Genomic DNA, 230,686 nt, shown 5'->3' on the forward strand with positions numbered 1-230,686 from the left:
CTCGCGCTTCTCCTTGATCTTCGCGGCCTTGCCGCGCAGGTCACGGAGGTAGTACAGCTTGGCGCGGCGCACGTCACCACGGGTGACCAGCTCGATCTTCTCGACGATCGGGGTGTGCACCGGGAAGGTGCGCTCGACGCCGACGGAGAACGAGACCTTGCGGACCGTGAAGGTCTCGCGGACACCGGAGCCCTGGCGACGGATCACAACGCCCTTGAACTGCTGCACACGGGAGCGGTTGCCCTCGATGACGCGGACGTGGACGTTGACGGTGTCACCCGGACGGAAGGCCGGGATGTCGCTGCGCAGCGACGCGGCGTCGACGGAGTCGAGCAGGTGAGACATTTCGTCTGCTTTCTTCGCTGATGCCACAGGTCATCAACGGAAACTAGGTGTTTGCACGAAGCTGTGTGCGGGTCGGGGCGGGCGTCGTGTCCCCCTGTGGCAGGGGCGCACGCCGGACGGGCGCACAACAGCGGTCTATTGTTCCACGCCCTCGGCCCGCCGCCAAAATCGGCCGTACGGGTGGCCTTCCGGGTCCGGTTCCCAGCCCAGGATGGAGAGCATCTCGCGGTCCTTCTTGTCGAAGGCCTTGGGGTCGCAGCGCTCGATCAGGTCGGGCCGGTGGGCGGTCGTACGCCTGAGGGCCTCGTCGCGGCGCCAGCGGGCGATCCTGCCGTGGTGGCCGCTGAGCAGCACGTCCGGGATGTCCCGGCCGCGCCAGACGGGCGGCTTGGTGTAGACGGGGCCTTCCAGGAGGCTCGCCATCGCACCGGGCGCGAAGGAGTCGTCACGGTGGGACTCGGCGTTGCCGAGGACGCCGGGCAGCAGCCGGGCGACGGCCTCCGTGATGACCAGTACGGCCGCCTCGCCGCCGGCCAGGACGTAGTCGCCGATGGAGACCTCGTACACCGGTATGCGCGTGGCGTACTCGTCCATGACGCGCCGGTCGATGCCCTCGTAGCGGGCCGGTGTGAAGATCAGCCACGGGCGCTCGGAGAGCTCCACGGCCAGTTCCTGGGTGAAGGGGCGGCCGCTGGGTGTGGGCACGATCAGCGCGGGGGCCGTGGCGCCGGTCTCGTAGCCGTCGGCGAGGACCGTGTCCAGGGCGTCGCCCCAGGGTTCGGTCTTCATGACCATGCCGGGACCGCCGCCGTACGGGGTGTCGTCGACGGTGTTGTGGCGGTCGTACGTCCACGAGCGCAGATCGTGCACATGGACATCGAGCTGTCCACGCGCGCGTGCCTTGCCGACGAGGGAGACGTTCAGGGGCTCCAGGTACTCGGGGAAGATCGTGACGACGTCGAGGCGCATTACGACTCGTCTCCGGTCTCGTCCCCCGTCTCGCGGGAGGACGCGATCTCGGCCCGGTCGTCGATCAGGCCCGGCGGCGGGGCGATGACCGCCTTCTGCTCCTCCAGGTCGATCTCGGTGACGATCTCCTCCACGAACGGGATCATCACCTCGCTGCCGTCGGAGCGTTCGACGATGAACAGGTCCTGGGAGGGCAGGTGCGAGATCTCGGTGATCCGTCCGACCTCCACGCCGTCCTCGGTGACCACGTCGAGGTCGATGAGCTGGTGGTCGTAGTACTCGTCCTCGCCCTCGGGCAGTTCCTCCGGATCGACCTCGGCGATCAGGAGGGTGTTGCGCAGGGCCTCGGCCGCGTTGCGGTCGCCGACGCCCTCGAAGCGCAGGAGGAGACGGCCGCTGTGGACCCGGCCGGTGGCGATGGTGAGCGGTCCGGCGGAGGCCGGGTCGGTGGCCAGGACGGCGCCGGGGGCGAGCCGCAGCTCCGGCTCGTCGGTACGTACCTCCACGGTGACCTCGCCCTTGATGCCATGGGCGCGGCCGATCCGTGCGACTACCAGCTGCACTGTGCGTGATCTCCTGTCATACGACTGCGGGCCGGGGACGGCCCAGTGGCCCTCCCCGGCCCGAGCCGGTTGCGATGAAGCGTCAGCGGACGTGGTCCACGTCGACGAGGTCGACGCGGACACCGCGACCGCCGATGGCGCCCACGACGGTGCGCAGAGCGCGCGCGGTGCGGCCGTTGCGGCCGATCACCTTGCCGAGGTCGTCCGGGTGGACCCGGACCTCGAGCACACGCCCGCGGCGCAGGTTGCGCGAGGCGACCTGCACATCGTCAGGGTTGTCGACGATGCCCTTCACGAGGTGCTCAAGCGCCTCTTCGAGCATGCTGCTCAGGCCTCGGTCGACTCGGACTCGGCGGCCGCCTCGTCCTTCTTCTCAGCCTTCTTCTTCTGGGTGATCGCCTCACCCTTGCCCTCGTCCTCACCGGCGAGCGCCTCGAACGACGGACGGGCCGGCTTGGGCTCGGCGGTGAGCAGCGGCGCGGGAGCCGGCTCGCCCTTGAACTTCTGCCAGTCGCCGGTCTTCTTGAGGATGGCGAGAACGGGCTCGGTCGGCTGCGCGCCGACACCCAGCCAGTACGCCACGCGCTCGGCGTCCACCTCGATGACCGACGGGTTGTAGGTCGGGTGGTACTTGCCGATCTCCTCGATGGCCCGGCCGTCACGGCGGGTACGGGAGTCGGCGACGACGATGCGGTAGTGAGGCGAACGGATCTTGCCCAGACGCTTCAGCTTGATCTTGACTGCCACGGGAGTGGGTTCTCCTGGATTTGACGTGGTTGGGCACGGCGAGCTGCCGCGTGGGGTTGCGGTACCCGAGTGCCCGATGGACGCGTCAGCCGGAGGAGAGAGGGGTCCTGTGCGGCTGTCGAGTACAGCTAGCCATTGTGCCATACCCTGCGGGTCGCTTTTGGCCGAGGGTGGGTGAGCTGCGGCTGGGCATGCCTGCGAGGCACCCGGCGTGGAGGTGACCGTACGTCGGGTGCGCTCCTCGGCGTGACGAGGTGCCGCTACGGGGGTTCAGCGGCACCCCACATCGCTCGGCCCGCAACCGGCACCCACGAGATGCCGGTACTCCGTGGCCTGGCGCATCACGCCGCTCCCGCGACCTCCGGGATCCGAAACGGCTTGCCGCAGCCGCCGCAGACGATGGGGGCCTGGGCGAGGACCGAGGGGACCACGCGGACGTTGCGGCCGCAGTCGCAGACCGCCTTGACCCGCACCCCGCCCCCGGAGGAGCCGTGCCGGGCGGCCGGGCCGCGGAAGCTGCGGGTGGTGTCCGAGGAGGTCGCCGCCGTGTGCGCCTTCAGGGCGCGCTGCAGCCGCTCGATCGTCGGGCGGTAGCGCCGCTTGGCCTCGGGGTTGAGCGTGACCAGTGAGAAACCGCTGCTCGGGTGCGGCTCCTCCGGGTGGTCGAGGCCCAGCTCCTCGGCGATCGCGAGGAAGCGGCGGTTGTGGTAGCGGCCGGCGCGGGAGGTGTCGCGGATCCCGCGGGCGGCGGCGATGCCGTGGACTGCCTCATGGAGCAGCCGCTCGAAGGAGAGCTCGTGTCCGCAGGCGGACGACGACTCTCCGATCAGGGACTCTGGCGCGGCAAGGTCCGGCAGCTCGGGGTGGTACCGCTGAATGTCGGCCCACGCCTGCGCCAGCTCTGCGGCGAGTACAGGTGGTGTCTGTGTCGTGCTCACGTAATGACAACGAGCGGGAGCTCGAATGTGTTCCTATTCCGGGGCATCTCAAATAATTTGCACGTACCCGTCAGTTGCCGCTGATGCGTCCGGACGAGGGCGGGTGCGCTGATCTGCGGAGAAGCCGCACAGCTCATACCAAGCTGGTGCGTAGTCCGCCGTACGACCCAGGGGGTAGACCCCGCTACGGGCGTGGCCGTCGGTTGCGCAAGAGACGTTTCGGTCGCTCTCGCCGTGAAGCCTCACTCCGGTCAGCGTCCGTGACCCGCGTGGCGTTACTGCGCGCCATCCGGGCCCCCGCGCTGGCGGTTTCCCCGGAGCGGACACCGTACGGCCATCCAGATTGCCGGGATGTGAAATCTCGCCACACCCGCTCCCGGGCCCCAAGCGGGGCTCCACGACCCCTGGACGGGGCAGCGAGCCGGGAGTTACCTGGCATACGTGGGAAGTGCGCGCGCACGGCACGGGGGCCACGCAACCGGGCACAGCGGTGAACTGTCGGCGGATTGGGGCGCTTACCTATGACACCTACGCTCGTGCGGCAGCACGTGCCTCACGCGGGTTCCGCACCCGGCGTGGACCTGTGCGCACGCGCGCGTGACTGGTCCGAGATCCAGGAGCGGATGCTGGTGCCGCTCTACGAAGCCGTCTACGAACGACTGGAAGTGGGCCCTGCCACCCGGCTGCTGGGCCTGCGCTGCGGCGCCGGGCTCGCGCTGCTGCTGGCGGCCGGCAGAGGTGCCACCGTCACCGGTGTCGACGCCGCCTCGCCCGAACGGCTCACCCTGGCCCGCGAACGCCTGCTGCCGGACGCCTCACGCCGCCCCGACGGGAGCGTCCTCGGCCGGGCCGGAACGCAGGACCCGGGCGGCGGCCCGCGAGGCCTCCCCGGCGGCCCCCGTGGCGGCGAACCCGTCGAGTCCGGCGCCCCCGGTGCCCACCCCGGCGGAAAGCCCGCCCAGCCCGGTGTCCGCGGCGCCACCGGGCGTGCTGCGTACGACGCCGGCGGGGAGCGTGGCGCGAGCGGCCGTCCACGCGCGCGTGCCGTGCGGCTCGTCGCGGGCTCGCCCCATGACGCGGCCGGGGCGGAGACCGCCGCCTACACCCTGGTGACCGTCTTCGAGCCGATCGGGTGCCTCGCGGGCGACTTCGAGGGGCTCGGTGAGCTGCTGGCGGACGCGCTGCCGCTGGCCGCGCGCGGGGCCGCCGTGGTGCTGGCCGGGTGGGGCCCGCCGGAGCGCTGCGCCACCTCCGCGGTGCTGCGGGTGGCGACGAAACTGGCCGATCCCCTGCGCAGCGCGCGCAGCTGGCGGCCCGCCCGGCGGGACGACCTGGAGGAGGTCGCCCAGCGGGCGGGGCTGAAGCCCGACGGCTCGGGGCGGGTGGCCTGCCCGTTCGGGTACGCCGACATGGACAGCGCCGTACGGGGGCTGCTGTCGACCGGCCTGTTCGACGCGGCGATCGCGGCGACGGACGCCAAGCAGGTCGACAAGGAGCTCACGGAGGCCCTGCACCCCCACCGGCGCCCGGACGGCACCGTGTGGATGCCGAACGTCTTCCGTTACCTGGTCGCCCGCGTGCCCTAAGGTCCTGTCGTCAAACTCCCGTCGTCGCCCGGAGGGCGGCCCTGCGGCGTCAGGTGCGTGCTCTGGGGGCCCCCGGCCGAAGGCTGGGGGAGGGAGTTTGACGACAGGGCCTAGGACTCGCCCTCCTTGGTCAGGCGCGGGATCCCGGCGATCCGGTACGCGTCCGCCTCCTCCAGCGTCTCCTGCTCCAGCAGGGCGAGGGCGAGGGCGTCCAACTGGTCGCGGTGGTCGCGGAGTTTGGCGCAGGCCTCCTCGTAGCACGCGTCGACGATCCGCCGCATCTCGGTGTCGATCACGTCGAGGGTCTGCGGGGCGGCGGAGAGCCCGTAGGCCTGCTGGGCGTCGCTCGGGAGGGCGGACAGGCGGCCGACGCGCTCGCTCATGCCCCAGCGGGCCACCATCCCGCGCGCGATGTTGGTGACCTGTTCGAGGTCGTTCTCCGCGCCCGTGGTGACGACTCCGTAGACGACGTCCTCCGCGGCCATACCGCCCAGGGCGCCGATGATGCGGCCGCGCAGGTATTCCTCCGAGTGGGCGTACCGCTCCACCTCGGGCGTGGACATGGTCACCCCGAGCGCCCGGCCGCGCGGCACGATGGTGATCTTGCGGACGGGGTCGGCGCCGGGCTGCAGCATGCCGAGGAGGGCGTGGCCGCTCTCGTGGTAGGCGGTGCGCCGGCGGTCCTCCTCGGGCATCACGAGGGTGCGCTCGGCCCCCAGCTGGACCTTCTCCAGCGCCTCGGACATGTCCGCGGCGGTCACCTGTTCCTGCTTGCGCTTGACCGCGAGCAGAGCGGCCTCGTTGGCGAGATTGGCCAGATCCGCGCCCGTCATACCGGGGGTGACACGCGCCATCTGGGCCAGGTCCACGTCACCGGAGAGCGGGATGTCCCGGGTGTGGATGCGCAGGATCGACTCCCGCCCGGCGCGGTCCGGCGGGGCCACGTTGACCACCCGGTCGAAGCGGCCGGGGCGGGTCAGGGCCGGGTCCAGGATGTCCGCGCGGTTGGTCGCGGCGATGACGATGACGCCCTCCGAGCCCGAGAAGCCGTCCATCTCCGTCAGGATCTGGTTCAGCGTCTGCTCGCGCTCGTCGTGCCCGCTCATGGAGGCACCGCCGGCGCGGGCCCGGCCGATGGTGTCGATCTCGTCGATGAAGATGATCGACGGCGCCACCTTCCGGGCCTCGGCGAACAGTTCGCGCACCCGGGACGCGCCGACGCCGACGATCATCTCGATGAACTCGGACGCCGAGGCGGAGAAGAACGGCACGCCGGCCTCGCCCGCGACGGCGCGCGCGAGCAGGGTCTTGCCGGTGCCGGGCGGGCCGGCGAGCAGCACGCCACGGGGCAGCTTCGCGCCCATCCGGCGGTAGACGTCGGGGTGCTCCAGGAAGTCGACGACGTCGTCCAGTTCGCCCTTGACCTCGTCGATGCCGGCCACGTCCAGGAAGGTCGTGCGCTCGTGGCCGGGCCGCAGCCCGACGGGCTTGGGCGGCGCCCGTCGGCCGAACAGACCGCCCGCGCCGGGCAGAGACCCGCCGAGCCGCCGCGCGACGAGGATCCACACGACGACCAGCACCGCGATCGGGATCAGGGACATCAGCACGTTGGACCACAGGCTGCGCTCCTGCACGACCGGCCGTGCCGTCACGGTGACGCCGTGGGCGGTCAGGTTGTGCCAGAGCCTGTCGTCGGCGAACGCGGGGCGCTGTGTCTTGAACCGGGTGTACTTCCCGCCGCCCTCGGGATTGGCCCGCGCGCTCCTGAGCTGGCCCTGGATCGCGTCACCCTTGGAGTAGATCTTGGTGACGTTGCCGGCGGCGACCTGTCTGCTGAACTCCGTGTACGAGATCGTCGGCTGGTTGCCCTGGCCGAGATAGTTCAGTCCGACATAGGCCAGCAGGAAGACGATCACCGCGGTGACGAGCAGCCCCCACCACTTTCCGCCGCGGATCCTTCCGCCGCCGGATCGCCGCGGCGGTTCGTCGGGGGTGCCCTCGGTGCGCCACGGCTGGTCTGGGGCTTTGCGTGGTGGCGCCGCATCGCTCATATCTGGACGTTACGGCATATGGCGGACGTCGGCATGCGCTGAGGGCGCCCCCCTTGGCCGGGGGGCGCCCTCAGGGGCTGTGCGAGCGGGGCTCAGCCCATGAACTTCTTGAACTCGTCCGGCAGCTCGAAGTCCTGACCGCCCTGCTGCGGCAGCCCGAAGGCGCCTCCGCCCTGTGCGGCGGCCTCGCGGCGCTGGGCCTCCTCCAGCTCCTGCTGCCGGCGCTTCATCGGGTTGCCGGAGCGCTGCTTGCCCTTGGCCTTCTTCTGCTGCTTCTTCTGCCGGCCGGGGCCGCCGCCCATGCCCGGGATCCCCGGCATGCCCGGCATGCCGCCGCCCTGCGCCATGCGGGACATCATCTTGCGGGCGTCGAAGAACCGCTCGACCAGGTTCTTCACCGCGCTGACCTCGACGCCTGAACCCTTGGCGATACGGGCGCGGCGGGAGCCGTTGATGATGGTCGGGTCCTGGCGCTCGGCCGGGGTCATCGACTTGATGATCGCGGCGGTGCGGTCGACGTCCCGCTCGTCGATGTTCTGGATCTGGTCCTTGATCTGCCCCATGCCGGGCAGCATGCCGAGGAGCTTCGAGATGGAGCCCATCTTCCGGACCTGCTCCATCTGGGCCAGGAAGTCGTCGAGGGTGAAGTCCTGGCCCTTCTTGGACGCCAGCTTGGAGGCCATCTTGGCGGCCTCTTCCTGGCTGAAGGTCTTCTCCGCCTGCTCGATCAGGGTGAGCAGGTCACCCATGTCGAGGATGCGGGAGGCCATCCGGTCCGGGTGGAAGGCGTCGAAGTCGTCCAGCTTCTCGCCGTTCGACGCGAACATGATCGGCTTGCCGGTGATCTGCCGGATCGACAGGGCGGCACCACCGCGGGCGTCACCGTCGAGCTTGGAGAGCACCACGCCGTCGAAGCCGACGCCGTCGCGGAAGGCCTCGGCGGTGTTGACGGCGTCCTGACCGATCATCGCGTCGACGACGAACAGGATCTCGTCGGGGCTGATCGCGTCCCGGATGTCCGCGGCCTGCTGCATCATCTCGGCGTCGATGCCGAGGCGGCCGGCGGTGTCCACGATGACGATGTCGTGGACCTTGGACCTGGCGTGGTCGATCGAGTCCTTGGCGACCTTGACCGGGTCGCCGACGCCGTTGCCCGGCTCGGGCGCGTAGACGGCGATGCCGGCGCGCTCGGCGACGACGCTCAGCTGGTTGACGGCGTTCGGGCGCTGGAGGTCGGCGGCGACCAGCAGCGGGGAGTGGCCCTGCTCCTTGAGCCACCGGCCGAGCTTGCCCGCGAGGGTGGTCTTACCGGCACCCTGCAGACCGGCCAGCATGATCACGGTGGGCGGCTGCTTGGCGAAGCGCAGGCGCCGGGTCTCGCCGCCGAGGATGGTGACGAGCTCGTCGTTGACGATCTTCAGCACCTGCTGGGCGGGGTTCAGCGCGCGCGAGACCTCGGCGCCGAGTGCCCGTTCCTTGACGTTCTTGATGAAGGTGCGGACGACAGGGAGAGCGACGTCCGCTTCGAGGAGCGCGATACGGATCTCGCGTGACGTGGCGTCGATGTCCGCCTCGCTGAGGCGCCCCTTGCCGCGGAGATTTTTGAAAGTCGCGCTGAGGCGGTCGGAGAGGGTATCGAACACGGTGGCGTCGGTCCTCGAGGTCGGGGGCAGTGGTGAGCGTCTTCCAGGGTATCCGGCCCCGCAAGCGAATCGTCCCCGCCCGCTTCCTTCGGCGGACGGGAACGCGCTGCGCGGCCGTCGGTGTCACCCCCGCAGCGTCTCCTCCAGCGCCCGGGCCATCGACGCCGCGTCCTCCCCCGGCAGTGGCGACCCCGCCCCGGTCGTCACGTAGAAAGCGTCCACGGCATTCGACCCCAAGGTCGACACGTGCATGCTCCGCACCCGCACCCCCGCCTTCTCCAGGGCCATGCCGATCCGGTGCAGCAGGCCCGGGGCGTCCTGGGCGCGGACCTCGATCACCGTGGCGTGGTGGGAGGCCGCCGGAGCGACGGTCACCCTCGGCGGCGGGGCGATCCAGCCGCGGCGCCTCGGATAGGCCGCGTCCCGTTCGGCGAGGCGGCCGGCGATGTCCAGGCTGCCGTCCAGGGCACGGACGAGGTCGGCGCGCAGCCGGGTGGCCTGTGGCAGGGAGCCGTACTCGGCGGCCACCCGCCAGTTGAGCAGCAGCACCGAGCCGTCGTCGACGTCGTCGGGCAGGCGCAGGGCGCGGAGTTCCGCCGTACGGACGGTGAGGCGGTGCACGGCGAGGACACCGGCGACGGCGGGGAGCACGGCGGGCTGGTCGGGTACGGCGATGACCAGCTCCACGCCGAGGGGTTCGCCGGACGGCTCCTCGCCGGTGGCCGCTTCCGTCTGGGCACGCAGCGCGAGGACCGGGCCGCCGGTGCGGTACGCCTCGATCGCCAGCCGCTCCTGCTCGGCCGTGGGCGCGGCGGGCTCCGGCTCCTCGGAGGCGTCTCCGGCGAGCACGGCGGAGACCCGCCGGACCAGGTCGGCGACGAGATGGCCGCGCCAGGAGGACCAGGCGGCCGGTCCGGTGGCGAGGGCGTCGGCCTCGGTGAGGGCGTGCAGCAGCTCCAGGGTGCTCTGGGTGCCGACGGCCTCGGCGACCGAGCGGACGGTGGCCGGGTCGTCGAGGTCACGGCGGGTGGCCGTCTCGATCAGCAGCAGGTGGTGGCGGACGAGGGCGGACAGCACGTCCACATCCGCGCGGTCGAAGCCGATGCGCGCCGCCACGTCCTTGGCGATGATCTCGCCGGCCACCGAGTGGTCGCCGGGCCAGCCCTTGCCGATGTCGTGCAGCAGGGCCGCGACCAGGAGCAGGTCCGGGCGGCCGACGCGGCGGGTCAGTTCGGAGGCGCGGACGGCCGTCTCGATCAGGTGCCGGTCGACCGTCCACACATGGACGGCGTTGCGCTGCGGGCGGCAGCGGACCCGTTCCCAGTCCGGCAGGAGGCGGCTGATCAGCCCCTCCGCCTCCAGCGCCTCCCAGACGTCCACGGTCGGCCGGCCCGAACCCAGCAGGGTGACCAGTTGCTCACGGGCCTCGGCGGGCCAGGGAGTGGGCAGCGGGCGCGCGGTGGCGGCCATGCGCCGTACGGCGTGCAGGGAGAGCGGAAGACCGGCCTGTGCGGCGGCGGCCGCCGCACGCAAGGGCAGCACGGGGTCGCGCTCGGGGCGCGCGGCGCGGGCGAGCACCACCTCGCCGTCCTGCTCCACCACCCCTTCCGCCAGCGGCGACCGCTCCGGGACGGGCTTGCCCCCGCCCAGCATGGCGCGCAGTCGCGGACGGACGGCGCGCGACCGCAGCACGCGCCCCACTTCACGCCAGGTGACGTCACTGGCGTACGAGATGACCCGCGCCGCCTCGTACACCTGCCGCAGCAGGGTGTCCGCGTCCAGCAGCCCCAGCTCGGCCGCCACCTGGTCCTGCTCCTGGAGGGCGAGCCGGTCGGTGGCGCGGCCCGTGGCCAGATGCAGTGCGTCCCGTACGTCGAGCAGGCGCCTGCGCGCGTCCGCGAGGCCCTCGCGCGGGGCGTCGGCGAGCCAGGAGGCGGCGACGGCGCGCAGGGCGGTGGCGTCCCGCAGGCCGCCCCTGGCCTCCTTGAGGTCGGGTTCCAGCAGGTACTGCAGTTCGCCCTGGCGCTCTGCGCGCTCGGCGCAGAGTTCCTGCAGTTCGGGGAGGCGTTTGGGGGCCTGGTTGCGCCAGTCGGCGAGGACGGCCGTCCGCAGGCCGGCGGTGAGGCCGAGGTCGCCGGCGAGGTGTCGGGCGTCCAGAAGGCCGAGTTGGACTTTCAAATCCTCCCCGGCGGTCCTGCGGGCCTCGGCCGGGGTGCGCACGGAGTGGTCGAGGGCGAGGCCCAGGTCCCAGATGGGATACCAGAGGCGGTCGGCGAGGGCGGCGACCGCTTTCGCGTCGGAGCCGTCGTGCAGCAGCAGGAGGTCGAGGTCGCTGCGCGGGGACAGCTCGCCGCGGCCGTAGCCGCCGACGGCGACCAGGGAGGCTCCCGGGAGGCCTTCGGCCGCGGCCGTGAACAGTCCGGCGAGCCAGTCGTCGGTCAGTTCGGCGAGGGCGGCACGGCGCGGCGGCCCGGACCGCGCCCCCTCGGTGAGGAGGCGCAGCCGGGCCGCCGCGTAGCCGCTGGGTCCCGAGTCCTCTGCCATCCGCTCGTCCGTTCCCGTCACCCGGCGACTCCCGTTCTGCGAAGTTGTGGTCAGAGCGCGTCCGGGCCGCGCTCGCCGGTACGGACCCGTACGGCCGTCTCGACCGGCAGGGACCAGACCTTGCCGTCACCGATCTTGCCGGTGCGGGCGGCCTTCACGATGACCTCGATCAGCTGCTCGGCGTCGTCGTCCTCGGCCAGGACCTCTATGCGGATCTTCGGGACCAGGTCGACGGTGTACTCGGCACCGCGGTAGACCTCGGTGTGACCCCGCTGACGACCGTAACCGCTGGCCTCGGTGACCGTCAGGCCGTGGACGCCGAACGCCTGGAGCGCTTCCTTGATCTCGTCCAGCCGGTGGGGCTTGACGACGGCGGTGATGAGCTTCATGCGTCCACCTTCTTGGTCTGCGTGGCGGCCAGGGCCGGGGCGTGGGCGGCGGAGCCGATGACACCACCGCCGGTGCCGCTGAAGTCGTAGGCGCTCTCGGCGTGCTCGGCCTGGTCGATGCCCGAGATCTCCTCGTCCTCGGTGACCCGCATGCCGATCGTCTTGTCCAGCAGGAAGGCGAGGACCGCGGAGACGATCAGGGAGTAGGCGAGGACCGCGCCGACACCGGCGCACTGCTTCCACAGCTGGGTGAAGGAGTGGTCGCCGTAGAAGACGCCGGTCGCGGTGGACTGGCCCTTGCCGGTGGCGAAGAAGCCGATCAGCAGGGAACCGATGATGCCGCCGACCATGTGGACACCGACGACGTCCAGGGAGTCGTCGTAGCCGAACTTGAACTTCAGGCCCACGGCCGCGGCGCAGGCGACACCGGCGATGGCGCCGACGGCGATCGCGCCGAGCGGGGAGACCGCGCCGCCGGACGGGGTGATCGCGACCAGACCGGCGACCGCGCCGGAGGCGGCGCCCAGCGTGGTGAACGCGCCGTGCCGGATCTTCTCGTAGGCGAGCCAGGCCAGCATGGCGGCGGCCGTCGCGACCTGGGTGTTGACGAACATCAGCGCGCCGACGCCGTCGTCGTTGCCGAGCCAGGAGCCCGCGTTGAAGCCGAACCAGCCGAACCACAGGAGCCCTGCGCCGAGCATGACCAGCGGGAGGCTGTGCGGGCGCATCGGGTCCTTCTTGAAGCCGACGCGCTTGCCGATGACGAGGATGACACCGAGCGCCGCCGCGCCCGCGTTGATGTGGACCGCCGTACCACCCGCGAAGTCGATCACACCGAGCTTGTAGGCCCAGCCGTCCGCGCCCCAGACCCAGTGTGCGACCGGAACGTAGACGAGCGTGAGCCACAGGGCGATGAACAGCGACCAGGCCGAGAACTTGACGCGGTCCGCGAGGGCGCCGCTTATCAGGGCCGGCGTGATGATCGCGAACATCATCTGGAAGACCATGAACACGAAGATCGGGATGGTGTATCCGGGCCAGAGCTCGGTCAGACCGATCTTGCGGAGGCCGAACCAGTCGGAGTCCCAGCCGATGAGGCCGTTGTTCGTGCCGAAGGCGAGGGAGAAGCCGTAGAGCACCCACAGAATGGTGACGATGCCCATGCTGATGAAGCTCATCATCAGCATGTTCAGGGTGCTCTTGACGCGGACCATGCCCCCGTAGAAGAAGGCGAGACCCGGCGTCATGATCAGCACCAGGGCGGAAGCAATGAGCATGAAGCCTGTGTTCGCGGACGACAGCTTGGGTGCCTCCGCGGCAAGCGTGATGGCTGGTGCCATCGGCGTCTCCTCGTCGGTTGGTACGGCCCCGTGCGGGCGGTGCCTGAGCGGTCCGGCGGGTAGTGGGGTGGGCCGGTTATGCGCCACGAGACTGACGCAGCGCGGTTTCGGTGGAAGCCCCTCGTTGTTTCGCCGGGGTGACAAGGGCACCCTGCTTGTTACGCCTGGATGAACCGCCGGATTCGCGGCTCACCGATCGTTATCGTGGCGCAACCATCGCCGGGCGATCCCCGCGGTGACGCAGGCCGGCCGCGGGCGGGCCTCCGATGACCTGGCGTGGGGGAGCCGAGTCGGGCAGTTCGGGAGGACCGGCCGCGGCCGGGGCACGGGGAGCCGGGTGTGTCAGACCGCCTCGGCGGTCTCCGGCAGGTCGACGGCGAGCTGATCGGTGAGGTCGACCACGGCGGCGAGGTCGCCGTAGTCCCGTACGGCCGTGTCGACCGTCTTTCGAATACGCGTGTTCACACGCTCGGAGCGGACCTTCCTGGCGATTTCCATGGCCTGGGAGGCGTAGTTGGTGCTCTGCTCGGGCTCGCGCTGGAGCAGGTACACGGTGGCCATGCCGATCAGGTTCAGCGCGTACGACCGCTGGTGCTCGCTGTCCTCGGAGAACTTCTCCACCGCCTTGCGCATCAGCGGCTCCGCGAGGGAGGCGTAGGTGGGGCTGCGGCCGGCGACATAGGCGAGGTCGCGGAAGGAGTGGGAGTTCTCGCCGTACAGCTCGGCCTCGGAGAAGAAGCGGATCCAGTCGGGGTCCGGCTCGTCCCACTCGTCGGCCTCGGCGAAGGTGTCCTCGGCCATGCGGACCGCGCGCTTGGTCTTGCCGGGCTGGCCCATGTTGGCGTATGCGCGGGCCTCCATCGCATACAGCATGGACTGGGTGCGCGGGCTCGCGCAGTCACGGCTGCCGTACTGGGCGAGGTGGATCAGCTCCAGGGCGTCGTCGGGCCGGCCGAGGTGGATCATCTGGCGGCTCATGCTGGAGAGGATGTAGGAGCCGAGCGGCTTGTCGCCAGCCTCCTTGGCCGCGTGCAGGGCGAGGACGAAGTACTTCTGCGCGGTGGGCTGCAGGCCCACGTCGTACGACATCCAGCCCGCCAGCTCCGCCAGTTCCGCGGCGACCTTGAAGAGCCTGCGGGTGGTGGCCTCGGGCTGGGGTTCCTGGAGCAGGTCGGTGACCTCGTGCAGCTGGCCGACGACCGCCTTGCGGCGCAGGCCGCCGCCGCACTGGGCGTCCCACTGGCGGAACATGCGCGTGGTGGACTCCAGCAGGTCCAGCTCCGGCTTGGACAGCCGGCCGGGCCTGCGGAGGTCGAGGACGGGCTCGGGCGCGGCGGGGACCGGCGAGGCGGGGCTCGGGACCAGCCAGCGCTGCATGGGCTCGATGAGGGAGGGGCCGGCGGACAGCGCGAGGGAGGTGCCGAGGAAGCCGCGCCGGGCGAGCATCAGGTCGCTGCGCGAGAACTCGCTGAGCAGGGCGACCGTCTGCGGGGCCGTCCACGGCAGGTCGACACCGGACGCGGAGGGTGACTGGCGGGCGGCGCGCAGGCCCAGGTCCTCGATGGAGACCACGCAGCCGAAGCGCTCGGAGAACAGCTCCGAGAGGATGCGCGGGATCGGCTCGCGCGGGTTCTCCCCGTCCAGCCACCGGCGCACGCGCGAGGTGTCGGTGGAGATGTGGTTGGCGCCCAGCTGGCGGGCCCGGCGGTTCACCTGGCGGGCCAGCTCGCCCTTGGACCAGCCGCTGCGCACGAACCACGAGCCGAGCAGCTCATTGGGGCGCTTGTCAGCGTTCGCCCCGCTACCGCCGTTGCCGCTCACTGGAACGCCCCCATCCCTGAGACCACGTGTCGCCCTTGCGACCCCCGGTCGCCCCGGAGGGAGACCGCCACGCGCCAAGCCTTATCAGAATGCCGGTAAATACGGCCTCTTGTCCGCCGGTTCTCACCCTTCGAACGAGCTGACGACTCGCCTCCGGCATACCCAACCGTGCATATGCCGTTCTGACTCGCACACTCACAGTAATCCTACGATCACCCGCTCAGCCACGGGGATCCCGGAAACGCCACCATTCGCCACCCCTTCGAATGAACTCACGGTGGGTCGTACGCGATTCACTTGACATAGGACAGCCGGAAGTGGGCGGAGTGATGCACCTGGGGGCGTGAATACCCCGATGCGCCACCCGCTGCACCTCAACGCGCCACCTTGGCCTCGGGTCGAGCAGGGAAGGCGGAGCCGTAGCGTTACGTTCCGCTTCCGTCTCGTTCCGTGTCGTAACCACCGGCGCGCAGGACCCGTTGGAGGGGGCATGGGCTTCACGATCGGCGGCATTCGCGAGATCCGCTCCGGCACGCGCCGGCGCGGCCGTTCGTCGGAGTGCACCGCCGTCGCCGAGTTCACCGGGCTGTGGGGCTGGGACGTGGTGCCGGGAGCGCGGGCCGCGGCGGGCGTCTGCAGCTGCGGACACGCCGACTGCCCGGCGCCGGGCGCGCATCCGCTGGACTTCGCGCCCGTGGTGCCGGCCGGGGCCACCCTGGACGAGGCGAGCAAGGCCTGGTCGGAGTTCCCGGGCGCCGCGGTGCTGCTGCCGGTGGGCCAGGCGTTCGACGTGGTCGAGGTGTCGGAGGCCGCCGGCCGCCGCGCCCTGGTCCGCCTGGAGCGGATGGGACTCCCCCTCGGCCCGGTGACCGCGACCCCCGACGGCCGCGCCCACTTCTTCGTCGCGCCCGGCGCCGCCGCCGAGCTGCCCCGGCTGCTCTACCGCATGGGCTGGGACGACCCCTCGGCCCTGGACCTGCGCGGCCTCGGCCCCGGTACGCACATCACCGCGCCGCCCTCCGACCGCGGCGGCCTGGGCCCGGTGCGCTGGCTGCGCCCACCCGCGCTGGACGCGGCGACCCGGCCCCCGGCGGCACGTCTGCTGCTGGGGACGCTGGCGTACGTCGCGCATCGATCGCGGGCGCGGGCGTGATCAGTCGCACGCGCGCCGAGTAGGACGAAGCGCCCGTCCCCAACTGCACCTTGGGAGCGGGCGCTTCTCGCAGACCCGGTGAGTACTGCCCTCAGTCACCGATCAAGGCATCCACGAACGCCTCCGGCTCGAACGGCGCCAGATCATCCGCACCCTCGCCCAGTCCGACCAGCTTCACCGGCACGCCCAGCTCGCGCTGGACCGCGACGACGATGCCGCCCTTGGCCGTGCCGTCCAGCTTGGTCAGCACGATGCCGGTGATGTCCACGACCTCCGCGAAGACGCGGGCCTGCACCAGGCCGTTCTGGCCGGTGGTGGCGTCCAGGACCAGCAGCACCTCGTCGAGCGGCGCGTGCTTCTCCACGACCCGCTTGACCTTGCCGAGCTCGTCCATGAGCCCGGTCTTGGTGTGCAGGCGGCCGGCGGTGTCGATGAGGACGACGTCGACCCCCATCTCCTTGCCTTCCTTGACCGCGTCGAAGGCGACGGAAGCGGGGTCGCCGGCCTCCGGGCCGCGCACGGTGTAGGCGCCGACCCGCTCGCCCCAGGTCTGCAGCTGGTCGGCGGCGGCGGCGCGGAAGGTGTCGGCGGCGCCCAGGACGACGGTGCGGCCGTCGGCCACGAGCACGCGCGCGAGCTTGCCGGTGGTGGTGGTCTTGCCGGTGCCGTTGACGCCGACGACCATCACGATGCCGGGCTTGCGGTCCTCCGGCTCGGTCTTGACCGTGCGGTCGAAGTCCGTACCGACGACCTTGAGCAGTTCCTCGCGCAGCAGGCCGCGCAGCTCCTGCGGGGTGCGGGTGCCGAGCACCTTCACGCGCTCGCGCAGGCTCTCGACCAGCTCCTGGGTGGGCTGTACGCCGACGTCGGCGGTGAGCAGCGTGTCCTCGATCTCCTCCCAGGTCTCGTCGTCCAGGTGCTCGCGCGAGAGCAGCGTGAGCAGGCCCTTGCCGAGGGCGTTCTGGGAGCGGGACAGGCGGGCGCGCAGGCGGACCAGCCGGCCTGCGGTGGGCTCCGGGATCTCGAGCTCGGGCGCCTTTTCAAGGGTGGGGACGGCAGGGGGCTCCTCCACCGCGACCGGTGCGGGGCCGCCGGGGAGGTCCACCTCCTCGATGGTCCGGCGCGGTTCTTCGCGCGGTGTCTCGGCCTCTTCGCCGATGTGCGGCTCGGCCGGGGGCGCGGTGATGTCGGGCGCCTTCGGGGGCGGCGGAGGCAGCGGCTTCTTGCGCCGGGTGCCCACCACCAGCCCGCCGAGCGCCGCGAGCACGACGACGGCGATGACTACAGCAAGGATGACGGTTTCCATAACGGGTCCAGTATCAGCCATGGGGTACAGCGGGAGCCTGTTTGTGGCTTCCTCCGAGAGACAAACGCCACTTATTACTAGGACTCGGAGCAAAGTACGATGGTGGCGGCCCTGTCGACGCGCGTAGAGTCCGACAGTCCCCGTCCCCCCACGTCTGGTGCCCTTTTTCATGAGCAAAACCGTCGAGACCGAAGGCGCTCTCGAGACCCGAGGTATCGAGCAGGTCCCGGATCACGAACGCACCGCGAAGACCCGTGAGCTGTTCCCCACCTGGGTCGGCGCCAACATCAGCGTGCTGCTGCTGACCATGGGCGCGAGCCTCGTCGTGGCGTACCACCTGGACATCTGGCAGGCCCTCGTCGTCGCGGTGGCGGCGCCGGTCGTGTCGTACGGCCTGGTCGGTCTGATCGGCATCGCGGGCAAGCGCGGTGGCGCGCCGGGCATGGCGCTCTCTCGCGCGGTCTTCGGCCAGCGCGGCAACCTGCTGCCCGGCTCGCTGATCTGGGTCGCCCGCTGGGGCTGGGAGACGATCAACGCGGTCACCGGCGCCTACGCGATGCTCACCATCCTGGACATCCTGTTCGGCATCAGGGCGAACAGCGTGCTGGACATGGTGACGCTGCTGGTGTTCGTCGTGGCGACCTTCGCGATCTCCGGGCTCGGGATCAACGCCGTGCAGAAGTGCAACAAGTACGCGACCTATTTCTTCGGCGTCTTCTCGGTGCTGGTCCTGGTCTACCTGGTCGCGAACACGAACTGGTCGAAGGTGCTGCACCACGGCGGCGGCTCCACGGCCGCGGTGATCACCGGTGTCGGCATGATCGCGGCGGGCGGTGTCAGCTGGATCCCGACGGCACCGGACTTCACCCGCTACCTGCCGCGCACGGCGTCCTCGAAGGCGATCGTGGGGACGGCGGTGGGCGGCGCCGGCATCGTCGTGCTGCCCATGGTCCTCATGGGCGCGGTGATGGCGGTCTCCACGCCGGACCTGGCCTCGGCGACCGACCCGGTGTCCTTCCTCGGCGAGATCCTGCCGACGTGGATCGCGGTGCCGTACCTGTTCATCGCGCTGATCGGCATGCTGCTGATCAACTCGATGTCGATGTACTCGGCGGGCTTCACCGCGCAGACCCTCGGCTTCAAGGTGCCGCGGCACTGGGCGGTCTCGGTGAACGCCGTGATCTCGCTGGTCTTCGGCGGTGTGCTGATGCTGGTGGCGACGAGCTTCATGGGCTCCTTCATCGCCTTCCTGTCGCTGCTGGCGGTCGCCTTCTCCGCCTGGGTCGGCGTCTTCGGCGCGGACATGCTGCGCCGCACCGAGTACGACGGCCGCGCCATGACGGACACGACCCGCACCAGCGCCTACTGGTACAAGGGCGGCTTCTCCCCCGCGGCCGTGGCCGCCTGGGCGATCGGCCTGGGGTCGGGCCTGATGTTCACGACCTCGGACTGGTTCACCGGCCCGCTCGCGAAGAACAACGTCATCGGCGAGTACGGCCTCGGCTGGGTCGCCACGATCGTGATCTCGGGCCTGCTGTACCTGGCGCTGCCGAAGCCGGCGGTGACCGGGCCGGCGGAGGCCACCGAGGCGGCGCAGGTCACCGAGCCGGCCGAGGAGCGCGCGACCGCCGACGCCTGACGCGCGTCAGCCCGAGCGACCGCTCTTGTGCAGGGCGGCGCTCGCCCGGAAACGGAGGCGGGAGCAGCGGTCCCGGGTCTCCCGGTCGGCGTCGTCGGGGCAGCAGCAGTGGCCGGCCAGCCACCGCAGGTCGTCCGGGTCGAGCCACAGCGCGACCCGGCCGCGCTCCGCCTCGGCCCCCGGATCCGTGGGTACGGCTTCGCTCATCCCGCGACCCTACCCTCCTCCTCACCATGGCCATCTGACGCTGCGTCAGCTACCGTCCCCCTCCACCGCATCGCACCGGAGGGGGACTTCCCATGCCCGTCACGGTCGTCCGTTTCAACCTCGTCGCGCCCGGCGCCGCCCCCGCCGCCCTCGCCGCCCGTTACCGGGCCGCCCTGGAGATGGCCGCGTACGCGGACGAGCACGGGATCAGCACCGTGCAGACCGAGGAGCACCACGGCGCCGACAACAACTGGCTGCCGTCGCCGTTCGCCTTCGCGGGCGCGGTGTTCGGGGCGACCCGCCGGATCGCGGTGACCGTCTCGGCGGTGATCGGCCCGCTGCACGACCCGCTGCGGCTGGCCGAGGAGATCGCCGTACTGGACCTGCTGAGCGGCGGACGGCTGGTGACGGTGGCCGGGATCGGCTACCGGCCCGAGGAGTACGCCCTGTTCGGCGTCGACTACACACGCCGGGGCCGGCTCCAGGACGAGGTGCTGGAGACGCTCCTGAAGGCGTGGTCCGGCGAGGCGTTCGCGTACCGGGGCCGGACGGTACGGCTCACCCCGCGCCCGTACACCGACCCGCATCCCCTCCTGCTGGTCGGGGGCTCCTCCAGGGCCGCCGCCCGCCGGGCCGCCCGCCTCGGCCTGCCGTTCTTCCCGAGCGCGCACCTGCCGGAGCTGGAGTCCTACTACAAGGAGAAGCTCACCGAGTACGGCACCGAGGGCTGGGTCATGATGCCCGCGGCCGAGACGCCCCTGCTGCACCTCGCCGAGGACCCGGACCGGGCTTGGGCCCGGTACGGCGAGCACTTCCTGCACGAGGCGCGGACCTACGCCTCCTGGCAGTCGGGCGAGATCAGCTCGGCGGTGAAGTCGGCGGCCACGACGGTGGAGCAGCTGCGCGCGGAGGGCGTGTACCGCGTCCTCACGCCGGAGGAGTGCGTGGCACTGGGTGCCGACAGTCTCGTACTGCACCCGCTGGTGGGAGGTATGCCGCTGGAGGAGGGGTGGCGGAGCCTGCGGCTGTTCGCGGAGCGGGTGATTCCGGCACTGGGCGACTGAGTTGCGGCGCCTGTCCGGTGGCCCGGGCGGGTCCGGCGGTGCTGCACTGGGACCGTGAGTCTGAGTGTGGATGTGGTCGTCCGCGGGCCGAACGGCGAGTTCGATGTGCTCGACGTGCCCGAGGGGTGCAATGACTCGGCAGGGTTCGAGTCCTGGCGGTGGAAGGTGTGGGGATCGGAGGTGGTGCGCTCGCTGGGCGCCCGCTACCTTCCCCTGCTCGACGGCGACTGGATGGAGGTCCCGACCGAGGAGCTCCCCCGGTTCCTGGAGGAGATCGCCCTGTTGCGCACCCACCTGGACATGATCTGCGCGGCGCTCGGGGAGCATCCGTACGGGATCGAGAGCCGCCTGGACAACATCGAGGCGGCGACGCTACGGGCCCAGCGGCTCGGAGCCCGCGTTCTCGTCTGGTGACCGTCGCGTACGACACCGCCGCCCCCGCACCGGGCAGTGGCCGGTGCGGGGGCGGCGGAAGGTACGAGGAGAGGGGCAGCGGGGACTTGGCCCTTCTCCCCGAGTTCACGGGGCTGGTCAGCCCATTTCCTCCAGCGTCTTGCCCTTCGTCTCCTTGACGAACTTCAGGACGAACGGGATGGAGAGCGCGGCGAAGACCGTGTAGATCACGTAGGTGCCGGACAGGTTCCAGTCGGCCAGCGACGGGAAGCTCGCGGTGATGGCCCAGTTGGCGATCCACTGCGCGGAGGCGGCCACGCCCAGCGCGGCGGCGCGGATCTTGTTCGGGAACATCTCGCCGAGGAAGACCCAGACCACCACGCCCCAGGACAGGGCGAAGAAGAGGACGAAGATGTGCGCGGCGATCAGGGCGGTCCAGCCCTGGGTGCTCGGGAGCTTGCCGTCGACGAGGTGGTACGAGAACGCCCAGGCCTCCAGCGCCAGGCCGACGGCCATGCCGACCGAGCCGATGAGCGCGAGCGGCTTGCGGCCGACGCGGTCCACGAAGATCATCGCGATCACGGTGCCGATGATGTTGATGATCGACGTCGTGAAGGAGTAGAAGAACGAGTCCGTCGGGTCGACACCGACCGACTGCCACAGCGTCGAGGAGTAGTAGAACGCGACGTTGATGCCGACGAACTGCTGGAAGACCGACAGGCCGATACCGATCCAGACGATCGGCTTGAAGAAGAAGCCGCCGCCGAGCAGGTCCTTGAAGGTGGACTTGTGCTCGCTCTTCATCGCGTGCTCGATCTCGGCGACGCGGGCGTCCATGTCGACGTCCTTGCCCTCGACCTCAGCGAGGATCTCCTTGGCACGCTCGCGCTTGCCGACGGAGAGCAGGAAGCGCGGGGACTCCGGGATCGCGAAGGACAGCATGCCGTAGAGGACGGCCGGGACGACCATGACGCCGAGCATGACCTGCCAGGCCTCCAGGCCCATCAGGTGACCGCGCTGGTTGCCGCCGGCGGCGTTGAGCAGGCCCCAGTTGACCAGCTGGGAGACGGCGATACCGACGACGATCGCGGCCTGCTGGAAGGAGCCGAGCCGGCCGCGGTAGGCGGGCGGGGCGACCTCGGCGATGTAGGCGGGGCCGATGACGGAGGCCATGCCGATGGCGAAGCCGCCGACGATGCGCCAGAAGGCGAGGTCCCACAGGGCGAACGGGAGCGCGGAGCCGACGGCGCTGATCGTGAAGAGGACCGCGGCGATCTGCATGCAGCGGATACGGCCGATGCGGTCGGCTATGCGGCCGGCCGTCGCGGCGCCGACGGCGCAGCCGATCAGGGCGACGGCGATGACCTGGGCGAGGGCCGCGGAGCCGATGTCGTACTTGGTACGGATGGCCTCGACCGCGCCGTTGATCACGGAGCTGTCGTAACCGAAGAGGAAACCGCCCATGGCGGCAGCCGCCGCGATGAAGATGACGTGCCCGAGGTGCTCGGGTTGAGCCGTCCTGGCTCCTGACTGAGGTGCCTGCGTTGTGCTGGTCACGTAAATCTCCTCGGGCCACGGCAACGCTGCCGGTGGGGGTGAGCCCTTACAGGTGAGACCTGAAGGTAAATGCAACGTTGCAGAGACTATGCCTTCAAGTTTCGAAGTCAATACTTCAAGGGCTGTGAGTTTTTCGATATGCCCGAGTGCTCTGTGTTCAGTTCTTGAACGCAGAGTCAGTTGATCTTGAACGGTTCGCTAACGAAGGCGCTGGGAGATGACCTTGGAGACGCCGTCTCCCTGCATCGACACGCCGTAGAGCGCGTCGGCGACCTCCATCGTGCGCTTCTGGTGCGTGATCACGATCAGCTGCGAGGCCTCCTGCAGCTCCTGCATGATCCGGATCAGCCGCTGGAGGTTGGTGTCGTCCAGGGCCGCCTCGACCTCGTCCATGACGTAGAAGGGGCTGGGGCGCGCCTTGAAGATCGACACCAGCAGAGCCACGGCCGTCAGCGAGCGCTCGCCGCCCGACAGCAGGGAGAGCCGCTTGACCTTCTTGCCCGGCGGGCGCGCCTCGACGTCCACACCGGTGGTGAGCATGTTGTCAGGGTCGGTGAGGACGAGCCGCCCCTCGCCGCCCGGGAAGAGCCGGCTGAAGACGCCCTCGAACTCGCGGGCGGTGTCCCGGTAGGCCTCGGTGAAGACCTGCTCGACGCGCTCGTCGACCTCCTTCACCACCTGCAGCAGGTCGGCGCGGGTCTTCTTCAGGTCCTCCAGCTGCTCGCTGAGGAACTTGTGCCGCTCCTCCAGCGCCGCGAACTCCTCCAGAGCCAGCGGGTTGACCTTGCCGAGCTGCTGGTACGCCCGCTCGGCGGCCTTGAGCCGCCGCTCCTGTTCCGCCCGGTGGAAGGGCCTGGGCTGGTTGCGCGGGTGCTCGGGGTCGTCCGGCAGCACCTCGCCCTCGGCGGGGGGCGAGGGCGGCACGAGCTGGTGCGGGCCGTACTCGGCCACCAGTCCCTCCGGCTCGACCCCCAGCTCCTCCAGCGCCTTGGTCTCCAGCTGCTCTATGCGCAGCCGCTTCTCGGCGCCGAGTACCTCGCCACGGTGAACGGAGTCGGTGAGCTTGTCGAGTTCGGCCTTGAGGTCGCGTCCGGCGGTGCGCGCCGCGGTCAGCTCCTGCTCGCGCCGCGCCTTGGCCGCCTCGGCGGCGGCGCGTTCCTGCTCGGCGCGGGCGAGGGACACCTCGATGTGCGCGAGCAGCTGCCGGGCGCCGGAGGCGACGGCCTGAGCCACGGCCGCCTCGTGCCGCAGCCGGGCACGGCGCTGCTCGGCACGCGCGCGTGCCTCGCGTTCCGCGCGGGCGGCCCGGTCGAGCGAGTCGGCGCGCCCGGCGAGCCCCTTCACCCGCTCCTCGTGGGTACGGACCTGGAGCCGGGCCTCCATCTCTGTCTGCCGGGCGTTGGCGCCGTCGGCGGCGAGCCGGTCCCGCACGGAGGTGTCCGGCTCGTCCTCGGCCGGCATCTCCTCGGCGACCGCCAGGCGCTCGGCCAGCTCCTCGGCCTCCTGTACGGCCTTCTCCAGCGCCTCCTGCGCGCGTGCGGCGGCCGCGGCCGACCGCTCGGCCTCGCCCGCGGCGCCCCGCGCCTGTCCGGCGAGCCGGCCGAGCTGCTGGGCGACGGCCGACTTCTCCCGGTCAGCCGCCCGGCGGCGCTCTCCGATCTCCTCCACGACGGCGGCCGCCTCGGTACGCCGCTGCGCCGCCGCCCGCTGTGCCTCGGCCAGCTCCTCGCAGCGCACCGCCAGCTCGGCCAGTTCGGCCGCGGCCTCGTCGACGGAGGCCTGCACCTCCAGCAGGCTCGGCGCGCCGGCGGAGCCGCCCTGTGCGAAGTGGGCGCCCAGGAGGTCGCCTTCGGCGGTGGCGGCGGTGAGTTCCGGATGCGCGCGGACGAGGTCCTCGGCCTCCTCCAAGGTGCCTACGACGACGATTCCTTGCAGGAGGCGGCGGACGGCGGGCATCAGTTCGGCGGGGCCGCGGACCAGATCTGCGGCGAAGAGGTGGGTGCCGGGCCGCCGGTCGGCCGCGGGTTCGCCCTGGCCGGTGGCGCCGTCCCCCGCCAGCAGCAGTGCCGCCCGGCCGCCGTCCTGCTTGCGCAGCAGGCGGATCGCCTCCACCGCCGAGGACGGGGTCGACACGGCGATCGCGTCCGCCGCAGCGCCGAAGGCCGCGGCCAGGGGGATCTCGTAGCCCGGGGTGACCGTCAGGAGTTCCGCCGCCGGGCCGAGGACGCCGGTGAGGCGGTCGCGGGCGCCGAGGAGTATGCCGGTGCCGTCCTTGCGGCGCAGGCCCAGCGCCAGCGCCTCGCGGCGGGCCCGGGTCGCGGCGCGGTCCCGCTCGGCGGCGGTGAGGGCGTCGCGGGCCGCGGTCAGGGCGGCTTCGGCCTCGGTGAGCCGGCGCTTGGCGGCCTCGTGCCGTTCGGCCAGGTCCGCGTCGTCGGCGTCGAGCCCGTCGACCTCGGCCTTCAGGGCCTCGTACTCCTCCTGGGCGCGCACCGCGCGTTCCTGTGCCTCGTCACGCGCCGTGGCCAGGCGGTCGATCTCGGCCTGCGCCGAGGCCGCACGGGAGCGGGCCGCGTTGACCTGGCCGGACAGGCGGGCCAGACCCTCGCGGCGGTCGGCGATGGCGCGGGCGACGTCCTTCAGCCGGCGTTCCTCGGCGGCCAGCTCCCGCTCCAGCTCGGCGCGGTGGGCGACCGTGTCGTCGAGGGCGCGCTGGGCCGCCTCCAGGGCCGCCTCCAGCTCGGCCTCCTGCTCACGGATCCGGGCCGCCTCCCGCTCCATGTCCTCGGGGTCGCGGCCGCGCCGCTCCTCGGGGGGCGCCGACGTCGCGCTCTTCACTCGTGCGTCGGCCAGCGAGATCGTGCCGCGGACCCGCTCGGCCAGCTGGGAGAGCTCGTACCAGGTCTGCTGGGCGCGCTGCAGGCGCGGGGTGAGCTGCCGTACCTCGTCCTCCAGGAGGGCCTCGCGGTGCAGGGCCTTCTTCAGCTCCTGCTCGGCAGCCTCCTTGCGCTCCTTCAGGGCCGCCTCGTCCGCGATCTCTGCCTTGAGCCCCTCGCGCAGGCGCACCAGGTCGTCGGCGAGCAGGCGCAGGCGGGCGTCGCGGAGGTCGGCCTGGATGACGGCGGCCCGGCGGGCGACGGCGGCCTGGCGGCCCAGCGGCTTGAGCTGGCGGCGCAGTTCGTCGGTCAGGTCCTGCACGCGCGCGAGGTTGGCCTGCATCGCGTCCAGCTTGCGCAGCGCCTTCTCCTTGCGCTTGCGGTGCTTGAGGACGCCGGCCGCCTCCTCGATGAAGGCGCGGCGGCCCATGGGGTCGGCGTGCAGGACGGAGTCGAGCTGGCCCTGGCCGACGATGACGTGCATCTCGCGGCCGATGCCGGAGTCGGAGAGGAGTTCCTGGATGTCGAGGAGGCGGCAGGTGTCGCCGTTGATCTGGTACTCGCTGCCGCCGTTGCGGAACATGATCCGCGTGATGGTGACCTCGGCGTACTCGATGGGCAGGGCGCCGTCGGAGTTGTCGATGGTCAGGGACACCTCGGCCCGGCCCAGCGGCGGGCGGCCGGTGGTGCCGGCGAAGATGACGTCCTCCATCTTGCCGCCGCGCAGCGACTTGGCGCCCTGTTCGCCCATGACCCAGCTGAGCGCGTCCACGACATTGGACTTGCCCGAGCCGTTCGGGCCGACGACACACGTGATACCGGGCTCGAACCGGAGCGTGGTCGCGGAGGCGAACGACTTGAACCCGCGCAGGGTCAGGGCCTTGAGGTGCACGCCGCTGGACTCTACCGGGCGCCGCTATCTCACTCCATGAACCCTCGCAACCCCGCGGTTTCGCCCATGAACAGGCAGGGCACACCGTACGTTAAAGAACGTGAAAGGATGCGGGGCAAGAAAGAAGGGACGCCGAAGCGTCCCTTGCAACTCTGACGGCCGGGTTGCGGTCGTCCGATCAACTGAGCGGTTGATTACGGGCAGCCCAACCACTGCGACTGCTGTCGTGGAGCTGATGCAGTGATCAGGTGAGCGCAGGCTCCGCCTGGTGTGCGTCGATGCTCTCCATGATCCTGTCCTGAGAGGCGGCAGCCGACAGTGCTTCGTTCTCCGCCTGGATCCGTACGAGCTCGGACTCCAGGTCCTGAACGCGCTGCTGCAGCCGTCGCATCTCGGCGAGGAGTCGAGGGTCGGAGCCGCCGACGTAACCGAGAAGCGCCTTTGCCATGATGGATGGTCCTCCACAATGAGTGACCGACCGATGCGGTGTGGGTCGTGAGGGATTCGCACCCGCGGTGCTTGGCACATCCGGGTCTTGCTTTGCTGTTGCTCCATGCCAAACAGCTAAGGTGCGCGGGGCTTTCAGCGTCTCACCAAAAAGTTTGACGGTCAACACGATCACGCCCTGTATTGGCGGGCAAACCGGGGCGCGCGGCCGAAAAAGTGGCGGCGCTGCAAGTCGTCCGGGGCCCTCGGGGCGTGGCGATCAGCTGTTCCTGCGGAGCCTGCCATGCCGGGCCGTTCTTGGCAACCACCAGGTCGTTTCTGCTGAGCGCATGTGCCCCCGGCAGCTCCCCGTGCGCCGGCCTGTGCGCCTTTACAGAAACGACTCAGCGGATGGCGAAGCCGTCGTAGCCGCCGCGGGGTGTGTCCCAGATCTCGGTGACTCCGTCCACGTGTCCGGGCGTGTCGTCGCCCTGGAGCCAGTCCAGCAGCCCCTCGCAGCCCTCGCGCGACCCCTCCGCGACGACCTGGACGCGGCCGTCGGCCAAATTGAGAGCAAAACCACTCAGGCCGCCGATCTCCAGCGCCTTGGCCCGGGTGAACCAGCGGAAACCCACACCTTGGACGTGTCCACGCACCCAGGCGACCAGCCGTACATCCTCGCTCATGGGTGCAACCTAACCGGCCGATGTCGCTCGGTTCACATCGCCCGCCGACGGCATGCGGTAGCGTCCCGACCCCATGCATCTCATATGAAACTCACTCGATCGGGTGAGTTTGGTGGGCCATGGGGAGTCACCGGCCGCGCAGGCACCGGCCGACCGCGAGGACGAGGAAGAGGGCAAGGACATGGGACGCCACCGACGCTCCGCCGCCGGCCGCGCCGCCCCGGGCCGCGCCACGGGGGTCACCCACACGCAGCGCTCCCGCACCGAGAGCGGCCCCCCGCAGGACTCGTACGCGGCCGAGGCCTGGCAGGACTCGTACCAGGGTGGCGCCCGGCAGGACTCGTACCAGGGTGGCGCCCGGCAGGACTCGTACCAGGGTGGCGCCCGCCAGGACTCGTACGCCACCGAGGCTCGGCGGGAGCCGTACCCGGGTGAGGTCGTCCGGCGCGGGCGGACGGAGATCGTCCGGCGCGCACAGGCGCCGCGGGGCATCGCGCCCTATCTGAACCCGGAGTTCTACACCCCGGCGACCGGTCTGCAGCCGATGGCCTATGCCGAGGCGACCGCCAAGGCGCACGCCTATCTGTTCGCGGCGGAGCACGACGGCCCCGGCGGCTCCGGGGGCGGTGGCTTCACCCCGGCCGACGGCCCCTCCCCCGGCCACCGGCGCCGCAGGAAGGGCGCGCGGCCGGTGCGCACGGGCCTGCTCGGGGTGTCCGCGGCCGTGGCCCTCGGTACGGCCGCGGTGGCCACCGGCGTGGTGCCGGGTCTGCAGAACTACCGGCTCGGCGGTGACACGCACACCACCGGCGGTGCGCGGGTGCAGGCGGTGCCCGCGCCGAGCAACACGGCCGCCGAGCAGGGTGGCACCTCGGGCAGCGCCGACGACCCCAAGGGCGGCGCCGGTCAGGCTTCCGGATCCTCCCAGTCCCCGGACCCGTCCGCGCCGAGCGCATCCGCCCCCGGCACATCCGCCTCGAGCCCGTCCGCCTCCGCATCCCAGCCGGCGTCCCCGTCGGCCTCCCCCACGCCCACCCCGTCGAAGACGGCGACCGGGACGCCGACGCCGCGGGCGACCGCGTCCGCCCCGTCGAAGGCGGCCCCGTCGGATACGGCGTCCAAGGCCGCGCAGGCGGGTTCCGCCCCGGCGGCGGTGGCGGGGGCGGACACGGCGGCGGCGGAGGCAGAGGTGCTCAGGCTCGTCAACGAGGAGCGGGCGAAGGTCGGGTGCAGCCCGCTGGCCGCGAACTCCGCGCTGACCGACCTGGCCGAGTCGTTCAGCAACGACATGGCGGCGCGGGACTTCTTCGACCACACCGACCCGGACGGCAAGTCGCCGTGGGACCGGGCCGCGGCGGCCGGGATCACCGACCTCGGCGGCGAGAACATCGCCCGCGGCCAGGCCGACGCGGCGGCCGTGATGCAGGCCTGGATGGACAGCCCCGGCCACCGCGCCAACATCCTCAACTGCGACTTCAAGACCCTGGGCGTCGGCGTCCACTTCGGCCCGGGCGGGCCTTGGTGGACGCAGGACTTCGGTTATTGAGATAACCGCAGGTCAGACGGCTAAGCACCCTCCTGGGCCGTATCCGGGCCGTCAACCGTGGGTTCGTCGTCGGCGAAGACGCGATCCACGGCGGCCCGGGTCCGGGACCCACTCGACGGCATCAGGTGCGTGTACGTCCGCAGCGTGAAGCCGGGGTCGTGGTGACCCAGGTACTCACTGAGAGCCTTGATGCTCTCCCCCGCGTCCAGCAGCACCGAGGCGTAGAAGTGCCGCAGCGCGTGCATACCGTTGTCTCGCCCGGTCTCGACGCCCGCCGCCCGGAGTGCCGGCCGCCATACCCGATCGTTGAAGCGGTTCCGGTCCAGCGGCAACCCCATTGGGCCGGTGAAAATCAGCGATGCCGTGACGGGCGGCCCGTCGAGGGTCTTCCACGGCAGCGTGATCCTCGCGGCCGGGTGCCGCTTGAGGTGACCAGCCAGCGCGAAGGCGACCGACTCAGGCAGAGGAACCTCACGCTCCTTGCCGCCCTTCGGCGGGGCGAACACCGGCCGGGACAGCCGCAGCAGCTTGACCTGCCGTACGACGTGCACCACTCCCCCGAGGAAGTCCACGTCTTCCACGGCCAGGCCGAAGGCCTCCCCCTGACGCAGACCGAACCCGGCCGCGACATTGACGAGGGCCTGATAGCGGTTCGGCAGTGCCAAGCGCACGGCCATGATTCGTTCGACAGGCCACGGCTTGACCTTGCGAGGCTCCATTTTAGGCAGCCACTTTGGCGCGAGCCTCGAAGATCATGGCCCCAACGTCGTGCTTTACCGGGCAGGTCCACAGACTGCCCGACGCGCCGGAAGCTTACGGGGCCATGATCGCTCGCGCCAAAAGCAGCTCCAGCCCAAAATCGCTCCGCCGACCTGGAGGGGTCCATGGGCATTGACCGCCGCGGCACCGCCCTCACCTAGCGCCGAGAACCACAGCGATCCTGAGCTTGATCGGGTGATTTCGGGCCTGCCGCCCTTTGAGGCCGGCTATCCGCCGTGTCGAAGGTTCATGCAGTGGACGCCCATCCACTTTCGATGCAGAGTGCCACAAGCGCACAAACCGTTGATTGGACCATCAAAGTCACGGATGAGACCCAGGGTCGATGGAAATTCGTTGAGGAATCTTGGCTACCGGCCAGTGCACTGTCACTTGGTAAGCCAGCCTACGCACAGATCCCCCGTTGACCGCAAGTGCGGCATCGAGAACCAGGACTGACTGACTGCCTCCCAGCCCCGGAAACTGGAATTGCTTTACGTGGACAGCGGCTCTGTCCACTGCCGCAGTGTCCGGGTCATCCAAGAAGCTCGTCAATGAGGCAGTGACGATTGCGTCAGTCATGTCCTCAGGAAGTATGTCGAGGGTTCCATCCTGGTTCGGAACGAACGAAGCCACGTCGTTGGTACCGAAGCTGCTCGATTGATGGTTGAAGGGCAGCCACCCTGTGTAGAAGATCAGGTGATTAACCTGGGGTTGGCCACTTGCAGAAGGGGCGACGTAGGGTAGGTGAAGGTCCTGTGCATTCACCACGTCCTTCAATGCCACGAACAGTCCCATTGCACTTCCTCTTTCTTTCTTCGATGAGTAGAAATGTGCCGGCCCTGCTCCCTGTTCAGCAAGGCTCGCACCACCAGTACGCCCCAACCCCCATCCCGCTGTCAGCGCACGGAAAATCGTGACTTGACAAAGCATGGAAAAACGACTAATGGAAGTTCCTTTACGCTTCGGCCGCCGTCGAGCCTCACAGGAGATCATTTTCTTCACATACGCGCCTGTACTGGCTGAAGAACACAGACTTAGTGAGGTGATGCGACCAGACTTGGATTAGGCGTGAGCGGGCCTCCGGATCCTGAAGTTGGGCACTACCGAGGACCGAACCCGGTTCCGTGTTGCGGTACAGCAGGGAAGTACAGCAACCCCAACAATCGACAGCGCCCAACACCGCCCCCCACAGGCCTCCCGGCAGCCTCTATGACCTCCAATGACCCATCTCTGTAGAGCTACGGATCAGAAGGTTGCAGCAGGTGAAGGCGGTCTGGCCCTGTGCCAGGCCGTCTCAGTCTCCGTCTCATTTTTAGCGAGGTTCACCGCCGTTCAGGCAGGACCATCCGCAGGGGTCGTCCAAGCACTCACCCGCCCATGAACGCAGGTGAACGGCCCAGTACTCCGCCCAGCAAGGCACCAACAGACTTGGAAAGCGTGTGGGTCGACGGCGGACAGGATGGGAGCTGGGGGGTGGGGTTGAGGTGAGTGGGTGAGTGAAGCCAGGAGCGGGGGTCAGCGCCCTCGGCTCAAGTCGGAGATCCCTTGGATGAACGCGCCGACGGCGATGAACGTGCCTAGGACCAGGAACCCCCAACCCACGATCTTCTGAATGACCCGGTTGACGCGGTCGTTGAACTCGCGTCGCTGTCCCTTGCGCCCCTCGGACAGGCGCCGCAGCCACAACGGCACACTCGCGTCAGCTCGTCGGCGGTGCCAAGTCGCGAAGCCCCGATAGTCGCGAACGATGACCAGTCCCACAGCCGCGAAGAGCACGCCCATGAAGAACGGCCCAAGTAGGCCCCACCCGGTGACCGGTGTACCACGGCCGACAAACACTGCGGCCTTGACCACAAGGCCACCATGAGGCGTCATCACCTGGTGATCGTATGTACCCCAGGCGGGAGAGGGCAGGCCCCTGTCAAGACCGCGTGCGGCGCCTGACACCAGTAGCTGACACCAACAAGCACGGACAGCGGCGGCCGACGCTGAACCTCGGTGGACGATCGACCGAGGCGCAAGGGCGGTTGGTCGACGTGGGCAGTCCCCGTGATCGACCTGATAAGGATGAGGCCAGACCTCAAAGCCTTGGCCGGCCACACCATCGGTCGGCGCCCGTCGCCTTGGCTCGACTCGGCCGTTGAGAGCCTGCCGACCTCAGGTTCGCCGAACACGCACGCACAGCCCCAACAGTCAGGCAAGATCGGACACCGACGCCTCGATCACAAGGCCGCTACGCGTCATCACCTGGTGATCATATGAATGCAAGGCCACGGCGGGCACAAGCCCCCGACCAGTTGTTTCCCGTTGGTCGGGGGCTGCTGCCTGCCGCGATTACGAGGAAGGCGCCGTCGGAGCAGTCGGCGACGGCAACAGAGTCTTCGTCACACTCGGCGACGGCGACAGAGTCTTCGTCACACTCGGCGACGGCGACAGAGTCTTCGTCACACTCGGCGACGGCGACGGAGTCTTCGTCACACTCGGCGACGGCTTGTTCGGCTTGGTCACCGAAACGGTCGGCGAGGGCTCCTTTGTCGGCTTGGTCGTTCCTGTCGAGGTGCAGACCTTGTGGCCTTGAACCCAGACGTGCTTTTTGTGCTGGCCCTTCCCCTTGTCTTCCCAGTGCCCCTTCACCCAGCGGCACTTAGGTTTGGCTGGAGTGGCGTGCGTGCTCACACCAGCGGAGTGTTGCGCGGTAGCGATTCCAGCTGCTCCGCTGAGCGCCAGAACGGGCACTGCTACCGCCGCGACTACAGCCCCTCTCGCATGAGTTCGCATGGCGCCTCCTTCGCGCTATCGGACTTTCCAGTCCATGCCCCACCCCTCGTTTCAAGGCTGACATGGCGCTACATGACTCGCAAATTCGCACAAAAGCAACCGAGTTCCAAAGTGTCAACGAGTTGAGTCCTCCCCGCGTGAGCCGGGACAGCGTCACGCCCCTGGGCCGACGCTCCGTGTGAGCCCCGAACGCCTGCCCAACCCGTGCAGACGCCCCGCCAACCAGCGCCAACCGCCTTCGGCTCCAGTCAGGTGCCCTGCCAGCCCAAGAAACCTCAGCGACCACCACGCCCATAGTTCCCATCGCGGTACCCACTGGTCCGGATGAAGACTGACTCGGCGTCGATCACGTGGGCCAGCTCGGGCCGTCTGTGGGCCGTAGAAGGGTGCTCAACGACGACCAACCCTGACAGCCACCGACGGCTAAGTCACAGGTCGCAGCGTTGATCGATTAAACGGCCGCAGGTCAGAGATGCGGCCCTTCACTTCTTCGGTTACTGAGCGGGGCGGACCTCAGGTCCGCCCCGGATCAGCCGACGCAGCCGGGGACGGGGGTAGGGCTGGTGGCGCAGTTGTTCGGGGTGTTGGCGGCGACCCGGGTGCCGATCAGGGTCACGGTGCCCATGTTGTTGTAGATGCCGCCGGGCTGGTTGTCACCCGCGTGATTGTTGCTGACGTTGCTGCCGGTCAGCGTGGAGGTTCCACCGGGCGCGGCGGGTACGCCGTTGGCGAGGCCGCCGCCGCCGCCGTTCGTGCCGGTGTTGTTGAGCACGTTGGTGAAATTGACGGTCAGTTTGCCGATGCTGGCGATGCCGCCACCGACGTTGTCGGCCGTGTTCCCGCTGATCTGTGAGAAGCCCACGGTCACCGTGCCGTCGTTGACGATGGCTCCGCCGTTCACGGCCGCGGTGTTGCCCGTGAAGGTGGACACGCTCACGGTCGTCGTGGAGCCGCTGAAGTTGCTGATACCACCGCCGAAGTTGGCGTGGTTGTTCCGGAGCACGGAGGCGCTGAGGTTCAGGGTGGCACTCGGGCCGGTGACGACGATGGCGCCGCCGGCGCCGGTCTGGACGTTGCCGCCGGTGGCGTCGCCGTTCGTGAGCTGCACCGCTCGCAGGGTCAGCTGGCCGCCGTCGACAGTGAGGATACGGAACGGCCCTGAGCCCAGGTCGCGGGTGATGGTGGCGCCGTTGCCGTTGATGGTGACCTGTGAGCTGATGGACGGCAGCTGGGCGTGCAGCGTGTAGACACAGCCGGGCGCGAGGTTGAGCGTGTCGGGCCCGGGGTTGCTGTTGGCGGCGTTGATGGCACTGACCAGCGCGCCCTCGTCGCACGCCACGGCATACGTGGCGGCCGAGGCGCCGGGAGCGAGCGCGACGGCGGCGAGCGTGGCGGCAGTGCCCATCGAGAGCACCTGGGCGATCCGGACAAGGGGCTTACGCGTGAGCATGTCACTCCTTTGAGGTCGCGACCGCCGCGAACGTCGGGCCGGGGAAGGAGTCGTGCGGCGTCGCAGGCAGATGTGTCGAGCGAGGTGTGCCCCAGCACGCCGTCCGATGCCACCGATCAATCGGATATACGCCTTATAGCCCTCTACGGCTCGTCCAATGGTCCAAACGGCCCCGCAGAATGACGACGGCCGACGCCTTCCACCACCGACAGCCGAGTCGGAGGTGGCGGCGTCGGCCGGTCCGGGGCCCGGCTACGCGGCGATCCGCCCGCGGGTGAACGCCTTCGCCGTCTCCGTCACCCGGCGGCCCAGGTGCTCGGCCGTGGCGATGTCGGCCTTGTGGACGCCCTCGGGACCCTGGTCGTTGTTGCTCTGGGCGGCGGCGCCGGTGAAGAAGCCGAGGCGGTTGAGGTCGTTCTCGGAGGCAGTGCTGGCGTTCCAGCCGGGGAGCAGGCCGAGGTTGACCCAGTGCATGCCGTGCTGGGCGGCGAGCGTCTGGAAGAACTGCAGGGTGTGCAGCTTGTCGCCGCTCTTGGAGGCCGAGTTGGTGAAGCCGGCGGCCAGCTTGTCCTTCCAGTCCTGGCCGAACCAGCGCCTGGAGGTGGCCTCGGCGAAGACGTGGAAGGCGCCGGAGGCCGTGCCCATGTAGGTGGGCGAGCCGAAGACGATCGCGTCGGAGCGGTCGAGCGTCTCCCACTGCTCGTCGGTGATCTCGTCGACCTTGATCAGGTGCACCTCGGCACCCGCGTCGGCGGCACCGGCGCGGACGGCCTCGGCGAGGACGGCGGTGTGGCCGAAGCCGGAGTGGTAGGCGATGGAAACGACAGGGGTGGTCACAGAGACTCCTCGAAGAGGCGACTGGGCTGCTGGGCAGCTCGGGAGCGGTAACCCCAGGAAAGCACTAACCTATAGTTAGTGCAAGCTGGTGGTTAGCGCTGCGTGGAAGTACCCTTGTGACATGACCGCCGGTATGAGTGCCACCGCCCAGGGCCACGACGACCTCGCCTACGACGTCTTCGCCAAGGCCTGCCCGTCCCGCGGCACGCTGGAGCACGTCACCGGCCGCTGGGGCGGTCTCACGCTCGGCGCGCTGTACGAGGGCTCGCTGCGCTTCAACGAGCTGCGCCGCCGCGTGGACGGGGTGAGCGAGAAGATGCTGTCCCAGACGCTGCACGCGCTGGAGCGCGACGGCCTGGTGCACCGCGAGGCCCAGCCGACCAACCCGCCACGCGTGGACTACGAACTGACGCCCCTGGGCCGTCAGGTCGCCGAGCGCCTGCTGGCGCTCATCCACTGCGTGGAGGGCGCCATGGACGAGGTACTGGCGGCACGCGAGGCGTACGACGGCCGGGGGCCGGCGTAGCGGAACGGCGGGCGGGCCGGCCTGGGCGGAGCGGCCGGCCCCGGCAGGGCGGCGATCAGCCGTCGCCGCAGCCCCGGTAGGTCCCCGAGCCGTCGACACAGTCCGCGAACTCGGCGAAGTCCATGTTCGCGATCCCCAGGTTGACGGAGATGTCGGAGAACCACGCGGGCGGCACCCGGAGGGTGCGGCCGGGTTCGTCGGCGAGGTCGACGGCCAGCAGGCGGTGCTCCGCGTCCGCCATGGTGAACGCGTCCGCGAGGAACACGTGGAAGACCTTCTCGTCGTCGCCGGCGGCGGCCTCCTCCTCGACCAGCGCCTGCACGCCCACCCCGGCGAACCGGGGGTCGCCGACGAAGACGGCCGTCGAGAACTCCTCCGCCGCGTCGATCTCCGCGCACACCGCCTCCCAGGCCGCGTCGTCGGAGAAGTCGGTGCGCAGGACGAGCGAGAACTCGTCGTGCCCGGGCAGAGCCATACGGCTGTTCCCCCTCAGCTCCGTCCGGCCGGCACCGCCGCCCGGATCCTCGGCGGACGCTGGCACTTCGGGCAGAAGTAGCTGGAGCGGTTCATCCAGGGGCGGCGGCGGATCGGGGTGCCGCACCGGCCGCAGGGCTCGCCCTCGCGGCCGTACGCGTCCAGGGACCGGTCGAAGTAGCCCGACTCGCCGTTGACGTTGACGTACAGGCTGTCGAAGCTGGTGCCGCCGACGGCGAGGGCGGCGTTCATCACGTCCCGGACGTGGCCGAGGAGCTCGGTCGTGACCGGGCGGGTGAAGTTCGCCGTCGGGCGCTCGTAGTGGATGCGGGCGCGCCACAGCGCCTCGTCGGCGTAGATGTTGCCGACGCCGCTGATCAGCGACTGGTCCAGCAGGGCCCGCTTGACGGTGGTCCGCTTGCGGCGCAGCGCCAGGTGGAAGGCCTCGTCGTCGAACAGCGGATCGAGGGGGTCGCGGGCGATGTGCGCGATGACGTCGGGCAGGCCGTCGGGGGTGTTGTCGTGCAACGACAGCCCGCCGAAAGTGCGTTGGTCCACGAAACGGAGCTCGGTGCCGAGGGAGTCGGCGAACCGTATCCGGATGCGCAGATGCTTCTCGTCCGGCGCCTCGTACGGCTGCACCAGCAGCTGGCCGCTCATGCCGAGGTGGGCGAGGACGGACTGGTTGGTCTCCTCCAGCGGCAGCCACAGGTACTTGCCGCGGCGGCTCGGGGTGCCGATGTGGTGGCCCTTCAGCCGGTGTGCGAAGTCGTCGGCGCCCGCGATGTGCCGACGCACGGCGCGCGGGTGCAGCACCTCGACCTCGGCGACGGTGCGGTGGGCGACCCAGCGCGCGAGACCGCGCCGGACGACCTCGACCTCGGGCAACTCGGGCATCGGGACCCCCGTAGGAAGCGGTGGATGAGCGCAGCCCGCCCCGTCGGCAACGGCGGGGCGGGCGCTCGGTACTGCTGTGGGTCAGGCGGGAGCGGAGGACGGGTCGCCGCCCTGGACGGCTTCCGTGGTCTCCTCGGCGGCCTCCTTGGCCGCCCTGACCGCCTCCGCGTCCGCGGCGGCCGCCTCCCTGGCCGCCTTGGCGCGCTCGTCCGCGGCGGCCTTGATGGCCCGCCAGGCGGACTCGGCGGCCTGCTGCTCCGCCTCCTTCTTGCTGCGGCCGGTGCCGGTGCCGTACGAGACGCCTCCGACGCGGGCGGCAGCAGTGAAGGTCTTCTCGTGGTCGGGGCCGGTCTCCGTGACCAGGTACTCGGGCACGCCGAGTCCTTCGGTCGCGGTCAGCTCCTGGAGACTGGTCTTCCAGTCCAGGCCGGCACCGAGGTTCGAGGACTTCTCGATCAGGGGGTCGAAGAGCCGGTGCACCAGCTCGGACGCCGAGTCGAGGCCCTGGTCGAGATAGACCGCGCCGATCACCGCTTCCAGGGTGTCGGCGAGGATGGACGCCTTGTCCCGGCCGCCCGTGCCCTCTTCACCGCGGCCCAGCCGGATGAAGGAGCCCAGGTCGAGGCCACGCCCGACCTCCGCCAGCGCACGCGAGTTGACCACCGCGGCCCGCAGCTTGGCCAGCTGGCCCTCGGGCAGGTCGGGGTGGGTGCGGTACAGCGTGTCCGTGACGACGAGGCCGAGGACGGAGTCCCCGAGGAACTCCAGCCGCTCGTTCGTCGGCAGACCGCCGTTCTCGTACGCGTAGGAACGGTGGGTCAGCGCGCGCACCAGAAGGGCGGACTCGACCTTGTAGCCGAGCCGCCCTTCCAGAAGCGTGTGGGACGAGGCCTGGTTGTCCGCCTTCTTCTTGGCGGGTGCGTCCGCCTTGGCGTCTTCCGCCTTCTTGGGACTGGACACAGTGCCTCTCACCAGCCCGCTCAGACTTCGAGGACCTGGCGCTTGTTGTAGGTGCCGCAAGACGGGCACGCGATGTGCTGCTGCTTGGGCTCGTGGCAGCGCTCGCACGCAACCAGGGTGGGGACCGCAGCCTTCCACTGCGACCGGCGGTGGCGCGTGTTGCTGCGCGACATCTTCCGCTTCGGAACAGCCACGGCTACTTCTCCTGCTTCTCGTCGACGCCCGCTTCGGCGCCGCTCATCTCGTCCTTCTCGCCGTCTTCGAGTGAACCGGCGAGTCCCTGCAATGCCGCCCAACGGATGTCGACGGCGTCGTGGTGGTGGTCCGGGTCGTCCGCGAGCCGCGCTCCGCACTCGGAGCACAGGCCCGGGCAGTCTTCCTGGCACACCGGCTGCATCGGCAGTGCGAGCACCACCGCATCGCGCAGCAGAGGTTCGAGGTCGAACAGTCCGTCCTCGAGGAAGTACCTGTCCTCGTCGTCCTCGGCGTCGTCGCCCGGTTCCGCGATCACGCGGCCCCGGTCGTCGGCGTCAGGGTACGAGAACAGTTCCTGGAAGTCCGCTTCGAGCTCCAGCCCGACCGGCTCCAGACACCTTACGCACTCCCCCTCGGCCCGTGCACGGGCGGTGCCTGTGACGAGCACCCCTTCCATGACCGACTCGAGCCGGAGTTCGAGCTCCACCGGGGTGCCTTCCGGCACTCCGATGACCCCCTGGATGCCGAGATCGGCGGGAGCGTCGATCGTGCGGGTCAGGCGCTGGAGCGCGCCAGGCCGCCGGCCCAGCTCGTGCGTGTCGAACACGAGGGGGTTGCGGTGGTCGAGGCGGGCGTTGGAGGCCATTCCTGCTTTCGATCTTCGAGCTCGGAGGGCCGCCGCCCGTCGGTGTCTTCGGGCAGCGGTGATCGCGGACGTACGCGCGACCGAAGAGCCAGGATACTGGACCTTTCGCTCAGGGCCCAATCCGGCCCGTGGCTACAGGCCCCGGCCCTGTTCGTACGCGCGCAGCTGCTCCGCGCTGATCATGCTCGTGTCGAAGAGGCTGGTCTCGTCGAGAGCGTAGCCCTGCTGCGGCTGCTGCTGGGGCTGCTGTTGCTGGTGGGCCTGCTGGGGGTCGTAGGCGGCCTGCTGCGGGTCGTAGCCCTGGTAGGCGTAGGGGTCGGCCTGCTGGTAGCCGTACGGGTCCTGCTGGCCGTAGGCGGGCTGCTGCGGGAAGCCTCCGTAGGGGTCCTGCTGGTCGTACGACGCGTACGCCGGCTGCGGCTCGTACGACGGCTGCTGCTGCGGCTGCGGCTGTTGCTGCGCGGACCGGTCCGGGCGCTCGGCGGCGGTGTCCTGCTCGGCCAGGGCGGCGAGGTCGGCGAGGTAGTCGGCGTCGCTGGAGTGCTGGAAGGTCGTGGTGTCGTCGGCGAGGGCGCCGAGGTCGTCCGTGGCGATCCGGCCGTGCAGCTTCTGCCGGCCGCGGCCGACGGCCTCCAGGGTCTTGGCGAGGACCGCCTCGAAGGCGCCCAGCTTGGCGTCGACGTACTGGTCGGCGTTGTGGCGCAGGGTCTCCGGGTCGTGGCTGCGCTCGGGGGCGTCCTCGTCCTCGTAGCCGTTCTCGTCCAGGCCGGGGCCGGTGCCGAGCAGCTTCTCCCGGCCGCGGCCGACCGAGCCGAGGGTCTTGGTGAGGACGACCTCGAAGTTGGCGAGCTTGGAGTCGACGTAGTCGTCGGCCTCGGCGCGGATCTCCTCGGCCTCCTTGCGGGCCTCGGCGAGGATCCGGTCGGCCTCGGCCTGGGCGCGGCGGGCGATCTCGGTGTCGGAGATCAGCGAGCCGCGCTCGGCGTGCGCGTGCGAGATGATCCGCTCGGCTTCCTGACGGGCCTGCTCGACCATCTGCTCACGGTCGCCGATCAGCTCCTGCGCCTGCGCGAGGGAACCGGGCAGGGCCTGGCGCACCTCTTCGAGCATCGCGAGCAGCTCGGCGCGGTTGACCACGCACGACGCCGACATGGGCATGGACCGGGCGCCGGAGACCGTGGAGACGATCTCGTCGAGCTTCTTCTGCACGTCCACCTGTGCTCGCCACTCTCTACAGCCGGGTTGGAGACGGACGGGACGACTGTAGTCCCCCCGGCCTCATCAGACCTTGCGCAGGCGCTTGTTCAGAGCCTCGAGGACCGGGGCGGGCACCAGGTGGGAGACGTCGCCGCCCCAGGCCGCGACCTCCTTGACCAGGGAGGAGGAGAGGAAGCTGTAGGTGGGGTTGGTGGGCACGAAGAGGGTTTCGACGCCGGTGAGGCCGATGTTCATCTGCGCCATCTGCAGCTCGTAGTCGAAGTCGCTGACGGCGCGCAGGCCCTTGACGATGGCGGGGATGTCACGCTGCTTGCAGAAGTCGACGAGGAGGCCGTGGAAGGCCTCGACCCGGACGTTGGCGTAGTCGGCGGTGACCTCGCGGATCAGCTCGATCCGCTCCTCGATCTCGAACAGGCCCTTCTTGGACTTGTTGATCATCACCGCGACATAGACCTCGTCGTACAGACGGGAGGCTCGGGCAATGATGTCGAGGTGTCCGTTGGTGATCGGGTCGAACGACCCGGGACAGACGGCGCGGCGCACTTGTGATCCCTCGCTCTCCGGTCCGGTCATCGTGCGTCTTCGCACGTAGAGGCGGCGCGACCGTACCAAAACGTTCCCTCGCCGTAGCGACGGGACCGGATCGCCTCGAAGCCGTCCGGCCACCGGAATTCGCCGCCTCTGGTGCTGCGCTCCACGGTGACGAGCGCTTGCTCAGCGAGCCAGCCTTCCGAGTGGAGTGTGAGCAGAATCTCGCGAAGATCGTGATCTGTGACGGCGTACGGGGGGTCGAGGAAGACGAGGTCGTACGGCTCTTCCGGTGCCGGTTGCCTGATGATCTGTTCTGCTTTGCCCGCTCGCACTTCGGCGCCGGGCAGGCCCAGGTTCTTCACGTTCTCGCGCACGATCCTCGCCGCGCGGGCGTCGGCTTCGACGAGGAGGGCGTGACCGGCGCCTCGGGAGAGGGCTTCCAGGCCCACGGCACCCGAGCCTGCGTAGAGGTCGAGGACCCGTTCGCCGTCCAGGGGGCCGCCCAACAGGGACTGCCAGGTGGAGAAGAGACCTTCGCGTGCGCGGTCGGAGGTGGGGCGGGTTCCGGTGCCAGGGGGTACTGAGAGGCGCCGTCCGCCGGCCCGGCCGGCGATCACGCGGGTCATGTGGGGTCCTTCTTCGTGGCTGGCTTTACGTTCATTGTGGCTCACCCCTTTTCCAGGTACTGCTCCCTTTCCTCGTCCACAAGAGCGTCCAGGGCTGTGCGCAGGCCGGGAAGCCGCCGTAGCTCCGGATCCGCCGCCACCACCGCCGTCGCCTCCTCTCTCGCCTCGGCGATGACCTCCTCGTCCTCGATGACCGCCAGGACGCGCAAGGAGGAACGGGCACCGGACTGGGCCTGGCCGAGGACATCGCCCTCGCGGCGCTGTTCGAGGTCGATGCGGGAGAGTTCGAAGCCGTCGAGGGTGGAGGCGACCGCGTTCAGGCGCTGGCGGGCCGCACTCGCCTCGGGCATCTCGGTGACCAGGAGGCACAGACCGGGGGCCGAGCCCCGGCCGACGCGGCCGCGGAGCTGGTGGAGCTGGGAGACACCGAAGCGGTCGGCGTCCATGATGACCATCACCGTGGCATTGGGGACGTTCACGCCGACCTCGATGACCGTGGTGGCGACCAGGACGTCGGTCTCGCCCGCGGCGAAGCGGCGCATCACCGCGTCCTTGTCGTCGGGGTGCATTCGGCCGTGCAGGACCTCCACCCTCAGGCCCTGCAGGGGGCCGCGGCCCAGCTGGTCGGCGACGTCCAGGACCGCGAGCGGCGGGCGCTTCTCCGCCTCGTCCTCGGGCGACTTCTGCCTGGCCTTCCCGGGATCGTCCTCCTCGTCCCCGATCCGGGGGCAGACGACGTACGCCTGGTGGCCGCCTCCCACCTCCTCGCGGACCCGCTCCCAGGCCCGAGCGAGGAAGTGCGGCTTGTCGGCGGCGGGGACGACGTGGCTGGCGATCGGGGAGCGGCCGGCCGGGAGCTGGTCGAGGACGGAGGTCTCCAGGTCGCCGAAGACGGTCATGGCGACCGTGCGCGGGATCGGGGTGGCCGTCATGACCAGCAGGTGAGGAGGCTGCTTGCCCTTGCCGCGCAGGGCGTCGCGCTGCTCCACGCCGAAGCGGTGCTGCTCGTCGACCACGACCAGGCCGAGGTCGTGGAACTGGACCTTGTCCTCGATCAGCGCGTGGGTGCCGATGACGATGCCGGCCTCGCCGGTGACCAGGTCCAGCAGCGCCTGGCGGCGGGCGGCGGCGCCCATGGAGCCGGTGAGCAGGACGACCTTGGTGGCGTGCTCGGCGCCGCCCAGCATGCCGCCCTCGGCCAGTTCGCCCATCATCTCGGTCACCGAGCGGTGGTGCTGCTGGGCGAGCACCTCGGTGGGCGCGAGCATGGCGGCCTGCCCGCCCGCGTCGACCACGGCGAGCATGGCGCGCAGGGCCACCATGGTCTTGCCCGAACCCACCTCGCCCTGCAGCAGGCGGTGCATCGGGTGCTCGGTCGCGAGGTCGTCGAAGATCTCCTTGGAGACCTTCTGCTGGCCCTCGGTGAGGGTGAAGGGCAGGCGGTCGTCGAAGGCGGCGAGGAGGCCGTCGGGTTTCGGGGTGCGGGGGACGGCCGGCAGCTGGGTGTCCGCGTAGCGGCGGCGGGCCAGGGCGACCTGGAGGACGAAGGCCTCGTCCCACTTCAGCCGGGCGCGGGCGTCGGCGATGTCGGCCTTGGTGTGCGGGCGGTGGATCTTGAGGAGGGCCTCGGGGAGCGGGATCAGGCCGCGGCCCTCGCGCAGGGAGGGCGGCAGGGGGTCCAGGGCCTCCTGGGCGGTGGGCAGCACCGTCTGGACCGCCTTGCCGATCTTCCAGGACTCCAGCTTCGCGGTGGCCGGATAGATGGGGATCAGGGCGCCGGCCCAGCTCTCCACCGTTTCGTCACTGTCGCCGCGCAGCAACTCGTAGGCGGGGTGGGCGAGTTGGAGGCGGCGGTTGAAGACCGAGACCTTTCCGGCGAACATCGCGCGTGTGCCGGGCAGCAGCTCCTTGTGCGGCTTGTGGACGCCGTTGCCGAAGAAGACCAGCTGGAGCCGGCCGCTGCCGTCGGTGATCGTGACCTCCAGGCGCTGGCCCTTGCCGCGCGGGGCCTTGGCGGAGGCGAAGGTGTGCAGGCGGGCGTCGGCCACCTGGGCGACCACCGTGACGTGTTCGTCCATGGGCAGCTCGGCGAGCTGGGTGAGCTGGCCGCGCTCCTCGTATCTGCGCGGGTAGTGGTGGAGGAGGTCGCCGACGGTGTGCAGGCCGAGGTGCTCGGCCATCACCTTCGCGGTGGCGGGGCCGAGCACCGACTTCAGTGGCTGCTTCAGTGGTTCGTCCAGTCCGTGCACGAGATCCATTGCACACCACGGCACCGACAATGCCGTATACGTCGTGGGAAAGTCCTGGTCGGGCGGGCTGTCCGGGCTCTAGGATGGCGCGCTCCGGCCATCCTTCGCGGTCACCGCCCCACCTGGGACCGCCCGACCCCGCGCCGATGCTCCTCCCCCCTCCGGCGCTGCGACGATGGACTACCAGAGCTCACAGACATCCCAGAGTCCCCACTCACCTCATACGTTCCAGGTCGACCTGCGCGGCCTGGTGGATCTGCTCTCCCATCACCTCTACTCCAGCCCCAAGGTCTATCTGCGCGAGCTGCTGCAGAACGCCGTCGACGCCATCACGGCACGGCGGGGCGAGGAGCCCGGCGCCCCGGCCCGGGTGCGGCTGTACGCCGACGGCGGCGGTCTGCGCGTGGAGGACAGCGGGATCGGGCTCACCGAGGCGGACGTGCACGAACTGCTGGCCACCATCGGGCGCAGCTCCAAGCGGGCCGAGGGCGTGCAGGAGGCCCGTTCGGGCTTCCTCGGCCAGTTCGGCATCGGCCTGCTGGCCTGCTTCCTCGTCGCCGAGCGGATCCGGGTGGTCAGCCGCAGCGCCCGTACGCCCGGCGCACCACCGGTGGAGTGGACGGCCCGCGACGACGGCTCGTACACCGTGCGGACCCTGCCCGGCTCCGCGCGGCCCGAGCCCGGTACGACCGTGCACCTGACCGCGCGGCCCGGGGCGGCCGAGTGGCTGGCACCGGAGCGGGTCCTGAGCCTGGCCCGCGACTTCGGCGCGCTGCTGCCGTACGACGTCCGGGTGGGCGAGGAGCCGGTCACCGATCTGCCCGCGCCCTGGGACCGGCCGTATCCGAGCCCTTCGAGCAGAAGGGTGGCGCTGGCCCGGCACTGTCACGAGCTGTTCGGGTTCACGCCGCTGGACTCGATCGACCTGGCCGTGCCGCTGGCCGGGATCCGCGGGGTGGCGTACGTGCTGCCGGCGGCCGTGAGTCCGGCCCAGCGGGCGACCCACCGGGTGCATCTGAAGGGCATGCTGCTGACCGAGCGGGCCGAACAGCTGCTGCCCGACTGGGCGTTCTTCGTGCGCTGCGTCCTGGACACCGACAGTCTGCGGCCGACCGCCTCGCGCGAGTCGCTGTACGAGGACGAGACGCTGGCCGCGGTGCGGGAGGCGCTCGGCGAAAGGATCCGCTCGTGGCTCACGGGGCTCGCCGCCGGTGATCCGGAGCGGCTGACGGCGTTCCTCGCCGTGCACCACCTGGGCGTGAAGTCCCTCGCCCGGCACGACCGCGACATGCTGCGCACGATGCTGCCCTGGCTGCCGTTCGAGACGACCGACGGGCAGCTGTCCCTGGAGGAGTTCGCGCAGCGGCACCCGGTGGTGCACTTCACCCGGACCGTCGAGGAGTACCGGCAGGTGGCGCCGATCGCCGCCGCTCAGGGCGTCGGCGTGGTCAACGGCGGCTACACGTACGACGGCGACCTGGTCGAGGCGCTGCCGTCGGTGCGGCCGGGGACGGTGGTCGCCGAGCTGGACGCGGACACCGTGACCGCGCACCTGGACGCGGTCGACCCGGGCGAGGAACTGGCCCTGTCCGGCTTCCTGGCGGCGGCGCGGGCGAGACTCGACCCGCTGGGCTGTGACGTCGTACTCCGGGCCTTCCATCCGCTGTCCGTGCCCGCGCTGCACCTGGACGACCGGGCCGCGCGGCACGAGCAGGCCCGCGCGGCGGCCGAGGAGCAGGCCGACGACCTGTGGGCGGGCATCCTCGGCTCGCTGCGCGGCAGCGCCCCACGCGCGCGTCTGGTGCTCAACCACCTCAACCCGCTGGTGCGCAGGATCAGTTCGCTCAAGGACACGGAGCTGATCGGCACGGCCACCGAGTCGCTGTACGGGCAGGCCCTGCTGATGGCGCAGCGCCCGCTCAGGCCGGCGGACTCGGCGCTGCTGAACCGGGCGTTCATCGGCCTGCTGGAGTGGGCGACCCATGGGGAGACGACGGGCGATGAGTGAGATCACGGACTTCGACGCGCTGCGCCGGGCGATGGCGGAGAACTCCGAGCAGCCCGAGGGCCCGGCCCGCAACGCGCGCGCGGAGCAGCTGCTGGCCGCGGCCGAGGGCCTCGGCATCCCGCCGGCCGTCATCGAGGCGCTCGGGCACCAGCTGAAGGTCTACAACTACAGCTCCGAGAAGGACAAGATGTTCGTCCCCTTCGCGCGGCTGCTGCGCATGTGGGACGAACGGCCCGAGGACTTCGACGCGTACGAGGCGCACTCGCTGCACTGGGTCTTCAAGTGGATGTCGGCGGGCATGCTGGACCAGCCGCACGTCCCGCTCGCCTCGATCGAGAAGTGGCTCGGCGAGATGGCGCACCGCTACCGGCTCGCCGGGTACTCCGAACGCGCCGTGCGCGGCGCCGAGTTCAGCGTGGCCGCGCACGTGGGGGACCTGGCGCGCGCGCAGCGGGCCTACGCGGCGTGGCTCGCCGCGGACCGTGACGAGATGGCCGACTGTCACGCCTGCGAGCTGCACGGGCAGGGCTTCTGGCAGGCCGAGCTCGGGCGGGACGAGGAAGCGCTGGAGTTGTGGCGGCCGGTGCTGGAGGGCGAGTTCGCCTGCGCGCACGAACCGCACACCGTGCTGGCCTCCTCGCTCGCCCCGCTGCTGCGCCTGGGCCGCTTGGACGAGGCCCGCGCGCACCACCTGCGGGGCTTCCGCCTCGTCCGCCCGATGGAGTCGATGCGCAGCGCGTACGCGGACCATGTGGAGTTCTGCGCGCTGACCGGGAACGAGGCACGCGCTCTGGAACTGCTCGCCGAACGGCCCGCGTACTTCACGGACACCGGGCACCCGCGCAGCCGGCTGGAGTTCATGGCCGTGGTGACGCTGCTGATGGACCGGCTGAACGGGCTGGGCCTCGGCGGGCAGCGGGTGCCGGGGCCGGCCGGGCGGACCTGGACGGCGGGCGAACTCGCCGCCCACGCGCGCGAGGAGACGCTGGAACTGGCCGAGCGGTTCGACCGGCGCAACGGCACGTCGCACGTCGGCGACCGGGCACGCGCGCGTATGGACCAGCGGCCGCTGGTGGAGCGCCTGCCGCTGGGCGTGCGGACGGTGCGCCCGGCGCCCGTCCCGGTCGCCGCGCCCCCGCCGCCCCAGGCGCACGGCGAGCCCGGCCTGGCGGCCCTGCTCGCCGAGGCCCGGCGGTTGTCGGAGACCCTGCAGCCGCACGCCTTGGAGGCGTGGGCCGCCGTCGCGCGGGCCGCGCGCGGTGCGGAGCTGGGGCCGCGTGACCGCGCGGAGCTCGCCGACCACGAGGCGATGAGCCGCGGCCCCGCGGGCATCGAGCTGTTCGAGCAGGCGGCGGCCCTGTACGCGGAGGCGGGCGACCCCGGCGAGGCCCTGGCGGCACGCGCGCGTGGAGCGTACGTCCGCGCGCTGACGGGCGAGGTGGACCCGGCGCTGGCGACGGTCACCGGCCTGTACGACGAGGCGCTCGCCCTGTACGCCGAGGAGGCCACCGGCGTACGCCAGACGGCGTCGGTGCTGATCAGCCGGGCCCGGATCCTGATGCGGTGCGTGCACGCGGGGGCGCCCGTCCTGCGGGACCCGGCACCGGGCACACCGGACCCGGGCTTTCCCGCGCCCCCGGCACCGGCCGTGCCGGACGCGGGTGATTCCGCTGCCGAAGCCCTGGTGACGGACACAACGGCCACGGACGGTCGCGCACCCTCGGGCCGCGTGCCGGACGCCCCGGTCACCGACGCGACGGCCTCGGACGGACCGGGGTGCGAGGGCCTGTTGCCAGGCGGTGCGGTCTCCGGCGAGGCAGCCGCCCCGAGGCCGGGGGTCGAGGACGGCGTGCCAGGCGGGGAGGTGCCGGAGCCGGCTGCGGATGTGCTCGCGCGGGCCGAGCAGGCCGTGCGGGAGGTGCTGGCGCTGGTCGACGGGCGGGCCGGGGACGATGTGCGGCTGGCCGCCCGGGCCGCGGAGGCGCGGGCGATGCTCGCCGAGCTGGCGGAGCTGCGCGGGGACGCCGGACGGGCCGCGGAGCTGTTCCGGCGGGCGGCCGACGCTTATGTGAGCGCCGGGCTGCCCTGGTTCGCCGTGGAGTACGAGGTGCGGGTCGCCGCGCTGGCCCATCAGGCGGGCGACGCGGCCGGGGCCGAGCGGGCGCTGCGGGCCGCGCTGGAGCACGGCGGGCCGTACGTGGAGCCGGTCGGGCGGGCCCAGCTGCATCTGCAGCTCGCCGAGGTCCTCGGCGCCCGGGGTGAGGTGGCCGAGGCCGCCGAGCACGCGCTGGAGGCCGCGCACTGGGCCGACGAGGCGGGCGAGAGCGGCACGCTGGGCGCCTGGGCGCGGCAGCAGCTGGGCGGGTGCCTGCTGCGGCAGGGCCGGTACGCCGAGGCCGCCGAGGTGCTGGAGTCGGCGCTGGCCGACCTGTCCGACGAGACGCACGGGGACGGGGCCGTCGTACAGGCGCGGTGGTGGCTCGGCGACTGCCTGAGCGAGCTGGGCGACCACCGCGCGGCCGCCGAGCACAGGCTGCGGGCGGCCGAGACCGCCCGGCACTGGCCCGAGCAGCAGGACCACGCCACGCTCGCCCACCTCGCCGCCGAGTCACTGAGCAAGGCCGGTCTGCTGCAGGAGGCGGACCGGGCTTACGTCCGGGCCGGTGAGCTCTGGCGCGGACTGGGCAACCACGCCTTCCTCGTGCGCTCGCTGCGCGCCCGCGGCTGGCTGGCGCTGCGCGGGGACGGCGGGGCGCAGGGCGCACGGGAGCTGATGACGGAGGCGGTGCGCGCGTGCGAGCGGGCGCGGGGGGACGCGGCCGACCCGGTGTCCCGGGAACAGCTCACGGAGGAACTCGCCCACACCCACCGCCAGTTCGGCGATCTGCTGGCCCGCGCGGCGATCGAGCAGGACGGGGATGACGAGGAGGACGAGGAGCGGGCGCAGGGCGAAGACGGCGTGATCCAGGACCTGTTCGAGGCGGCGCTGGTCCAGATGGACCGGGCGGCCGCGCTGTTCGGCGCGCTGGGCGCGGACGGGCTGCACGACCGTACCGGTGCCGAACTGGCCGCCGGGCGGCTGGAGGCCGGCCTCGGCCGGCCCGCCGAGGCGGCGGCACGTGCGCGTGCCGTGCTCACGGCCTACGAAGGTGCCGGCGACGAGGACGAGACCGTGCGGGCGCGGCGGGCGGAGGCCAACGGGATGCTCGGGCCCGGACAGTGAGGCGCGGGGTCACTCCACGCCGATGAGCAGCAGGGTCCCCTGCCGGCCGCCCCGGTACACGACCGTGTCCACGGCGAGGTAGGACTCCCGTACGCGGCCCTGAAGGTGCTCGGCGACGGCCTCGGGGGCCTCGTCGCCGACGACGAGGGTGACCAGCTCGCCGCCGGCCTGGAGCATGCGGTCCAGGACGGTCGCGGCGGTGGCGGTCACCTCCTCGCCGATCACCGCCACGTCGCCGTCGATCAGCCCGAGGACGTCACCGGCCTGGCAGATGCCGGCCGTCGTCCACGACTGGCGTTCGGCGACGACGACCTCGGCGTACCGGGTGGCGCCTGCCGCCGCCGTCATCTGGACGACGTCCTCGTCGAACCGGCGCCCCGGCTCGTGCACGGCGAGCGCGGCGATGCCCTGGACCGCCGACCGGGTCGGGATCAGGGCCACCCGGATGCCCTCGGTGCGGGCCTGCTCGGCGGCCGCAGCGGCCGTGTGGCGCAGCTCGGCGTCGTTGGGCAGCAGGACCACCTCGCGCGCGTGGGCCCGCCGTACGGCCTGCACCAGTTCCCCGCTGGCGGGCGGCTCCCCCGGGCGCGCGAGGACGGTCGTGGCGCCCGCTTCGGTGTACAGCCCGGCCAGGCCCTCGCCCGGTACGACGGCGACGACGGCCCGCTGGGCGCGCTCGCGCGGGGGCCGCTCGCCGCCGGTGTGCACGTCCCCGAGCCCGAAGTGGGTGATCCGGATCCGGTACGGCCGCCCGGCCTCCACGCCCGCCTCCACGGCGGCGCCCGCGTCGTCGACGTGCACATGGACGTTCCACAGCCCGTCGCCGCCGACCACGACCAGGGACTCGCCGAGCGCGTCGAGGCGCTCCCGCAGCCGGGCCACGGCCGCGTCGCCGGCCTCCAGGAGATAGATCACCTCGTAGGCGGGCCCACCGTCCTCGGCGCCCCCGGCGCACAGTCCGGCGTCCGTGGCGGCCACGCACGCGTGCCCCCCGGAAACCGCCTCGGGGCCCTGCTCGCCCTCCCCCGCCGCCGCACGGCTCTCCCGTGCTCCCGGAGCCTCCCGCACCGCCTCACCCGTGAACGCCTCCACCAGCGCCCCCAGCACCGCCACGAGCCCGCGGCCGCCCGCGTCGACCACCCCGGCCCGGCCGAGTACGGGCAGCTGTCCCGGAGTGGCCGCCAGGGCCGTCCGGGCGCCCTCGTAGGCGGCGCGCGCGACCGTGCCGCAGTCGCCCTCGGCCGCCTCGGCGGCCTCGGCGGCGGCCGAGGCGACGGTCAGCACGGTGCCCTCGACGGGGTGGGCCACGGCCTGCCGGGCGGAGTCGGCGGCCCGCCGCAGCGCCAGCCGCAGCGCCGCGCCGTCGCCGTGGGACGCCGCGCCGCCCTCCGCGAGCACCTGCGCCATGCCGCGCAGCAGCTGCGCCAGGATCGTCCCGGAGTTGCCGCGGGCCCCGATGAGCGCCCCGTGGGCCATCGCGTGCACGGTGTCCGCCAGGGAGGGCTCCCCGGCACCCGTCTCGTACCCGGCGAACACCGCCTCCACGGCCGTGGCCGCCGATTCCAGGGTGAGGTAGAGGTTCGTCCCGGTGTCGCCGTCGGCCACCGGATAGACGTTGATCGCGTCGATCTCCTCGCGCGCGCGTCCGAGCGCTCCGAGCGCCAGACCGCACCAGGTGCGCACCGCGAGAGCATCGAGCAACGTCTGCGGCACCTGCGCCACCTGCGCCTCCCTGACCTGCTGGCTGGACGTGGACGCAGCGTAGACCCCGAAGTGGTGTCCACCGGAAGAGGGCCGGGAGCGGTGCCCTGAGCTGCCATGGTAGTTTCGTTCTACGGGCGCAGCCGTTGTATGCTGCTCCGGTTGCCCGATCCGATCGGGCCGTTCCCCTGGCAACGCCACTCAAGATCTCAGGTCTTAGGATCTCGATCCCGGCATGCCGGGATTAACCGTAAGTGCATCTGAAGTCTTTGGAGTGACCCGTGGCTGCCAACTGCGACGTCTGCGGCAAGGGGCCGGGCTTCGGCAACAACATCTCGTTTTCGCACCGCCGTACGTCCCGCCGCTGGAACCCGAACATCCAGCGTGTGCGTACCGTGGTCGGCGGGACGCCGAAGCGCGTGAACGCTTGCACCTCGTGCATCAAGGCCGGCAAGGTCTCGCGCTGACGCTACAGCTGAGCGCGCGGCCACTGCCTGGTTCGCTGCACTGAGCCGGTCCACCGAAGGGTGGGCCGGCTTTTTGCCGTACCCGTGCGCGTGCGCCCGCACCCTCGCGCCGGGTCAGCCCCGGAACCGCCACCCGTGATCCACCGGCCCGATCCCCGCCCCCAGCGCGAATCCTCCGGCGATCGCGCCCGTGACGTACTCCTTGGCCTGCGTGACCGCCTCCGGCACGCTCAGGCCCTTCGCCAGCCCCGCGGCGATCGCGGAGGCCAGTGTGCAGCCCGTGCCGTGCGTGTGCCGGTTGTCGTGGCGCGGCGCCCGCAGCCAGTGTTCCGCCGAACCGTCGGTCAGCAGATCGAGCGCGTCCCCGGCAAGGTGCCCGCCCTTGATCAGCACCCACCGCGGCCCGTACGCCAGCACGGCCGCGGCCGCCCGCCGCAGATCGTCCTCCGACTCGACCCGCACCCCGGTGAGTTGCGCCACCTCGTCGAGGTTCGGGGTCGCCACGGTGGCCGCCGGGAGCAGCTTGGTCCGTACGGAGTCCAGCGCGGAGGCGGCCAGCAGCGGATCACCGTGCTTGGAGACGCCCACCGGGTCCACCACGGCCGGTGCGTCCGTGCCGGAGATCAACTCGGCGACCGCCTCGACCAGTTCCGCCGAGGCCAGCATGCCGGTCTTCACGGCCTGGACGCCGATGTCGTCCACGACGCTGCGGTACTGGGCCCGCACAGCCTGAACGGGCAGCTCCCAGGCGCCCTGGACGCCCAGCGAGTTCTGCGCGGTCACCGCCGTGATCACGCTCATCCCGTGCACGCCGAGCGCCAGCATCGTCTTCAGGTCGGCCTGGATGCCGGCGCCGCCCCCGGAGTCGGAGCCGGCCACCGTCAGTACGCGCGGGATCACGACTCGATGTCCCCGAAGTGGTCCCAGCCGCCCTTGCTGGTCCAGGGCGCCCCGTCGACGGTCACCTGGGGCAGCGCGGAGGGGTTGAGGACCTCGCCGATGACCTTCCAGCGGGCCGGCAGCTTGGTGTCCGGCGGGAAGGTCGCGACGATCGCGTGGTCCTCTCCCCCGGTCAGCACCCACTGCAGCGGGTCGACGCCGACGGCCTGCCCGATGTCGTTCATCTGGGTCGGGATGTCGATCGCGCCGGAGCGGATGTCGATGCGGACCTTGCTGGCCTCGGCGATGTGCCCGAGGTCGGCGATCAGCCCGTCGCTCACGTCGCACATTGCGGTCGCGCCGAGCGCGGCGGCGGCCGGGCCCGCGTGGTACGGCGGCTCCGGGCGGCGGTGGGCCTCCACGAAGGCGCGCGGGGAGCGGAAACCGCGGGAGAGGACGGCGTAACCGGCCGCGGACCAGCCCAGCCAGCCCGTGACGGCCACCAGGTCGCCGGGCTGGGCGCCGGCGCGCGTGACGGGCTCCTGGTTGCGCAGATCGCCGAGCGCGGTGATCGACACCATGATCGTGTCGCCGCGTACGACGTCACCGCCGACCACGGAGGCGCCCGCGACCTGGCACTCGTCGCGCAGGCCGTCCATCAGCTCGCTGGGCCAGGTCACCGGGAGTTCGGCCGGGACGACCAGGCCGAGCAGCAGGGCGGTCGGTACGGCGCCCATCGCGGCGATGTCGGCGAGGTTCTGCGCCGCCGCCTTGCGGCCGACGTCGTAGGCCGTGGACCAGTCGCGGCGGAAGTGCCGCCCCTCCAGCAGGATGTCGGTGCTCGCCACCACCCGCCGGTCGGGCGCGGCGACCACCGCGGCGTCGTCGCCGGGGCCGATCCGGACCGCCGGGGTGGTGGTGAGACGGGAGGTGAGCTCCCTGATGAGCCCGAACTCCCCGAGCTCACCAACAGTGCCCTTCATTGCCCTTGCTCCCCTTCTCTGCCATGCCGTGCCCAGTCGCGCGTCATCAGTGTCCCCGATACGGTCGAGGTGACTGTCGATACGGTCCGGATGACCGTCGCAGCGGTCTTGCGACCGTCAACTTCCGTCGTGCCTGCACCCTGGCGCGCAAGCCCGGTTCCCGCAGGTCTCCCCGCGGGGAGCGGCGACGCGATACCGTGGCGTTCCTTTTCCCCACATGATCCTCGTGGCCGCCCTGGAGGTTCCGTGGTACAGGCGTACATCCTGATCCAGACGGAGGTCGGCAAGGCGTCGACCGTCGCCGAGACGATCAGCAAGATCCCTGGAGTGATCCAGGCCGAGGACGTGACGGGACCGTACGACGTCATCGTGCGCGCTCAGGCCGACACGGTCGACGACCTCGGTCGCATGGTGGTCGCCAAGGTCCAGCAAGTGGACGGCATCACCCGCACCCTGACCTGTCCGGTCGTGCATCTGTAGCCCCCGTCTACCCTTGGCCGGTGAACATCTTCCGTCACCGGCCCCTCGGCCTGCTCGCGCCCGCGCTGCTGATGGCGGTCGCGGGCTGCTCCTCGGCAGACGACAGCGCCACCGTGGCGGTTCCCAGCCCCGACGCGAAGACGGCGCCGGTGTGCCGGGAACTGCACCGGGCGCTGCCGCGCAAGCTCGACGGACGAAGCCGCAACGACCCCGAGCCCCGGTCCGCCTACACGGCGGGCTGGGGAAACCCGGCGATCATACTGCGCTGCGGTGTCGTACGGCCGCCGAAGATGATCGACCCGAAGGTGGCCGAGGGCGGTGACCCCGACGCCATCGCGGGCGGGGTGAACGGCGTCGACTGGCTGATGGAGAAGCAGGGCGATGGCACCTGGCGCTTCACCACCGCGGGTCGCGTGGCCTATGTGCAGATCGGCCTGCCCAAGGGGATGTCCGCGCAGGAGGAGGGCACGGCGGTCCTCACGGACCTCGCCCCGGCCGTGAAGAAGGCGATCCCCAAGGGGATCGCCTCCATGCGCGGGTGACCGGCCGGCCGCTCAGCGAAGCCCGGTCGAGCGGCGCAGCGCCGCCTGCACCAGGCGGTCGATCAGCTCCGGGTAGCTGACGCCGCTGGCCTGCCACATCTGCGGGTACATCGAGATCGGGGTGAAGCCGGGCAGGGTGTTGATCTCGTTGATCACGAACTCGCCGTCCTCGGTGAGGAAGAAGTCCGCGCGGACCAGGCCCTCGCAGGAGACCGCCTCGAACGCCTCGACCGCGAGCCGCCGCACCTCGGCGGTCTGCTCCTCGGTGAGCGGCGCCGGGACGATGCCGGGCGTGGAGTCGATGTACTTGGCCTCGAAGTCGTAGTACGCGTGCGCGTCCGGCGGCGGGATCTCGGCCGGCACGGAGGCGCGCGGGCCGTCCTCGAACTCCAGGACGCCGCACTCGATCTCACGGCCGCGTACGGCGGCCTCGATCAGGATCTTCGGGTCGTGGGCCTGCGCGGTGGCGATCGCCTCGTCCAGGCCGGAGAGGTCGTCGACCTTGGTGATGCCGATGGAGGAACCCGCGCGCGCGGGCTTCACGAACAGCGGCCAGCCGTGCTCGCCGGCGAAGTCGACGATCTTCTTGCGGGCGGCGGACTCGTCCTGCTCCCACTCGCGGGGCCGGATCACCACGTACGGGCCGACCTTGAGCCCGTAGGAGGTGAAGATCCGCTTCATGTACTCCTTGTCCTGGCCGACGGCCGAGGCGAGCACGCCGGCGCCCACGTACGGCACCCCGGACAGCTCCAGGAGGCCCTGCAGGGTGCCGTCCTCGCCGTACGGGCCGTGCAGCACGGGGAAGACCACGTCGACCTCGCCGAGCGCCTTGGGCACCGAGCCGGGCTCGCTGTAGACGACCTCGCGGCTCGCGGGGTCGACGGGGAGCACCACGCCGCCCTCGTGCGACTCCGCCAGCTCCTCGACGGCGGGCAGACGGCGGTCGGCGATGGCCATCCGCTCCGGCTCGTCGGCCGTCAGCGCCCAGCGGCCGTCCCGGGTGATGCCGATCGGCAGGACGTCGTACTTGGTCCGGTCGATGGCCTTGAGGACGGCGCCCGCGGTGACCACGGAGATCCCGTGTTCGGAGCTGCGCCCGCCGAACACGACGGCCACGCGCGGCTTGCGGGGCGGCTGCTCAGGGCTCTGGGGGAGGTTCTCGGTGCTCATATCGCGTTGAGAGTACCCGTTGGTAGAGCCCGGATACAGCGTCGACTCAGGGGGTTCGCTCAGCGTCGTTCCGGCTTCGCGCTGCGCGACATCAGCTCCTTGACGGCGACCACCGGGGACTTGCCCTCGTGGACGATGGCGACGACCGTCTCGGTGATGGGCATGTCGACTCCGTGCCGGCGGGCCAGATCCAGCACGGACTCACAGGACTTGACGCCCTCGGCGGTCTGTTTGGTGACCGCGATGGTCTCCTGCAGGGTCATGCCCTTGCCGAGGTTGGTGCCGAAGGTGTGGTTGCGGGACAGCGGCGAGGAGCAGGTCGCCACCAGGTCGCCGAGCCCGGCGAGTCCGGAGAAGGTCAGCGGGTCGGCGCCGAGCACCACACCCAGCCGCGCGGTCTCGGCCAGACCCCGGGTGATGAGGGAGCCCTTGGCGTTGTCGCCGAGCCCCATGCCGTCCGCGATGCCGACGGCGAGCCCGATGACGTTCTTCACGGCGCCGCCCAGCTCGCAGCCCACCACGTCGGTTTCCGTGTACGGCCGGAAGTACGGCGTGTGGCAGGCGGCCTGGAGGCGCTGGGCGACGGTCGCGTCGGCGCAGGCGACGACGGCGGCGGCCGGCATGCGGGCGGCGATCTCACGGGCCAGGTTGGGCCCGGTGACCACGGCGATGCGGTCGGCGCCGACCTTGGCGACGTCGTCGATGACCTCGCTCATCCGCATGGCCGAGCCGAGTTCGACGCCCTTCATCAGGGAGACGAGCACGGTGTGCGGGGCGAGCAGCGGGGTCCACTCGGCGAGGTTGGCGCGCAGGGTCTGGGAGGGGACGGCGAGGACGGTGAAGTCCGCGTCGCGCAGCGCCTGGGCCGGGTCCGAGGTCGCTCTCAGGTTCTCCGGCAGCTCGACACCGGGCAGGTAGTCGGGGTTGGTCCGGGTGGAGTTGACCGCCTCGGCCAGCTCGGGACGGCGCGCCCACAGGGTCACTTCGCAGCCCGCGTCGGCGAGGACCATACCGAAGGCGGTGCCCCACGAGCCGGTGCCCATGACCGCCGCCTTGACCGCCTTGCTCACTTGCCCTGCCCCTCCGGTTCCTTGCTGTGCGTCTGGGCGCTCTGCGTCTGGGCCTGGGTGCGGCGCCGCTGTTCGATCCGCTCGCGGCGCGGGTCGTAGGGCGTCTCGGGCGCCTTCTCGCCGCGGATCTCCTCCAGCCCGCGGGTGATGGCCGCCATGATGACCTCGGTGGCCTCCTTGAGCAGGTCCGGGGTCATCTCCTTGTCGTAGAAGCGCGAGAGGTCCACCGGCGGGCCCGCGAGCACGTGATGCGTCTTGCGCGGGAAGAGGTTCGGCTTCTTGGCGTACGGCGGCAGCAGTTCGTTGGCGCCCCACTGGGCGATCGGGATGACCGGGCACTTGGTCTGCAGGGCGACGCGGGCGGCACCGGTCTTGCCGGTCATGGGCCAGCCGTTCGGGTCGCGGGTGAGGGTGCCCTCGGGGTAGAAGGCGACGCACTCGCCGCGCTCCACGGCGTCGATCGCGGCCCGGAAGGCGCTGAGCGCGTCCGTGGACTCGCGGTAGACGGGGATCTGCCCGGTGCCGCGCATGGCGGCGCCGACGAATCCCTTCTTGAAAAGCCCGCTCTTCGCCAGGAATCGCGGAACCCGTCCGGTGTTGTACTGATAGTGCGCGTACGCGAAGGGGTCCACGTGGGAATTGTGGTTCACCACGGTGATAAATCCGCCCTCGGCCGGAATGTGCTCCATTCCACGCCAGTCCCGCTTGATCAGAACCACCAGCGGCGGTTTGCAGATCACCGCGGCGAAGCGGTACCAGAAGCCGATTCTGCGGCGGGGCACAAGGACACCTTCCTCTAGGGGCTGCCACCCCGGCGGGGGCCGCACGATTGTCGCCCCGTGCCGCCGGTCTGTCGAGAACACCGTACGCCCCGCCACCGACGGCGCCAGATGGCGCGGGGACAATGATCGTGACAAGAGAGGGACGGTACGCCGGTGCAGTGGACCTTGGTCATCCCCCTGAAGCCCCTGTCGCGGGCCAAGAGCAGGCTCTCGGACACTGCCGGCGACGGGGTGCGCCCGGGGCTGGCGCTCGCGTTCGCGCAGGACACGGTGGCCGCGGCGCTGTCCTGTACGGCCGTGGCGGATGTGGCGGTCGTCACGGACGACGAGCGGGCGGCGCGCGAGCTGGCCGCACTGGGCGCGCGGATCGTCCCGGACACGCCGGCGGGCGGCCTGAACGCCGCTGTGGCGCACGGGGCGGCCGTCGTAAGGGAAATGCGCCCGCGTACCCCGCTCGCGGCCCTGAACGCCGATCTCCCGGCGCTGCGTCCCGCGGAACTCGCCATGGTCCTGGGCGCGGCCGCGGAGTTCTCCCGGGCCTTTCTGCCGGATGCGGCACAGCTCGGCACGACTTTGCTGGCCGCGGGGCCGGACGGGGAATTGCAGCCGGAGTTCGGTGTGCATTCCCGTTGCCGTCATCGGGCGTCCGGGGCCGAAGAACTCCAGCTTGCGGGCGTGGATTCGGTACGGCAGGACGTGGACACCGGCGACGATCTGCGCGCGGCGCTGGCCCTGGGGGTCGGACCGTACACGGCGGCCGTTTCGGCGGGTTTGCTGATTCCGGGGTCCTGAAGGGGCGCGGGCCGCGTCTCCGGAGCGACCACTACGCTGATGCCATGCAAGCCACCGCGTACACCTACGACCCCGACACCCGAAGTGGGCAGGTACTGCTCGACGACGGCACCCCCGTGCCCTTCGACGCGTCGGCGTTCGACAGGGGCGGCCTGCGACTGCTCCGCCCCGGGCAGCGGGTGCGGATCGAGACCGAGGGGACCGGCGACGCCCTGCGGATCACGCTCGTAACCCTTCAGACCCTGTAACCGCCCTTACACACGCCGCGGGCCGGGCTCCCGAGGGGAGTCCGGCCCGGCGCGTGAGTGCCCCGGCAGCGCCCTGGCGTCCTTACGACGTCGCCTTGCGGGCGGTGGCCTTCTTGGCGGTGGTCTTGCGGGCCGTCGACTTCTTGGCCGGGGCCTTCTTCGCGGTGACCTTCTTCGCCGGGGCCTTCTTGGCCGTCGCCTTCTTGGCGGTGGTCTTCTTCGCCGCGGTGGTCTTGGCGGTCGCCGTGGTCTTCTTGGCGGGCGCCTTCTTCGCCGTGGTCTTCTTCGCGGCGGCCGCCTTCTTCGTCGGCGCCGCCTTCTTGGCCGTGGTCTTCTTCGCGGCCGCCTTGGTGGTCTTCTTCGCGGCGGCCTTCTTGACCGTCGCCGCGGCGCCGCCGGTCAGGCTGCCCTTCGGCGCCTTCTTGACCGAGACCTCGCCGCCGCGCGGCAGCTTCTTCGAGCCGCTCACCAGGTCCTTGAAGCCCTGACCGGCACGGAAGCGCGGCACGGAGGTCTTCTTGACCCGAACCCGCTCGCCGGTCTGAGGGTTGCGGGCGTAACGGGCGGGGCGGTCCACCTTCTCGAAGGACCCGAAGCCGGTGACCGAGACCCGCTCGCCCGCGACGACCGCGCGGACAATGGCGTCCAGGACATGATCGACAGCGTCGGCGGCCTGCTGGCGGCCACCCACCTTGTCGGCAATCGCTTCTACGAGCTGCGCCTTGTTCACGTCTTCCCCTTCGGAGACATCGCCAGAACGAAAGTGTTCAAGCTTTTTCGCACGTTAGGCAGATATATACCGCAAATCAAACACGAAACGGGCTTATCACCCTTGTGCCGCAACAGACTCGGTGGTCCCGGGCTGTTCAGTCGTCCTCGTCAGGGATCCGACCCTCGTCGAGGTCCGCGTTGAACCGCTCGAGCCGCCTTGCCGCAGCGGCGAGATCGTGCTTGGCCGCGGCCGTAATGACCAGCAGCTTCCGGGTCAGCGCCATCCGTACGCCCTCCGGGACTTGCAGTGCGCGCACCCTTGCGTGCGCTTCCTTCAGTTGGCCCGCGACCGCCGTATAGAGCTGGAGTTGGCCGTCGTGTTCCATGCACAGATTGTGCCATCTGGGGCGAGTTGTCGCCTGCGCAGGGGGTAACTGCCGCCTCAAATGGCCTTCCAGGCACTTGCGGAGGGTGCGGTTCCAGCACTCACGTACCCAGGCAACGCCCTTCGTAACGTGGCGAGTTGAGCGTGAAGCAAGAAGCTCACGGGGCCGTTCGGGTGCAGACATGCCCGTACCCCCGATCGTGGCGATCGGGGGTACGGGCGGGGTGTTGGGTGGCCGAAACGCGACCCGCTGCGGGGTGCGGATCAGGCCTGGAGCGTCCTCGGCTTGTACGACGGCCGCTTGGCCTCGTACGCGGCGATGTCGGCCTCGTTCTGCAGCGTGATGGAGATGTCGTCCAGGCCGTTCAGCAGCCGCCAGCGGGAGTTCTCGTCCAGCTCGAAGGAGGCGGTGATGCCCTCGGCGCGAACCTCACGAGCCTCAAGGTCCACAGTGACCTCAGCAGTGGGGTCCTGTTCCGTCAGTTCCCACAGGGCGTCCACGATCTTCTGCTCCAGGACCACCGTGAGCAGGCCGTTCTTCAGCGAGTTGCCCCGGAAGATGTCCGCGAAGCGGGAGGAGATCACGGCCTTGAAGCCGTAGTTCTGCAGCGCCCAGACGGCGTGCTCGCGGGAGGAGCCGGTGCCGAAGTCGGGGCCGGCGACCAGAACGGTCGCACCCTGCCGCTCGGGGCGGTTGAGGACGAACTCGGGGTCCTTGCGCCAGGCCTCGAACAGCCCGTCCTCGAAGCCGTCGCGCGTGACCTTCTTGAGCCAGTGAGCAGGGATGATCTGGTCGGTGTCGACGTTGCTGCGGCGCAGCGGGACGGCCCGGCCGGTGTGGGTGGTGAAGGCTTCCATGATTTCTCAGACTCCAGCGGGCACGGGGGCGTCGGACAGGTCGGCGGGCGAGGCCAGGTGGCCCAGGACGGCGGTCGCGGCCGCGACCTGCGGCGACACCAGGTGCGTCCGGCCGCCCTTGCCCTGCCGGCCCTCGAAGTTGCGGTTGGAGGTGGAGGCGGAGCGCTCGCCCGGGGCCAGCTGGTCGGGGTTCATGCCGAGGCACATCGAGCAGCCCGCGTGCCGCCATTCGGCGCCGGCCTCCTTGAAGACCACGTCCAGGCCCTCGGAGACGGCCTGCAGACCCACCCGCGCGGAGCCCGGGACGACCAGCATCCGTACGCCGTCGGCGACTTTGCGGCCCTTGAGGAGCTCGGCGGCGGCGCGCAGGTCCTCGATGCGGCCGTTGGTGCAGGAGCCTACGAAGACGGTGTCCACCTTGATGGAGCGCAGCGGCTGGCCGGCCTCCAACCCCATGTACTCCAGGGCCTTTTCGGCGGCGAGGCGCTCCGAAGCGTCTTCGTACGAAGCCGGGTCGGGGACGGACGCCGAAAGCGGCGCGCCCTGGCCGGGGTTGGTACCCCAGGTGACGAACGGCGACAGCTCGTCGGCGTTGATCACGACCTCGGCGTCGAACTCGGCGTCGTCGTCGGTGCGCAGCGTCTTCCAGTACTCGACCGCCGCGTCCCAGTCGGCGCCCTCGGGGGCGTGCGGGCGGCCCTTGAGGTAGGCGAAGGTGGTCTCGTCGGGGGCGATCATGCCCGCGCGGGCGCCGGCCTCGATCGACATGTTGCAGATGGTCATCCGGGCCTCCATCGAGAGCTTCTCGATGGCGGAGCCGCGGTACTCCAGGACGTAGCCCTGGCCGCCACCCGTACCGATCTTCGCGATGATCGCCAGGATCAGGTCCTTGGCGGTGACGCCCTCGGGCAGCTCGCCCTCCACGGTGATCGCCATGGTCTTGGGGCGGGCCAGCGGCAGCGTCTGGGTGGCCAGCACGTGCTCGACCTGGGAGGTGCCGATGCCGAACGCCAGCGCGCCGAACGCGCCGTGCGTGGAGGTGTGGGAGTCACCGCAGACCACGGTCGTACCGGGCTGGGTCAGGCCCAGCTGGGGGCCGACGACGTGCACGACGCCCTGCTCGACGTCGCCCAGCGGGTGCAGCCGCACCCCGAACTCGGCGCAGTTCTTGCGCAGCGTCTCCAGCTGGGCGCGGGAGACCGGGTCGGCGATGGGCTTGTCGATGTCGAGGGTCGGGGTGTTGTGGTCCTCGGTGGCGATGGTGAGGTCGAGGCGGCGCACCTGGCGGCCGTTCTGGCGCAGCCCGTCGAAGGCCTGCGGGCTGGTCACCTCGTGCAGCAGGTGCAGATCGATGAAGAGGAGGTCGGGCTCGCCCTCGGCGCGCCGGACGACATGGTCGTCCCAGACCTTCTCCGCGAGTGTCCTACCCATCGCTTTCCCTCCGGCCGGCAAACGTCCACCGGCCCAACTAGAGATCTTGAGGAAGCGGCGACTGCCCTGCTGAGGGGCCCCATGAAGTCGTGATTCCGGGCGTCCACCGCCGGGCCCGTTGGTCTGCGGGCCGCTGTGTGGTTCCAGAGTGGCGCGTTCCACGGAAAATTGAACTTGCGTTTCACAGAGTGAGACGCAAGTATCGTTGCATGGACAACAGTAGCGGCGTCGGCGTTCTGGACAAGGCGGCCCTCGTCCTGAGCGCTCTGGAGTCCGGTCCGGCCACCCTCGCGGGTCTGGTCGGCGCGACCGGACTGGCTCGACCCACGGCCCACCGCCTGGCCGTGGCCCTGGAACACCACCGCATGGTGGCACGCGACATGCAGGGCCGGTTCATCCTCGGCCCGCGGCTCGCGGAACTGGCGGCGGCGGCCGGCGAGGACCGCCTGCTCGCGACGGCGGGCCCCGTGCTCACCCACCTCCGCGATGTCACCGGCGAGAGCGCACAGCTCTACCGCCGCCAGGGTGACATGCGGATCTGTGTGGCCGCGGCGGAGCGCCTGTCCGGCCTGCGGGACACGGTCCCGGTCGGCTCCACGCTCACGATGAAGGCCGGCTCCTCGGCGCAGATCCTGATGGCCTGGGAGGAGCCCGAGCGTCTGCACCGCGGCCTGCAGGGCGCCCGCTTCACGGCGACGGCCCTGTCGGGCGTACGGCGGCGCGGCTGGGCGCAGTCCATCGGCGAGCGCGAGCCGGGCGTGGCGTCCGTCTCGGCGCCGGTGCGCGGCCCCTCCAACCGGGTGGTGGCCGCCGTCTCGGTGTCCGGGCCGATCGAGCGTCTGACCCGCCATCCGGGCCGTATGCACGCCCAGGCGGTCATCGACGCCGCCGCCCGCCTCTCCGAGGCCCTGCGCCGCTCGGGCTGAGGCCCGCTTCCGGGATGTCCGGGACGCCGAGGAGGGCCTGCCCCAACGCCGCGGCAGGCCCTCCTCGCTCCCCCGGTCCCCCCGGTTCAGCCGGCCTTCTCGGCCACCGGCTGCTGCTCGGACCGGTGGGCGAACCGGTCCTTCGCGTACCGCCCCCGCCTCTCCAGCGGGATCTGCCCGTGCGCGGCGGCCAGCCCGAACGCCGGCATGTCCCCGTAGATCGCCTCGTACGACCCCTCCGGCACGACGTACGTCTCGTGCCAGATGCCCACCTGTCCGCGCTGCCTCCCGGTCCGCTCCTTGCGGTTGAGCGTCGCCCAGGCCTTGTGGTGGAAGGCGTCGGGCGCGGTCGCGTAGCGGTACAGCTTCTCCTTGGACTCCCAGTACTGCACGATGTAGTACGTCCGCGGCGACGCCGTCAGCATGACCCGGCCGAGCAGGCCCCGTGCGGGGTCCTTCTCGAGCTCCCGCAGCATGCGGAACATCGCGAGCATCACCGGCAGCCACAGATGGACGGTCCAGAAGCGGTTGATGCGCATGCCGATCAGCAGGACGACGACCTCGCCCTTCGCGTCGGCGGTCGTACGGGACACCATGACCAACTTCCCCCTCATTAGAGAGCGGCGCTATCCAATTACAGGATGATTGGATAGTGGCACTTGCCAAGGAAAGGCGCAAGAGATGCGGCTGGCGGAGCTGAGCGAGCGCAGCGGTGTGTCCACCGCGACGATCAAGTACTACCTGCGCGAGGGGCTGTTGCCGCCGGGCCGCCAGATCAACGCCACGACGGCCGAGTACGACGAGGAGCATCTGCGCCGGCTGCGGCTGGTGCGGGCGATGATCCAGGTGGGCCGGGTGCCGGTGGCGAAGGTGCGCGAGGTGCTCGGGCACGTGGACGACGACTCCCTGCCCCGCACGATCCGCCTGGGCGCGGCGCTGTGGGCGCTGCCGCAGGTGCCGGAGCCGGACGAGGACGACGAGTACGTCCAAGCCGCCCACCAGGAGATCGACACGCTCCTGGACCGGCTCGGCTGGCACAACGCCAAGCAGCTCACGACCATCTCCCCCGCGTACCGCTCGCTGGTGGTGGCGGTGGCCGCGTTCCGCCGGCTCGGCTACGGCTTCGGGTCCGAACTGCTCGCGCCCTACGCCGAGTTGATGCACCGGACAGCCGTCCTCGACCTGGACAACATGGAGACGTACCCGTCGCAGGCGGAGCGGGTCGAGTTCGCGATCCTGGGGGCGATCCTCAACGAGCCAGTGCTGCAGGCACTGCACCGGCTGGCCCAGGAGGAGGAGACGGCGCGGCGGTACGGCTTCGACTAGCCGGTGCCGGGTACGACGAAGGCCCTCCGCCTAAGCGAAGGGCCTTCCTTCTGTACCCCCGACCGGATTCGAACCGGCGCTACCGCCTTGAGAGGGCGGCGTGCTAGGCCGCTACACAACGGGGGCGTGGACGCTGCGTTTCCGCAGGTCCGAGCTGGTCTACCTGGACTCGAACCAAGACTAACTGAACCAGAATCAGTCGTGCTGCCAATTACACCATAGACCAATGATGGTTTAGACCAGTCAGTACCCCCGACCGGATTCGAACCGGCGCTACCGCCTTGAGAGGGCGGCGTGCTAGGCCGCTACACAACGGGGGCCCTAGCGATCCCGACGAGATCAGGATCAGTACCCCCGACCGGATTCGAACCGGCGCTACTGCCTTGAGAGGGCAGCGTGCTAGGCCGCTACACAACGGGGGCTTTGCAGATAAGCTCTGCGAGCTGGCCTACCTGGACTCGAACCAAGACTAACTGAACCAGAATCAGTCGTGCTGCCAATTACACCATAGGCCACTGGAACTCAAGCCCCTGCGGGGTTCTCGTTCTAGTTTGCTCCTCGGGGCTCCGGCCTTCCGGCCCGCTCCCCTCGGCGCAGGAAGAACATTACCCGAAGGTGGACGGGGCTCCAAAACGGGTATCCGCGCGGACGAGCGCCGGGAGTTCGGCGAGGGTCGAGATCCGGCGGCAGACGGCCTCCCCGGCGGCCTGCGCGGAGCCCGTCCCGCGATCGATCCACACGGACAGCAGACCGGCCTCGGCGGCGCCCCGCCCGTCGATCTCCGGATGGTCGCCGACGTAGGCCACCTCGTGCGGAGGCAGCCGCAGCGCCTCGCAGACGGCCAGGAAGGCGCCGGCCTCCGGCTTGGAGACGCCCAGCTCGGCGGCGCACAGCACGACCTCGAAGCGGTCCAGGAGCCCGAGGGTGCGCAGCTTGTGCTCCTGGACCGTGAGGCTGGAGTTGGACAGCACCGCGTGCCGGTGGCTGGCGGAGAGGGCCTCCAGGGCGGGCAGGACGTCCGGGAAGAGGCTCCAGGCGGCCTCGTAGTGCCCTATGTACCGCTGGAACCAGGCGTCGCACTCGGCATCGGTCAGTTCCGTGTCGAGGAACACACGCACGCGGTCGCGCCGCTGGTCCTGGAACGAGCACTCCCCCGCCGCGTACCGCGCCCACTGCCGGTCGGTGATCTCCCGCCACTGCAGGAGGGCCTGCTCTGGGCTGTCGTACCCGGCGAGCAGCCCTTCCACCGCCAGATGCGCCCGCATGCCCTCACGGTCGGCGGTCGTGTAGTCGAACAGCGTGTCGTCCACGTCCCAGACCACGGCTCTGATCGTCATGGCACCGACGGTACCGCCGAACGGCTGGCAGACTGGTCGGGATGAGCGAGTACCGCGTCCAGTTCACCGTCGAGGCCCGTGCGACGTTCGACGCCCTGCCCGCGGAGCGCAGGACCCGGCTGGACCGTGCGCTGCGCATCCTGGCCCGCGATCCCTTCCGGAAGAACTCGACCGCGCCGCTCGGTCCGGACGAGCACCTGCGCAGGGCGTACGTGGGCCCCGGCCTGAAGGTGGAGTACGTGGTGGCCGGCCCGATCATGGTCGTCGTCGTGCTGGAGATCTTCGACGAGAGCGCCTACCTGATCGACGAAGCCGACGCGCAGTGACCAACGCAACAGGGGCGGCACCCGGTACTCACCGGGTGCCGCCCCTGACGCATGTGCCGGCTAGGCGCTCAGCTTCGCCAGCGCCGCGTCGATCCTGGCCAGCGCCTTCTCCTTGCCCAGGACCTCCAGGGACTCGAAGAGCGGCAGGCCGACGGTGCGGCCGGTGACGGCGACGCGGACCGGGGCCTGGGCCTTGCCGAGCTTGAGGCCGTGGGCCTCACCGGCGGCCAGGACGGCCTCCTTCAGGGCCTCGGGGGAGGTCCAGTCGGCCGACTCCAGCTTCTCGCGGGCGGTGCGCAGGAGGGCGTCGCTGCCCTCCTTCATCGCCTTCGTCCACGAAGCCTCGTCGTGGACCGGCTCGGCGAGGAAGAGGAAGTCCACGTTGTCGGTGATCTCCGACAGGACCTTGAGGCGGGTCTGGGCGTGCGGCGCGATCGCCTGCCACTTGGCCTCGTCGAAGTCCTCCGGCGCCCAGGGGGCGAACGGGGCCTTCAGCCACGGGCGGCAGCGCTCGGTGAACTCCTTCACATCCAGCATGCGGATGTGGTCGCCGTTGATCGCCTCGCACTTCTTCAGGTCGAAGCGGGCCGGGTTGGGATTCACGTCGGAGATGTCGAAGGCGGCGACCATCTCCTCGATCCCGAAGACGTCCTGGTCCGCGGAGAGCGACCAGCCCAGCAGGGACAGGTAGTTGAGCAGGCCCTCGGGCAGGAAGCCCTGCTCGCGGTAGAGGTTCAGGGACGACTGCGGGTCGCGCTTGGAGAGCTTCTTGTTGCCCTCGCCCATCACGTACGGCAGGTGGCCGAAGGCCGGGACCTGCTTCGCGATGCCCAGCTCGATCAGCGCCTTGTACAGCGCGATCTGGCGCGGGGTGGAGGAGAGCAGGTCCTCGCCGCGCAGGACGTGGGTGATCTCCATCAGGGCGTCGTCGACCGGGTTGACCAGCGTGTACAGCGGGGCGCCGTTCGCGCGGACGATGCCGTAGTCCGGCACGTTCTCCGGGGTGAAGGTCAGCTCGCCGCGCACCAGGTCGGTGAAGGTGATCGTCTCGTCGGGCATCCGGAAGCGGACGATGGGCGTACGGCCCTGCGCCTGGTACTCCTCGACCTGCTCGGCGCTCAGGTCGCGGCAGTGGCCGTCGTAACCGGAGGGCTTGCCGGCGGCGCGCGCGGCCTCGCGGCGGGTGTCCAGCTCCTCCTGGGAGCAGTAGCAGTGGTAGGCGTGGCCGGCGTCCAGCAGCTTCCGGGCGACGTCGGCGTAGATGTCCATGCGCTGCGACTGACGGTACGGCGCGTGCGGCCCGCCGACCTCGGGGCCCTCGTCCCAGTCGAAGCCGAGCCAGCGCATCGCGTCGAGCAGCTGGTTGTACGACTCCTCCGAGTCGCGGGCGGCGTCGGTGTCCTCGATACGGAAGACCAGGGTGCCCTGGTGGTGCCGGGCGAACGCCCAGTTGAACAGGGCGGTGCGGACCAGGCCCACGTGGGGGTTACCGGTGGGCGAGGGACAGAAACGGACGCGTACGGGTGAGCCGGGTGCGCTAGCCACGCTTGACAACCTTGTTGGTGAGAGTGCCGATGCCTTCGATGGAGACGGCGACCTCGTCGCCGACGTTCAGGGGGCCGACCCCCGCGGGGGTGCCGGTGAGGATGACGTCGCCGGGCAGCAGGGTCATGGCCTCGGAGATGTTGACGACCAGGTCCTCGATGGGATGGATCATCTCGCTCGTGCGGCCCAGCTGGCGCTGCTCGCCGTTGACCGTGAGCTGGATGGTGAGGTCGTTCGCCCGGTCGAGGTCGATATCGGTCTCCACCCAGGGGCCGAGCGGGCAGGAGGTGTCGAAGCCCTTGGCCCGGGCCCACTGCTTCTCGCGGCGCTGCACATCGCGGGCGGTGACGTCGTTGGCGCAGGTGTAGCCGAGGATGACGTCCTTGACGCGCTCACGCGGGACCTCGCGGCACATGCGGCCGATGACGACGGCCAGCTCGGCCTCGTGGTGCAGTTCCTCTGAGAAGGAGGGGTACTGGATGTCGTCGCCGGGGCCGATCACCGAGGTGGACGGCTTGAAGAAGGCGAAGGGGGCGTCCGGCACCTCGTTGCCCAGCTCGCGCGCGTGCTCGCTGTAGTTGCGGCCGAAGGCCACGACCTTGTTGGGGAGGACCGGCGGGAGCAGCCTGACCTTGCTCAGCGGCACCTTCGTACCGGAGAGCTCGTAGTCCGAGAACGGGATGCCCTTGATGATGTCGAGGACGAGTTCGTCCTGCTTGTCGCCCTCGACCGCGCCGAAGGCTACGTTCCCGTCGATGGAGAACCTGGCGATGCGCACGGGATCCTTGCGCCCCTTACTGAGAACCGGCGTACTGACGCCCCAGGTTAACCGGTCGGACCGCGCATTTCCGCCGGGAAAGGGCCGTCATACGGGTGGGGCCGCCGGTGTGCGCCGGCAGCCCCGTATTCAGCACAAGGGGCGGCCCCTGGAGCTCGTCGGGGGCCGAGGTGGCCCGTCGGCTACTCTGCCGAGGCCGTCGCGCCGACCGGGACGTCCACCAGCACCGTGCGGCGGGGGTTGGCCGTCTGGGCGGGGAGTTCGAGGGAGTGCTCCGGCAGCTCCGGCGTCTCCAGTTCGCCGGCGTCCTTCAGATGCGCCAGGGTGGTGCGTCGCGGGTTGGCGATCTTGTGGAACATCATCGTCGTCTTCACGGTTGTACGAGTCCTGGTTCTGTGTCGGCGGGCTTACAGAAGCATCCCTCTTGTAAAGCGTCAGGCTAAACATCCAATTCCCTGCCGATGGCGCCAACTGCCCACGAGGTGCGTGTGAGTTTGCTCACGACCTCGCGGACAATTCGGTCAAACCGTACCGGCAACACGCCCTACCGAAACGGACATTGACCGCCTGAAGCCCTCATTCCGCTCCTGATCATGGCGACTCAGACACCTGACACCGGGCGACAACTCGCAGTGATATGCCCGATATGGCCGGGATCAGCCTCCACGGCTGGTGACGTGACCCTCACAGCCCGTCACGTAGGTCACAGCTAGGGACACGGCCCTTGTTGGAGATCCGGCACTGTGCTGGAATTCCACGGACCGCCGCAGGGATCGAGCCGGCGCACAAGGGGCGCGAAGCAGCGCCGAGCGGCGGCCGAGACAGGGGGGAACCAGCGCCGGTCACTCAAGACCACCGGGGGGCGTATTCAGGGCGCTCTCCACAACGCCGACACCGTGTCCCTCCGTTCACGCGGAGGGGTGCCTGGTCCAGAGGTTGCGACGCTAGTGCAGGGACGTTTCAAGAGGGATGGCAGCGCTTCGGCGGAGCCGGAGTCGCACGACGGGACTGGCCCCATGAAGGGCAGCTCCTCGCCCCAGCACGCCCAGAACCCGGGCCCGGCTCCGTCCGCGGACGGCGGTGAGCGCGGCGGACGTCCTGGCGTGTCGGCCCCGACGGCCGCCAACGGGACCGGCTCCTCCGGCGCCGCCCCCGCGCCGGCCATCAAGCCCGCCAAGGGCCCGAGCGGCCCCGGCTCGCGCCTGGCCCTGCGCAACTGGCGCATCTCCACGCGCCTGGTGTCGCTGCTCGCGCTGCCCGTGGTCGCGGCGACCTCGCTGGGCGCGCTGCGCATCGACCAGAACATCACCGACATCCAGCAGCTCGACAACATGAAGCTGCTGACGGACATGACCAAGCAGGCCACCGAGCTGGCCGCCGCGCTCCAGGAGGAGCGCGACCAGTCCGCCGGTCCCCTGGCGCACGGTCTGAACGCGACCGACTACACGGTCAAGGGCTACCGGGACAAGACCGACCGCGCCCTGCAGAACTTCGAGAACTCCACCCAGGAGATCGACGACGCCAGCAAGAACGGCAACCTCCAGGGCGTCCGCGACAACCTCGTCGGGATCTTCAACCAGCTGGACCAGCTGGCCAAGATCCGCAAGGCGGCGTACGGGCAGCACGACAACTCGACCCAGACGATCGAGTCGTACCACCGGCTGATCACCCAGCTGATCGATCTGTCCCAGGACATGGCCCAGGCGTCCAGCAACCCGGAGATGATCTCGCGCACCCGCGCGCTCGCGGCCTTCTCCACCGCCAAGGAGTACGCCTCCGTACAGCGCGCCACGATCGCCGCCGCACTGCCCGCGACCACGTCCACCAAGGGCGACCTCTCCGAGAACGACCGCCTCTACGGCCAGTCCGCGTACGACAGCGAGCTCTCGGAAATCGCGATCTTCCGGAAGATCTACGCGAGCCACAACGCCGAGGAACTCCTCAAGCCGATCGACAACGGCAACCCGACGATCGAGTCCGCGGACACCTACGCCAAGCGCGTCTTCGACTCACGCGACGGCCTGCAGAGCCTGAACGCGCGCTCCTACCGCGACTGGGTGGACGACAGCTCGACCAAGATCGAGCAGATGAAGAAGATCGAGCACACGCTGCTCGAGGAGATGGAGCAGAAGGCCCGCGAGCTGAAGAGCGCCACCCAGCAGGACGCCATCATCTCCGGTGCGCTGATCCTGCTCGTGCTCGGTGTGTCGCTGGTCGGCGCGTTCATCGTGGCCCGCTCCATGATCCGCTCGCTGCGCCGGCTGCAGGAGACCGCGACCAAGGTCGCCCAGGACCGCCTGCCCGAGCTGGTCAAGCAGCTGTCGGAGTCCGACCCGCAGGACGTCGACACCTCGGTGGAGTCGGTCGGTGTGCACTCCCGGGACGAGATCGGCCAGGTGGCCGCGGCCTTCGACGACGTGCACCGCGAGGCGGTCCGCCTCGCCGCCGAGCAGGCCCTGCTGCGGGGCAACGTCAACGCGATGTTCACCAACCTCTCGCGCCGCTCCCAGGGTCTGATCCAGCGCCAGCTGTCGCTGATCTCCGAACTGGAGTCCCGCGAGGCCGACCCGGACCAGCTGTCCTCGCTGTTCAAGCTCGACCACCTCGCCACGCGTATGCGCCGTAACGGCGAGAACCTCCTCGTCCTCGCCGGTGAGGAGCCCGGCCGCCGCTGGACCCGCCCGGTCCCGCTGGTCGACGTGCTCCGCGCCGCCGCGTCCGAGGTGGAGCAGTACGAGCGCATCGAGCTGGCCGCCGTGCCGACCACCGAGGTCGCCGGCCGCGTGGTCAACGACCTCGTGCACCTGCTCGCCGAGCTGCTGGAGAACGCGACCTCGTTCTCCTCCCCGCAGACCAAGGTCAAGGTCACCGGTCACGCGCTGCCCGACGGCCGCGTGCTGATCGAGATCCACGACACGGGTATCGGTCTCTCCCCCGAGGACCTCGCGGCGATCAACGAGCGCCTCGCCTCGCCGCCCACCGTGGACGTCTCCGTCTCCCGCCGCATGGGCCTCTTCGTGGTCGGCCGTCTGTCGCAGCGGCACGGCATCCGCATCCAGCTGCGCCCGTCCGACTCCGGTGGCACGACCGCGCTGGTCATGCTGCCCGTGGACGTGGCCCAGGGCGGCAAGAAGCCCGCTCCGGGCAAGCCGGGCGCGCCGGTCGCGAGCGGTGGCCCGGCCGCCGCTCAGGCCGCCGCCGGTGCCGCCGCGGCCCGGCGCCAGGCCGCGGGCGCGGGCGGTGGAGCCCTCGGCGGCGCTCCCGCCGGTGGCGGTCTGCTCGGTGCGGGTCCCGCTCCGCGCGGCCAGGTCGGCGCCGGCCAGGGTCCCCGGGCCGCGCTGCCCGGCAACGGCCAGGGCGGCCGTCCCGGTGCGCCGGGCGGTGCGCGCGGCCCCCAGGGCGGTCCCGGTGGCTTCGGTGGCCCGCAGCAGGGCCGGCCGGTGCCCGCGGGTTCCGGTGCGGGCGGCTTCGGCGGTCAGGCGCCCGGCGCCCCGCAGGGCCTGCAGGCCGCGAACCCGGGCGGCCCGCAGCAGGACGCCTTCGGCGGCCGTGGCCCGCAGCGGCCCGGTGCCGGCTCCGACCAGGGCCGCCAGCCCCAGCTGCCGCCGCGTGGCGGCCCGCGGGCCGAGCTGCCCGGCGGTGACCAGCAGCAGCGCACCCCGGGCTGGGCCGACACCCAGGCCCCGCTGTCGCGTGCCTCGCTGGACACCCCGCGCGGCCACGACGAGCAGGACCCGGCGCACACCGCGCGCATGCCGCGCGTCGACGACCGGCAGGGTCCGGGCTCGACCGCCGAGATGCCGGCGATCCCCCGGTACGACGCACAGGGCCCGGCGGCCACGGGCGAGTTCCCGCGCCCGCAGAACCCGCAGCAGACCGGCCAGTTCGCGCGACCCGAGAACCCCCAGCAGACCGGCCAGTTCCCGCGGCCCGAGAACCCCCAGCAGACCGGCCAGTTCCCGCGACCCGAAAGCCCGCAGCAGACCGGCCAGTTCGAGCGTCCCGGTGTCGCGGAGGGCCCGGGTCAGTTCGTCCGCCCCGACGTCTTCGGCACGCCGGCGCCGCGGCAGGACGACAGCGCGCGGAACACGGGCCGGGACACCGGCCAGTTCCCGGCTCCGCAGGGCTTCGACGGCGGCTACGACGGCAGCTCCACCGGCCGGCACGCCCTGCCCGGGCGCCAGGACCCGGCCCACACCGGCCAGTTCGAGCGTCCGCAGCCGCCCGGCCGGGACGACTTCGGCGCCCCGCGTTCGCAGGCCCCGCAGCAGCGTCCGGCCCAGCGTGAGCCGGAGGCGCTGCCGCCGGCCAGCGGCCCGGGCGACGGCCGTACCCCGCTGTACGACACGCTGGAGACCAACTGGTTCCACGGCGGCGGGCAGCAGGAGTCCGCGCCGCAGCAGCCGCAGGCACCCGCCCCGGCCCCGCAGCGCCCGGCGGCCGCCAACGGCTCCGCCAACAGCTCCACCACCGGCTCCTGGCGCACCTCGCCGAACGACGAGCTCGTCCGCCAGGCCGAGCGCGTCCGGCAGCCCGCGTCGGGCGGTGTCACCACCTCCGGCCTGCCGCGCCGGGTGCCCCGGGCGAACCTCGTCCCGGGCACGGCTCAGCAGCAACAGCACCAAGCCGGTCCGCAGGTCTCGCGTGCGCCTGACGACGTACGCGGACGGCTGACCAATCTCCGTCGGGGCATCGCTCAGGGCCGTCAGGCCGGCAGCGGCCAGACCGGCAGCTTCCCGAGCCCCACTCACCAGCAGGAGCGTTAGTTGAGTCCGATGAGCCAGGCGGCACAGAACCTGAACTGGTTGATCACCAACTTCGTGGACAACACCCCCGGGGTGTCGCACACGGTGGTGGTCTCCGCCGACGGCCTTCTGCTGGCGATGTCCGAAGGTTTCCCGCGGGACCGCGCCGACCAGCTGGCGGCCGTCGCGTCCGGGCTGACCTCCCTCACGGCCGGGGCCTCCCGGATCTTCGAGGGCGGCACCGTGGCGCAGACGGTCGTCGAGATGGAGCGCGGGTTCCTCTTCCTGATGTCCGTCTCGGACGGGTCGTCCCTCGCGGTCCTGGCCCACCCCGAGTGCGACATCGGTCTCGTCGGCTACGAGATGGCACTGCTCGTCGACCGCGCAGGGGCGGTACTCACCCCGGACCTGCGCGCCGAACTCCAGGGAAGTCTGCTTCACTGACCTCCCCCGGCACCACCCACCTCACGAAAACACCGTCCGGCCGCCACAATCCCCCCACCGGCCCCGTCCGACGGCTTGACTGACCGACTTGCTGTCCCGCCCGGAGGATTCATGACCCCGCCCACCGCCCATCACGATCCGTACGCGGAGCCGTACGGGGACGAGGGCGACCAGCCGCTGGTACGTCCGTACGCGATGACCGGCGGCCGGACCCGGCCGCGCTACCAGCTCGCCATCGAGGCACTGATCAGCACCACGGCCGACCCGGCAGCGCTCATGGGACTGCTCCCGGAGCACCAGCGGATCTGCCATCTGTGCCGTGAGGTCAAGTCGGTCGCGGAGGTCTCCGCGCTGCTGGCCATGCCGCTCGGAGTGGCCCGGATCCTGGTCGCCGACCTCGCCGAGGCCGGCCTGGTCGCCATCCACCAGCCGGGTGGCGACGAGAACAACGGTGGCGCACCCGACGTGACGCTGCTCGAAAGGGTGCTCAGTGGACTTCGCAAGCTCTGACGGGGGCCGGGCCGCCACCACCTCCGCGAAGATCGTGGTGGCGGGCGGCTTCGGCGTGGGCAAGACCACGTTCGTCGGCGCCGTCTCGGAGATCAACCCGCTGCGCACAGAGGCCGTCATGACGTCCGCTTCGGCCGGCATCGACGACCTCACCCACACCGGGGACAAGACCACCACCACGGTGGCCATGGACTTCGGCCGCATCACCCTCGACCAGGACCTGATCCTCTACCTCTTCGGTACACCGGGCCAGGACCGCTTCTGGTTCATGTGGGACGACCTGGTACGCGGCGCGATCGGCGCGGTGGTGCTCGTGGACACCCGGCGCCTCGCCGACTGCTTCCCCGCGGTGGACTACTTCGAGAACAGCGGCCTGCCCTTCGTCGTCGCCCTCAACGGCTTCGACGGCCAGCAGCCCTACGCTCCCGAGGAAGTGCGGGAGGCCCTGCAGATCGGCCCCGACACCCCGATCATCACGACGGACGCCCGGCACCGCGCGGACGCCAAGAGTGCGCTGATCACGCTGGTCGAGCACGCCCTGATGGCACGGCTCAAGTAGCACACACGTACGCACTCAAGTGCGACGTCCTGTACGGCAGTTGTCGTAACGGACGCCGGAGCCGGCTGTGGCCTTTGACACGGTCGGCTCCGGTGTTCATAACAGTTCGGCAGAGGAAACCCCCGGCATCGCAACGCGACGCGGTCGCGCAGTACCGCTCTGCTCACAATCGCCCCGCCTTTTGCCGGGGCTCGCTCTTTATGACCGTTTTATCTGGGCCTTGCAAGAGCAGCACTCGACGGTTTCCGCTGTTTGGAAGAGCACTGGTCCACGTGCTGGAATGCCTGAACTGCCCAATAGTCAACGACGTACTCAGTAGTCGATGACGAACGGGGCTCTGAGAGACTGCGGCACGACGTAGGTGCCGACCGCCGAGAGGTTGTTGGTCGAGTGAGGCGAAGCAAGAACGGTCCCGAGCCGTCGGCACGGGGCAACTTCACCCCGCCGCCGCGCGCTGCGGCGCCCACCCCTGTGACCGGTGCGGAGCCGGCGGCCGCTCCCGCGCCCAGCGGCGGCCGGTTCTCCCCGCGCAACTGGCGCGTGCCGACCAGGCTGAACGCGATCCTGCTGATACCCGTGGCGGTCGGTCTCGTCATGGGCGGCTTCCAGGTGAAGACCTCGATCGACACCTGGCAGCAGGCCCGTGACGCCGAGAACACCGCCCGCCTGGTACGCGCCTCGCTGTCGTACGCCGACGCCCTCTACAACGAGCGGGACATCACCACCGCTCCTCTGCTCAAGGGCAAGCTGGAGACCGCCCAGGACAAGGCGACCGTCGCGGCGGCCCGCAACACCACCGACCAGGCCGCCGACGCCTTCGACCAGGCCGCGCAGAACATGCCGCACAAGTCCGGCCTGGAGCGCCGGCTGAAGCTGTTCCGCGAGGCCGAACCCTTCCTGCAGACGCTGCGGGCCGGCGCGTACACCTCCAAGTTCACCGGCGTGCAGACCGAGGAGGGCTACGTCAAGGTCGCCCACCCGCTGATGGAGTTCGCCAACGAGCTCGGCCTGGGCACCGGCAACATCACCTCTTACGGCCGTACCGTCTACGCCATCTCGCTCACCAAGGCGGCGCTGTCGCTGGAGCGGTCGATCGGCATGCACATGCTGGTCAAGCCGGGTCCGGACGCCCCCAACCTGGCGAGCCAGCGCGTCGCCCTCTCCTCCTACGCCTACCTGGAGGGCATCGCCGTCGAGGAGTACATCGGCGGTGGCACCGAGGCCGACGCGGCGAGGCTGGACGCGGAGAAGAAGGAGATCCAGACCAAGGCCGCGGGGATGGTCCAGCAGGCCAAGGCCAAGGACCCGAACTACGTGGCGCCGCCGTCCAACCCGACGGTCATGGTCACGGACCTCGCCACGCTGGACTCCACCAGCCCGCTCGCGCGTCAGCAGCTCGCCCTCAAGGGCGTCACCGCGGAGAACTGGTGGGCGGTCAACACTCTCAAGTTCGACGCCTACCGGCAGATCGAGTCGGACATGGCCGACAAGGCGGTGAACGAGGCCTCCGACATCGCCGACAACGCCAAGACGTCCGCGTTCATCACCGGTGCCGTCGTCGTGGTCGCCCTGCTGCTCGCCTTCATCCTGGCCGGTGCCGTGGCCCGCCAGATGAGCCGCTCGATGCGCCAGCTGCGCAACGCCGCCTTCGGCATCGCCGAGCAGCGCCTGCCGATGCTGGTCGACCAGCTCTCCCGCACCGACCCCGGCCGGGTCGACACCCGGGTCGCCCCGATCCCGATCAACACGAAGGACGAGATCGGCGAGGTCGCCCGCGCCTTCGACCAGGTCCACCGCGAGGCGGTCCGGCTCGCCTCCGAGCAGGCCCTGCTGCGGGGCAACATCAACGCGATCTTCACCAACCTCTCGCGCCGCAACCAGTCGCTGATCGAGGGCCAGCTGACCCTGATCACCGACCTGGAGAACAACGAGGCCGACCCGGACCAGCTGGAGAACCTCTTCAAGCTGGACCACCTGGCCACCCGTATGCGCCGCAACGGCGAGAACCTCCTGGTCCTCGCGGGCGAGGAGCCCGGCCGCCGCTGGGACCAGCCGGTCCCCCTCGTCGACGTGCTGCGCGCCGCCTCCTCCGAGGTGGAGCAGTACGAGCGCATCGAGCTGTCCGGCGTCCCGGAGGCCGAGATCCACGGCCGCGCGGTCACCGACCTCGTGCACCTGCTGGCCGAGCTGCTGGAGAACGCCACCACGTTCTCCTCCCCGCAGACCAAGGTCCGCGTCACCGCGACCCGTCTGCCCGACGGCCGCATCATGATCGAGATCCACGACAAGGGCATCGGCCTGACCGCCGAGGACTTCGCGGACATCAACCACAAGCTGGCCAACCCGCCGACCGTGGACGCCGCGATCTCCCAGCGCATGGGCCTGTTCGTGGTCGGCCGGCTGTCCGACCGGCACGGCATCCGCGTCCAGCTGCGCCCCTCGGGCGAGCAGGCCGGCACGACCTCCCTGGTCATGCTGCCGGACGCGATCACGCACGGCGGTGGCGGCGAGGCCCCGCTGGACCGCGAGGAGTTCACCGTCTCGCAGATCATCCCGGAGCAGCAGTTCCAGGGTGAGAACTTCAGCCAGGCGCAGCCCATGCGCACCGCCGCCGAACTGGGCTTCGACGACAGCCGGTACGTGGACGTCCCCGACGACATCCGCGAGCTGGACCCGGTCGGCCGCTCCCTGATGCGCGAGGAGCGCCGGGCGGCCCTGGAGGCGCAGACGCACGGCCAGCCGGGCGAGCCGCAGCAGGAGGGCGTCGAGCCCCCCGCGTACGAGGACCCGCTGCTCGGCGGCCAGCCGTCCTACCAGGAGCGGCAGCCCCGGTACGAGGAGCCCGCGTACGAGGAGCAGCAGGCCGCCTACCAGGAGCCATACCAGGAGAGCTACGCGGAGTCGCCCTCGGCGTCGCACGCGACCTCGTACGAGAAGCCGTACGACGAGCAGTTCTACCCGCCGAACGGCGAGCTGTCGCAGGCCGACGCCTTCTCCGCGAACGGCGGTTACCCGGACCCGGCGTACCAGGAGCCGGCCGCCGGCCCGTCGTACCAGGAGCCGGCCGCCGGCCCGTCGTACCAGGACGACTGGCCGCAGCAGCCGCAGCAGGACGGCTACCGCAACGGCTATCCGGCCCATTACGCTCCGGAAACGGAATCGTCGCAGGCCGCTGACGCGAGTGACCGGAACCGCGTAGGCTTCGACCGTCCGGAACCGGCCTCACCCGCCGCCCACGAGCTGACCGACGCCGGGCTGCCCCGCCGCGGATCCGTCGCGAGCGGTTCCAACGGCTCGGGTCCCGCAGGCGGCACGGCGCGTGTGCAGCAGGGAACGCCGGCACCGGGCAACACCCCGGGGGCGAGCGGCGACAGCGGCTGGCGTTCGCAGAACGACGAGCGCTGGCAGCAGGCGGCGCAGCTCCGGAAGCCCAAGGCAGGCGGGGTCACCGCCTCGGGCCTGCCGCGGCGGGTGCCCAAGGCCAACCTGGTCTCGGGTTCCGCCGAAACCACCCCCCAGGGGGGCCCACAGGTCTCCCGCGCCCCGGAGGACGTCCGGGGCAGGCTGAGCAACCTGCGCAGGGGCGTCCAGCGCGGACGCAGCGCAGGCAGTGAAACGAACGGCCAGGGCTTCGGTCCTGACAGCACCTACAACCAGGAGCGTTAGTGTGAGCCCGATGAGCCAGGCGGCACAGAACCTGAACTGGTTGATCACCAACTTCGTGGACAACACCCCGGGGGTGTCCCACACGGTGGTGGTCTCCGCCGACGGACTCCTTCTGGCGATGTCCGAAGGCTTCCCCCGCGACCGCGCCGACCAGCTCGCGGCCGTCGCCTCCGGTCTGACGTCTCTGACGGCAGGCGCCTCCCGGATCTTCGAGGGAGGCAACGTGAATCAGACGGTTGTGGAGATGGAGCGGGGATTCCTCTTCATCATGTCCATCTCCGACGGCTCGTCGCTGGCCGTGCTGGCCCACCCGGAAGCGGACATCGGTCTCATCGGGTACGAGATGGCCCTTCTGGTGGACCGCGCGGGCACGGTCCTCACCCCGGATCTCCGCGCGGAGCTCCAGGGAAGCCTTCTCAACTAATTAAGGGACGATGCGTATTGGCGTCCCGTGGCCGTAAGGTTTCGGGACGCGGCTCCACACGGATGGGTGCCCGGCGCAGTCGGAGGAGGAGAAGAGAGTGGCAACACCCCCAGGCGGTTCGTCTTCGGGCAACTGGTCGTACGGCCCTGCCCAGGGCCAGGGCGACGGTTCCGCGAACCGGTACAACTTCCCCTCCGCCCCGAGCCATCGGCAGCCGTACGCCCCGCAGGGCCCGGGCCCGTCGCCGTACGACCAGCCCCCGGCCCCGCGCATCCAGCCGGTGCAGCCGCAGCGCCGCCCCGAGCCGGCGCCGGCCTCGGCGTCCAACAACCCCCTGGTGCGTCCGTACGCCATGACCGGCGGCCGGACCCGCCCGCGCTACCAGCTCGCCATCGAGGCACTGGTGCACACCACCGCCGCTCCGCACCAGATGCAGGGTCAGCTGCCCGAGCATCAGCGGATCTGCAACCTGTGCCGGGAGATCAAGTCGGTAGCCGAAATCTCCGCGCTCCTGACGATCCCCCTCGGCGTGGCCAGGATCCTCGTCGCCGACTTGGCGGAGGCGGGCCTGGTCGCCATCCATCAGCCCGGCGGCGACGAGAACGCCGGTGGCCAGCCAGACGTGACACTGCTCGAAAGGGTGCTCAGTGGACTTCGCAAGCTCTAGCGGCGGTCCTTCCCGCTCCACCACCTCCGCGAAGATCGTGGTGGCGGGCGGCTTCGGCGTGGGCAAGACCACGTTCGTCGGCGCCGTCTCGGAGATCAACCCGCTGCGCACAGAGGCCGTCATGACGTCCGCTTCGGCCGGCATCGACGACCTCACCCACACCGGAGACAAGACGACGACCACCGTCGCCATGGACTTCGGCCGCATCACCCTCGACCAGGACCTGATCCTCTACCTCTTCGGTACACCGGGCCAGGACCGCTTCTGGTTCATGTGGGACGACCTGGTGCGCGGCGCCATCGGCGCGGTGGTGCTCGTGGACACCCGGCGCCTCGCCGACTGCTTCCCCGCGGTCGACTACTTCGAGAACAGCGGCCTGCCCTTCGTCATCGCCCTCAACGGCTTCGACGGCAACCAGCCGTACAACCCCGACGAGGTCCGCGAGGCCCTGCAGATCGGCCCCGACACCCCGATCATCACGACGGACGCCCGGCACCGCGCGGACGCCAAGTCGACTCTGATCACCCTGGTGGAGCACGCCCTGATGGCGCGGCTTCGGTAACCCACCGGTCATGAGGTGAACCTGAGGGGCGGCAACCATGCGTTGCCGCCCCTCAGTGACTGTGGTCGAGGACGCGGTCCGGAACCTGGCGAACGACGCCTTCTCCCTGCCATGAGTACGGGATTCTGGACCGTGCCGGCCTGGTACACGGCGAGAGCCGCCGACTCCGTGGAAGGGAGTCGGCGGCTCTCGTCAGTGTGGGGGCCGGGGTTCAGCGCCAGCTGTGCGGCGCTCGGAAGCCGGGCTCGCGCTCCAGGCGGCGCCAGCCTGCGCGCAGGCGGCCCCGGTGGGCCGGGGTGGTGTCGGCCGGGCGAGCGGCCGCGCGGGCCAGGAGGACGGCCGTGATGGCGGCGACCTCCTCGGGCTCGGCGTGGCCCTTCTCGACGCGGATGTCAGGAGTGCTCATGGGTGTCAGTCTCCGTGAGAGAGGGGTCCGCGGGGTTGCCGCGGCGGGTCCGCTGGGTTACTGCGGGGGGTTGCCGTGCTTGCGGGAGGGCAGGTCGGCGTGCTTGGACTGCAGCATGGCCAGGGACTTGACCAGGACCTCGCGGGTCTCGGCGGGGTCGATGACGTCGTCCACGAGGCCGCGCTCGGCCGCGTAGTACGGGTGCATCAGCTCGGACTTGTACTCCTTGACCATCCGGGCCCGCATGGCCTCGGGGTCCTCCGCCCCGGCGATCTGGCGGCGGAAGATGACGTTCGCGGCGCCTTCCGCGCCCATCACGGCGATCTCGTTGGTCGGCCAGGCGTAGGTGAGGTCGGCGCCGATCGACTGGGAGTCCATGACGATGTAGGCACCTCCGTACGCCTTGCGCAGGATCAGCGAAATCCTCGGCACGGTCGCGTTGCAGTAGGCGTACAGCAGCTTCGCGCCGTGGCGGATGATTCCGCCGTGCTCCTGGTCGACACCGGGAAGGAACCCGGGGACGTCCAGGAAGGTGACGATCGGGATATTGAAAGCGTCACACATCTGGACAAAGCGCGCAGCTTTTTCACTCGCCTCGATGTCCAGGACGCCGGCGAGGACCTGCGGCTGGTTGGCGATGATGCCGACCACCTGACCGTCCAGGCGGGCGAGCGCGCAGATGATGTTCCGCGCCCAGCGCTCGTGGACCTCCAGGTACTCACCGTCGTCGACGATCTCCTCGATGACCTTGGCCATGTCGTACGGCCGGTTGCCGTCGGCCGGTACCAGGTCGAGCAGGACGTCCGAGCGGCGGTCCACCGGGTCGGACGAGTCCATCCGGGGCGGGTTCTCGCGGTTGTTCTGCGGCAGGAGCGACAGCAGGTACCGCACCTCGGCGATGCAGGTCTCCTCGTCGTCGTAGGCGAAGTGGCAGACGCCGGAGGTCTCGGCGTGGACGTCGGCGCCGCCGAGCCCGTTCTGCGTGATCTCCTCGCCCGTGACCGCCTTGACCACGTCCGGGCCCGTGATGAACATCTGGGACGTCTCGCGGACCATGAAGACGAAGTCCGTCAGGGCGGGCGAGTAGGCCGCGCCGCCCGCGCACGGGCCGAGCATCACCGAGATCTGCGGGATGACACCGCTCGCCCTGGTGTTGCGCTGGAAGATGCCGCCGTAACCGGCGAGCGCCGAGACACCCTCCTGGATGCGGGCGCCCGCGCCATCGTTGAGGGACACCAGCGGCGCACCGGCCGCGATGGCCATGTCCATGATCTTGTGGATCTTGGTGGCGTGGGCCTCGCCCAGCGCGCCGCCGAAGATCCGGAAGTCGTGCGCGTAGACGAAGACCGTACGTCCCTCCACCGTGCCCCAGCCGGTGATGACACCGTCGGTGTACGGCTTCTTCGTCTCCAGGCCGAAGCCCTGCGCGCGGTGCCGGCGCAGCTGCTCGACCTCCTGGAAGGACCCCGGGTCCAGGAGCAGCTCGATCCGCTCCCGCGCCGTCAGCTTGCCCTTGGCGTGCTGCGCCTCGGTCGCCTTCTCGCTGGGGCCGGCCACGGCCCGGGCACGAATCTCGTGCAGCTCGGCGACCCGTCCGCGCGCGTCCGTCGGCTCGCCGGTCGGCTCACCCGTCGTCTCTTCCAAAACGGTCATGTAGCGACCTTACGAAGGACACCAAGGAAAGCGAGCCGTTGACTCCGTACAGTCTCCGGCCCGTTTTCCTGGTAGCAGTGAACAGAACCATGGCCCCGTGCAGCCGTTCCGACTGCTTACAGGGCGTCTGGGTTGTAGGGGCGCCACAAAGGTGTCACCTGAGAGCCACCTCACATTCGCGGTCGGCACATGCCATCCCTGGGGTGACACGGTCACTCTATGCGACCCGAAACAACACCGCGGATGATGTTGAATATTGAACCGAATTGGTCTACCGTCGGAGAGGACAGGTTGTTTAAGCTTCAACAGATCACTGATGGGGAGCACGACATGGGCATCTTCAGCCGCAAGGACAGCACCACCGCGACCACCGCCGCGCCGGCCGCCACGGGATCCGACCTGACGGCGCTGACCGGCGACTACACGATCGACCCGGCGCACACCACGATCGGTTTCGTGGCGCGCCACGCGATGGTCACCAACGTCAAGGGCGCCTTCCACGACTTCACCGGCACGCTGCACCTGGACGGGGCCGACCCCACCAGGTCCACGGCCACGCTCGACGTCCGGATGGAGAGCATCGACACCGGCAACGCCGACCGGGACGGCCACCTGAAGTCGTCCGACTTCTTCAAGACCGACGAGTTTCCGGTCATGACCTTCCGCTCCACCAAGGCGGAAGCCCTGGGCGGCGACGACTACCGCATCACCGGCGAGCTCTCCCTCCTCGGCGTGACCAGGGAGATCACCATCGACCTGGAGTTCAACGGCGCCGCCAAGGACCCGTTCGGCAACGAGCGCGTCGGCTTCGAGGGCAAGGCCGAGATCCTGCGCTCCGAGTGGGGCCTCACCTGGAACGCGGCGCTGGAGACCGGCGGGATGCTCGTCTCCGACAAGATCAAGCTGAACTTCGACATCTCGGCGATCAAGAACGCGTGACCCCACGCGGTTCGTCCTGCCTGGTGGGCTGCGGCCGGCGGACGGTACGCCCGCCGGTACGGCCCCTGACCGGCAGGAGCCACCACGCCACCGCGACGGACAGCGCCGCGCCCACGGCTATCGCGGCGAGACGGGTCGGCAGCAGACTCGCCGCGTCCTGGCCGAAGTAGCCGAGGAGCAGGGACAGGGCGGTCGTCATTCCGGCCGCCCAGTAGGCGTAGTTGAGCGGGCGCAGCCACAGGGCGACGGCGAGGATCGCGAACATCACCGCCACCGACGCCCGGCCGGTGATGCCCGCGGCCGCCACGCCGGTGGCCAGCAGCGTGCCCACGGACGCCCCGGCGAAGCGCTCGACCCCCTTGCGCAGCACGTCCCTTCGCCCCCGGTTGCCGCTCGCCGCGACGTACACCGTGAGGACCGCCCACGGCCAGTGGCCGTCGAACAGGAACCGGCCGAGCACGAACGCCGCGGCCACGGCCAGCGCCATCTGGACGGCCATCCGGGTGCTGGGACGGGGGCGCAGGGACGAGACCCCGCGCGGCGCGGACGGTGCGGGCGGCGCGGGCTCGGGGCGCCAGGGGCCGTACCGGTCGCCTAGGGCCTGGACCAGCCAGACGCAGGTGCACGCCAGCACGCCGATCACCGCCGACCACCACCAGCTCACCAGGCCGCTCTCGGCGGCGGGCGGCAGCGCCGGGCCGGGGACGACCAGCAGCGCCACGAACGGCAGGGTCATCAGGGTGCCGGCCCTGGCCGCCGCAGGGCCGTAGCGGCGGATCCAGATGCACAGGGAGATGCCCACCGTGAAGACGGCGGCGCCCAGGGCGTAGTGGTGCATGAGCAGGCGGCCCAGGAACTGGGCGCCGGCGGCCGTCACGGGCAGCAGCACGAGCGCCGCCAGTCTGCGGCGCGTGGACGCGGTGCGCTGGGTCGAGGACAGGGTCAGGCTCAGGGCGACCGCGAGGACGAGCACGTCGGTATGCAGTCGGGCGGCACCCTCCAGCCACAGGGCGGCTCCCCAGCACAGCAGGACCGCCGTCATCGTCAGCAGAGATTCATACGCATTGCGTAAGAGTTTTGAGCGCACGAGCTGACCTTACAGCCAGTCTCATGCGGCCAAGTAGTAAGTTTCGCGTACGATCTCCTCATGGATCATCTCTCCGAAGCCGCCCGCCTCCGTCACGCCGTCCTCCGGCTCAACCGGCGGCTGCGGCAGGAGCGCGGGGCCGGGAGCCTCAGCCCCAACCAGCTCGTCGTGCTCGGGCATCTGCACCGGCACGGCTCGGCCACCCCCGGCGAGATCGCGGCGGAGGAGCGGCACCGGCCGCAGTCGCTGACCCGGGTGTACGCCGAGCTGGAGAGCGAGGGGCTGATCGTGCGCGAGCGGGGGACGGACGACCGGCGGCAGTCCGTGCTGTCCCTCACCGAGTCCGGGCGGCAGGCGCTGCAGCGGGACATGGCGGAGCGGGACGCCTGGCTGGCCGAGGCGCTCGGGGCACTCGGCGAGACCGAGCGCGGGGTGCTGGCGCTCGCGGCCGGGCTGATGGAGCGGCTGGGGTCCCTGGAGCCGGACGGCAAGGGCGGCGCCTAGAAGCCCCCGCCGAAGTCGCCGCCGCCACCGTCCGAGCCGCCGAAGTCCCCGCCGTCCCCGAACCCGCCCCCGAAGTCCCCGGCGTCGAAGTCCGTGCCGGAGACGTCGCCTCCCTGGTAGTCACCGCCGAGGTCGCCGCCGTAGCCGGGGCCGAAGTCGCCGTATCCGGTGCCGTAGTCGGCCGCGTACGAGGGAGTGGCCATCATGCTGCCGAGGAGGGTGCCGACCAGGAGGCCCGGGAGGATGCCGCCGCCGAAGTAGCCGCCCGCCCAGGGGCCGTAGGCGGGGCCCGCGTCCCAGTAGGGGCGGCGGCCGTAGTCGGTGTCGACCTCGCGGATGACCGGGTCGCGGCCGTCGGCCAGCCGGGTGGCGTCGGCCGCGCAGACCGGCACCTCGCGCGGGGCGCCGCCGGGCGGGGTCCAGGTCGCGTCGGTCACCGAGGGGCCGTGACGCGGGTCGAAGAAGCAGGGCGGGCGGCGCTCGGGCAGCGGGCGGCCCTCGCGGCGGGCGGCCAGCCGGGCCAGCGAGAAGCGGCCGTCCTCCAGGGCCTCGGTGACCGTGCGCACGTCCTCCGGGCGGCTCGCCCCCGCCATGCGCTGTTTGGCGGTGTCGTAGGCGTCCAGGGCGTGCTCGTAGTCGGCGCGCATCGCGTCGTCGGCGCCGGGCTCGGACGGCTGGAAGTCGAGACGGTCCAGCTCCTCGCCGAAGGCGGTGATGTCCTCGTCCACGACCACCCGGAGCCGGTCCAGGGCGGCCCGCTGCTCCTCGGCGCGCCGCCGGCGGTTCCGCCGTACCAGCGCATACGCGCCCGCGCCGCCCGCCACCAGCACCGCGACCACCGCGATCAGGGCCGCCGTACCGGAGGACCCGCCGCCGGAGCCGCCCCAGCTCTTCGGCGCGTGACCGCCCATGTTGGCCAGGGCGCGGTCGGTGAAATCACTGAGCTGAGCCTTCGCCGGCTCGCCCTGGACGCTCGACACCAGGTTCCGCCGGGCCGTCGCCGGCAGCACGGAGGAGTCGGCGCGGGCGTCGAAGCGGTCGCCGAGGCGGATGCCGTACAGACCGGTGACGCCGGTGGCCGCACGCAGGTCGGCGAAGAGGTTCGTCGTCGGGTAGCCGGCCGGGAGCACCGCGATGAACAGCGGCTTGTTCGCGTCCTTGATGCGCTTCGCGAGCGCGTCCGCGTCCGCCTTCGGCAGCTGGGCCGAGGCTGCCGGGTCGACGTAGACCGGGCTCTTGCGCAGCGCCTCGGCGATGGTGGAGATGCCGGTCTGCGCACTCGCCCCGGGGGCGACCAGGGTCGCCAGCACCAGGGCGAGGGTGGCCAGCAGCAGTGCCGGGAGGCTTCGGGTCCGCAGGACGGCCTTCATGCTTCGAAGCTACCCGAAGCCTCCCATAACCGGGCACATGGTCGGGCTCTGTGGACCTACGCGGCGCGGTAGGCCTCCGTCAGCTTCTCCACCGCCTTGCCGTACCGGCCGGTCAGCAGCAGGTGGTCGGCGTCGGCGAAGGGCTTCGCCACCGCCTGGGTCATCCGCTCGCCGATCCTCTGCTGGACGATCAGCCGTGCCCTGGTGACCAGCGCACGGCCGGCCCGGGCGTCGCCCATGCGCTCGGCCGCCGTCGCCGCCGCCCGAAGCGCCTTCAGGGTGGCCGTGCCACCGCGCGGGACTCCGGTGAGCGTGGTCAGACCCCAGCCGTAGGGGAACTGCGGGTCGTACGACGCGTCGCCGACGTTGATCGGCAGCTGGGACTCGGACTTCGGCCAGGTGACGGGGAGCTGTCCGGTGAAGGGGCGCTTGCCGTAGAGGACGTCGGCGACGCCCGCGCCCTCGGTGCCGGGCAGCCAGGAGGCCACCAGCGCGTCGATCTTCCCGAGCCGGTCGCCGACGAGCTGCGGGCGGCCGGAGACGATCAGCACCGCGCACTTCATGGCGGCGCACACCTTGTCCACGGCCGCCTGGTCGGCCGCCGACAGCTGCAGCGAGTGCCCGTTGCCGACGTCGCCGACGCCCTCGGCGTAGGGCGTCTCGCCGACGACGACCACGCCGACGTCGTAGCCGTCCGTCGGGGCCGAGGCGTCCTTGGAGTAGGTGACGTTCCCGCCGGCCTCGCGCATGCCCTGCAGGACGGTCGTGCCCTGGGTGTGGGTGCCGGACGCGCCCTGCCAGGTGAGGGTCCAGCCGCCGGTCTGGTTGCCCAGGTCGTCGGCGTTGGACCCGGCGACGTACACCTTCTCGCTCTTCTTCAGCGGCAGCAGCCCGCGGCTGTTCTTCAGCAGCACCTGCGACTCGGCGGCGGCCCGGCGGGCGACCGCCCGGTGGGCCGGGGAGCCGATGGCGGCGGCGCCGCTGGTGTCGGCGTACGGGTGCTCGAACAGGCCCAGCCGGAACTTCTGGGTGAGGATGCGGGAGACGGCGTCGTCGATCCGCCTCTCGCTGATCCGGCCCGCCTTCACCTCGTCGGCGAGCGTGGCGCCGAAGTCCTTGTAGGAGTACGGCACCATCATCATGTCGACGCCCGCGTTCACCGCCGTGCGGACGTGGGTGGCGTAGTCGCCGGGGAGCTGGTCGATGGCGTTCCAGTCGCTGATGACGAAGCCGCCGAAGCCCATCCGGTCCTTCAGGACACCGTTGATCATGTCGCCGCGGGCGTGCATCTTCACCGCGCCCTTGCCGTCGCCGACGATGTCGAGCGAGGAGTACGACGGCATGACCGTGCCGATGCCCCGCTCGACGGCCGTCTCGTACGGCGCCAGGTGGATGTCCTCCAACTGCTGCCGGGTGACCGTGGTGACGCCCTGGTCGATGGTGTAGGTGCCGGTGGTGGAGGAGCCGTACGCGGTGCCGCCGTCGCCGACGAAGTGCTTGGCGGTGGCCAGCACCTTGTCGTTCCGGCTCAGGTCGCGGCCGTCGGCCCGGCCCTGGAGGCCCTGGATCATCGTCTCCATGGACTGCACGAGGGCCGGGTCCTCGCCGAAGGACTCGTAGGAGCGGCCCCAGCGTTCGTCGCGGCTCACACACAGGCAGGGCGCGAAGTCCCAGGGGATGCCGGTGGCGCGGACCTCGGCGGCCGTCACCGAGCCCGTGTCCTGGGCCAGTTGGGGATCGCGGCTCGCGCCGATGCCGATGTTGTGCGGCATGATCGTGGCGCCGGCCAGGTTGTTGTGGCCGTGGACCGCGTCGACGCCGTAGATCAGCGGGATCTGGAACCGCGTCGCCCGGGCGCGGAGCTGGAAGCCGTCGATCATCTTCGCCCAGGCCTCGGGGGTGTTGGGCGTGGGCACGGAGCCGCCGCCGGAGAGGAGGGAGCCGAGGCCGTAGGCCGCGATGTCGGCCCCGCCCCCGACGGCCCCGCGCTCGGCCTGGGTCATCTGCCCGGCCTTCTCCTCCAGGGACATGCGGGACAGCAGGTCCGCGACCCGCTTCCGCACCGGCAACTTGCCGTTCAGGTACGGCAGTCCGTGTGCGTCGATGACGATCTGCGGGGTCTCCGCGGGCGGCTTGGCGCCGGTGACCGTGAGCTTGAGGGGGATGGTCCTCGCGGGTGCGGGCGCCTTGTCCCTGAGCGTGGGCACCTCGATCGTTCTCGACGTTCCGGACGCGGTCCCGGCCGGGAAGGTGAGGGTGCCTTCGGCGGGGGTGTAGTCCCGGCCGGCGGTGGCGGTGCCGCCCTCGGTCCGGTACGTGACCGTCACGGGCTCGTCGACGGGCCGGTCCCCGGTCGTGGCCAGGGTGACCCTGACCTCGGCGGTGCCACCCTGCCCGACCGGGTACACGGGAGCGTCGGTGCTGACGGAGGCGCGCAGCGTTTGATCGGCCTTTCCGTACAGTTCGATGTCGTCCATGGCGAAGTCGCCCTTGGTGCCGGCCGGGAGCGTGACGGCGTACCCCCACATCTGCGTGAGGCCGAGGACGTGGTCGATGCCGCCGACGGGCTGGTAGTCGGTGCGGTAGGCGAAGTCGGCGAAGGGGATCCGGATCTGCTTCCAGCCGGTGAAGTCGTCGGTGAAGGAGGTCGTCCACAGCTCGGAGGCCTCGCCGTTCGCGCCGCCGTCCTTGATCTCGAAGGCGATCTTCCGGCCGTTGTTCCGGCCCTCCCACCAGAAGCTGATGCCCTGGCGGGCGGACCAGTCGTGGGCGGGCCGGTCGGCGGCGAAGTCGTGGGTGAAGCCGCCGTAGCCGCTGATGTCGTAGGTGCCGGTGAGGACCGTGGCGCCTTCGGGGGCGTCGGCGCGGTCGGTGAGGTGCAGGGTGGGCGGGTCGTCGGCGTCGCTTCCCCAGGTGAAGATGCCGTCGGCGGGCTGGGAGGCGAAGGGCACCTCGCCCTCGAAGCGGTCGACGGGCGTGGGCGCGGGGTCGCCGGCGGCGTGCGCGGCGGCGGACAGGGGCAACAGGGCGGCGAGCAGGGCCCCGGAGACGAGCAGGGCGGTTCTCGGCATGGACCTTCCCTCGGCTCTCGTGGTTCACTCATGGCTTAGATCACGCCGTGAGTTAACTAACAGCTCATCAACCCGTCAAGACCGTACGTCAGTCGCACCCCCCACCCGTTCTGTCGACCCGAGAGGAAGGGCGACGCACCATGAGAAGAACCCGGAGAACCCCCCGCGCGGTCCGGCTGCTGCTGGCCGGGCTGCTCTCCGCCGCCGGCGTCACCGCCGCCGTACCCCCCGCGCACGCGGCCGGCGAGCAGGTCACGGCCTGGCTCACCACCACCGACGACTCCGCCGGCCGGCATGTCGTACGCGGCCTGCAGCCGCAGACGCCGTTCGCCTTCCAGTCCGGCACCGGCGGCAGCGGCACGACCATCACCGTGGACGAGAACACCCGCTACCAGACCTTCACCGGCGGCGGCGCGTCCTTCACGGACACCGCGGCCTGGCTGATGAACAGCAGCGGCGCGCTGTCCCCGGCGACCCGGGACGCGACCATGCGCAAGCTGTTCTCACCGACCGACGGCATCGGCCTGTCGTTCCTGCGCAACCCGATGGGCGCCTCGGACCTCGCGCGGTACGGCTACACGTACGACGACGTGCCGGCCGGCCAGACGGACCCGTCCCTGGCGAAGTTCTCGATCGCCCACGACCTCGCCGACGTCGTGCCGCTCACGAAGCAGGCGCTCCAGCTCAACCCGTCGCTGACCGTGATGGCCTCGCCGTGGACCGCGCCGGCCTGGATGAAGGACAGCGGCTCGCTCAACGGCGGCTGGCTCAAGGCCGAGGACTACGGCGCGTACGCCTCGTACTTCGTGAAGTACCTCCAGGCGTACAGGGACCAGGGGATCGACGTGTCGTACGTGACCCCGCAGAACGAGCCGACCTGCTGTTCCGGCTACCCCTCGATGAGCTGGAACGCGTCCGGCATCCAGTACTTCCTCAAGAACGACCTGCTGCCGCAGCTGCAGTCGGCGGGGCTGAGCACCAAGGTGCTGGCCCACGACTGGAACTGGGACACCTACGACTCCTACGCCGCCCAGAGCGTCGACGACCCGGCGATCCGCGACCATCCCAACTTCGGCGGGATCGCCTGGCACGGCTACGGCGGTGACGTCACCAAGCAGACCACCGTGCACAACCAGTACCCGTCGCTGGACGCCTTCGGCACCGAGCACTCCGGCGGCACCTGGATCGCCGACCAGCAGCGCGAGGACATGTCCAACATCGTCGACTACACCCGCAACTGGGCGAAGTCGGTGACCAAGTGGTCGCTGGCCGTGGACCAGAACGGCGGTCCGCACAACGGCGGTTGCGGCACCTGCACCGGGCTGATCACCGTGCACAACGGGGACGGCGCGAGCGGGACGGTGGACTACACCGTCGAGTACTACGACATGGGCCACCTGACCAAGTTCGTGCGGCCGGGCGCCCAGCGGATCGCCTCCACGGCGTCCACCACCGTGCCGAACGTGGCCTGGCGCAACCCCGACGGCAGCAAGGCGCTGATCGCGTACAACGGCTCCGCCTCGGCGCAGACCGTGACCATCGACTGGGGCTCGGAGCACGCCACTTACTCGCTGCCCGGAAGGACCTCGGCCACCTTCACCTGGTCCGGCACCCAGTCCGGCGGTGGCGCGCGGACCGGCTCCTTCGTCGGACTGGCCGGCAAGTGCCTGGACGTCGCCGGCGGTTCGAGCGCCAACGGCACGGCCGTACAGCTCTACGACTGCAACGGCACCGCCGCCCAGCAGTGGGCGGTGACGGCCGACGGGTCGATCCAGGCGCTGGGCAAGTGCCTGGACGTGACGTCGGGGTCGACGGCGGACGGGGCGAAGGTGCAGTTGTACGACTGCAACGGCAGCGGGGCACAGCAGTGGTCGTACAACGCCTCCACCGGGGATGTCGTGAACCTCGCCGCGAACAAGTGCCTCGACGTGACGGACAACTCGTCGGCGAACGGGGCGCGGGCGCAGATCTGGTCGTGCACGGGGGCCGCCAACCAGAAGTGGCAGCTGCGGTAGTGCTGCCCCGCCAGGGGGCTCCGCCCCCTGGACCTCCGTTCGGCCGGAAAGTGCCGTGCGCGCCGTGCTGCGCGTCGGCCCTCCACGGCCCATGGTGGTGGTATGACCACACCGCAGGATCTGTTCCTCGTCAGCCTCGACGTGCCCGGGGATCACCCCGTCGAGCCGGGTGATCTGTCACTGGCTCTCGCCGGGGCCGAGCTGATCGACCTGCTCGGCGCGCGGGCGTTCACCCTGGACGGCGAGCGCATCGTGCCCGGGCCGGTGCTGACCACCGGTGACCGCATGCTCGACGAGGCCGGGGCGGCGCTCGTGCGCGAGGAGCCGTACGAGACGGTCGAGGACTGGCTGTGGCGCCGGGGTGAGGGGCTGGCCACGGCCTACCGCGACGTCCTGGACACCTCCGGGCAGCTCTCCGGCAAGCGGCACCGCTGGCCGCACCGGGCGGACAAGGCGGCGGCCGCCGACACCCCGGCCCGCCGGCACGCCGCCGACCGCTGGTGGTCCCGCGAGCCCGTCCTCGCCGGGCTCGCCGCCACCCTGGGCATCCAGGGCGAGCGGCCGCCCGAGGAGGAGCCCGGCGACGAGGCGGTGGTCACGGTGCTGGTGGCGGTCGGCGACGCGGTGACCGAGCTGGAGGCCGTACGCGAGCGGCGGCGGATCGAGAACGTGGCCTTCGACAACATCTGGCGGGCGCCCTGAGCCCGGCGCATGCGGCGGCCTAGCGGAAGAAGGGCTCCGGTGATCTGCGGACCGGCTGGCCCACCCCCAGCAGGTTGCCCTCGCTGTCCCGGAACCAGGCGCCCCGCTCCCCCCGTGCCCCCTTGCTCAGATAGTTGCCCTCGATCTCGGCGATGCCGTCCTGGGTGCGCAGGCCGGGCAGGTCGACCTCCTCGAAGACCACGCCCCGGCGCCGCAGCTCCGCCACGACCGCGTCGAGGTCGTCCACCTCGAAGGCCATCTGGGTGAAGGTGCCCGGCGAGGTCCCGGTGGAGCGGAACACCACGAAGTCGGTTCCGCCGCACCGGTAGAGCAGCCCGCCGGGGCGTTCGTCGACGGGTTCCAGGCCGAGCTTGTCGGCGTAGAAGCGCCGGGCCCGCTCCAGGTCCCCGGCGGGCAGCCGGGTCGCCACGCGGGCCCGGCACAGCAGGTCGCTCGCGTCTGTGCTCATACCTCCACTGTGACTACTGCGCCGGCTCCACGCCCGCCCGCAGCAGGCCGTACGTGTACGCGTCCTCCAGCGCCTGCCACGACGCGGCGATCACGTTCTCCGCCACGCCGACCGTGGACCACTCGCCGGCGCCGTCCGAGGTGGAGATCAGCACCCGGGTGGTGGAGGAGGTGCCGTGCACGCCCTCCAGGATGCGGACCTTGTAGTCGACCAGGTCCAGCTTGGCGAGCTGCGGGTAGATCTTCTCCAGGCCCACGCGCAGCGCCCGGTCGAGGGCGTTGACCGGGCCGTTGCCCTCCGCCGTGGCGACGATCCGCTCGCTCTTGGCCCACAGCTTCACCGTCGCCTCGTTGGCGTGGGTGCCGTCGGGGCGGTCCTCGACGATCGCCCGCCAGGACTCGACGTCGAAGTACTTCAGCGGGCGGCCCTCGACCTCGGCCCGCAGCAGCAGCTCGAAGCTCGCGTCCGCCGCCTCGTAGGTGTAGCCCTTGAGTTCGCGCTCCTTGACCCGCTCGACCACCCGGCCGACCAGTTCCCGGTCGCCGCCCAGGTCGATGCCGAGCTCCTTGCCCTTGAGCTCGACCGAGGCGCGGCCCGCCATGTCGGAGACCAGCATGCGCATGGTGTTGCCGACCAGCTCGGGGTCGATGTGCTGGTACAGGTCCGGGTCGACCTTGATCGCGGAGGCGTGCAGCCCGGCCTTGTGCGCGAAGGCCGACACGCCCACGTACGGCTGATGGGTGGAGGGGGTCAGGTTGACGACCTCGGCGATGGCGTGCGAGATCCGGGTCGTCTCGCGGAGCTTGCCGTCGGGCAGGACCTTCTTGCCGTACTTCAGCTCCAGGGCGGCGACGACCGGGAAGAGGTTGGCGTTGCCGACGCGCTCGCCGTAGCCGTTGGCCGTGCACTGGACGTGGGTGGCGCCCGCGTCGACGGCGGCCAGGGTGTTGGCGACCGCGCAGCCGGTGTCGTCCTGGGCGTGGATGCCGAGCCGGGCGCCGGTGTCGGCGAGCACGGTGGCGACGACCGCGTGGATCTGGGCGGGCAGCATGCCGCCGTTGGTGTCGCAGAGGATCACCACGTCGGCGCCGGCCTCTGCCGCCGTACGGACGACGGCCTTGGCGTACTCGGGGTTGGCGCGGTAGCCGTCGAAGAAGTGCTCGCAGTCCACGAACACCCGGCGGCCCTGCTCGCGGAGGTAGGAGACGGTGTCGCGGACCATCTCCAGGTTCTCGTCGAGCGTGGTGCGCAGCGCCAGTTCCACATGCCGGTCGTGCGACTTGGCGACCAGGGTGATCACCGGGGCGCCCGAGTCGAGGAGCGCCTTGACCTGGTGGTCCTCGGCCGCCTTCGCGCCGGCGCGGCGGGTGGCGCCGAAGGCGACCAGCTGGGCGTGGCGGAAGTCGATCTCCGCCTGCGCGCGGGCGAAGAACTCGGTGTCACGGGGGTTCGCGCCGGGCCAGCCGCCCTCGATGAAGCCCACGCCGAAGTCGTCCAGGTGCCGTGCGATGGCGAGCTTGTCCGCGACGGTGAGGTTGATTCCCTCGCGCTGCGCGCCGTCGCGCAGCGTGGTGTCGAAGACGTGGAACGAGTCGTCGAGCTCGCTGGTTGCCGTCTCGGTCATGGTCTCAAGGCTCCTGTTGTGGATCTTCGGTCTTACCGGAATGACCGGCTCCACCGTCCCCCCAATGGTCCCTCGCGCACCGCTCCCGGCTGTAGGTGGGCCGGAAAACGAAAAAACCCCTCGCGGGTGCGAGAGGTCTGCGCGCGGGTCGAGGACGACGGTGGCCACCCGCACCTGGTCGTACGAGGTGGTCACTGCGGACCGGCGCGCCTGCTGCCAATAATCATGGCGAACGAGAGCACGGGGGCAGTCTGGCACAGCCCCGCCCCCGGCTCACGGACCGTCTCAGGATGCGGTCGTCAGACTGGGATCCGTACGGTCCCTCCCCCGGGCGAGGTCCAGGTCCTTCGTCTCCCGCATGGTGACGTACACCACGAGGGACACGGCGGCACAGCCCGCCACGTACCAGGAGAAGCCGGACTCGATGCCGGCCTTCTTGAACCACAGGGCGACGTATTCCGCGGTGCCGCCGAACAGGGCGTTGGCGACGGCGTACGGCAGGGCCACGCCCAGGGCACGCACCCCGGTGGGGAACAGCTCGGCCTTCACGCAGGCGTTGATCGAGGTGTAGCCGGTGACGACGACCAGCGCGAGCAGGGCGAGACCGAGGGCCGGCCAGAAGCTGCCCGCATGCCTCAGCAGGGTCATGATCGGCACGGTCAGGACGGTGGAGCCGACCGCGAAGGTGATCAGCAACGGGCGGCGGCCGATCCGGTCCGACAGCGCGCCGGCGAGCGGCTGGAGCGCGGCGAAGACGATCAGCGCGGTGAAGGACACGAGCGTCGCCGTCTCCTTGGGCAGTCCGGCCGAGTTGGACAGGTACTTCGTCAGATAGGTGGTGTACGTGTAGTACGCGACCGTGCCGCCCATGGTGAGTGCGACGACCAGGAACGCCTCCCGCCGGTGCCGCCACAGGGCGCGCAGGGTGCCGCGCTCCTCGGCGTGGGAGGTGTCCTCCTCGTACAGCTCCGTCTCCAGCATGCTGCGGCGCAGATAGAAGACGACGGCGGCGCCGAGGGCGCCGACGACGAACGGGATGCGCCAGCCGTAGCCGTGCAGGGCGCTGTCGGACATGGTCCGCTGCAGGATGATCAGCAGGCCGAGGCCGACGATCTGCCCGGCGGTCATGGAGACGTACTGGAAGCTGGAGGCGAACCCGCGCCGCTTCGGGTCCGAGGCCTCGGTCAGATAGGTGGCGCTGGCCGCGTACTCGCCGCCGACCGACAGACCCTGCAGCAGACGGGCGACGAGCAGCACGAGCGCGCCGCCGTAGCCGGCGACCGTGTAGGTCGGGGCGACGGCGATGAGGATCGCCGAGGCCGACATCAGCGTCACGGTCAGCGTCAGCGCCGCCTTACGGCCCTTGCGGTCGCCCACTCGTCCCAGCAGCCAGCCGCCCACGGGCCGCATGAAGAACCCGACCGCGAAGATGCCCGCGGTGTTCATGAGCTGGGCGGTGGGATTGCCGCTCGGGAAGAACGCGCCGGCGAAGTAGGTGGCGAAGCTCGCGTACACGAACCAGTCGAACCACTCGACCATGTTGCCCGCCGAACCGACCCAGATCTTCTTCCAGTGTTGTCGTCCCATGCGCCGGTACATGCCCGGCACCGGAGCGAACGATTCCTTTACCCGGCCGGCACCAGGAGGGAGTCGGCGAGGAACTCCCTTACGTGAACCAGGACTTGGTCGCGGTCCGTGCCGCGCAGTCCGATCGCCACGTGGATGGAGAACCCGTCCAGCAGCGCACGCAACCTCGCCGCGAAGCGGTCGGCGTCCACCGTGCGGAACTCGCCCCGTGAGACGCCCTCGGCGATCAGCGCGACCAGGTCCCTGTGCCACGCCCCTTCGATCGCCACCTGCCGGGCGCGCGCCTGGTCGTCCGCGTTCTGCGAGCGGTTCCAGACCTCCAGCCAGAGCGTCCAGTGCGGGTCGCGGTGGCCGTCCGGGACGTACAGGTCGACGTACGCGGACAGACGTTCGCGCGCCGTCCCGGGACGGGTCAGCAGGCGGCCGCGCTCGGTGCCGAGCCGCCCCTCGCTCCACTCCAGGGTCTGCAGCAGCAGCTCGTCCTTGGAGCGGAAGTAGTACAGGAGATGGCCGCTGCTCATCCCGACCTCGCGGCCGAGCGCCGCCATGGTGAGCTTCTCCAGACCGCGCTCGGCGATCATGTCCATGGCGGCGGCGAGTACCTCCTCGCGCGGCGGCGCGTTCCTCCGCGCCCGTGCCGCACCGGCCATCCCTGACTCCTACATGCTCAAGAACACGCTCAGACCTTCGGCTGCTGCTGGGTGATGCAGTGGATGCCGCCCCCACCCGCAAAGATCGTACGCGCGTCCACCAGGGTCACGGTCCGCTCGGGGAAGAGCCTGCGGAAGATCCCGGCGGCGATCTCGTCGCGCGGGTCGTCGAAGCCGCACAGCACCACGCCGCCGTTGCAGAGGTAGTGGTTGATGTAGGAGTAGTCGGCCCAGTGGCCGTCGGCCTCCAGGACGGTCGGGGCGGGAACCTCGACGACCTCCAGCCTGCGGCCCCTGGCGTCCGTCTGGGCGCGCAGGATGCCGATGACCTCCCTGGTGACCTCGTGGTCGGGGTGGGCCGGGTCCGGCTGGGAGTGCGCCACCACGACACCCGGGCGGGCGAAGGCGGCGACGATGTCCACGTGGCCCAGGGTGCCGAAGCCGTGCGGCGGATAGTCACCGGTCAGGCCGCGCGGCAGCCAGATCGCCTTGCTCGTGCCGAGCTGGGCGTGGATCTCCGCCTCGACCTCCTCCTTCGACCAGTGCGGGTTGCGCTCGGGGCCGAGCTGGACGGTCTCCGTCAGCAGGACCGTGCCCTCGCCGTCGACGTGGATCGCACCGCCCTCGTTGACCAGCTTAGAGGCGTACGTCCTCGCGCCCGCGAGGTCGGAGACATACGCGGCGATCTTGGCGTCGTGCTCCCAGCGGGCCCAGTCCTGGGCGCCCCAGCCGTTGAACGTCCAGTCCACGGCGGCCAGTTCACCCTTGCCGTTGGTGAGGAAGGTGGGGCCGATGTCCCGCATCCACGCGTCGTCCAGGTCCCGTTCGACGGTGCCGATGTCCGGCCCGAGCAGCTCCTGGGCCTCGGCGGACTGGCCGGGGCCGCAGACCACGGTCACCGGCTCGAAGCGGCGGATCGCGCGGGCCACCGAGGCCCAGGCGGCGCGGGAGGCGGCGAGGTCGTCCGGGTCGTCGAAGGTCGGGTTGGGACCCGGCCACGCCATCCAGGTGCGCTCGTGCGGGGTCCACTCGGCGGGCATGCGGAAGCCGTCGGCGGCAGCAGACATGGTGATCCTTAGAGGAAGTACAGACGGTTGAGGGAGACGGAGTCGGCGGGCTCGGAGCGCAGCGGTTCGCCGTCGAGGGTGACCAGACCGGTGCGCCGGTCGACGTCGACCGCCCCGATACGGGCGTTCAGCCGCAGGTCGGCCGGGCCGATGCCCCGGGTGCCGCGCACGGCGACGCGGCGGCGACGGGTGGGCATCCGGTCGCCCCCCTGCTCCACGGCGGCCCGGGCGACGAACGCCACCGAGAGGTCGGCGGCCGTGGCGCCGTACGAGCCGAACTGCGGTCCGAGGACGAGGGGTTCGCAGGTGTCGGTGGCCGCGTTGGGGTCGCCGACCACGCCGTAGGCCGGGAAGCCGGCCTTGAGGACGAGCTGCGGCTTGGCGCCGAAGTACTCCGGGCGCCACAGCACGATGTCGGCGAGCTTGCCGGTCTCGATCGAGCCGACCTCGTGCGAAAGTCCGTGCGCGATGGCCGGGTTGATGGTCAGCTTGGCCATGTAGCGCAGGACGCGGGCGTTGTCGTCGCCGTCGCCGTCGCCCTCCAGCGGGCCCAGCTCTGCCTTCATCTTGCCGGCCATGGCGAACGTACGGCGGACCGTCTCACCGGCCCGGCCCATGCCCTGGGCGTCGGAGGAGGTGATGCCGATCGCGCCCAGGTCGTGCAGCACGTCCTCGGCGCCCATGGTGCCGGCCCGGATGCGGTCGCGGGCCATGGCGGCGTCGCCGGGCAGGTCGGGCTTGAGGTCGTGGACGGAGACGATCATGCCGTAGTGCTCGGCGACCGCGTCCCGGCCGAAGGGCAGGGTGGGGTTGGTGGAGGAGCCGATGACGTTCGGGACGCCGGCCATCTTCAGCACGTTGGGCACGTGTCCGCCGCCGCAGCCCTCGATGTGGAAGGCGTGGATGGTGCGGCCCTCCAGCACCCTCAGGGTGTCCTCGACGGACAGGCACTCGTTCAGGCCGTCGCTGTGCAGGGCGACCTGGACGTCGTGCTCCTCGGCGACGCGCAGGGCGGTGTCCAGGGCGCGGGTGTGGGCGCCCATGTCCTCGTGCACCTTGAAGCCGCTCGCGCCGCCCTCGGCCAGCGCCTCGATCAGCGGCGCGTCGTGGGAGGAGGAACCCCGGCCCAGGAAGCCGATGTTGACCGGCCAGGCGTCGAAGGCGTTGAAGGCGTGGCGCAAGGCCCACGGCGAGTTGACGCCGACGCCCCAGACGGGGCCGAACTCCTGCCCGATGATCGTGGTGACGCCGGAGGCCAGGGAGGCCTCCATGATGCGCGGCGACAGCAGGTGGACGTGGGTGTCGACGGCTCCGGCGGTGGCGATCAGGCCCTCTCCGGAGACGATGGAGGTGCCGGTGCCGACCACGACATCGACGCCGTCGAGGGTGTCGGGGTTGCCGGCGCGTCCGATGGCGCAGATCCGGCCCTCCCGGATGCCGATCGACACCTTGCGGATGCCCTGCACGGCGTCGATCATCACCACGTTGCTGATGACGACGTCACAGGTCTCGCGGACGGCGGCGGCCTTCAGGTGCAGTCCGTCGCGGGCGGTCTTGCCGAAGCCGGCCAGGAACTCGTCGCCGTAGCGCTGGGAGTCGGACTCCACGCGGACGGTGAGCCCGGAGTCACCGAGGCGGATGCGGTCGCCGGCGCGGGGGCCGTGCGTGGCGGCGTAGGCGTGCGGGTCGATGTGGATCGCCCGGCTCACCTCGCGCCCCTTCGAGCGGCTCATCGCTCCTGACCTCCGTCCGTCGTCGCTCCCAGGTATCCACAGGCGGCGGCCCTGCGCAGGGCCTCTTCCTTCGCGCCCGGCGCGTCCAGCGGTCCGTCGACCAGCCCGGCGAAGCCGATCGCGATCCGGTCGCCGCCGATCGGGACGAGCCCGACCTCCTCGCTCTCGCCCGGCCCGAAGCGGACCGAGGACCCGGCGGGTACGGCGAGGCGCATGCCGTAGGCCTTGTGGCGCTCGAAGTCCAGGCGCGGGTTGGCCTCGAAGAAGTGGAAGTGCGAGGTGACGGAGACCGGCACGGTCGCGGTGTTGGTGACGGTGAGCCGGACGGCCGGCCCCGGGTCGGCGTGCTGGGGCCCCGGCAGCAGCGCACCCGGAGCGTCCTGCCCCAGGCCGCCGCCGATGGGGTCGGAGACCACCGCGAGCCGGGAGCCGTCGTCGAAGACCGCCTCGACCATCACCTCGGTGACCACGTCGGCGACCCCCGGCAGCACGTCCTCCGGACCGAGCACGGACCGGGCCGCCTCGATGGCCTCGGCGAGCCGCCTGCCGTCCCGGGCCGCCTCGCACACGGTGTCCGCGATCAGCGCGGTCGCCTCCGGCACGTTCAGCCTCAGACCGCGCGCCCGGCGGGCCCGGGCCAGCTCGGCGGCCCCGAAGAGCAGCAGCCGGTCACGTTCCGTGGGGGTCAGTCTCACGACGCGGCACCTCCTTGCCTTCCACACTTTAGAACATCACTCTAAACACAGAATTCGTGAAACTGAAGCATTGACCCGGGGCGAGGGCTCACGTCACATTGAACGTCGCTCAAACCGAACCGGCGGGAGTCGAAGGAGACCAGCCATGCCGATAGAACAGCGCGGAGTCGACACCATCCCGGACGAGGAGCGGACCAGCGGTCCGCGCGACCTCGTCTCGATCCTGCTCGGCTCCAACCTCTGCCTCGGAGTGATCATCTTCGGCTGGCTGCCGCCGTCCTTCGGCCTCGGCTGGTGGGCGTCGGTGAGCGCGATCGTCGCGGGCACGATCGTCGGCACGGCGGTGACGGCCCCGCTGGCCCTCATCTCCCTGCGCACCGCGACGAACCTCTCCACCTCCTCCGGAGCCCAGTTCGGCGTCCGGGGCCGGCTGGTCGGCTCGGTCGTCGGCCTGCTGCTCGCCCTCGGCTACACGGCGCTGACGGTGTGGATCGGCGGCGACGTGATGATCGGCGTGCTCGGCCGGATGGTGGGGCTGCCCGCGGACGGGGTGTCGTACGCCGTCGTCTACGCGCTGCTCGCCGGTGCCACGGTCGCGGGCGCGGTGTACGGCTACCGGGTGCTGCTGAACATGTCCAAGGTGCTGTCCATCGGCATGACCGTCCTGCTGGTGCTCGGCGTCCTCGCCTACGCCCCGCACTTCACCACCGCGGCGCTGCCCCAGGCGGGCGGATATCTGCTCGGTTCCTTCTGGCCGACCTGGTTCCTGTCGGCCGTGGCCGCGGGCCTGTCCGGTCCCATCGCGTTCATCACGCTGCTCGGCGACTACACCCGCTACATCTCCCCCGCCCGCCATTCCAACCGCCGCGTCCTGCGGGCCACGTGGGCCGGCCTGACCCTGGGCCTGCTGGTGCCGCAGCTGTTCGGCACGTTCACGGCGTACGGCGCCCACGCGGCCCTCGACTACGCCGGTCCGCTGGTGCAGGCCTCCCCCACCTGGTACCTGGTCCCGCTGCTGCTGTCCGCCTCGGCGGGCTCGGTCGGCAACGCCGGTCTGATGCTGTACTCGATGGGCCTGGACCTGGACGCGATCCTGCCGAGGGCCTCCCGTGCCCGCGCCACCTACACGGTCGCGATCGTCGCCACGGCCTGCGTGTTCGTCGGCCACTACGCCTGGAACGCGCAGTCCGCGATGACGTCCTTCGTCCTGCTCCTCACCGCCATCGGCACGCCGTGGGCGGTCATCACCCTCATCGGATTCGCCCGCTGCCGCGGTGTGTACGACGCCGACGCCCTGCAGGTCTTCAACCGCCGTTCGCGTGGCGGGATCTACTGGTACAAGGCGGGCTGGAACATCCGGGCGACCGTCTCCTGGGCCGTGGGCGCCGGTGTGGGCCTGCTCGGGGTGTCCCTGCCGTCGTACCAGGGCCCGCTGCTGCACCTGACCGGCGGGGTGGACTGCAGCTTCCTGCTGTCGGGCGCGGTCGGGGGGCTGGTGTACCTGGCGCTCGGGTCCGGCCCGGCCGCGGTCCATGCCGGGGCCGGGCACGTCGAACTCAGCGCCCGAGTAGACCCACCGCGGTCAGTGACGGAATCGTCACGCCGATTGACGCGGTAAACGCTATTCCGCCGGCCGGAAGGCAGTCCAGGATCCGGTCTCCCGAACCGACCTTGACCAAGATGGCGATCAAGCCGACCACCAGTGCCACGAGTAAGGCGACGGCGAGCGAGAGCAACGCGACCGCCGGTTGAGGCGACGAAGCCGTCATTCTCACCCCACCTCCAGCCCCGGCAGGAAGCGGTCCGCGCCGAAGGCCGGCTTCAGGTCCGTGAACCAGGTCGCGCCCTCGTCGTACGCGGCGAAGAACGGGCGGTCGACCAGCTCGGGGTCGCGGGCCTGGATGAGGTGGAGGACGAAGACCTTCTCGCCCGCCACCTCGGCGACGCCGTCCACACAGACCTTGCCCGGCATGGCCGACATCACCGGTCCGCGCACCGTCCGGGCGAGCCCGGAGACCCGGGCGTAGGCGGCACGGAAGATCGCGTGACCGCGGGCCAGCGGCACCCCGAAGTAGCCCTGCGGGCCGGTGTCCCGCTCCACGAACTGGTAGTACGGCACCGCCCCCAGCGCGGTCGTCTCCTCCCACAGCTCCGCCCACGCCTCGGCGCTGTCGTTGATCCCGGCGACCAGCGGGCCCTGACAGCGGATCACGGCGCCGGTGTCCCGCACCCGGCGCATCGCCTCCCGCACCACCGGCGGGCGCAGTTCCCGCGGGTGCGTGAAGTGGGCCATGAGCGCCAGGTGGCGGCCGCTCGCGACGACCTTCTCGAAGAGCCGCAGCAGGTCGTCGGCGTCCCGGTCGGTCAGGAAGCGGTACGGCCAGAAGGCGAGCGACTTGGTGCCGATCCGGACCGAGCGGACGGTGTCGATCTCCAGCAGCGGCTCCACATAGCGGCGCAGCACCTCGGTGCTCATCACCAGCGGGTCGCCGCCGGTGATGAGCGTGCTGCTCACCTCCGGGTGGGCGCGCAGATAGGCGCTGGTGGCGGCGATGTCGTCGGTGGCGATGCGCAGCTCGGACTCGCCGACGAACTGCGGCCAGCGGAAGCAGTAGGTGCAGTAGGCATGGCAGGTCTGGCCCTGCCGCGGGAAGATCAGCACCGTCTCGGGATACTTGTGCTGAAGACCCGTCAGACGGTGGCCCTCGTGCACGGGGACGTTGGCGTCGAGCTGGCCGGAGGGGTGCGGGTTGAGCCGCATCCGGATCTCGTGCGCGGCGCCCCGGACCTCGGCACCCGGCGCGTCCCGCGCCAGCAGGTCAGCCATCCGGCGCACGTCGTGCGCGGGCAGCATGCCGCTCTGCGGGAAGGTCAGCCGGAAGACCGGGTCGTCGGGGACGGCCGACCAGTCGATCAGTTCGTCCACGACATAGGAGTTCGTGCGGAAGGGCAGGACCGCGGCCACGGCCCGCAGGGCCAGCCGTTCCGCGGGCGGCAGGGAAACCCGGCCCAGCAGTCCGTCCAGGTCACGGGCGGTGAAGGCGCGGAACCGGGGGTCCACGTGCGGTGCGGGGTGGTGCGCTGAACTCATCTGTGCCAGGGCCTCTATTCCGTGACCAGGACCGGCGGCCGCAACTCCACGAAGGCGGTCGCCGACGCATCGTACTTCTCCGCGAAGTGCTGGATGAGGAGCGCGTGCAGGGGACTTTCGTCGTCGACCACGATCAGCTCGTGGGCACCCGGCGCGGTCAAGGACTCGCTGTAGGCGGAGAGTTGGTCGAGGCGGTGGCGGGCCATGTACGACACAAGGTCGGACCCGGCGACGTACAGGCGATCCTCGACGTACACGAAGTGGCAGCGGAACTCCCGGCGGCCGTCGGACGCGTCGACCAGGGTGAGCGGCAGCCGGGTGAAGTGCTCCATGGGCTTGCTCTGCCGCCACAGCTCGTCGAAGCGCTGCTCCACGAAGGTGCCGAGCGGGGAGCGGACGGCGACCTCCAGCTGGACGCCCTCGCCGGACAGCCGGCCCACCGTGAGGAAGGAGACCAGACAGCGCTCGTCCCAGCGGTAGAGGGTGACACCGGGGGACGTCTGGCACAGTCGGACCTCCAGCAGGGCGCGGGAGGTGTCGTCCAGGCGGCGCGCGAAGTGGTCCAGGGTGCGCAGGTTGCGCATGATGTCGCGGCGGATGTCGGCGCTCTGCTCGCCCAGTTCACGGCCGCGCAGGATGACGGCGAGCGAGTCGGGGTCCAGCAGCAGGATCTGCACCCGCGCGCCCTGCCCGGTGGCCGCCCTGATCCCCCGGAAGAGACGCTCGGAGAACTGCGGCCCGAACAGGTTGGAGAAGGTGTCCAGCACCTTCACGCAGGCCGTCGCGCCGTGCACCTGGGAGGCGAACCACTCGTAGTCGAGCCGGGTGTGCTCCCGGACCCGGCCCTCCTGGGCACGGGAGATCAGCGGGCCGATCACGAACACGGTGATGACCACGCCGACGAGGTCGGTGCCGAGGTTGAGGGCGAGGTTCTGCTGGTAGGAGTCCATGCCGTGAGCCGTCCACAGCAGCAGGGCGGCACAGCCGGTGAGGGCCGCCAGCGCGGTGAGGCTCTGGGGGCGGCGCGGGGTGCGTAACGTGCGCAGTAACCAGCGCAGCCTTGGTACCGGCGACCAAGCGTTCACCTGCGGTGCCTCCCCCGTCCCCCGTGCGCACCGGGGCACGCGCCCCCCGCGGGATGAGTGGATACCCAGACGCCCCGCGCTCCAACCGCACCTGTGTTCCCGCCGCGCCGCTTCGTCCGCGCCCCGCTTTACCCGCGGCCCCGCCTTGGCCGCCGCCCCGCCTTGCTTGCGGCCCCCTTGCCCGCCGCCCCCATGTCTCCGCCGCGACGGCGCGCTCGGCCCGTACGGCGGTGACCGGCGGTACCGAACCGGACCTGGGTCGTCGGGCACCGCCGGCCGAAAGGTTCAGCCGATGCGGTGCATCCAGCCGTGCTTGTCCTCCGTCACACCGCGCTGGATGCCGAGCAGGGCCTCGCGCAGGCGGAGGGTGACCTCGCCGGGGGTGCCGTCGCCGTGGGTCCAGGCGTCGGTCTTGGTCTTGACGTGGCCGATCGGGGTGACCACGGCGGCGGTGCCGCAGGCGAAGACCTCGGTGAGGGCACCGGAGGCCGCGTCCGCGCGCCACTGCTCCAGGGTGACCACGCCTTCCTCGGCGGTGTAGCCGAGGTCGCGGGCGACCTGGAGGAGGGAGTCGCGGGTGATGCCCTCCAGGATCGAGCCGGTCAGGGCGGGGGTGACGATCCGGTCGCCGTAGACGAAGGCGACGTTCATGCTGCCGCTCTCCTCGACCTTGGTGCGGGTCACCGCGTCGAGGTAGACGACCTGGTCGCAGCCGTGCGCGGCGGCCTCGGCCTGCGGCAGCAGCGAGGCGGCGTAGTTGCCGCCGGTCTTGGCGTCGCCGGTGCCGCCGGGGACGGCACGGACGTGGTCCTCGGAGACCCAGATGGTGACCGGCTTGACGCCGCCGGCGAAGTAGGCGCCGGAGGGCGAGGCGATGAGCATGAACAGGTACTCGTTCGCCGGGTGCACGCCGAGCGCGGCCTCGGTGGCGAACATGAACGGGCGCAGGTACAGGGACTGCTCGCCGCCGTGCGGCGGGACCCAGTCGGCGTCCTGGGTGAGCAGCGCGTCCAGCGCCGCGATGAAGAGTTCCTCGGGCAGCTCGGCCATGGCCATGCGGCGGGCGGAGTTGCGGAAGCGGCGGGCGTTCGCCTCGGGGCGGAACAGCGCGATCGAGCCGTCGGGCTGGCGGTAGGCCTTCAGTCCCTCGAAGATCTCCTGGCCGTAGTGCAGGACGTGGGTGGAGGGGTCGAGGGAGATCGGGCCGTACGGGACGAGCTGGGCGTCGTGCCAGCCGCGGCCCTCCGTCCACCGGATCGTCACCATGTGGTCGGTGAAGTGGCGGCCGAACCCGGGGTTGGCCAGGATCGCCTCGCGCTCTGCGGCGGCGAGGGGGCTGGCGGAGGGCTTGAGCTCGATCGTGGGCGTCGTCATGAGTGGTTGTCCTTCACCGGTTGTAGTGACGGGCCGCGCTCACGCCCCGTCACTGCGACCTGCCAGTGTTAGGACGTCCGAGCTTTCCCTCATACCGCGGCTCCGCGTCCGATTATCGCGCGGGGCCCACGGCGGAAGGAATGGGGGTGAAAGCGGCCCAGGGGTCGATGGTGGCACCCGGCGGGGACATGGGAAAGCCGCCGGGTGGTCGTCCGACCCGGCGGCTTCTCGTGGTGGAGCGCCGGGTCAGCCGGCTACTCGGGCGGCGAGCGCGTCGCCGATCTGCGAGGTGCTGCGGGCACCCAGCGCGGCGCGCTCGGTGAGGTCGGCGGTGACGGCCGCGTCGATGCGGTCGGCCTCGCTGTCGTAGCCGAGGTGGCGCAGCAGCAGGGCGACGGACAGAACCGTGGCGGTGGGGTCGGCCTTGCCCTGTCCGGCGATGTCGGGCGCGGAACCGTGGACCGGCTCGAACATCGAGGGGAACTCGCGGGCGGGGTTGACGTTCCCGCTCGCGGCCACGCCGATGCCGCCGGAGACGGCCGCGGCGAGGTCGGTGATGATGTCGCCGAAGAGGTTGTCGGTGACGATCACGTCGAACCGGCCCGGGTCGGTGACCAGGTAGATGGTCGCCGCGTCGACGTGGATGTAGTCGGTGGTGACCTCGGGGAACTCCTTGGCCACCTTGTTGAAGATGTTCGTCCACAGGTGACCGGCGAAGGTCAGCACGTTGTTCTTGTGGACGAGGGTGAGCTTCTTGCGCGGGCGGGCCTGGGCGCGGGCGAAGGCGTCGCGGACCACGCGCTCGACACCGAAGGCGGTGTTGACCGAGACCTCGGTGGCCACCTCGTGCTCGGTGCCCGTGCGGATCGTGCCGCCGTTGCCGGTGTAGGGGCCCTCGGTGCCCTCGCGGACCACGACGAAGTCGATCTCCGGCTGGCCGGCGAGCGGGGTGGCGACGCCGGGGAGGAGCTTCGACGGGCGCAGGTTGACGTGGTGGTCGAAGGCGAAGCGGAGCTTGAGGAGGAAGCCGCGCTCCAGGACGCCGGACGGCACCGACGGGTCGCCGATGGCGCCGAGCAGGATGGCGTCGTGCTGCTTCAGCGCGGCGAGATCGCCGTCGGTGAGGGTCTCACCGGTGGCGTGGTAGCGCTTCGCGCCGAAGTCGTACTCCTTGGTCTCCAGCTTCACATCCTGCGGCAGGACGGCGGAGAGGACCTTGAGACCCTCGGACACGACTTCCTGTCCGATGCCGTCCCCGGGGATCACTGCGAGATTGATGCTGCGAGACATGCGGGCACCCTACTCCTCGTCCCAGGTGATGACACGGCCCGTCCGGCATATGGACGGGCCGGGACGGCGCGGACGGCGCACGCGAGGGCTCAGTGGCCGGTCTCGCCGCCGTTGTCGCGGCGGTCGAGGGCGCGCTGGAGGGCGGCGGCGGCGTTCTTGCGGTCGGACTCGCTCGCACGGGACACGTGGCGGACTCGGCGGCGGACGGTCGTCTCGGCCATGGGAATCGACTCCTTCGGCAAACACGGAGCACGGCAATGAGGGGTTACGAGACGCCGGATGGGGCGGGGAGCCACGGGCCGCAGGGGTTGCCTGCACCGGGCCCGGCTCACGACCGCCATTCGCTTGATCGAGCGAGACGTTCGGCTCCTACAAAGCTAAGGGAGCGGCGCGCTCCTGTCTCCACAATTACTCGGACTTCCTACTATCTGAGACAGTGGACCGCGTCACACCGCTCTGAGCTGGGGCTTCGTGCGTTCGGGTGACGCCCCGCCGAGCGACCGCAGGGTGCGGATCAGGGCCCGTACGGCGGTCGTCGTGGCGAGTTCGGGGGTGGTGACGTAACCGACGGAGCGGTACGGCCGCTCCGGCCCGAGGTCGGTGATCCCGACGGCGGGCGGCGCCCCGGTGAGGGAGAGCGCGGGCATGATGGCCATGCCGAGCCCGCTGCCCACCATCGACAGCACCGCTCCGTCGTCCTCGGCGGTGACGGTCGCCGCCGGGATCCAGTCCTGCGCGGCCCACCAGGCACGGGTGTAGGAGCCGCAGTTCTCGGCCCAGTCGACGAGCGGCAGGGTGCGCGGGTCGGGGTGCCCGGCCGGATGTGCCAGGGAGTACGGCTCCTTCAGCAGCTCCCCGCCGACCAGCCCGGCCGGCGGCGGCCCGCTCAGGGTGGCGATCCCGAGGTCCGCCCGGCCGGCGGCGACCTCGCCCGCGGTGCCGGCACCCAGTTCCCGTACGACGGCGACGGTCACCTCGATGCCGGGGTGCCGCTCGGCGAGCCGTTCCAGGGCCGCCGGCAGCAGATGCAGGGCGGCGCCGCGGAAGGCGGCGATCCGCAGCGGCCCGGCGATCTCACCGGTGTCCGCCCCGCGGACCTCGGCGGCCAGTGCCTGGAGCATGCGCAGCACCCGTCGCGCGTGGGCCACCGCCCGCTCCCCGGCGGGCGTCGGCCGCGCACCGAACCGCCCGCGCTCGAACAGCACGACGCCCAGCTTCCCTTCGATGCCGCGCACGGCGTGCGAGACGGCGGACTGGGTGGCCCCGAGCCGTGCGGCCGCGGCGGAGAAGGCGCCCTCGTCGGCCACGGCGACGAGGATGCGCAGTTCCTGCGGGCCAAGGTCTGTTGCCGTCACTGCGGGCTCCCCACCTGCACATATGAGCCGGATTCATGGACCGGCGCGTTCCATGAGCCCAACCCCCTGCCCACCCCCCGCATTCCTGCCTACCGTCCCCTGCCATGACCGAGATCGCGCTCACCGTGCAGCAGACCGCCCGCCCCACCGGCTTCCCCACCCCCGACCACTTCCGTTTCGCCGAGTCCCCGGTGCCCGAACCGGCGCCCGGTACCGCCCTGGTGGAGAACCTGCTGTGGTCCGTGGACCCCTACCACCGCGAGATGATGGACGGGGACTTCGCGCTGAACGCCCCGCTGGAGGGCCGCACCCTGGGCCGGGTGGTCGCCTCCCGCACCCCGGCCCTGCCGGAGGGCTCGGTGGTCTTCCACCGCCAGGGCTGGCGCACCCACGCGGTGGTCCGCCCGGAGGAGGCCGGACGGCTCCCGCACCACCCGGGCGTCCCGCTGTCGGCGTACCTGAGCGTGCTGGGCGGCACGGGCCTGACGGCGTACGTGGCCCTGACCAGGATCGCCCGGCTGCGCGAGGGCGAGGACGTGTTCGTCTCCGGCGCGGCGGGCGGGGTCGGCACGGCGGCCGGCCGCTTCGCCCGGCTGCTCGGCGCCGGCCGGGTGATCGGCAGCGCGGGCACCGCGCAGAAGGTGAAGTACCTGACGGAACAGGTCGGTTACGACACCGCCTTCGACTACCGCACCGCCCCGGCCGCCGACCTGCTGGCCGCGGCGGCGCCCGCCGGCATCGACGTCTTCGTGGACAACGTCGGCGGCGACCAGCTCGGCGCGGCGATCGGCGCACTGCGCGAGAGGGGCCGGGTGGTGCGGGTCGGCACGGTCAGCCAGTACAACACCCCCGACGCCCCGCCGGTCGTGTTCAACCACGCCGACGTCGTGGAGAAGAGCCTGCGCATCGAGGGCTTCCTGGTGAAGGACCACCGGGACGCACAGGAAGAGCTGTACGACTTCGCCGTACCGCATCTGCGCAGCGGGGCGCTGGTGGCGGACGAGACGGTGGTGGAGGGGTTCGAGCGGATCGTGGAGGCGTTCCTGCTGATGCTGCGCGGCGGGAACACGGGCAAGATCCTGGTTCACGCTACGGCGTGACGCGCCTTCAGGTGATGTCCCCGTCACGCCAGTCGAGGACCAGCTCCCGGGCCGGGTCGAGCGGCCCGGCGAGCGCGGGGCGCACGTACACGCCCCCTTCCTCCTCCGGCAGCCGTACGATCCCGTCCGGCGAGAGGGCGTGCACCTGCCCGCCCCACCGCTGCCAGCCCCGGGCGGCGTACAGCGGGGCGCCCTCGTCGCTCGCGGCCAGCGCGCCGAGGTCGTAGGCCCGGTCGATCACCCGCTCCAGCTCCGCCGTCACCCGCGCTCCGAGCCCGGTCCGCCGCACGTCGGCGCGTACGGCGACGGCCTCCACGTACCCGGCCCGCAGCCAGCGCCCGCGGTGGCGGATCCGGCGCATCACGACGGCCCCGTGCGCGACGAGTCCGCCCCTGCCCTGGACCATCACATGCATCCCTCCGAGCCCGTGATCCCAGTCCTCGTCGGAGAAGTCTCCGCCGAACGCCTCGTCCAACAGGGCCCGCACGGCGCGCAGTTCGCCGGGACCGAGGTCGGCGGTGTGGGCGGTACGCAGGCGAACGGTCATGGCGCCACTATCCCGTGAACCGAGCCGGACGAGGAGGTTCGCGGTGTCGCCGCGCGGCGAGGTCTCCGGACATGTCCCACACCCCCGGGCCGCCGCGGCGTGACCGCCGGGAGTTGGAAACGGGCCGGGAAGCCTGCTCGGTGTCAGGCTTCCCGGCCCGTCGCTCGGGAGGGGCCGGCGATCAGCCCATGTGCGGGTAGGAGTAGTCGGTCGGCGGGACCAGGGTCTCCTTGATGGCGCGGGTCAGGGTCCAGCGCAGGAGGTTCTGGGGGGCGCCGGCCTTGTCGTTGGTGCCGGAGGCGCGGCCGCCGCCGAAGGGCTGCTGGCCGACGACGGCGCCGGTCGACTTGTCGTTGATGTAGAAGTTGCCGGCCGCGTAGCGGAGCTTCTCCATCGTGTACGCCGCCGCCGCGCGGTCGTTCGCGATGACCGAGCCCGTGAGGGCGTAGTCCGACACCGACTCCATCTGGGTCAGCATCTCGTCGTACTTGTCGTCCTCGTAGACGTGCACGGCGAGGATCGGGCCGAAGTACTCGGTGCGGAAGACCTCGTTCTCCGGGTCGCTGCACTCGATGACCGTCGGGCGGACGAAGTAGCCGACCGAGTCGTCGTAGGAGCCGCCCGCGACGATCGTGCAGGCCGGGTCCTCCTTGGCGCGGTCGATCGCGGCCTTGTTCTTGGCGAAGGCGCGGTCGTCGATCACGGCGCCGATGAAGTTCGACAGGTCGGTGACGTCACCCATGGTCAGGTAGTCGACCTCGGCCGCGAACTCCTCCTTGAAGCCGCTGTTCCAGATCGACGCCGGGATGTACGCCCGGGAGGTCGCCGAACACTTCTGGCCCTGGTACTCGAAGGCGCCCCGGGTGAGGGCCGTCTTGAGGACCGCGCGGTCGGCGCTCGGGTGGGCGACCAGGAAGTCCTTGCCGCCGGTCTCGCCGACCAGACGCGGGTACGAGCGGTACTTCTCGATGTTGGTGCCGACCGTCTTCCACAGATACTGGAAGGTCTTGGTCGAGCCGGTGAAGTGGATGCCGGCGAGGTCGCGGTGTTCCAGGGCGACCTTGGAGACCTCGATGCCGTCACCGGTGACGAGGTTGATGACGCCCTTGGGGAGGCCGGCCTCCTCCAGGAGCTGCATCAGCAGCACGGCCGCGTGGGTCTGCGTCGGGGACGGCTTCCAGACGACGACGTTGCCCATGAGGGCGGGGGCCGTCGGCAGGTTGCCCGCGATGGCGCTGAAGTTGAAGGGCGTGATCGCGTAGACGAAGCCCTCGAGCGGGCGGTGGTCGAGGCGGTTCCACACGCCCGGGGAGTTCGCCGGGGGCTGCTCGGCGATGATCTGGCGGGCGTAGTGGACGTTGAAGCGCCAGAAGTCGACCAGCTCGCAGGGCGTGTCGATCTCCGCCTGCTGGGCGGTCTTCGACTGGCCGAGCATGGTGGACGCGGCGATCGTCTCGCGCCAGGGGCCGGCCAGCAGCTCGGCGGCGCGCAGGATGATCGCGGCGCGGTCGTCGAAGGACATGGCACGCCAGGCCGGGGCGGCGGCCAGGGCCGCGTCGATGGCGTCCCGGGCGTCCGCTTGCGTGGCGTGGCGGCCGGTGCCGATGACGGCCTTGTGGTTGTGCGGCTGGACCACCTGGAACGGCTCACCGCCGCCCAGCCGCTTCTCGCCGCCGATGGTCATCGGCAGCTCGATCGGGTTCTCGGCCAGCTCCTTGAGCTTGGCCTCCAGCCGGAGGCGCTCGGGCGAGCCGGGGGCGTAGCCGTGCACCGGCTCGTTGACGGGGGTGGGGACCTGGGTCACAGCGTCCATGAGATCCGAACTCCTTGATCTTGAGCGGGTGTTGGGGCTCAGCCCTTGCTGACCATCGAGCGGAGGAAGAAGCGCAGGTTGGCCGGCTTCTCCGCGAGCCTCCGCATGAAGTAGCCGTACCAGTCGGTGCCGTAGGCGGTGTAGACGCGCATGCGGTGGCCCTCGGCGGCCAGGCGCAGGTGCTCGTCGCTCCGGATGCCGTACAGCATCTGGAACTCGTACTCGTCGAGCTTGCGGCCGGCCTTGTGGGCCAGTTCCTGGGCGATGGCGATCAGGCGCGGGTCGTGCGACCCGATCATCGGGTACCCCTCGCCCTCCATCAGGATCCGCAGGACACGGACGTACGCCTTGTCGATCTCGTGCTTCTGCTGGTAGGCGACCTCGGCGGGCTCCTTGTAGGCGCCCTTGACCAGGCGGACCCGGCTGCCGGCGGCGGCGAGGCGGCGGGCGTCGGCCTCGGTGCGGAAGAGGTAGGCCTGGATGACGCAGCCGGTCTGCGGGAAGTCCTTCCGCAGCTCCTCGTGGATGGCGAACATCGAGTCGAGGGTGGTGTGGTCCTCGGCATCCAGCGTCACGGTGGTACCGATGGCGGCGGCGGCCTCGACGACCGGTCGGACGTTGGCGAGCGCCAGCTCGTGACCGCCGGGGAGCGCCTGGCCGAACATGGACAGCTTGACCGACATCTCGACCTTCTCGCCGAGCTGCAGCTCCTTGAGGTGGTCGATCAGCTCGAGGTAGGCGTCCCGGGCGGCGGTGGCCTGCTCGGGGGTGGTGATGTCCTCGCCGACGACGTCCATCGTCAGCTCCAGGCCCTTGGCGGTCAGGTCCTTGATGATCGGCACGATGTCGTCGACGGTCTCGCCGGGGATGAAGCGGTCGACGACCTGCTTGGTCACCGGGGCCGCCGAGATCAGGCGTCGCATCCGGTCGCTGCGCGACGCGGCGAGAATCACGGGACCCAGCACGGGGCACCTCCACAGACAAGCACCAATTCGGCCATCACCCGACGATTCGGGTACGGCACGGAGAACCACCGTGAAACCTAAGGATCTCTCCGATCGTGAGCCATCGACAGCTGTCACGCATCCGTGCACTGGATCTCAGACAGCTGTATGAAGGCTGCCGGAAAATGAGGGAGAATGCCCGAGTGGCGGCGGATTTCAAGGCGTTCAGGGCTGACTACCAGGAGCTGGTGGACGAGATCTCGGAGCTGCTCGGGGTCCCGGCGACCCTGGAGAACCGCGACTTCGAGCTGATCGCCTTCGGCGCGTACGACAGCGACGACGAACTGGATCCCTCCGCCCTGGACCCGGTCCGCACCCGCTCGATCCTGACCCGGCGTTCCACCGCGACCGTGCGCGCCTGGTTCGAGGGCTTCGGCATCACCCGCGCGACCGGCCCCGTGCGGATCCCGCCGAGCCCCGAGGCCGGGGTCTACCGCGGCCGGATCTGCCTCCCGGTACGCCACCGGGGCGTCGTCCTCGGTTACGTCTGGCTGCTGGACGGCGATCCCGGGCCGACGGACGCGCAACTGGCCGCCGCGATGGAGGTGGCCGGCCGGATCGGCGCGCTGCTCGCGGACGAGGCGGAGGCCGGGGCCGGGCTGAGCCGGGAGCTGCGGGCGGTGCTCACCGCCGAGCGCGGCTGGCAGCAGGACATGGCGGTGGCGGAACTGCGCACCGCGCTCGGCCCCCGCGCCGACGGCCCGCTCACCCTGGTCTGCGTCGCCCCCTGGCCGTCGGCCGACCCGGACGACGCCCCCGCCACCCGCACGATCCCCCACGCCCTCGCCCTGTGCACGCTTCCCTGGAACGCATCGGAACAGAGCCTGGCCCTGCTGGTACGGCTGCGGGCCCCGGAGGTGAGCACCCCTGCCCTGGCGGCGGCCGCACGGCTGCTGAAGGAGGCGGAGGGGGCACGGGGGGCGTCGGGGCGGGGTGCACCGGGTCCCGGCACACCTGGGCGCGGAATGTCGGGAAGCGCGGGGCGTGGGGCTCGGGCCACGGGCGGAGCAGGGAGCGGGGCGGGGACAGGGACCGGGGCGGGGGCGGCCGCGGTGGGTGACGCGGGCGGCGGGGCCGGGGTGGGGCGTGAAGCCGGGCGCCGGTCCGGGGAAGGCACCGGAGCGGCGGCAGGGGTGACTGCTGCGGGTGGCGCGGCGCGTGGGGCCGGGGTGGGGCGTGAAGCCGGGCGCCGGTCCGGGGAAGGCACCGGAGCGGCGGCAGGGGTGACTGCTGCGGGTGGCGCGGCGCGTGGGGCCGGGGTGGGGCGTGAAGCCGGGCGCCGGTCCGGGGAAGGCACCGGAGCGGCGGCAGGGGTGACTGCTGCGGGTGGCGCGGCGCGTGGGGCCGGGGCGCGGGTGGCCGCGGCGGCCGCGGCGGGATTCACCGGAGCGGCCCGGGGCTCCCGGGGCGCCGTGGGGGCCGGATGCGTCGCCGGGATCGGGGATCCCCGTACCGGCCTCGCCGAGTTGGGCACGGTCTGGCAGGAGGCCGCCGCCGCCACGCGCGCCGCTCTGGCCGAGCCACGGTTCGGGCCGGTCGCGGAGTGGGCGCGCATCGGGCCGTACCGGCTGCTGACCGCGCTGCCCCCGCAGGCGGCGCACGATCCCGTGGTCGGCCCCCTCCTCTCCCCCGCCCACCGGGAACTGGCCCGCACCGCGGAGGTCTACCTCGACTGCGCGGGCCAGGCCGGCCGCACGGCCGCCGAACTGGGCATCCACCGGCAGACCCTGTACTACCGCCTGTCCCGCGTCGAGCAGCTGACCGGCCTGGACCTGGACGACGGCGAGTGCCGGCTGCTGCTGCACATGGCGCTGAAGGCGGCCCGGCTCTGACGCGTCACTCGGCGTCCAACCTCCCCAGAGCGCTGACGCGTCCCTGGGCGAGCGTCGCGGTGAAACGCGGGCACGTCCACGACTCCAGGCTGCGGGAGTGCTCGGTCGCCGGAAAGTCGCCGGGGGCGTAGACCTGCGGGAGGCTGTGCCGGAAGTCGGTGTACCGGGGAACCGGATGGTCGTCGGCATGGGCGCAGTCGGCGGGTCGGGGCGCGGTGGCGAGGCCGTGGCTGTCGTAGCCGTAGTGGATCTCGCTCCAGGTCCGGGCCAGTTCGTCCACGGAGGCGCCGTCGATGTTCGTCACGATCTTGTCGACGCCCGGATCCGGCCGGGAAGTTCCCCTGCCGGGCCGCCCAGGCCTCAGACTCCTCGGACGCCCTCGATCACCCGCCGCAGGCCCTCGGTGAGTTGCTCCGCGTTCGTCGCCGAGTCCGGGTCGAAGAGCCACTGGACCATGAGGCCGTTGAGCAGGGTCTGGTAGAGACGGCCCTCGGTGTCCACCGCCGCCTGCTCGACGTCGGACTCCGGGACGCCGCTGAACATCGCCACGAGCCCCGAGCGACCCTCCTTCTGGGCCTCGGCCAGCAGCTTGCGGACCTCCTCCAGCCGCTGGTCCTGGAACATGAGCTCGAAGCTCAGCATCCAGATCGCCCGTGACTCGGGCACCGTGCGGATGATGCTCGCCCACACCTCCTGGAAGCGCTCCAGCGAACCCGGAGGCGCCGTCACCCTGCCACCGAGTCCCGGGTCGAACCTCTCCCCCACGCCCTCGATCAGCGAGATGTACGCCTGCACGAGCAGTTCGTCCTTCGATCCGTAGTGGTAGCCGATCGACGCCAGGTTGGTCCCCGACTCCTTGACGATGTCCCGCGCGGTCGTACGCAGGAACCCCTTCTCCAGCAGGCAGCGCTTGGCGCCTTCGAGCAGATCCTCACGGTGTCCCATGACCCCACCCTACCGCCGATCCATACGAGCGTCCTAGACAAGTGATTTATACATCCGTTCTAGACAAGCGTTTAAGACGTCCGTACAGTCACTGGCATGACGAACGCGACGAGCACCACCACAATCCCGGCCACCCGTGCCGGACGGCGCGAATGGACCGCTCTCGGCGTGCTGATGCTGCCGCTGCTGCTGGTCTCCATGGACGTGTCGGTCCTGTACTTCGCGACCCCCGCGATCAGCGCGGACCTGCACCCGAGCGGCACCCAGCAGCTGTGGATCTTCGACGTCTACGGCTTCGTCCTGGCCGGCCTGCTGATGACGATGGGCTCCCTCGGTGACCGCATCGGCCGCCGCAGGCTCCTCCTGATGGGCGCCGCGGCCTTCGGCGGCGCCTCGCTCCTCGCGGCCTACGCGAACAGCGCCGAGACCCTGATCGCGGCCCGCGCGATCCTCGGCATCGGCGGTGCCACCCTGATGCCGTCGACGATGGCGCTGCTGCGCACGATGTTCACCGACCCCGCCCAGCGGGCGAAGGCGATCGGGCTCTGGTCCGGCGTCATGACCGGCGGTATCGCGCTCGGCTCGGTGATGAGCGGCATCCTGGTCGAGCACTTCTGGTGGGGCTCGGTCTTCCTGGTCAACCTGCCCGCGATGGCGCTGCTCCTGCTCCTCGGCCCGGTGCTGCTGCCGGAGTCCAGGGACCCGAACCCGGGGCGTTTCGACTGGCCGAGCGTGCCGCTGTCGATGGCCGCCGTACTTCCCGTGATCTACGGCCTGAAGGAGATCCCCTCCGAGGGCTGGCACCCGCTCTACGTCGTCTCGATCGCCGTCGGCCTGCTCTTCGCGGCGCTCTTCGTCCACCGCCAGCGCACCAACGCCTCCCCGCTGATCCCGCCGGCCCTGCTGAAGGGCCGCGGCTTCACCCCGGCGCTGGTCCTGAACCTCGTCGCCGCCCTCGCCATGATGGGCTCGGCCATCTTCACCACGCAGTACCTGCAGTCGGTCCTTGGCAAGAGCCCGCTGTCGGCGGCCCTGTGGAGCCTGCTGCCCTCGGTGTTCATCGGCGTCGCCGGTCCGGTCACCGCACAGCTCGTCCAGCGGGGCGTCAACCGTGGGTACGTCGTCGCCGGCGGCTTCGCGGCCATGGCGGCCGGTTACTCGATGCTCGCCCTCGTCGGCACCGACTCGCTGTGGCTGGCGCTCGCCGGGGCCGGTGTCCTCGCCTGCGGGATGGTCGCGATCGTCTCCCAGCTGACCGACCTGGCCATGAGCGGCGCCCCGGTGGAGCGGGCGGGCACGGCCTCCTCACTGCTGGAGACCAGCGCGGAGTTCGGCGGCGCGCTCGGCATGGCGGTCCTCGGCTCGATCGGTACGGCGATCTACCGCCACGAGATGCCGGCCACCGCCCCGGCTCCGGCCCGCGAGACCCTGGGCGACGCCCTCGCCACGGCCGCCCACCTGCCCGGCGCGGCCGGTCAGTCGCTGCTCACCACGGCCCGCGAGGCCTTCACCAGCGGGATGCAGGGCGCGGCGATCGCCGGCGCGGTGCTGGTGGCGCTGGCGGCGGTGGGGGCGGCGGTGAGCCTGCGAAAGATCGAGGTCGGCGACTAGGAAGACGACCAGGAAAAAGAAGACCACCAGGAAAAGGGAAAACGCCGGACGGGCTGACTCTTCGTCAGCCCGTCCGGCGTTCGCGCATGTGTCAGACGAGGTTCACCGAGCGGGCGGACGTCGCACCGATCTCGGAGGCGACCTCGCTCAGGACGCCGGCGGACACCGTGTCGTCGACGGTGAGCACGGCCAGCGCCTCGCCGCCGGCGACCGCGCGAGCGACCTGCATGCCGGCGATGTTGATGCCCGCCTCGCCGAGGATGCGGCCGACGGTGCCGACGACACCGGGACGGTCCTCGTAGCGCAGGACGACCATGTGGTCGGCGAGGGCGAGGTCGACGTCGTAGTCGCCGACCGCGACGATCTTCTGGACGTGCTTCGGGCCGGCCAGCGTGCCGGAGACCGAGACCTCCTCGCCGTCCGCGAGCGTGCCGCGCACGGTGACGACGTTGCGGTGCTCGGCCGACTCGGAGCTGGTGGTCAGCCGGACCTCGACGCCACGCTCCTGCGCGAACAGCGGCGCGTTGACGTAACTCACCGTCTCGTCGACGACGTCCTCGAAGACGCCCTTGAGCGCGGACAGCTCCAGCACCTTCACGTCGTGCTGGGTGATCTCACCGTAGACCTCGACGTCGAGGCGGTGCGCGACCTCACCGGCGAGCGCGGTGAAGATACGGCCGAGGCGCTCGGCGAGCGGCAGACCGGGCTTGACGTCCTCGGCGATGACACCGCCCTGGACGTTGACCGCGTCCGGCACCAGCTCACCGGCGAGGGCGAGGCGGACGGACCGGGCGACCGCGATGCCCGCCTTCTCCTGGGCCTCGTCGGTGGAGGCACCGAGGTGCGGGGTGCACACGACCTGGTCCAGCTCGAACAGCGGGGAGTCGGTGCACGGCTCCTTGGCGTACACGTCGAGGCCGGCGCCGGCGACCCGGCCCTCCTTCAGCGCCGAGTACAGCGCCGCCTCGTCCACGATGCCGCCGCGCGCGGCGTTGACGATGCGCACGCTCGGCTTGACCTTGCGCAGCGCCTCGTCGCCGATGAGGCCGAGGGTCTCGGGGGTCTTGGGCAGGTGGACGGTGATGAAGTCGGAGACCTCCAGCAGCTCGTCCAGGGACAGCACCTTGACGCCCATCTGCGCGGCCCGCGCGGGCTGCACATAGGGGTCGTAGGCGACGACCTTCATGCCGAAGGCGGACATGCGCTGGGCGACCAGGGCGCCGATGCGGCCGAGGCCGACGACGCCGAGGGTCTTCTCGGCCAGCTCGACGCCCGTGTACTTGCTGCGCTTCCACTCGCCGTTCTTCAGCGCGGCGTTGGCCTGCGGGATGTTGCGGGCGGAGGCGAGGATCAGACCGCAGGCCAGCTCGGCGGCGGTCACGATGTTGGAGGTCGGGGCGTTGACGACCATCACGCCGGCCTTGGTGGCGGCGGAGACGTCGACGTTGTCGAGGCCGACGCCGGCGCGGGCGACGACCTTGAGCTTCTTCGCCGCGGCGATGGCCTCGGCGTCGACCTTGGTGGCGGAGCGGATCAGGATCGCGTCGACGTCGGCGATGGCGGGGAGCAGTTCGGCTCGATCGGCTCCGTTGGCGTGCCGGATCTCGAAGTCCGGGCCGAGTGCGTCCACGGTCGCGGGCGACAGCTCTTCAGCGATGAGTACGACGGGTTTCGAGCTCACGTGAGGTCCTCACAAGTCCAATGCATGCGGACGGCCGTCCCGACGGCCGCAGGCGGAGGAGGGGGGCTAGCCGCGGAAGACGCACGACGCTGTGGGCCTGACGCGTGTTTGTTCAGCAGTGTAGTGGCGTGGCGCAGGGCGTCTTGCGCCTCCACGGAAGGATCACCCGTCCGGGGCTGGACGGGGTGGACAACAGATGGACGACGGGGGCCGGAGCAGCCTGCCCCGACCCCCTGACGTGAGGCTTACGCCTCCTCGTTCACCCAGCTCATCAGCTTGCGCAGCTGCTTGCCCGTGGTCTCCAGCAGGTGCTCGGAGTCCTGCTGCTTGTACTCGTTGTACTTCTTCAGACCGCCGTGGTACTCGTCCATCCACTGCCTCGCGAAGGAGCCGTCCTGGATCTCGGCGAGGACCTTCTTCATCTCGGCCTTGGTGGCGTCGGTGATGATGCGCGGGCCGGTGACGTAGTCGCCCCACTCGGCGGTCTCGGAGATGGACCAGCGCATCTTCTCCAGGCCGCCCTCGTACATGAGGTCCACGATCAGCTTCAGCTCGTGCAGGCACTCGAAGTAGGCGATCTCCGGCTGGTAGCCGGCCTCGGTCAGGGTCTCGAAGCCCGCCTTGACCAGCGCGGCCGTACCACCGCAGAGGACGGCCTGCTCACCGAACAGGTCGGTCTCGGTCTCCTCGGTGAAGGTCGTCTTGATGACGCCGGCGCGGGTGCCGCCGATGCCCTTGGCGTACGACAGGGCGAGCGCGAAGGCGTTTCCGGAGGCGTCCTGCTCGACGGCGGCGATGCACGGAACGCCGCGGCCCTCCTCGTACTGACGGCGCACCAGGTGGCCCGGGCCCTTCGGGGCGACCATGCAGACGTCCACGCCGGCCGGGGGCTTGATGAAGCCGAAGCGGATGTTGAAGCCGTGGCCGAAGAACAGCGCGTCGCCGTCCTTCAGGTTCGGGGCGATGGACTCCTCGTAGACCTGGGCCTGGATGGGGTCCGGCACCAGGATCATGATGACGTCGGCCTCGGCGGCGGCCTCCGACGGCGTCACCACGCGCAGGCCCTGCTCCTCGGCCTTGGCCTTGGACTTGGAGCCCTCGTGCAGACCGACGCGGACGTCGACACCGGAGTCACGCAGCGACAGCGCGTGGGCGTGGCCCTGGCTGCCGTAGCCGATGACCGCGACCTTGCGGCCCTGGATGATGGACAGGTCGGCGTCAGCGTCGTAGAACAGCTCGGCCACTTTGGGTTCTCTCCTTGGTGTGCAGGTTGTGCGTCCCACCGTATGCCGGTGAGGGGAAGGGAAGTCTCGGGGTCTCGGCATCCGGGCGGACGGCGTGTCGCCGACCGCCCGGTTTCAGCCGTACATCAGCTCGTACTTCGGTTCAGCTTTACGCGGATCGGTCGAGGGCGCGCAGCGAGCGGTCGGTGATCGAACGGGCGCCGCGGCCGATCGCGATCGTGCCGGACTGCACCAGCTCCTTGATGCCGAACGGCTCCAGCATCTTGAGCATGGCGGACAGCTTCTCGCTGGATCCGGTGGCCTCGATGGTGACGGCCTCCGGGGAGACGTCGACGGTCTTGGCGCGGAACAGCTGGACGATCTCCACGATCTGGGAGCGGGTCTCGTTGTCGGCGCGGACCTTCACCAGCACGAGTTCGCGCTGCACGGCCTGACCGGGCTCCAGCTCCACGATCTTCAGCACGTTGACGAGCTTGTTGAGCTGCTTGGTCACCTGCTCCAGCGGCAGGTCCTCGACCCCGACCACGATGGTGATGCGGGAGATGTCGGGGTGCTCGGTGACGCCGACCGCGAGCGAGTCGATGTTGAAGCCGCGGCGGGAGAAGAGGGCGGCGATCCGGGCCAGGATGCCCGGGGTGTTCTCCACCAGGACGGAGAGCGTGTGCTTGGACATGGTCTTTTTACGTCTCTCTCGCTCAGTCGTCTTCGTTGTCGCCGAAGTCGGGGCGGACGTCCCGGGCGGCCATGATCTCGTCGTTGGAGGTGCCGGCGGCGACCATCGGCCACACCATCGCGTCCTCGTGGACGATGAAGTCGATGACGACCGGGCGGTCGTTGATGGAGTTCGCCTCTTCGATGACCTTGTCCAGGTCCTCCGGGCGCTCGCAGCGCAGGCCCACGCAGCCCATCGCCTCGGACAGCTTCACGAAGTCCGGCACGCGCGTGCCCTTGGCCTCCGGGTTGATGTCGTCGGGGCCGCTGTGCAGGACGGTGTTGGAGTAACGCTGGTTGTAGAAGAGGGTCTGCCACTGGCGGACCATGCCGAGGGCGCCGTTGTTGATGATGGCGACCTTGATCGGGATGTTGTTCAGGGCGCAGGTGGTCAGTTCCTGATTGGTCATCTGGAAGCAGCCGTCGCCGTCGATCGCCCACACCGTCCGGTCCGGCTGCCCGGCCTTGGCACCCATGGCGGCCGGGACCGCGTAGCCCATGGTTCCGGCGCCGCCGGAGTTCAGCCAGGTGGCGGGCCTTTCGTACTGGATGAAGTGCGCGGCCCACATCTGGTGCTGGCCGACGCCCGCGGCGAAGATCGTGCCCTCGGGCGCGAGTTGGCCGATGCGCTCGATGACCGCCTGCGGGGACAGGGAGCCGTCCTCGGGCTGGTCGTAGCCGAGCGGGTAGGTGTCGCGCCAGCGGTTGAGGTCGCTCCACCAGGCCGTGTAGTCGCCCCTGTGGCCCTCGCTGTGCTCCTTCTGCACGGCCTGGACCAGGTCGGCGATGACCTCGCGGGCGTCACCGACGATCGGCACGTCGGCGGCGCGGTTCTTGCCGATCTCGGCCGGGTCGATGTCGGCGTGGACGATCTTGGCGTACGGGGCGAAGCTGTCGAGCTTGCCGGTGACGCGGTCGTCGAAGCGGGCGCCGAGGGCGACGATCAGGTCGGCCTTCTGCAGCGCGGTGACGGCGGTGACCGCACCGTGCATGCCCGGCATTCCCACGTGCAGCGGGTGGCTGTCGGGGAACGCGCCGAGCGCCATCAGGGTGGTGGTGACGGGCGCTCCGGTGAGTTCGGCGAGGACCTTCAGCTCGGCGGTGGCGTGCGCCTTGAGGACGCCGCCGCCGACGTAGAGGACGGGCCGCCTGGCGGAGGTGATCAGCTTGGCCGCCTCGCGGATCTGCTTGGCGTGCGGCTTGGTCACCGGGCGGTAGCCGGGCAGGTCCATGGTGGGCGGCCAGGAGAAGGTGGTCTTCGCCTGGAGGGCGTCCTTGGAGATGTCGACCAGGACCGGGCCCGGGCGGCCGGTCGCGGCGATGTGGAACGCCTGCGCGATGACCCGCGGGATGTCCTCGGCCTTGGTGACGAGGAAGTTGTGCTTGGTGATCGGCATGGTGATGCCGACGATGTCCGCCTCCTGGAAGGCGTCCGTGCCGATGGACGAGGACGCCACCTGGCCGGTGATCGCGACCAGCGGGACGGAGTCCATGTGGGCGTCGGCGATCGGCGTGACCAGGTTGGTGGCTCCGGGGCCGGAGGTGGCCATGCAGACGCCGACCTTGCCGGTGGCCTGCGCGTAGCCGGTGGCCGCGTGGCCGGCGCCCTGCTCGTGGCGGACCAGCACGTGACGGACCCGCGTCGAGTCCATCAGGGGGTCGTACGCCGGCAGGATCGCGCCGCCGGGAATGCCGAATACCGTGTCAGCGCCGACCTCCTCGAGGGAGCGGATGAGGGACTGCGCACCCGTGACGTGCTCGACGGGGGCGGACTGCTGTCCTCCGGATCGGGGCCGCGGCTGCGGATGGGCCCCGGTGGCCTGCTCGGTCATCGGCATTCTCTTCTCGATGCTGAGGGTTTTTGCGAGGTTTGGGCGGAGTTCAAGCGCTGCACGAACGGCACTCGTGCAACAAAAAACCCCTCGTGCCGTAGGGCAAGCGAGGGGAGCGCGCCGGTGAGGTCGCTGGGGTTTCCGGATCGTCCTCCGGTGGTTCCCAGCTCAGCCGACGCGCTGTCCAAGTACGAGAATTCGGGTGCGCATGGCACTGACCCTCCCCCCGACGCGCACCACGTGTCAAGTGGGTGGGACGGGAGTCTCAGAATGTGAACGCAGGGCACTGCCGCCTCCGAAGACAGCCGTCACACCCCCTGTGTACACCCCGGAGCGCCTCTTCGGCTCGCTCACACCTTTCCATGGCGCGTTCACCTCCGGGGCGCTCCGGTCGATGTCGAGACCACGACCGTGCTCAACCCTTCGGGCCTCCGCGCGCTCGCGCCCTCGGCACCGACGCGCCCCTGCGGTTCACTCGCGGTCCCGGCGAACGTCGGCTCGGCCAGTGCGTGCGGCACCGGATAATGGCCGGATCCGAGCGCCCGGCGCAGCCGGTACTCGTCCAGCGGCCCCGCGAACGCCATGCCCTGCCCGTGCGTGCAGCCCATCGCGCGCAGCGCGACGACCTGCTCCGGCAGGTCCACGCCCTCGGCCACCGACTGCAGCCCGAGATCGCCGGCGATCCGCAGCAGACCGCTGGTGATCTTGTGCAGCCGCGCGGACTCCACGACGCCCTCGACCAGGCCGCGGTCGAGCTTCAGGATGTCCACGGGGAGCCTTCTCAGGGCGGTGATGGCCGCGGATCCGCTGCCGAAGCCGTCCAGCGCGATCCGCACCCCGAGCCGGCCGAGCGCGGCCAGCCGCCGCTCCAGCTCGTCCAGGGGCAGCCGCGGATCGGTGTCGGACAGCTCCAGGACCAGCGCGCCGGGCGGCAGCCCGTGCCGGGTCAGCAGCGCCTCCACGGAGCCGAGCGGCATCGAGCGGTCCAGCACCCGCCGGGCGCTCATCCGGACGGCCACCGGTACGACGGTCCCGGTCGCGGCCCGCTCGGCGGCCTGCTCGACGGCCTGCTGCAGGATCCAGCGCTCCAGCTCGGCGGTCTTGTCGCCGTCCTCGGTCACCCGCAGGAACTCGGCCGGGGTGAACAGCACCCCCTGCGAGGAGCGCCAGCGCGCCTGCGCCGAGACCGCCGTGATCCGGCCGGTCGACAGGCACACCACCGGCTGGTGCAGCAGGGCGAACTCGCCGTCGTGCAGCGCGGCCCGCAGCCGGGTGGCCAGCTCCGCCTTGCGTACGACGTCCTGCTGCATCTGCGGCTTGTACAGCTCGACCCGGCCCTTTCCGGCCGCTTTCGCGCGGTACATCGCGAGGTCGGCGTTGCGCAGCAACTCGCCCGCGCCGAGGCCGGGTTCGGCGAAGGCCACGCCGATGGAGGCGTTGACCCGGACGTCGCTGCCGTCGATGGCGTACGGCTGGGAGAGGGTCACCCTGAGGCGGTCGGCGAGCTCCAGGATGTTGCGCTCCCGGGCGGCACGGTCCCGGGTGCCGTCCCCGACGATCAGGGCCGCGAACTCGTCGCCGCCCAGCCGGGAGGCGGTGTCCCCGTGCCGGACCGCGTCCTGGAGTCTGCGGGCGGCCTGGACGAGCAGTTCGTCCCCCGCCTGGTGCCCGATCGTGTCGTTGACCGCCTTGAAGCCGTCCAGGTCGATGAAGAGCACGGCCGTGCCGAGCAGGGCGGTGCCCCGGTCGGTGGCGCGGCGGCCGGAGACGGCCTGCTGCACGCGCCGGGTGAACAGGGCGCGGTTGGGCAGGTCGGTCAGCGGGTCGTGCTCGGCGTTGTGCTGCAGCTGCGCCTGCAGGCGGACGCGCTCGGTGACGTCCCGGCTGTTGAAGATCAGGCCGCCGTGGTGACGGTTGACGGTCGACTCGACGTTGAGCCAGCCGCCGTCGCCGGACCGGAAGCGGCACTCGATGCGGGTGGTGGGTTCCTCCAGGGGGCTGGCGGCGAGGAAGCGGCGCACCTCGTGCACCACGCAGCCCAGGTCCTCCGGGTGGATGAGGCCGGCCAGTTCCGTGCCCACGAGATCCTCGGCGGGGCGGCCGTAGACCCCGGCGGCGGCCGGGGAGACGTACCGCAGGACGCCGTTGGGGGCGGCGATCATGATCACGTCGCTGGAGCCCTGCACCAGGGAGCGGAAGTGGTTCTCCTTCTGCGCCAGTTCCTGGGTCAGGGTGATGTTGTCCAGCAGCATGATGCCCTGCCGGATGACGAGCGCGAGCACGACGGCGCCCGCGGTGATCAGCACGACATGGTCGGGTCGGCGCCCGTTGAGGACGTTGTACAGGATGCCCAGGGTGCACACGGCGGCGGCGAGGTACGGGGTGAGGGCGGCGAGGGAGCCGGCGAGCGGCCGGCCGGCCGGATACCGGCTGTGGTCACCTCCCGGGGCGGGCACGGTCACGTGGTGGTGGCTCGTGCCGCGCTGTCCGGGCACGTGCTCGTGGACCACGCGCGTGTGCCCGTCCGGTACGTGCGCCTGCGGTGCGCCCTTGCGGCCGGGCGCGGCCCAGGGTGCGTAGGCGAGCAGCAGCGAGCCGGCGAACCAGCCGGCGTCCAGCAGCTGCCCGGAGTGGTAGCTGCTGTGCAGCAGCGGCGAGGTGAACAGCGCGTCGCACATCACGGTCAGCGCGAGCGCCCCGATCGCCGTGTTCACCGCGGTGCGGTTGCCGGGCGTACGGCGGAAGTGCAGCGCGAGCACCATGCTGACCAGCGCGATGTCGAGCAGCGGGTACGCCAGCGACAGCGCGGTGTGCGCCACGCTCGGTCCGTCGAACCGGGCCGCCTGGGCGAGCGCCAGGCTCCAGGACAGCGTGAGCAGCGAGCCGCCGATCAGCCAGGCGTCCAGCGCCAGGCAGATCCAGCCGGCCTTGGTCACCGGCCGCTTGGCGAGCACCAGCAGACCCACGATGGCGGGCGGCGCGAAGCACAGGAAGAACAGGTCCGCGTAGGAGGGGCTGGGCACGGGCCGGCCGAGCACGACCTCGTACCACCCCCAGACCGCGTTGCCGAGGGACGCCATCGCCGAGGAGAGGGCGAACAGCAGCCAGGCCGAGCGGAAGCGGACGCGCGGACCGCGGGCGTACAGGAAGCACGAGACGGCGGCGGTGCCGGCCGCGGCGGCCAGCCCGAAGTCGCCCATGACCAGCGCCAGTTCGTCCGTGCCCCAGTCGAACGCGGCCCCGACGGCGTAGGCCGCGCAGACCAGGGCGAGAACGAGTTGCTCCCTCGTGCGCCTGCCTTCACCGGCGGCCGGCCGGCGGGGCGGCGGCACCTGCTGCGGATCCGGGGCACGCACCGCCGCGTCGAGGGCGGTCGTCACCGAGGGCGGCGCGCTCACCGGGGCCTCCCGGTCCGCGCCGCCCCCGGGTCCCGACGGTCCCGGTGCGCTGGGTGTGCGTGCCTCCTGCGGCCGCTGTGCCTGCGCTGCTGATGGCTGTGGTGGCTGGTGTGGTGGCCGCGTCTGCGCGTGGCCGTGCGCCAGGGTCGTCGGCGGCTCCGCCGCGTCGGATCGTTCGTCCATAGGCCGTGCATCGCCCGTCGCCCCCCTCACAAATCTGAAATGTCCATCCCCGGCGCCGAACGGTCGGCGGCAGCCCCTGTCGGGACGATACACCAGGATCGTCACTCAGGGACATAGTGCCTCTACGCTCCGTGACGACCAGCCGTGATGCGGGTACGGCCCGCGTCCGGAGGGTTGCGGAGGGTGCCGGAAGCCGGTTACGCGCCCGTCGTCAGGATCACGTTCCGCAGGGGCTCATGGTTCACGAACCGGGTCAACTGGTCGGCGAGCAGCCGCTTGGCGCGCGGCAGGAAGGCGGAGGTGGGGCCGCCCACGTGCGGGCTGATGAGCACGCCGGGGGCCTGCCAGAGCGGGTGCCCGGGCGGCAGCGGCTCGGGATCGGTGACGTCCAGGGCCGCGGTGACACGGCCGCTCTCCAGCTCCGCGAGCAGCGCTTTGGTGTCCACGACGGGACCGCGCGCCACGTTCACGAGCAGCGCTCCGTCCTTCATCCGCGCCAGGAATTCGGCGTCCACCAGGCCCCGTGTCTGCTCGGTCAAGGGCGTGGAGAGGATCACGACGTCGGCGTGTGGAAGCAAAGAAGGCAATTCGGTGAGCGGATGCACCGGACCGCGCGCCGTGGTGCGCTTGGAGCGCGCGACGCGCGCCACCCGCGCGACCTCAAAAGGCGCGAGCCGGTCTTCGATGGCGGCGCCGATGGAGCCGTAGCCGACGATGAGGACGGACTTGTCGGCGAGGGCGGGCCGGAACCCGCCGAGCCACTCGCCGCGCTCCTGGGCCCGGACAAAGTCCGGGATGCCCCGCAGGGAGGCGAGGACGAGCGTCAGCGTCAGCTCCGCGGTGCTCGCCTCGTGCACCCCGCGCGCGTTGCACAGCCGCACCCCCGGGCGCAGGTGGTGCAGGCCCGGCTGCACATGGTCGATCCCGGCCGACAGCGTCTGTACGACCTCGACGGAGGCCATCCGCGGCAGCGGGCGCACCCCGATCCCGGCGGGCTTCATGTAGGGCACGACGTAGAACGAACAGCCGGCCGGGTCGGCCGGGAACTCCTCGCCGCCGTTCCAGAACAGGTACCGGGGCCCCTCGGGAAGTCCCTCGATCTCCTCCGGCGCTATGGGAAGCCACACCTCTGCAGTCATGGCATGGAGGCTATGTCAGGTACGCGCGCGTGCAGAGGTTAGGTTGGGGTCCGGGCAGAGGGAGGTTCACGAGCAGGTGGAGCGCAGGACGATCGGCGCGGGGGCGCTCGCGGTGGGGGCCGTCGGACTCGGGTGCATGCCGATGAGCTGGGCGTACAGCGGGTCGCGGCAGCGGGGCGAGGAATCGCTCAGAACCGTGCACCGGGCGCTGGACCTGGGCTCGACCCTCCTGGACACCGCGGACATGTACGGCCCGTTCACCAATGAGCTGCTGCTGGGACGGGTGCTCAAGGAGCGGCGCGCGGAGGCCTTCGTGTCCACGAAGGTGGGTCTGCTGGTCGGCGAGCAGCACATCGTGGCCAACGGGCGCCCCGGGTATGTGAGACGGGCCTGTGACGCCTCCCTGCGCCGGCTCCAGACGGACGTGATCGACCTGTACCAGCTGCACCGCGCCGACCCCGAGGTCCCCGTCGAGGAGACCTGGGGCGCGATGGCCGAGCTGGTGCGGGCCGGCAAGGTGCGGGCCCTGGGCCTGTGCGCGGTGGGCGCGCGCGGCGGCCGCCGCTCCGGGGCCGGGCTGCACGACGGTACGTTGCGCCAGTTGCAGCGGGTGCAGCAGGTGTTCCCGGTGGCCGCGGTGGAGGCGGAGCTGTCGGTGTGGTCGCCGGAGGCGCTGCGGGCACTGCTGCCGTGGTGCGAGGCGCGGGGTGTGGGGTTCCTGGCGGCGATGCCGCTGGGCAACGGCTTCCTGACCGGCACGCTGACCCCCGGCGAGGGCTTCGAACCGGACGACCTGCGGGCCCGCCATCCCCGTTTCACGGCCGAGATGATGGCCGCCAACCAGCCGATCGTGGCGGGCCTGCGCCGTATCGCGCGCCGCCACGGCGAGCAGGTCACCCCGGCCCAGGTCGCCCTGGCCTGGGTACTGGCCCAGGGCCGCCATGTGATCGCGCTTCCGGGCGCCAAGCAGGAGCGGTGGGCCGTGGAGAACGCGGCGGCGGGCGGCCTCCGGCTGACCGACGAGGACCTCGCGGAGGTGTCACGGCTGCCAGCGGCCCAGGGGTCGTGGGACTGAGGGCCCACCGGGATCGGTTCCGCCGGACCGGGAACCCGGACGGGGCGGGGCGGTGTATGAGAAGTAGCACCTGCCGCTGGATGACCGCCTCGAAGGGACCGTGATCGTGCAACGACGAGCTGTGCCGGCCGTGTTGGCCGCGGCCGCCCTCCTGCTGACGGCCGGCTGCTCCTCGGGCGGCGGGGGACACCTGCTCGGCCCTCCCGGGAGGACCACGGCCACCGGTACGGCACCGGGCCCGGCCCCCTCCGGCCGCGCCACCGAGCCGGTGCCGCCGGCCAGGGGCTCGGTGAAGGTGCTGCGCACCGTGGCCGAGGGCCTGAGGACGCCGTGGGGGCTTGCTCCGCTGCCCGGCGGCGCTCTGCTGGTCTCCTCCCGCGACGACGGCACGATCACCCGGATCGACGAGAAGACGGGCCGGAAGACCGAGCTGGGCACGGTCTCCGGGGTCTCCCCGGCCGGGGAGGGCGGTCTGCTGGGCATCGCCCTGTCCCCCGACTACGCCTCGGACCACATGATCTACGCCTACTTCACCTCGGCCTCGGACAACCGCATCGTCCGCATGCTCTACGACGAGCGCAAGCCGCCCGGTGAGCAACTGGGCGCTCCGGACACGGTGTTCAGGGGCATCCCCAAGGGCGTCGTGCACAACGGCGGCCGGATCGCGTTCGGTCCGGACGGCATGCTGTACGCAGGCACCGGCGAGAGCGGCGAGCGGGGCCTGGCCCAGGACAGGAAGTCCCTGGGCGGCAAGATCCTGCGCCTGACCCCGGAGGGCGAGGCGGCCCCCGGCAATCCGTTCCCCGGCTCGCCGGTGTATTCCTACGGCCATCGCAACGTCCAGGGCCTGGCCTGGGACGACCGACAGCGCCTGTTCGCCTCGGAGTTCGGCCAGGACACCTGGGACGAGCTGAACGCGATCAAGCCGGGCGGCGACTACGGCTGGCCGAAGGCCGAGGGCAGGTCGGCCGACCCCGCCTTCCAGAACCCGATCGCCCAGTGGCACACCGACGACGCCTCCCCCAGCGGGATCGCCGATGTCAACGGCGTGATCTGGATGGCGGCCCTGAAGGGCGAGCGGCTGTGGCGCATCCCGCTCAAGGGCACGGAGGCCTCGGCTCCGCCCGAGGCCTTCCTCACCGGTACCTACGGCCGGCTGCGCACGGTGGTCGCGGCGGGTGGCGACAGGCTGTGGCTGACGACGAGCAACACGGACGGCCGGGGCCATCCGAAGAACGGCGACGACCGGGTGCTGGAGGTGGAGGTGCGGTGAGCGGCGCCGTCACTCGTCGTCGGCCGGCGGTGGCTCCGGCAGCCGTATGACCGCCTTCCCGGAGGACAGGTCTATCGGGCCCCGTCCGGGGTCGTTGTCGCCGACGTCCTCGCGGGTCAGCTCCAGGCGGTTCTGTTCGTCCCGGGTGTGTTTGCGACCGGGTGCGAACAGTTCCTCGAAGGCGTTGAACACGGCCCCTCCCCCGCTTTCTCCCCCTTGCGGCTTTTCTTCAGCGTAGGTCTCACCCCGCCGTTCCGGCAGTGAGCGTCTCGGCCGCGAACAGTCCCAGCCGGTGCGCCATCGCGGCCGCCTCGCCCCGGCCGGAGACGCCGAGCTTGCTGAGGATGTTGGAGACGTGGACGCTCGCGGTCTTCGGGGAGATGAACAGTTCCTGGGCGATCTGGCGGTTGGTGCGGCCGGCCGAGACCAGGCGCAGCACGTCCCGCTCCCGGCTGGTGAGGCCGAGGGCCGCGGCCGGGTCGGCGGCGGCGAGGGCCTGCCCGTTGGCGCGGGTCAGGGTGAGGCGGGCGCGCTGGGCGAGCCGGGCGACGGTGCCCGCGAGAGAGCGGGCGTCGAGGTGGGCGGCGACGGCGGCGGCCAGCCGGAGCAGTTCCACCGCGCGGTCGCGTTCGTCGCCGCCGCCGTCGGCCAGGAGGGCGGCGGCGAGGCGGTGGCGGACCCGGGCGAGTTCGTAGGGGCGGTCCAGGCACTCGAAGGCGGTGACGACCGGTGACCAGTCGTCGGCGGTGTCCGTGCCCTCCGCGCGGCGCAGCTCGGCGTGGGTCCACCGGTCGTAGGCCTCCCAGAGCGGGGCGCCGGTGGTCAGAGCGCGTACGGCTTCGCGCAGGCGGTCGAGGATCTCGGCACGGCCGGGCTCGGCGGCCGGCAGGGCGCGGGCCTCGGCCTCCGCGGTGGCGGCCGCCCGCAGCAGCGGCCAGCCGTAGCGCTGGGTGCCGGGTGGGAATCCGTCGTCCAGGGCCCTGAGCAGTTCGGCGCGGGCGTCGGCGATACGGCCCTCCTCCGCGGCGACCCCGAGGGCGACCCGGGCCAGCGGCAGGGAGTGCTGGGGCATGGGGTCATGGGTGCCGTAGTGGGCGCGGGCGGCGGCGAGCCGGCGGCTCGCCTCGGCGAGGTCGCCGCGGGCCAGGGCGAGGTGTGCCAGGCGCAGGGCGCCCTGACCGCGGGGCTTGGCGCTGTGGCCGACCCGCGTGGCGTGGGTGGCGGTCTCGGCGGCCTCCGCCCACTCGCCGAGCGAGTAGAGCGCCTCGGACAGGTTCCCGCGTATCCAGGACTCGGAGTCCATCAGCCCATGGGTGCGGGCGAAGGCGATGCCCTCGCGCAGCAGGGGGACCGCCTCCCGGTCGCGGCCGATGCCCTGCAGCTGGGAGGGCAGGTTCACATAGGCGCGTCCCGTGACATGGTGCACGCCCTCGGCGAGGGTGTCCCGCAGCACCTGCCGCATCTCCGCCAGGCCGGTCTCGGTGTCGCCGGAGTCCACCTTGAGACAGCCGAGGGTGAGGCGGGCGTGCAGTTCGATGTCGCGGGCACCGACCATGCGCGCGTACTCCACGGCACGCTCGGCGGCGGCGAAGGCGTCGGGGCCGGGCCGGTGCAGCATGGACCAGTTGGCGGCGAGGGCCAGCACCTCGGCGTGCACCTCGGACGGCGGCAGGCCGCGCACCAGGTCCTGGGCGGTGGCCAGTTCCTGCCATCCGTCCGAGCGGGTCTGGGCCTGGACGAGCCGCGAGCGCTGCACCCAGAACCAGGCGGCGCGCAGGGGGTCCGGCTCGTCCTCCAGGAGGCGCAGCGCCCGCTTGGTGATCTTCAGGGCGCGTTCCCGTTCCCCGCCGAAGCGGCCCGCCACCGCCGCCTCGGCCATCAGGTCGAGATAGCGCAGCGGGGCGGTGGCCGGGTCGCAGCCGCACGGAGGGTAGACCTCGGTGTAGTCCACCGGGCGGAGGGCGGAGCGGACCTCCTGCGGGGCGCTGTCCCACAGCTCCATCGCCCGCTCCAGGAGCCCGAGTTGCTCGGTGTAGGCGTGCCGGCGGCGGGCCACGACGGAGGCGTCCAGGACGGCGGGCAGGGCCTTGGCGGCGTCGTGGGCGTGGTACCAGTAACTGGCCAGGCGCATCACGCGGGCGTCGGCCGGGACGAGCGTGGGGTCGGCCTCCAGGGCTTCGGCGTAGCGGCGGTTGAGCCGGGAGCGTTCGCCGGGCAGCAGGTCGTCGGCGACGGCCTCGCGGACCAGGGAGTGCCGGAACCGGTAGCCGTCGCCAGTTGGGGTGACGGTGAGGATGTTGGCGCCGACGGCGGCCCGCAGCGCCTCGATGAGGTCGTCCTCGCCGAGCTGGGCGACGGCGGCGATCAGCCGGTACTCCACGGTGGAGCCGCCCTCGGCGACGATCCGGGCGACCCGCTGGGCGCTCTCGGGCAGTGCCTCGACGCGGACCAGGAGCAGGTCGCGCAGGGAGTCGGTGAGGCCGGTGCAGCAGCCGTCGCAGGCGGCGACGGCGAGTTCCTCGACGAAGAAGGCGTTGCCGTCGGAGCGTTCGAAGATCTCGTCCACCTGGGCGGGGTCCGGTTCGGCGGCGAGGATGCCGGCGATCTGGCGGCTCACCTCCTCGCGGGTGAAGCGGGCCAGTTCGATGCGGCGGACCGTGCGCAGCCGGTCGAGTTCGGCGAGCAGGGGGCGCAGCGGATGGCGGCGGTGGACGTCGTCGGAGCGGTAGCTGGCGAGGACGAGCAGCCGGCCGGCGCGCAGGGTGCGGAAGAGGTAGGCGAGGAGGTGGCGGGTGGAGGCGTCGGCCCAGTGCAGATCCTCCAGGACGAGCACGACCGGGTGCTCGGCGGCGACCCGTTCCAGCAGCCGGGCGGTGAGTTCGAACAGGCGGGCCATGCCCTGCTCGTCATGCCGGCCGGCGCCGGCCTCGCCCAGGTCGGGCAGGAGGCGGGCCAGTTCCTCCTCCTGCCCCTGGGCGGCGGCGGCGAACTCCTCGGGCAGGGCGTCGCGCAGGGCGCGCAGCGCGGTGGAGAAGGGCGCGAACGGCAGTCCGTCGGCGCCGATCTCGACACAACCGCCGACGGCGACGACCGCGTGCCGGCCGGCGGCCGTGGCGAACTCCTCGACGAGTCGGGTCTTGCCGACCCCGGCCTCGCCGCCGAGCAGCAGCGCCTGGGGCTCGCCGGCGCGGGCGCGGGCGAGCGCGTCGTTCAAGGTGTCCAGTTCGTCGGTGCGGCCGACGAACACGGGGCTGACGGACCTGTTCTCCACGGGCCCGAGCATCGCACGAGGCCCGGACGGCAGGGCAGCGGTTTTCCACAGACTCGGTGCGATTGTCGTACCGACGGACGGAAGGGTCGTACGACTGGGGTGGGCAGTCGTACGACCCTGGTCCGGGAGCTCCGCAGGACGCGGCAGGTCCGGAAGGCGGCCGACCCCCGTACGGTCAGCCTCCCTGCCCACCCCGTCCGTCCCCACCCCGTCCGTTCCGGCGCCATCTGTTCCGGTCCGGTCCGCTGGTGCGGTGTTCACGCGGTGCGCGGGATCCGGTGCCGGCGGGTCCGGTCGGTATGGGACTCGGCGACCGCGCCGTCGTGGCCGGCGGAACCCTCGCGGCGGGCGGCGCGGCGGGCCCGGGCGACCTCGCGGGCCAGGCGCGCCTGCTCGGCCTCGTGGATCAGCTCGGCGGAACGCATCTTGTGGTACGCGAACTCGATCATGACGGTCCTTCACGGAGAGTCGGTGTCGTGCGTCGCTTTCTGCGATGCCTCCACCTTCGTCTCCCAGGGGGGTGCGCCACATCGGGAGAGTTCCGCATCTTCGCGCGGCGCACGGGCCGCACGCGCGCGTAAGGGGCCTTAGGGAGTCCGTAAGGTGCTCTCGGATTCCCTAAGGCCCCTGGGACCTGCGGTTTCTCAGCCCGTCGAGGGCAGGGCCAGCAGGGCGTCGGAGTACTTCAGGACGGCCAGCAGCAGACCGATGGCCCCGAGCGAGACACCGGCCCAGGCGACCGACTTGATCCAGGGCACCTGCGGGCGGCCGGGGGCGCCGAAGGCGGGCCGGGCGAGCACGACCACGCCGGTGAGCAGCGCGGCCAGCGCGAACAGCCCGGCCCACAGGGCGGTGCTGTGCCAGGCGTCGCCGTACACCGCCTTGATCTGCTGGGCGACGCCCGCCGTGGAGGAGGTGCGCAGCTGACCGACGAGCTGCTGGCGGGCGCCCGCGACGGTGCCGATCCAACCGCCGCTGAGCGAGACGAGGCCGAGCGCGGCCGAGACGACGGCACCGGCGCCCTGTCCGACCCCGGAGGGCGCCTTGTCCCGCGCGGGTTCCTGCTCCCCGGAGGCTTCCTCGCCGGCGGTTTCCTCCTCGACGGCTTCGTCCTCGACGGCCGCCTCCTCGGCGGCCCCCGCCTGCCCGGGGCTCTCCTCAAGAGCCTCCGCCTGAGCGGTTTCCTCCTCGGTGGTGGCGGCCTCCACCGCCGTCTCGTCGCCCTGCGCCTCGGTACCGGCCTTGGCGCCTTCCGCTGTCTTCGTAGCCATGCCCGGCACCGTACGGACCCTGTCTGAGAGGTCCCTTAATGATCGTTGGGCGCGCTACGCGCGCGTGCCGCACGCCATTCGGGGGCGAGCACCGACCAGATCTCGGTGCTGGCGCGCACGCCCCGGTGCGGGTGGTTCTCGCGGAACACGCCCTCGCGGGTCATGCCGAGCCGCCGGGCCACGTTGATGCTGGGCTCGTTGGCGGAGGACGCGTACCACTCGACGCGGTGCATGCCGCGGTCCTCGAAGGCCCACTCCAGCAGCACCTCCATGCCCCGGGTGACCAGACCGCGCCCGGCCGCCGCGGGCTCCAGCCAGCAGCCGGCCTCGCACACGCCGCTCGACGTGTCCCACACCCTGAACAGCAGGCCCCCGACCAGCCTCCCGTCCAGCCAGATGCCGTGCAGGCCGCCGGCGTCGGCGGCGCGCTTGTCGGCGTACGACCTCAGCCAGGAACGCGCGCCGTCCAGGTCGGACACCACCTCCGCCAGCCCGATGTGCCGGCCGATGAACTCCCGCCCCCGGTCGATGTTGGCGAGGAGCTCCTCGGCGTGCCAGACCTCCAGGGGCCGCAGCTCGGCGCCGTCGTCACCCAGGGATATCGCGTACATCGCGCTGCTCTTCCTTCCGCAGTTCCGCCACCGAGACCCCGCCGAGCCTCTCATGAGCGGCGCGGCACTCGGGCGGCTCGATGCTGACCCGGGGCAGGCGGCGCTCCAGCCAGGCGGGCAGCCACCAGTTGGCGGCGCCGAGCAGGTGCATCAGCGCGGGCACGAGCAGGGTGCGCAGGACGAAGGCGTCCACGGCGACGGCGGAGGCGAGCGCGATGCCGAACATGGCGATCACTCGGTCGCCGCTGAGCACGAAGGCGAGGAAGACCGAGATCATGATGACCGCGGCGGAGTTGATGACCCGGCTGGTCTCGGCCAGGCCCACACGGACGGCGCGCCGGTTGTCGCCGGTCTCCAGCCACTCCTCGTACATCCGGCTGACCAGGAAGACCTGGTAGTCCATGGAGAGTCCGAAGAGGACGGACACCATGATCACGGGCAGGAAGGGCTCGATGGGCCCGGCCCGGCCGAGTCCGAGCAGCTCGCTGCCCCAGCCCCACTGGAAGACGGCGACGACGATGCCGAACGCGGCGGCCACGGCGGCGATGTTCATCACCGCGGCCTTCAGCGGGATCCCGAGCGAGCGGAACGCGACGAGCAGCAGCAGACAGCCGAGCCCGATGACCGCGCCGACGAACAGCGGCAGTTTGCCGACGATCACACCCGCGAAGTCGTCGTAGCCGGCGGTGACCCCGCCGACCTGGATGTCGAGGGAGGTGCCGGCCTCCGCGCGCGGCAGCACCTTCGTGCGCAGCCGGTCCACGAGGTCGCTGGTGTGCTGGGACTGCGGCGCGGAGTCGGGGACGACGCTGAGGTAGGCGGTGCCGCCGCCGGTGTCGTAGACGGCCGGGGTGACGGAGGCGACGCCCCGGGTGGCGCGCAGGGTCGTGTCGAGGTTGTCCAGGGCGAGCTTGTCCGCGGCGCCGTCTACGCGCGTCACCAGGGTGAGCGGCCCGTTGACACCCGGCCCGAAGCCCTCGGCGAGCAGGTCGTAGGCCTTGCGGGTGGTGGAGGTGCTGGGGTCGTTGCCCTGGTCGGAGGTGCCCAGGTGGAGGGAGAGGGCGGGCAGGGCGAGCAGCGCGATGACGGCGACGGCGAGCGAGCCGAGCAGCTTGGGGCGACGTTCGACGAGCGCCGACCAGCGGGCGGCGAAGCCGGTGGGCAGCACCGGGCGCGGCCCGTGCTCGGCGAGCCGGCGCCGCTCGCGGCGGCTGAGGGCCCGGGAGCCGATGTACGACAGCAGGGCGGGCAGCAGGGTGACGGAGGCGGCGACGGTGAGCACGACCGTCAACGAGGCGGCGACGGCGACCCCGTTGAGGAAGCTCAGCCGCAGTATGAACATCCCCAGCAGGGCGATGCACACCGTCGCACCCGCGAACACGACGGCGCGTCCGGTGGTGGCCACGGCGTTCACGGCGGCCTCGGTGACGCTCAGGCCGCGTTTCAGTCCGCGCCGGTGTCTGGTGACTATGAACAGCGCGTAGTCGATGCCGACGCCGAGGCCGATGAGCATGCCGAGCATGGGCGCGAAGTCGGCGACCGTCATGGCGTGTCCGAGCAGCCCGATGCCGGAGTAGGCGGTGCCGACGCCGACGAGGGCGGTGGCGATGGGCAGGGCCGAGGCGGCGAGCGAGCCGAAGGCGAGGAACAGCACGACGGCCGCGACGAGCACGCCGACCACCTCGGCGGTGTGCTCGCGCGGGGACGCGGTGAGCCCGATGGCGCTGCCGCCCAGTTCCACCTGGAGCCCGTCCCCCTCGGCGGCCTTGGCGGTGCGCACCACGGCCTGCGCCTCGGCCTTGCCGATGTGCTCGGCCTCCTGGGTGAAGGTGACGGTCGCGTAGGCCGTACGGCCGTCGTCGCTGATCCGCTGCGCGCCCCGGCTGCCGTACGGACCGGCCACCGAGGCGACGCCGGGCAGTGAGGCGATCCGGTCCAGGGTGCGGGTCATGGTCTGCTCGACACCGGCGGCGCGGACGGTGCCGGTGCCGGTGTGCCAGACGACGGTGTCACTGTCCCCGCCCAGGCCCGGGAAACCCTCCTTGAGCAGCTGCGTGGCGCGGCCCGCCTCGGTTCCGGGGACGTCGTAGGAGTTCGAGTACGACGAACCGGCCACGGCCGCGGCGGTGGTGACCCCGCCGAAGGCGAGGAGCCACAGCAGCACGGTGATCAGCCGATGCCGGACACACCAACGGGCGAGGTCTGCCACGGACGTGCTCCCAGAAGTACGATTTGTGGATCTTTGGCCGGGAACGATCGTCCATAAACTGAACAGCCCGCAAAGAACGTATGAGTAATCCCTGACACTGTTGCAGGCGAAAGTGATCGTTTGCCGCGATCGTGGGCTTATTCACAGGAGTGCGAGGGACGTCACAGGACACTCCGCCGAACTCTGTCGCCTCATAAGGTTTTTGTAAGCAAGAAAAGGGGCAGTACACCCGGTTCGGTGTACTGCCCCTCGGGATCGTTCCGCGGTGCCTCAGCCCTCGGTCACGCCCAGCTTCTCCAGGATCAGCTCCTTGACGCGGGCCGCGTCGGCCTGGCCCCGGGTCGCCTTCATGACGGCGCCGACCAGGGCGCCGGCCGCGGCCACCTTGCCGCCGCGGATCTTGTCCGCGACACCGGGGTTGCCGGCGATCGCCTCGTCGACGGCGGCGGTCAGCGCGCCTTCGTCGGAGACGACCTTCAGTCCGCGCTTCTCGACGACCTCGTCCGGAGTGCCCTCGCCCGCGAGCACGCCCTCGATGACCTGACGGGCCAGCTTGTCGTTCAGGTCACCCTTGGCGACCAGCTCGGTCACCCGGGCGACCTGCGCCGGAGTGATCGCCAGCTCGTCCAGGGCCTTGCCGGACTCGTTGGCGCTGCGCGCCAGTTCGCCCATCCACCACTTGCGGGCGGAGGCCGCGTCGGCACCGGCGTCGATCGTGGCGACGATCGGGTCGAGCGCGCCGGCGTTGAGGATCGCCTGCATGTCGGTGGCGGAGACGCCCCACTCCTCACGCAGCCGGTTGCGGCGCACCAGCGGCAGCTCCGGCAGGGCCGCGCGGATCTCCTCGACCCACTCGCGCGAGGGCGCGACCGGGACCAGGTCGGGCTCCGGGAAGTACCGGTAGTCCTCGGCCTCCTCCTTCGTACGGCCGGAGGTGGTGGAGCCGGTGTCCTCGTGGAAGTGGCGGGTCTCCTGGACGACCTTGCCGCCGTCGTTCAGCACGGCGGCGTGGCGCATGACCTCGAAGCGGACCGCGCGCTCCACCGAACGCAGCGAGTTGACGTTCTTGGTCTCGGAGCGGGTGCCGAACTTGTCGGCGCCCTTGGGCATCAGCGACAGGTTGACGTCGCAGCGCAGCTGGCCCATCTCCATGCGGGCCTCGGACACGCCGAGGGCACGGATGACCTCGCGCAGCTCACGGACGTACGCCTTGGCGACCTCGGGGGCGCGCTCGCCGGCGCCGACGATCGGCTTGGTGACGATCTCGATGAGCGGGATGCCGGCGCGGTTGTAGTCCAGGAGCGAGTGCGAGGCGCCGTGGATACGGCCGGTCGCGCCGCCCACGTGGGTGGACTTGCCGGTGTCCTCCTCCATGTGGGCGCGCTCGATCTCCACGCGGAAGGTTTCGCCGTCCTCCAGCTGGACGTCCAGGTAGCCGTTGAAGGCGATCGGCTCGTCGTACTGGGAGGTCTGGAAGTTCTTCGGCATGTCCGGATAGAAGTAGTTCTTCCGGGCGAAGCGGCACCACTCGGCGATCTCGCAGTTCAGCGCGAGACCGATCTTGATCGCCGACTCGACGCCGGTCTTGTTCATGACCGGGAGCGCGCCGGGCAGGCCGAGGCAGACGGGGCAGGTCTGGGTGTTCGGCTCGGCGCCGAGCGCCGTCGAACAGCCGCAGAACATCTTGGTCTTGGTGCCGAGTTCGACATGGACCTCGAGGCCCATGACGGGGTCGTACGACGCCAGCGCGTCCTCGTACGACACCAGGTCGGTCGTGGTGGTCACGGTGAAAACTTCCCTCTCAGCCCAGCAGGACGTCGTCGTCGCCCAGCCGCTTCAGCTCACGGCAGAGGATCGCGAGGCCGGTCACGATGGCCACGGCGGAGACCGTGGCGTCGATCAGCCGCAGCGTGTCGTGCTCGGCGCGGGCCTTCTTGATCTGCTTGGCGACACCGAACGCGCCGAACGCGGTGGTGGCCATCGACAGGTACGTACCGGACTTGGACTTCTTGAAGCCCTTGGCCTTGGACAGTGCCTTGCTCACAGCGACGGAGCCTCCTCCAGCAGCGGGTGTCCCCACTTTTCCACGAAGGCGGCCTCGACGGCGGCGCCCACCTTGTACAGGCGGTCGTCCTGCATCGCCGGGGCGATGATCTGCAGGCCCACCGGGAGGTTGTCCTCCGGGGCGAGGCCGCAGGGCAGGGACATGGCCGCGTTGCCCGCCAGGTTGGTCGGGATGGTGCACAGGTCCGCGAGGTACATCGCCATCGGGTCGTCGGCGCGCTCGCCGATCGGGAAGGCGGTGGTCGGGGTCGTCGGCGAGACGATGACGTCTACCTGCTCGAAGGCCTTCTCGAAGTCGCGCGTGATGAGCGTGCGGACCTTCTGCGCGGAGCCGTAGTACGCGTCGTAGTAGCCGCTCGACAGGGCGTACGTGCCGAGCATGATGCGGCGCTTGACCTCGGGGCCGAAGCCGGCCTCGCGGGTCAGGGAGGTGACCTCCTCGGCCGAGTGACTGCCGTCGTCGCCGGTCCGCAGGCCGTAGCGCAGGCCGTCGAAGCGGGCGAGGTTGGAGGAGCACTCGGACGGCGCGATCAGGTAGTACGCCGACAGGGCGAGGTCGAAGGAGGGGCAGTCCAGCTCGACGATCTCCGCGCCCAGCTCCTTCAGCAGCTCGACCGACTCGTCGAAGCGCTGGATCACACCGGCCTGGTAGCCCTCGCCGCGGAACTGCTTGACCACGCCGACGCGCATGCCCCGCACGCTGCCGTTGCGGGCGGCCTCGACGACCGGCGGGACCGGGGCGTCGATGGAGGTGGAGTCCATCGGGTCGTGCCCGGCGATGACCTCGTGCAGCAGGGCCGCGTCCAGGACCGTACGAGCACAGGGGCCGCCCTGGTCGAGGGAGGACGAGAACGCCACCATGCCGAAGCGGGAGACCGCGCCGTACGTCGGCTTCACGCCGACCGTGCCGGTGACGGCGGCCGGCTGGCGGATGGAGCCGCCGGTGTCGGTGCCGATGGCGAGCGGGGCCTGGAAGGAGGCGAGCGCGGCGGAGGAGCCGCCGCCGGAGCCGCCCGGGATCTTGGTGAGGTCCCACGGGTTGCCCGTCGGGCCGTACGCGCTGTTCTCGGTGCTGGACCCCATGGCGAACTCGTCCATGTTGGTCTTGCCGAGGATGACGACGTCAGCGGCCTTGAGCTTCTTGGTGAGGGTGGCGTCGTACGGCGGGATCCACCCTTCCAGGATCTTCGAGCCGACGGTCGTGGGCACGCCCTCGGTGGTGAAGATGTCCTTGAGCGCGAGCGGCACGCCGGCGAGGGGTCCGAGCTTCTCGCCGCGGGCCCGCTTCTCGTCCACGGCGCGTGCCTGGGCGAGGGCGCCCTCGCGGTCGACGTGCAGGAAGGCGTGCACCTTCTCGTCGACGGCCTCGATCCGGGCCAGGTGGGCCTCGGTGACCTCGACGGCCGTGAGCTCGCCGGAAGCGATCTTCTCGGCGATCTGCGCGGCGGTGAGCTTGATGATGTTGCTGTCCGTCATGGTGGTCACTCCTCCCCCAGGATCTGCGGCACCTTGAAACGCTGCTGCTCCTGGGCCGGGGCGCCGGAGAGCGCCTGCTCGGGGGTGAGCGAGGGACGGACCTCGTCCGGCCGCATGACATTCGTCAGCGGGAGCGGGTGCGAGGTCGGCGGTACGTCTTGGTCGGCGACCTCGCTGACGCGGGCGACCGCGCCGATGATGTCGTCCAGCTGTCCCGCGAAGTGGTCGAGTTCTTCGGGCTTCAGCTCCAGACGCGCCAGCCGGGCGAGGTGGGCGACCTCCTCGCGCGTGATGCCAGGCATGCAGCGATCCTCTGGGGTGAGTGTGTGTGGTTTGGGGCCAATCCTATGGGGCGGGGCGGTGTGGCCGTGAAACGGTTTCCCCGGGACCGGCCGTCAGCGGTGCCGGCCGTCCCAGGTGTCGCTCTTCAGGAAGTGGTTGTCGTACAGCTCCTGGACCTCCAGGAGGCTTTCCGGGGTGACCTCGCCGAGGCGGATGCGCTGCAGGTGGCGGAAGTACGCGAAGCGCTCGACGCCCGGGGCGATGACGATCAGGATGTCGGCGGGGCTGCCGGGCGCCGCGGCGAAGGCGTGCGGCCGGTCCGGCGGCACGATGACCAGGTCGCCACGCCGTGCGGTGACCACGTCGTCGCCGGACAGCAGCTCGGCCTCGCCGTCGAGCAGGAAGAACATCTCGGCGGATTTGTGGTGCACGTGCGGGCGGGCGCCGTCCGCGCCCTCGGCGAGGGTGACCCGGACGGTGGACAGCGCGCCCCCGCTGGCGCTGCTGTCGGCGAGCAGCTTGACCGTGACGGGCGCCTGGCCGATCACCTCCGCCTCGGCGTCACGGACCAGGACGGTCTTGTCGAACTTCGGCACGAACAGCGACATGATGCCTTTCCCCCATGTGGATGTGGTCAGACCGCGAAGAACGGTCCGGCGCTGATCAGTACAACGATCACGGTGGCGAAGTGGATCCCGAACGCGCCGGGCTTTCGTACCGCCGTTGCACGGCACTACCAGCGTGTGCCGCACCCCTGCCTCAGCAGGCCCGGGTGCTCGCCCCGGCCGTGATCGGCTCCCCCGCGACCAGCAGCTCGCCGAAGGCCCGAGCTGGGTCGACGTGCGGCTCCGCCGCACAGGCGGGCAAGAAGGCTACTCGGCCGCGGGCAACGCGGCGCGCGGCCGCTGCCACCCACGGGACCCACGGGCCAGCAACCACGCCGTGGTCTCCTCCGGAGGCATCGCCGCGGCGACCAGCCACCCCTGCACGGCGTCACACCGAAGGTCCCGCAACCGCTCCCACGTCTCGTCGTCCTCCACCCCTTCGGCTACGACGAGAAGCCCCAGCGAATGCGCCAGATCCACGGTGCACCGCACGATCTCCGCATCCTCCGCATCGACCGCCAGCCGCGCCACGAAGGACCGGTCGATCTTCAGCTCGCTCACCGGCAGCCGCCGCAGGTGCACCAGCGACGAGTACCCGGTGCCGAAGTCGTCCAGGGACATCTTCACGCCGTGCCCGGTCAGCCCCGCGAGGGTGTCCGCGGCCCGCTGCGGGTCCTCCAGCAGCACATGCTCGGTGATCTCCAGCTGCAGGGCCCCCGGGGGAACCCCGTGCCGGGCCAGCCGTGCGGCGACCGACCCCGCGAAGCCGGGCGTGTGCACGTCGCGCGGGGAGACGTTGACGGCGACCGGGACCCGCAGGCCCTGCGCGCGCCACTTCGCGACCTGCCCGAGCGCGGTCTCCAGGACGTACTCCGTCAGATGGGGCATCAGCCCCGAGGACTCGGCGATCGCTATGAACTCGTCCGGCGGAACCTTCCCCCGCTCGGGATGCACCCAGCGCACCAGCGCCTCCAGGCCGGCGACCTGGCCGTCGAAGCGGACCTTGGGCTGGTAGTGCAGCTGCACCTCGTGCGCGTCCAGCGCCCGGCGCAGATCGCCGAGGAGACCGAGCCGGTCAGGGGTGTTGGAGTCCCGCTTGGACTCGTACACCTCCACGCCCGTACGGTCCCTCTTCGCCTGGTACATCGCCACGTCCGCGCGCCGCAGCAGCCCTTCGGCGTCCAGGGCGTGGTCGGGGAAGACGGCCACACCGGCGCTGGCCTCCAGGACGAGGGTGAGCCCGTCGAGGTCCAGCGGGGAGCTGAGCGCGGCGACGAGGCCGCGGGCGACGCGGGTGGCCGAGGTCGTGGAGTCGGCGACGGGCAGTAACACGGCGAACTCGTCGCCGCCGAGCCGCGCGGCCTCCGCTCCGCGCGGCAGGGCGAGCCGCAGCCGGTCGGCTATCTGCAGCAGCAGCCGGTCACCGGCGAGATGACCGAGCGTGTCGTTCACCGACCGGAAACGGTCGAGGTCGATCAGCATCAGGGCGGAACGGGCGCCGATGCGTTCGGCGTCGTCGAGGGCCGTCCAGATCCGCTCCAGCAGCCACTGCCGGTTGGGCAGCCCGGTCAGCGGGTCGCGCAGTTGCTCCTCGGCACGCGCGCGTGCCATCCACAGGGTGGAGTCCAGGGCGATGAGCGGGATGGCGAACAGCGGGAGCAGGATCGGCTGGGCGTCGGCGACGACGCACAGCAGCGGTGCGATGCCGAGCAGTGCGACGGCGACCAGGCCCTGTCTGACCAGGGCGGTACGGGCCACGGTGGGCACTTTGCCGCCGCGCGGGGCGTACAGGTACCACTGCAGGCCGCGGCTGACCGCGAGGTAGGCGACGGCGGCGAGGACCACCTCGGGCGCGGCGGCGAAGCTCCAGCTGTCGGGCCGCCAGGGCGACTCGACGCTCGGGACCCGGCCGAAGGCGCCGAGCAGCAGCGCGCCCGTGCAGATGCCGAGGAGGTCCACCGCGCCGTGCAGCACGCCCTGCCGCCAGTCGTGGCGCCGGGCGATGCCGACCAGGACGACGACGGTGAGGCTGACCATGCCGGCCGGCACCCAGCCGTAGAGCAGCAGGACGGCGAGGGTGAGCGCGGCGCCGGAACCGGTTCCGCGCCACCAGCGGGCGCGGCCCAGCATCACGAGGTGGCCGACGATGACGCCGGTGAGCAGGGCCAGCGACCAGCCGACGGTGCCGCTCGGGAAGAGGGCGTGGTGGCCGGTGAAGGCGCGGTAGAAACCTGCGCCGAGGACGAACGCGGCGGCGGCCACGACGGCCGTGGGCAGGGTGGGCCAGGTGAGGCGCCGTTCGGGTTCGGCGCCGGTCAGGCCAGGGGCGGGCTCGATGGCCACGGGTATGGGCGGGGGGGAGTCGGTGGCGGTGCCGGGTCCGGCCGCGCGGGCGTGACCGGACCTGCGCTCCGTACGCCCGTGGGCGCGGCCCGTCCACCGGGTCGCGCACCAGGTGCCCGCGCGCCGGCGCAGGCGCAGCCGTGAGTCCGGGGCGACGCTCTCGGTCGGTTCCATTCCCGTCCCTCTCACAGCCGGCGGTGCCCACGCCACGCGGCCCGATGTCCGACAGCCATCAGCAGCTCCGCGTTGAAGAAACCTTCCCCGCACGCCGGAAGCGCACGGGGTTGCCCCAACCGCAGCCGGGCACGGCAGGTGCACATCTCAACAGTAGGCCGCGGAAGGCTTCCACGGGCATCGGTCGTCGACGGTTGCCCGAAAGCGCCCGGGCCACCCGTATGCAACTGATATGCGCCGAACGGGTGGCCTTCAACCGCTCCTACTCGGTCGTAAGCGCGACTTCGGCCGCCGCGTCGGGGCCCTGCTCCAAGAGGACGCCGAAACCGTCCTCGTTCAGGACCGGGACCTTCAATTGCATGGCCTTGTCGTACTTCGATCCCGGGTTGTCACCCACCACGACGAACGAGGTCTTCTTCGAAACAGATCCGGTCACCTTCGCGCCCCGGCTCTGCAGCGCCTCCTTCGCGCCGTCCCGCGTGAAGTTCTCCAGCGTGCCGGTGACGACGACCGTGAGCCCCTCCAGCGGGCGCGGGCCCTCGTCCTCGCCGGTCGAGGCGTCCTCCAGCGGTACTCCGGCGGCCTTCCACTTGCGGACGATCTCGCGGTGCCAGTCCTCGGCGAACCACTCCTTGACCGCGGCGGCGATGATCGGGCCGACCCCGTCGGTGGTCGAGAGCTCTTCCTCGGTGGCCTGTTCGATGCGGTCGACGGAACGGAACTCGCGGGCGAGGGCCTGTGCGGCGACCGGTCCGACGTGCCGGATGGACAGCCCGTTCAGGAAGCGGGCGAGCGGGCGGGACTTGGCCGCCTCGATGTTCTCCAGCAGGGCGAGGGTGTTCTTCTTCGGCTCGCCCTTCTGGTTGGCGAAGACGGTGACGACCTTCTCCTCGCCCGTCTTCGGGTCGCGCTTGGGCAGACCGCTGTCGGGGTCGAGGACATAGGCCTTGATCGGCAGCAGCTTCTCCACCGTCAGGTCGAACAGGTCGCCCTCGTCCACCAGCGGCGGGTCGGCCGGCTCCAGAGGGCGGGTGAGCGCGGCGGCGGCCACCTCGCCGAAGTGCTCGATGTCCAGGCACTCGCGGCCGGCGAGATAGGAGACCCGCTCGCGCAACTGGGCCGGGCAGGTACGGGCGTTGGGGCAGCGGAGGTCGATGTCGCCCTCCTTCATGGGCCTGAGCGGGGTGCCGCACTCGGGGCACTCGCCCGGCATCACGAACTCCCGCTCGCTGCCGTCCCTGAGGTCGACCACCGGGCCGAGGATCTCCGGGATGACGTCACCGGCCTTGCGCAGGACGACGGTGTCGCCGATGAGCACGCCCTTGGCCTTGACGACCTCCTGGTTGTGCAGGGTGGCGAACTCCACCTCGCTGCCCGCCACCGTGACCGGCTCGACCTGGGCGTACGGCGTGACGCGGCCGGTGCGGCCCACGCCCACCTTGATGTCGACGAGCTTGGTGTTGACCTCCTCCGGCGCGTACTTGTAGGCGATCGCCCAGCGCGGGGCACGCGCGGTGGAGCCGAGGCGGCCCTGGAGGCGGATCTCGTCCAGCTTGACGACGACACCGTCGATCTCGTGCTCCACGGAGTGGCGGTTCTCGCCGTAGTGGGCGATGAACTCGCGTACGCCGTCCAGGTCGTCGACCACGCGGTTGTGCGGGGAGGTGGGCAGGCCCCAGGTCTTCAGCAGGTCGTAGGCCTGGGAGAGGCGGGTCAGGCCCGTGAAGCCCTCCAGGGCGCCGATGCCGTGGACCACCATGTGCAGCGGGCGGGTGGCGGTGACCCGCGGGTCCTTCTGTCGCAGCGAACCGGCGGCGGCGTTGCGGGGGTTGGCGAACGGCTTGTCTCCGGCGGCGACCAGGCGTTCGTTCAGTTCGAGGAACTTCTCCATCGGGAAGTAGACCTCGCCGCGGATCTCCACCAGGTCGGGCACCTCATCGCCCCCGAGGCGGTCCGGGATCTCCGCGATCGTCCGCACGTTGGGGGTGATGTCCTCGCCGGTACGGCCGTCGCCGCGGGTGGCCGCGCGCGTGAGCCGGCCGTTCTCGTAGGTCAGGTTGACCGCGAGGCCGTCCACCTTCAGCTCGCACAGGAAGTGGTAGTCCTGGTCGCCGAGTTCGCGCGCGATGCGCTCGGCCCAGGCGGCCAGCTCCTCGTCGTTGAAGGTGTTGTCGAGCGACAGCATCCGCTGGCGGTGCTCGACCGCGGTGAACTCCGTCGCGTACGACCCCGCGACCTTCTGGGTCGGCGAGTCCGGGGTGCGCAGCTCCGGATACTCCTCCTCCAGGGCCTCCAGAGTCTTCAGGAGCTTGTCGAACTCGGCGTCGCTGATGACGGGAGCGTCCTTGACGTAGTACCGGAAGCGGTGCTCCTCGATCTGCTCAGCGAGCTGCGCGTGCCTGTCACGTGCCTCGGCGGGCACTGCCGTCTCCGCCTGCTGCTTGTCGCCGGCCACCGTGTTGTCCTCCCGTTACTCTGGGTTGTCCGCGAGGGATCTCGCAGCCCGGACGCAGTGGGCGAGCGCCTGCCGTGCGTAGGCGGGGGAAGCGCCCGCCAGACCGCACGCCGGGGTGACCGTGACGGCCTCCGCGAGCAGCCCCGGATGCAGGCCCAGCCTGCGCCACAGCGTCCTGACACCCATGACGCTACCGGCAGGGTCTGACAATGGGCCGTCCGTGCCCGGGACGACACCGGCGAACAGCCGCGTGCCGCCCTCGACGGCCTCGCCGATCGCGTCGTCATCACGTTCGGTGAGTAGCGAGAAGTCGAAGGAGACGCCGGCCGCGCCGGCCCGCCGCAGCAGGGCGAAGGGCACGTCGGGGGCGCAGGAGTGCACGATCACCGGCCCGCCGCCGTGCGCCCCGATGACGTCCCGCAGGGTGGCTTCCACGATCTGCCGGTCCACGGCGCGGTGGGTGCGGTAACCGCTGGCGGTGCGCACCTGTCCGCGCAGGACGGCGGTGAGGGAGGGCTCGTCGAGCTGGAGCACGAGCCGCGCGCCGGGGACGCGGCGGCGGACCTCGGCCAGGTGCAGCCGCAGCCCCTCGGTGAGGGAGGCCGCGAGATCACGGCAGGCGCCGGGGTCGGAGAGGGCGGCCTCGCCGTTCTTCAGCTCCAGCGCGGCGGCCAGCGTCCACGGCCCGACCGCTTGTACCTTCAGGTCACCCTCGTAGCCCTGGGTGAACTCCTCCAGGGCGTCCAGGTCCTCCCCCAGCCAGGACCGCGCCCGCTTGGTGTCCAGGCCCGGCCGGTCCCCGACGCGCCAGCCGCTGGGCTCCACGCGCGCGTACAGCTCGACGAGCATCCCCGCGCTGCGGCCGATCATGTCGGCGCCGGGCCCGCGCGCGGGCAGCTCGGGCAGAAACGGGAAGTCCTCGAAACTGCCGGTCACTGTCTTGGCGGCCTCCCTGGCGTCGCCGCCGGGCATGGACCCCACGCCGGTGGCCGGGGGAAACCTCAACTGGGTGCTCTCACTCACTCCGGCAGGGTATGCCGTGGCCGTACCGGGGGGCTCCGCCCCCTGGCCGCCCGCCGTCGGCTTCCCCGGTCACACGCGGTTCCGCCAGGTCCGACGGGTCGAGGATCTCGCCCTCGACCCGCCGCTCGGCAGGCGGAGTGCCAAGGTCCGGGCCGCCCAGGACCAACGAGCCCCCGGTCCTCGACCACACCTGCGCCGGCCGGTCGCGGATCTCGGCACCGCTTGCCTCGTTCACCGTCCCGGCCGCACCGTCAGGTCGTTGACCTCCGCGTCCCCGGGCAGGTCGAGGGACATGAGGATCGTCGTGGCGACCGACTCGGGGTCGATCCACTGCGAGGCGTCGTACTCCTTGCCCTCCTGCTGGTGGACCTTGGCCTGCATGGGGCTGGCCGTGCGGCCGGGGTAGACCGAGGTGACCCGGACGCCGTTCGCGTGCTCCTCGTGGCGCAGGGAGTCGGCGAGGGCCTTCAGGCCGTGCTTGGAGGCGGCGTACGCGGACCAGCCGGCGTGGGCGCTGAGGCCGGCGCCGGAGTTGACGAAGATCACGTGGCCGCGGGCGGCACGCAGCTGGGGCAGGAAGTGCCGGGTCAGCTCGGCGGGGGCGATCAGGTTGACGTTGAGCTGGTGGTGCCAGGACTTGGGGGTCAGCTCGCCGACCTCGCCCAGGTCGACGACTCCGGCGATGTGCAGCAGACAGTCCACGCGGTCCGGGAGGGTCTGGTGGGAGAACGCCCAGGACAGCCGGTCCGGGTCGGCCAGGTCGCCGACCAGGGTGCGGGCGCCGGGGAACTGGGCCGCCAGCTCCTTCGCGCGGCCCGCGTCGCGCGCGTGCAGCACGAGTTCGTCCCCGCGCGCGTGCAGACGGCGGGCGACGGCCGCGCCGATGCCGGAACCGGCCCCGGTGATCACATGAGTAGCCATGCCCGACATGCTCGCATCAGTGGACGCCGAGCTGCTCCTCCAGGTAGGCCAGCGCCCCCACCGGCTCCTCCGCGAAGAACACCAGCTCGGACAGCGGACGGGGCAGGAAACCCTCGTCCTCCATGCGGCGGAACTGCTGCTTGAGGCCGTCGTAGAAGCCCGCGGTGTTCAGCAGCACGACCGGCTTCTCGGTGCGGCCGTGCTTCTTCAGCTCCAGGATCTCGGTGGCCTCGTCCAGCGTGCCGGTGCCGCCCACCATGATCACCACGGCGTCGGCGTTCTCCAGCAGCAGCTTCTTGCGCTCGGCGAGGTCGGCGGCGACGACCATCTGGTCGGCGCCGGGCCGGGCCTTGTTCGCGAGGAACTCCACGGACACGCCCAGCAGCCTGCCGCCCGCCTCCTGCACCCCGTCCGCGACGACCTTCATCAGACCGACGTCGGAGCCGCCCCAGACGAGCGTGTGCCCGCCCTTGCCCAGCAGTTCCGCGAACTCGCGGGCGGGGCGCGTGTAACGCTCGTGGAGGTCGGCGGCGGACAGGAAGACGCAGATGTTCATGGCCCCCACCGTACGGCCTTGCCGCGCGGGCCGTGCCGGGCGGGAAGAAGCGCGGGGCCGCCGGTGCTGTCCCTGTATGGCCGAAGGACACACGATCACCATCGAGAAGAGCGAGCGGCACGTGCGCGTGGTGCACGGCGACCAGGTGCTCGCGGAGACCGACCGAGGGCTGGTGCTGCGGGAGACGGGCTGTCCGGAGCGGTACTACATCCCCGCCGAGGACGTACGCCTCGATCTGCTGACCCCCTCCGAGACGCACACCGTGTGCCCCTTCAAGGGCACGGCGTCCTACTGGTCGCTGCCGGACGCGCCGGACCTGGTGTGGGCGTACCCGGATCCCAAGCCGGGGGTGGCGGAGATCAAGGATCACTTCTGCTTCTACGACGTCGACGTGTCGTGAGCGATGAGTCCGTGCCGGTACGGCAGTCTGCACCGACATGGACAAGAAGACGACTTCGCGGGACGGCACCGTCCTCGCGTACCAAGTGACCGGTCAGGGGCCGACGGTGATCCTGGTGAGCGGAGCGATGTCCACCGGTGGCACCGTGGCGCCCCTGGCCCAGCGGCTCGCGGACCGCTGCACGGCCGTCGTCTACGACCGCCGGGGCCGCGGCGAGAGCGGTGACACGAAGCCGTACGCGGTCGAGCGCGAGGTCGAGGACCTGGCCGCGCTGATCGACGCCGTGGGGGGCGAGGCGGCGCTGTTCGGGGTCTCCTCGGGCGGCGCGCTGGTGCTCCAGGCGGTGGCGAGCGGGCTGCCGGCCGCCCGGGCCGCCGTGTACGAGGTGCCGTACGCGGACCACCTGCCGGGCGGCGCCGAGCGGGAGGCCGTGTACAAGGAGCAGCTGAACAAGGCGCTCTCGGAGGGCCGGCGCGGGGACGCGGTGGAGCTGTTCCTGCGGCTGACGGGCCTGGCCGAGGAGATGATCCGGGGCGCCCGCCAGTCGCCGATGTGGGCCGGCATGGAGGCCCTCGCGCCGAGTCTCGCCTACGACGACACGGTCATGGGCGACGGCCTGCTCCCCCGGGACCGGCTCGCGGAGATCTCCGTGCCGGTGCTGGTGGTCGCGGGCGGTGCGAGCCCGGAGTGGATGCACAGGGCGAACCAGGCCGTCGTGGAAGCGGTGCCCCAGGGCACCTACCGGGTGCTTCCCGGGCAGACCCACATGGTGGAGCCGGAGGTGCTGGGGCCGGTGCTCGCGGAGTTCGTGACCGGTTAGGGCCCCGGCCGCGAAGGCCGGGGGGAGGTGACGACAGGCCCCGGGCGCGCCTGCCCTGGGCGCGCCTACACCGCTGCGGTCGTCGCGCGCGTGGTCGACGCGATCGTCGCCGAGCCCACCACGCGCGTGCCGTCGTACAGGACGATCGCCTGGCCGGGGGCGACGCCGCGGACCGGTTCGGTGAAGCGCACGCGCAGCTCGCCGTCGACCGGTTCCGCGGTGACCTCGGTCTCGCCGCCGTGGGCACGCAGCTGGGCGGTGTAGGTGCCGGGGCCGGTGGGGGCGGTGCCGCACCAGCGGGGCTTGATCGCCGTCAGGCCGATCACGTCCAGGGCGGCGGCCGGGCCGACCGTCACCGTGTTCGTCACCGGGGAGATGTCGAGGACGTAGCGGGGCTTGCCGTCGGGGGCCGGGGTGCCGATCCTGAGGCCCTTGCGCTGGCCGATGGTGAAGCCGTACGCACCCTCGTGCGTGCCCAGCCTGGCGCCGGACTCGTCGACGATGTCGCCCTCGGCCTTGCCGAGCCGCTTCGCCAGGAAGCCCTGGGTGTCGCCGTCGGCGATGAAGCAGATGTCGTGCGAGTCGGGCTTCTTGGCGACGGCGAGCCCGCGGCGCTCGGCCTCGGCGCGGATCTCCTCCTTGGTGGTGACCGTGTCGCCGAGCGGGAACATCGCGTGGGCGAGCTGCCTCTCGTCCAGCACACCGAGGACGTACGACTGGTCCTTGGCCATGTCGGAGGCGCGGTGCAGTTCCCGGGAGCCGTCCTCGCGCAGCACGACCTTCGCGTAGTGCCCTGTGCACACCGCGTCGAAGCCCAGCGCGAGCGCCTTGTCGAGCAGCGCGGCGAACTTGATCTTCTCGTTGCAGCGCAGGCACGGGTTGGGGGTGCGGCCGGCCTCGTACTCGGCGACGAAGTCCTCTACCACGTCCTCGCGGAAGCGGTCGGCGAGGTCCCAGACGTAGAAGGGGATGCCGATGACGTCGGCCGCGCGGCGGGCGTCACGGGAGTCCTCGATGGTGCAACAGCCCCGCGCGCCGGTCCGGAAGGACTGCGGGTTCGCGGAGAGCGCGAGATGGACGCCGGTGACGTCATGGCCGGCTTCCGCGGCACGCGCGGCGGCTACGGCGGAGTCGACTCCACCGGACATGGCGGCGAGGACGCGGAGAGGGCGCTGCGGGGTCTCAGTCATAGCCCCTCCAGGGTACGGGCCCGTGGGAACCGGGGCGGCCGGATATCCGTTGACGATCACAAGGGCGGAACACGAGGGACAGGGCGAGCAGGGCGGACAGGGCGCGGACGGGGCGAACACGGCGCGAACGGCCGGAGAAGGCGCGGACAGGGCGGGCACGGCGCGGACGGGGGCGGGCATGAGTGACACGGACCGGCGGCGCACGGGCGACGCCGACCGGCGGCTGGGGCGGCGGGCCCTGCTCGTCGGTGGCGCGGCGGCGGCCGTGGGCACGGCCGCGCTGGCCCGTGCGGAGCTGACGCGCCTGTGGTGGCGGCTGCCGGGGGTGGAGAAGCCCCGGGTGGCGGGGGCCGTGGACTTCCGGGGCGCGCGCTGGGTGCCGGCCTCCCCGGCCAACTACCGGCGGGCCGACCGGCCGGACGACTACGCGGTCGACCGGGTCGTCGTCCATGTCACGCAGGGCGGCTACGCGAGCGCGGTGAAGGCCTTCCAGGACCCGGCGCACGGCGCGGCGGCGCACTACATCGTGCGCAGGGACGGCCGGATCACCCAGTTGGTACGGGAGCTGGACGTGGCGTTCCACGCGGGCAACCGGGAGTACAACGAGCGCAGTGTCGGCATCGAGCACGAGGGCTTCGTGGCGGACGCCTCCTCCTTCACGGACGCCATGTACGCGTCCTCGGCGCGGCTGACGGCGGCGATATGCCGGCGGTACGGCATGCAAGTGGACCGGGAGCACATCATCGGGCACGTCCAGGTGCCGGGGACGGACCACACCGATCCCGGGCCGCACTGGGACTGGGAGCGATACCTGCAAAAAATCAAGAACTAGGGCCTTTTTTGTCCGGTATGGGCGGTTCTATCCTGTTTGCAAGACCTACGAGACGAGTGAGGGAGCCCAAGCGGAGTAGCCGACGTCAGCGAGAGATTCCTGTTTCTTGAAGGAGGAACACCGTTTCCGCTGGTGCCGACATCGACGCTCGGGCTGAGAGGCCGGAAGGTCGCAAGGACTGGACCTGATGGCGACCCCTTGAACCTGATCCGGACAATGCCGGCGAAGGGAACCCGCCTCGTAGGTCGCTTTCGTGTGTTCAGCTGAGCCCGGCCGCGCGGGCGCGCTCCACCGCCGGGCCGATCGCCTTCGCGACCGCCTCGACGTCCGCCTGCGTGGAGGTGTGGCCCAGGGAGAAGCGCAGGGTGCCGCGGGCCAGGTCCGGGTCGGCGCCGGTGGCGAGCAGGACATGGCTGGGCTGGGCGACACCCGCGGTGCAGGCGGAGCCGGTCGAGCACTCGATGCCCTGGGCGTCCAGCAGAAGGAGCAGCGAGTCGCCCTCGCAGCCGGGGAAGGTGAAGTGCGCGTTGGCCGGCAGCCGGCCCTCGGGCGCCGGGTCGCCGCCGAGGATCGCGTCCGGGACGGCGCTGCGGACCGCCGCGATCAGCTGGTCGCGCAGGGCACCGATCTCCCGGGCGAACCACTCCCGCCGCTCGGTGGCGAGCCGGCCGGCGACGGCGAAGGAGGCGACGGCGGGGACGTCGAGGGTGCCGGAGCGGACGTGCCGCTCCTGGCCGCCGCCGTGCAGGACGGGCACGGGGGTCTGGTCACGGCCCAGCAGCAGCGCGCCGATGCCGTACGGGCCGCCGATCTTGTGGCCCGAGACGGTCATCGCGGCGAGGCCGGAGGCGGCGAAGTCGACCGGGACCTGACCGACGGCCTGGACCGCGTCGGCGTGCATCGGGATGCCGAACTCGGCAGCCACCTCGGCCAGTTCGCGGACCGGCAGGATCGTGCCGATCTCGTTGTTGGCCCACATCACGGTCACCAGGGCGACGTCGTGGGGGTCGCGGGCGATGGCCTCGCGCAGGGCGTCGGGGTGGACGCGGCCGTGAGTGTCGACGGGAAGGTACTCGACCGTCGCGCCCTCGCGCTCGCCGAGCCAGTGGACGGCGTCGAGGACCGCGTGGTGCTCGACGGGGCTGGCCAGGACGCGGGTACGGGCCGGGTCGGCGGCACGGCGGGCCCAGTACAGGCCCTTCACCGCGAGGTTGTCGGCCTCGGTGCCGCCCGAGGTGAAGACGACCTCGCTGGGGCGGGCGCCGAGCGCTTCGGCGAGGGTTTCGCGGGATTCCTCGACCGTACGGCGCGCCTGCCGGCCGGATGCGTGGAGGGAGGAGGCGTTGCCCGTGATGCTCAACTGGGCGGTCAGGGCCTCTGCCGCCTCCGGGAGCATCGGGGTGGTCGCGGCGTGGTCGAGGTAAGCCATGGTGTGCTGATTCTACGGCGCCGGGACCCTGCGGTTGGCTTGGGCCGTACGGGTGGGCTCCGCCGGCGGTGCGCCATACCGGGGTTGCCCCTGCACTCGGTGGCGTGGCGCCCTGCGCCGTCGACCGGTAGGCCCCCCATCACCCCGGCGGAACGACCACCACGGCGATGGCGGGAGCGGATCAGGGCGGCGGGTCGAACGTCCCACGCCGGCGGCCAGGCGGGGCCGAGCCGGGCGTACGGCGGCGACGGTTTGAGCATCCCCACGGCTACGGCGGCGGGTCGGGTTTCCCACGACGGTGGCGGGTCGGGTACCCCACGGCGACGGCGCCGCGTCGGACAGGACCCCGGCGACAGTGGCGGGTCGGTACTCCCCCGGCCACGGTGACGCGGCGACGAGTCAGGCCTCCCACGACGGTGGACGCGATGCCGGCAGTCGGCTGTCCCCGCGGCTGCCACGACGGGTCGGACTTCCCACGACGGGTCGGGTTTCCCACGACGGTGGCGGATCGGGCACTCCCCACGGCGACGGCGCCGCGTCGGACAGGACCCCGGCGACAGTGGCGGGTCGGCACTCCCCCGGCCACGGTGACGCGGCGACGAGGCAGGCCTCCCACGACGGTGGACGCGATGCCGGCAGTCGGCTGTCCCCGCGGCTGCCGCGACGGGTCGGACTTCCCACGACGGGTCGGGCTTCCCACAACGGTGGCGGGTCGGGTACCCCCGCGGCAACGGTGCCGCGTCGGGTAGCACCCCGGCGACAGTGGCGGGTCGGGGACCCCACGGGTGGTGGCGAGGGCGGGTCGCCATGGTGGTGGGCGCGGTGCTCGCAGGTTGCGTTGCGTGGCACGGCGACGGCCGCGGGTCGGGTACCCCCACGGTGGCGTGGGTGGGGTGGGTACCCCGCGGCGTGCGGCGGCGCAGGCCAGGCGGTTCCCCGGCGGGTGTTGCTGGTGGTGGGGCGGCGGGGTGCCCCGTCGTCCTCGGGGCCGGCTTCGTCAGGCGGTGCCGCCCCGGCTCACAGGCTCCACGACAGCGTGTGGGAGACCTCCATCGCGATGGCCAGGACGACCAGGTCGGCCACGCCCAGGGTCAGGCCCAGCAGGGCCCGGCCGCGGCGGGCGGTGCCGCGCCAGAGGGAGACGGCGGCCAGGGCGATGGCGATCGGGCCGAGGAAGATGTTGAGGACGAGCAGGCCGAGAAGGCCCAGGATGAAGGACGCCACGGCCATGCCGTCGGCGTCGCGCGCGGCCGGGCGGGTGTCGTTGCCGCTCCTGACCGGTGCGGTGAGTTGCATGGTGCTCAGCTCCTGGAAGTCGTGGCGGACGGTCAGTTGGCCGACGTACGGCGTCGGCGGCCGAGGCGCTCGCGGATCGCGAAGACGGCGAGCCAGACGGCGATGCCGGCGGCTACGGCGGCGGTGATGGTCAGCGGCGCGTGGGCGACGGTGCCCAGCACGACACCGAGCAGCATGAGTGCGGCGACGAGGAACAGCATGGGATCGGATCCCCCCTCCTGGATGCCTCGTATCGGGCCGGTGTGAAATTTCGGTGAACAGTTGTAGTAACAGTTGTTCACTGACTTCTACTCTAGCGCGCTTCACGGCTTTCCAATTCCAGAGAACAGTTGTTAACTGGATGACATGAGTCACACCCTCGGTATCCGGCAGGCCCAGAAGCAGAAGACCCGGCAGGCGTTCCTCGACGCGGCGCTCGCGCTGCTGGAGGAGCAGAGCCTGAGCAGCCTGGGCCTGCGCGAGGTGACCCGGGCCGTCGGCGTCGCCCCGACCGCGTTCTACCGGCACTTCCGCTCGACCGCCGACCTCGGTGTGGCGCTGGTCGACGAGGCGCTGGGCAGCCTGCACCCGATGGTGCGGACGACGGTGTCCACGCCGGGCGACAGCGAGGAGCGCATCGCGCGCGCCATCGAGTTGATCGCCCGTCACGTGGACGAGTACCCCGCACATGTCCGGTTCATCGCCCGGGAACGGCACGGCGGGGTGCAGCCCGTGCGGGAGGCCATCCGGGACCAACTGGTCCGGTTCGCCGAGGAGGTGAAGGCCGAGCTGGCCAAGGACCCCGAGGCCGCGGGCTGGAGCGAGGACGACCTGCTGATGCTGGCGCATCTCTACGTCGACCAGATGCTCATCACCGCCTCGCTGTTCCTGGAGGCCCTGGAGGCGCCGGCGGAGGAGCGGGAGCGCGTCACCCAGCTCGCCACCCGGCAGCTGCGGCTCATCTCCATCGGCCGCGGCCACTGGCTGGACTGAGCCGCCCCGGGCAGGGGCAGGGCCCACGGCACACGAAGGGGGGGCGGCACGCCCATGTGCGCCGCCCCTGCCGTCGTACGACGCCGGGCCCGGCCTCGGCTCAGCCCTGCTGGGCCTGCCCGCCGGACTGCCCCGCCGCCTGGCCCCCGGCCTGTCCGCCGCCCGGGCCGCCGCAGCCGCCGCCCTGACCGCCGCCGGGGCCACCCTGACCGCTCTGGCCGCCGGGCGCCCCGCTCGGCATCCCCGAGGCGGCACCGCTGGGCGTGCCGGTCGGCTTCACGGTGGCCGCTCCCGACGGCGCCCCCGAGGGTGCACCGGCCGGCCTCCCGCTCGGCCGGCGGCCGGTGCCGCCCGTGGGCATGCCGGACGGCGCCTGACACGACTGCTGCCGGCCGGAGTTTCCGGAGGAGGAGGACGAGTCGCCCGAGCCGCACGCGGTCAGCAGCAGCGGGGACAGCGCCAGCAGGGCGACGGCGGGGGCGAGACGGGCACGCTTCATGAGAGTCAGCTCCGGTGAGGATGAGAAAGTCCTGAGGGGCCGCACTCAACCAACGCTTTCTGGGCGGTACTTGGGCCCGTCCTGTCCGTCGGCTGTCAATCCGGGGTCAGGTGCCCTCCTGGTACAAGGCCGTGACAGAACGGGCCCCCGCCAGCAGTTCCGCGCGGGCCTCGGGCGGGTCCAGCAGCTCCACCTGATCGGAGAACCCGAGGAGTTGGCGGACCGCGCGCAGCACCGGGTAGGTGAGCCGGGCGGTGACCCACTCGCTCTCGCCGTCGTCGTCCGGCACTGCCGTCAGCTGGGCGGCGGCCACCCGCTGGAACATGTCGAACCGCTCGCGCCGTACCCGCACGGTGACCTCGATCCCGCCCTGCTGCTCCTCCACCTGGCGGCGCAACAGCTCCCACGCGTCGGCGAGTTCGACGCCCGGGTGGCGCCGCACCGGCTCGTCCAGCGGCCGGGCCGAGTGGATCCGGTCGGCCCGGAACAGCCGGGGCGCTCCGCGCCGGTCGGCGACCAGGTACCAGACCCCGGCCTTGGCGACCAGGCCGTACGGGTCCACGGTGTACGTCCGTGGCTCCCGCTCCCCGCTGTGCCGGTAGCGCAGTCGCAGGCGCCGGTCGGCGAAGACCGCGTCCTGCAGTACCTCCAGGTCGACGGCCTGCTGGGGGCCGCTCCTCCAGCGGGTGGCGTCCACCAGGATGCGGCGGCTGGTCACCTCGGCGGCGGGCCGGTGCGGCGCCGGCAGCGCGGCCATCACCTTGCGCAGGGCGGAGCCGAGGGCCGCGTCGAGGCCGAGCGCGGCGTGCGCGCCCTGGGCGGCCAGGATGAACAGGGCGCGGGACTCGTCGGCGGTCAGCCCGGTGACGTCGGTGCGGAAGCCGGCGAGGAGTTCGATCCCGCCGTGCCGGCCGCGCTCGGCGTACACCGGGACGCCGGAGGCCGACAGCGCCTCGATGTCCCGGTAGATGGTGCGGACCGACACCTCCAGCCGGTCGGCGAGTTCGCGCGCGGGGACGCGGCCCCGGGTCTGCAGGAGCAGCAGGATCGACAGCAGCCGGTCGGATTTCACGCGCCCAGAATCACGCGCTCGACGAGCTTCCCGCAAATGTTGACGGCGGATGTCAGGTTATCGGGCGATCCTCGTCCTACCGACTCCCGGAGACGACCCACCGACTCCCGGGGAAACAGAGAGGCACACCATGACCACCACCACCGCTTTCACCGACCCTCGCCCCGTGTACACCCGCGCCACCGAGCAGGCCGCGGCCCTCATCAAGACCGTGCGCCCCGAAGACCTCGCCGCGCCGACACCGTGTTCCGAGTTCGACGTACGGGCCCTGCTGGGCCACATCGTCGGCGGCACCCGGCGGATCGCGGTGGTCGGCGAGGGCGGCGACGGCATGGCGGTGGAGCCGACCGCCCACGGGGTCGCGGACGACGGCTGGGCGGCGGCCTACGACGAGGTACGCGTCCGCGTTCTGAAGGCCTGGGAGAGTGACGCGCGGATGGCCTCCCCGGTGCGGGTGCCGTGGGGCGAGGTGCCGGGCCACGCGGCGCTCTCCGGGTATGTCATGGAGATCGTGACGCACACCTGGGACCTGGCCGAGGCCATCGGCCACCCGCTGGAACTCGACCCGGAGCTCGCCGAGTTCGCCCTCGCCACCGCCCGCACGGTCCTGCCCGACTCCCGGCCGCGCGACGCCGAGACCCCCTTCGACAACCGCCGTGAAACCCCCGAGACCGCCGACGCGTACGAACAGCTGGCGGCCTGGCTGGGCCGCACCCCGCTGAGCCGCGCCTGACCCACACCGAGCAGCGCGTAACGGTCGGCTCGGCACCGCCGGTCGCCACCGGCGTGGTTGCTCACCGTCGCGGTGGACGAGAGGCGGCGGACAGGAGGGTGCACGCCCGTCTCTCCCCGCCGAGCCGCAGCGGGACCAGCCAGCCGCACGCCGGTACCTTCCCGTCAGCCGAGCCCGGCTGGCAGACCCGGGCTCACCGAAAGCCTCGCACGGCCACGCCCCACCCGCCGGACCGTCGGAGGTCAGGTCAGCCTTGCTCGGGCCAGTTGGCGGGACTGGGCGACCAGGTGGCCGTCGGTGTCCCAGACCTCGGCGTCCTCCTCGAGGAAGCCGCCGGCCAGGTTGCGGGTGGTGATGGACACCCGCAGGGGGCCGGGGGCCGGGCGGCGGCGGACGTGGACGGTGAGTTCGACGGTGGGGACCCAGCCCTTGAGGCCCAGCTCGAAGGCCGTGGGCGGCAGGGCGTCCACCGCCAGCAGGAGGGACAGCGGGTCGGCGTCGCGGCCGTCGGCCAGGCCGAACCAGGCGCGCATCTCACCCTTCCCGGAGGGCGCGCCGAGGGCCCAGCCAAGGGTGGCCGGGTCCAGCTTGAGCATCAGGCGGTCGGTGATGGCCGAGCTGCCCTCGATGGGGGTGGGGCCGTCCTGCGCACCGAAGCACTGGTCCAGGGGCGGGATGGGCGGCGGCGTCGCCGTCGTACGGACGTCGTCGGGGAGGGTGGTGAGGTCGCCGTAGGAGGCGAGGACGCGGATGCGTTCGACCTCGTTGCCCTCGTCGTCGTACTGGTAGAGGGAGGCCTGGCCGGTGGAGAGGGTGCGGCCGGTGCGGACGGTCTGGGCGCGGATGACCGCCGGTCCGGGGTGGGACGCGGTGAGGTAGTGCGCGGAGATGGTGAAGGGGTCCGGGTGCGGCAGGGTGTCCGCGAGGGCCCGGCCGAGTACGGCCAGCAGGTAGCCGCCGTTGACGGCGTTGATGATGGTCCAGCCGGCCGAGAGGTCGATGTCGTAGACACCGGGCGCGCGCCGGGTGACCGCGGTGTCGCGGTCGAACTCGCTGTCGCCGATCACGGCCCGCGACGGAGAGGGTGCGGAAGCTGCTTCTGGCATGGATGAACGGTACAACAGGAAATTACTAAGCGGTAGCTTTCTCCTTGTTCGACCGGGCCGGATCCCCCTCCCGGGTGAGGTTCCGGCAATTTCTAAGTAAGTGTCCGGACACGTCCACAACCTCAGGCCACGGTTTCCCCTCTATGGGGACATGAGCCTCACCGGGACTCCGTTCCTCTACACGACCGTTGCGCTGGCCGTGGTTGCACTGATACTGCCGCTCGTGCTGTGGTCACGGTTGCGCGGACCCAAGCTGCTGCGTGCCGCACTCCGACTCCTCATGCTGCTGTTCGCCCAGGTCACGGCCGTCACGTTGATCTTCGTGCTGGTCAACAACGCCAACAACCTTTACGACAACTGGGCCGACCTGCTCGGCACGGGCAACCACGTGCAGCAGGCCGCCAACCTGGGTGCCGACGGCACCGGCGGTATCGCGTACAAGAAGCTGCCCAAGGTGCAGCAGAAGTTCACGCAGGCCGACGGACCCGCCATGCACGCCGCCGGCGGGGTCAAGGTCACCCAGCTCAAGGGCCGGGTGTCGGGCGTGAACGCCGAGGTCTACGTCTGGCTGCCGCCGCAGTACGACGAGCCGGCCTACCGGAACAAGAAGTTCCCGGTCGTCGAGCTGCTGTCGGGCTACCCGGGTTCGGCGAAGGCCTGGTTCGGCTCCTTGAAGGTGCACGAACAGCTGGAGCCGCTCATGAAGAGCGGCCAGGTGGCCCCGTTCATCCTGGTGTCGCCGCGCACCAACCTGATCGCCAAGATAGACACAGGGTGCGCCAACATCCCCGGCACCGTGAACGCGGACAGCTGGCTGAGCATCGACGTGCCGAAGATGATCACGGACAACTTCCGCGCCGAAGCCGCGCCGGACGGCTGGGCCGCGGCCGGCTACTCGGCCGGCGCCCACTGTGCGGCCAAGCTCGCCGTCGCGCATCCCGACCGCTACCGGGCCGCCATCAGCCTGTCCGGCTACAACGACCCGATCGGCGAGCGCAACTCGCTGGCCGCCGGGAGCATCGAGCTGCGGCGGGCCAACAACCCCTACTACCTCCTGAAGAACTACCGCGTCCCGCCGAGGATCGCGCTGTACATCTCGGGCGAGAACGGTGACGGCTACCAAGCCGGTGTGGCGCTGGAGCAGATCGCGAAACCGCCGACGTATGTGCGGGTGGTCTTCCTGCCGCGCAGCATGGGCGGCCACTCGATGGCGCTGTGGCGGCCGCAGGTCCCGACCGTGTTCGAGTGGCTGACCATGGAGATGGGGCGGGGCGGCACCGGCGGGCACACCCGCACGCACACGGGCGGCCCGATCACTCCTCGGTCACCGTCGACCGGCGGTTCCACGCGCGCGGAGCTCGCCAGTGGAACCGCATCGCGAGCAGGCGCAGCACAAAAGCGGTGACGACCGCGAGCCCACTGGTGAGGGGGGTCAGGGCGTCATAGCGGATGAACAGCACGACCATGGTCGCGCCGACGATCGCTGGGACCGCGTACAGATCGCGGTCCCAGCGCAGCAGTGACGGCACCTCGTTGGCGAGGACGTCCCGCAGCACACCGCCGCCGACGGCGGTGGCGAGGCCCAGCGTCGCCGACGCGGTCAGGTTCAGGCCGTAGCTGTACGCCTTCGTCGTACCGCTGACGCAGAACAGGCCGAGGCCGGCCGCGTCGAAGACCAGCACCGCCGCCTGGATGCGTTCCACGTGCGGGTGCAGGAAGAAGACGACGAGCGCGGCCAGGAGCGGGGTGAGGAAGTACCCGAGGTCGGTGAAGGCGGCCGGGGGCACGGCTCCGATGACCAGGTCACGGAACAGCCCTCCGCCCAGCGCGGTCACCTCGGCGAGGACGGCGATGCCGAAGACGTCGAAGTTCTTCCGGACGGCCAGCAGCGCGCCGGAGATCGCGAACACGAAGATGCCGATGACATCGAGCGTGTGCTGGACGGAGGGACTGAAGAGTTGCTGGAGCTGCACCCTGACATTCTCACCCAGCGGACGGTGTGAACCTTACAAAGCCAGGCTCACAGGGCGGGTTTCCCTGTAGTGAACAGCCAGGTACGGAAGAGGTCGTCCAGCTTCTGCCCGCTGACGCGCTCGGCGAGCCGGATGAAGCCGGCGGTGTCCGCGTTGCCGTACCGGTGGAGCCGGGTCCAGGCGGGCAGCAGCCTGAAGAACGCGCGGTCGCCGATCCGCTCCCGGAGCATCTGGAGCGTCATCGCGCCGCGCTGGTAGACGGCGTAGGAGAACATCGTGTCGCGCTGCGGGTCGGCGACCTTGATCTGCCAGAAGGCGTTGTCGGCCGGGCGGGCGTCGTACGCGGCCAGGAAGGAGTCGTGCGCCGACCTGGTCCCCTGGTGCTCCGCCCACAGCCACTGGGCGTAGGTGGCGAAGCCCTCGTTGAGCCAGATGTCCTTCCACCGTGCCACGCTCACCGAGTCGCCGAACCACTGGTGGGCCAGCTCGTGCACGATGGTGCTCTCGTTGCGCACGGCCGAGTAGGCGGGCTTGCTCTGCACCTCCAGCGAGAACCCGGCCTCGGGCATGTCGTCCACGATCGCGCCGGTCTCCTCGAACGGGTACGGCCCGAAGACCTGCGACCAGTAGTCGGTGGCGGCGGCGGTGACGGCGTACACGTCGACGTTGTTGCTGTTCTTCAGCACCGGGTCGATGGCGACGTAGATCGGGATGCCACCGGGGGTGCGCCCGGTGCGGACGTCGAACTTCCCGATGGTGGCGGTCGCGAGGTAGGTCGCCATCGGCCTCGACTCGCGCCAGTGGGTGTACGTCGAGCCGCCCCTGGAGTACGTCGAGACGAGCCGGCCGTTGGAGACGCCGGTCAGCCCTTCGGGCGCCTTGATCCGGATGTCGTAGGTGGCCTTGTCGGCGGGGTGGTCGCTGGAGGGGAACCAGGTGGAGGCCGCGTTGGGCTCGCAGGCCACGAAGACCCCGTCGGCGGTCTTCATCCAGCCGTACTTGGAGCCGAAGACGATGGGGCCGCCGAGGGGCTGCGGTACGCCGCCGTAGGTGACGGACACCCGGAAGTCCCGGCCCCGGGCGAGGCTGTGGCGCGGGGTGATGACGAGCTCGTCCCCGGTGCGCGTGAACTCCGCGCGTCTGCCGTCGACTTCGACGCGGCTGACGTCCAGCTGCTGGAGATCGAGATCGAAGGAGGAGAGGTTCTGGGTGGCGCGCGCGGTGAGGGTCGTACGGCCCTGCAGCCGGCCGGTGTCGGGGGCGTAGGCGACGTCGAGGTCGTAGTGGAGGGCGTCGAAGCCGCCGTTGCCTAGGTTCGGGAAGTAGGAGTCGCCGATGCCGGGGGCGCCGGGGGTGGGGGCGGGCGCGGCGGCGATGACGAGGAAGGAGACCGCCGCGGTCGCGACGGTCCCCAGACGTGCCGAACGGGAGAGTGCCATCAGTCGTCCCTTTCGAGCGTGTGCCGATCAGTGGTCGGACACGGACGACTGTGCACTCCCCCGCTCAGGCATGTACATGACTTTGCCTAGTTGTCATGTGCTACTTGTCGGTTGACTCCTGGGAGCCGGTCCCGGAGGCCTCGGTGGTCTCCTCGGAGGATTCCTCGGTGGATTCCTCGGTGGATTCCTCGGAGGCGTCGTCCGTGGACTCCTCCGCGGGCGCCGCCTCCTCGGCGGACGCCTCGGTGGTCTCCGGCGTGGAGCCCTCGGCGGTTTCCTCGGCCAGCTCCGCCGCGACCGCCGCCGACGTCTCGGCGGACTCCGCGAGCACCTCGTCGGCGACCAGCTCGGCCGCCTCCTTGGCCGCGGAGAGCAGCACCGTGTCCTGCGGGGCCTGGTCCGCGAAGTTCTCCGGGTGGTGACAGGCCACCCGCTGACCCGGCTTCAGCTCCAGCAGCTGCGGCTCGGTGGTCCGGCAGATCTCCGTGGCCTTCCAGCACCGGGTGTGGAAACGGCAACCGCTCGGCGGGGAGATCGGCGAGGGCACGTCACCCTTGAGCAGGATGCGCTCGCTCTTGGCGTTCTTCCGCTTCGGGTCCGGGATCGGCACCGCCGACATCAGCGCCTTGGTGTACGGGTGCATCGGCGCCTTGTACAGCGAGTCCCGGTCGGCCAGCTCGACGATCTTGCCGAGGTACATCACCGCGATCCGGTCCGAGACGTGCCGGACGACCGACAGGTCGTGCGCGATGATCACGTACGTCAGGCCGAGCTCCTCCTGGAGGTCGTCCATGAGGTTCACGACCTGCGCCTGGATCGACACGTCCAGCGCGGAGACCGGCTCGTCCGCGACGACCAGCTTCGGCTTCAGGGCGAGCGCGCGGGCGATGCCGATGCGCTGGCGCTGACCGCCGGAGAACTCGTGCGGATAGCGGTTGTAGTGCTCGGGGTTGAGACCGACCACCGACAGCAGCCGCTGCACCTCCTTCTTGATGCCGCCCTCGGGCTCGACGCCCTGGAGCCGGAAGGGTGCCCCGACGATCGTGCCGATGGTGTGCCGCGGGTTCAGCGACGAGTACGGGTCCTGGAAGATCATCTGCACGTCACGGCGCATGGGACGCATCCCGGTCACGCCGAGGTGCGTGATGTCCTTGCCCTCGAACTCGATGGTGCCGGCGGTCGGTTCGAGCAGCCGGGTGATCAGCCGGCCCATCGTCGACTTGCCGCAGCCCGACTCGCCCACGACGCCGAGGGTTTCGCCGGAGCGGACCTCGAAGTCGAGCCCGTCGACGGCCCGCACGGCACCGACCTGGCGCTGGAGCAGGCCCTTCTTGATCGGGAAGTGCTTCTGCAGCCCCGTAACCTTCAGCAGGATCTCACCGGGAGCGGCGTCCTTGGTGAGCGTGGCCGTGCCGGTGGCCTTCTCCTCGGAGTCGGCCTTCGCGCCGTCGCTCTGTGCAGGGATGCTCACTGCTTTGTCCTCTGCGTTCTCACTCACAGCTTCGGCGCAATCTCTTCGGTCCAGATCCGTTCCCGCTGCTCCCGCGACATGTGGCAGGCGGCCCAGTGCTCGCTGCCGACCTCGGTCAGCTCCGGGCGGACCGTGCGGGTCAGGTTGTCCTTCGGGATGTCGGCGTACGGGCAGCGCGGGTTGAAGGCGCAGCCGGACGGGATGTTGATCAGCGAGGGCGGGGAGCCCTTCACCGGGATCAGGCGCTCCTGCTGGTCGCGGTCCAGGCGCGGCATCGAGCCGAGCAGACCCCAGGTGTAGGGGTGGCGGGGCTCGTAGAACACCTTCTCCGCCGGGCCGCGCTCGACGCAGCGGCCGCCGTACATGACCAGGATGTTGTCGGCGAGTTCGGCGACGACGCCCAGGTCGTGGGTGATGATGATGACCGCGGAGCCGAACTCCTTCTGCAGATCGCGGATCAGGTCGAGGATCTGCGCCTGGACCGTCACGTCGAGCGCGGTGGTCGGCTCGTCCGCGATGAGCAGTTCGGGGTTGTTCACCAGCGACATGGCGATCATGGCGCGCTGGCGCATACCGCCGGAGAACTCGTGCGGATAGTTGTCGACCCGCTTGTCCGGCTGGGGGATGCCCACGCGGTCGAGCATCTCGACCGCCCGCTTGCGGGCGGTCTTCTTGTCGACGTCGTGGTGGATCCGGTACGCCTCCACGATCTGCTGCCCGATCGTGTAGTACGGGTGCAGCGCCGACAGCGGGTCCTGGAAGATCATCGCCATCTCCCGGCCGCGCATCTTGCGCACGTGGTCGGGGTCGGCGGACAACAGCTCGGTGCCGTTCAGCCAGATCTCGCCGGAGATCTGCGCCTTGCGCTTGCCGTACTGGCCGGCGGTGTGCAGGCCCATGATGCCGAGCGAGGTCACGGACTTGCCGGAGCCCGACTCGCCCACGATGCCGAGGGTCTTGCCCTTCTCCAGCTGGAAGCTGAGCCCGTCGACGGACTTCACCAGACCGTCGTCGGTCGGGAAGTGCACCTTCAGGTCGCGCACTTCCAGGAAGGAGGTCGGCGCGGGCGAGGACGCCGTGGGCTCGCCCACGGCCGCTCCGGTCTTGCTCAGTTCGGTCATGCGAGCCTCACTCGGGGGTCGATCACGGCGTACAGGATGTCCACCACGAGGTTGGCGATCAGCACCGCGAGGGAAGTGATCAGGGTGACGCCCAGGATGATGGGCAGATCCTGGTTCTTGATGGCGGTCAGCACGGCCTGGCCGAGGCCGGGGATGCTGAACGTGGTCTCGGTCAGGATGGCACCGCCGATGAGGGCGCCGAGGTCCATGCCGAGCATGGTCAGGATGGGCGTCATCGTGGAGCGCATGGCGTGCTTGCCGATGACGACCTGCTCCTTCAGACCCTTGGCGCGGGCGGTGCGGATGTAGTCCTCGCCGAGGATCTCCAGCATGGTGGCCCGGGTGATCCGGGCGTACATCGCCGCGTACAGGAAGGCGAGGGTGATCCAGGGAAGGATCATGCCGCCGAGCCAGCCGGTGAAGCTGTCGCTGATCGAGACGTACTGACCGTTGATCCAGTTCAGTCCGTAGCTGAAGATCGCCAGCGAGAGCAGGCCGGTGAAGTAGATCGGCAGCGAGACGCCGCTGAGGGCGACGACCATCGCACTGCGGTCCCAGATGCTGCCCCGCTTGAGGGCGGAGAGCACACCCGCCGCGACACCGAAGATGAGCCACAGCACGGCTGCGCCGATTGCGAGTCCCAGGGTCACCGGGAAGCGGTCGGTCAGCACCGGCCAGACGGCCTGCTCACTGCGGAAGGAGTAGCCGAAGCACGGCGCGGCACAGTGGGTGACGTCACCGCCGGCCGCGTAGGTGCGGCCCACGAAGATGCCCTTGAAGAAGTGCCAGACCTGTGAGTAGACCGGGTCGCCCAGACCCAGCTTCTCGCGCACCGCCTCGACGGCGTGCGGGTCTGCCTGCTTGCCCACGAAGCTCGTGGCGATGTCGACGCCCGCCCACTTGGGGACGAGGAAGAAGATGCTGAAGACCACCAGGACGATGACGACCAGCATCACTGCGGCGGCGAACAGCCGCCTGATGAGGTAAGCGAGCACAGCTAACGGCCCGCCGCGGACCGCGGGCCCTCGGAGGTCTTCCGTGGGCCCGCGGCTCGCCGCGCCGGCCTTCACCTGCCTTTCGTGCCGTACGGCGGGTGTGCCGGGTTTACTTCGTGGACTTCAGGCCGAGGTTGACGAAGTCGTAGTAGCCGCTGTACGCGTTCGTCGTGTACACGTTGCCCACACGCGAGGAGCGGAAGTTGAGGAACTTCTCGAAGACGAAGGGCAGGTAGTACGCGCCCTCCATGACCTTGTGGTTGATCTCGGTGGAGATCTGGGCCTTCTTCGACTCGTCCAGCGTGGTGGTGTACTGGTCGAACAGGCCGTCGATCGTCTTGTCCTTGATCAGGGCGTAGTTGTTGTTACCGCTCTGCAGGATGTACTTGCTGTCCCACAGCGGGATGCCGTAGCCCTGGACGGTCGGGAAGTCCGGACCCCAGCCCATGATGATGATGCCGAGCTTCTTCTTCGCGACGTTCGAGGGGCTGCCGATGATGCCGGCGATCTGCGAGCCGTCGTACTGGTAGATGTCGGCGTTGATGCCGACCTTCTTCAGCGCGGCCTGCAGGGACTCGGAGGTGGCCACCTCCTGCGCCTTGTTGTTGCGGACGGCGATGGTGGTGGAGAAGCCGTTCGGCTTGCCGCAGGCCTTGAGCTCCTGCTTGGCCAGGTTCACGTTGCCGTTCTTGTTGGCACCGGCGATCTGGTACGGGTCGTACTTCTGGCCCTCACCACCGGAGACCGACGGCGGCAGTATGTTGGTGCCGATGTCACCACCGGCGATGGGGCCACCGCGGGCGGTCTGCAGCGAGACGTGGTCGGCGGCGTAGATCACGGCCTTGCGGCAGTGGATGTTGTCGAACGGCTTGACGCTCTGCGGGAAGGTCGCGTAGCGGATGAAGCCGGAGACCGGGTTGTCCAGGTTGTCCTTGTGCTGCTTGAGGGCGATCTGGCGGGCCTGCGGGCCCAGGCCGGTCTGGGAGGCGTCGATGTCGTAGTCGCCGTTGATCAGGCGCTGGTCCGCGTCCGCCTGGTTGGTCGAGATGTCCAGCGTGATCTTGTCCGGGTACGCCTTGCGGACCGGGTCCGAGGACGCCTTCCAGTTGGTGTTGCGGACCAGGACCAGGCTCTTGCCCGGGCTGTAGGCCTGGAACTTGTACGGCCCCGAGGAGAACGGGTGCAGGCCGTACTTGGACTTGGTGTCCATGTCCTGGCGGACCGGGGAGGCCGCGACCATCGCCAGCACCTGCAGGAAGTCCGAGTTGGGCTTCGGCAGGTGGAAGACGATCGTCTTGGCGTCCGGCGTCTCGACCGCCTTCAGGCCCAGGTGGTCCTTCGCGCCGTCCTTGTACGGACCCTTGTAGGTGTTGTTCGGGTCCAGCATCTGCTGGAGGTAGATCGGACCGCCGGAGAGGACGTCCTGGGCCCAGGAGCGCTCGATGCCGTACTTGATGTCCTGCGAGGTGATCGGCTTGCCGTCCTCCCACGTGGCGCCGTCGCGCAGGTGGAAGGTGTAGGTCTTGCCGCCGTCCGAGACCTGGCCCATGTCGGTGGCGAGGTCGGGGGTGAGCTGGGCACCCTCGGCACCGGGCGCGGTCTTGTAGGTGATCAGCTGACGGCTGTAGTAGCGGGCGAAGTCCCACATGAACCCGTAGTAACCGCGCGTGGTGTCCCACGAGTCGGCGTCCTGCGTGCTCACGAACTTCAGCGTGCCGCCCTTCTTGACCAGATCGGCCTGGGCGACCTTGTTGTTCGCCGCGTCGAAGCCGGCCGCGCCGTTCTTCGAGCCGCCGCCGTTGCCACCGCCGCACGCCGCCGTGGTCAGCAGGCCGGCGACCACTGCGGCAGCGGCGAGGGCCTGCTTGCGCCGCCCTGAGGTGCGTTGGGTAGTCACGATCTCGGATCCTCCGGATTTGATGAGAGACCCCGTGGGAGAGCTCACGGGACGCTTGGTGTACGGCACTTCGGCCTCAGCGGGAACCCTTCGGGTCGAGCGCGTCCCGCACGCCGTCGCCGAAGAGGTTGAAGGCAAGAACCGTGATGAAGATCGCCACGCCCGGGATCACCATGTACATCGGGTCCGAGTCGTAGTAGTCGATCGCGTTCGAGAGCATCTGCCCCCAGGAGGCCGTGGGCGGCTTGACGCCCACGCCCAGGAAGCTGAGTGCCGCCTCGGTGAGGATGTTCGTGGGGATCATCATCGTCGTGTACACGATGATGGGCGCGACGAGGTTGGGCAGCAGTTCCTTGAAGAGGATGTAGAACCGCCCCGCACCGAGCGAGCGGGCCGCCTCTACGTACTCGCGTTCGCGCAGGCTGAGCGTCTGGCCGCGCACCACACGGCCGATGTACGGCCAGCCGAAGAAGCCGATGACCAGGATCATCACGAAGATGCGCACGCCCGTGCCGGTGAGCCCCAGCATCTGGTTGGGCATGACGGAGACCAGCGCGATGATGAACAGCAGCTGCGGGAAGGCGAGCAGACCGTCCATGATCCGGCTGATGAGGGAGTCCACCCAGCCGCCGAAGAAGCCCGCCAGGATGCCGAGGACGGTGCCCAGGATGACGGCCACCACGGCCGACAGGAAGCCGACGAGCAGCGAGATCTGGGCTCCGTAGAGGATGCGGGCGAAGATGTCGCGGCCGTTGACCGGCTCGACGCCGAGCAGGTGGTCGCCGCTCATGCCGCCCAGCGAGCCCTTGGGGGTGCTGAACAGCGGGTCGATCAGGTCCTGGTGGTAGACGTCCGGGTCCTGACCGAGGAGGTTCGTGATCACCGGCGCGAGCAGGGCGATCACGATGAGGAGAAGCACGACTACGCCGCCCGCGAGGGCGAGTTTGTCCCGTTTGAGGCGTTCCCAGGCGATCCGTCCCAGGGACCGGCCCTGAACGGCCTTCGCGTCGGTGGCCGCGACCGCCGCTTCCTCGGCCGCACCCGGGGCCGCTTCCGCGGTCGGCTCGTGCAATGGTGCCGTCATTAGGCTGGGACCCCTCTCAACCGGCGGTAGCCGGCCCGCACTTGCCGCTGGTAGCGGCGTCAAAACAGTCCGTCGTACATAGGGGCGAACCCCTTGAAGGGGGAGTCTTCAACGCTGGCGCGATCAGCCGCCAGCCTTGGCGGGGAATGGATGCGCAACCGTGATGCAAGCAGGCGTTTCCTGTTATGCGGACAGGAAGTCGCGGCGAACGGACGGGGCCGGGCCGGACATACGGGTGCGCCGGAGTCTTTTACGGGCGATATGCCCAGGTCAGTAGCCGCCGTGCACCGGTGGATAGCCGTAGCCGGCGGCCGGGGCCTGAGGCTGGGGGGCCACCTGTAGTTGCGGCTGGGGCGCCGCCGCGTGGGCCTCGCGGTCGTAGAAGGGGCGGGCGTTGGCCCGCATCCACATCACGACCGGGTCGTAGTCGTCGGTCATCGCGACCGTGGACACCGGCAGTCCCTCCGGGACCGCGCCGACGGACTGCTGCATCATCGCGCGCACCGAGTCGACCGCGGCCGGGGAGGTGTCGTACACGTCCAGGCCGATGGCCAGGTACGGCGCGCCGAGCGCCGGCTGCACCCAGGCGCGGCGCAGCGAGCGCAGGGCCGGGGTGCGGTGGGCGTTCTGCGCGAGGAGGGCGTAGAACTGCGGGATCTCGATGCCGGGTTCGGTCAGCCGGAGGGGGCCCGCCGGCTGGCGGTCCAGGCCGGTGGCGATGCGGCGCAGGTCCAGCCAGGGGATGCCGACACCGCCGCCGGGGGCGTGCGGGTTGAGCCAGAGGCCGTAGTGGTCGGGGTAGAGGGTGCGGGCCACGTCGAGCCCGTCGACGACCTCGTACGACCGGTTCCAGCCGCTGGCCGAGAGCTCCTGGGCGGAGGTGACGCAGGGGGCGTAGTGGAAGCCGTCGATCTCCATGTTCCCGTACTGGGCGTCCGGGGACCCGGCCTGGCCGTGCCACAGGAGCATCCAGATCTGGCCGGAGGAGGGGGTGGCGAGGGCGCGGAGCAGGGCCTCGTAGGCGTCGTAGCGGCCGGGGGTGACCTGGCGCAGCGTGTGTTCGACGCCGACGCCGACGCTGCCGCTGTGGCTGGCGCTCACCTGTCGTGCCCTTCTCTTTTTCGTGCCCCGCGTTTTGGAGACAGCTTAAGCGCCCAGTGGCTCGGGGCCTTCTGTTCGTGCGCGGGTGCGGGTCGTCCGTGGTTGGTCGCGCGGTTCCCCGCGCCCCTCAGGTCCGCCGCCCTCCGGCCTGCTGATCAGTGACCGTACTGATGGAACGGCCGCACGTTCGACCTCAGCCATTCGGCCACCGGGTCGTCCGTCACGTCCAGCAGGACCAGGTTGACCGGCCACTTGACCGGGACTTTGCCGAGGGCCCTGCCGAGGGCCTGCATGGGGACGGCGCGCAGGTCGCCCTCCCACTGGGAGAGTTCGACGCCGACGAACATGACCGGGTCGTCCGTCTCTATGGCGGCCAGGCAGCGGCGGGCGGTGAGGACCACGCCGGTCTCGGCGAACTCGGCGGACGCGGCGGCGAGGAAGTCGATCGGGTCCTCCTGCCAGTCGGGCTCGAAGAGGCGGACCCGGGCGCCGGTGTTCGGGCCGTCCAGCGGGGTACGGCCGGCCCGGCACAGCTCGGCCACCGCCGCGGGCGGGAGCGGGATGCCGACCAGCGCGTCGGGGTTCACCGCGATGCCGACCTGCGGGGGCAGTCCGCGGGCGAAATCCACGGCCGGGGCGATGGTGTACGCCATGTGGGAGCCGGCCGCCTGGCGCAGCTGCTCCTCGGAGCTGAACACCGGGACGTACACCTGGCCCCCGATGTCCAGGGTGGGCAGGTCGAGCGGGCCGCTGTCCGGGCCGCCGCCGTTGGGCAGCGGGATCCACAGCAGGCTCCGGCCCAGCACCTCGATGATCCGGCCGGCCGCTGCGGGTATGCCGAGGGAGGCCGAGAGCACCTCCTCCAGCTCGTTGCCGGGCCAGCCGCCGTGCGGCTGGGGGTGCGCCTGTGCCGGGAAGTCCGCGGGAAGGTCCGCCGGGAAGTCCATCTGCCTACCGCCTGCTGGGAACCACTGCTGTGACCATGAAGGCTATCGGGTGGCTGTGACAGTGTCCGACCCCGTGAACCCGATCCGGTGCAGGGCGTCCGCCGCCGGGCGGTCCAGCAGGATCGCCGAGCCGCAGCCCGCGGGCAGCTCGCTCCGTTCGACCGCGGCCAGCAGCCGGGCGGTCGTACGGCGGTGGCGGCGGAAGGCGTAGGAGGAGACGGCCCGGCCGCGCTCGTGCTGGCCCTCGCGGGCGGCCTTGGGGGTGACGTCGAGCAGGAGCAGGTGGAGGGTGCCGCCGCGGCGCCGTGCCTCGCGGGCGAGCCAGGCGCGCACCCAGGGCTGGGTGCCGCAGTCGTGCACGACGACGCCCTCCCCGGTGCGCAGCGCGCGGCGCAGGCCGGCGTAGTGGGCGAGGCGGACCAGCGGCCGGTAGCAGGCGTAGGGCAGGAATCGGGGGGCGCGGGCGTCCCAGCGGTCCCGGGTGTCCTGGGAGTCGATACGGCCGCCCGGGACCGCGCGCCGCATCAGGGTGGACTTGCCGCTGCCGGGCAGACCGGTGATCACGACCAGGTCGCGGGGGCCGAAGACCAGGGCGCGCGGGCCGCGGCCGGCGCGCTCGCGCAGGTCGCGGACGACCGGGAGCGGGGCGGGGCGCTGCCTCGGCACCGCGATGCCGGTCGTGACGGTGGCGTACACCGGGGTCCTGTTCACCGTGATCGTCCTCCCCTGTCTGCTCGGCAATCTTCATTCCCGCGATACGTAAAGAGAAGGTAATGGACGGTGTCGGTGGCGGGGTCCGCGTCCTGCCACAGGTCGGTTACAAAAGCCCGCTCGCCGTGCAATGATGTGGCCGCCAACTGCATACCGGCCGCTTGAATCCGCGCGGGAGAGTTCCCAGCAGTCTTCGCTGGGACGCCGAAGGAGCAAGTCCCTCCCTTGAATCTCTCAGGCCCCGTTACCGCGCGGGCGAGGCACATCTGAAAAGCGGGCCGCTGCGACAGTGGCTCCACCCAAGGTGCAAGCCGTGATCGCCCCCGTGGCGGTCCTGGCGAACCTCTCAGGTTCCGATGACAGATGGGGAGGAACGTTCCTCGCCTGTCATTCCCTGGGAGACGACCGACCGATGAGCAGTACCGAACTCCGTCACACCGCGCTGGATGCACTGCATCGCGCGCTCGGTGCGACGATGACCGACTTCGCCGGCTGGGACATGCCGCTGCGCTACGGCTCCGAGCGCGACGAGCACATCGCCGTGCGGACGAAGGCGGGTCTCTTCGACCTCTCCCACATGGGCGAGATCACCGTGACCGGCGACGCGGCGGCCGCGTTCCTCAACCACGCCCTGGTCGGCAACATCGCCTCCGTCGGCGTCGGCCGCGCCCGCTACACCATGATCTGCCGGGCGGACGGCGGCATCCTGGACGACCTGATCGTCTACCGGCTCGCCGAGACCGAGTACCTGGTCGTCGCCAACGCCTCCAACGCCCAGGTGGTGCTGGACGCCCTCGTCGAGCGTTCCGCCGGCTTCGACGCCGAGGTGCGCGACGACCGGGACGCGTACGCGCTGATCGCCGTCCAGGGGCCGGAGTCCCCCGGCATCCTGAAGTCCCTCACCGACGCCGACCTCGACGGCCTGAAGTACTACGCCGGCCTGCCCGGCACGGTCGCCGGCGTCCCGGCCCTGATCGCCCGCACCGGATACACCGGCGAGGACGGCTTCGAGCTGTTCGTGAGGCCCGAGCACGCGGTCGAGCTGTGGCAGGCGCTGACCAGGGCCGGCGAGGGCGTCGGCCTGGTCCCGTGCGGCCTGTCCTGCCGGGACACCCTGCGCCTGGAGGCGGGCATGCCGCTGTACGGGCACGAGCTGACCACCGCGCTCACCCCCTTCGACGCCGGGCTCGGCCGGGTGGTGAAGTTCGACAAGGAGGGCGACTTCGTGGGGCGCGAGGCGCTCCAGGAGGCCGCCGCCAAGGCCCAGGAGAACCCGCCGCGGGTGCTCGTCGGTCTGGTCGCCGAGGGCCGCCGGGTGCCGCGCGCCGGGTACGCCGTCGTCGCCGGCGGCGAGGTGATCGGCGAGGTCACCTCCGGCGCCCCCTCCCCCACCCTGGGCAAGCCGATCGCCATGGCCTACGTCGACGCGGCGCACGCCGCGCCGGGCACCGAGGGCGTCGGCGTGGACATCCGGGGCAGCCACGAGCCGTACGAGGTCGTGGCTCTGCCCTTCTACAAGCGCCAGAAGTAGACACTGGGCGAGGTCCCCGTGTGACCCCGCGCACGTTTCCGCTGCTCAGCAGCGGCTTCAGCAGTCCCCCTGTCATCAGTACTCCCGCGCGTACAGGAGAATTCAGGCCATGAGCAACCCCCAGCAGCTGCGCTACAGCAAGGAGCACGAGTGGCTGTCGCCCGCCGAGGACGGCGTGTCGACGGTCGGCATCACCGAGTTCGCGGCCAACGCGCTCGGCGATGTCGTCTACGCCCAGCTCCCCGAGGTCGGCTCCACGGTGACCGCGGGCGAGACCTGCGGCGAGCTGGAGTCGACCAAGTCGGTCTCCGACCTGTACTCGCCGGTCAGCGGTGAGATCACCGAGATCAACGAGGACGTCGTCAACGACCCGTCGCTGGTGAACTCGGCCCCCTTCGAGGGCGGCTGGCTGTTCAAGGTGCGCGTCACGGAGGAGCCGGCCGACCTGCTCTCCGCCGACGAGTACACCGCCCAGAACGCCGGCTGAGGAGTCGTGGCCGTATGACCGTCCTGAACACGTCCCTGCACGAGCTGGACCCGGAGATCGCCGCCGCGGTCGACGCCGAGCTCGGCCGCCAGCAGTCCACGCTGGAGATGATCGCCTCCGAGAACTTCGCGCCGCTCGCGGTGATGGAGGCGCAGGGCTCCGTCCTCACCAACAAGTACGCCGAGGGCTACCCGGGCCGCCGCTACTACGGCGGCTGCGAGCACGTCGACGTCGCCGAGCAGATCGCCATCGACCGGGTCAAGGAGCTGTTCGGCGCCGAGTACGCCAACGTCCAGCCCCACTCCGGCGCCTCCGCCAACCAGGCGGCCCTGTTCGCGCTCGCCCAGCCCGGGGACACCATCCTCGGCCTGGACCTCGCGCACGGTGGCCACCTGACCCACGGCATGCGCCTGAACTTCTCCGGCAAGCAGTTCAACGTGGTCGCGTACCACGTGGACGCCGCAACCGGCCTGGTCGACATGGCCGAGGTCGAGCGGCTGGCCAAGGAGCACCGCCCGAAGGTGATCATCGCGGGCTGGTCGGCGTACCCGCGCGAGCTGGACTTCGCGGAGTTCCGCCGGATCGCCGACGAGGCCGGCGCCTACCTGTGGGTCGACATGGCGCACTTCGCGGGCCTGGTCGCGGCCGGTCTGCACGCCAACCCCGTGCCGTACGCCGACGTGGTGACCTCCACCACGCACAAGACGCTCGGCGGTCCGCGCGGCGGCATCATCCTGGCCCGCAGCAAGGACTTCGCGAAGAAGCTGAACTCCTCCGTCTTCCCCGGCTTCCAGGGCGGTCCCCTGGAGCACGTGATCGCGGCGAAGGCGGTCTCCTTCAAGGTCGCGGCCTCGGAGGAGTTCAAGGAGCGCCAGCGTCGTACCGTGGAGGGCGCCCGCATCCTCGCCGAGCGCCTGACGGCGGCGGACGCCCGTGAGGCCGGGGTGAACGTGCTGTCCGGCGGCACGGACGTGCACCTGATCCTCGTCGACCTGCGCGAGTCCGAGCTGGACGGACAGCAGGCCGAGGACCGGCTCCACGAGGTCGGCATCACGGTCAACCGCAACGCGGTCCCGAACGACCCGCGGCCCCCGATGGTCACCTCGGGTCTGCGGATCGGCACGCCCGCCCTCGCCACCCGCGGCTTCACGGCCGAGGACTTCGCCGAGGTCGCGGACGTGATCGCCGAGGCGCTGAAGGCGCCTTCTCCCTTCGGGGCGGCCGATGCCGGGGCCCTCAAGGCGCGCGTGAAGGCGCTCGCCGACAAGCACCCGCTGTACCCGGGTCTGAACAAGTAAGTCACCTTTTGCGGGGCACCGCGCACACTGGAGACCGGAAGGCGTGCGCGGTGCCCGCACCCCCTGTACCACCCCTGCTTCACCCGTCTTGAGGAGTTCCCGTGGCCATCTCGGTCTTCGACCTGTTCTCGATCGGCATCGGCCCGTCCAGCTCCCACACGGTCGGCCCGATGCGCGCGGCGCGGATGTTCGCCTTGCGGCTGCGCAATGAAGACCTGCTGGCCTCGGTCGCCTCCGTGCGCTGCGAGCTGTACGGCTCCCTCGGCGCGACCGGCCACGGCCACGGCACCCCGAAGGCGGTCCTGCTCGGTCTGGAGGGCGCCTCCCCGCGCACGGTGGACGTGGAGACCGCCGACGAGCGGGTGGAGTCGATCAAGACGGCGGGCCGGATCCGGCTCCTCGGCGAGCACGAGATCCCGTTCTCCTTCGACGACGACCTGGTCCTGCACCGCCGCAAGGCCCTGCCGTACCACGCCAACGGCATGACGATATGGGCGTACGACTCTTCCGGTGAGGAGTTGCTGTCGAAGACGTACTACTCGGTCGGCGGCGGCTTCGTGGTGGACGAGGAGGCGGTCGGCGCGGACCGGATCAAGCTGGACGACACGGTCCTGAAGTACCCCTTCCGCACGGGCGACGAGCTGCTCCGCCTGACGAAGGAGACGGGCCTGTCGATCTCCTCCCTGATGCTGGAGAACGAGCGGGCCTGGCGCACGGAGGAGGAGATCCGCGCCGGCCTGCTGGAGATCTGGCGGGTGATGCGCGAGTGCGTGCAGCGCGGCATGTCGCGCGAGGGCATCCTGCCCGGCGGCCTGAAGGTACGGCGCCGCGCGGCCGTCTCCGCCCGCCAGCTGCGCGCCGAGGGCGACGCGCTGGCCCACGCCATGGAGTGGATCACGCTCTACGCGATGGCCGTGAACGAGGAGAACGCGGCCGGCGGGCGTGTGGTGACCGCCCCCACGAACGGCGCGGCGGGCATCATCCCCGCCGTCCTGCACTACTACATCAACTTCGTCCCCGGCGCCGACGAGGACGGCGTGGTGAGGTTTCTGCTGGCGGCGGGCGCGATCGGCATGCTCTTCAAGGAGAACGCCTCCATCTCCGGCGCCGAGGTCGGCTGCCAGGGCGAGGTCGGCTCCGCCTGCTCGATGGCCGCGGGCGCGTTGGCCGAGGTGCTCGGCGGCTCACCGGAGCAGGTGGAGAACGCGGCCGAGATCGGCATGGAGCACAACCTCGGCCTGACCTGCGACCCGGTCGGCGGCCTGGTGCAGATCCCGTGCATCGAGCGCAACGGCATGGCCGCGGTGAAGGCCGTGACCGCCGCCAGGATGGCCATGCGCGGCGACGGCTCCCACAAGGTGTCCCTGGACAAGGTCATCAAGACCATGAAGGACACCGGCGCGGACATGTCCGTGAAGTACAAGGAGACGGCGCGCGGCGGGCTCGCGGTGAACATCATCGAGTGCTGACGGTGTCAGGTGCGGGCCAGCAGCAGGTCCTCCCCGGTCGACGGGCGCAGGCCGTCGCGGCGGCCCGAGAAGTAGCGTCCGGCCAGTGAGCTGCCCGGGACGTGCCGTACGTCCCGGAAGCCGGCCTCGCGGGCCATGGCGAGCATCTCGTCCGGGGTGTAGAAGCTGAGGAACGGCGTGCCGGATGCGCGGGCGCCCGCCTCGCTCGCCCTGAGGCCGGCGCGGTCACGCTCGTCCACGAGGTCTGCCGGCAGCAGGAAGGTCAGGACGAGCGTCGAGCCGGGTGCCAGCCGGGCGATCCGGCGCAGGGTGGCCGCCGTGGCCGCCTTGGTGAGGTACATGGTGACGCCGATGGAGGCGACGACCGCCGGGCGGCCGGGATCGAAGCCGGCCTCGGTGAGGCGGTCCGGCCAGGAACCGGCGTCCGTCTCGAAGTCCACCGGCACCAGGTGCAGCCGGTCGGGGATGCCGTAGCCGAGTTCGGCGAGGCGCCGGCGCTTCCAGTTCTGGGTGGCCGGCTGGTCGATCTCGAAGACGTGCACCCCGGACGCGGTGTCCGGCCTGCGCTGGGCGAAGGTGTCCAGGCCGGCGCCGAGGAGGACGTACTGTCCGACGCCCCGGTCCGCCTGCTCGACCACCAGGTCCTCGACGAACCGGGCACGGGCCACCATGGCGGCCCGGAAACCGCGCGTGGCCTCCGGGTCCATGTCCGGGCGGTCACGCCAGGCCGGACCGGGATCGGCGAGCCGCAGCCCGATCTCGTCCCGCAGGACGTGCGGCGGCGGATCGACCTGGACGTGCATCGCCCGCCACAGCGCGCAACGCACGGCGGTGTTGTCCGGGACCGCCTCGGTCTCACCGGTCATGACACTCCCTCCGGTCGCCGTCACTTCGCCGCGGGGGCCTGCAGGCTCCACAGCCGCCCGTCGGGGTCGCGGACCGTCATCAGCCGGGTTCCGAAGTGGGTGTCCTCGAACGGTGTGACGACCTCGACGGCGGGGTCGGCGCGGAACGCGTCCGCGTCCGGCACCTTCAGCACGATCTGCGTCTGCGGCTCCCGGTCCTCGGGGACCTCGGCGATGAACACGTACGGGCCGTCGCCGCACCGGAACTGGCCGGAGTTGTGGTCGGTCGCGAACTCCAGGTCGTAGCCGAGGGCCTGGAAGAACTTCGCCGCCCTGCCCCAGTTGTGGGTCTCCAGGAACACGGCCTCGATGCCTTCGGTCGCCATGTCAGCTCTCCTTCTCGGTCGACTGCTGTTCCTGCCCATGGGCGTCGTCGAGGTAGGCACGCAGCGCCTCTGCGACCAGTGCCGACAGCGACATGCCCGACTCGATGGCGCGGTACTTGACCTGCTTGATCAGTCCGATCGGCAGGTACACGTTGAACTGCTTGACTTCCTCATCACCCACGCTCTGATGCTAGCATGCTAGCATGCTAGCCGCCACCCCCGACGGACCGCACGACGGCCGGGAAGTGGCTGATGTTCCTCCGGGGGCTACCGTGCAGTAACCGCTTGCCCCTACGCTGCCGCCAACTCGGCGACAGCGAAGGGGAGTTGAAATGGGCGCGGTGAGACGGCTGGCGGCACTCGCGGGGGCGGCGGCTCTGCTGATGGCGGGACCGGGCAACGCCCACGCGGCGACGCCGAAGTTCTCCGAGACGACGGCGATCGGCACGCACAACGCGTACGACAAGTCCAAGTACACGTACTTCGCCCAGGCCTTGGACTCGGGTGCCTCGCTGCTCGAGATCGACGTCTACGCGGACAGCATCAGCAAGCGCTGGCGGGTGAGCCACAGCAACCCGTTCGGCGACGACAACAACTGCGAGGACGCGAAGACCCCGGGCGAGCTGTACAGCAAGAACCGCAACCAGGACTTCGGCAGTTGCCTGGACAACATCGCGGCCTGGAACCAGCTCCACCCCGACCACCCGCCGATCGTCTTCAAGATCGAGATGAAGGTCGGCTTCAACAACAACGCCGGGCTCGGCCCCGACGAGTTCGACACGCTCGTCGACCAGAAGCTCGGCGCCAGCGTCTACCGGCCGGCCGACCTGCTGGGCGGCACCTACAGCACGCTGGACGCGGCCGCCAGGGCCAACGCCTGGCCGTCCCGGGACTCACTCAAGGGCAAGTTCATCTTCGAGGTGATCCCGGGCACCGTGGAGATGAACAACCCCTTCGACCACTACTGGACCGACCAGGAGTACGGCGACCACCTGCGCGACCTGTACGCGGCCGGGCAGATCTCCCGGGCCGAGGCCTTCCCGGCGGTGCTGGGCGCGGCGAACGGCGACCCGCGGTCGACCCGCTGGACCTCCGACACCTCGATCCGCCCCTGGTTCGTGTTCTTCGACGGCGACGCGGCGACGTACGTCAACAACGGCTACGACACGTCGTTCTACTCCACGAACCACTACATCTCGATCATGACCGACGCCTCCAACGTCTCCCCGGCCATCTCCTCGACCAACCCCACGGACGCCGAAGTCGCCGCCCGGCTGGCCCTGCTGGCCAAGGACCACGCGAGCATCATCACCTCGGACTGGTCGGCGAAGTCGGCTTCGGTCCTCAGTTCGGTGGTCACCCGGAGCTGACGTTCCAGCGTCCGGGACGGATCGGGCGTGCCATCGTGGGGCATCACTCAACCAGCAGCTCCTTTCCCCCACCGGCACCTCGAGGAGTCCCCACATGCTCCGCGGCATCGACGTCAGCGCGTACCAGTCGTCCTCGTACGACACGAGCGGCCTCTCCTTCGCCTTCATCAAGGCGACGGAGGGCCGTTCGTACGTCAACCCCCACGCCACGGCCCAGGCGAAGACCGCCCGCGACGCCGGCCTGGTCGTCGGCTTCTACCACTTCCTGTGGCCGGGCAACCTCACCGCCCAGGCCGAGCACTTCGTGACCGCCGCCCCGTCGAGGGCGGGTGACATCCTCGCCGTCGACTGGGAGACCACCGGCGACGGCACCCACGCGAGCAACGCGGAGAAGGACACCTTCATCAAGAAGGTGAAGGCCCTGCGGCCCACCCACCGGGTCGTCCTGTACTGCAACCGCGACTTCTGGCTGAACACCGACCACACGTCCTACGCCGGCGACGGCCTCTGGATCGCCGACTACGTCACCGCGGGCCACCCCCGCATCAAGGCGAAGTGGCTGTTCCACCAGTACACGAGCGAGCCGCACGACAAGGACGTGGCGAACTTCGCCAGCAAGGCCGCGCTGAAGGAGTGGGCCACGCGGTAGGGCCGGGACGGTCAGCCCCGGAAGTCCGCCGGGCGTTCCGGGGAGGCTGCCGCGAGGGCCTTCTTCACTCCGTCCACGCCCGCCCGCAGGCCGTAGACCGGGGTGCCGGGCTGCTGGCGCCAGGAGTCGTCGATGCCGCCCGCGTCGACCGTGTCGAAGCCGAGTTCGTCGATCAGGGCGCGGACCTTCGCCTTGGCCGCCTCGTCGTCACCGGCCACCGGGAGGGCGAGGCGCTCGGGGTCGCCCGCGGGGCGCGGGCGGTCCAGGATGTCCTGGGCGTAGGTGCCGTTGAACGCCTTGACCACCGGGTGGCCGAGGTGCCGTTCGGTCCAGCGGCTCTCGGTGCGGCCCTCGTCCTCGATGGCCGCGATCCGGCCGTCCCGCTCGCGCGGGTAGTAGTTGCCGGTGTCGATCACGGCCGCGCCCTCGGCGGCGCCGTCCAGCAGGCCGGAGGGGAGGTCCGGGACCGCCTTGAGGGGGACGGTGACAACCACCACCTCGGCGCCCTTGGCGGCCTCCTCGGCCCGGACCGGGGTCGCCCCGGTCTCCTCGGCCAGTTCCCTGAGCGTCTCGGGGCCGCGGGAGTTGGCGACGGACACCTCGTGACCGAGGGCGGTCAGCCGCCGGGTGAGGTTGCCGCCGATGTTGCCCGCGCCGATGATGCCGATCTTCATGACAGGCCCTCCGGATCGTTGCATGCGTGTGCATGCGCCTGCCGTGCGACAACCTCCGGGGTGCGGCGGCTATTCCGTCGCCGCGCCGATCAGGTGAACGCGGTCACGGGCCGTACGACGATCCAGGTGCCGCACCGCGTGCGGAGCCGTGTCCCCCGGGGACGACGACTCCGCACGCGTGCCGCCCGGCCGGGCGTTCCCTCCCTGCCGGGAGGGGAGCGGTCACTTGTTCAGGTAGGCCCAGAACTCGTCGAACGACAGGACCTTGTCGCCGTTGAGGTCCCGCTGCCTGATGATGGCCTCGGCGACCGTCTCCGTGACGTTCCAGTCACCCGCCTGAGCCAGGGCGGACTTGAACTCGGCGGCGGTGATGAATCCGTCACCGTCCGCGTCGATCCGCTGGAACTGCTTGCGTGCTTCCTCGATGTCCGCCACCGATCCGCCCCTTTTGGTCGTGTTTCTCATGCCGTGCTGGCGTACTGACGCTGGTCAGATTAACGGCCCGGCCAGGCCTTCAACGCCTCGACCACCCAGCCGAACTCCTCCTGGAACCTCGGGGGCTCCTGCTCGCCCTTGATCACGGCGGCCAACTCCCGGTAGCGGGCGACCTCGTTGCCGAGGTCGATACGGCGGAGCACGGCCGTGCGGTCGGTGTCCGCGCCGAGCAGTTCGGTCAGGACGGCGTCCGCCTCGGGGGACCGCGGGGTGACACCGCGTTCCCGCGCGGCGCCCACCAGCTCGACCAGCCGCTTGAAGAACATCGCCGAGGCACCGGCCGGGGTGTCCGGGGTGCGGTCGGCGGCGTTGAACTCGATCATGCGGCGCATCGCGGCCCGGAAGTCCGGGTTCCGCAGCAGTTCCGCCAGCTCCACCCAGGCGTCGACCTGCGCCGGGGTGGGGTCGTCCGGCAGGGCCACGCCGAGGGTCCGGGTCCGCTCCCGGATCCAGGGGTCGGCCGTGTCCAGCCCGTGGAAGATCTCCTCCACGAAGTCGTCCACGATCCGCTGCCTTTCGGCGGCCGACAGCCGCGCCAGTTTGTTCATGAGTGCCGTCTCCTCTGCGGTCGAACCTCGTCGGGCGACCGTCGACAGCACCGCGCGGGTCACCTTCAGGGCCCGGATCTGCGCGTCCAGGGCTGCGACGTGCGTGGCCGCGACCTCCGCGACCGTGCGCTCCCCGGCCAGCACCCCGCGTACGTCGTCCAGGCCGAGCCCCAGCTCGCGCAGGGTGCGGATCAGCTCCAGACGGGCCACGGCGGCGCTGTCGTAGAGCCGGTAGCCGCCCGGGGAGCGGGTCACCGGGGTGAGGACGCCCTCGTCGGACCAGTAGCGGATGGTGCGCACGGTCAGCCCGGTGGCCCGGGCCAGCTCGCCGATGGTGAGGAGTCCGGTGCCGTCTTCGGTCATGTCGGCGAGTCTGGGCCTTCCAGTGGGTGGAGACTCAAGGGAGCGGACCCGCGGGGCCCGCTCCCCGGCGCTCAGCGGAAGATGCCGGTGTGCCCGAGCGAGTAGCGGCCCGGCTGCGGGTAGACGGCGAGGCCGTGCGGGCCGCTGCCGACCCTGATGCGGGCCAGCTCCTTCCCGGTCCGGGTGTCGATGGCGTACACCTCGGAGTCGTAGCGGCCGGACAGCCACAGCACCGTGCCGTCGGCGGAGACGCCGCCCATGTCGGGGCTGCCGCCGCCGGGCAGGTGCCACTTCTTGGTAAGCCGGTTCTTGGTGAAGTCGAAGAGGGAGATGGTGCCCTCGCCCCGGTTGGAGATGTACATCTCGCGGGAGTCGCGGCTGATGTAGAGGCCGTGGGCGCCCTTGCCGGTGTAGAGGAAGCGGGGCTTGGTGAACTTGTCGCCGTCGAGGATCCACAGGCCGTTCGCCACCATGTCGGCGATGTAGAACAGCTTGCCGTCCGGGGAGATCTTGACGTCCTGCGGCATCGCGCCCGCGTACGGCAGTCTCTCCTGGCGGACGACCTTCATCCGCGCGGTGTCGACCTTGAGGAGCTCGCCGCTGAACTCGCAGGAGACGATGAAGTACCGCCCGTCCGGGGAGAAGTCGGCGTGGTTGACGCCGTAGCAGCTGACCGGCACGGACTTGACGACCTTCATGCTGTGCGCGTCACGGAAGACCAGCCGGCGGTCCCTGGAGGCCATGACGACGGCGTACTTGCCGTCGGGCGTGAAGTACAGGTTGTACGGGTCGTGCACGGGGACGGGTTTGCCGGGCTCGCCGGTCCTGGGGTCGATGGGGGTGAGGCTGTTGCCGAGGTCGTTGTTGACCCACAGCGTCTTCAGGTCCCAGGACGGCACGACGTGCTGCGGCTGGCGGCCGACCGGGAAGGTGTCGATGACCTTGTACGTCTTCGGGTCGATGACGGTGACGTTGTTGGAGTTGGTGTTGGGCACGTACACCCGGGACGGGAAGTCCCTGACGACCGGCGAGAGCTGGTTCGGGCGGTCGGCGGAGTAGAGGTCCTTCGGGTTCTCGACCGGGGGCATCCCGGGCAGCACGTTCATCTGCCGCTTGCCGTTCCCCGGCTGGGCCGGCGCCTTGCTGGCGAGGGCCTGGTCGGCGTGGTGGCGGGAACCGGAGGTGCACGCGGACAGCAGGGTCAGGGCGGTGAGGGCGGCACCGGCGGCCAGCAGGCGGGCGGCTTTCGTGGTTCGCATCAGCTCAGCAGCTCCGTGGTGGTGACCGCGCGCAGTCCGCGGCGGTCGAGTTCGTGGAGGAGGTCGGGCAGGGCGGCGACCGTGTCCGGGTACCCGAAGTGCATGCTCACCACCGACCCGTTCCGCGCCTCGGCGAGAACCTTGCGGGTGACGGCGGCGGCGCCGGGGCGGGTGTAGTCGAGCGAGTCGACGTCGTACGACAGCACGTGCGGGTAGCCGGCGGCGCGGGCGAGCCGGGCGACCAGCGGGGAGGCGGTCGGCGAGCGGGAGGGGCGGAACCAGGTACCGATGGAACCGGTGAGCCGCTTCAGCCGGTCCGCGCAGTCGGTGATCTCCTTGCGGGCGTCCGCCTCGGGCAGGTCGTTGACGGCGATGTGCCGCTGGGTGTGGTTGCCGAGGTCGTGACCGCCGTCGAGGATCCGGCGGGCGATGTCCGGGTGTTCGTCCAGCCAGGTGCCGACGGCGAGCACGGTGAGCCGGGCACCGAGCCGCTCGGCCGTGCCGAGCAGGGAGTGGGCGATGGCGGGGTCGCCCTGGCCGTGGAAGGTGAGGGCGACCTGGGCGCGGGTGCGCGGGCCGTGGGTGATCTGGGCGGGCAGGCCGGGGTAGGCGCGGGGGGTGGCGGCCGCACGGTGGCCGGACGGGGTGGTGGAGGAGGCGGAGGGGGTCGAGGAGGGGGGCGCGGCGGACGCAGACGCGTGGGGTGGGGCTGCCTGGCCTGTGTCGCAACCGGCGGCGAGCGCGCCGCCGACGACGAGCCCGGCGCCCGCGCGCAGCACCCCGCGTCGGTTGGTGGTGGTCACCCGCACCATTTAAGGGGCGTGAGGTAAGAAAACCGCCGATTGGCCCGAAAGGAGGACGATTTCGGGTCGCCGTGGGAACGATGCCGTGCCGCCGTTACCTGTCGGCCACCCGCATCTCGAACCACGTCGTCTTGCCCCTGGGCAGCAGGTCCACGCCCCAGCGGTCCGACAGCTTGTCCACGAGGAACAGCCCGCGACCGCTGACGTCCATCTCCTGGACCGGCATCAGACAGGGCAGGCCGCGCGAGGGGTCGCGGACCTCGACCCGGATCCAGCCGGGGCGGCGGCGCATCCGGAGGCCGAAGACCCGGGCGCCGGTGTGCCGTACGGCGTTGCCGACGAGCTCGGACACGAGTAAGACGGCGTCCTCGGTCAGCTTGGGGGTGAGCCGCCAGGTGCGCAGTACGACGACCTGGGCGAGCCGGCGGGCGGTCGCCGCGGACTCCGGGCGGGACGGCAGCGGCACCTCCGCCTCCGTCGGGTTGCCGAACAGTTCGAGCGCCTTGAGCGCCTGTTCGTCCTCGACCGCGGGCGACCAGCGTGCCGCGGCCGCACGGCTGTGTCCCCGCGGCTGTTCGATGCCCTCCAGCCCCGCCATGCCCCCATGATGGCGTTCCGGAGCCGCCTTGGGGGCCGTTCCGAAGGAATACGCCCCCTGCACGCCCCCTTTCTCCACCGATCGAATGGCATATGCCGATGGCACGTAACTGATCGGTAGGGCCCGGTCGACCTGCGAAGACGGCTCACTTCCGGGCAATCGTCAGGCTCCCTCGACCGAGCAGGCTTAAGGCTGCCTTAAGGCTCCCATAAACCGCCCCATCGAGGGACCCCGAGAAGACGACGCGTCAAGTGCGAGCCGCTCCACGGGAGTTGCCCGGACGCTCACACCACTGGCGCTCAGCGGAACTTGGCCTTGCCGGGGCCCTCCTCCACGAAGCTGCGCATGCCGGTCTCACGGTCCTCGGTGGCGAACAGGCCCGCGAACCAGTTCCGTTCGACGGTGAGTCCGGTGTCGATGTCGGTCTCCAGGCCGGCGTCGACGGACTCCTTCGCCGCGCGCAGGGCGATCGCCGGGCCCTGGGCGAGCTTCGCGGCCCAGGCGTGCGCCTGCTCGTACACCTCGGCGGCCGGGACGACCCGGTCCACCAGGCCGATCGCGAGGGCCTCGTCGGCCCTGACCTGACGGCCCGTGAAGATGAGGTCCTTGGCCTTGGACGGCCCCACCAGCCGGGGCAGCCGCTGGGTGCCGCCGGCGCCCGGGATCAGGCCGAGCAGGATCTCGGGCTGGCCGAGCTTGGCGTTCTCGGCGGCGATGCGGTAGTCGGCGCACAGGGCCAGTTCGCAGCCGCCGCCGAGGGCGTAGCCGGTGATGGCGGCGACGACGGGCTTGGGGATGCGGGCCACGGCCGTGAAGGAGTCCTGCAGGGCGCGGGCGCGCAGGACCATCGCGGTGTGGTCCATGTTCTGCATTTCCTTGATGTCCGCGCCGGCCGCGAACACCCGCTCGCCGCCGTAGATCACCACGGCGCGCACGTCGTCGCGGCGCGTGGCCTCCTCGGCGAGCTCCTTCAGCCGGTCCTGTGTGGCGACGTCCAGCGCGTTCATCGGCGGACGGTCCAGACGCAGGGTTCCGACGCCTTCGGCGACTTCGAGAGTGACGGTCATGCAGGTCAGGTTAACGGCCACTAACGACAATGGGCCCGGTGCCGTGGATCACAGCACCGGGCCCCTGCGTCACTCGGGTCCTACTTCGTCCAGTCCGCCCACGACATGTTCCAGCCGTTGAACCCGTTCGCCGGGTCCACCGTGCGGTCGTGGGCGTTCTTCACGATCACCACGTCGCCGATGAGGGAGTGGTTGAACATCCAGGCCGCCGGGGTCGAGCTGTCGTAGCCGCCGCGCACGTCGCGCAGACCGACGCAGCCGTGGCTGGCGTTGTAGTTGCCGAAGGCGTCGCCACCCCAGTAGTTGCCGTGCAGGAAGGTGCCGGAGGTGGTCAGGCGCATGGCGTGCGGGACGTCCTTGATGTCGTACTCGCCGCCGTAGCCGACCGTCTCGCCGTTCATGCGGGTGACGGCCAGCTTCTCGCTGATGACCATCTGGCCGTTCCAGGTGTCGTAGCCCGGCTTGCCCGTGGTGGCGGGGAGGGTCTTGATGAGCTTGCCGTCCTGGGTGACCTTCATCGTGTGCTTCTTGGCGTCCACGATCGAGACCTGGTTGCGGCCGATGGTGAATGCGATGGTCTTGTGCTGCTTGCCGTAGACGCCGTTGCGGCCCTCGACGCCGTCGAGGTCGAGGTCGACGGTGACCTTGGTGCCTTCCTTCCAGTACTTCTCCGGGCGGAAGTCCAGGCGGTCGTTGCCGAACCAGTGGCCCTCGACGTCGACGGCCGGTTCGGTCCGGATCTTGATGGCCTTCTCGACGGCGTCGGGGTGGGTGATGCCCCGGGTGAAGTTGACGGAGAACGGCATGCCGACGCCGACGGTGGAGCCGTCCTCGGGGGTGAAGTAGCCCAGGAAGGTGTTCTTCGGGGTCAGCGTGGTGAAGGTGGAGTCCTCGGCGGCCTCGCGGCCCTCGGAGTCCTTGGCGACCGCGTGCACCGTGTACCTGGTGGAGGCGGCCAGATGGGCCGACGGCGTCCAGGACGCGCCCCCGCCGGTGATGCCGCCGGTGACCGCCCGGCCCTTGGCGTCCTTGACGGTGACCTCGGTCAGCTTGCCCCCCGCGACGTTCACCTTCAGCGCGCCACTGGTGTCGACGCCGGTGGCACCGGACTTCGGGGATATGGAGACGGAGGCGGTGGACTGCTGCTTGCCCTGCTGGGTGCTGGAGTCCTTGCCCTTGCCGGCGTCCGACCCCTTGCCCCCTCCCCCGCCGCACGCCGCGAGCGAGAGCACCAGGGCGCCGGATATCAGCGCCAGCCCCTTACGACCTCGCCGTCCCGCCACCGACGCCCCCGCTACAGGTCGCATGTTCAAGTTGTTCTCCCCTCGCCGGGCCTGCCCCAGGCCCGCTCCCCACCACACTTGGTCCGCGCATATTAACCGCCTGGTTTTGAGCGGGATGTCAGGCGAATGTCACCGTTCCGTCGCAACTTCCGCCCGCACCGCCGCCCGAGACCGGACCCCTCACCTGGTTACTTCACCGCGCTGCCCGCTTTCCACTCCTGCCAGGTCATGTTCCACCCGCCGAGGCCGTTGTCGGGGGCGACGGTCTTCTCCCGGCTGTTGACCACCTCGATGACGTCACCGACGAGGCTGCGGTCGAAGAACCAGCCGGCCGGGGTGGCGGAACTGCCGCCTTTGACGTCCCTGAGACCCACGCAGCCATGGCTGACGTTGGCGTGCCCCGGGGCGTCCGGCGACCAGTAGTTGCCGTGCACGAAGGTGCCGGAGTCGGTCAGCTTCATGGCGTGCGGGACGTCGGGGATGTCGTACTCGCCGCCGAAGCCGACCGTGCGGCTGTTCATACGGGTGACCTCCAGCATGCTCATCACCACCATCCGGCCGTTGTACGTGGGGTTCTCGGGCGCACCCGCGGTGATCGGCACGGTGGCGAGCAGCCGGCCGTCCCGGCGCACCTGCATGATGTGCCGGGCCGCGTCGACCAGCGAGATCTGGCTGCGGCCGATGGTGAAGGCGAAGGTCTTGTCCTGCAATCCGTAGACGCCGTGCGCTCCTTGGACGTCCCGCAGGTTCAGGTCGACGGTGACCTGGGTGCCGGGCTTCCAGTACTGCTCGGGGCGGAAGTCGAGACGGCTGTTGCCGAACCAGTGCGGGCGGATCTCGACGGGGGGCTGTGCGCTGACCCGGACGGCGCGTTCGACGGCGGCCCGGTCGGTGATCTCCCGGCTGAAGTCGATGGAGACGATCATGCCGGTGCCGACGACGGCGCGGTTCTCGGGGGTGACGTAGCCGATGAACCGCTCGCCCGGGACGAGCGTGGTGAAGGTGGTGTGCCGGGCCGAGCGGCGGCCGTCCGCGTCCTGCGCCACGACGTCGACGGTGTACTGGGCGGCGAGCGCCAGCCGGTCCTGGTCCGGCCGCCAGGTCCGGCCGTCGGCGCTGATGTGCCCGGGCACCGGGGAGTCCTGCGCGTCCTGCGACCGGACGACGGTCACCTTCCGCAGGCGCCCGTCGGGCACCCGGACCCGCAGCCGCTCGCCGGGGCGGACGGCCTTGCTGTCGTCGTCGGGGGTGATGTGGATGACGTCCTCGGGTGCCGGGGGTCTGCCCGGGGCCCCGTCCAGCCCGAGCGGTCCCACGCCCCCGAAGGAGCACCCTGCCAGCAGTGCCGCCGACGTCAGTACGGCGGCCAGCGCGGCCCTCGCGCGCCGCGCGCGTCCTTGTACGTGCCTCACGCGCGGCTCAACGACCGGGCCCGCTCCGGGGAAACGTGAGTGCGACCCATGCACTGGGCAGAACAGAGGGAAGGACGACACGCTGGGGAGCCGCCGCGCCCCCGCCGGAGGGGCGCCTTCTCGGATCGGATCGGCTGAAAGGGACGCAGGAGCGCGATCCGGAGGGCGCCCCCGACCGTCGGGGCGCAGCCGTACCGGGCGGCCGGGGATGCTGCGGGGCAGCCCCGGCTCTTCGGCACGGCCGGTTGCACCGCCCCGGGGCGAGCCACTGAAAGAGGGGCCGACAGGTGACGAGCGCAGCCGAGCAGCGGGCACCGGCCGGGGAGCCGGCCGCCGGGACCGGGCAGCAGCCGGCCGTGGTGAACGGCGCCCGGCACGCCGCGGTGCCGGCCCCGGTGGTGTGGCCGGGCGCCCCGACCCCGCTGGGAGCCCGCTTCCGGGTCGGCCCGGACGGGGTCGCGGGCACCAACTTCGCGCTGTGGGCGGGCGGGGCGGAGGCGGTCCGGGTGTGCCTGTTCGACGAGCGGGGCCGGGAGACCCAGGTCCGGCTGACCGAGCTGACGCACGAGATCTGGCACGGTTTCGTGCCGGGCGTGATGCCGGGCCAGCGGTACGGCTACCGGGTGGACGGCCGCTGGGACCCGTGGACCGGCGCCCGCTGGAACCCGGCCAAGCTGCTGCTGGACCCGTACGCGCGCGCGGTGGACGGTGAGTTCAGCCTGCCGCCGGAGGTGTACGGGCACGTCCGGGACTGGCCCCAGCAGCAGGTGGCCGACACCGTGCGCGACGACCGGGACTCGGCGCCGTACGTCCCGAAGGGGGTCGTCGTCGACGATGACGACGACTGGGAGGACGACCGCAGGCCGAAGACGCCGTGGGCCGACTCCGTCATCTACGAGCTGCACGTACGCGGCTTCACCAAACTGCACCCCGGCGTCCCGGAGGAACTGCGCGGCACCTACGCCGGCCTCGCGCACCCGGCGGCGATCGAGCACCTGGTGAAGCTGGGCGTGACGGCCGTCGAACTGCTCCCGGTCCACCAGTTCGCGCACGAGGACCACCTGCTGCGCCGGGGCCTGCGCAACTACTGGGGCTACAACTCCATAGGCTACTTCGCCCCGCACGCCGCCTACGCCGCCTCCGGTACGACGGGACAGCAGGTCGGCGAGTTCAAGCGGATGGTGCGCGCGCTGCACGCGGCCGGCATCGAGGTCATCCTCGACGTGGTCTACAACCACACGGCCGAGGCGGGCGAGCTGGGCCCGACCCTGTCCCTGAAGGGCATCGACAACCGCGGCTACTACCGCCTCCAGGACGACGCCCGCCGCTACGCCGACTACACCGGCTGCGGCAACACCCTGCACGTGGTCCAGCCCCAGGTGCTGCGCCTGATCACCGACTCCCTGCGCTACTGGGTCACCGAAATGGGCGTCGACGGCTTCCGCTTCGACCTCGCGGCGGCGCTCGCCCGCTCGATGCACGACGTCGACATGCTGTCCCCGTTCCTGGCGGTCATCGCCCAGGACCCGGTACTGCGCCGGGTGAAGCTCATCGCCGAGCCGTGGGACATCGGCTCCGGCGGCTACCAGGTGGGCGCGTTCCCGCCGCTGTGGACGGAGTGGAACGACCGCTACCGGGGCGCCGTCCGGGACTTCTGGCGGCACGCCCTGCCCGACGTGCGCGAGATGGGCTACCGCCTGTCCGGCTCCAGCGACCTGTACGCCTGGGGCGGCCGCCGCCCGTACGCCTCGGTCAACTTCGTCACCGCGCACGACGGGTTCACCCTGCGCGACCTGGTGTCGTACGAGCGCAAGCACAACGAGGCCAACGGCGAGGACAACCGCGACGGCACCGACGACAACCGCTCCTGGAACTGCGGGGTCGAGGGCGAGACGGAGGACGAGCGGGTACGGGCGCTGCGCCGCCGTCAGCTGCGCAACCTGCTGACCACGCTGCTGCTGTCCACCGGTGTGCCCATGCTGGTGGCCGGCGACGAACTCGGCCGCACCCAGCGCGGCAACAACAACGCCTACTGCCAGGACAACGAGATCAGCTGGCTGGACTGGTCCCTGCTGGACGACCCGGCCTGGCGGCCCCTGTTCGACCTGACCTCCCGGCTCATCGCGCTGCGCCACCGGCATCCGGTGCTGCGCCGCCGGGCCTTCTTCTCCGGCCGGGCCCACTCGGCGGACGGGCTACGGGACCTGGCCTGGTTCACGGCTCGCGGTGCGGAGATGACCGAGGGCGACTGGTACGCCCCCGCGGCCACGCTCGGCATGTACCTCTCGGGCCGGGACATCCCGGGCCGCGACGAGCGGGGCGCACCGGTCACGGACGACAGCTTCCTCGCGGTCCTGCACGCGGGCGACCGGCCGACGGGCTTCGTGCTGCCGGGGCCGCCGTGGGCGGAGCGGTACGAGGTCGTCGTGGACACCTCACGGGAGGAGCAGGCGGGCGCCCCGGGTACGGTCCACCCGGCGGGCAGGCAGATCACGGTGCCGGGGCGCTGTGTACTCCTCCTGCGGGTCGACCCCGTGTGACGGGGCCGGCCGCGTCCTGGCCCGGCTCGCTAGCCCAGGATCCCCCGGTCGTAGCCCACCGCCACCGCCGCCGCGCGGTCCTTCACGCCCAACTTGGCGTACAGGTGGGTCAGATGGGTCTTCACGGTCGCCTCGCTGATGAACAGTTCACGGGCGATCTCGCGGTTCGACGCGCCCTTGGCGACCAGGGCCAGCACCTCGCGCTCACGGGCCGACAGCGGCTCGGCGTCGGCCCCGCGCGGGGTGCGGACCGCGTGGACCAGGCGGGAGGCCACGGCCGGGGAGAGGACCGTACGGCCCTCGGCGGCGGCGCGGACGGCGGTGAACAGCTCGTCGCGCGGGGCGTCCTTGAGGAGGTAGCCGGTCGCGCCCGCCTCGATCGCGGGCAGGGTGTCGGAGTCGGTGTCGTAGGTGGTGAGGACCAGGACCTTCGCGCGGGCGCCCCGGCGGGTCAGCTCGCGGATCGCGTCCACGCCGGAGCCGCCGGGCATCCGCAGGTCCATCAGGACCACGTCCGGGTCCAGGGCCGCGGTCCGGGCCACCGCTTCGGCGCCGTTCGCCGCCTCCCCGAGCACCCGGAAGCCCGGGGCCGACTCGAACATGCCGCGCAGGCCGTCGCGGACCACCGGGTGGTCGTCGACGATCAGGAGGGTGATGGCGGGCTCAGCGGTCATCGCGGACCAAGGGTACGCGAGCCGACACCGCCGTGCCGTTGCCCGGCTCCGACTCGACCGTGAGGGAGCCGGCGATGCGCTCGGCGCGGGCCCGCATCCCCGGCAGGCCGAAGCCGCCGCTGCGGCTGCGCTCCGGTACGGCGGCCGGGTCGAAGCCGGTGCCGTCGTCGCGGATGTCGAGGGTGACCTCGTCGCCCATGAAGGACAGGGTCACCCCGACCCGGGCCGGCCGGGCGTGCCGGCCCGCGTTGGACAGGGCCTCCTGGGCGATGCGCAGCAGGGTCGCCGAGACCTCGTCGTGCAGCTGCTCGGTGGTTCCGGTGACCGTGAACTCGGCTCGCACTCCGGTGCGTTGGCCCCATTCGGCGACCGTCTTCTTCAGCGCCTCCGGCAGCCCGTCGGCGGCGAGGGCGACCGGGGCCAGGTTGTGCACCGAGCGGCGGGCCTCGCCGAGGCTGTGCCGGGCGAGCGCGGAGGCGCGCTCCAGGTGGGTGCGGGCGGTGACCAGGTCGGGGGCGTTGGCCACCACCTGGAGCTGGGCGATGATCCCGGTCAGGCCCTGGGCGATGGTGTCGTGGATCTCGGCGGCGAGCCGGCGGCGCTCGTCGGCGACCCCGGCCTCCCGCGCCTGGAGCAGGAGCTGGGCGTGCAGCGCCGCGTTCTCGTCCAGGGCCTGCTGCAACGCGGTGTTGGTGCGCTCCAGTTCGGCGATGGTGTCGGCCTGGACGACGGCACGGGCCTGCTCCTGCTGGGCGTACCGGGTGAACAGACTGACCAGTCCCATGTTGACGCCCAGGGTCAGGAAGAACCCCACCCACATGACCGGCCCGTGCGGCGGCATGCCGCCCATCTCGCTGCCGGCCACGGTGACCGCGGTCAGGAAGAGACCCGGTAGCACCAGCCGGCCGGGCAGCTCCCGGGCGGCGGTGTAGTAGCCGGTCACGGCGTAGAAGGCGAAGAACGGGTTGAGCCACGTCAGCGCGAACCCGAGGGCCCAGCGCAGGAAGTAGAAGCAGGCACCGGCCCGGCTCGGACCCGGCTGCCTCCGCTTCACCCTTCCCCAGCACACCTGCAGGACGGCACCCGCGGCCAGCATTGCCGCCGAGGCGGCCATCGCGGACCGGCCCATGCCGACCGGGCGAGCGGAGAGGGCGCCCGCGAGGACACCGACGACCAGCAGCGCGTAGGGCCCCCAACCGTCGAAGGAGGCCCGGGGCTCCTGCCGCACGGTGTTCGTCATGGCACCAGTGTCCGGCACGGTTCGCTCACTCCCAGCGGAACCAGCGGGCCGCCCCCGCCGTGAGCAGCACCGTCCAGGCCGCGAGCACGCCCACGTGCGTCCAGCCGGGCCAGTGCCCGGCCGCGGCCTCGTTCAGGGCACGGGCCGCCGCGCCGAACGGGGTCAGGCCGACCACCCGGGCCAGCGTGTGCGGCATCTCCTGCACCGGCAGCCACAGACCCGCGCAGAACATCATCGGGAAGAACACCGCCGAGCCGATCGCGCCGGCGATCTTCGTGGTGCGGGACACCGCGGAGACGACGGATCCGAGGGCGAGGGCCGCGGCGGTCGCGAGGAGCAGCGCCAGCAGATAGCCGGCCGCCTGCTCGGGCAGCCGTACGTGGAAGGCGAGCCGGCCGACGGCGAGCGCGAGCAGCGCCGAGGCCAGCGCCACCGTGCCCTGCACGACCATCTGCGCGGACAGCAGGGCGGAGGGTCGTACGGGGGTGAGCCGCATCCGGCGCAGGATGCCCCGCTCCCGGTGGCCGGTCAGCACCTGGGGCAGCGACTGCACCCCGGACATGATCAGGGCGATCAGTACGGCGATGGGCACATAGGCGTCGACCGGCCGCAGCCCGCCCAGGGCCTTGTCGGCGTGCCGGAACGACGGGATCGAGCCGAGGATCACCAGGAGCAGCGTCGGGAAGAGGAAGATCCAGAAGACGGCGCCGGGTTCCCGGCGGAACAGCCGGAACTCGGTGCGCAGGACGGCGGTGTTCATGCCGCGGCCTCCTCGGTGTGGTCGCCGGTCCGGTCGGTCCGGTCCTCGGTCAGGTCCAGGAACGCGTCGTCGAGGGTGGCGTCCAGCACCCGCAGCTGATGGGCGGTGACGCGGTGCCGGGCGAGCAGGGTGATGACCGCGTTCACGGTCTCGTCGGTGCCGGAGAGCGTGATCCGGCCGTCCTTGCGCTCGATGGAGGCGATGGCCGGGAGGGCGGCGAGGTCGTCGTCGTCCAGCGGGGCCGACGGGGTGAAGCTGATGACGGTGGCGCCCGCCGACCGGCGGATGAGCCCGGCCGGGGTGTCCAGGGCGGCCACCCGGCCCTTGTCGATCACCGCGATCCGGTCGCACAGCCGCTGCGCCTCCTCCATGAAGTGGGTGACGAGCAGCACGGTGACGCCGCTCGCGCGGACGTCCTCGATCAGCTGCCAGGTGTCGCGGCGGGCCCGCGGGTCCAGGCCGGTGGTCAGCTCGTCCAGCACGACGACGCGCGGGTTGCCGACGAGGGCCAGCGCGATGAACAGCCGCTGCCGCTGCCCGCCGGACAGCCTGGCGAACCGGGTGCCGAGCTTGGCGGTGAGGCCGAGGCGTTCGGCGAGCGGCCGCCAGTCGGCCGCGTCGGGGTGGAAGGAGGCGTACAGCTCCAGCGCCTCGCGCACGGTCAGCTTGGGCTGCAGCTCGCTCTGCTGGAGCTGGGCGCCGAGAATCCGGGCGACCTCGTCGTGGTCGGCGACGGGATCCAGGCCGGCGACCCGGACCCGGCCGCCGTCGGGGACCCGCAGCCCCTCGACGCACTCCACGGTGGTGGTCTTGCCGGCGCCGTTCGGGCCGAGGATCCCGAAGATCTCGCCCTCCTCGACGGCGAAGGAGACGCCGTCGACGACGGCCCGGCCGCCGTACGACTTGCGCAGATCGGTGACTTCGATGACGGATGGCATGCCCCGAGCATCCCGGGCGGGCGGGGCCCGGCACATCGGCCGCCCCGCTCGAAGCGGCATCGTCCGATCGGTTGACGCGGGTCTACGACCCGTCGTGCGGATGCGGTGTCCGAGGCGTCGAACACGCAGGTCGTAGGACCAGCGACGGACCTGGGTCCGGCCAAAACTCGGTGGGCGTTGTCAGTGCCGGTCCGTACGCTCGCCAGTGATGCCCACGACACGTGCAACCACCGAGACCGACCGTTCCGCCGTACGCACGCTGCTGCGCCTGTGGCCGTACGTCCGCCCCGTGCGGGCGCGGCTGTTCACGGCCGCGTTCGTCGCGGTCGTCGCCTCCTGCACCGGGCTGGTGATCCCGCTCGTCCTGAAGTGGCTCGTGGACGGGCCGGTCGCCGACCATGACCCGGCGGGAGTCTGGCTCGGGGCGCTGTACCTGCTCCTGCTCGGAATCGCCGAGGCGGTCCTGTTCGGTGTACGGCGCTGGCTGGTGGCCCGACCCCTGTCGCACGTGGAGGCGGAGATGCGGGCGGGGCTGTACGGCCATCTGCAGCGGCTGCCCGTCGCCTTCCACGACCGCTGGGCCTCGGGCCAGTTGCTGTCGCGGGGCACGACCGACCTGATGCTGCTGCGTATGTTCCTCGCCTTCCCGCTGACGTTCCTGCTGGTCAACGGCGTCACGATCCTCGTCGGCGTGGTGATCATGCTGATGCAGGACTGGGTGCTGGGCCTGGTCATCCTCGGTCCCGCGATCCCCGTCATGTGGACCTGCGTGGTCTTCGAGCGGCGGTACGCCCTGGTGGCGCGGCGCGCGCAGGACCAGGTCGGCGACCTCACGACGGTGGTCGAGGAGAGCGTGCTCGGCATCCGCATCATCAAGGGCTTCGGCCGGCACCGCAGCCAGGCACGGGCGTTCCGCGAGCTGGCGGTCACCCTGCGCGGCACGGAACTGCGCAAGGCCCGGCTGCTGGCGGTCATCTGGGGTGTCATCGTGACCCTTCCCGAACTGGCCATCGGTGCGGCACTGGTGCTGGGCGCGATCCGGGTGGCCGACGGCGGCCTGTCGGCGGGCACGCTGGTCGCCTTCCTGAGCACCGCGCTCGCCCTGCGCTGGCCGGTCGACTCCATCGGCTTCCTGCTGGCGATGAGCCAGGAGGCGGCGACGGCGACGGAACGGTACTTCGAGGTGATGGACGAGGTACCGGAGGACGCGGGGGCCGGGGGCGGCTCGCACGACCCGACGCCACGAGGCACGGCGGGACTTCGGTTCGAGGGCGTCTCGTTCCGCTACCCCGACGCACCCCCAGACTCCCCGCCCCTCCTCCACGACATCGACCTCCACGTCCGCCCCGGCGAGTCCATGGCCCTGGTCGGAGCCACCGGCAGCGGGAAGACCACGCTCACCGCCCTCGTCCCCCGCCTGCACGAGGTCACCTCGGGCCGCATCACGCTCAACGGCGTGGACATCAACGCGATGCGCCGCGAGGAGCTGCGCGCCAAGGTCGCCGTCGCCTTCGAGGAGCCCACGCTGTTCTCCACGAGTGTCGGCGAGAACGTGCTGATGGGCGCTCCGGACGGCGCCGGCAAGCCTGAGCTCGACCGGGCGCTCGCCGTCGCGCAGGCGGACTTCGCGCACGCCCTCCCCCAGGGCACGGACACCCGCGTCGGCGAACAGGGCCTCAGCCTCTCCGGCGGCCAGCGGCAGCGCCTCGCGCTGGCCCGAGCGGTGGTCGGCAGACCGGAGTTCCTGGTGCTGGACGACCCGCTGTCCGCCCTGGACGTGCACACGGAGGCCGCCGTGGAGGCCGCGCTGCGGCAGGTCCTCGCCGACACCACCGCGCTGATCGTGGCCCACCGCCCGTCGACGGTGCTGCTCGCCGACCGCGTCGCCCTGCTCTCGGGCGGCCGGATCGCCGCCGTGGGCACCCATCACGAACTGCTGCGCACCAACGCCGAGTACGCGCATCTGATGTCCGGGGACGATTCCGGCGACGCTTCCGGGGACGCTTCCGGCGACGCTTCCGGCGACGCTTCCGGCGACGCTTCCGGCGACGCTTCCGGGGACGAGGAGGACTCCCGTTGACCACCACGACCGCCTCCACGCCCACCGCCGAGGACGACGAACTCCCCGGCCCGCACCGGGAGGGCGACGCCGGTGACGGCGACGTCTTCGACCGGGACGTCCTGCCCGCCCCGCCCGGCGCCACGGCCGCCCTGCTGCGCTCCCTGCTCGCGCCGATGAGAGCCCGGGTGACCGTCACCACCCTCCTGCTCCTCCTCCAGCAGGCGGCGGTGCAGCTGGGCCCGTTGCTGGTGGCGTACGCCATCGACAGCGCCGTACCGGCGTTCCGGGACCACCGGCACGGCCCGCTGGTCGCGGTCGCCGTCGGCTATCTGCTGTGCGCCCTCGCCTCCGGTCTGCTGCAGTCCGCGTTCATCGAGGCCTCCGCCCGGGTCAGCCAGGACGTGCTGCTGGATCTGCGGGGCCGGATCTTCCGGCACGCGCAGGCGCTGAGCATCGACTTCCACGAGCGGTACACGTCCGGACGGCTGATCTCCCGCTCCACCACGGACGTGGAGTCGCTCCGCGAACTCCTCAACGACGGCCTGCAGGAGCTGGTGACCGTCGTGCTGTCCTTCGTCTACATCTCGGCGATGCTGCTGTGGCTGGATCTCGGCCTCGGCGCCGTCGCGGTGGCCTCGTTCGTGCCGCTGTACCTGCTCGTCCGGCTCTACCAGCGGCGGGCGGGACGGGTGTACCGGGCGCGGTCGACGGCGATCGCGGCGGTGATCGTGAAGTTCGTGGAGACGATGAACGGCATCCGTCCGGTGCGCGCCTTCCGCCGGGAGGCGGCCAACGACGCCGAGTTCGCCGTGCTCAACCGGCGGCACGAGCGGACCAACGGGGACGCGCTGCTGGAGATGGCCCGCTATGTGGTCGGCTCCCGGCTGGTGGCGAACACGGCGGTCGCGGGGATCGTGCTGTGGGGCGCCTACCGGGTGGCGTCCGGCTCGCTGGAGCTGGGTGTGCTGGCGGCGGCGGTGCTGTACCTGCGCCGGCTGTACGACCCGATCGACCGGCTGGGGATGTTCCTGAACTCCTACCAGTCGGCCGCCGCCTCCCTGGAGAAGGTCGCCGGGCTGCTGGCCCAGACCCCGTCCGTGCCGGAGCCGGCGGTCCCTCGTGAACTCCCGCCGCTGAAGGGGGACTTCCCGGGCCGCGAGGTCGTCTTCGACCGGGTCCGGTTCGGTTACCGCACCGGCGGCGAGGTCCTGCCCCGCTTCGATCTGACCCTGCCGGCCGGGCAGACGGTCGCCGTGGTCGGTTCCACGGGTGCCGGCAAGTCCACGCTCGCCAAGCTGCTCGCCCGCTTCTACGACCCCTCCGACGGCCGCGTGCTGCTGGACGGCGTGGATCTGCGCGAGCTGCCCGTGCCGGAACTGCGGCGCGGGGTGGTGATGGTGACCCAGGAGGCCTTCCTGTTCTCGGGCACGGTCGCCGACAACATCGCCATCGGCCGGCCCGACGCCACCCGGGAGGAGATCGAGCGGGCGGCGAAGGCGATCGGCGCGCACGAGTTCATCAGCGCCCTGCCCGACGGCTACGACACCGACGTCCGCAAGCGCGGCGGGCGCATCTCGGCCGGGCAGCGCCAACTGGTCGCCTTCGCCCGCGCGTTGCTCGCCGACCCGGCGGTGCTGATCCTGGACGAGGCGACCAGTTCGCTGGACATCCCGGGCGAGCGGGCCGTGCAGCGGGCGATGTCGACGGTGCTGCGGGGCCGTACGGCGGTGGTGATCGCGCACCGGCTGTCGACCGTGGAGATCGCGGACCGGGTGCTGGTGATGGAGCACGGCCGGATCGTCGAGGACGGCCCTCCGGCGGAACTGACCGGCGGCACGGGCCGGTTCGCGGATCTGCACCGGGCATGGCGGGACAGTCTGGCGTAGTTCAGCGGGTGTTCACGCGGGATACGGTGGGTAGTTGACGAGCGATCACGACCCCGTCGGCGCCTGTCCCACCCTCCTCGTCGGGCTCCACGCCAAGGCCGCGTCAAGGCCTGGCCGCGCGCTGCTCTCGCGTGAATAAACGTTCAACCAAAGCGGCTCTCGTTCGGGCAAAGAGGTCTACTCGCATAGACGACCCCGGTGCTGTCATGCTCACGACCGCCCGGACTTCTGCCGGGCACCGCACCGGGAGACCCCCACATGTCCCGAATACCGCGCCCCCTGGTGACCGCCCTCTCCTCCCTCGCCCTCGCCGCAGCGGGCCTCACCGTCACCACCGGTTCCGCCCACGCCGCCGGCTGCAGCCAGAGCTACCTCCCCCTGCCCGACCCGGTCTGCACGCCCGGGGCCCTCAACCCCGACGTCACCCAGGACACCATCGGCTCGACCATCTGCGTCTCCGGCTGGACCTCGACCGTACGGCCCCCCAGCTCCTACACCACCGCGCTGAAGAAGAAGCAGATCGCCGAGTACGGCTACTCCGACACCAGCCTCTCGGACTACGAGGAGGACCACTTCGTCCCGCTCGAACTCGGCGGCGCCCCGAGGAGCGAGGAGAACCTCTGGCCCGAGCCGCACTACGGCGACGAGACCTCCGCGAACAAGGACACCGTCGAGAACAAGCTGAAGAAGGCCGTCTGCGCCGGTGACGTCAGCCTCGCCGACGCGCAGGACGCCATCATGACCGACTGGACGACCGCCCTGTCCAGCCTCGGCCTGAGCTGAGCGATCGCCGCACGCGAGGGCCGGTGCCTCCCCCGGGAGGAACCGGCCCTCCGCCGTACCCGCCACCGCCGCCCGAACGGCCTCTTTATTCGATGGAGCGGTCGCCGCCACCCTGGATACCTTCGAGATGTCCGGCGAGGGCGAGCCGATCGGGGGACGGATGATCGACGCGTACGAGGATCCGGGCACCCCGGACACCCGCGGCGGCTGGCGCTACCTGTGGTGGCTGGTGCTGCGTCAGCCGGGGCGGTCGGCGGCCGGGGCGCTGCTGGGCAGTGCGTGGATGGTGCTGATGGCCGCGCAGCCGTATCTGATGGCGCGGGCCGTGGACGAGGGGCTGGTGCCGGGTCGGCTGGGGGTGCTGGCCGCGTGGAGCGGGGTGATGTTCGCGGTCGGGTCGGTCAACGCCTGGCTGAGCATCATGCGGCACCGCACGATGACCCGGGTGCGCATGGACGCCAACTTCCGCACGGTGAAGGTGGTCGTGGGCCATGTGGTGCGGCTCGGGGCCGCGCTGCCGCGCCGGGCGGGGGCCGGTGAGGTGGTGACGATCGGAGTCGGCGACGTGACGACCGTCGCGCAGGCGCTGACGGTGGTCGGTCCGGGCGTCGGCTCGGCCGTGGTGTATGTGGTCGTGGCCGGGCTGCTGCTGGCGGTCTCGGCACCGCTCGCCGCCGTCGTGCTGCTCGGGCTGCCGGTGATCGCGCTGGTCACCGGGCCGCTGACGCTGCGGCTGCAGGGCGCGGAGAGCACCTACCGGGAGCGGCAGGGTGTGCTGACCGCGCGCATCGGCGACCTCGCGGGCGGGCTGCGCGTCCTCAACGGCCTCGGCGGCAAGGGACTGTTCGCGGACGCCTTCCGGCAGGACTCGCGGCGGCTGCGCGCACAGGGCTACCGGGTGGGCGCGGTGGCCAGCTGGGTGCAGGCGCTCGGCGTGGGCCTGCCCACCCTGTTCCTGGCCGTGGTGACCTGGCTCGCGGCACGGCTCGCGGCCCAGGGATCCATCACCGTCGGCGAGTTGGTGGCGGTGTACGGCTATGTGGCCGTGCTGATCGGGCCGGTGGCGTTCTTCGTGCAGATGGCCTACGACCTGAACCGGGGTGTGGTGGCCGCGCGCCGAGTGGTACGGCTGCTGCGGCTGGAGCCGGAGCCGGACGAGGGCACGCTGCGGGCGCCCGAGGAACCGGCCGAGCTGCACGATCCGGCGTCGGGAGTGCGGGTGGTGCCGGGCCGGCTGACGGCGCTGGCCGCCGCCCGGCCCGCCGAGGCCGCCGCCGTGGTGGACCGGCTCGGCCGCTTCGGGCCGACCGACGCCACCTGGGGCGGGGTACGGCTGGACGCGGTCCCGCTGGCGGACGTGCGCGGGCGGATCCTGGTCGCGGACAACGAGGCCGACCTGTTCGCGGGGCCGCTGCGCGAGGTCGTGGCCGCCGGGCACCCCGCCGACGAGGCCGAGCTCGGCCGGGCGCTGTACGCGGCGGCCGCCGAGGACGTCGTACGCGGGCTGCCGGAGGGCACGGACTCGCCGGTGTCCGGGCAGGGCCGCAGCCTGTCGGGCGGGCAGCGGCAACGGATGCGGCTGGTAAGGGCGTTGCTGGCCGACCCCGAGGTGCTGCTCGCGCTCGAGCCGACCTCGGCGCTGGACGCGCACACCGAGGCGACGGTCGCCCGGCGGCTGCGCGAGGCGCGGGAGGGCCGTACGACGCTGGTGACGTCGACCTCGCCGCTGGTGCTGGACCACGCGGACACGGTCGTCTTCCTGGTCGACGGCAAGGTCGCGGCGAGCGGTCCCCACCGGCGGCTGCTCGGGGCGGAGCCGGGGTATCGGGCACTCGTCGCCCGGGACACGGAAGGAGCCGTACGGTGACGGGGGCACGGGACGGGATGGGCGGCCGCGCGCCAAGGGTGCGGGTCGCGGGGCACCCGGGGCAGCGGCATGCGAGGTATGGCGCCACCGGCGGCCGACCGGCGCCCGGGCGGCCTGGCACCCGCGCGCCGCGATGCCCAGGGGGTCGTACGGTGACGGCGGGCAAGGCGCCGCAGCGACGGCGGCCGACCTACACCCCAGCAGTCCGGTGCCCGCGCGCCACGAAGCCCAAAGGGTCGTACAGTCACGGCGGGCAAGGCGCCGCAGCGACGGCGGCCGGCCTACGCCCCAGCAGTCCGGTGCCCGCGCGCCACGAAGCCCAAGGGGTCGTACGGTGACGGCGGGCAAGGCGCCGCAGCGACGGCGGCCGGCCTACGCCCCAGCAGTCCGGTGCCCGCGCGCCACGAAGCCCAAGGGGTCGTACGGTGACGGCGGGCAAGGCGCCGCAGCGACGGCGGCCGGCCGACGCCCCAGCGGCCGGGAGGCCACACGCCGCGATGCCCGAGGGGTCGTACGGTGAGGCAGGGCCCGGGGCCGCAGCGACGGTGGCCGGCCTACACCCCGGCGGTCCGGTGCCCGCGCGCCACGAAGCCCAAGGGGGCGTACGGTGACGGTGGGTGAGGGGCTGCTGCCGGTGGCAGGGCCGGCCCGGGTGCGGCGGGCCGCGCTGCGGCTGGTGCGGGCCGACGGGCGGGCGTTCGCCGCCGCGCTGCTGCTGAACACGCTGGCGGCGGGGGCCGGGCTGGTCGGGCCGTGGTTGGTCGGGCGGATCGTGGACGAGGTGCGGGGCGGGCAGGGGACCGGCGCGGTGGACCGGCTCGCGCCGTGGATCCTGGTGTGCGCGCTGGCCCAGCTGCTGCTGGCCCGCTGGGCGCGTTACGTCGGGTACCGGTTCGGGGAGCGGACGCTGGCCCGGGTGCGCGAGGAGTACGTCGAGCGGGTGCTGGCGCTGCCGGCGTCCGTGGTGGAGCGGGCCGGCACCGGCGATCTGACCGCGCGCGGCACGGCGGACGTGGCGATCGTCGGCACCACCCTGCGGGACGTCGGCCCGGAGCTGCTGGTCAGCGCCGTGCAGGCACTGTTCGTCCTGGTGGCGGTGTTCGCGCTCGACCCGCTGCTGGGGGCGTTCGGGCTGCTCGGGCTGACCCCGATCTGGCTGGCGCTGCGCTGGTATCTGCGGCGGGCCCGGGACGGCTATCTCGCCGAGGGCGCGGCCACCTCCCAGGTCGCGGAGATCATCGCCTCGACGGCGGCCGGCGCCCGGACGGTCGAGGCCTTCGGGCTGCGGGGGCGACGGGTGGCGGCGAGCCGGGACGCGCTGGAGGAGGCCCGCCGTACCCGTCTGTACACGCTGTTCCTGCGCACGATGTTCTTCCCGGCGGTCGAGGTGACGTACACCGTGCCCGTGGTGGGCGTACTGCTGCTCGGCGGCTGGCTGCACCAGCGGGGCGCGGTCGGCGTCGGCGCGGTGGTGGCGGCGGCACTGTACCTGCGGCAGTTCACCGAGCCGCTGGACCAGATCCTGATGCGCGTGGAGCAACTGCAGAGCAGCAGCGCCTCGTTCGCCCGCGTGGAGGGGCTGGCGCAGGCCCCGCGCGGGGAGAGTCCGGCCGGGTCCCCGGTTCCGGCGGACGACCGGATCGACGTGCGCGGGGTCCGGTACGCCTACGAGCGCGGCGGCGAGGTGCTGCGCGGGGTGGACCTGACGGTACGGTCCGGGGAGCGGCTGGCGGTGGTGGGCCCCTCCGGCGCCGGGAAGACGACCCTCAGCCGGCTCCTCGCGGGCATCGACCGGCCCGGCACGGGCGAGGTGACGGTGGGCGGGGTGCCGGTGGCCGAGCTGGCGCCGGAGCTGCTGCGCCGCCAGGTGGTCCTGGTGACACAGGAACACCATGTGTTCCACGGCACGGTCCGCGACAACCTGCTGATCGCCGAGCCGGAGGCCACGGACGAGGAGCTGTGGGCGGCGCTCGCGACGGTCGGGGCCGACGACTGGGTCCGGGCCCTGCCGGACGGCCTCGGCACCCGGCTGGGCGCGGGCGGCCGCGCAACCGACGGCTCCCAGGCGCAGCAACTCGCCCTGGCGCGGGTGGTGCTGGCCGACCCGCACACGCTGATCCTGGACGAGGCGACCGCGCTGCTGGACCCCACGACGGCCCGGCACGCCGAACACGCCCTCGCCGCCGTCCTCCAGGGCCGTACGGTCATCGCCATCGCACACCGGCTCCACACCGCCCACGACGCCGACCGGGTGGCGGTCATGGAGGACGGCCGTCTGACGGAACTGGGCACCCACGAGGACCTGGTGACGGCCGGCGGCGCCTACGCGAACCTGTGGCGGACCTGGCACGGGGATACCGGCGAGGCTCCCAACTCCCTTGTCGGGTAAGGGCGTTGCGGGTACCGCCGAGCCCCCCTGTCCCCTGCCCTGGTGACCGGATCCGTATATCGAACATGAACATCCGGTCAACGGACCATTTCCGGCCAACTTTATGACGCGGTCCTGACAGGAATGGTGATCCCCTGTCACTCTTCCCAGGCCGACTCACAGCAACCCCACCATCACGTCTGCTTCGTGTGAGCCGGCCTGCACGTGGTTCCGCGTACCGCCCTGTTCTGCCCGGACGCCCCAACCCACCGTCCGGTCTCCCCGGCCGCGCGACCCGCGGTCACGCAGAAGGAGTCAGTGTTGAGAAGCAGTTCCTCTCGCAGACGCACCCCCCACGCGTCCCACCGGCGCACCGCCACCGTCGCCCTCGCCGGCGTCGCCGCCCTGATCGCCGCCGCCGTCCAGTCGGGCGCGGCCAGCGCCGCACCGGCGAAGCCCGGGCCCGGAAAGACCGACAAGGCCCATGTGGCCGTGCGGCTCACCCCCTCGCAGCGCGTCGAGCTGATACGCCACGCCGACGCCACCAAGGCCGCCACCGCCCGGTCCCTCGGCCTCGGCGCCCAGGAGAAGCTGGTCGTCAAGGACGTCGTCAAGGACGCCGACGGCACCCTGCACACCCGCTACGAGCGCACCTACGCCGGCCTGCCGGTGCTCGGCGGCGACCTGGTCGTGGACAGCGACAAGTCCGGAAAGACCATGGACGTCATCAAGGCCACCCGAGCCTCCGTGAAGGTCGCCGCTCTCACCCCGGCCGTGTCGAAGGCCACCGCCGAGAAGCAGGCCGTACAGCGCGCCAGGGCCCGGGGCGGGACGAGGTCCGCCGCGGACACCGTCCGCAAGGTGATCTGGGCGGCGACCGGAAGGCCCGTCCTCGCCTACGAGACGGTCGTCGGCGGCCTCCAGGACGACGGCACCCCCAGCCGGCTGCACGTCATCACCGACGCCACCACCGGCAAGAAGCTCTACGAGTACCAGGGCATCGAGACCGGCGTCGGCAACACCCAGTACAGCGGGCAGGTGCAGCTCACCACGACCCAGTCGGGCTCGACGTACACGCTGACCGACGGGGCGCGCGGCGGCCACAAGACGTACAACCTGAACCACGGCACCTCGGGCACCGGGACGCTGTTCTCGCAGAGCAACGACACCTGGGGCAACGGCAGCACGTCCAACGCGGCCACCGCGGGCGCCGACGCGCACTACGGGGCGCAGGAGACCTGGGACTTCTACAAGAACACCTTCGGCCGCAGCGGCATCCGCAACGACGGGGTCGCGGCCTACAGCCGCGTCCATTACAGCAGCAACTACGTCAACGCCTTCTGGGACGACAGCTGCTTCTGCATGACCTATGGCGACGGCTCGAACAACAACGACCCGCTGACCTCGCTCGACGTGGCCGGCCACGAGATGAGCCACGGTGTCACCGCCAACACCGCGGGCCTGGACTACAGCGGTGAGTCCGGCGGCCTGAACGAGGCCACCAGCGACATCATGGGCACCGGCGTGGAGTTCTACGCCAACAACGCCAAGGACCCCGGTGACTACCTCATCGGCGAGAAGATCAACATCAACGGCGACGGCACCCCGCTGCGCTACATGGACAAGCCCAGCAAGGACGGCGGCTCCGCCGACTACTGGTCCTCGTCGGTCGGCAACCTGGACGTCCACTACTCGTCCGGCGTCGCCAACCACTTCTTCTACCTGCTGAGCGAGGGCAGCGGCGCCAAGGTGATCAACGGCGTCAGCTACGACTCGCCGACCGCGGACGGGCTTCCGGTCACCGGCATCGGCCGGGACAAGGCCCTGCAGATCTGGTACAAGGCGCTCACCACCAAGTTCACCTCCACCACCAACTACGCGGACGCCCGCACCGGCACCCTCGCGGCGGCCGGCGAGCTGTACGGCACCTCCAGCACCGAGTACAAGGCGGTGCAGGACGCCTGGGCGGCCGTGGCGGTCGGGTCGCGCTCCGACGGCGGCGGTGGCGGGGGCGGCGGCACGACGTACGAGAGCAACACCTCCGTCGCCATCCCGGACAACGGGCCGGCCGTCACCTCCGGCATCACGGTCTCCGGCAGGAGCGGAAACGCGCCGGGCAACCTCCAGGTGTACGTCGACATCACGCACACCTGGCGGGGGGACCTGGTGATCGACCTCGTCGGCCCCTCGGGCACCGCCTACCGCCTGAAGAACTTCAGCTCCTCGGACTCGGCGGACAACGTGAAGCAGACCTTCACGGTCAACGCCTCCGCCGAACCGGCCAACGGAACCTGGACGCTGAGGGTGCAGGATCAGGCCACCTACGACACCGGAACGATCAACGGCTGGAAGCTGACGTTCCCGTAAACCGACGGCCAAAAGCCCGGGAACTGGGGTCCGTCCGAGGGTCCGGCACCCTCGGACGGCACCGGTTAACACCCCTGAAATGTTTCCCGGACAGTCGCTTTCCGGCCAACATCACTTCAGGGACCTGACATGTACGCGCCCCTGATGTCACCCTTCCTTCACCCGCCGCAGAGCTTCACCCCACCTCTCCGGCCAGTAACCCCACGCTGACCGGACTCCCCACGAGAAGGAGCTTGCGTGACCCCCCGCTACACGCGTCACAAGCGCGCCACCCTGGCCATCGCCACCGCCGTCGCCGCCGGAGCCCTGCTCTCCACGGGTCTGACCACGACCGCCACCGCGGCCGGCGCCGGCAAGAGCGGCGCGACCCTCGCCGCCGCCCCCGCCGCGCTGTCCGACTCGGCCCGTGTCTCCCTGATACAGAAGGCGCAGGCCGACGCCGACCGCACGGCGCAGCAACTCGGCCTCGGCGCCAAGGAGAAGCTGGTCGTCAAGGACGTCGTCAAGGACGTCGACGGCACCGTCCACACCCGTTACGAGCGCACCTACGCCGGCCTGCCGGTGCTCGGCGGCGACCTGGTCGTCCACACGGCCAAGTCGGGCAGGACCGAGGGCGTCACCAAGGCGAACCAGGCGGCCATCAAGGTGGCCTCGCTCAAGCCGCAGATCACCGCCGCCAAGGCCGAGAAGCAGGCGGTGTCCGCCGCCAAGACCCTCGGCTCCGCCAAGTCCACCGCGGACGGCGCGCGCAAGGTGATCTGGGCCGGTTCCGGCAAGCCCGTCCTCGCCTACGAGACGATCGTCGGCGGCCTGCAGGACGACGGCACCCCGAACCAGCTGCACGTCATCACCGACGCCGCCACCGGCAAGAAGCTGTTCGAGTACCAGGGCATCGAGAACGCGACCGGCACCGGAAAGACCCTGTACTCCGGCACCGTCAGCCTCACCACCACGCAGTCGGGCTCGTCGTACAACCTGACCGACGCCACGCGCGGCAGCCACAAGACCTACAACCTGGCCCGCAAGACGTCCGGCAAGGGCACGCTGGTCAGCAACTCGACCAACACCTTCGGCACCGGCACCGCCTCCACCTCCTCCTCCGACCAGACCGCGGCCGCCGACGCCGCCTACGGCGCGCAGGAGACCTGGGACTTCTACAAGTCCACGTTCGGCCGCAGCGGCATCAAGAACGACGGTGTCGGCGCCTACTCCCGCGTCCACTACGGCAGCTCGTACGTCAACGCCTTCTGGGACGACAGCTGCTTCTGCATGACCTACGGCGACGGCCAGGGCAACGCCGACCCGCTGACCTCGCTGGACGTGGCCGGCCACGAGATGAGCCACGGTGTCACCGCCAACACGGCGGGCCTGGACTACAGCGGTGAGTCCGGCGGCCTGAACGAGGCCACCAGCGACATCATGGGCACCGGCGTGGAGTTCTACGCCAACAACGCCAAGGACCCCGGTGACTACCTCATCGGCGAGAAGATCAACATCAACGGCGACGGCACCCCGCTGCGCTACATGGACAAGCCCAGCAAGGACGGCGGCAGCGCCGACTACTGGTCCTCGTCGGTCGGCAACCTGGACGTCCACTACTCGTCCGGCGTCGCGAACCACTTCTTCTACCTCCTCTCGGAGGGCAGCGGTTCGAAGACGATCAACGGGGTGACGTACAACTCGCCCACCTCCAACGGCTCCACGGTCACCGGCATCGGCCGGGACAAGGCGCTGCAGATCTGGTACAAGGCGCTGACCACGTACTTCACGTCGACGACGAACTACAAGGCGGCCCGCACGGGCACCCTGAGCGCGGCGGCGGCGCTGTACGGCTCCAGCAGCACCGAGTACAAGGCGGTGGCCGCGGCCTGGTCGGCGGTCAACGTCAACTAGCCGGATCCGGACGGCATTCGGTGATCGGGCGGTACCCGGGCGGAGGGCGTCCCGGGTACCGCCCTACCCTTGTGACCCATGTCCCCGGCGCCCTTCACCTACGAGCCGGTCGGCGCGACCCGCGACGACCTGACGTACTGCCCGCCCGGCTTCCACCCCATGCTCGTCCGCACCCGCCTCGGCGAGGGCCAGAAGCTCTTCCACCGGGCGGCCGAGGCAGTCCTCACCTGGGAGATGCACCGCGCCATGGGCGTGGGCATCACCGCCACCGCCGACCGCGCGGCCCCCGGCACCGACGTCACGGTCACCCTGGCGGGCCTGATCAAGGCCCCCTGCCGCATCATCTGGACGGTGGAGGAACCCCGCCGGGCCGGCTGGGCCTACGGCACGCTGGAGGGCCACCCCGAATGCGGCGAGGAGGCCTTCGTGGTCGACCGCACCGGCGACGGCACGGTCTGGCTGACGGTGGCGGCCTTCAGCAAGCAGGCCAAGTGGTACGCGAAGGCCGGCGGCCCGGCGACCCGGGGCCTGCAGCACGCGTACGCCCGCCGCTGCGGGGCGGTGCTGCGCAGGCTGTGCGAGGGGCTGTCCGAGGTATGACCCGCAGAGCACTCCTCGTCCCCCTGCAGACAGCAGCGGCCGCCGTACTGCTGATGGCCCACCTGGCCTGGAGTTCCGACACCTTCCAGCACTGCCGGTACCTGGGCCCCTCGACCCGCATGTACCTCACCTCGTGGGCCGGCCTCACCTGCGCCCTGGGCTCCCTGCTGCTCTTCACCACCCTCCCCCGGACCGAACGCCGCGGCCTCGCGGCGGTGTCCGCGGTGCTGGGCGTACTGCTGGCATTCGCGCTGCTGATGACCACCTACTGGCTGTACGCCCCGGACCCGTCCGGCGGGTACGACTGCTCGGGGCTGCACCTGCTCGTGCGGTAGTCCCACCCGCCGGGGTTGGAATTCGGCCGTCCCGCCCGGCGCCTCACCGTTCCCCGTTGCGATGCGCAATGTGCTGATGTGATGATCCGAGACATGTTCGAAAACGGGGGCGCTGCCGAACAGTCGGCGCGAATACGCAGGTCAAGGCTGTACGACTATGTGGACCTGCCCCACGCTGAACAGCAGGAGACGGCCGGGCCGGAGGCATCCGAGGGAGCGGGTTCGCCTGAGCAGGCAGCGACCTCAACCGATGCCTTGGATGCTGTCGAGCGCCGGCGCCGCGAATTCGCCCTGCTGCTGGGCGAGTTCCGCCGAACTGCCGTACTCGTCCCTCTCGACGCGGAGAACAACGGACTGCTCACGGTCGACTTCGGTGGCGTGCGCTGGATCTACGCCTTCTCCAACGAGCACACCATGGCCCGTTTCGCGCTCGCCCGCGGCGAGGCGGGCCGGGAGTGGGAGTACCAACGGTGGCTCGGGGCGCGGCTGCTGGATGCGGCGGTTCCGGCGGTGGGGGTGCCGTGCGGGGTGGCGCTGGATGTGGGATCCGAGGATGAGGGCGCGCTGTTTCCGCCGGTGCGCGGGATCGTGCCGGACGCAGTGGCGGTGGACATCGAGGCACGGGCGACAGCGACGGGGGATGCGCGGTGACCGGTGAACGCGGCAAGGACCTGAAGACGGAAGGTCTGGCGCTGATCGCCAAGGGCCTGACCGATGCCCTGGCGGAATTGAAGGACATCGGCATGATCGGCGAGGCCGGCGCCGGGCGTGGGTTCAACGAGATCGCCCTGTCCGGCATGGAGTTGGGGCACGAGGGGCTGACCGGCGAGTTCCAGTCGTTCTGCGACCGCTGGGAGTGGGGCGTGCGGACGCTGATCATCGAGGGCAACAACTTCGCCCACGACACGGGACTTGCGGCTGGTACCTACTACGAGACCGATCAGTATGTCAGCGGCGCGTTGAAGGTCGGTGCGAACTCGCTGGTAGGCAACCCGCATGCCTCCGAAGCAGACGTCGAGAAGATGAGCTGGGGCCAGTGGGCCGACAGCACGGCGGACGCCTACACCCACCCGGACTACAGCGAGAAGTCCTTCGACAAGGCGTGGGACACCAGCAAGCAGGCCTGGATGGCCAACGGGCGGGACTTCATGCACTCGCAGGCAGCCGAGAACATGGGCGTCCGGCCAGCCGGTATCTCGGATGCCGAGTGGAACAAGTACGTCGACACAGTCTTCCCCGCCTCTCCACAGGCCGGCGCCCAGGGCGCCGGGCAGCAGGGCGGTGAGGGCTGATGGGGTGGGGCAAGGTCGCCAACTCGATCGTGGGCGGTGCCGAGCACCTCTACGACCAGGGCAAGAAGAAGCTCGGTGAAGGCGTCGACTACGTCACCGACGAGGTCGGCAAAGGCCTCGACCACGTCGGGCTGCACGACTGGGCGAACGCGGTCGAGGACTGGGGCGACGGACTGGCCTCCGACCTGGGCGCCACCCCGGGCGAGAAGCAACTCGGCCAGAGCGACGACGCGAGCCAACTCCTCCACGGCAGCCCCCACAGCATCCGCGAGAGCGCCAAACACCTGCGGAAGTTCCACGATGCCTTCGACAAGGTCGGCCAGGGCCTGAGGAAGGTCGACTCCTCCGGCTGGCAGGGCGAGGGCGGGGACGCCTTCCGCAAGAAGTTCGGGGTCCACCCGGCCAAGTGGGCTCAGGCGGCCGACGCCTGCCACACGGCTTCGGCCGCCCTGGAGTCCTACGCCGACACCGTCCAGTGGGCGCAGGGCCAGGCCAAGGAGGCCATCGCCCTCTACGACAAGGGTGTGAAGGCCTCCAAGGACGGCACCGACGCCTACAACAAGAAGGTCGACGCCTACAACGCCAAGGTGAAAGCAGGGCAGGACCCGGGCCCCAAACCCGGCCCGTTCCACGACCCGGGCAAGGCCGACATCACCGAGGCCGTCCACAAACTCGCCGCGGCCCGCAAGCAGCGCAACACCGCCGCCGCCGAAGCCCAGGGCAAGGTCAAAGCGGCCCTCGCCCACGCACCCGCCGAGCCCCCGCCACTGCAACGCCTGGAAAGCGACTTCGGCGACCTCCTTCTGGCCGACACCACCGAAGCGGTCCACTTCGGCGGCGGCGTGATCAAGGGTGCGGCCGGCCTGATCGGCTTCGTCCGCAGCGTGGACCCCACCGACCCGTACAACGTCACACATCCCGCCGAGTACCTCCAAGGCCTGAGCATGACCCTGGCCGGCCTCGTCTCCGCGGACATGCACCCCGACCGGGCCCTGAAGGACATGTGGAACCAGGCCCGCAAGGACCCCGCCGAGTTCGAAGGCCGCATGTTGTCCCAGCTCCCCGTCGGCGACGGCGCCGGAATGGAACTCGGTCTGGCGCGGGACGCGGCGGAAGCGGGACTGACCCGACAGGCGGCGGAAGCAGCGGCACGGAGCGAGGCCCGGACCGGGGCGGAGGGCGCGGGCAGAACGACAGCCCGGCACGAGGTCAACGAGGACCCGGCGCAGCACTCGCACGACGAGAGCAGTACGGAGAGCGGCGGCACGGACCCGATCAATCTGGCCACCGGCAAGATGTACCTGCCGCAGACGGACGTCTCGCTCCCCGGCGCACTGCCGTTGGTCCTGACCCGTCGAGTGGAGTCGGGCTACCACTTGGGCCACTGGTTCGGCCCGTCCTGGTCCTCAACGCTGGACCAGCGCCTGGAGATCGACGCGGAGGGAGTCGTCTACGTCACGGAGGACGGCCTGCTCCTGTCGTACCCGCATCCGGCACCGGGCGTGCCCACCGTGGCGAGCCACGGCCCACGCCTCCCCCTGGACCGGGTGGACGGTGGCTACACGATCACCGACCCGCACACCGGCCAGGTGCGGCACTTCGCCGATCGAGGCGACAGCCTGGCGGTCCTGGAACAGATAGACGACCGCAACGGCAACTGGATCTCCTTCGAGTACGACGTCGAGGGCACCCCTGTAGGCGTGTTCGCGGGCTCCGGCCAGGGCGTCCGCATCACCACGGATGCGGGCCGCGTCACGGCGTACCACTTGACCGCGACAAGCGAGGAACTGAAACGCTTCGCGTACACGGACGGCAACCTCACCGAGGTCTTCAACTCCTCCGGCCTCCCCCTGCGTTTCACCTACGACGAGCGAGGCCGGGTCACTTCCTGGACGGACACGAACGACCGCAGCTACAGCTACGAGTACGACGACCAGGACCGCTGTGTCGCTGAGGGCGGCTCGGCCGGCCACATGACCCTGCGCCTGACCTACGAGGGCCCGAACCCTGCGACAGGCCTGCGCACCACGACGGCCACGACCGGCGAGGGCCGCACCCGCCACTACCTGGTCAACGACACCTGGCAGGTCGTCGCAGAGACAGACGCCCTGGGCGCGCCGACCCGCTACGTCCGCGACCGCCACCACCGCCTGCTCTCCACGACGAACCCGCTGGGCCACACGACGACCTTCGAGTACGACGACGCAGGCAACGTCACCCGAGTGGTTCGCCCGGACGGCCGCGAAGCCCGGGCGGAGTACAACTCCCTGGGCCTGCCGGTGAAGCTGCTGAACCCGGACGGCACGATCATCCGCCAGACGTACGACGACCGGGGCAACCGCACGACGGTGACGGACCCGGCGGGCCAGACGACCCGGTTCACGTACAACGAGGCCGGCCACCTGACGTCGGTCACGGACCCGCTGGGCAACACGACGAGCCTGGTCTGCGACCCCGCGGGCCTCCCGCTGGAGGTCAGGGACCCCCTGGGCGCGGTGACCAGCTACGAACGGGACGCCCTGGGCCGCCCAACCGCGATCAACGACCCCACCGGCGCGACAACCCGCCTGGAATGGTCACTCGAGGGCCACCTGACCCGCCGCACGGCCCCCGACGGCACGACGGAGACGTGGGCGTACGACGGCGAGGGCAACTGCACCAGCCACACCGACCCCCTGGGCGGCGTCTCCCGCTTCGAATACACCCACTTCGACCTGCTGACGGCCCGCACGGGCCCGGACGGCGTCCGCTACGAGTTCGCCCACGACGCGGAGCTCCGCCTGACGAAGGTCACCAACCCGCAGGGCCTGACGTGGACATACGAGTACGACGCGGCAGGCCGCCTGGTGAGGGACACGGACTTCGACGACCGCACACAGAGGTACGAATACGACGCCGCGGGTCGTCTGATCTTCCGCCGCGACCCCCTCGGCCAGGTCACGTCTTTCGAACGCAACGAACTGGGCCAGGTGCTCCGCAAGGACACGGCAGGCCAGGTGACGACGTACGCATACGATTTCACGGACCGACTCGCCCAGGCCACAGGCCCGGACGGCACCACCCTGACCTTGCTGCGCGACCGCCACGGACGCCTCGTCTCGGAGACGGTCAACGACCGCACGGTGACGTACACGTACGACACCCTGGGCCGCCGCACGGGCCGCACCACCCCAACCGGCGCGGTTTCCACTTGGTCGTACGACGCGGCAGGTCGTCGTAACGGCTTGGTGGCATCAGGCCGTTCGATCGACTTCACGTACGACGAAGCGGGCCGCGAGCTGACCCGTCACATCGCCGAAACGATCACTCTCGAGCACACCTTCGACGCGCTGGGCCGCCTGACGACGCAGTCGGTGACCGGCGCGCAGGGCCGCACGCTCCAGCACCGGGCGTACACCTACCGAGCCGACGGCAACGTCAACGGTATCGCCGACCACCTGAACGGCGAGCGCCGCTTCGACCTGGACGCGACGGGCAGGGTGACGGCAGTCCACGCGGCAGGCTGGACGGAGCGATACGCGTACGACGAGGCAGGCAACCAGACCCAGGCGTCCTGGCCGTCGGACCACCCGGGCCAGGAGGCAACGGGCCCACGCACCTACATGGGCACCCGCATCACCCGAGCCGGCAACGTGCGCTACGAACACGACGCACTCGGCCGCATCACCCTCCGCCAGAAGACCCGGCTGTCGAGAAAGCCGGACACATGGCGCTACGAATGGGACGCCGAGGACCGCCTCACGTCGGTGACGACACCGGACGGCACCCGCTGGCGCTACACCTACGACCCCCTGGGCCGCCGCACAGCAAAACTCCGCATGGCCGCCGACGGCGAAACGGTCGTGGAACGGGTGGACTTCACCTGGGACGGCACCACCCTCTGCGAACAGACCACAACTTCTTCCGACCTCCCCAACCCGGTCACCCTCACCTGGGACCACCAGGACCTACGCCCCCTGACCCAAACGGAACGCATCACCGCGGCCGACGCGCCCCAAGAAGAGATCGACTCCCGCTTCTTCGCCATCGTCACCGACCTCGTCGGCACCCCGAACGAACTCATAGACGAACAGGGCGACATAGCTTGGCGCACGAGAGGCGCCCTCTGGGGAACGACGGCGTGGTCGACGAACAGCACCACCTACACACCCCTACGCTTCCCAGGCCAGTACTACGACCCCGAAACGGGCCTCCACTACAACTACTTCCGCCATTACGACCCAGAGACTGCCCGCTACCTCACCCCCGACCCCCTCGGGCTCGGGCCAGCACCCAACCCGTCGACCTATGTGTCAAACCCCCTGTCGTGGACGGACTACCTGGGTCTGGCGCCGGACTACATTTCGATCTACCGGACCCCTAAGGGAGCCCATGCGGAATACGAACTTGCGAACGGCCCAAATCCGGCCAACCACCAGCCTGGAGTAGACATCGGCGGCGGCATCATTTCCGATGGGAAGATCTACTTTGGCGAACGGGATGTCGCAGCCGAGTACGCCGGACCGACGGGCGTCAACTTCGCCAAGGGAATGGTCAAGTACGACATGCATCCGTCGTTCCTTGAGGAATTCGGCGAGCATGCAAAGATTCACGACTACAATGGCCCCAACGGAGCGCCACGTCTGGAGTTCGAGATTCCAGTGGAGAAACTCGATCGCTTCAACGAGCTAACCCATGGCCGCAGCTGGGTTTCCATATTCGGAGGACCGAAATGACGTTCCGGAATCATCAAGAGCTCGACGTCACCGTGGTCGCAGTGGCCCCCGTCGGGTCAAAGGTCGACGCCGATGGTGAGACCGGTTTTATCGATCAGGTGAAGCATCCCTCCTGGTGGGATGACAGCACCGCACCACCTCAGGTTGGAGATCAGCTGCATGTCGTCGTCCTCGACGCAAGCCGGGAGCCGCCCCGGCTCAGCGCGCTTCAGCGGGACATTGACATCGCACGTCGACTACGGGACACCGACACGTAGAAGGCTCCTTGAGAAATACCTCACGGCCAACACACGGCCACCGGCGCCAAAATTCGGCCGACCTGTTCGCCCGTTCCGCGTTCCTGGAACCGGGACCCGCTAGAGACGCAGGATGATTCACTCTAAGTCAGATAGCGTCTTGAGGTGAAACTCCTGCAACAGCACGAGAACAGAAAAGAGAGGTCAGCGAGTCTCATGTCGTTCGGTCCGCCACCCGCTGGAATCGAATCTGCGGCACCCCCTGCCTGGACACCACCAACGCAGATCGAGCAGGCGTTGTTCGAGGCCAAGATGCGTGGGGACTGGGTGGCGTACTTCGCGCGGCTTGCGGAGAACAGGCTGTTCTTCGAGATACAGAAGGACAAGGCAGATGCCACGCCCAGCGCCACGTACGCCGTCTTCGGGCACGATCCGCGTGTCATCGGCGGACGTATCTGGGCCGTCTACACCGAAGGCATGCTGCCGACGCCGGAACCTCACCGAGTGTTCGACTGGAACTTCGTTGAATGGTTCCCCAAGGTGTGGAAGCCGACCGATCCACCGTTCATCGTTGTAAACCCGGGCAGTCCTTGCGAGGCGTTCCTTCCCTCCGCACCGCCACACTCGGCGGCTTGGGCACAGTTCGGCGAGCAGGCTCCGGATCGGAAGCGGTCACAGCAGCTGCACACCCTCCGCTTCGGCGGCCCCCTGCACGGCACCGTCGCCCACGGCCTCGCCTGTGGTGCACTCCTGTGTGTCCACAACGGCTCCTTCTGGAACGCCATGGCCTGGCACGGCATGGGATACCCGGGTGAGCGGAAACGGCTTCGCGAGTGGTGGGGCATTACCACCCGCGAGGAGTGGCAGTACTACCTCCGCGACCTCCTTGCCTGCGATCAGCACAGCTCGGTCTGGGACTTCGCCCTCCGGCTGCGCAGGACCATCGCCCGGGACTTCGGCGGTTACGTCGACGTGGGGTACTGGCGGCAGGCCGCCACCAACGTCATCCGGGCGACCTCCGAAGGGACGGTTGTCGTCAGCGAAGAGGGCGTCACGAAGACAGAGCCCCGGCCCGAGTCCGAGGTGCAGGCCCGGATCGAGGGCGTGCACCGGCTCATCGGGCGCATCACCCGCTATGAGGCCCGCATGCGTGCCGACGGCGTGCTCGATGAGAACCGGTACGTCTTCTCCGTTGACGCCTGGGACCTCGGCCGTGCATCGAAGATGGCCCGGTGGGGACTCGGAGCCCGGTTCGGAACGCTCGAGGAGGCCGAGTCCGCCGTCATCCAGGCCGGCCGTGCCGCCGCTCGGTCCTACAAGTCGTGGCGCGACTTCTCCGCCGGCTACATCCTCGGCCGCTCCCTCCACTTCGACGAGGAGGAATTCGGTCCCTGGTACGAGGACATGGTCAGCGCCCACCGGATCCTGATGTCCGACCCCGACAGCCCCTGGCTCACCATCCCCTTCCGCTGACCGCATCGGGACGCACAGCCGACGCGACAAATGGCAGTCTTGGGCTGCCTGGAAGCCCCGATCACCAGCCGGGCCTGCGCGTTTACTCACCCCCCTGGCACGCATCTTCCACTTCTGGCATCACCCACCGACCGCAAGCCGCTGAGCCCGCCCCTTGCACGCGCGCCGGGACCGCCCGCTGGCCGACAGCACGCGCCCGGCCCACGGATGCCCGCAGGCACCGGTGAGGGCCATTGCCCTTCCGGGCCGCTCGCTCGCTTCTTCCCCGTGCTGGAGCGAGGTGTGTCAAGGGTGGCCCGGAGGGCCATCGGCGCAGCCGACGCGCAGCGCCCTTGACTCACCTCGCGGAGGCACGAGAATCGCCGAGAAGCGAGCGGCCCAACGGTCACTTGCTCACTCGTCGGCGAACAACTCCGTCGCGTCCGTGGCGTGTACGGCGCGCTGGGCCCATGCCTCCAGTTGGTCCAGGTCCGTGCAGGCCAGCACGCGCTCCCGGACGGTGTCGGGGACCGGGATGTCACGCCATTCCAGGACGCGGAGCACCATCTCGGCCTTGGCCTCAGCCCGGCCCTGTTCCCTGCCTTCCGCGCGTACCTGCTCGGCCAGCGGGTGTCGCCAGAAGTACTGGATCGCCGTCATCAGGTCCCTCCACATTTGCTTCGCCTGGGGGTCGGCCAGGCAGGAGTCGACGAACTGCACGAAGACTGCGGCACTGTCTGGGTCGATGGTCCGCAGGGCAGCGGCCAGCGATTCCAGTATGGCCGGAGCCTGCGGTCCACGCCCGTGTGTCATGGCCGACAGCACCGCAAGGGGGACGTCCTTCTCGGCCTGCCGCTCGTCCGCGATGACCGGCACGTTGTCCGGACCCAGCACCAGCGGCCGTACGGTCAGCGACTCCCAGCCCGGGAAGCCGAGCCGGATCGGGCGGCACGCCCACTTGGCCGTGCGGCTGCTCTGGGTGATGACGATGAGCACCGGCTCGCAGCGGTACTTCTCGTACAGGTAGCTCAGGTAGTACGGCCAGCTGCCCCGCTTGCGCCCGTCCACCTTCCCCTGCGACTCCACCACCAGCAGATACGTGCCCTCGTCCGTCTCTGCTCGCAGCAGCGTGTCCACCCGGCGCTCGACCGGTTCGATCTCGGTCAGGTCGATGTTCAGCGCCGCGATCTCCCTGGGCTCTGGGAACGGCACGTGCAGGACCTTCTGTAACGCCTTCGTCAGCAGCGTCGGATCCTTCTGGAAGATCCGGTGCAACGCCTCATGCGACGAGCCGACCATCACGCCACTCCCAGCTCGCACCACACGAACTTCCCCCGGTCCCCGAACCGGGCCGTCGGCTGCCACCCCCAGTACTCCGCGCACGCCCTCACCAGCCCCAGCCCCCGCCCGTCCTCCAGCTCCAGGTCCGCCACCTGCTCCAGCGGGCGCGGAGGGTCCGGTGGGGCCGGGTCCGTGTCCCACGCCCCGATCCACACCATGCCCTCCGGGGTACGGCGGACCCTCAGCGCGGCCGGCCCCTTCGTGTGCCGCACGGCGTTCGACACCAGCTCCGCCGCCAACAGCTCCGCCGTGTCGACCAGGCCGATCAGACCGTGCAGGGTCAGGATCAGGCGCAGAGTGCGGCGGCACACCGTCACCGCTCTGAGGTCGTTCGGGACGTAGAGGGTGTAGTCCCAGGACTCAGGAGACTCGGAGGGCTCGTTTTCGGGCATGCGTCATCACCTCCGGTGAGTGAGTGGGTGCTTGCTCGCACGGTGGCCTGCCGCAGCCGTCATGGCAGGACGGAGCGGTGCACTTCCTCTGCGTGTGCGCTACGTCACCGACGGTAGGGGTAATCTGTTACCCGTGGCAAGCTGATCGCGTGATCCGCCCCCGATAGAGCAGGAGCAACTCATGGTCCAGAGGCGCGAACCAACGGCACGTCAGTTGCGCCTGGGGCTCGAACTGCGCAGGCTCCGCGAGGCGGCCGGACTCACAGCCATCCAAGCGGCAGCACTACTCGGGATGAACAGGGCCCAGATCAGCCACATCGAGTCGGGGCTCATCGGAGTGAGCGAGGAGCGGCTGCGTCGACTCGCCTCCCATTACGCCTGTGCGGACGGTGAGTTCGTCGAGGCTCTGGTCGAGATGGCCACTGACAGGACACGCGGCTGGTGGGAGGCGTACCGGGGGCTCCTTCCCACGTCCTTCCTGGACCTGTCCGAGCTGGAGTACCACGCCCGGTTCCTGCGCCACGTGGCAATCCTGTACGTGCCGGGCCTGCTGCAGACGGAGGACTACGCCCGTGCCGTCTTCTCGTCGAGGTTGCCTGAACTCACCGAAGAAGAACTTGAGTTGCGCATTCGACACCGAAAGGAGCGCCAGAAGATCACCATCCCATACAAGGCGCTGATCCATGAGGCGGCACTTCGCATCAGGGTCAGTGGCCGAGCCACCTCGAAGGCACAGCTCGCCAGGCTCCTTGAGCTCTCCGAAGCAGACCACGTCACCCTGCGCGTCATCCCCTTCGACCTGGACGGCTTTGCCGCGTCAAGCGCGATGACATACGCCAGCGGCCCCTTGCCCCAGCTGGACACGGTGGTACGAGACGCGCCCCATGGCACAGTCTTCATCGATTCCGAGGCTCAGCTCAACATTTATCGAACGCGCTTCCGTATGGTGGAGGCTGTATCACTCGAACCGGTCGAGTCCCGTGGCTTCATCCACCGGCTGGCAAAGGAGCTGTGAGGCACCCCATGGACAACTGGCGGAAATCCTCTTACTCGGGCGAGGGCGACGGCAACGAGTGCCTCGAGATCGCCAACACCCGCACGCACGTCGCCGTCCGCGACTCCAAGGACCCGGCCGCCGGCACCCTCACCGTCCCGGCCGGGTCCTTCGCCCTCTTCATCGAGGCCCTGAAGAAGACGCCGTAACCCGCGGACCGCGGGAGTCGCTACCGCAACAAAACCCCCGCCCCCTCCACCCCCTCCTCCGAAGGCACCGCCACCAGACCCATCTCCGCGGCGGAGGAGAGCAACCGGTGGGCCGGGAGGATGCGGACCGTGTAGCCGTACGGACCCGTGCGGTCCAGGGCCAGCGGGCCCTCGTACAGCAGGCGGCCCTCCAGGTCCGGAGCGCCCGCCGGCTTCAGCGGGACCACTGTCGCGTCCGTGATGCGGTCCTCCGCGTCCACCCGGCCCGACACCGCCTGGACCTCGACGTCGTCGGGGGTCAGCGAACCGAGGGCCACCCGCACCCGCAGGCCCACCGTCGTGCCCAGCTCCGCCGTGGCCGTCGGCGCCGTCGTCTCCACGTGGTCCACGCTCACCCCTGCCCAGGCCGCCCGCACCCGGGCCTTCCAGGCGGCCAGGTCGCTCGCCGTGTCCGGGGTCAGGGCGCGGTGCGCGTGCGCGGCGGGGACGTAGAGGCGGTCGACGTACTCGCGGACCATGCGGCCGGCCAGCACCTTCGGACCCAGCAGACTCAACGTCTGGCGGACCATCGCGATCCAGCGGTCCGGCAACCCGCCCCGCCCTCGCTCGTAGAAGCGCGGGGTCACCCGCTGCTCCAGCAGGTCGTAGAGCGCCGCCGCCTCGATGTCGTCCCGGCGGTCCGGGTCCGTGCCCGCGCCGTCGGCCGTCGGGATGGCCCAGCCGAAGTCCGGCTGGAACCATTCGTCCCACCAGCCGTCCAGGACGGAGAGGTTGAGGCAGCCGTTGAGCGCCGCCTTCATGCCGCTCGTCCCACACGCTTCCAGGGGCCTGAGCGGGTTGTTCAGCCAGATGTCACAGCCGGGGTAGAGCTTCTGCGCCATCGCCATGCCGTAGTCGGGGAGGAAGACGATGCGGTGGCGGACCCGTGGGTCGTCGGCGAAGCGGACCAGCTCCTGGACCAGGCGTTTGCCGCTGTCGTCCGCCGGGTGTGCCTTGCCCGCCACGACGATCTGGATCGGGTGGTCCGGGTGGAGCAGCAGCTCCATCAGGCGGTCCCGGTCCCTCAGCATCAGCGTCAGGCGTTTGTACGACGGCACGCGGCGCGCGAAGCCGATCGTCAGGACGTCCGGGTCCAGGACCCCGTCGATCCAGCCCAACTCGGCGTCTCCGGCACCGCGTTGACGCCATGACGCCCGCAGTCGCTCCCGTACCTCCAGCACCAGCTGTTCGCGCAGGGTGCGGCGCAGCTCCCAGATCTCCTGGTCCTCGATCTCCGCGACCGAGTCCCAGCGCTCGGAGCCGCCCACGGTCAGCGCGTCCTCGGCCCGCTCCGAGCCGACCTGGCGGGCGCCCAGGCGCAGCACCTCCGGGGCGACCCAGGTCGGCGCGTGCACCCCGTTGGTCACGGAGGTGATCGGCACCTCGTCGGGGTCGAATCCCGGCCACAGGCCCGCGAACATCTCCCGGCTGACGTGCCCGTGCAGCAGGGACACGCCGTTCGCCCGCTGGGCCAGCCTGAGCCCCATCACCGCCATGTTGAACAGGTTCGGCTCGCCACCCGGGTACGTCTCCATACCGAGGGTGAGGATCCGCTGCACGTCGATGCCGGGGAGCTCGGCGTCCGCCCCGAAGTGCCGGGCGACCAGCTCCCGGTCGAAGCGGTCGATGCCGGCCGGGACGGGAGTGTGGGTGGTGAAGACCGTGCCGCCGCGCACCGCCTCCAGGGAGGAGTCGAAGTCCAGTCCGGCGGCGCAGAGTTCGGCGATCCGCTCCAGCCCGAGGAAACCCGCGTGTCCCTCGTTGGTGTGGAACACCTCGGGGTGCGGGTGGCCGGTGAGGCGGCAGTAGGTCCGTACCGCCCGGACACCCCCTATCCCCAGCAGCATCTCCTGCAGCAGCCGGTGCTCGCTGCCGCCGCCGTAGAGCCGGTCGGTCACCCCGCGTTCGCCGAGGTCGTTCTCCTCCACGTCCGAGTCCAGGAGCAGCAGCGGCACCCTGCCCACCTGGGCCAGCCAGATCCGGGCGTGCAGCGCCCTGCCGCCGGGCAGCGCGAGGGAGACCTGGGCCAGGGTGCCGTTGGCCTCCTTCAGCTGGGTGAGGGGCAGTTCGTTGGGGTCGAGCACCGGGTAGTGCTCCTGCTGCCAGCCGTCGCGGGACAGGGTCTGCCGGAAGTACCCGTGCCGGTACAGCAGGCCGACACCGATCAGGGGTACGCCCAGGTCGCTGGCGGCCTTGAGGTGGTCGCCCGCCAGGATGCCGAGGCCGCCGGAGTACTGGGGCAGCGCGGCCGTGATGCCGAACTCCGGGGAGAAGTAGGCGATGGCCGCGGGCATGCCGGCCGCCTGGGTCTGGTACCAGCGATCGCCGGTCAGATAGTCGTCGAGGTCGTCGGCGACGGCGGTGAGGCGGCGCAGGAACCGCCGGTCCCCGGCCAGCTCGGCCAGCCGCGCCGGTCGCACCCGGCCCAGTATCCGCACCGGGTCGCCCCCGGCGGCGGCCCATGCCTCGGGGTCGACGGACTGGAACAGATCGCGCGTTTCCGCATGCCAGGACCAGCGCAGATTGCGCGCCAGGTCACTCAGCGGCCGGAGGGGTTCGGGGAGAACGGGACGGACGGTGAACCGACGGATCGCCTTCACATGCCACCTCGGACGCGTCGCGGAGTGAGACGCACGGCGCTGTACGTCTCGTCGTCAACCTCGACGGTAGTGGTTACCGGAGGGTCGGTGGGGAGGCTCCCGGCGGGGGTGTCGGGGGCGTCAAGGAGCGGCGCGCGGGCACCCGGAAAAAGGGGGCCGGTCTTGTGGGTGGACATACGCGGGAGTAGTTAACAAAGTTCCGGATTGCCCACCCGAACAGGGTGGGAAGGCTCCTCCGGTACGGCCCCACAGGCGTCCCACAGCACCTCCGCAGGACCCACCTCCCCATATCCATCCGCCCACACCCACGTTGACGCGGACAGGAGCGGTCATGCCCGCCACGCACCATTCGTCAGCACCCCCGAACAGCAGCGACACCACGGCAGCTGCAGCGAAGGCCGCGAAGAAACCGGCCAAGAAGACAACGGCCAAAAAGACAACGGCCAAGAAGGCAGCTGCCAAGAAGACAACGGGCAAGAAGGCGGTGAAGGCCGTCGCCGACTTGCCCGGCCCGCCCGGCCCGCCGGGCGGCCCCGCCGATCCCCCAGCCGTCTCCGGGGCGGCCACGCTCGGCCGTATCCCCGTCCTCGACGTACGGCCCGTGGTCCAGCACGGGCGCAGGCCGGCCAAGGCGGTGACCGGTGAGTCGTTCGAGGTGTCCGCCACCGTCTTCCGGGAGGGGCACGACGCCGTCGCGGCGAACGTCGTGCTGCGCGATCCGGCCGGCCGGCCCGGACCCTGGACGCCGATGCGTGAACTCGCGCCGGGCACCGACCGCTGGGGCGCCACCGTCACCGCGGGCGAGCCCGGCCGCTGGACGTACACGGTGGAGGCCTGGTCCGACCCGGTCGCCACCTGGCGGCACCACGCCGGCATCAAGATCCCGGCGGGCATCGACACCGAGCTGGTGCTGGAGGAGGGCGCGCGGCTGTACGAGCGCGCCGCCGCCGGAGTCCCGGACGGCCAACGGCCCGTCCTCGACGAGGCGGTGGCGGCCCTGCGCGACGACGACCGCCCCGCCGCCTGGCGCCTCGCGGCGGCGCTGGCACCTCAGGTGCAGGACCTGCTGGCCCGCCATCCCTTGCGGGAGTTGGTCACCGCCTCCGACCCGATGCCGCTGCTGGTGGAGCGCGAACGCGCCCTGTACGGCTCCTGGTACGAGTTCTTCCCGCGCTCGGAGGGCACGCCCGAGCAGCCGCACGGCACCTTCCGCACGGCCGCGCGCCGGCTGAAGCCGATCGCGGAGATGGGCTTCGACGTCGTCTACCTCCCGCCCATCCACCCCATCGGCACCACCTTCCGCAAGGGGCCCGACAACACGCTCACCGCCGGGCCGGACGACGTGGGCGTGCCCTGGGCGATCGGCTCCCCCGAGGGCGGCCACGACGCCGTCCACCCGGACCTGGGCACGATCGAGGACTTCGACTGGTTCGTGGCCCAGGCGCGCTCCCACGGCCTGGAGATCGCCCTCGACTTCGCCCTCCAGTGCTCCCCCGACCATCCCTGGGTGCAGAAACACCCCGAGTGGTTCCATCACCGGCCCGACGGCACGATCGCGTACGCGGAGAACCCGCCGAAGAAGTACCAGGACATCTACGCGATCGCCTTCGACGCGGACATGGACGGCCTGGTCGCCGAGACGGTACGGATCCTGCGGCACTGGATGGACCACGGCGTGCGGATCTTCCGCGTCGACAACCCGCACACCAAGCCGGTCGTCTTCTGGGAGCGGGTCATCGCCGAGGTCAACGGCACGGACCCGGACGTGATCTTCCTGGCGGAGGCGTTCACCCGGCCGGCGATGATGCACACCCTGGCCCAGATCGGCTTCCAGCAGTCGTACACGTACTTCACCTGGCGCAACAGCAAGCAGGAACTGACCGAGTACCTGGGCGAGCTGTCGGGGGAGGCGGCGGCCTACATGCGGCCGAACCTCTTCGTCAACACCCCGGACATCCTGCACGCCTACCTCCAGCACGGCGGGCGCCCGGCCTTCGAGGTGCGGGCCGTGCTCGCCGCGACCCTCTCCCCCACCTGGGGCGTCTACAGCGGCTACGAACTGTGCGAGAACACCCCGCTCAGGGAGGGCAGCGAGGAGTACCTCCACTCGGAGAAGTACCAGCTCAGGCCACGCGACTGGGAGGCGGCCGCACGCGAGGGCCGGACCATCGCCCCGCTCATCACCCGGCTCAACACCATCCGGCGCAGCAGTCCGGCCCTGCGCCAACTGCGCGATCTGCACTTCCACCACACCGACAAGGAGGCGGTGATCGCCTACTCGAAGCGGAGCGGATCGAACACGGTTCTCGTGGTCGCCAACCTCGACCCCCACCACACCCAGGAGGCCACGGTCTCGTTGGACATGCCGCAACTCGGCCTGGACTGGCACGAGTCCGTGCCGGTGCGCGACGAGCTCACCGGCGAGACCTACTACTGGGGCAGGGCCAACTATGTGCGCCTCGAACCGGGCCACAGGCCCGCGCACGTTCTCACCGTCCTGCGACCGTCCAACCCGCAGATCGGAGGGTCACCCACAATATGATCGTCAATGAGCCCGTTCCGGACACCTTCACGGACACTCCCGCGAGGGACCGGGACCCGGAGTGGTTCAAGCGCGCCGTCTTCTACGAGGTCCTGGTCCGCTCCTTCCAGGACAGCAACGGCGACGGCATCGGCGACCTGAAGGGTCTGACGGCCAAGCTGGACTATCTGCAGTGGCTCGGCGTGGACTGTCTGTGGCTGCCGCCGTTCTTCAAGTCGCCCCTCAGGGACGGCGGTTACGACGTCTCCGACTACACCGCCGTCCTGCCGGAGTTCGGTGACCTCGCCGACTTCGTGGAGTTCGTGGACGCCGCCCACCAGCGCGGCATGCGCGTGATCATCGACTTCGTCATGAACCACACCAGCGACCAGCACCCGTGGTTCCAGGAGTCCAGGCGGGATCCGGACGGTCCGTACGGGGACTACTACGTCTGGGCCGACGACGACAAGCAGTTCCAGGACGCCCGGATCATCTTCGTCGACACCGAGGCCTCCAACTGGACGTACGACCCCGTACGCAAGCAGTACTACTGGCACCGCTTCTTCTCGCACCAGCCGGACCTCAACTACGAGAACCCGGCGGTGCAGGAGGAGATGATCTCCGCGCTGAAGTTCTGGCTGGATCTCGGCATCGACGGGTTCCGGCTGGACGCCGTGCCGTACCTGTACCAGCAGGAGGGCACCAACTGCGAGAACCTGCCGGCGACCCACGAGTTCCTGAAGCGGGTGCGCAAGGAGATCGACGCCCAGTACCCCGACAAGGTGCTGCTGGCGGAGGCCAACCAGTGGCCCGAGGACGTCGTCGACTACTTCGGGGACTACTCCTCCGGCGGCGACGAGTGCCACATGGCCTTCCACTTCCCGGTCATGCCGCGCATCTTCATGGCCGTACGGCGTGAATCGCGCTATCCGGTCTCGGAGATCCTGGCCAAGACCCCGGCGATCCCGTCGAAGTGCCAGTGGGGCATCTTCCTGCGCAACCACGACGAGCTGACCCTGGAGATGGTCACCGACGAAGAGCGCGACTACATGTGGGCCGAATACGCGAAAGACCCACGGATGCGCGCCAACATCGGGATCAGGCGCCGCCTGGCCCCGCTCCTCGACAACGACCGCAACCAGATCGAGCTGTTCACCGCCCTGCTGCTGTCACTGCCCGGCTCGCCGATCCTCTACTACGGCGACGAGATCGGCATGGGCGACAACATCTGGCTCGGCGACCGCGACGCCGTCCGCACCCCCATGCAGTGGACCCCCGACCGCAACGCCGGTTTCTCGTCCTGTGACCCGGGGCGACTCTATCTGCCGACGATCATGGACCCGGTCTACGGCTACCAGGTCACCAACGTCGAGGCGTCGATGTCCTCGCCGTCCAGCCTGCTGCACTGGACCCGCCGCATGATCGAGATCCGCAAGCAGAATCCTGCCTTCGGACTGGGGTCCTACAACGAGCTGCAGTCCACCAACCCGGCGGTGCTCGCCTTCCTGCGGGAGTACGAGGACGATCTGGTCCTCTGCGTCCACAACTTCTCCCGCTTCGCACAGCCCACGGAGCTGGACCTGAGCCGGTTCGGCGGGCGGCACCCGGTCGAGCTGTTCGGCGGTGTCCGCTTCCCCGCGATCGGCGAGCTGCCGTACCTGCTCACCCTCGCGGGGCACGGCTTCTACTGGTTCCGGCTGCGGAGGGAGTCGGTCTAGACCCCTGTGGTGGGGCGGTTTCCACCGCCCCACCCGGGGCACGCATCAGTAACACCCCGACGACCCGGGGAAAGGACGTGACGCCCATGGCGGAAACGGTCACCTCTTCCAGCACCACCGTTCCTCTCCTCGCCTCGCTCGACCCCTTGTTGCGTGAGTGGCTGCCGAGGCAGCGCTGGTTCGCCGGCAAGGGGCGCCCGGTCACCGGGTTCACCCCCGTGGCCGTCACCGAACTGCTGCCGCCCGACGGCCGGCTGGGCCTGTACCACCTGCTGCTGCGCGTCCACCAGCCGTCCGCGCTCGGCGCCGAGACCCACCCGGGCGACTGCTACCAGCTGCTCATAGGCGTGCGCGAGGCGCTGCCGCCCCGGCTGGCGCCCGCGCTGATCGGGCATGTGCAGGACGGGCCGCTCGCCGGACGCACGGTGTACGAGGCCCTGTACGACCCCCGGCCCGCCGAGGTGCTCCTGGAGGCCCTGCGCACCCGGGCCCGCATCGGCGGACTGTGCTTCGAGCGGGACCCGCGCCAGGAGATCCGCGAGGGTCTCGTGGCCCGGCTGATGACCGCCGAGCAGTCCAACTCGTCGATCGTCTACGGCGATACGTTCATCCTGAAACTGCTGCGCCGGGTGGTGCCCGGCGTCAACCCCGACCTGGAGATACCCCTGGCGCTGGCCCGCGAGGGCTGCCCCCGGGTGCCCGCGCCGACCGCCTGGCTGCACGCCGAGCTGGACGAGGAGTCGTATGTGCTGGCGGTGCTCCAGCCCTTCGTGAGCGGGGCGAGCGACGGCTGGGAGCTGGCGCTGCGCGAGCTGGCCAAGGGCGAGGACTTCGCCGCCGAGGCGCGGGCACTGGGCCGGGCCACCGCCGAGGTGCACACCGCGCTCGCCCACGCCCTGCCGACGGTCACCCTCGGCCATGTGCAGCTGCAGTCGCTGGCCGACGGGATGACCGAGCGGCTCCAGGCGGCGGTCCAGGCGGTGCCCTCCCTACGGCCGTACGAGGACGGACTGCGCTCGGCCTACTCGGCGCTCGCGTCGCTCGCCACCGAGGGCCGTACCTGGACCGCGCAGCGGATACACGGCGATCTGCACCTGGGCCAGTGCCTGCGCTCCCCTTCCGGGGAGTGGTCGCTGATCGACTTCGAGGGCGAGCCGGCCCGGCCGCCCGCCGAACGGCGGATGCCGCAGCCGCCGGTGCGGGACATCGCGGGGATGCTCCGCTCCTTCGACTACGCGGCCCACTCCGTGACCCCGCCCGCGCCGGACTGGGCGCGCGTGTGCCGGTCCGCCTACTGCTCGGGGTACGCGGAGGTGGCCGGCCGCGATCCGCGCACCGATCCGGTGCTGCTGCGGGCCTACGAGACCGACAAGGCGGTCTACGAGACCGTCTACGAGGCCCGCCACCGCCCCGACTGGCTGCCCGTACCGCTCTCGGCGATCCGTCGCCTCGCCGCGTGAAGACCCAGGAGGCTCGTCCGTGACACCGAAGGGCAAGAAGCACACCAAGAGCAGGGAGAAGACGGTCCCGAAGCAGCAGGTGCCCAGGCACGACAGCGTCGCGGAGGGGGCGCGGCCGGGGGCCGCCGTCGCACCCGAGGACCGCGCGCGGCTGCTGACGGGAACCCATCACGACCCGCACTCCGTCCTGGGGGCCCATCCGGTGCCCGGCGGCGTGGCCTTCCGGGTCTTCAGGCCGTACGCGCTGTCCGTCACGGTCGTCACCGGCGAGGTGCGGGCCGAGCTGCACGGCGACGGCGACGGGTTCTTCTCGGGCCTGCTGCCGTTCGGTGACGTACCGGAGTACCGGCTGCTGGTGGCGTACGAGGGGAACGTCCTGGACACCGAGGACCCCTACCGCTTCCTGCCCACCCTGGGCGAGCTGGACCTGCACCTGATCGGCGAGGGCCGGCACGAGCAGCTGTGGCAGGCGCTCGGCGCGCATGTCACCAGCCATCAGGGAGTGCCCGGCACCCGGTTCGCGGTGTGGGCGCCCGACGCCCGGGGCGTGCGGATCGCGGGCGGCTTCAACTTCTGGGACGGAACCGGCTTCCCCATGCGCTCGCTGGGCTCCTCCGGGGTGTGGGAGCTGTTCGTGCCGGGGATCGGCGCGGGCGAGGCGTACAAGTTCGAGATCACCCGCCCGGACGGCTCGCGCACCCTGCGCGCCGATCCGCTGGCCCGCCGTACCGAGGCGCCGCCCGCCACGGCGTCGATCGTGGACGTCTCGCGGCACGAGTGGGGCGACGCGGAGTGGCTGGCGCACCGGGCCGACCTCCCCGTGCACGAGGCGCCCTTCTCCGTCTACGAGGTCCACCTGCCCTCCTGGCGGCCGGGCCTAACCTACCGTCAGCTCGCCGACCAACTCACCGCTTATGTGCGGGAGATGGGCTTCACGCACGTGGAGCTGATGCCGGTCGCCGAGCACCCCTTCGGCGGGTCCTGGGGCTACCAGGTCACCGGTTTCTACGCGCCGACGGCCCGGCTCGGCACCCCGGACGACTTCAAGTACCTGGTGGACCGGCTGCACCAGGCCGGGATCGGGGTGCTGATGGACTGGGTGCCGGCCCACTTCCCGCGCGACGACTGGGCGCTGGCCGAGTTCGACGGGCGCCCGCTGTACGAGCACCACGATCCGCTGCGGGCCGCGCATCCCGACTGGGGCACGCTGGAGTTCGACTTCGGCCGCCCGGAGGTGCGCAACTTCCTGGTGGCGAACGCCGTGTACTGGTGCGAGGAGTTCCACATCGACGGGCTGCGCGTGGACGCGGTCGCCTCGATGCTCTACCTGGACTACTCGCGCGAGCCGGGCCAGTGGACCCCGAACGAGCACGGCGACCGGGAGAACCTGGACGCGGTCGCCTTCCTCCAGGAGATGAACGCCACCGTCTACCGGCGCTGCCCGGGTGTGGTGACCATCGCCGAGGAGTCGACGGCCTGGGACGGCGTCACCCGGCCCACCCACCACAAGGGCCCGAGCGGCTTCGGCGGGCTCGGCTTCGGCCTGAAGTGGAACATGGGCTGGATGCACGACTCGCTGCAGTACATGGCCCACGAGCCGGTCCACCGCAAGTACCACCACCACGAGATGACGTTCTCGATGGTGTACGCGTACAGCGAGAACTACGTCCTGCCCATCTCCCACGACGAGGTCGTGCACGGCAAGCGGTCCCTCGTGTCGAAGATGCCCGGCGACTGGTGGCAGCAGCGCGCCAACCACCGCGCGTACCTGGCCTTCATGTGGGCCCACCCCGGCAAGCAACTGCTCTTCATGGGCCAGGAGTTCGCCCAGGGCGCCGAGTGGTCCGAGGCGCACGGCCCGGACTGGTGGCTGCTCGACCCGTCCTACGGCGCCGAGGCCGACCACCGGGGCGTGCGGGATCTCGTACGGGACCTGAACGCGCTGTACCGGGCGAGCCCGGCGCTGTGGCAGCGGGACACCGACCCGGCGGGCTTCCAGTGGATCATCGGGGACGCGACGGACGACAACGTCTTCGCGTTCCTGCGGTGCGCGGCCGACGGCTCCCCCGTGCTGGCGGTGTCGCACTTCTCGCCGGTCGTCCGGCACGACTACCGGCTCGGGGTCCCGGACGACGTACCGGCCTGGCACGAGTCCCTGAACACGGACGCCGCCCGGTACGGCGGCGGCGATGTCACCAACCCCGACATCATCAAACCCGAGCCCCAGGGCTGGCACGGCCGCCCGGCGAGCATCCGGCTGACCCTGCCTCCACTGGCGACGGTGTGGCTGCGGCCTGCCTAGCGCTCGTACGGTGCGGGGTCACAGGTACCCGGGCCGGCGACGGCCACGGCACGCCGGGCACCGGCGCCTCGGTGCCCAGCGCTCCGCGCCCGTGTGTCACGGCCGTGTGTGCGGGAGCCCCTGTGCTCCCCGCTGCACCCCGGCCACCCGCCGCCGTCGCCCGACGGGAGTCCCGCTACGGCCCGGTGACGCCCGCGGCCAGCGCCTGGGGGAGCTCGTCCGTGTACAGCACCCCGAGCCGCTGGGTGGCGCGGGTCAGGGCGACGTAGAGGTCGCTGGTGCCATAGCCGCCCGGCTCCACCACCAGGACCGAGTCGAATTCGAGACCCTTGGCCTGGCGGGGGTCGAGGAGGACGACCGTGCGGGTCAGGTCGGGCTCGGCGCCCGCCGTGACGCCGTCCAGCCGGGTGGCCAGCCGGCGGTGCAGCGCGCGCGGGGCGATGACCGCCAGCCGGCCCTCGGCCGGGGTGAGTTCGGCGACCGCCTTGGCCACGGCCTCGGGCAGGTCGCCGTCGGCCCGCCGCACCCAGGGCCGTACGCCCGTGGAGCGGACCGAGCTGGGTGGCTCGAAATCGGGGTTCTGGGCGCGGACCACGGCCGCGGCCAGGTCCATGATCTCGGCCGGGGTGCGGTAGTTGACGCCGAGGCGGGTGTGCTCCCAGCGTTCCTCCACATAGGGGGCGAGGATGTCCGCCCAGGAACCGACACCGGCCGCCTCCGCGGTCTGGGCGGGGTCGCCGACCAGGGTCATCGAGCGGGTGGGGCTGCGCCGCATCAGCAGCCGCCAGGCCATCGGCGACAGCTCCTGCGCCTCGTCCACGATGATGTGCCCGAACGCCCAGGTCCGGTCGGCCGCGGCGCGCTCGGCGGCGCTGCGGTGGTCCGCCTCCTCGTGCCGCTCGGCGAAGCGTTCGGCGTCGATGATGTCGTGCGCGGACAGCACCTCGGACGCGTCCGGGTCACCGTCCTCCTTGTCCTCGAACTCGTAGGTCCGGGAGGCGTAGGAGACGTCCAGCACGCCCTGGGCGTAGGCGATCTGGGTCTCTCGTTCGCGCTCGGCACGGGCCCGTGCCGAGCGCTCGTCCTCGCCGAGGAGTTCGGCCGCCTCGTCCAGCAGGGGGACGTCGGCGACGGTCCATGCCCGGGTCACCGGGCGGCGGATGGCGGCGGCGTCCTCCTCGGGGAGGTAGCCGTCGGGCTCCGCGAGGAAGTCGGCGACCAGCCGCTGCGGGGTGATGCGGGGCCACAACTGGTCGATCGCGCCCCAGACTTCGGGATTCTCGGCGAGCTCGTCGCGGATCTGGGTGATGTCGGAGGCGTCGAGCAGGCTGCTGCCGTCGTACGGATCGGTGCCGACGCGTTCGGCGTACAGCTCGGTGAGGGTGTTGAGGATGTGCCCCTCGAAGTACTCGCGGGCGGCGTTGTGCGGCAGCTTCGCGGCGCGGGTGCGCTCGCGGGCGACGCTCACCAGGCCGTCGTCGAGCATCAGCACCTCGCGGTCGTGCTCGATCGCGATGACCGGGTCGGGCAGGGCCTGCCGGTCGCGTACGACGGCGGCGAGCACGTCGGCCATGCCGGCGCGGCCCTTGACGGCGGCCGCCTCGGGAGTGTCGGTGGCGGTGGCCTTCACCCCGGGGAACAGCTCGCCGACCGTGGCCAGCAGCACCCCGGTCTCGCCGAGGGAGGGCAGCACCTCGCCGATGTAGCCGAGGAAGGCCGGGTTGGGGCCGACGATCAGCACGGCCCGGCGGGCCAGCAGCTCGCGGTGCTCGTACAGGAGGTAGGCGGCGCGGTGCAGCGCGACCGCCGTCTTCCCGGTACCGGGGCCGCCCTCGACCACCAGCACCCCCCGGTGCGGCGCCCGGATGATCCGGTCCTGCTCGGCCTGGATGGTCTGCACGATGTCGGTCATCCGGCCGGTGCGCGCCGAGTTCAGCGCGGCCAGCAGCACGGCATCCCCGTTGTGGTCCTCGTACCCGGTGCGGGTGGCGTCGCCGAGGTCGAGGATCTCGTCGTGCAGGGCGGTCACGGTGCGGCCCTCGGTGCTGATGTGCCGGCGGCGGCGCAGGCCCATCGGGGTGTGACCGGTGGCCAGGTAGAAGGGGCGGGCGACGTCGGCCCGCCAGTCGATGAGGACGGGGGTGCGCTCGGCGTCGTCCTCGCGCAGCCCGATCCGGCCGATGTGGTGGGCGGTGCCGTCGGCGAGGTCGATCCGGCCGAAGCAGAGCGAGCCGTCGACGGCGTTCAGCGCGGCGAGCAGCCCCGAGCGCTCGGCGACCAGGATGTCCCGCTCCAGCCGGGCCTGCATGGGCTTGTCGCCCTGGGCGAGCGCGTCCGCGACCGAGGTCGCGGCCTCGCCGCGCAGCACGTCCACGCGCGCGTACAGTCCGTCGATGAATTCCTGCTCGCGCCGCAATTCATCGTTCGGAAATTCGGTGTTTGACAATTCCGCTCCCGCCCGGATATACTGTGCCCAGTGAACTTCTCCGTGGCTTCTTGTAAATGAAGTCACGAACCACTGAATATACGCACAGAAATCCCCCGAGCGCAATTGCTCAGGGGATTTTTTGATGGGCGGCCGCGCCTTACAGCACGTCGGCCAGCTCTTCCATGAGGCGCCGCTTGGGCCGCGCCCCGACCATGGACCGCACCGGCTCACCGTCCCGGAAGACCATCAGGGTCGGCGTGGACA

General features: G+C 71.0%; 197 protein-coding genes, 5 tRNA genes, 1 pseudogene and 2 riboswitches (2 of these 205 running past the window's edge). Of the genes and pseudogenes, 68 read left to right on the forward strand and 135 right to left on the reverse strand.

Going from position 1 to position 230,686, the window contains the following annotated elements; all coding sequences use genetic code 11:
- The 6 genes from rplS to FB563_RS06065 form a co-directional block, all read right to left on the reverse strand.
- Positions 1–345 carry the 5' portion of a 50S ribosomal protein L19 gene (rplS, locus tag FB563_RS06040; RefSeq protein WP_055704359.1) on the reverse strand. 6 nt of this gene lie to the left of the window's left edge, so the window shows 345 of its 351 coding nt (coding positions 1–345); its start codon is at positions 343–345; the stop codon falls past the left edge of the window.
- A 135-nt stretch (positions 346–480) separates the two neighbouring features.
- Positions 481–1,314 (reverse strand): tRNA (guanosine(37)-N1)-methyltransferase TrmD, encoded by an 834-nt coding sequence (trmD, locus tag FB563_RS06045; protein WP_055704358.1) that lies wholly within the window; start codon positions 1,312–1,314, stop codon positions 481–483.
- Positions 1,314–1,877 carry a ribosome maturation factor RimM gene (gene rimM, locus FB563_RS06050; protein WP_055704357.1) on the reverse strand — a complete coding sequence of 188 codons (564 nt, stop codon included), beginning with the start codon at positions 1,875–1,877 and terminating at the stop codon, positions 1,314–1,316. Before rimM ends, trmD begins: the two co-directional genes overlap by 1 nt.
- 82 nt (positions 1,878–1,959) lie before the next feature.
- Complete coding sequence (locus tag FB563_RS06055; protein ID WP_003973401.1) at positions 1,960–2,199, reverse strand: RNA-binding protein; 240 nt, start codon at positions 2,197–2,199, stop codon at positions 1,960–1,962.
- 5 nt (positions 2,200–2,204) lie between these two features.
- Positions 2,205–2,624: a 30S ribosomal protein S16 gene (gene rpsP / locus FB563_RS06060; RefSeq protein WP_055704356.1), complete on the reverse strand. Its 420-nt coding sequence runs from the start codon at positions 2,622–2,624 to the stop codon at positions 2,205–2,207.
- A 341-nt stretch (positions 2,625–2,965) separates the two neighbouring features.
- Positions 2,966–3,562: a hypothetical protein gene (locus FB563_RS06065; RefSeq protein WP_055704355.1), complete on the reverse strand. Its 597-nt coding sequence runs from the start codon at positions 3,560–3,562 to the stop codon at positions 2,966–2,968.
- 623 nt (positions 3,563–4,185) lie between these two features.
- On the opposite strand from FB563_RS06065, the gene FB563_RS43925 reads away from it, so the two are divergent.
- Complete coding sequence (locus tag FB563_RS43925; RefSeq protein ID WP_435015278.1) at positions 4,186–5,148, forward strand: SAM-dependent methyltransferase; 963 nt, start codon at positions 4,186–4,188, stop codon at positions 5,146–5,148.
- Positions 5,149–5,258: 110 nt separating this feature from the next.
- On the opposite strand, the gene ftsH is transcribed toward FB563_RS43925, so the two are convergent.
- The 6 genes from ftsH to nsdA form a co-directional block, all read right to left on the reverse strand.
- Positions 5,259–7,199: an ATP-dependent zinc metalloprotease FtsH gene (gene ftsH / locus FB563_RS06080; RefSeq protein ID WP_107100518.1), complete on the reverse strand. Its 1,941-nt coding sequence runs from the start codon at positions 7,197–7,199 to the stop codon at positions 5,259–5,261.
- A gap of 92 nt (positions 7,200–7,291) precedes the next feature.
- Positions 7,292–8,842 (reverse strand): signal recognition particle protein, encoded by a 1,551-nt coding sequence (gene ffh, locus FB563_RS06085; RefSeq protein ID WP_055704353.1) that lies wholly within the window; start codon positions 8,840–8,842, stop codon positions 7,292–7,294.
- A 123-nt stretch (positions 8,843–8,965) separates the two neighbouring features.
- Positions 8,966–11,407, reverse strand: a complete 2,442-nt coding sequence (locus FB563_RS06090; RefSeq protein ID WP_055704352.1) for a [protein-PII] uridylyltransferase — start codon at positions 11,405–11,407, stop codon at positions 8,966–8,968.
- Positions 11,408–11,436: 29 nt separating this feature from the next.
- The gene (locus tag FB563_RS06095) at positions 11,437–11,775 is read right to left on the reverse strand and encodes a P-II family nitrogen regulator (protein WP_030990174.1); all 339 of its coding nucleotides are present in this window, start codon (positions 11,773–11,775) and stop codon (positions 11,437–11,439) included.
- Entirely contained in the window at positions 11,772–13,115 is a 1,344-nt protein-coding gene (locus tag FB563_RS06100) for an ammonium transporter (protein ID WP_055704351.1), read from the reverse strand. The genes FB563_RS06095 and FB563_RS06100 overlap by 4 nt, the downstream gene beginning before the upstream one ends.
- A 342-nt stretch (positions 13,116–13,457) precedes the next feature.
- Positions 13,458–14,936, reverse strand: a complete 1,479-nt coding sequence (nsdA, locus tag FB563_RS06105) for a transcriptional repressor NsdA (RefSeq protein WP_055704350.1) — start codon at positions 14,934–14,936, stop codon at positions 13,458–13,460.
- Between the two features lie 490 nt (positions 14,937–15,426).
- Here nsdA and FB563_RS06110 point away from each other — a divergent pair, with 490 nt between their 5' ends.
- Positions 15,427–16,089: a bifunctional DNA primase/polymerase gene (locus FB563_RS06110; protein WP_055704349.1), complete on the forward strand. Its 663-nt coding sequence runs from the start codon at positions 15,427–15,429 to the stop codon at positions 16,087–16,089.
- Between the two features lie 91 nt (positions 16,090–16,180).
- On the opposite strand, the gene ftsY is transcribed toward FB563_RS06110, so the two are convergent.
- Positions 16,181–17,395: a signal recognition particle-docking protein FtsY gene (ftsY, locus tag FB563_RS06115; protein ID WP_055704348.1), complete on the reverse strand. Its 1,215-nt coding sequence runs from the start codon at positions 17,393–17,395 to the stop codon at positions 16,181–16,183.
- Positions 17,396–17,564: 169 nt separating this feature from the next.
- Between ftsY and FB563_RS06120 the strand changes: the two genes are divergently transcribed.
- Positions 17,565–19,034 (forward strand): cytosine permease, encoded by a 1,470-nt coding sequence (locus FB563_RS06120; protein ID WP_055704347.1) that lies wholly within the window; start codon positions 17,565–17,567, stop codon positions 19,032–19,034.
- A gap of 6 nt (positions 19,035–19,040) precedes the next feature.
- Here the strand turns inward: FB563_RS06120 and FB563_RS06125 are convergent, their stop codons facing one another.
- The gene (locus tag FB563_RS06125) at positions 19,041–19,241 is read right to left on the reverse strand and encodes a hypothetical protein (protein ID WP_055704346.1); all 201 of its coding nucleotides are present in this window, start codon (positions 19,239–19,241) and stop codon (positions 19,041–19,043) included.
- A 92-nt stretch (positions 19,242–19,333) separates the two neighbouring features.
- Between FB563_RS06125 and FB563_RS06130 the strand changes: the two genes are divergently transcribed.
- Together FB563_RS06130 and FB563_RS06135 are read left to right on the forward strand one after the other, a co-directional pair.
- Complete coding sequence (locus FB563_RS06130; protein WP_055704345.1) at positions 19,334–20,305, forward strand: LLM class flavin-dependent oxidoreductase; 972 nt, start codon at positions 19,334–19,336, stop codon at positions 20,303–20,305.
- Between the two features lie 54 nt (positions 20,306–20,359).
- Positions 20,360–20,719, forward strand: coding sequence for a hypothetical protein (locus FB563_RS06135; protein WP_055704344.1), 360 nt, complete (start codon positions 20,360–20,362; stop codon positions 20,717–20,719).
- 117 nt (positions 20,720–20,836) lie between these two features.
- On the opposite strand, the gene FB563_RS06140 is transcribed toward FB563_RS06135, so the two are convergent.
- The 4 genes from FB563_RS06140 to FB563_RS06165 all read right to left on the reverse strand — a co-directional run bounded on the left by FB563_RS06140 (position 20,837) and on the right by FB563_RS06165 (position 27,132).
- The gene (locus FB563_RS06140; protein WP_055704343.1) at positions 20,837–22,255 is read right to left on the reverse strand and encodes a sugar porter family MFS transporter; all 1,419 of its coding nucleotides are present in this window, start codon (positions 22,253–22,255) and stop codon (positions 20,837–20,839) included.
- Between the two features lie 198 nt (positions 22,256–22,453).
- The gene (gene smc, locus FB563_RS06145) at positions 22,454–26,020 is read right to left on the reverse strand and encodes a chromosome segregation protein SMC (protein WP_055704342.1); all 3,567 of its coding nucleotides are present in this window, start codon (positions 26,018–26,020) and stop codon (positions 22,454–22,456) included.
- Between the two features lie 244 nt (positions 26,021–26,264).
- On the reverse strand, positions 26,265–26,468 hold the full coding sequence (locus FB563_RS06155; RefSeq protein ID WP_031167290.1) for a hypothetical protein: 204 nt from the start codon (positions 26,466–26,468) through the stop codon (positions 26,265–26,267).
- A gap of 382 nt (positions 26,469–26,850) precedes the next feature.
- A complete protein-coding gene (locus tag FB563_RS06165; protein WP_055704341.1) occupies positions 26,851–27,132 on the reverse strand; it encodes an acylphosphatase in 282 nt (93 codons plus the stop codon).
- 181 nt (positions 27,133–27,313) lie between these two features.
- Here FB563_RS06165 and FB563_RS06170 point away from each other — a divergent pair, with 181 nt between their 5' ends.
- On the forward strand, positions 27,314–28,678 hold the full coding sequence (locus FB563_RS06170; protein WP_055704366.1) for a CAP domain-containing protein: 1,365 nt from the start codon (positions 27,314–27,316) through the stop codon (positions 28,676–28,678).
- Between the two features lie 20 nt (positions 28,679–28,698).
- On the opposite strand, the pseudogene FB563_RS06175 reads toward FB563_RS06170, so the two are convergent.
- The 5 genes and pseudogenes from FB563_RS06175 to FB563_RS06195 form a co-directional block, all read right to left on the reverse strand.
- Positions 28,699–29,403 (reverse strand): annotated as a pseudogene (locus FB563_RS06175) (tyrosine-type recombinase/integrase); the annotation flags it as partial.
- A 355-nt stretch (positions 29,404–29,758) separates the two neighbouring features.
- A complete protein-coding gene (locus tag FB563_RS06180; RefSeq protein ID WP_142218526.1) occupies positions 29,759–30,439 on the reverse strand; it encodes a hypothetical protein in 681 nt (226 codons plus the stop codon).
- Between the two features lie 513 nt (positions 30,440–30,952).
- Complete coding sequence (locus FB563_RS06185) at positions 30,953–31,315, reverse strand: hypothetical protein (protein WP_142218527.1); 363 nt, start codon at positions 31,313–31,315, stop codon at positions 30,953–30,955.
- A gap of 1,429 nt (positions 31,316–32,744) precedes the next feature.
- The gene (locus tag FB563_RS06190; protein ID WP_055704339.1) at positions 32,745–33,665 is read right to left on the reverse strand and encodes a hypothetical protein; all 921 of its coding nucleotides are present in this window, start codon (positions 33,663–33,665) and stop codon (positions 32,745–32,747) included.
- Between the two features lie 252 nt (positions 33,666–33,917).
- Positions 33,918–34,502 carry a flavodoxin family protein gene (locus tag FB563_RS06195; protein WP_055704338.1) on the reverse strand — a complete coding sequence of 195 codons (585 nt, stop codon included), beginning with the start codon at positions 34,500–34,502 and terminating at the stop codon, positions 33,918–33,920.
- Between the two features lie 133 nt (positions 34,503–34,635).
- On the opposite strand from FB563_RS06195, the gene FB563_RS06200 reads away from it, so the two are divergent.
- Positions 34,636–35,028 (forward strand): winged helix-turn-helix transcriptional regulator, encoded by a 393-nt coding sequence (locus tag FB563_RS06200; RefSeq protein ID WP_055704365.1) that lies wholly within the window; start codon positions 34,636–34,638, stop codon positions 35,026–35,028.
- Positions 35,029–35,083: 55 nt separating this feature from the next.
- On the opposite strand, the gene FB563_RS06205 is transcribed toward FB563_RS06200, so the two are convergent.
- The 9 genes from FB563_RS06205 to recG all read right to left on the reverse strand — a co-directional run bounded on the left by FB563_RS06205 (position 35,084) and on the right by recG (position 42,833).
- Entirely contained in the window at positions 35,084–35,503 is a 420-nt protein-coding gene (locus FB563_RS06205) for a DUF6924 domain-containing protein (protein WP_055704337.1), read from the reverse strand.
- Between the two features lie 14 nt (positions 35,504–35,517).
- Complete coding sequence (gene mutM / locus FB563_RS06210; protein WP_055704336.1) at positions 35,518–36,399, reverse strand: bifunctional DNA-formamidopyrimidine glycosylase/DNA-(apurinic or apyrimidinic site) lyase; 882 nt, start codon at positions 36,397–36,399, stop codon at positions 35,518–35,520.
- A gap of 81 nt (positions 36,400–36,480) precedes the next feature.
- A complete protein-coding gene (gene rnc / locus FB563_RS06215; RefSeq protein ID WP_199832721.1) occupies positions 36,481–37,371 on the reverse strand; it encodes a ribonuclease III in 891 nt (296 codons plus the stop codon).
- Between the two features lie 8 nt (positions 37,372–37,379).
- On the reverse strand, positions 37,380–37,553 hold the full coding sequence (rpmF, locus tag FB563_RS06220; protein WP_003951102.1) for a 50S ribosomal protein L32: 174 nt from the start codon (positions 37,551–37,553) through the stop codon (positions 37,380–37,382).
- Between the two features lie 2 nt (positions 37,554–37,555).
- On the reverse strand, positions 37,556–38,200 hold the full coding sequence (locus tag FB563_RS06225; RefSeq protein WP_055704334.1) for a YceD family protein: 645 nt from the start codon (positions 38,198–38,200) through the stop codon (positions 37,556–37,558).
- Positions 38,201–38,332: 132 nt separating this feature from the next.
- A complete protein-coding gene (locus FB563_RS06230; RefSeq protein WP_055704333.1) occupies positions 38,333–39,415 on the reverse strand; it encodes an ATP synthase F0 subunit B in 1,083 nt (360 codons plus the stop codon).
- Between the two features lie 66 nt (positions 39,416–39,481).
- A complete protein-coding gene (gene coaD / locus FB563_RS06235) occupies positions 39,482–39,961 on the reverse strand; it encodes a pantetheine-phosphate adenylyltransferase (protein ID WP_055704332.1) in 480 nt (159 codons plus the stop codon).
- Between the two features lie 26 nt (positions 39,962–39,987).
- On the reverse strand, positions 39,988–40,575 hold the full coding sequence (rsmD, locus tag FB563_RS06240) for a 16S rRNA (guanine(966)-N(2))-methyltransferase RsmD (RefSeq protein ID WP_055704331.1): 588 nt from the start codon (positions 40,573–40,575) through the stop codon (positions 39,988–39,990).
- 41 nt (positions 40,576–40,616) lie between these two features.
- Positions 40,617–42,833: an ATP-dependent DNA helicase RecG gene (recG, locus tag FB563_RS06245; protein WP_055704330.1), complete on the reverse strand. Its 2,217-nt coding sequence runs from the start codon at positions 42,831–42,833 to the stop codon at positions 40,617–40,619.
- A 166-nt stretch (positions 42,834–42,999) separates the two neighbouring features.
- Between recG and FB563_RS06250 the strand changes: the two genes are divergently transcribed.
- Together FB563_RS06250 and FB563_RS06255 are read left to right on the forward strand one after the other, a co-directional pair.
- A complete protein-coding gene (locus FB563_RS06250) occupies positions 43,000–44,832 on the forward strand; it encodes an HSP90 family protein (RefSeq protein ID WP_079048546.1) in 1,833 nt (610 codons plus the stop codon).
- Entirely contained in the window at positions 44,825–48,055 is a 3,231-nt protein-coding gene (locus tag FB563_RS06255) for a tetratricopeptide repeat protein (protein WP_055704328.1), read from the forward strand. The genes FB563_RS06250 and FB563_RS06255 overlap by 8 nt, the downstream gene beginning before the upstream one ends.
- A gap of 9 nt (positions 48,056–48,064) precedes the next feature.
- On the opposite strand, the gene FB563_RS06260 is transcribed toward FB563_RS06255, so the two are convergent.
- Positions 48,065–49,777 carry a DAK2 domain-containing protein gene (locus tag FB563_RS06260; protein WP_055704327.1) on the reverse strand — a complete coding sequence of 571 codons (1,713 nt, stop codon included), beginning with the start codon at positions 49,775–49,777 and terminating at the stop codon, positions 48,065–48,067.
- A gap of 260 nt (positions 49,778–50,037) precedes the next feature.
- Here FB563_RS06260 and rpmB point away from each other — a divergent pair, with 260 nt between their 5' ends.
- The gene (gene rpmB / locus FB563_RS06265; RefSeq protein WP_009190838.1) at positions 50,038–50,223 is read left to right on the forward strand and encodes a 50S ribosomal protein L28; all 186 of its coding nucleotides are present in this window, start codon (positions 50,038–50,040) and stop codon (positions 50,221–50,223) included.
- 114 nt (positions 50,224–50,337) lie between these two features.
- On the opposite strand, the gene thiD is transcribed toward rpmB, so the two are convergent.
- Complete coding sequence (thiD, locus tag FB563_RS06270; protein ID WP_055703465.1) at positions 50,338–51,123, reverse strand: bifunctional hydroxymethylpyrimidine kinase/phosphomethylpyrimidine kinase; 786 nt, start codon at positions 51,121–51,123, stop codon at positions 50,338–50,340.
- On the reverse strand, positions 51,120–52,085 hold the full coding sequence (locus FB563_RS06275; protein ID WP_055703464.1) for a thiamine-phosphate kinase: 966 nt from the start codon (positions 52,083–52,085) through the stop codon (positions 51,120–51,122). The genes thiD and FB563_RS06275 overlap by 4 nt, the downstream gene beginning before the upstream one ends.
- 246 nt (positions 52,086–52,331) lie before the next feature.
- Between FB563_RS06275 and FB563_RS06280 the strand changes: the two genes are divergently transcribed.
- Both FB563_RS06280 and FB563_RS06285 read left to right on the forward strand, forming a co-directional pair.
- Positions 52,332–52,565 carry an Lrp/AsnC family transcriptional regulator gene (locus FB563_RS06280; RefSeq protein ID WP_003997603.1) on the forward strand — a complete coding sequence of 78 codons (234 nt, stop codon included), beginning with the start codon at positions 52,332–52,334 and terminating at the stop codon, positions 52,563–52,565.
- 20 nt (positions 52,566–52,585) lie between these two features.
- Positions 52,586–53,107 carry a DUF3515 domain-containing protein gene (locus tag FB563_RS06285; RefSeq protein ID WP_055703463.1) on the forward strand — a complete coding sequence of 174 codons (522 nt, stop codon included), beginning with the start codon at positions 52,586–52,588 and terminating at the stop codon, positions 53,105–53,107.
- 12 nt (positions 53,108–53,119) lie between these two features.
- Here the strand turns inward: FB563_RS06285 and FB563_RS06290 are convergent, their stop codons facing one another.
- From FB563_RS06290 to FB563_RS06300, 3 genes are read right to left on the reverse strand one after another with little or no spacing between them, the layout of a single operon-like run.
- Positions 53,120–54,277 (reverse strand): D-alanine--D-alanine ligase family protein, encoded by a 1,158-nt coding sequence (locus tag FB563_RS06290; protein ID WP_055703462.1) that lies wholly within the window; start codon positions 54,275–54,277, stop codon positions 53,120–53,122.
- Positions 54,278–54,336: 59 nt separating this feature from the next.
- The gene (locus FB563_RS06295) at positions 54,337–55,347 is read right to left on the reverse strand and encodes an NAD(P)H-dependent glycerol-3-phosphate dehydrogenase (protein WP_055703461.1); all 1,011 of its coding nucleotides are present in this window, start codon (positions 55,345–55,347) and stop codon (positions 54,337–54,339) included.
- Positions 55,344–56,129 (reverse strand): lysophospholipid acyltransferase family protein, encoded by a 786-nt coding sequence (locus FB563_RS06300; RefSeq protein WP_055703460.1) that lies wholly within the window; start codon positions 56,127–56,129, stop codon positions 55,344–55,346. Before FB563_RS06300 ends, FB563_RS06295 begins: the two co-directional genes overlap by 4 nt.
- 153 nt (positions 56,130–56,282) lie before the next feature.
- Here FB563_RS06300 and cofC point away from each other — a divergent pair, with 153 nt between their 5' ends.
- Both cofC and FB563_RS43930 read left to right on the forward strand, forming a co-directional pair.
- Positions 56,283–56,921, forward strand: coding sequence for a 2-phospho-L-lactate guanylyltransferase (gene cofC / locus FB563_RS06305; protein WP_055703459.1), 639 nt, complete (start codon positions 56,283–56,285; stop codon positions 56,919–56,921).
- A 44-nt stretch (positions 56,922–56,965) separates the two neighbouring features.
- Positions 56,966–57,169 carry a hypothetical protein gene (locus FB563_RS43930; protein ID WP_055703458.1) on the forward strand — a complete coding sequence of 68 codons (204 nt, stop codon included), beginning with the start codon at positions 56,966–56,968 and terminating at the stop codon, positions 57,167–57,169.
- A gap of 82 nt (positions 57,170–57,251) precedes the next feature.
- On the opposite strand, the gene FB563_RS06315 is transcribed toward FB563_RS43930, so the two are convergent.
- The 4 genes from FB563_RS06315 to leuC all read right to left on the reverse strand — a co-directional run bounded on the left by FB563_RS06315 (position 57,252) and on the right by leuC (position 60,554).
- Positions 57,252–57,899 carry an HU family DNA-binding protein gene (locus FB563_RS06315; protein ID WP_055703457.1) on the reverse strand — a complete coding sequence of 216 codons (648 nt, stop codon included), beginning with the start codon at positions 57,897–57,899 and terminating at the stop codon, positions 57,252–57,254.
- A 136-nt stretch (positions 57,900–58,035) separates the two neighbouring features.
- Positions 58,036–58,266 carry an SCO5555 family protein gene (locus FB563_RS06320; protein ID WP_055703456.1) on the reverse strand — a complete coding sequence of 77 codons (231 nt, stop codon included), beginning with the start codon at positions 58,264–58,266 and terminating at the stop codon, positions 58,036–58,038.
- Between the two features lie 263 nt (positions 58,267–58,529).
- Positions 58,530–59,123 (reverse strand): 3-isopropylmalate dehydratase small subunit, encoded by a 594-nt coding sequence (gene leuD, locus FB563_RS06325; protein WP_055703455.1) that lies wholly within the window; start codon positions 59,121–59,123, stop codon positions 58,530–58,532.
- A 6-nt stretch (positions 59,124–59,129) separates the two neighbouring features.
- On the reverse strand, positions 59,130–60,554 hold the full coding sequence (leuC, locus tag FB563_RS06330; RefSeq protein WP_055703454.1) for a 3-isopropylmalate dehydratase large subunit: 1,425 nt from the start codon (positions 60,552–60,554) through the stop codon (positions 59,130–59,132).
- A gap of 209 nt (positions 60,555–60,763) precedes the next feature.
- Here leuC and ndgR point away from each other — a divergent pair, with 209 nt between their 5' ends.
- A complete protein-coding gene (gene ndgR / locus FB563_RS06335; RefSeq protein WP_009320373.1) occupies positions 60,764–61,480 on the forward strand; it encodes an IclR family transcriptional regulator NdgR in 717 nt (238 codons plus the stop codon).
- 86 nt (positions 61,481–61,566) lie between these two features.
- Here the strand turns inward: ndgR and FB563_RS06340 are convergent, their stop codons facing one another.
- Positions 61,567–62,076 (reverse strand): DUF4188 domain-containing protein, encoded by a 510-nt coding sequence (locus FB563_RS06340; RefSeq protein WP_055703453.1) that lies wholly within the window; start codon positions 62,074–62,076, stop codon positions 61,567–61,569.
- Between the two features lie 85 nt (positions 62,077–62,161).
- Between FB563_RS06340 and FB563_RS06345 the strand changes: the two genes are divergently transcribed.
- Positions 62,162–62,806: a MerR family transcriptional regulator gene (locus FB563_RS06345; RefSeq protein ID WP_055703452.1), complete on the forward strand. Its 645-nt coding sequence runs from the start codon at positions 62,162–62,164 to the stop codon at positions 62,804–62,806.
- 53 nt (positions 62,807–62,859) lie between these two features.
- Here FB563_RS06345 and FB563_RS06350 read toward each other — a convergent pair.
- The 6 genes from FB563_RS06350 to FB563_RS06375 all read right to left on the reverse strand — a co-directional run bounded on the left by FB563_RS06350 (position 62,860) and on the right by FB563_RS06375 (position 64,143).
- A tRNA-Glu gene (locus tag FB563_RS06350) sits at positions 62,860–62,932 on the reverse strand.
- A 28-nt stretch (positions 62,933–62,960) separates the two neighbouring features.
- Positions 62,961–63,032, reverse strand: a tRNA-Gln gene (locus FB563_RS06355).
- Positions 63,033–63,053: 21 nt separating this feature from the next.
- A tRNA-Glu gene (locus FB563_RS06360) sits at positions 63,054–63,126 on the reverse strand.
- Between the two features lie 29 nt (positions 63,127–63,155).
- Positions 63,156–63,228: transfer RNA gene (locus FB563_RS06365), tRNA-Glu, on the reverse strand.
- 21 nt (positions 63,229–63,249) lie between these two features.
- Positions 63,250–63,321: transfer RNA gene (locus tag FB563_RS06370), tRNA-Gln, on the reverse strand.
- Positions 63,322–63,411: 90 nt separating this feature from the next.
- Entirely contained in the window at positions 63,412–64,143 is a 732-nt protein-coding gene (locus FB563_RS06375) for an HAD family hydrolase (RefSeq protein ID WP_107100473.1), read from the reverse strand.
- Between the two features lie 41 nt (positions 64,144–64,184).
- Between FB563_RS06375 and FB563_RS06380 the strand changes: the two genes are divergently transcribed.
- Entirely contained in the window at positions 64,185–64,469 is a 285-nt protein-coding gene (locus FB563_RS06380; protein ID WP_055703451.1) for a type II toxin-antitoxin system RelE family toxin, read from the forward strand.
- A gap of 60 nt (positions 64,470–64,529) precedes the next feature.
- Here the strand turns inward: FB563_RS06380 and gltX are convergent, their stop codons facing one another.
- The 3 genes from gltX to FB563_RS06395 all read right to left on the reverse strand — a co-directional run bounded on the left by gltX (position 64,530) and on the right by FB563_RS06395 (position 67,166).
- On the reverse strand, positions 64,530–66,014 hold the full coding sequence (gene gltX, locus FB563_RS06385) for a glutamate--tRNA ligase (RefSeq protein ID WP_079048468.1): 1,485 nt from the start codon (positions 66,012–66,014) through the stop codon (positions 64,530–64,532).
- Positions 66,007–66,792: a fumarylacetoacetate hydrolase family protein gene (locus FB563_RS06390; RefSeq protein WP_055703449.1), complete on the reverse strand. Its 786-nt coding sequence runs from the start codon at positions 66,790–66,792 to the stop codon at positions 66,007–66,009. The genes gltX and FB563_RS06390 overlap by 8 nt, the downstream gene beginning before the upstream one ends.
- Before the next feature lie 182 nt (positions 66,793–66,974).
- Positions 66,975–67,166 carry a hypothetical protein gene (locus FB563_RS06395; RefSeq protein WP_055703448.1) on the reverse strand — a complete coding sequence of 64 codons (192 nt, stop codon included), beginning with the start codon at positions 67,164–67,166 and terminating at the stop codon, positions 66,975–66,977.
- 573 nt (positions 67,167–67,739) lie between these two features.
- Here FB563_RS06395 and FB563_RS06400 point away from each other — a divergent pair.
- The 8 genes from FB563_RS06400 to FB563_RS06435 all read left to right on the forward strand — a co-directional run bounded on the left by FB563_RS06400 (position 67,740) and on the right by FB563_RS06435 (position 78,369).
- Complete coding sequence (locus tag FB563_RS06400) at positions 67,740–71,558, forward strand: sensor histidine kinase (RefSeq protein ID WP_107100472.1); 3,819 nt, start codon at positions 67,740–67,742, stop codon at positions 71,556–71,558.
- A 9-nt stretch (positions 71,559–71,567) separates the two neighbouring features.
- Complete coding sequence (locus FB563_RS06405; RefSeq protein ID WP_023546525.1) at positions 71,568–71,981, forward strand: roadblock/LC7 domain-containing protein; 414 nt, start codon at positions 71,568–71,570, stop codon at positions 71,979–71,981.
- 111 nt (positions 71,982–72,092) lie between these two features.
- Positions 72,093–72,491: a DUF742 domain-containing protein gene (locus tag FB563_RS06410; protein ID WP_009190816.1), complete on the forward strand. Its 399-nt coding sequence runs from the start codon at positions 72,093–72,095 to the stop codon at positions 72,489–72,491.
- The gene (locus tag FB563_RS06415) at positions 72,472–73,050 is read left to right on the forward strand and encodes a GTP-binding protein (protein WP_055703447.1); all 579 of its coding nucleotides are present in this window, start codon (positions 72,472–72,474) and stop codon (positions 73,048–73,050) included. The genes FB563_RS06410 and FB563_RS06415 overlap by 20 nt, the downstream gene beginning before the upstream one ends.
- 390 nt (positions 73,051–73,440) lie before the next feature.
- The gene (locus FB563_RS06420; RefSeq protein ID WP_199832680.1) at positions 73,441–76,716 is read left to right on the forward strand and encodes a sensor histidine kinase; all 3,276 of its coding nucleotides are present in this window, start codon (positions 73,441–73,443) and stop codon (positions 76,714–76,716) included.
- 10 nt (positions 76,717–76,726) lie between these two features.
- The gene (locus tag FB563_RS06425; RefSeq protein ID WP_029385896.1) at positions 76,727–77,140 is read left to right on the forward strand and encodes a roadblock/LC7 domain-containing protein; all 414 of its coding nucleotides are present in this window, start codon (positions 76,727–76,729) and stop codon (positions 77,138–77,140) included.
- Positions 77,141–77,237: 97 nt separating this feature from the next.
- A complete protein-coding gene (locus FB563_RS06430; RefSeq protein ID WP_055703446.1) occupies positions 77,238–77,807 on the forward strand; it encodes a DUF742 domain-containing protein in 570 nt (189 codons plus the stop codon).
- Positions 77,788–78,369 (forward strand): GTP-binding protein, encoded by a 582-nt coding sequence (locus FB563_RS06435; RefSeq protein WP_031224757.1) that lies wholly within the window; start codon positions 77,788–77,790, stop codon positions 78,367–78,369. Before FB563_RS06430 ends, FB563_RS06435 begins: the two co-directional genes overlap by 20 nt.
- A gap of 211 nt (positions 78,370–78,580) precedes the next feature.
- Here the strand turns inward: FB563_RS06435 and FB563_RS06440 are convergent, their stop codons facing one another.
- Both FB563_RS06440 and FB563_RS06445 read right to left on the reverse strand, forming a co-directional pair.
- Positions 78,581–78,775: an acyl-CoA carboxylase subunit epsilon gene (locus tag FB563_RS06440; protein ID WP_055703445.1), complete on the reverse strand. Its 195-nt coding sequence runs from the start codon at positions 78,773–78,775 to the stop codon at positions 78,581–78,583.
- Between the two features lie 57 nt (positions 78,776–78,832).
- The gene (locus tag FB563_RS06445; protein WP_055703444.1) at positions 78,833–80,428 is read right to left on the reverse strand and encodes an acyl-CoA carboxylase subunit beta; all 1,596 of its coding nucleotides are present in this window, start codon (positions 80,426–80,428) and stop codon (positions 78,833–78,835) included.
- A gap of 330 nt (positions 80,429–80,758) precedes the next feature.
- Between FB563_RS06445 and FB563_RS06450 the strand changes: the two genes are divergently transcribed.
- Positions 80,759–81,367 carry a YceI family protein gene (locus FB563_RS06450; RefSeq protein ID WP_055703443.1) on the forward strand — a complete coding sequence of 203 codons (609 nt, stop codon included), beginning with the start codon at positions 80,759–80,761 and terminating at the stop codon, positions 81,365–81,367.
- Here the strand turns inward: FB563_RS06450 and FB563_RS06455 are convergent.
- Positions 81,354–82,409 (reverse strand): FUSC family protein, encoded by a 1,056-nt coding sequence (locus tag FB563_RS06455; protein WP_055703442.1) that lies wholly within the window; start codon positions 82,407–82,409, stop codon positions 81,354–81,356. The genes FB563_RS06450 and FB563_RS06455 overlap by 14 nt on opposite strands.
- A 105-nt stretch (positions 82,410–82,514) precedes the next feature.
- On the opposite strand from FB563_RS06455, the gene FB563_RS06460 reads away from it, so the two are divergent.
- Positions 82,515–82,958, forward strand: coding sequence for a MarR family winged helix-turn-helix transcriptional regulator (locus tag FB563_RS06460; RefSeq protein WP_055703441.1), 444 nt, complete (start codon positions 82,515–82,517; stop codon positions 82,956–82,958).
- On the opposite strand, the gene FB563_RS06465 is transcribed toward FB563_RS06460, so the two are convergent.
- Together FB563_RS06465 and FB563_RS06470 are read right to left on the reverse strand one after the other, a co-directional pair.
- Positions 82,955–84,328 carry a hypothetical protein gene (locus tag FB563_RS06465; protein ID WP_055703440.1) on the reverse strand — a complete coding sequence of 458 codons (1,374 nt, stop codon included), beginning with the start codon at positions 84,326–84,328 and terminating at the stop codon, positions 82,955–82,957. The two genes, FB563_RS06460 and FB563_RS06465, sit on opposite strands and share 4 nt — an antisense overlap.
- A gap of 56 nt (positions 84,329–84,384) precedes the next feature.
- On the reverse strand, positions 84,385–87,399 hold the full coding sequence (locus FB563_RS06470; RefSeq protein ID WP_055703439.1) for a glycoside hydrolase family 3 protein: 3,015 nt from the start codon (positions 87,397–87,399) through the stop codon (positions 84,385–84,387).
- Positions 87,400–87,539: 140 nt separating this feature from the next.
- Here FB563_RS06470 and FB563_RS06475 point away from each other — a divergent pair, with 140 nt between their 5' ends.
- Entirely contained in the window at positions 87,540–89,414 is a 1,875-nt protein-coding gene (locus FB563_RS06475; protein ID WP_055703438.1) for a lectin, read from the forward strand.
- 102 nt (positions 89,415–89,516) lie between these two features.
- The gene (locus FB563_RS06480) at positions 89,517–90,116 is read left to right on the forward strand and encodes a GOLPH3/VPS74 family protein (RefSeq protein ID WP_055703437.1); all 600 of its coding nucleotides are present in this window, start codon (positions 89,517–89,519) and stop codon (positions 90,114–90,116) included.
- A 19-nt stretch (positions 90,117–90,135) separates the two neighbouring features.
- Here FB563_RS06480 and FB563_RS06485 read toward each other — a convergent pair whose 3' ends face one another.
- The 7 genes from FB563_RS06485 to ureA form a co-directional block, all read right to left on the reverse strand.
- Positions 90,136–90,585 carry a VOC family protein gene (locus tag FB563_RS06485; protein ID WP_055703436.1) on the reverse strand — a complete coding sequence of 150 codons (450 nt, stop codon included), beginning with the start codon at positions 90,583–90,585 and terminating at the stop codon, positions 90,136–90,138.
- A gap of 13 nt (positions 90,586–90,598) precedes the next feature.
- Entirely contained in the window at positions 90,599–92,209 is a 1,611-nt protein-coding gene (gene cimA, locus FB563_RS06490; protein WP_055703435.1) for a citramalate synthase, read from the reverse strand.
- A 285-nt stretch (positions 92,210–92,494) separates the two neighbouring features.
- Positions 92,495–93,796 (reverse strand): MFS transporter, encoded by a 1,302-nt coding sequence (locus FB563_RS06495; protein WP_055703466.1) that lies wholly within the window; start codon positions 93,794–93,796, stop codon positions 92,495–92,497.
- Between the two features lie 38 nt (positions 93,797–93,834).
- On the reverse strand, positions 93,835–94,446 hold the full coding sequence (locus tag FB563_RS06500; RefSeq protein WP_055703434.1) for a TetR/AcrR family transcriptional regulator: 612 nt from the start codon (positions 94,444–94,446) through the stop codon (positions 93,835–93,837).
- A 29-nt stretch (positions 94,447–94,475) separates the two neighbouring features.
- Entirely contained in the window at positions 94,476–95,513 is a 1,038-nt protein-coding gene (locus FB563_RS06505) for an agmatine deiminase family protein (RefSeq protein WP_055703433.1), read from the reverse strand.
- An 8-nt stretch (positions 95,514–95,521) separates the two neighbouring features.
- A complete protein-coding gene (locus FB563_RS06510) occupies positions 95,522–97,246 on the reverse strand; it encodes an urease subunit alpha (RefSeq protein ID WP_055703432.1) in 1,725 nt (574 codons plus the stop codon).
- Positions 97,243–97,941: an urease subunit gamma gene (gene ureA / locus FB563_RS06515; RefSeq protein ID WP_055703431.1), complete on the reverse strand. Its 699-nt coding sequence runs from the start codon at positions 97,939–97,941 to the stop codon at positions 97,243–97,245. The genes FB563_RS06510 and ureA overlap by 4 nt, the downstream gene beginning before the upstream one ends.
- 145 nt (positions 97,942–98,086) lie before the next feature.
- Here ureA and FB563_RS06520 point away from each other — a divergent pair, with 145 nt between their 5' ends.
- Positions 98,087–99,559, forward strand: coding sequence for a cytosine permease (locus FB563_RS06520; RefSeq protein WP_055703430.1), 1,473 nt, complete (start codon positions 98,087–98,089; stop codon positions 99,557–99,559).
- Positions 99,560–99,712: 153 nt separating this feature from the next.
- Here FB563_RS06520 and FB563_RS06525 read toward each other — a convergent pair whose 3' ends face one another.
- The 6 genes from FB563_RS06525 to FB563_RS06550 form a co-directional block, all read right to left on the reverse strand.
- Entirely contained in the window at positions 99,713–101,032 is a 1,320-nt protein-coding gene (locus tag FB563_RS06525) for a KamA family radical SAM protein (protein ID WP_055703429.1), read from the reverse strand.
- 14 nt (positions 101,033–101,046) lie between these two features.
- Complete coding sequence (locus FB563_RS06530; protein ID WP_142218528.1) at positions 101,047–102,117, reverse strand: hypothetical protein; 1,071 nt, start codon at positions 102,115–102,117, stop codon at positions 101,047–101,049.
- A 285-nt stretch (positions 102,118–102,402) separates the two neighbouring features.
- Positions 102,403–103,491: a branched-chain amino acid aminotransferase gene (locus FB563_RS06535; RefSeq protein ID WP_142218529.1), complete on the reverse strand. Its 1,089-nt coding sequence runs from the start codon at positions 103,489–103,491 to the stop codon at positions 102,403–102,405.
- 246 nt (positions 103,492–103,737) lie between these two features.
- Complete coding sequence (locus FB563_RS06540) at positions 103,738–104,781, reverse strand: 3-isopropylmalate dehydrogenase (protein WP_055710597.1); 1,044 nt, start codon at positions 104,779–104,781, stop codon at positions 103,738–103,740.
- Positions 104,782–104,870: 89 nt separating this feature from the next.
- Positions 104,871–105,002 (reverse strand): hypothetical protein, encoded by a 132-nt coding sequence (locus FB563_RS44885; protein ID WP_107100810.1) that lies wholly within the window; start codon positions 105,000–105,002, stop codon positions 104,871–104,873.
- Positions 105,003–105,227: 225 nt separating this feature from the next.
- Entirely contained in the window at positions 105,228–106,136 is a 909-nt protein-coding gene (locus FB563_RS06550) for a LysR family transcriptional regulator (RefSeq protein ID WP_142218530.1), read from the reverse strand.
- A 104-nt stretch (positions 106,137–106,240) separates the two neighbouring features.
- Between FB563_RS06550 and FB563_RS06555 the strand changes: the two genes are divergently transcribed.
- Positions 106,241–107,236, forward strand: coding sequence for an MDR family NADP-dependent oxidoreductase (locus FB563_RS06555; RefSeq protein ID WP_142218531.1), 996 nt, complete (start codon positions 106,241–106,243; stop codon positions 107,234–107,236).
- A gap of 7 nt (positions 107,237–107,243) precedes the next feature.
- On the opposite strand, the gene FB563_RS06560 is transcribed toward FB563_RS06555, so the two are convergent.
- The 3 genes from FB563_RS06560 to FB563_RS06570 all read right to left on the reverse strand — a co-directional run bounded on the left by FB563_RS06560 (position 107,244) and on the right by FB563_RS06570 (position 110,561).
- On the reverse strand, positions 107,244–107,783 hold the full coding sequence (locus tag FB563_RS06560; RefSeq protein ID WP_055709668.1) for a GNAT family N-acetyltransferase: 540 nt from the start codon (positions 107,781–107,783) through the stop codon (positions 107,244–107,246).
- A gap of 181 nt (positions 107,784–107,964) precedes the next feature.
- On the reverse strand, positions 107,965–109,596 hold the full coding sequence (gene pruA, locus FB563_RS06565; protein WP_055709667.1) for an L-glutamate gamma-semialdehyde dehydrogenase: 1,632 nt from the start codon (positions 109,594–109,596) through the stop codon (positions 107,965–107,967).
- A 38-nt stretch (positions 109,597–109,634) separates the two neighbouring features.
- Positions 109,635–110,561 carry a proline dehydrogenase family protein gene (locus FB563_RS06570; RefSeq protein ID WP_055709666.1) on the reverse strand — a complete coding sequence of 309 codons (927 nt, stop codon included), beginning with the start codon at positions 110,559–110,561 and terminating at the stop codon, positions 109,635–109,637.
- 182 nt (positions 110,562–110,743) lie between these two features.
- Between FB563_RS06570 and FB563_RS06575 the strand changes: the two genes are divergently transcribed.
- Positions 110,744–112,432, forward strand: coding sequence for a PucR family transcriptional regulator (locus FB563_RS06575; RefSeq protein WP_425281728.1), 1,689 nt, complete (start codon positions 110,744–110,746; stop codon positions 112,430–112,432).
- Between the two features lie 4 nt (positions 112,433–112,436).
- Here the strand turns inward: FB563_RS06575 and FB563_RS06580 are convergent, their stop codons facing one another.
- The gene (locus FB563_RS06580) at positions 112,437–112,736 is read right to left on the reverse strand and encodes a hypothetical protein (protein ID WP_055708150.1); all 300 of its coding nucleotides are present in this window, start codon (positions 112,734–112,736) and stop codon (positions 112,437–112,439) included.
- Between the two features lie 56 nt (positions 112,737–112,792).
- Entirely contained in the window at positions 112,793–113,377 is a 585-nt protein-coding gene (locus tag FB563_RS06585) for a TetR/AcrR family transcriptional regulator (RefSeq protein ID WP_055708149.1), read from the reverse strand.
- 96 nt (positions 113,378–113,473) lie between these two features.
- On the opposite strand from FB563_RS06585, the gene FB563_RS06590 reads away from it, so the two are divergent.
- The gene (locus FB563_RS06590; protein ID WP_055708148.1) at positions 113,474–114,988 is read left to right on the forward strand and encodes an MFS transporter; all 1,515 of its coding nucleotides are present in this window, start codon (positions 113,474–113,476) and stop codon (positions 114,986–114,988) included.
- Positions 114,989–115,079: 91 nt separating this feature from the next.
- On the opposite strand, the gene serA is transcribed toward FB563_RS06590, so the two are convergent.
- The 6 genes from serA to FB563_RS06620 form a co-directional block, all read right to left on the reverse strand.
- Positions 115,080–116,669: a phosphoglycerate dehydrogenase gene (gene serA, locus FB563_RS06595; protein ID WP_055708147.1), complete on the reverse strand. Its 1,590-nt coding sequence runs from the start codon at positions 116,667–116,669 to the stop codon at positions 115,080–115,082.
- Between the two features lie 245 nt (positions 116,670–116,914).
- Positions 116,915–117,913 carry a ketol-acid reductoisomerase gene (gene ilvC, locus FB563_RS06600; RefSeq protein ID WP_055708146.1) on the reverse strand — a complete coding sequence of 333 codons (999 nt, stop codon included), beginning with the start codon at positions 117,911–117,913 and terminating at the stop codon, positions 116,915–116,917.
- Between the two features lie 148 nt (positions 117,914–118,061).
- A complete protein-coding gene (ilvN, locus tag FB563_RS06605) occupies positions 118,062–118,586 on the reverse strand; it encodes an acetolactate synthase small subunit (protein WP_055708145.1) in 525 nt (174 codons plus the stop codon).
- 22 nt (positions 118,587–118,608) lie between these two features.
- Positions 118,609–120,456, reverse strand: a complete 1,848-nt coding sequence (locus FB563_RS06610; protein ID WP_199832916.1) for an acetolactate synthase large subunit — start codon at positions 120,454–120,456, stop codon at positions 118,609–118,611.
- 371 nt (positions 120,457–120,827) lie between these two features.
- Positions 120,828–123,788: a putative bifunctional diguanylate cyclase/phosphodiesterase gene (locus FB563_RS06615; protein WP_425281741.1), complete on the reverse strand. Its 2,961-nt coding sequence runs from the start codon at positions 123,786–123,788 to the stop codon at positions 120,828–120,830.
- Between the two features lie 446 nt (positions 123,789–124,234).
- On the reverse strand, positions 124,235–125,176 hold the full coding sequence (locus FB563_RS06620; RefSeq protein ID WP_055708142.1) for a 2-hydroxyacid dehydrogenase: 942 nt from the start codon (positions 125,174–125,176) through the stop codon (positions 124,235–124,237).
- A 76-nt stretch (positions 125,177–125,252) separates the two neighbouring features.
- On the opposite strand from FB563_RS06620, the gene FB563_RS06625 reads away from it, so the two are divergent.
- Complete coding sequence (locus tag FB563_RS06625) at positions 125,253–126,251, forward strand: aldo/keto reductase (protein ID WP_055708141.1); 999 nt, start codon at positions 125,253–125,255, stop codon at positions 126,249–126,251.
- Between the two features lie 100 nt (positions 126,252–126,351).
- Positions 126,352–127,524 (forward strand): PQQ-dependent sugar dehydrogenase, encoded by a 1,173-nt coding sequence (locus tag FB563_RS06630; RefSeq protein ID WP_234357868.1) that lies wholly within the window; start codon positions 126,352–126,354, stop codon positions 127,522–127,524.
- A gap of 9 nt (positions 127,525–127,533) precedes the next feature.
- On the opposite strand, the gene FB563_RS06635 is transcribed toward FB563_RS06630, so the two are convergent.
- From FB563_RS06635 to FB563_RS06710, 16 genes are all read right to left on the reverse strand, one after another.
- Positions 127,534–127,716: a DUF6191 domain-containing protein gene (locus FB563_RS06635; protein WP_055708139.1), complete on the reverse strand. Its 183-nt coding sequence runs from the start codon at positions 127,714–127,716 to the stop codon at positions 127,534–127,536.
- 49 nt (positions 127,717–127,765) lie between these two features.
- The gene (locus FB563_RS06640; RefSeq protein WP_107100710.1) at positions 127,766–130,807 is read right to left on the reverse strand and encodes a helix-turn-helix transcriptional regulator; all 3,042 of its coding nucleotides are present in this window, start codon (positions 130,805–130,807) and stop codon (positions 127,766–127,768) included.
- Positions 130,808–131,052: 245 nt separating this feature from the next.
- A complete protein-coding gene (locus tag FB563_RS06645) occupies positions 131,053–131,244 on the reverse strand; it encodes a hypothetical protein (RefSeq protein WP_055708138.1) in 192 nt (63 codons plus the stop codon).
- Positions 131,245–131,439: 195 nt separating this feature from the next.
- A complete protein-coding gene (locus tag FB563_RS06650; protein ID WP_055708137.1) occupies positions 131,440–132,066 on the reverse strand; it encodes a hypothetical protein in 627 nt (208 codons plus the stop codon).
- A gap of 35 nt (positions 132,067–132,101) precedes the next feature.
- A complete protein-coding gene (locus FB563_RS06655; RefSeq protein WP_055708136.1) occupies positions 132,102–132,677 on the reverse strand; it encodes a GNAT family N-acetyltransferase in 576 nt (191 codons plus the stop codon).
- Entirely contained in the window at positions 132,655–134,886 is a 2,232-nt protein-coding gene (locus tag FB563_RS06660) for an MMPL family transporter (protein ID WP_055708135.1), read from the reverse strand. Before FB563_RS06660 ends, FB563_RS06655 begins: the two co-directional genes overlap by 23 nt.
- Before the next feature lie 270 nt (positions 134,887–135,156).
- The gene (gatB, locus tag FB563_RS06665) at positions 135,157–136,671 is read right to left on the reverse strand and encodes an Asp-tRNA(Asn)/Glu-tRNA(Gln) amidotransferase subunit GatB (RefSeq protein WP_055708134.1); all 1,515 of its coding nucleotides are present in this window, start codon (positions 136,669–136,671) and stop codon (positions 135,157–135,159) included.
- A gap of 16 nt (positions 136,672–136,687) precedes the next feature.
- Complete coding sequence (locus FB563_RS06670; RefSeq protein ID WP_055708133.1) at positions 136,688–136,930, reverse strand: hypothetical protein; 243 nt, start codon at positions 136,928–136,930, stop codon at positions 136,688–136,690.
- Positions 136,927–138,426 carry an Asp-tRNA(Asn)/Glu-tRNA(Gln) amidotransferase subunit GatA gene (gene gatA, locus FB563_RS06675; protein WP_055708132.1) on the reverse strand — a complete coding sequence of 500 codons (1,500 nt, stop codon included), beginning with the start codon at positions 138,424–138,426 and terminating at the stop codon, positions 136,927–136,929. Before gatA ends, FB563_RS06670 begins: the two co-directional genes overlap by 4 nt.
- 5 nt (positions 138,427–138,431) lie before the next feature.
- Positions 138,432–138,728, reverse strand: a complete 297-nt coding sequence (gatC, locus tag FB563_RS06680) for an Asp-tRNA(Asn)/Glu-tRNA(Gln) amidotransferase subunit GatC (RefSeq protein WP_004925108.1) — start codon at positions 138,726–138,728, stop codon at positions 138,432–138,434.
- Positions 138,729–138,821: 93 nt separating this feature from the next.
- The gene (locus FB563_RS06685; protein ID WP_055708131.1) at positions 138,822–139,316 is read right to left on the reverse strand and encodes a cupin domain-containing protein; all 495 of its coding nucleotides are present in this window, start codon (positions 139,314–139,316) and stop codon (positions 138,822–138,824) included.
- Between the two features lie 264 nt (positions 139,317–139,580).
- Positions 139,581–141,830 (reverse strand): putative bifunctional diguanylate cyclase/phosphodiesterase, encoded by a 2,250-nt coding sequence (locus FB563_RS06690; protein WP_055708130.1) that lies wholly within the window; start codon positions 141,828–141,830, stop codon positions 139,581–139,583.
- A 262-nt stretch (positions 141,831–142,092) separates the two neighbouring features.
- Positions 142,093–144,285 (reverse strand): NAD-dependent DNA ligase LigA, encoded by a 2,193-nt coding sequence (ligA, locus tag FB563_RS06695; RefSeq protein WP_055708129.1) that lies wholly within the window; start codon positions 144,283–144,285, stop codon positions 142,093–142,095.
- 15 nt (positions 144,286–144,300) lie between these two features.
- A complete protein-coding gene (locus FB563_RS06700; RefSeq protein WP_079048943.1) occupies positions 144,301–145,308 on the reverse strand; it encodes a methionine synthase in 1,008 nt (335 codons plus the stop codon).
- Positions 145,309–145,539: 231 nt separating this feature from the next.
- Positions 145,540–146,238: an SDR family oxidoreductase gene (locus FB563_RS06705; protein ID WP_055708126.1), complete on the reverse strand. Its 699-nt coding sequence runs from the start codon at positions 146,236–146,238 to the stop codon at positions 145,540–145,542.
- 7 nt (positions 146,239–146,245) lie between these two features.
- Positions 146,246–146,785: an LOG family protein gene (locus tag FB563_RS06710; protein ID WP_055708125.1), complete on the reverse strand. Its 540-nt coding sequence runs from the start codon at positions 146,783–146,785 to the stop codon at positions 146,246–146,248.
- A 76-nt stretch (positions 146,786–146,861) separates the two neighbouring features.
- Between FB563_RS06710 and FB563_RS06715 the strand changes: the two genes are divergently transcribed.
- Complete coding sequence (locus tag FB563_RS06715; protein WP_055708124.1) at positions 146,862–147,185, forward strand: DUF427 domain-containing protein; 324 nt, start codon at positions 146,862–146,864, stop codon at positions 147,183–147,185.
- Between the two features lie 37 nt (positions 147,186–147,222).
- Entirely contained in the window at positions 147,223–148,005 is a 783-nt protein-coding gene (locus tag FB563_RS06720; RefSeq protein ID WP_055708123.1) for an alpha/beta fold hydrolase, read from the forward strand.
- Positions 148,006–148,070: 65 nt separating this feature from the next.
- Here the strand turns inward: FB563_RS06720 and mnmA are convergent, their stop codons facing one another.
- Positions 148,071–149,195: a tRNA 2-thiouridine(34) synthase MnmA gene (gene mnmA, locus FB563_RS06725; protein WP_142218533.1), complete on the reverse strand. Its 1,125-nt coding sequence runs from the start codon at positions 149,193–149,195 to the stop codon at positions 148,071–148,073.
- Between the two features lie 178 nt (positions 149,196–149,373).
- Here mnmA and FB563_RS06730 point away from each other — a divergent pair, with 178 nt between their 5' ends.
- Complete coding sequence (locus FB563_RS06730) at positions 149,374–150,027, forward strand: N-acetylmuramoyl-L-alanine amidase (RefSeq protein WP_055704479.1); 654 nt, start codon at positions 149,374–149,376, stop codon at positions 150,025–150,027.
- 259 nt (positions 150,028–150,286) lie between these two features.
- Here the strand turns inward: FB563_RS06730 and FB563_RS06735 are convergent, their stop codons facing one another.
- The 3 genes from FB563_RS06735 to FB563_RS42800 form a co-directional block, all read right to left on the reverse strand.
- Positions 150,287–151,456, reverse strand: a complete 1,170-nt coding sequence (locus tag FB563_RS06735) for a cysteine desulfurase family protein (RefSeq protein WP_055704454.1) — start codon at positions 151,454–151,456, stop codon at positions 150,287–150,289.
- A gap of 1,017 nt (positions 151,457–152,473) precedes the next feature.
- Complete coding sequence (locus FB563_RS06740) at positions 152,474–152,752, reverse strand: hypothetical protein (protein WP_055704455.1); 279 nt, start codon at positions 152,750–152,752, stop codon at positions 152,474–152,476.
- A gap of 32 nt (positions 152,753–152,784) precedes the next feature.
- Complete coding sequence (locus FB563_RS42800) at positions 152,785–152,952, reverse strand: hypothetical protein (protein ID WP_167528468.1); 168 nt, start codon at positions 152,950–152,952, stop codon at positions 152,785–152,787.
- Positions 152,953–153,097: 145 nt separating this feature from the next.
- On the opposite strand from FB563_RS42800, the gene FB563_RS06745 reads away from it, so the two are divergent.
- On the forward strand, positions 153,098–153,724 hold the full coding sequence (locus FB563_RS06745) for a TetR family transcriptional regulator (RefSeq protein ID WP_055704456.1): 627 nt from the start codon (positions 153,098–153,100) through the stop codon (positions 153,722–153,724).
- A 100-nt stretch (positions 153,725–153,824) separates the two neighbouring features.
- Here the strand turns inward: FB563_RS06745 and FB563_RS06750 are convergent, their stop codons facing one another.
- Both FB563_RS06750 and FB563_RS06755 read right to left on the reverse strand, forming a co-directional pair.
- Positions 153,825–154,223 carry a hypothetical protein gene (locus FB563_RS06750; RefSeq protein WP_055704457.1) on the reverse strand — a complete coding sequence of 133 codons (399 nt, stop codon included), beginning with the start codon at positions 154,221–154,223 and terminating at the stop codon, positions 153,825–153,827.
- A 106-nt stretch (positions 154,224–154,329) separates the two neighbouring features.
- A complete protein-coding gene (locus tag FB563_RS06755) occupies positions 154,330–155,295 on the reverse strand; it encodes a helix-turn-helix transcriptional regulator (protein WP_055704458.1) in 966 nt (321 codons plus the stop codon).
- A 130-nt stretch (positions 155,296–155,425) separates the two neighbouring features.
- Between FB563_RS06755 and FB563_RS06760 the strand changes: the two genes are divergently transcribed.
- Positions 155,426–156,028 (forward strand): TIGR03086 family metal-binding protein, encoded by a 603-nt coding sequence (locus FB563_RS06760; protein ID WP_055704459.1) that lies wholly within the window; start codon positions 155,426–155,428, stop codon positions 156,026–156,028.
- A 242-nt stretch (positions 156,029–156,270) separates the two neighbouring features.
- Here FB563_RS06760 and FB563_RS06765 read toward each other — a convergent pair whose 3' ends face one another.
- Positions 156,271–157,134 (reverse strand): thioesterase family protein, encoded by an 864-nt coding sequence (locus FB563_RS06765; protein ID WP_055704460.1) that lies wholly within the window; start codon positions 157,132–157,134, stop codon positions 156,271–156,273.
- A gap of 151 nt (positions 157,135–157,285) precedes the next feature.
- Here FB563_RS06765 and FB563_RS06770 point away from each other — a divergent pair, with 151 nt between their 5' ends.
- On the forward strand, positions 157,286–158,539 hold the full coding sequence (locus tag FB563_RS06770; RefSeq protein WP_055704461.1) for an alpha/beta hydrolase: 1,254 nt from the start codon (positions 157,286–157,288) through the stop codon (positions 158,537–158,539).
- On the opposite strand, the gene FB563_RS06775 is transcribed toward FB563_RS06770, so the two are convergent.
- From FB563_RS06775 to FB563_RS06820, 10 genes are all read right to left on the reverse strand, one after another.
- Positions 158,448–159,107: a trimeric intracellular cation channel family protein gene (locus FB563_RS06775; protein ID WP_079048556.1), complete on the reverse strand. Its 660-nt coding sequence runs from the start codon at positions 159,105–159,107 to the stop codon at positions 158,448–158,450. The two genes, FB563_RS06770 and FB563_RS06775, sit on opposite strands and share 92 nt — an antisense overlap.
- A 47-nt stretch (positions 159,108–159,154) precedes the next feature.
- Entirely contained in the window at positions 159,155–160,546 is a 1,392-nt protein-coding gene (locus FB563_RS06780; protein WP_055704463.1) for a M1 family metallopeptidase, read from the reverse strand.
- 100 nt (positions 160,547–160,646) lie between these two features.
- On the reverse strand, positions 160,647–162,017 hold the full coding sequence (locus FB563_RS06785; RefSeq protein WP_055704464.1) for an ABC transporter ATP-binding protein: 1,371 nt from the start codon (positions 162,015–162,017) through the stop codon (positions 160,647–160,649).
- A 23-nt stretch (positions 162,018–162,040) separates the two neighbouring features.
- Positions 162,041–163,138, reverse strand: coding sequence for an ABC transporter ATP-binding protein (locus tag FB563_RS06790; protein ID WP_055704465.1), 1,098 nt, complete (start codon positions 163,136–163,138; stop codon positions 162,041–162,043).
- Positions 163,135–164,133, reverse strand: a complete 999-nt coding sequence (locus FB563_RS06795) for an ABC transporter permease (protein ID WP_055704466.1) — start codon at positions 164,131–164,133, stop codon at positions 163,135–163,137. Before FB563_RS06795 ends, FB563_RS06790 begins: the two co-directional genes overlap by 4 nt.
- 109 nt (positions 164,134–164,242) lie before the next feature.
- Complete coding sequence (locus tag FB563_RS06800) at positions 164,243–166,030, reverse strand: ABC transporter substrate-binding protein (protein WP_055704467.1); 1,788 nt, start codon at positions 166,028–166,030, stop codon at positions 164,243–164,245.
- 76 nt (positions 166,031–166,106) lie between these two features.
- Entirely contained in the window at positions 166,107–167,114 is a 1,008-nt protein-coding gene (locus tag FB563_RS06805; RefSeq protein WP_055704468.1) for an ABC transporter permease, read from the reverse strand.
- 270 nt (positions 167,115–167,384) lie between these two features.
- Positions 167,385–168,215, reverse strand: a complete 831-nt coding sequence (locus tag FB563_RS06810; protein WP_055704469.1) for an enhanced serine sensitivity protein SseB C-terminal domain-containing protein — start codon at positions 168,213–168,215, stop codon at positions 167,385–167,387.
- A 155-nt stretch (positions 168,216–168,370) separates the two neighbouring features.
- Entirely contained in the window at positions 168,371–169,162 is a 792-nt protein-coding gene (locus FB563_RS06815; protein WP_055704470.1) for an enhanced serine sensitivity protein SseB, read from the reverse strand.
- 42 nt (positions 169,163–169,204) lie between these two features.
- The gene (locus FB563_RS06820; protein WP_055704480.1) at positions 169,205–169,879 is read right to left on the reverse strand and encodes an AAA family ATPase; all 675 of its coding nucleotides are present in this window, start codon (positions 169,877–169,879) and stop codon (positions 169,205–169,207) included.
- Between the two features lie 156 nt (positions 169,880–170,035).
- A riboswitch (glycine riboswitch) is annotated at positions 170,036–170,133 on the forward strand.
- Positions 170,134–170,246, forward strand: a riboswitch (glycine riboswitch).
- A gap of 39 nt (positions 170,247–170,285) precedes the next feature.
- On the opposite strand from FB563_RS06820, the gene gcvT reads away from it, so the two are divergent.
- The 4 genes from gcvT to FB563_RS06840 all read left to right on the forward strand — a co-directional run bounded on the left by gcvT (position 170,286) and on the right by FB563_RS06840 (position 174,658).
- A complete protein-coding gene (gene gcvT, locus FB563_RS06825; protein ID WP_055704471.1) occupies positions 170,286–171,404 on the forward strand; it encodes a glycine cleavage system aminomethyltransferase GcvT in 1,119 nt (372 codons plus the stop codon).
- Between the two features lie 109 nt (positions 171,405–171,513).
- Positions 171,514–171,891: a glycine cleavage system protein GcvH gene (gene gcvH / locus FB563_RS06830; protein WP_055704472.1), complete on the forward strand. Its 378-nt coding sequence runs from the start codon at positions 171,514–171,516 to the stop codon at positions 171,889–171,891.
- A 14-nt stretch (positions 171,892–171,905) separates the two neighbouring features.
- Entirely contained in the window at positions 171,906–173,189 is a 1,284-nt protein-coding gene (glyA, locus tag FB563_RS06835; RefSeq protein WP_055704473.1) for a serine hydroxymethyltransferase, read from the forward strand.
- 101 nt (positions 173,190–173,290) lie between these two features.
- A complete protein-coding gene (locus FB563_RS06840) occupies positions 173,291–174,658 on the forward strand; it encodes an L-serine ammonia-lyase (RefSeq protein ID WP_055704474.1) in 1,368 nt (455 codons plus the stop codon).
- Positions 174,659–174,663: 5 nt separating this feature from the next.
- On the opposite strand, the gene FB563_RS06845 is transcribed toward FB563_RS06840, so the two are convergent.
- Genes FB563_RS06845 through FB563_RS06855 form a run of 3 tightly spaced genes read right to left on the reverse strand, consistent with a single transcriptional unit; the run spans position 174,664 to position 176,070 of the window.
- Positions 174,664–175,524, reverse strand: a complete 861-nt coding sequence (locus FB563_RS06845; RefSeq protein ID WP_055704475.1) for a class I SAM-dependent methyltransferase — start codon at positions 175,522–175,524, stop codon at positions 174,664–174,666.
- Positions 175,525–175,544: 20 nt separating this feature from the next.
- A complete protein-coding gene (locus tag FB563_RS06850; protein WP_055704476.1) occupies positions 175,545–175,889 on the reverse strand; it encodes a VOC family protein in 345 nt (114 codons plus the stop codon).
- Position 175,890: 1 nt separating this feature from the next.
- Complete coding sequence (locus FB563_RS06855) at positions 175,891–176,070, reverse strand: ribbon-helix-helix domain-containing protein (protein ID WP_055704477.1); 180 nt, start codon at positions 176,068–176,070, stop codon at positions 175,891–175,893.
- 151 nt (positions 176,071–176,221) lie between these two features.
- Here FB563_RS06855 and FB563_RS06860 point away from each other — a divergent pair, with 151 nt between their 5' ends.
- The gene (locus FB563_RS06860) at positions 176,222–177,259 is read left to right on the forward strand and encodes a phosphatidylinositol-specific phospholipase C domain-containing protein (protein ID WP_055704478.1); all 1,038 of its coding nucleotides are present in this window, start codon (positions 176,222–176,224) and stop codon (positions 177,257–177,259) included.
- A gap of 94 nt (positions 177,260–177,353) precedes the next feature.
- Positions 177,354–177,908: a glycoside hydrolase family 25 protein gene (locus tag FB563_RS06865; protein ID WP_142218534.1), complete on the forward strand. Its 555-nt coding sequence runs from the start codon at positions 177,354–177,356 to the stop codon at positions 177,906–177,908.
- Positions 177,909–177,919: 11 nt separating this feature from the next.
- On the opposite strand, the gene FB563_RS06870 is transcribed toward FB563_RS06865, so the two are convergent.
- The 9 genes from FB563_RS06870 to FB563_RS06910 all read right to left on the reverse strand — a co-directional run bounded on the left by FB563_RS06870 (position 177,920) and on the right by FB563_RS06910 (position 186,410).
- Positions 177,920–178,582: an NADPH-dependent F420 reductase gene (locus tag FB563_RS06870; protein WP_142218535.1), complete on the reverse strand. Its 663-nt coding sequence runs from the start codon at positions 178,580–178,582 to the stop codon at positions 177,920–177,922.
- Positions 178,583–178,804: 222 nt separating this feature from the next.
- Positions 178,805–179,017 carry an EF-hand domain-containing protein gene (locus FB563_RS06875; RefSeq protein ID WP_142218536.1) on the reverse strand — a complete coding sequence of 71 codons (213 nt, stop codon included), beginning with the start codon at positions 179,015–179,017 and terminating at the stop codon, positions 178,805–178,807.
- A gap of 59 nt (positions 179,018–179,076) precedes the next feature.
- Complete coding sequence (locus FB563_RS06880; RefSeq protein ID WP_142218537.1) at positions 179,077–179,988, reverse strand: helix-turn-helix domain-containing protein; 912 nt, start codon at positions 179,986–179,988, stop codon at positions 179,077–179,079.
- 71 nt (positions 179,989–180,059) lie between these two features.
- Positions 180,060–181,247: a YncE family protein gene (locus FB563_RS06885; protein ID WP_142218538.1), complete on the reverse strand. Its 1,188-nt coding sequence runs from the start codon at positions 181,245–181,247 to the stop codon at positions 180,060–180,062.
- Complete coding sequence (locus FB563_RS06890) at positions 181,247–182,059, reverse strand: polysaccharide deacetylase family protein (RefSeq protein ID WP_142218539.1); 813 nt, start codon at positions 182,057–182,059, stop codon at positions 181,247–181,249. Before FB563_RS06890 ends, FB563_RS06885 begins: the two co-directional genes overlap by 1 nt.
- A gap of 85 nt (positions 182,060–182,144) precedes the next feature.
- Positions 182,145–182,648: an ATP-binding protein gene (locus tag FB563_RS06895; RefSeq protein WP_055710475.1), complete on the reverse strand. Its 504-nt coding sequence runs from the start codon at positions 182,646–182,648 to the stop codon at positions 182,145–182,147.
- Positions 182,649–182,947: 299 nt separating this feature from the next.
- Positions 182,948–183,715 carry an enoyl-CoA hydratase/isomerase family protein gene (locus FB563_RS06900; RefSeq protein WP_055710476.1) on the reverse strand — a complete coding sequence of 256 codons (768 nt, stop codon included), beginning with the start codon at positions 183,713–183,715 and terminating at the stop codon, positions 182,948–182,950.
- Positions 183,716–183,795: 80 nt separating this feature from the next.
- Positions 183,796–185,022 (reverse strand): L,D-transpeptidase, encoded by a 1,227-nt coding sequence (locus FB563_RS06905; RefSeq protein WP_199833056.1) that lies wholly within the window; start codon positions 185,020–185,022, stop codon positions 183,796–183,798.
- A 164-nt stretch (positions 185,023–185,186) separates the two neighbouring features.
- Positions 185,187–186,410 carry a L,D-transpeptidase gene (locus tag FB563_RS06910; RefSeq protein WP_079049138.1) on the reverse strand — a complete coding sequence of 408 codons (1,224 nt, stop codon included), beginning with the start codon at positions 186,408–186,410 and terminating at the stop codon, positions 185,187–185,189.
- Positions 186,411–186,697: 287 nt separating this feature from the next.
- Between FB563_RS06910 and glgX the strand changes: the two genes are divergently transcribed.
- Positions 186,698–188,950, forward strand: coding sequence for a glycogen debranching protein GlgX (gene glgX, locus FB563_RS06915; protein ID WP_199833057.1), 2,253 nt, complete (start codon positions 186,698–186,700; stop codon positions 188,948–188,950).
- Between the two features lie 29 nt (positions 188,951–188,979).
- On the opposite strand, the gene FB563_RS06920 is transcribed toward glgX, so the two are convergent.
- From FB563_RS06920 to FB563_RS06935, 4 genes are read right to left on the reverse strand one after another with little or no spacing between them, the layout of a single operon-like run.
- Complete coding sequence (locus tag FB563_RS06920) at positions 188,980–189,624, reverse strand: response regulator (protein ID WP_055710478.1); 645 nt, start codon at positions 189,622–189,624, stop codon at positions 188,980–188,982.
- Positions 189,614–190,864, reverse strand: a complete 1,251-nt coding sequence (locus FB563_RS06925; protein ID WP_079049139.1) for a sensor histidine kinase — start codon at positions 190,862–190,864, stop codon at positions 189,614–189,616. The genes FB563_RS06920 and FB563_RS06925 overlap by 11 nt, the downstream gene beginning before the upstream one ends.
- Before the next feature lie 25 nt (positions 190,865–190,889).
- A complete protein-coding gene (locus tag FB563_RS06930) occupies positions 190,890–191,624 on the reverse strand; it encodes an ABC transporter permease (protein WP_055710480.1) in 735 nt (244 codons plus the stop codon).
- On the reverse strand, positions 191,621–192,562 hold the full coding sequence (locus FB563_RS06935) for an ABC transporter ATP-binding protein (protein ID WP_055710481.1): 942 nt from the start codon (positions 192,560–192,562) through the stop codon (positions 191,621–191,623). Before FB563_RS06935 ends, FB563_RS06930 begins: the two co-directional genes overlap by 4 nt.
- Positions 192,563–192,770: 208 nt before the next feature.
- Between FB563_RS06935 and FB563_RS06940 the strand changes: the two genes are divergently transcribed.
- The 14 genes from FB563_RS06940 (at position 192,771) to FB563_RS07005 (ending at position 214,439) form a co-directional block, all read left to right on the forward strand.
- The gene (locus tag FB563_RS06940) at positions 192,771–194,642 is read left to right on the forward strand and encodes an ABC transporter ATP-binding protein (RefSeq protein WP_142218540.1); all 1,872 of its coding nucleotides are present in this window, start codon (positions 192,771–192,773) and stop codon (positions 194,640–194,642) included.
- Positions 194,639–196,510, forward strand: a complete 1,872-nt coding sequence (locus tag FB563_RS06945; RefSeq protein WP_055707581.1) for an ABC transporter ATP-binding protein — start codon at positions 194,639–194,641, stop codon at positions 196,508–196,510. The genes FB563_RS06940 and FB563_RS06945 overlap by 4 nt, the downstream gene beginning before the upstream one ends.
- 258 nt (positions 196,511–196,768) lie before the next feature.
- Complete coding sequence (locus FB563_RS06950; protein WP_055707582.1) at positions 196,769–197,293, forward strand: hypothetical protein; 525 nt, start codon at positions 196,769–196,771, stop codon at positions 197,291–197,293.
- 160 nt (positions 197,294–197,453) lie between these two features.
- Positions 197,454–199,160, forward strand: a complete 1,707-nt coding sequence (locus tag FB563_RS06955) for an ABC transporter transmembrane domain-containing protein (RefSeq protein WP_055707583.1) — start codon at positions 197,454–197,456, stop codon at positions 199,158–199,160.
- 607 nt (positions 199,161–199,767) lie between these two features.
- Complete coding sequence (locus FB563_RS06960; protein WP_055709858.1) at positions 199,768–201,549, forward strand: ABC transporter ATP-binding protein; 1,782 nt, start codon at positions 199,768–199,770, stop codon at positions 201,547–201,549.
- A 300-nt stretch (positions 201,550–201,849) separates the two neighbouring features.
- Positions 201,850–203,895, forward strand: coding sequence for a M4 family metallopeptidase (locus FB563_RS06965; protein WP_055709857.1), 2,046 nt, complete (start codon positions 201,850–201,852; stop codon positions 203,893–203,895).
- A gap of 237 nt (positions 203,896–204,132) precedes the next feature.
- On the forward strand, positions 204,133–205,788 hold the full coding sequence (locus FB563_RS06970; protein WP_055709856.1) for a M4 family metallopeptidase: 1,656 nt from the start codon (positions 204,133–204,135) through the stop codon (positions 205,786–205,788).
- A 78-nt stretch (positions 205,789–205,866) separates the two neighbouring features.
- On the forward strand, positions 205,867–206,388 hold the full coding sequence (locus tag FB563_RS06975) for a DUF1990 family protein (RefSeq protein ID WP_055709855.1): 522 nt from the start codon (positions 205,867–205,869) through the stop codon (positions 206,386–206,388).
- The gene (locus FB563_RS06980) at positions 206,385–206,723 is read left to right on the forward strand and encodes a hypothetical protein (protein WP_055709854.1); all 339 of its coding nucleotides are present in this window, start codon (positions 206,385–206,387) and stop codon (positions 206,721–206,723) included. Before FB563_RS06975 ends, FB563_RS06980 begins: the two co-directional genes overlap by 4 nt.
- A gap of 93 nt (positions 206,724–206,816) precedes the next feature.
- Positions 206,817–207,374 carry a hypothetical protein gene (locus FB563_RS06985; protein ID WP_234358051.1) on the forward strand — a complete coding sequence of 186 codons (558 nt, stop codon included), beginning with the start codon at positions 206,817–206,819 and terminating at the stop codon, positions 207,372–207,374.
- The gene (locus tag FB563_RS06990) at positions 207,371–208,015 is read left to right on the forward strand and encodes a hypothetical protein (protein ID WP_055709852.1); all 645 of its coding nucleotides are present in this window, start codon (positions 207,371–207,373) and stop codon (positions 208,013–208,015) included. Before FB563_RS06985 ends, FB563_RS06990 begins: the two co-directional genes overlap by 4 nt.
- Complete coding sequence (locus FB563_RS06995; RefSeq protein WP_079049091.1) at positions 208,015–212,730, forward strand: putative T7SS-secreted protein; 4,716 nt, start codon at positions 208,015–208,017, stop codon at positions 212,728–212,730. The genes FB563_RS06990 and FB563_RS06995 overlap by 1 nt, the downstream gene beginning before the upstream one ends.
- Positions 212,727–212,987 (forward strand): hypothetical protein, encoded by a 261-nt coding sequence (locus FB563_RS07000; RefSeq protein ID WP_055709851.1) that lies wholly within the window; start codon positions 212,727–212,729, stop codon positions 212,985–212,987. Before FB563_RS06995 ends, FB563_RS07000 begins: the two co-directional genes overlap by 4 nt.
- 276 nt (positions 212,988–213,263) lie before the next feature.
- Entirely contained in the window at positions 213,264–214,439 is a 1,176-nt protein-coding gene (locus FB563_RS07005; protein ID WP_234358050.1) for a DUF1266 domain-containing protein, read from the forward strand.
- 393 nt (positions 214,440–214,832) lie between these two features.
- On the opposite strand, the gene FB563_RS07010 is transcribed toward FB563_RS07005, so the two are convergent.
- Both FB563_RS07010 and FB563_RS07015 read right to left on the reverse strand, forming a co-directional pair.
- A complete protein-coding gene (locus tag FB563_RS07010) occupies positions 214,833–215,717 on the reverse strand; it encodes an RpnC/YadD family protein (protein WP_055709849.1) in 885 nt (294 codons plus the stop codon).
- A complete protein-coding gene (locus FB563_RS07015; RefSeq protein ID WP_055709848.1) occupies positions 215,717–216,151 on the reverse strand; it encodes an ATP-binding protein in 435 nt (144 codons plus the stop codon). Before FB563_RS07015 ends, FB563_RS07010 begins: the two co-directional genes overlap by 1 nt.
- Positions 216,152–216,332: 181 nt before the next feature.
- On the opposite strand from FB563_RS07015, the gene FB563_RS07020 reads away from it, so the two are divergent.
- Both FB563_RS07020 and FB563_RS07025 read left to right on the forward strand, forming a co-directional pair.
- Positions 216,333–217,166, forward strand: coding sequence for a helix-turn-helix domain-containing protein (locus tag FB563_RS07020; RefSeq protein ID WP_055709847.1), 834 nt, complete (start codon positions 216,333–216,335; stop codon positions 217,164–217,166).
- 8 nt (positions 217,167–217,174) lie between these two features.
- On the forward strand, positions 217,175–217,354 hold the full coding sequence (locus FB563_RS07025; RefSeq protein WP_055709846.1) for a DUF397 domain-containing protein: 180 nt from the start codon (positions 217,175–217,177) through the stop codon (positions 217,352–217,354).
- 20 nt (positions 217,355–217,374) lie between these two features.
- Here the strand turns inward: FB563_RS07025 and FB563_RS07030 are convergent, their stop codons facing one another.
- Positions 217,375–219,993: a glycosyltransferase family 1 protein gene (locus FB563_RS07030; protein WP_142218541.1), complete on the reverse strand. Its 2,619-nt coding sequence runs from the start codon at positions 219,991–219,993 to the stop codon at positions 217,375–217,377.
- Between the two features lie 331 nt (positions 219,994–220,324).
- Between FB563_RS07030 and FB563_RS07035 the strand changes: the two genes are divergently transcribed.
- The 4 genes from FB563_RS07035 (at position 220,325) to glgB (ending at position 227,994) form a co-directional block, all read left to right on the forward strand.
- Positions 220,325–222,535, forward strand: a complete 2,211-nt coding sequence (locus FB563_RS07035) for an alpha-1,4-glucan--maltose-1-phosphate maltosyltransferase (RefSeq protein WP_167528469.1) — start codon at positions 220,325–220,327, stop codon at positions 222,533–222,535.
- Positions 222,532–224,232, forward strand: coding sequence for a maltose alpha-D-glucosyltransferase (gene treS, locus FB563_RS07040; RefSeq protein WP_055704798.1), 1,701 nt, complete (start codon positions 222,532–222,534; stop codon positions 224,230–224,232). The genes FB563_RS07035 and treS overlap by 4 nt, the downstream gene beginning before the upstream one ends.
- An 86-nt stretch (positions 224,233–224,318) precedes the next feature.
- Positions 224,319–225,692, forward strand: coding sequence for a maltokinase N-terminal cap-like domain-containing protein (locus FB563_RS07045; protein ID WP_055704799.1), 1,374 nt, complete (start codon positions 224,319–224,321; stop codon positions 225,690–225,692).
- Positions 225,693–225,771: 79 nt separating this feature from the next.
- A complete protein-coding gene (gene glgB / locus FB563_RS07050; protein ID WP_055704837.1) occupies positions 225,772–227,994 on the forward strand; it encodes a 1,4-alpha-glucan branching enzyme in 2,223 nt (740 codons plus the stop codon).
- 175 nt (positions 227,995–228,169) lie between these two features.
- Here the strand turns inward: glgB and FB563_RS07055 are convergent, their stop codons facing one another.
- Together FB563_RS07055 and trxA are read right to left on the reverse strand one after the other, a co-directional pair.
- Positions 228,170–230,410, reverse strand: coding sequence for a HelD family protein (locus FB563_RS07055; RefSeq protein ID WP_199832744.1), 2,241 nt, complete (start codon positions 230,408–230,410; stop codon positions 228,170–228,172).
- A gap of 169 nt (positions 230,411–230,579) precedes the next feature.
- Positions 230,580–230,686, reverse strand: the final stretch of a protein-coding gene (gene trxA, locus FB563_RS07060) for a thioredoxin (RefSeq protein WP_055704800.1). It continues 226 nt past the right edge of the window; 107 of the gene's 333 nt are visible here — the last part of the coding sequence; its start codon lies off the right edge, out of view — the gene reads right to left on this strand; it ends in the stop codon at positions 230,580–230,582.

The organism is Streptomyces puniciscabiei, from assembly GCF_006715785.1.
Classification (GTDB): Bacteria; Actinomycetota; Actinomycetes; order Streptomycetales; family Streptomycetaceae; genus Streptomyces; species Streptomyces puniciscabiei.

Bases quoted from the DNA above. Each gene is read 5' to 3' on its own strand.
- FB563_RS06950 (WP_055707582.1), top strand. From the start codon at position 196,769: ATGTCCCGAATACCGCGCCCCCTGGTGACCGCCCTCTCCTCCCTCGCC.
- FB563_RS06190 (WP_055704339.1), bottom strand. From the start codon at position 33,665: ATGCTCACGCGTAAGCCCCTTGTCCGGATCGCCCAGGTGCTCTCGATG.
- FB563_RS06465 (WP_055703440.1), bottom strand. From the start codon at position 84,328: ATGAAGGCCGTCCTGCGGACCCGAAGCCTCCCGGCACTGCTGCTGGCC.
- FB563_RS06500 (WP_055703434.1), bottom strand. From the start codon at position 94,446: ATGGCCGGTGCGGCACGGGCGCGGAGGAACGCGCCGCCGCGCGAGGAG.
- FB563_RS06345 (WP_055703452.1), top strand. From the start codon at position 62,162: ATGCGGCTGGCGGAGCTGAGCGAGCGCAGCGGTGTGTCCACCGCGACG.
- FB563_RS07035 (WP_167528469.1), top strand. From the start codon at position 220,325: ATGCCCGCCACGCACCATTCGTCAGCACCCCCGAACAGCAGCGACACC.
- FB563_RS06905 (WP_199833056.1), bottom strand. From the start codon at position 185,022: ATGCGACCTGTAGCGGGGGCGTCGGTGGCGGGACGGCGAGGTCGTAAG.
- FB563_RS06255 (WP_055704328.1), top strand. From the start codon at position 44,825: ATGAGTGAGATCACGGACTTCGACGCGCTGCGCCGGGCGATGGCGGAG.
- FB563_RS06440 (WP_055703445.1), bottom strand. From the start codon at position 78,775: ATGAGCACTCCTGACATCCGCGTCGAGAAGGGCCACGCCGAGCCCGAG.
- FB563_RS06975 (WP_055709855.1), top strand. From the start codon at position 205,867: ATGTCCCCGGCGCCCTTCACCTACGAGCCGGTCGGCGCGACCCGCGAC.
- FB563_RS06745 (WP_055704456.1), top strand. From the start codon at position 153,098: ATGAGTCACACCCTCGGTATCCGGCAGGCCCAGAAGCAGAAGACCCGG.
- FB563_RS06765 (WP_055704460.1), bottom strand. From the start codon at position 157,134: ATGCCAGAAGCAGCTTCCGCACCCTCTCCGTCGCGGGCCGTGATCGGC.
- FB563_RS06455 (WP_055703442.1), bottom strand. From the start codon at position 82,409: ATGACGGCGGTCCTGCTGTGCTGGGGAGCCGCCCTGTGGCTGGAGGGT.
- FB563_RS06555 (WP_142218531.1), top strand. From the start codon at position 106,241: ATGACCGAGATCGCGCTCACCGTGCAGCAGACCGCCCGCCCCACCGGC.
- FB563_RS06645 (WP_055708138.1), bottom strand. From the start codon at position 131,244: ATGATCGAGTTCGCGTACCACAAGATGCGTTCCGCCGAGCTGATCCAC.
- FB563_RS06790 (WP_055704465.1), bottom strand. From the start codon at position 163,138: ATGACCGAACTGAGCAAGACCGGAGCGGCCGTGGGCGAGCCCACGGCG.
- FB563_RS06485 (WP_055703436.1), bottom strand. From the start codon at position 90,585: ATGAGCACAGACGCGAGCGACCTGCTGTGCCGGGCCCGCGTGGCGACC.
- gatA (WP_055708132.1), bottom strand. From the start codon at position 138,426: ATGACGGACAGCAACATCATCAAGCTCACCGCCGCGCAGATCGCCGAG.
- FB563_RS06510 (WP_055703432.1), bottom strand. From the start codon at position 97,246: ATGAGCCGCTCGAAGGGGCGCGAGGTGAGCCGGGCGATCCACATCGAC.
- FB563_RS06410 (WP_009190816.1), top strand. From the start codon at position 72,093: ATGACCCCGCCCACCGCCCATCACGATCCGTACGCGGAGCCGTACGGG.
- FB563_RS06730 (WP_055704479.1), top strand. From the start codon at position 149,374: ATGAGTGACACGGACCGGCGGCGCACGGGCGACGCCGACCGGCGGCTG.
- FB563_RS06130 (WP_055704345.1), top strand. From the start codon at position 19,334: ATGCCCGTCACGGTCGTCCGTTTCAACCTCGTCGCGCCCGGCGCCGCC.
- FB563_RS42800 (WP_167528468.1), bottom strand. From the start codon at position 152,952: ATGCTGTTCCTCGTCGCCGCACTCATGCTGCTCGGTGTCGTGCTGGGC.
- FB563_RS06095 (WP_030990174.1), bottom strand. From the start codon at position 11,775: ATGAAGCTCATCACCGCCGTCGTCAAGCCCCACCGGCTGGACGAGATC.
- FB563_RS06585 (WP_055708149.1), bottom strand. From the start codon at position 113,377: ATGGGACACCGTGAGGATCTGCTCGAAGGCGCCAAGCGCTGCCTGCTG.
- FB563_RS06450 (WP_055703443.1), top strand. From the start codon at position 80,759: ATGGGCATCTTCAGCCGCAAGGACAGCACCACCGCGACCACCGCCGCG.
- FB563_RS06250 (WP_079048546.1), top strand. From the start codon at position 43,000: ATGGACTACCAGAGCTCACAGACATCCCAGAGTCCCCACTCACCTCAT.
- FB563_RS06705 (WP_055708126.1), bottom strand. From the start codon at position 146,238: ATGTCGGGCATGGCTACTCATGTGATCACCGGGGCCGGTTCCGGCATC.
- FB563_RS06540 (WP_055710597.1), bottom strand. From the start codon at position 104,781: ATGTCTCGCAGCATCAATCTCGCAGTGATCCCCGGGGACGGCATCGGA.
- FB563_RS06720 (WP_055708123.1), top strand. From the start codon at position 147,223: ATGGACAAGAAGACGACTTCGCGGGACGGCACCGTCCTCGCGTACCAA.
- FB563_RS06885 (WP_142218538.1), bottom strand. From the start codon at position 181,247: ATGCGAACCACGAAAGCCGCCCGCCTGCTGGCCGCCGGTGCCGCCCTC.
- FB563_RS06655 (WP_055708136.1), bottom strand. From the start codon at position 132,677: ATGTACGCGATATCCCTGGGTGACGACGGCGCCGAGCTGCGGCCCCTG.
- mutM (WP_055704336.1), bottom strand. From the start codon at position 36,399: ATGCCCGAGTTGCCCGAGGTCGAGGTCGTCCGGCGCGGTCTCGCGCGC.
- FB563_RS06320 (WP_055703456.1), bottom strand. From the start codon at position 58,266: ATGGAACACGACGGCCAACTCCAGCTCTATACGGCGGTCGCGGGCCAA.
- FB563_RS06470 (WP_055703439.1), bottom strand. From the start codon at position 87,399: ATGCCGAGAACCGCCCTGCTCGTCTCCGGGGCCCTGCTCGCCGCCCTG.
- FB563_RS06405 (WP_023546525.1), top strand. From the start codon at position 71,568: ATGAGCCAGGCGGCACAGAACCTGAACTGGTTGATCACCAACTTCGTG.
- FB563_RS06480 (WP_055703437.1), top strand. From the start codon at position 89,517: ATGACCACACCGCAGGATCTGTTCCTCGTCAGCCTCGACGTGCCCGGG.
- FB563_RS43925 (WP_435015278.1), top strand. From the start codon at position 4,186: ATGCTGGTGCCGCTCTACGAAGCCGTCTACGAACGACTGGAAGTGGGC.
- FB563_RS06165 (WP_055704341.1), bottom strand. From the start codon at position 27,132: ATGAGCGAGGATGTACGGCTGGTCGCCTGGGTGCGTGGACACGTCCAA.
- FB563_RS06935 (WP_055710481.1), bottom strand. From the start codon at position 192,562: ATGCCATCCGTCATCGAAGTCACCGATCTGCGCAAGTCGTACGGCGGC.
- FB563_RS07025 (WP_055709846.1), top strand. From the start codon at position 217,175: ATGGACAACTGGCGGAAATCCTCTTACTCGGGCGAGGGCGACGGCAAC.
- recG (WP_055704330.1), bottom strand. From the start codon at position 42,833: ATGGATCTCGTGCACGGACTGGACGAACCACTGAAGCAGCCACTGAAG.
- FB563_RS06920 (WP_055710478.1), bottom strand. From the start codon at position 189,624: ATGACCGCTGAGCCCGCCATCACCCTCCTGATCGTCGACGACCACCCG.
- FB563_RS06845 (WP_055704475.1), bottom strand. From the start codon at position 175,524: ATGACCGGTGAGACCGAGGCGGTCCCGGACAACACCGCCGTGCGTTGC.
- FB563_RS07020 (WP_055709847.1), top strand. From the start codon at position 216,333: ATGGTCCAGAGGCGCGAACCAACGGCACGTCAGTTGCGCCTGGGGCTC.
- FB563_RS06955 (WP_055707583.1), top strand. From the start codon at position 197,454: ATGATCGACGCGTACGAGGATCCGGGCACCCCGGACACCCGCGGCGGC.
- mnmA (WP_142218533.1), bottom strand. From the start codon at position 149,195: ATGACTGAGACCCCGCAGCGCCCTCTCCGCGTCCTCGCCGCCATGTCC.
- FB563_RS07015 (WP_055709848.1), bottom strand. From the start codon at position 216,151: ATGCCCGAAAACGAGCCCTCCGAGTCTCCTGAGTCCTGGGACTACACC.
- FB563_RS06380 (WP_055703451.1), top strand. From the start codon at position 64,185: ATGAGCGAGTACCGCGTCCAGTTCACCGTCGAGGCCCGTGCGACGTTC.
- FB563_RS06205 (WP_055704337.1), bottom strand. From the start codon at position 35,503: ATGGCTCTGCCCGGGCACGACGAGTTCTCGCTCGTCCTGCGCACCGAC.
- FB563_RS06425 (WP_029385896.1), top strand. From the start codon at position 76,727: ATGAGCCAGGCGGCACAGAACCTGAACTGGTTGATCACCAACTTCGTG.
- FB563_RS06560 (WP_055709668.1), bottom strand. From the start codon at position 107,783: ATGACCGTTCGCCTGCGTACCGCCCACACCGCCGACCTCGGTCCCGGC.
- FB563_RS06155 (WP_031167290.1), bottom strand. From the start codon at position 26,468: ATGGCAAAGGCGCTTCTCGGTTACGTCGGCGGCTCCGACCCTCGACTC.
- FB563_RS06525 (WP_055703429.1), bottom strand. From the start codon at position 101,032: ATGAGTTCAGCGCACCACCCCGCACCGCACGTGGACCCCCGGTTCCGC.
- FB563_RS06850 (WP_055704476.1), bottom strand. From the start codon at position 175,889: ATGGCGACCGAAGGCATCGAGGCCGTGTTCCTGGAGACCCACAACTGG.
- FB563_RS06980 (WP_055709854.1), top strand. From the start codon at position 206,385: ATGACCCGCAGAGCACTCCTCGTCCCCCTGCAGACAGCAGCGGCCGCC.
- FB563_RS06770 (WP_055704461.1), top strand. From the start codon at position 157,286: ATGAGCCTCACCGGGACTCCGTTCCTCTACACGACCGTTGCGCTGGCC.
- FB563_RS44885 (WP_107100810.1), bottom strand. From the start codon at position 105,002: ATGGCCGAGACGACCGTCCGCCGCCGAGTCCGCCACGTGTCCCGTGCG.
- FB563_RS06880 (WP_142218537.1), bottom strand. From the start codon at position 179,988: ATGACCGAAGACGGCACCGGACTCCTCACCATCGGCGAGCTGGCCCGG.
- FB563_RS07000 (WP_055709851.1), top strand. From the start codon at position 212,727: ATGACGTTCCGGAATCATCAAGAGCTCGACGTCACCGTGGTCGCAGTG.
- rsmD (WP_055704331.1), bottom strand. From the start codon at position 40,575: ATGACCCGCGTGATCGCCGGCCGGGCCGGCGGACGGCGCCTCTCAGTA.
- FB563_RS06650 (WP_055708137.1), bottom strand. From the start codon at position 132,066: ATGGCTACGAAGACAGCGGAAGGCGCCAAGGCCGGTACCGAGGCGCAG.
- FB563_RS06120 (WP_055704347.1), top strand. From the start codon at position 17,565: ATGAGCAAAACCGTCGAGACCGAAGGCGCTCTCGAGACCCGAGGTATC.
- FB563_RS06750 (WP_055704457.1), bottom strand. From the start codon at position 154,223: ATGAAGCGTGCCCGTCTCGCCCCCGCCGTCGCCCTGCTGGCGCTGTCC.
- ndgR (WP_009320373.1), top strand. From the start codon at position 60,764: ATGGACAACAGTAGCGGCGTCGGCGTTCTGGACAAGGCGGCCCTCGTC.
- gatC (WP_004925108.1), bottom strand. From the start codon at position 138,728: ATGCCTGGCATCACGCGCGAGGAGGTCGCCCACCTCGCCCGGCTGGCG.
- FB563_RS06170 (WP_055704366.1), top strand. From the start codon at position 27,314: ATGGGACGCCACCGACGCTCCGCCGCCGGCCGCGCCGCCCCGGGCCGC.
- gcvT (WP_055704471.1), top strand. From the start codon at position 170,286: ATGAGCAGTACCGAACTCCGTCACACCGCGCTGGATGCACTGCATCGC.
- FB563_RS06375 (WP_107100473.1), bottom strand. From the start codon at position 64,143: ATGACGATCAGAGCCGTGGTCTGGGACGTGGACGACACGCTGTTCGAC.
- FB563_RS06930 (WP_055710480.1), bottom strand. From the start codon at position 191,624: ATGAACACCGCCGTCCTGCGCACCGAGTTCCGGCTGTTCCGCCGGGAA.
- FB563_RS06520 (WP_055703430.1), top strand. From the start codon at position 98,087: ATGCCGATAGAACAGCGCGGAGTCGACACCATCCCGGACGAGGAGCGG.
- FB563_RS06740 (WP_055704455.1), bottom strand. From the start codon at position 152,752: ATGCAACTCACCGCACCGGTCAGGAGCGGCAACGACACCCGCCCGGCC.
- FB563_RS06445 (WP_055703444.1), bottom strand. From the start codon at position 80,428: ATGACCGTTTTGGAAGAGACGACGGGTGAGCCGACCGGCGAGCCGACG.
- FB563_RS06275 (WP_055703464.1), bottom strand. From the start codon at position 52,085: ATGAAGGGCACTGTTGGTGAGCTCGGGGAGTTCGGGCTCATCAGGGAG.
- FB563_RS06200 (WP_055704365.1), top strand. From the start codon at position 34,636: ATGAGTGCCACCGCCCAGGGCCACGACGACCTCGCCTACGACGTCTTC.
- FB563_RS06780 (WP_055704463.1), bottom strand. From the start codon at position 160,546: ATGGCACTCTCCCGTTCGGCACGTCTGGGGACCGTCGCGACCGCGGCG.
- FB563_RS06505 (WP_055703433.1), bottom strand. From the start codon at position 95,513: ATGTCTGCTGCCGCCGACGGCTTCCGCATGCCCGCCGAGTGGACCCCG.
- gcvH (WP_055704472.1), top strand. From the start codon at position 171,514: ATGAGCAACCCCCAGCAGCTGCGCTACAGCAAGGAGCACGAGTGGCTG.
- FB563_RS06620 (WP_055708142.1), bottom strand. From the start codon at position 125,176: ATGACTGCAGAGGTGTGGCTTCCCATAGCGCCGGAGGAGATCGAGGGA.
- treS (WP_055704798.1), top strand. From the start codon at position 222,532: ATGATCGTCAATGAGCCCGTTCCGGACACCTTCACGGACACTCCCGCG.
- FB563_RS07010 (WP_055709849.1), bottom strand. From the start codon at position 215,717: ATGGTCGGCTCGTCGCATGAGGCGTTGCACCGGATCTTCCAGAAGGAT.
- FB563_RS06100 (WP_055704351.1), bottom strand. From the start codon at position 13,115: ATGGCACCAGCCATCACGCTTGCCGCGGAGGCACCCAAGCTGTCGTCC.
- FB563_RS06760 (WP_055704459.1), top strand. From the start codon at position 155,426: ATGACCACCACCACCGCTTTCACCGACCCTCGCCCCGTGTACACCCGC.
- FB563_RS06460 (WP_055703441.1), top strand. From the start codon at position 82,515: ATGGATCATCTCTCCGAAGCCGCCCGCCTCCGTCACGCCGTCCTCCGG.
- FB563_RS06535 (WP_142218529.1), bottom strand. From the start codon at position 103,491: ATGACGACGCCCACGATCGAGCTCAAGCCCTCCGCCAGCCCCCTCGCC.
- FB563_RS06860 (WP_055704478.1), top strand. From the start codon at position 176,222: ATGGGCGCGGTGAGACGGCTGGCGGCACTCGCGGGGGCGGCGGCTCTG.
- cimA (WP_055703435.1), bottom strand. From the start codon at position 92,209: ATGACCGAGACGGCAACCAGCGAGCTCGACGACTCGTTCCACGTCTTC.
- FB563_RS06815 (WP_055704470.1), bottom strand. From the start codon at position 169,162: ATGGACTTCCCGGCGGACCTTCCCGCGGACTTCCCGGCACAGGCGCAC.
- FB563_RS06940 (WP_142218540.1), top strand. From the start codon at position 192,771: ATGCCCACGACACGTGCAACCACCGAGACCGACCGTTCCGCCGTACGC.
- FB563_RS06995 (WP_079049091.1), top strand. From the start codon at position 208,015: ATGGGGTGGGGCAAGGTCGCCAACTCGATCGTGGGCGGTGCCGAGCAC.
- leuC (WP_055703454.1), bottom strand. From the start codon at position 60,554: ATGGGTAGGACACTCGCGGAGAAGGTCTGGGACGACCATGTCGTCCGG.
- FB563_RS06610 (WP_199832916.1), bottom strand. From the start codon at position 120,456: ATGACCGAGCAGGCCACCGGGGCCCATCCGCAGCCGCGGCCCCGATCC.
- FB563_RS06895 (WP_055710475.1), bottom strand. From the start codon at position 182,648: ATGGCGGGGCTGGAGGGCATCGAACAGCCGCGGGGACACAGCCGTGCG.
- FB563_RS06690 (WP_055708130.1), bottom strand. From the start codon at position 141,830: ATGGAACCGACCGAGAGCGTCGCCCCGGACTCACGGCTGCGCCTGCGC.
- FB563_RS06925 (WP_079049139.1), bottom strand. From the start codon at position 190,864: ATGACGAACACCGTGCGGCAGGAGCCCCGGGCCTCCTTCGACGGTTGG.
- FB563_RS06865 (WP_142218534.1), top strand. From the start codon at position 177,354: ATGCTCCGCGGCATCGACGTCAGCGCGTACCAGTCGTCCTCGTACGAC.
- FB563_RS06805 (WP_055704468.1), bottom strand. From the start codon at position 167,114: ATGACGGCACCATTGCACGAGCCGACCGCGGAAGCGGCCCCGGGTGCG.
- FB563_RS06735 (WP_055704454.1), bottom strand. From the start codon at position 151,456: ATGGCTTACCTCGACCACGCCGCGACCACCCCGATGCTCCCGGAGGCG.
- FB563_RS43930 (WP_055703458.1), top strand. From the start codon at position 56,966: ATGCAAGCCACCGCGTACACCTACGACCCCGACACCCGAAGTGGGCAG.
- FB563_RS06110 (WP_055704349.1), top strand. From the start codon at position 15,427: ATGGGCTTCACGATCGGCGGCATTCGCGAGATCCGCTCCGGCACGCGC.
- FB563_RS06495 (WP_055703466.1), bottom strand. From the start codon at position 93,796: ATGGGACGACAACACTGGAAGAAGATCTGGGTCGGTTCGGCGGGCAAC.
- FB563_RS06125 (WP_055704346.1), bottom strand. From the start codon at position 19,241: ATGAGCGAAGCCGTACCCACGGATCCGGGGGCCGAGGCGGAGCGCGGC.
- glyA (WP_055704473.1), top strand. From the start codon at position 171,906: ATGACCGTCCTGAACACGTCCCTGCACGAGCTGGACCCGGAGATCGCC.
- FB563_RS06715 (WP_055708124.1), top strand. From the start codon at position 146,862: ATGGCCGAAGGACACACGATCACCATCGAGAAGAGCGAGCGGCACGTG.
- leuD (WP_055703455.1), bottom strand. From the start codon at position 59,123: ATGGAAGCCTTCACCACCCACACCGGCCGGGCCGTCCCGCTGCGCCGC.
- FB563_RS06290 (WP_055703462.1), bottom strand. From the start codon at position 54,277: ATGAGCACCGAGAACCTCCCCCAGAGCCCTGAGCAGCCGCCCCGCAAG.
- FB563_RS06890 (WP_142218539.1), bottom strand. From the start codon at position 182,059: ATGGTGCGGGTGACCACCACCAACCGACGCGGGGTGCTGCGCGCGGGC.
- FB563_RS06870 (WP_142218535.1), bottom strand. From the start codon at position 178,582: ATGAAGATCGGCATCATCGGCGCGGGCAACATCGGCGGCAACCTCACC.
- FB563_RS06340 (WP_055703453.1), bottom strand. From the start codon at position 62,076: ATGGTGTCCCGTACGACCGCCGACGCGAAGGGCGAGGTCGTCGTCCTG.
- ftsY (WP_055704348.1), bottom strand. From the start codon at position 17,395: ATGGAAACCGTCATCCTTGCTGTAGTCATCGCCGTCGTCGTGCTCGCG.
- FB563_RS06900 (WP_055710476.1), bottom strand. From the start codon at position 183,715: ATGACCGTCACTCTCGAAGTCGCCGAAGGCGTCGGAACCCTGCGTCTG.
- FB563_RS06710 (WP_055708125.1), bottom strand. From the start codon at position 146,785: ATGAACATCTGCGTCTTCCTGTCCGCCGCCGACCTCCACGAGCGTTAC.
- FB563_RS06055 (WP_003973401.1), bottom strand. From the start codon at position 2,199: ATGCTCGAAGAGGCGCTTGAGCACCTCGTGAAGGGCATCGTCGACAAC.
- FB563_RS06590 (WP_055708148.1), top strand. From the start codon at position 113,474: ATGACGAACGCGACGAGCACCACCACAATCCCGGCCACCCGTGCCGGA.
- FB563_RS06225 (WP_055704334.1), bottom strand. From the start codon at position 38,200: ATGGCCTCCAACGCCCGCCTCGACCACCGCAACCCCCTCGTGTTCGAC.
- FB563_RS06685 (WP_055708131.1), bottom strand. From the start codon at position 139,316: ATGTCGCTGTTCGTGCCGAAGTTCGACAAGACCGTCCTGGTCCGTGAC.
- ilvN (WP_055708145.1), bottom strand. From the start codon at position 118,586: ATGTCCAAGCACACGCTCTCCGTCCTGGTGGAGAACACCCCGGGCATC.
- trmD (WP_055704358.1), bottom strand. From the start codon at position 1,314: ATGCGCCTCGACGTCGTCACGATCTTCCCCGAGTACCTGGAGCCCCTG.
- FB563_RS06640 (WP_107100710.1), bottom strand. From the start codon at position 130,807: ATGCTCGGGCCCGTGGAGAACAGGTCCGTCAGCCCCGTGTTCGTCGGC.
- FB563_RS07045 (WP_055704799.1), top strand. From the start codon at position 224,319: ATGGCGGAAACGGTCACCTCTTCCAGCACCACCGTTCCTCTCCTCGCC.
- pruA (WP_055709667.1), bottom strand. From the start codon at position 109,596: ATGGACGCTGTGACCCAGGTCCCCACCCCCGTCAACGAGCCGGTGCAC.
- ftsH (WP_107100518.1), bottom strand. From the start codon at position 7,199: ATGAGCGATGCGGCGCCACCACGCAAAGCCCCAGACCAGCCGTGGCGC.
- FB563_RS06475 (WP_055703438.1), top strand. From the start codon at position 87,540: ATGAGAAGAACCCGGAGAACCCCCCGCGCGGTCCGGCTGCTGCTGGCC.
- FB563_RS06985 (WP_234358051.1), top strand. From the start codon at position 206,817: ATGTTCGAAAACGGGGGCGCTGCCGAACAGTCGGCGCGAATACGCAGG.